The organism is Dehalococcoides sp. UCH007 (assembly GCF_001010485.1).
GTDB classification, from domain to species: Bacteria; Chloroflexota; Dehalococcoidia; order Dehalococcoidales; family Dehalococcoidaceae; genus Dehalococcoides; species Dehalococcoides mccartyi_A.
On sequence record NZ_AP014722.1, the window covers coordinates 168,833 to 394,966 of the forward strand.

The following is a 226,134-nucleotide window of genomic DNA, read 5'->3' on the forward strand; positions in this document are numbered from 1 at the left end:
ATTAAGGAGGAAAACTTTGTCTAAAAATATCAACTCGATGATAGACGACCTAGTAGGTACGTTAACCGATCCTATCATTGTTTACCCAGGTGGCTGGGGAGATAGTCTTCCCGAATGGCTAAAGAACGCCATCACCTTGGAGAGGTTGACTGAGAATATGAAAACCTCAAAGGGAGAGCAACCAACTGGTACCGATGCCGAAGTCTGTGCTTATCTCAATACTGCTTCACTGACGGTGCCAATAGATAGCGACTGGAGCCAGATTTATCTTTACGTCGCGGGTAAAACCTATACTCGATGGCGTAAGGGTGAAATGCCAAAGGATATCAAGATTGATTCTCTCACAGAACAACAGATGGCAGATTTGAACCGACTTAAAGAATGGCTCTATCTCCGGCGTACTACAGCCAGACAGGAGCTAGAACGGGCGGAAAGACGCCAGCAGAAAGAAGAGGAGGTAGCCAAGAATAAAGTAGAAAGGCCAGCGTTGTTTGAATTCTAAATAAAGTTAGGAGGTATATCTTATGGGGTCGGATGTAATCCGGCCCCTTTTTTTTGTTCCCAAACTAGTTAATAGTCCCATTCCTGGTGACTGAGAGGGCTACGGTTCAATTCTTCTTTAAGCGATTTCCACATGGGGAGGAAGTTATCCATGTGGAAAGTAAATTTTTCTCCATGTTTTCTTTCCAGTAAATGAACCATCTCATGCACCACAACATATTCGATACAGGACCTGGGCTTCTTAGCGAGTTCCAAATTAAGCCAGATTCTCCCCGCTTTGCGATTGCAGCTACCCCATTTGGTTTTCATTTTCTTGATCCCAAAATCCCGAACATTGACATTCAACGTTCTTTCCCACGTATGAATATACGCTGGAACGATCTCCTTCATTCTCTGACGATACCATTCGTCAAGTATAGTCTCTCTTTTTTCCGTTGAGGTATCGGGACGAATCTGCATTTCAATAACGCTATGTTTAAGGGTAATCTTAGGAGCCGCTTCAATATCTAGAATTTCCAGCAGATATCTTTTACCCAAGTAATAATGACTCTCACGGTTTATATAATCCCGGGCTGGCTCTCTTGCTTGCTCATTAAGTTTGGTTTGTTGCTTTCTTATCCAACCGAGTTTTGAGATGGCGTATATTCGTATTGTATCCAAATCTAGACGCAATGGAGCGGAGATACGTACTTTCCCGGATGGTGGGTAAACGCTTAGATGTACGTTCTTAATGTCTTTATAAGTAACGTCGATTTTTAAGTCACCAAGGGTTATGTGAGGCACTTCAATACTCGCTTTGTTGTTTAATAATCGCAAACAGTCTTTCTACTTCGGTTTGGTCTTTGAGGATCTCATTGAGAGCGTGTTTGATCTCATTTTCTTTTGGAGTATTGCCACGCCAATCAGCTTTCTTAACCTTTTTAACTGCCATATCTAGTTTGATGGCTAATGCTTCGTTTTTACCCGTGTTGTTAAACAAAGCTCTTTGCGCGGCTGTTTGTATTCCAGCAGGTAAATCGTCCCTGGTGGTTTGGGTTACCTTTTTAGATAAATCAGCGATTTTTCTCAGATATTCCTCGTAGCTTATAGCATTAGCTTTGCGCTCTTTTATGATCTCATCCAGTAGCTTAGACATTTCTTCAAAATACGCCGGATCAATCAAGTGCTCTTTGATGATCTTCTTCCGGACATTGTTGATTATTGCCTCTGCCACAGCTTCTTTATTATTTTTTATTCCTGGCGGTAAACTGGTAATAGCGGCAGCAATCCCGGAATTAACAATAATATCCAGCAGCGACATGTTAGCGAACGGCGATATGGTCCGCGGAATCTCAGCTTGAATATAGGTATCAATTAAGTGCCGCATATCGGCTTCATAGGTTTTCATATCCAGGGTCTCGCCGGAGGCATTCTTGATTTCCTCTCTAAGATTGAGATAGAAGTCCACTTTCTTCTTAATATCGGCGATCTCCGCTTGAGAGTACCCTGCCTCTTCTAACTCAGCCGCAATGTTGGCATAAGCCCGAATCAAAGCCACCGTATCTTTGTAGAGAAAAGTCCTTCTGGTTTCGGTACTCTTCAGTTCGTCCTCATTTTCCGGATTACCACAGAAGTATCGTATATAGGCCATCTGGTCTCTAGGCGGTTCCACCGGCTCACATAGTAGGGCTATTTCCTCAAGGGCTTTATCCAGACGCTCCTTGCCCTTTTCCAGCCTATCCTTTAGTAATACGTCGACTTCTTCTTGTCCGAAGGTATCATAGTCCAGTTCAGAAGTGTAAACCGCAACTGCATTTTCCACCTTTTTAAACAGGTCTTTGTAATCAACGATATAACCAAATTGTTTGTCTTCGCTATCCAACCGGTTGACCCGGCAAATAGCTTGAAATAGTGCATGATCCTGCATGCTTTTATCGATGTATAGATAGGAACAGGGGGGTGCGTCAAATCCTACCAGTAGTTTATCCACAACAACCAGCAGTTTCATATTGGCCGGTTCTTTTATGAACTTTGCCTTTGCTTCGTCTTCGTATTTTTCCGTGGATTTGGTGCCAAGCAATGCTTTGTAAAGGTTATAGATGAATTCCCTCTCGGTTTCTGTTCCGGCGCCAGTGTCTTCTGTTGTGATGTCCTTGGGCGCAGGATTATACGAGGTCACAATAGCACACTTGTCCTTCAGTTCTGTTTTTTGAAACAGCTCAAAATACCGACAAGCTTCATAGATACTGGAAGCTACCAAAATTGCATTACCTAAACCGGAGCTCAAACGAGGCTTCACATTGAAATCAAAAATAATATCGCTTACCACTTTCTCCAAGCGAGAGCGAGAACTCAGTACTTTTTGCATCGTTCCCCATTGTCTCTTTAGTTCCGATTTTTGAAAATCATTTAAGCCTTTAGTTTTTGCTTCGAACCATTCGTCAATTTTTTGTATAGAAGTCAATTTCTGATCGATATCCCGAGCTTCATATACCAGGTCCAGCACTACGCCGTCTTCAACCCCTTCATTAAACTTATAAGTGTGGATATATTTGCCGAAAACCTCCAGGCTTGTTTGCTTGTCTTGCTTCAGTAATGGTGTACCCGTGAAGCCGATGAATACGGCAGTCTTGAGTAGGGCTTTCATGACTCTGTGAAGTTTGCCTGATTGGGTACGGTGACACTCATCCACGAAAATGAACAATTCACCTACAGTCTGGGCGGGATTGTCTTCCAGTTCCTTAATGAATTCATTGAAGTTGTCCACGTCTTTTCGGCCAAATTTGTGGACCAGTGAACAGAGCATGCGTGGCTTTGCTTTTCCCAGTTGCTCCATTAAATCCTTACCGGAGGTAGTCCGCACCATCTGTTCACCAGCGTCTTTGAAGACTCTCTCTATCTGCTTATCCAGTTCATCGCGGTCAGTGACAACGACCACGCGTGCATGAGGATTATTTTCCAATATCCATTTTGCCAACCACACCATAACCAGGCTTTTGCCGCTGCCCTGGGTATGCCAGATAATACCGCCTTCAATTCTTTTTACGTGCTCCTGGGCAGCTTTCACGCCAAAATACTGGTGCGTACGACAAAGCTTTTTGATGCCACCGTCAAACAGAGTGAAATCATAGATTATTTCAAGGAAGCGTTGCTTCTCGCATAATTTCAACAGGTACTTGTCGAGCAGGTTTGTAACATCACTATCCTCTTTCCACTGTAGAAAATATTTTTCGGGCGTGCCGATCGTGCCGTAACGCAATCCCTGGGTGTCATTGCCGGCAAAAACCCATTGTATTGTGCTGAAAAATGACTGGATAAACTCTTTCTGCTGGTTGACGATGTTCTGACGGATGCCATCACCAATGGATATGATGCTGCGTTTCAATTCCAGAACACCAAGGGCAATACCATTAACAAATAACACTATGTCCGGTCGCTTGTCATGCTGGCCGCTGATGGTAACTTCCTCTGCGATGGCAAATTCGTTTTTTAATGGGTGCTTCCAGTCAATCAGATGCACCGTCTCAAAATTATCTCCGGCTTCCGCCTTAACTTTCACTCCATAACGGAGCAAGTCATGCACCTTTTTATTGGCTGCGTATAGTCCATCACTTAAGTCTTTTGCCGCCACGGAGAGTTCATAAATGGCTTTATTGATCAGAATATCGGAGTAACCCCGCTTTTCCTTCAGATACATACGCAGAATAGGCTCCTCAATATTGCTGTTATTAGGGCGAGTTTCCCAATTACCCAGATAGGTATATCCCAGTTGTTCACTGAAAAGCTGGACCACTCGATCCTGGGTAATTTTTTCAATATCTCCGACTTCGCTCATCTTAGCCCCTCATTATTTGAACTTAAATAGATGGATTTTGCAGGTTATATAATTCTCTATACCAGGTTGCCCACTTATTGAGTTTCGCATCACCTAAGCTCTCTGCCGCTTTGATGACGTTTTTCGACGTGAACACTGAAAACTTCGGATTATCTGCAATCAAGTTCTTGTAGTCGTTTATCGTGTTATCCAGGTAAATATTTAACGGGTGCCGTACTACAGAAAAATAAACATGTTTATATGGCTGCGCTTGTTCTTCCAGGCTGAGAGCCAGCAGTTGATTCCGCCAAAGTTGATTTGTACCACCTCGGAAAGGACATTGACCATATTTATTATGGTTGGGGAAAAAGGCTTGATGCCGTTCAGTGATATCCCAATATCTGAAATGGCGGATATCGTGGTAATAACAGTAGCTCTTGTTCCCCAATATCTCTGAAAAGTTCTTAGAACAATTATGTTGAGGCTTTCTCCCATTACTCGTAAAACCGTGACATTCGGTGAATTCTTGTTCCGTCAGTTTGTGTTCGATCAACCATAAGCATAATTCGTGCTTTTTATTGAAATAAGCAATAGCGATATCAGAATCCGTACCATAGAGTTTAGTATGGTCACCTAATAACCCAGCCCCTTCTCTTGGTCCCCAAAACTCAATTTGAAATCCATGATCCAATTCTCCAGCCGCCAGTTCGTGGAAATCGTCCGGCTTTATTAGTCTCAATACGTCATTTGCCCTCGGGTGTAAAAGCACAGGTAGGAAGAGGTTAGCGTTCGCTGCTTGCGAGCTCGCCATATGATTAAAATGCTGGTGTAATTTGAAGTAGAATTTTTCATGATGTTTTTTCAGTGCATCAACAACTTCCGGGTAAATAACCGGATAATCTTTCTTTACGGATTCGGGAAGGATAGCATCATAAGGTATCTTTCTTCCCAAATGATTATAAAAACCTTCTTCTTTAGTGACATGATCCCATTTCCAATCGATGAGGTGTAAATACATCTCCTCTTGAAACGGGTTCAGGACACTAGGAAGTGTATATTGGTTTCCGTTTTTATCTAGTATCCTCATTTCTTCTTCCCTGTGCCATTCATATCACTTTTATACAGTTTAAAACTCACCTGATACCTGTAAAACTCGATATTCGGGGCAACCGACAACGCTCTTCTTATCCTGATATCGTCTTCCAAGGCAACAATAACACCCTTTACTGTTTGACTCTCTTCAGCTAATTCTTGCTGTACGTACCCCATATATCTTTGAACTTGGCCAACCACATGGTCGCTGGCTCTACCTTTTTTCAATTCAACAACCAATAATTCCTTTTTATCCTTGCTGATTGCCAGAATATCAATCGGGCCCGTATCGCTCGGGTATTGCTGGCCAACGAGCTCGCCATCCTCTTCGTAAATATTATATTTCTTACCAAACTCGGTTTGCTTCCAGTTCTGAATAAGGAATTCTTCAAGGTGCTCCTCAAGTGCGAATGTTGAAGGATCCTCAATGGTATCATCAGTTGCTATTATCGTAGGGGGTACATTCCCAGAAATCAGTTTTTCAATCTCTTCAGCAAATTTTGTAATGGTACTAACTGTGCCAATCGAACCGGTAGAATACTGCAGGGCTTTACTCATAGCAGTTCTTTCAATCAAGTTTGGATACCAGCGAACAACTCTACGATGAGGGAGAACATCGCCAGAATGATAACTGTAATTCTCAACAACCTCACCTACCATATAGCTACCCGAGCCATTGGGGCACAACACGATATCCCCATTCTTGATGCCTTTGGCAACAGTCCATAAAGCCCCACAGGCCAGACCGGCAGAAACCTTTGTTTTATCTGGATGGTCCTTCAGGTAAATTGGTATAAATTCTCGGTTGAAGAGCCTCCAATCGTCCGGCAGCTTTTCCGTTAAGTCGAGGTTAATCTCAAAATCAGCGCCGATAAAATTACCTTTTTGGCAGACTTCGGCATAACGGCTTTTTCTTCCCAGCATGATTCTAAAGTAATTTTTCGTAGCCATAACCTATACCAGCCTTTTCTTACCTGTTAATAGTTCCTGTGCCATGCCCTGCTTAATCAATTTATACTTTGCAATCTTACCCTCTAATCCCTCTATCTCGTTGTCCAGATCGCTTAGGGCTTGAGCAACTAATGATTGCTCTTCCTTAGTAGGAGGTAGCAATAATTGAACATTGGCAATGTTGGTTTTACTTATTCCGGTTACTTTTGTACCAACTGCATAAAACTTAAATTGCCTCTTTACGTTATTAGTTTTAAAACAATATCGTTTGTACAGATTTACCAAAGAATCATCTTTGCTTTTTAATACAATGGTATGTAATCCAGAAATATAAGGGATTTTATTTTGATTCTTAATCACAAGATGTTTACTGGCTCCCTCATCATCTTCTGAAGCATCAACAAACACAACGTCTCCGTCATTCAGGAGAGATTTTGGGTTTATAGATTTTATATTGACTTTTAATTTAGGAATTTTTAAATACTCTTCTCCTACATCAATATAACTCTTGTTTGAGCCATGTATATCGCCGTAATGCAAATAACAATAACCCTCATCAGAGAGCTTGTCTCTTGAAGCTGATATTCCTCCACTGATTGAAAATATATCGCCGATAGTCTTCGTTTCCCACTCCCCACTGAACCCCGCCAGCCTTTTCTTGCCGGAGAGAAGTAGCTGCATTGCACCCTGCTTGAGGTCTTTCTTCTTGGCGATTAACTTTTCCGTGTTAGCAATGAGGTCATCAGCATCAGACAAGGCTTCAGCGATGGCGATTCGCTCATCCTTCGTAATTGGGAAAGGAACCAAAAAGGACCTAATATCTTTGTTAGTTATTTGGTTAATGGTTGCGCCAATATTACGTTGGATTTGCCGTTTAATAATATTTGAGTTAAATAAGTGAAAGATGAAACTCGAATCATCGGTACGATACACCGACATGAAAGCACCAAATGTGTATCCTGCAGAATCCTCATCAATTAACGCACTTTTACCGATCAAAGGGCGGCTTCCGTTCCTGACACATACTAAGATGTCTCCCGGCTTTGTATATAATTTATCTTGCACCTTGACGTCTACAAAAACGTTATCGTCGAATTTTAGGCCGTTATCTCCAATGTTTGAAGACCGTAAAACTAACAATCCATATTCTCTGACATCTTCAGGCTTATAGGTTAATCCAATCGTTGGTTCACCAATTTCTCCAAGAGCCTTAACATCCCAATCAGAAGGGATTCCACCGATTTCTGTCTGCTTATAACCTGCTTTTATTTCCATGTGAATCCCATTTTAGACAGGTGAGAATTCACTTTTTGCTCCAAGTCTGCCACCTGTGTATTCAATAGCGGTAAGGTGTTTTCATATCGCTCCGCTAGCTCGGTAATGCGCCCGGTCAACAGCTGGCTTACCCTTTGGATTTCAGATTGTACATCCTGCGCAAGCTTGGTAAGCCATTTATCTTCCACAACCAGTGTCTTAATTTCATCAATGGTCAGAACCTTGCATTTCTCCAGCAGTTTCTTTTCCAGCGCTGCTTGTGCTTCTTTAATTTTTCTATTACTCTCGGTTTCCTGTTCTAGAAGCTTGAGAAACTCTTTCAACATCTTAAGCTCATCGGCAGAATCCGGATCATCTTTAATGTCCTTGATACGTTTCTGGAGGTCGGCTTTAACAACTTTCCCCTTGTCGTTAATTACTTCGCTCAACAAGCCATCTTCCCCACCATGCTCCTCAACCATTTCTTCCATCTGCCTGGTGATTTGATCGCGGTCAGTTTCCAGCTTTTCAATAGCTTTTTGTTCTGCATCGAAGTAGCGGCTAATCAATAGTTTCTTGGGAATAAGACGCCCTTCCCAAACGTTTTTCTTCTTCGGGTCTTTATCTATTTCCCTGCCGGCTTCCCAACCGTCAGCCACCAGTTCATACACGTCATCCTGCATCGTTTCCATCCAGTAGGTCAATAGATGCTGGTAAACATCGTATTTGTCAATCAAGCTTAAGCCGGAAAATGCCTGGAGCAAGTCCTCCGCCAGTACAGGGATGAGTTTTTTCGGTTTATCGCCTACGGCAATAGCTTTCAACTTAGGGTTGTTTTTAACTCTCCAGTTCATAAATGAACTCTGCGCTTTTTCAGCAAAGGCAATGAACTCCTGGTGCGAGTAAATAGCTGTCTTTATCTTTTCACGTTCAATAGCCAGCTTACTGTAATTTGGCCTTTTACCCTGGCTGAACAATGTCTTTTTAAGAGATGGACACACATCCCAATATTCTTTTAAAGCTTCGACATCAGCGTTTGGAATATCGCCCAATAGATGGGCTTCGATATCCTGAATATCATCCGATTCTTGACTATCGATATACCTCGGGATGTTGAGATTAAACTCGTTCTTCTCAATTTCAGCAAATGAAACCATGCGGCTGTATTTTTCTATCTGGGTTTGCTTATTGAAAACATCTACAATCTTATGGATATCCTGTTCGCGGAGCCGGTTCTTATTACCGTCTTTAACAAAGCCTTTGGAAGCGTCAATCATAAAAATGCCCTTGCGGTTTTCGGCATTTTCCTTGTCCAGTACGATTATGCAGGCAGGAATACCTGTTCCATAAAATAGATTCGGAGGCAACCCGATAATGCCCTTGATATACCCCCGAAGGATAATATTTTCCCTGATTTCTGCTTCAGCGTTACCGCGGAAAAGGACTCCATGAGGTAGAATAATCGTACCCTTGCCTTTACTCTTCAGCGACCCGATGATGTGTAACAAGAAAGCATAATCGCCATTCTTCTTTGGCGGTACGCCAAAGCTCGTGAATCGGCCGTATGGATCCGATACCGTCCCGGCTTGAACTGCAAAGCCATTGGTCCAGGACTTATAGGAGAAGGGAGGATTCGCTACCACGAAATCAAATCTCCGAAGTTTGCCATCATCCAGCCATTCTGGATTGGAAAGTGTACTTTTTCCTTTGGCTATCTCGGCAGTAGCGTTTCTATGGATTACCATGTTCATTCTCGCCAAACCGGCGGTGGCCACGTCCATTTCCTGACCATAGATAGTCAAGCCATTTTCAGTTTCATCTGCAACTTTCAATAGCAATGAACCGGAACCGCAGGTGGGGTCATAAACCGTTGTGGAAGGAAGCGCGTTTGCTTTTACGCCGATGATTTTCGCCATGATACGGCTGACTTCTGCCGGCGTATAAAAATTCCCTTTGCTCTTACCGCTTTCCGTAGCGAAAAGACGCATCAGGTACTCATAGGCATCTCCCAGGATATCATCACCCTCAGCTCGGTTCTTGCTGAAGTCAAGAGCGGGGTTTTCGAAGATAGTGATTAGGTTAGAAAGGCGGTCGACCATATCCTTACCGCTGCCGAGTTTATCCGGATTGTTGAAGTCCGGCATCTCGGAGAGCTGATTAGCTTCAGCGATAGGTCCAATGATTTTCTTGTTTATATCATCGCCTATGGCTGGTTTGCCCTTTAAAGCAACCATATCCTTGAAGCTTGAGCCTTTGGGTACTGTTATCTGGGCATACGGAACGCCGGCATACTTATCCGAGATGTATTTGATGAAAAGTAGAACCAGAACGTAGTCTTTATACTGCGAGGCATCCATACCACCGCGAAGCTCATCACAGCTCTTCCAGATGGAACTATATAATTCAGATTTCTTTATCGCCATTACTGAGTCTCCAATTATATCTATAAAATAAAAAGCATTACTTTTGATTTACTGCGCTGCTTTCTCTACTGCTTTACTAATCTCCTTCTGATCCCAGGGTATCGGCTTGATACCCAACTCTTTAATAGACGGCGGTAAATTCTTTGGGGGAGTGTCTCCTTTATGCATTACAACCACACCTTTACCAAGTTTTACGCTCTCCCTGATTTCCCAATCTACCCATTTGCTTTTCGCGGTATTTTCGGTAATATAACAAATTGTCACGGAACATTGTCTTAAACGTTCCCTAATACCCCTTTTGATATACTCAGCATTATTACTATCGAAAGGCTCTTTAAGTGACCAATCGTTAAACTCCAGATTTGAGTTATCATTCTTCGCCTGTCCGCGTAGAAGGTTTACTTCATTCAAATCTTCTTCTACAAAGCTGATAAATACATTCCGTTTTTGTGGCTGTGCTCCCTCCCTTATCGAGGTTTTAGCCACCTCTTCCAACGCTCTTAATTCATCATTCCCAAGATTGCGGCTTCTACCACTAGAGCCTCCCATCTTTATATCCTCCTTGGTAACTCAGTCAATATATTGCCTGCAAGCGATACATGATCCGCAAGTAGGTAGAGTGCCCGAATGGCAAGAATAAGTCCCCTCGATTCCCTTCTTTTTCGCCATAGCTAATACGTCGTGCTTATTCAAATTCATAAGGGGAGTAATTATTCGGATATCACGCTCTAAGGCTACATTTATTGTGCTTTGGGCTTTTTCAACAAAATCTTTAGTTTGGTCAGGGAATATGTGAGTTTCTTCTGAAAGTAATCCTATAGCAACCGCATTTGCATTCTTAGAATATGCATAGGAACAAGCTGCTAATAAAAATAATAAATTCCGCCCAGGCAAAAAAGCATCTTCATTAACTCGTAGGGATTTACTCGTAAGACCGGATGGTATTGTTTTGCCATAACCAGCGAGATCCATTCTTATCGGTGAAGGTAAACCGAATTGTTTATGAACATAAATACATGCTTCCCACTCACGCTCAATGCAAAGTTGTCCATAATCAATAAACAACGGAAAAAGTGTGATTCCTTCCTCTTTGGCCAATATGGACATCAACGTTGAATCTAAACCACCTGAAACAAGAGTAACCATACTCATAACACTACCTCTCGCTGGAAAACTCTCATTGTGACCCAAATCGCAGTATCAAAATACGCAAGGTTGGTGCCTAATTTGTTAGCGTATGACCGCAAATATCCTTCGATTTCTTGATATTTAGTAAGAGTAGAAACAGCTTGCGTTTTAACGTTGATTATGCCTACTAAAAACATATAGCGCAGAACATGAACATCTAAAATTGCTAGTCTGTCTGTGAATCCTATATTACGTAAAAATAAACTTGATTGTTTGGGCCCGATCCCAACTGAAGATTGCATGATTTTAATACGCATTTCACTCGGATCTCGTGTAGAGTTCAAAATCCACTTAATAGAGCAATTATCAGCATAAATGGATTCAGCGCTTCTTCTAATATGGCTGGCTCTTAATCTAGGATATCGATATTTGAAATAGCTATTGGATGCACCAACGACCAATGGTATCGGTTGAGTTAAAGATTCAACTATACGGCCCTCAAATTGTAATCCATCCTGACGGCAATCGTTTATATCTAATAAATTATTATTGATCAGGTGATTTGTAGCTGATTGGGCTTGTTCGAATGGGACCTTACTACCGAGGATGCATGAAACCAGCTCGTACCATAAACACTCTTCACTTTCCTGGATATCCTTCCCCTGTTTATTCTTATCGATAGCTTGATAAACTTTCAGAGCGGTACGTTCAAGTTGTTGGGAAACTAATTTATCCACCATATTACACCTTCGCCATTCTTTCCTTAAGAATTACTAGTATTTCCTGTTTAAAATATCGCTGCACTAAATCATCCATTTTCCCTGAACTGAGGCAATCCTGTATGGTACTCATCCAGACCCTATAGAACCTCAAATTATGAGCCAGGGTTATTTGAGTGTACGGTATGTCAAGAGAATCGAATTCCCCTTGCTTGCCAAACAAATCTCGCTGATGGAAATGATAGAGTAGGGCGTTCTCGTAATTTACGGTTGTTTGACACCATTCAAGACCATCAAAACTGTCCGCACCGAACATAGAATATAGCAAGATTGATAAAGGATTACCCGTACCTAACAAATGGAGAGGGTAATATAAGCCCTGTTCATTTAAAGTTTTCCTTATTTTGGCAATGGTAATTGCTCGTGCGATTATACCGTCCCCCAATTCCCTTTCGGGTACGGCTACCATCATTGGATTGAGCCTTTTAGCCACGATGGCAGAGACTTCTGGCAATCTCTCACTTTGTGCATGAATAATTGGTATCACCGTACCCTTGCTGGCTTTAGACTGGTCTTTAACAACACCATTTTCTATTTCATCCGCTAGATCATTTACCGTCCTATTTCGGATGGATTGGATCCTTTTATCGAAATGAAAAGCTAAACCATAATCGCAAGATTTTAAACACGACCAATATTTTTGCCTCCTCCAAGAAGGATCCCTAATCCAATAGCTCTCATAATTTCCGCTGTCTATCAGCACTGCTATCCCGGATTGAACTGACTCTTTGAGAATATTTTTAACAATCTTGGTTTCTCGTTTACTACTATTGTGCAAATCGTAAGCCGAAAGCAAAAATAACGGGTGTCTTACTGCGCTCAGGACTCTAAGATATTCCAATAAATTTAGATTAGTTTTTACAGATGAAATCGATGGGAAAAAACAGGGGAGAGGTAGTGAAACCCCACTCACAGTTAAGGCTGACTTTCTGAAGTCAAGGCCTAACTTTTTGTTTGTATCCAAGTTTTCACTTTCCACCATAATTTAAGTCCTCGATTACCTACCACCCCTTAGTCTTACAGTGACGAATACCCAATTCAATCTACTTTTTCTCGGCACATTTAATGAGACTTTCTTCTATTTCTTTAAGCCAAGGCTGGATTTCACCTCTTCGCTCACGAGCTTCTCTAATTAGTCCTACATTACGTGCTGTTGTTTTTGGCTCCCAAATTTCACGAACGGATGCCAAAGCATCACATAAGGACTTCGTTGCCCCTTCTTGATTATCACTTAATATAGCTAATTCCATACGCGTAGCATAATCCCAATAGTCTGGCTTTCCTTGGGCAATCCGTCTTTCGACTGAATATTGCACAACTGGCAACAGTTGAAATCTGCGATCGTCTGGAGGTTCGCGAATCTCCATAAGAGTTACTGCATTTATCCCCGGATATGCATCACGCCAATCTGCTTCAAAACCTTGATGGTAAGCATCAATCGCTTTATCTAATAATCCTTTTGCTACCAGGTTATTACCATCTTTAACGGCTTTTTCCCATCGGTCTTTGTAAATCCGGCCTAATAGCCCGTATGTTTCGCTACTAGGACCTCGTTCGGTTAACAAAGCTTCTAGGATATTCTGTGCATTTTCATCTTTCCCTGCTCTGTTCAATGCAAGGGCCAATTGTTCACGAATCATTACGGTTGCGGCAAGCGGGGGTGACATTTTTTCGACTAGTGAGATCATGCTTTCCCAATCTTCCACCGCTCTATATGACAGAAACAAATCTACTACGATACCTGCCTCAACATTGCTAATCAAACCAATATCTTTTTCAATATTCTGGACTTCTTTTTTGCCTTGTTTTCTGGCTACAGCAAGTTTATTTTTCATTTTGACCGAATAGTCAACACTATCACGAAAAACATCAGTTTTTAAGCGGCTTATGTCAGGAGGATTTAAATCGGATACTAACTGGAACACAGGACTATCCGCACGAGCACCTCTCGCTTCGTGTAATCGTGTCACAAGCTGCCGCTTATTCTCATCGACGTTAGATGGTTGCCCATCTTTTAGTTGATAAGGTAATCCTCGAACTGGAGCTACATCAAAAGGGAGCCGACTGCCTTCTGCAAAAATCAATACCGTGCTCCATGGCCTTAATCCGTGACGTACACCTAGCTCATAAAAAACATTAGCGTTTGCCGTTGTTAGGTCGGCAACCGCATACTCACACAAAATAAGACGCTCAAACATTGGTTTGTGTATTATTCCACCAACTAACTCCTCGTCAGCACGTAAGGGCTGTAATTCTGCTTCATTTATTGCAGGCGCTATCAAATTGTTATAAACTGCGTCAAAATCAATCATGTGTCGTGAACCATTACGTTTCTTGCCGAACGGCATCAAGACAAAACATATGGGACGCTCCATGTCTTTCCCTCCATTCAGTACCTTGATCTCTTAGATCGACAATTCTTTTATGGCGTTAATAATTGACTCAGTGTTCCAACCTACTAGAACATCGACATTTTCAGAAACGACTGATGATACATTTGTTTGTGCCCAAGGTTTCACCCCAACCATTGGCTTAGGATTCAAAAACCCCTTTTTGGCTGCTTGGATTTCTTTGTTAATCCACTTGCTGTAAGTGGAATATACTCCCGCCATTATCAATATCGCATTGCAGGGGCGCATTTTATTAAGGATTGCCTCGTATAGCTCTCTGTCAGTTCCAGATGTATGCACAGGATCATCCTGAGGTATCGAATAATCAATGTAAAAAAAGGATGGATAATTGTCTAATAATTTCTTTAGTTTTTCATAGGCATCAGAGTAAGACCACGAATGACTTATAAAAATATGATAAGTCTTCAACCTTTGCCTCCTAAAATATAGATTCTAAATAGTTTATTTATTTCGGTTTCTTTTTACTTTATCTTTGGGGTTATTGAAGTAAATACGAGCTGGACCGACCTTACGACAATATACATCTTCTCGTTCTTCTAACACTTTTAGAACTCCGGCCATGTACTGCCGGTTGGTCTTCAATCTAACAGCCAATTCCTTTATACTGAGTCCTGGTTCTTTTTCTAGTATATCGGTGATTTGACTTGCAAAATCTTGCCTGTCGGTCCCGTTAGTTATCATAAGCTAATATCCTTGTATTAACATTAGTGATTGCATTATACTACTGGCATGGCCGAAATAAAAGCCTTTTTACTAGATAGTTAAAACGTAATTGCCTCTCATACTACATTCGGGGAGTTAGAGAATGACAATGATAGAACAAATAATGGATAAACTTAGCCGATTACGCCCGGTGTTTCACTCGGAGGCAGATTTCCAACATTCTCTTGCATGGCAGTTTCACCTAGAAAATAGTAACTTAAAAACTCGACTAGAATACCCAATATCTCCAGAGCAAGAAAAAGATGAGGATTTAGACATCTTGCTGTTCAATGGTAAAAGAGAAATTGCTATCGAAATAAAGTACAAGACTGCACCGTTTTTTGCACCTATTGATGGGGAATTATTCCTGTTGAAAAACCAAGGAGCGCAAGATCAAGGCCGGTACGATTTCTTAAAAGATGTCCAACGGCTTGAGAGATATCTCACCGATAAACCAAATTCGTTAGGTTACGCTATATTCCTTACCAACGATAGCTCTTACTGGAGCCCATCAAGAAATGAATCTACGGTATGCGATGAATTTAGGATAACCGAAGGTAGGAAGATTTCAGGAACACTAAATTGGGGATTAAATGCAGGGAAGGGCACTATTAGAAAGAGAGAGACACCGATTAATCTTAGACATACTTACGAATGTAAATGGCACGAATACTTGAACGTCGATAAACATGAGTATGTAAAAGGGAACACACGATTTAGGTATCTATTATTTGGTATTCACACACAGCCATTGGTCAATACATCAGCTCTAACCCGGGAAATTAAAACCGACTGAAGAATAATACCCGACTATTGTTTGGAGGGGCAATGCCTAAATTTAACATCGACGATTATCTGCCGGTTGAAACCTATAGAGACTGCTTATCTGCCTTTCATGCTATATCAGGTCTTATACTATTTGAGTTTGCGCGAGAAAATGCTAACACTAGAGATATTATTATTCGTAACTTTATCGCCAGATCAGACATGATGACTCGATCCGTATTCACTCTCTGGGATTTGCATGCTTATCAGGACTGTTGGATTATACATCGTTGTCTAATAGATCGTTTATTTCACCTGTGGCAACTACAACAAAGTGATGAATTTGAGGTCTTTGAAGCATGGTCATTTTTTGAACAATTTAAAGCTGTTAACCGGGTACGTAGCGATCCGGAATTCAGCGGTGCCTTAAATAGCAAGTTCTTTGAAATTACACCGGAGCAGAAGGTAAGAGCCAGTGCGATTCAGAAAAATCCCCCTATTTGGAGACGACCCAAAGCCGAAGATGCTGCAAAGGGCTTGGATATGGGCTTTTTATACCGATTCGGTTATGATTTTGCGTCTTCTCATATACACCCAATGGCGAACGATGGACAGCAGGATTTCTACACAATTACGAAATTAGAACCGGTTCCAGATTTCCCGGAACATCGTGTCGTCTTATCAAATTCGTTGCTCATTGCTACGATGCTTGTACAGCAAGGCCTCAACTCTAGCACCTTGTCCTGGCGCTCACTTGTTTATGATTTCTTCGATGACCTTAGGCGCATGCTCGGAACAGGATCAGAGGAATACAAAATTAGCTTCTTGAAGCTTGGCAAAATGATTGAACAGGGCATGAGATTATGCAAACAAACAACAAAAAAGAAGTGATTAAAATTAAATGAGTGAAATCTGTAATTTAACTGATGCTCAAAGTGCATGGGCAAAGCGAAGGAAGCAAGGATTAAATCCTTCTGATTTACATAGGCTTATCATCAAACAGAAAGGACGTTGCGCCTTATCCGGTGCACTTATGATATTCGATAAAGCTTATGGAAACCCCAATGTAAACAAGAAGGGATGCCATCCCTTATATGCAGCTATTGACCATGTCTCTCCCGGCAATAGGGAGTATGGGCATCAACTTGTTTGTTACGATCTTAATGATTTAAAAGGACATCTTCCCCGAAAGGTATTCATTGAGCTAAAAGACACTCCTGCTTGGAAAAATCTAATGCACCAGTGGAGGTCCCAATCTGAAAACAACCCTATGGATATCGCTGCTTTCAAGGCTTTATTGAAAGACTGATGCCAACTCATGAGCCATTATATTGATATTAACTTTTTAGATTGACGATCAACTCGAAGGTTTTGGTTCTGCGTATTGTACAGTACCGCCCACCATTCCATAAATAGCCTCAATAATAGTTCATTCTTGCCCCTCTATCCAAAAATCCTTTTCAGTTTGAGCCTGATTTTAGTTCGAGTCCAATACCGATTCATCCGTTCTCTTTACAATTAATCTGCTAACCAAGGCATAATTAGCAAAGGCAAAAATGTCATTGGGATTTAAAGCTAATGCCTGATTGAAATCACCCAGTGCTTTATCAAATTCACCTAGGGCAGCGAAAGCTTCACCTCTGCCATTATAGGCAGCTATGTCAATAAAACCCAATATCATAGCTAAACTATAATCGAATATGGCTTCCTGATAGTTGCCCTTTTCATGTTGGATAAGACCACGATTTGCGAAGAATACCGCAACATCGGGATCCAAATCAATAGCCTTGTTGATATCATCTAATGCCTCTTCAATCTTATCTAAAGCCCAAAAGGACAGCGCCCGGTTATTATAGGCAGCAGCTAGCTGGTTATCAATTTTGATCGCTGTATTAAAATCGTCAATAGCTTCTTCATGTTCAAGATTACTAGTATAAGCGATCCCACGGAAGTCATATAGTTGTGCGTTATTTGGATCCAGCGAAATAGCTTTACTTAAAGCATTGATAGCCAAATCATAACAGTGTTCTTCAAGAAAATATTTGCCGAGTTCCAAATTAATGTTCTTTTTCATCGTCCCCATCTCCATTCACAAAATATTATAGCCGATATTTCCCCTTGTTCCCGCCGGTACAATATTCGTGAAGTAAAAAGTGTAACAGAATAATATCGGCATGCTATAATCACTCGAGGAGATGGAGAAAATAAAAAATGACGCATAAAGATTCGGACGATACGAGGTGTGACCTAGAAGAAATGGTTAGATTCGCCCAAGCGCGGAGTGAATATAAAGTTCATTTACCACCCGACTGCTATGTGCGTGTCGGGGGTAATGGTTTTCGGACCGTATCCGTTAGCCACAACACACCCCTGATGGGCATCAGTCCATCGCCGGTGAAGCATATTCAGAAGGCATACGACCATGTTGAAAAGTATAGACCTTCCAGGTCGGATAGAACCAGACCCACCCCGGAAAGAGTAGCCCAGGCATGGTTGATCAAACAGGCTATCAACGATGATTTGAATCTCAAGCCATATCTGGGTTTGATCGATGTTTATGAAAAACTGCTTTTTGCTGTTGATGAAGTCTCGTTCGGAGGCGAAGGCCGCACGGATATTGTCGCGGTGGGAGTGCGCGGCGGTAGCGCCTGCCCTGTGCTGGTGGAACTGAAACCTGACCGTCAATTGACCCGCCTAATTGAACAGCTGGACACTTATGCCCAAAAGGTGGCCGAGTTCAAACCCCAGATACAAGCCATTCTGGAAGCCTGCGTAGAGAGAAGAGTAGATTGTTCATGCATCGGGAAAATGATAGTGTGGCCGTGCGCCGTTGGTGAGCCATCTCCGGATATCTTGAAGGAGTGTCGCAAGCGAAGTATAACCGTCATTGAAAGCGATGTCCCTGACTGGAATGGACAGATATCTTTCTCGTTCCATCCGGTTGGCGAGGTATATTCCCCGGTTGCTTTGGGTAAGGACCGAAAGTAATGCTATTAACCATCCATCGTGGAACCAAGGAAATCGGGGGTAACTGCGTTGAACTATCCACGGAGAACACGAGGGTAGTTATTGACCTCGGTATGCCGCTGGTAGATGTGCGGGGCGAACCATTTGACAGTTGTGAACTTGAGGATAAAAGCATACCAGAACTTGTAGATGGGCGTCTATTGCCGAATGTGCCAGGTCTGTATGCCGGCGAGGACAAGGCTGTTGATGCCGTCCTGCTGTCGCACTCGCACCAAGATCATTATGGTCTATTGCGGTATATTAACCCTGAGATTCCTGTCTATATGACTGAAGGCGCTCAAGTGTTAATAAACGCATCCGATCTTTTTATTCCCACGAAAGCCAACATACAAAAACCAATGGTCTTTGAAAAGCGAAAATCCTTAACTATCGGAGATTTTACTGTTGCTCCAAGGTTGGTTGACCACTCGGCTTTTGATGCTGTGGCTTTCCTTATTGAAGGTAAAGACAAAAAGATATTTTATTCAGGTGATTTCCGTGGTAGTGGCCGAAAGCGAAGACTCTTTGAATACATGATTAATCATCCCATAAAAGATATAGACTACCTCTTGCTTGAAGGTTCTATGCTAGGAAGAGTAGAGGGTCCCTATCCAGATGAAGAGTCAGTTGAACATAAACTCGAAAGCACGTTCAAGAATAAACAGAATATTGCTTTTGTATTTTGCTCTTCTCAGAATATCGACCGGATTGTATCTATTTACAAAGCTGCTAAACACACGGGCCAGACGATTGTAATAGACCTATATACTGCCTATATTCTGGATAGTCTAAAATACATATCAAAGAGACTCCCTCAATATTTTTGGGAGGATATCCGGGTAATATACTTCAAATATCATGCCAAAACTCTGGTGGATAATGGATGCCTAAGTTTCCTATATAAGTGCAATAGAAACAAAATCGAAAAAGTAAATGTGAATCGAGATAGAAATAATATTGTGATGATAACCAGAGATAATTACGATTTTACGAAAATTCTTGATTATATCGATAATGCTTCAGGTGTGAAAGCGATATATTCAATGTGGGAAGGTTATCTGGAAAAGAGTGGCCTGGAAGAAAAACTGCGCCAGCGAAAAATTCAATTGGAGAGAGTGCATACTAGCGGCCATGCCACGAAGCAAGACCTTAAGCGATTTGTAGAAGCAATGAAACCGGGGTGCCTGATTCCCATCCACACCTTCTACCCGCAGGACTATCAAGACCTGTTCCCTGATACTCCGGTACGTCAGTTGGAAGATGGCGAAATGCTAGTTCTGAAATAGGTGAATATGGGGAAATACAGCACTTTAGGCGGCTATCTTATAAAGCATGCCGGGGTATCGGTAGACCTGACGTTTCAGGAGATTGAACGGATACTGGGATTTTTCTTGCCAGCTTCAGCATATCAGCACCGCGCATGGTGGGCAAATACAGAATCACACCCACAGGCGAGGGCATGGATGGACGTCGGCTGGAAAGTCATCAGCGTTACTTTTACCTCCCGACAAGTTTCGTTGGCGCGTCCGCTGCTTCTTTTTTTTCAGCGTGGTCAAGGACGTGACAAGGAGATATCATTTACCGTGTCTATGGAAAACGGGGAACTGGCGTTCGTGTTATCCGGGCAAGTGGCTTCAGCAACCATCACTTACTCGTGGCAGCAGGTTATCCAGACGCTGATAAAGGACAATCCTCATTTGTTTGGCAATATCACTACTGAACCCGACCACCATGTTTTTCCGGATATGCTAGCCAAATTAGGTTACACAGTAATTAATTGGGAAACGGGAGAATCATGGAAAGGAAAAGAGTATAAGGGAATCTAGGCTCTTGATACCGATGCTACGAACACAAAGAATTACAATCTCAACTAGGCCAAAAAGACGTTCGTATCTTATTCCATTTTTTCATAAACTGAACGTGAGCTCAAACGTCTTAGTTCTGTGTATTGTACACTACTGCCCACCATTTTTTAAACGTAAAACAGCCCTCATGATTTAGTTTCATGAGGGCTGTTTTTATTGGTGGCACTAATTTGGCACTAAACTTTTTCAACTGGTCGATTTTAGTCAGTCAGAATAATATCAATACATCAGGAATTTGGGCGAAGTGCTTTTATCGGCAATATTTATGTAGACAGCTGCCAGTATTTCCTGCCATTTTTTGGTCTAAATGGTTTAAAGTGTGCCAAATGCAGAGTAAACTATTATTGTGTAAATATAAGTAATTAATACCATACTATACTCAAAAAGGATTCCAATGTCAGGTATTGGCGATATTATACTTGCTTGCATATTTATTATTACGACTGTGGATAGATTACGCAAAATTCCTTAATAGTTTAATGCGGAGAACTTATATATGCAATTATCATCTCTATTTTGGGTGAGTATTATTGTAATATTGTATGGTTTATATTTTCTGATATTTCGTAAAAAGGAACTGAATCAGGGAAAAATAACTGATAGAGCTTCTGTATATATGCTTATTGCGGCAGGTATCGTGGGTCTTATATTTTCGTTTATACCTTAATGATTTTAAATGCGGAGTGATTGATGCGTAACAGAGCGAAAAATACCGCCAAAATATTTGTTTTTGTTGCTGCGGTTATTATAATCACAAATATTATCCTGCTTTGTGTATTAGAAAATCCTTCACTGAATGTAAAAGGCTGGTTTAATGACATACTGTTTATTCTTCTATATATTGGCGGAATAGCATTATTATCCGTAAGCTATTACATTAAACCCAGAGCTTCAAATGACCCTTCGAAAAAACCAATCCTTGATATGTATATTAATAAGTGCCTGATATACCTGTGTGTTACTCTTATGGGTTTTATTTACTCTTTTGTCGAGACTTCGCTTGTACACTCATTATTTCTATATTTTATGTGCAGCTTAATATTTATAATAGATTATCCATCCAATAAGAACTGGGCGAAGTGGTTGAAGACACAGCTGGCTAATAATGAACAGGGATAGATGCGGAATACATTTAACTACAAAATACCAAGGCCAAAATAAGAACTTGAATGAGATTAGATATGAAAACTAGAAGAAAATTACCTGTTTATAAAATGATGATATTTTTCTTGAGCATATATCCAATTCTCTATGTCTTTACAGGTGTAGGCAGTGAACCATATATTACCATCAGAAATTTATCTGAAACACTATACCAAGCGTTAGTGTTTTTCCCAATCGTTATTTTTGTTTTGACTTGGGTGATACTAATAAGAGACGTATTTCATAATAAGACGGTAGCAAAGAACCAAAGGGCTTTTTGGGTGTTTTTATTGATTGCTGGTCATTTTGCAGTTTTCCCTTTCTACTGGTATTTCCACATATATAAAAATTCCAAAGAATCTGTTGCGGCTGTTACTGAAGAACCAGTCAAAGTGCAGCGAGGCCTTTTTGAAGGAAAATCTGCGGGTTTTAAAATAATGCTGCTGGTGGGCGGATTATTACCTTTTGTGTTAGGTGTGATAGGTGGTATAGCCCGTGTTTTCTTGAATAACGAGGGATTATTTTATACATGTGGGATTGCCAGCTATGCCGTTGGGATAGCAATTCTGGTTCTATACATAATAGATGCCACCAGAAACAGCTTGGTTGCTTCGAATCAAAAGGGGCTGTGGATAGTTCTGCTCATACTGGTAAATGTAATTGTCTTCCCTGTTTACTGGTATATGAACGTGTGGAAAGAACCGGTTAAAGAGCAGATTTTTGGCTGAGCAAGGGTGACAGCTCAGCCCTTCGGAAGTTATTCGGTAAAAGACAACCGGTATCCTATCCCGGCTTCGTTTTTAATAATGCAACCGGTCTTAAGGTTTTTTTCTATCTTGATACGCAAACGGGATACATAAACCCGTATACTTTCATCTGAACCTGGGTAGGCATGTCCCCACAGTGTATCCGATATGTCACGGTAGTCTACTATCTGTCCATTTTTCTGCAGCAGCAGGCTCATAATCATGGTTTCCACTCTGGTCAGTAGTGCCTTGTCATTTCGGAAAGTAAGTTCGTGTTTGGCGCAATCTATGGTAAGGTCACCGCATTTGATTATAGCCGTGTTTTGGCTGGTATTTTTGGATAGGGCTTTTTTGACTCTGGCCAGAAATTCGAGGTGGCGGAACGGTTTGATAATGTATTCGTCAGCCCCTTGTTCCAGAGCTTTTAATACATTTTCTTCGTCTTCACAGGCTGTGACCACAATAATGGGTGCACCGGTGATGGGGCGTATCTCATCCAGAACTTTCAGCCCGTTCATATCCGGCAGCCCCAAATCCAGCAGTATCAGGTCTGCTTTGTCGGAGTTTATGCTTTCCAATGCTTCATAGCCGGTATGGCAGATGGTGATTTTGGCGTCATGATAAGACAGCCTTAAAATAGAGCTTATGGTTGAAGCGGCGGCATCATTGTCCTCAACTAGTAGAATGTTCATTCGCTATCCTGAAGCATGATTTTCTTTTTGAGACAGACCTTTAACCGGTATGGTAAAAGAGAATTCACTGCCTTTGGGTTTTGCCGGATTATAGATAATACTGCCTCCATGGGCCTCAACATAAAGTTTGGCAATAGGCAGTCCTAGTCCCAGACCGCTGAGGTTATTCCCGCCGCTGAGTTTGCCGTATTCGGTAAAAAGGTCGGGAATCATGCAGGCGGATACGCCCGCGCCGCTGTCAGTTACCCTGAAACGCAAAAATCCTTTTTCTACCCGGGCGGCAACTGATACGCTGTCCTCTGCCTTGGTATACTTTAAGGCGTTGTCTATCAGGTTGGTCAGTATCTGCAGCAGGCGTTCCTTGTCACAATATATATAAGCCTCAGGTGTTTCATCACAAAAGGTAAGGTGTTTATGCTGTTTTTGAAAGATGGGCGTATAACGCATTTGCAGTTCGTCCAGGATATCCTCAATGGAGTAGTTAGCCATTTTCAGTTTCAGCATGCCTATTTTACCGCGCTCAAGTTCAATCAAATCGTGAATTCGGCTGTTCAAGGTTTCTGCTCCTTCGCGGATACTGCTGGCCAGATTATAAAGTTCAGTGCCTTTCTCAGAGACATTTACCAATGCGTCACTGGCAGCAAGCAGAGGGGTGAGGGGGGTTCTTATTTCATGTACCAGAGCCTTAAGGTGGGCCTGCCTTTTCTTGGTTTCGTCCTGCAGGGCCTGCCTCAGCAGGCATTCTTTAGTATAGCTTTCAGCTATGGATTTTTCAGAGATTTTCACCTCGGTGATATCTTCCATCCGCCCGCAGATATTGGATATAGAGCAATTATCGTCATAAGACACCCACAGGGTTTCTTTTATCCAGGTGGATTTATTATTCTGGATAATTTCATATTCGGTGGTCAAGGACGAACGGTTAGCAAAGCGTTTGCATTTATCCAGATACAACCCTCGGTGTTTTAGCAGGGAATCAAAATCTTTTACCTGAAAATTGATATCTGCTTGGCGGTTTACAATAAGCTGCAGCAGCCTTTGGCATATCTGGTTGGGAGTTGCCAGAGCAACATAGGGGCTGAATATTATTTTGTCATGTTTGTCCAGAATATACAGGTATTCATCTGAGTTGTGGAAAGAGAACGGGAAAATCAGCTGGCGGGAGGTTTCGTCTTCTTCATAACTGGCAAGCTGTATCTTGGCATAAGCCTGGTCAAGTTTATCTTCTAAAAAGTGGGGCTGGGGGTTAAGTACCTCCACCGAGTAGTCAAGAGCGGTAACACTTTTAAGTTTATTTACATAACTGGTGGCTTTTTCTTCTTCGCCATTTTCCAGAATAAAGGTTATGGGGGCAGGGTAGAGACCCGTTTCAACCGGTTGCATAACCTCCAAGGTGGGCATATTCTGCCAGCAGGTCATAGTGGTAGGATTGCGGAAGATATGCCCCTGTTCTATCCGTTCCTGGTAGATAGCTGTGCCTATGGCTGCTTCGTAACAATTGTCCAGCTCTACTACGGATAACCTGCCGGCATAGTGGTTTTTAAGCTCGGTGATAGATTCATTGCACATACCGTAGTTTAAAATGCAGTATCCGTTTTCCAGGATTGCCCGTTCAATATAATAGGATAGCATCTCTATTTTTACGCTGTAGAAGCAGGAGTTGGTTATGGGGTAAATACGCACGTCCAGATTCCTGTGCTGAGCCCAGTTTTTCACGAAGTTACTCATGCTCACGCAGGTGACTATTCCAACCTTGTTATTTTCAGTCTTCATTTGGTAAATCCTCGCTAAGTTTGCAGATAAGCTCCCGGAGTGATTCCGGGAAATAACAAAAAGAGAGCCTGTCTTTGTTCTGGTGCTGGTAGATAAAGGGTACGCCCCCTGCTATGACACTCAGCCCGGCGTCTTTGAAACAGGATTGCAGTTTCGCCAGTTTATCAATATGGTGAAAAAGGGTCAGGCTGACAACAGCCTTTGGATAAATCTGCCCGGCCATCTGCCGGATGTTGTGTTCGTCAAGCTCCAGTACCAGCGGCCTGAATCCGTTCAGTTTAAGATAGGCTTTCAGCAGGGTAATACCCGGCGGGATATAGGATGCAGGGCTGAATATGGCTACAGGAGCGCAATCACGGTCTATTATCTGAGCGTTGTCGGCTTTATTTTGGATTATGCCGATAAGATTCCTGGCCTCGTTATGCTGAATCAAGCCCTGTTTGTAGTTGTCAAACATCTGTTCAGCCAGATCAATCAGCTTCGCAGTTTCCGAAGGGAGAACAGCGCGAATGGCTTTTTCAAGTTCAGCGGATTGGGTTCTGGTAATCATACTGCTTTCTGACAGTAAATTCTGATATGCCATATTCCCATTTTATATCTATTAATCTGGTAATACAATGCACCCCCGCACGTTTAGGTAGGGTGTAACAGAACTGATACAGGGTATTACTGATTAGTATCCACTAGTTATTGAGTGTTAGATACGTGATGTAATACCATGCATTTAACACCACTTTAGGACAAGGGCGACGCGCACAATCTGCCTGGGGCCTATTCTGCAATTAAATCTTATATAGAAAGGTAAACAAAAGGGTCAGGACATGGATGGAAAAATAAACCGCCGTGATTTTGTAAAAGGTGCGGGTATTGCATCTGCTGCCACCGTTGCCACTATCATGGCAACAGCTTCAACCGTATCCGCTGAGGAACTGGTTAATCCGAGTATCAAAGCTATGGATGAAATGGGAAGTGCCTCCCTTACCCGGGACCTGCCGGAAAGTTTTTACAAAAGGATTGAAAACAAGGACGGCTATATAGGTACTACCAGAGTTATTGCCCCTACTCAAAGACTTGATGCCCGCGAACATGGTTTTTCCCAGATAGTCAGGCGCGGTTCAACCGGTGACTGGTCAGGTGAACCCGGAGACTGGGGACCGGTGCTGTTTGCGGCTGTTCAGGAAAAAAAGAAACACGCAGCTGAAATTACCCCTTTGGAAGCGGCTGATTATACCTGGAGTAATGCTTTCCAGATTGCTATGGACAGGTGGCATATTACCCTTGAGCCGGGCCGGTATCAGCAGGCACCTATAGCCGCCACTAAGGTTGAGCTTTCTCCCGAAGAAATGACAGCCCGCATAAAGAAAATCTGCCGCTGGTTTGGCTGTGAGCAGGTGGGTATCTGCGAAGTAACTGAAGATATGAAACCTTTCTTCTACAGCGTTGGCAGAACCAAGGGTACTTATACCACCGGACATGCAAATTATGTAGATGAAGGCCGTGAAATACCCTGGCCGTATCCCTACAAATACTGCATTGTCATGGCTGACAAATGTGATACCGATACTCTAAGTGCCATGACCGGACCTCTGGTTGAGGCCAGTGCTAAAATAGCCTGTTCCCAATCGGACTTTGCTCCCCATTATCTGGAATCCATAATCCGCTCACTGGGACATGATGCTAAGGCCAATATCTTTAGCGATACTGATATTATGGATACCCCCTTTGCGGTCAAAGCCGGTCTGGGTGAACTGGGCAGGAGTGGCCTGGTGATTTCACCCTGGGGCGCCCAGATGAGAATAATGGAAGTCTTTACCAACTTGCCGCTGGTTCCGGATAAACCCATAGATTTTGGCCTTCAGGAATTCTGCAAGGTCTGCAAGAAGTGTGCTGACAATTGTCCTGCCAGTGCTATTTCCATGGATGACGAACCCAGCGAAGTGGATACGGTAGTCAAGTCTATCCGCTGGTTCCAGGATGGCAAAAAATGTTTGTCCCAGAGGTTGGCTTATGGCTGTTCCAAGTGCCAGAGCGTCTGCCCCTGGTCTAAACCTGACACCCTGATTCACGAAATAGGGCGTATGGTAGGCCAGAACCCGGCCTTTGCCCCGTTCCTGGTTAAGCTGGATGACTTCTTCTATAACCGCTATCCTGAAGGGCATGCAACCGGTGAATGGGCTCCCTGGAGATAGACACGGGGTCTCTCTGAATATCAAGGTACTTTAAAAAGGAGTTGGAGATATGACAGCAATTATCTTTTTGTTCGGCTTGCTTGTCGGTATATTTGGCAGTTGGCTGTGGCATGCCGCCAAGGAACATAATATAAAACTTATCTGGGTAGATTACCTGATGATGGCTTTGTTTGTTTTGCTGGCTGGCAGCGGTATCGTCTTTGTTAATACATTTAACGAAGAATCGGTGGCCAGTGCCGCCCGCAGTTCCGGTCTGATATTCGGCTTGCTGGCTTTGCTGGTGCTGGGTATAACCTGGCAGCTTATCTGGCGGCGTAACCGCAAATCAGGCATTTAAACCACTTAGTAAGTGCTAAGTAAAGAAAGGCAGGGGGCCGTATGGTCTTCTGCCTTTCTTTTTGTATTTGGCAGGTAAAGGCTAATCCTATTTGAGTGTTAGTTGGGGTAAATTTGACATAAAAACCAGATTGTTATATCCTTAGTGGACTGCATAAGCAGGGCAACACAGATAAGAAAATACAGTAATTCGGGTTTGGCCCCAGTTTCACATAGGCCTGGCCCGGGCAGGGAAAAATCCCAGGGCTGGGTAGCTTTTCAACCGTCCTTCTAGAAGGACCGGCGTATCTACCCCCAGGTAATTACTTGCACTCCTATCTTCTGCATTCTACCCTTATAACAGGGTAGGGTAATGATGGGACATGAGATTTCCTATCTGGACAACAGTTAGAAATTAGCGGTTGTCTGACTGCTGGCAGAAGAAAATATGAGTGCCAAGCACTCAACAGGAGTTGTATGTCTTTCGAATCTTTCAATTTTGCTCCGGCTGTTATGGCTGGAGTAAGAGCCTGCGGCTATAAAGAGCCCACTCCTATTCAGGCTCAGGCTATTCCCCCCATTATGGAAGGGCATGATGTTATTGGTCTGGCTCAAACAGGTACAGGTAAAACCGCTGCTTATGCTCTGCCCATTATTCAGAAAATGCTTTCCACTCCCAGGGGACGGGTACGCACCCTTGTTATTGCACCGACCCGGGAACTGGCTTGCCAGATTTCCGATAGTTTCCGTTCACTTGGTCAGCGCGCCCGTATTCGGGAGTGCTCCATTTACGGCGGTGTAAATATGGACCAGCAAATCCGCCGCTTAAGGAGCGGGGTGGATGTAGTGGTTGCTTGTCCCGGCAGGCTTCTGGACCATATATGGCGGGGTACTATTGATGTTTGCGGGGTTGAAACCCTGATTATAGACGAAGCTGACCGCATGTTTGATATGGGTTTCCAGCCGGATATCCAGAGCATTTTAAAATGCCTGGTTCAGCCTCATCAAACTCTTTTATTTTCGGCAACTATGCCGCCGGAGGTCCGTAAGCTTACTCAGGAAAGTCAAACCAATCCGGTGACTATACAGGTTGGGACTCAAGCTCCGGCAAGCAGTGTCAGCCATAGCGTTTATCCGGTGAAAAGCCACCAGAAAACCCCTTTGCTGATTGAAATACTGAAAACAGTAGAAACTAAGTCTGTCCTGATATTTGCCCGAACCAAGTACGGGGCAGAAAATCTGGCTGACGAAATATCTAAAGCCGGTTTTACTACCGCTTCGCTTCAGGGTAATCTTTCCCAGAACCGCCGTCATGCCGTTATGGAAGGATTCCGCCGCGGAAATTTCAAAATTCTGGTAGCTACTGATATTGCCGCCAGAGGCTTGGATATTGACCATATTTCCCATGTGATAAACTACGATATGCCGGATACTCCTGAAGATTATACTCACCGTATCGGGCGGACAGGGCGTTTTGACCGCACCGGTCAGGCCCTCAGTTTGGTAACCGGACGTGATGGCGATATGGTAAGGGATATTCAAAGGCTCTTAAGCAGCCCTATTCAGCGTCTTCGGGTTGACGGGTTTGATTATGCGACTACCCGCAATGATGGACAACACCAGTCACAACGCAGGGATTTTGCCCCCCGCCGCGGTTATTCAAGTGGCGGTTACAATCGCCCTGAAATGTCTGTAAATGAGGCTTTGCAAACGGATATCCCGGCTGAGATGCCGCTAAGCCCTGCCAGACCCTATAATGCAGGTTTCAGACCGGGCCGCCCCTCAAATTCTGCTCCCCGTTTCCGCAGGGAGGGTAACTTAGCACCCCGTATACAGAGGCAGTCTTCTTTTGAGGATAGCCCTGCGCCGGCACCCAGACCTGAAGCCCGGTTTAATGACCGTCCCTCTTATAGAAAAGAGAATAGCTTTCCTATTTCCGAACAAGTGCGTCCTGCTTTCAAAAAGGAAACCGGGTTTGCTCCCCGTGAGCATAACCCGGCTGATTTTGAAAATCACGAACAGCCTTCAGGCAGGCGTCCTGCCCGGTTTAACGGCAAGGTTTCTTTTGCAGATCGCCCTGCCCGTCCGGGGAATAAAGTGGGGAAATCTCCCTTCTTTAAACGGTCAAGGAAACCCGTTTCAGAGAATAACGAAACTTACTAGAACTGAAAAGGGGAGCGTCAAAAGCGCTCCCCTTCAGCTTTTTAAGGTATTTGACGGGTCTTATGGCGGGTGTTATATTAGCCTGATTAAGATGGTATATAGACACAGGTTCTTCATTTCGTAATTTCTTTTGGAGTAACGGTATTTGGTTTAAAGGAGTATTGCCTTGTCTTTGACTGTTTTGTGGGTAATATTTGCTGTAATGGTGCTTTGTATGCTGGCGCTGGATTTGGGTGTTTTTCACCGCCGCGCCCATGAAGTAAAGACTAAAGAAGCTCTTATCTGGAGTGGTGTCTGGATTTTACTGGCCCTGATATTCGGCGGGCTTGTGTATTTCAGTTTGGGCAATGAAATAGGGCTTAATTATATAAGCGGGTATATTATTGAGTTGTCCCTTTCGGTTGATAACCTGTTTGTATTCATCATGATATTCTCTTATTTCTGTATCAAAAGGGAGTATCAGCACAAGGTTCTGTTCTGGGGTATTCTGGGGGCTATTATTATGCGGGCGGTTTTTATAGCTGCAGGCATTACCCTTATCGAAAACCTCAGCTGGGTGCTGTATATATTCGGGGCTTTCCTGATTTATACCGGTATACGTATGGTGAAAGACCAGAATAAAGAGATACACCCTGATAAAAATCCTCTGGTAAATTTTGTCTGCCGTATTTTGCCCATGACCAACAAACTCCATGGTGACCATTTCTTTATAAAAGAAAACGGCAGAAAACTGGCTACCCCCTTGATTCTGGTGCTGGTTACAATAGAGGCTATGGATTTGGTTTTTGCTATAGATTCCATACCTGCGGTTATGGCCATTACTTTAGACCCGTTTATTGTCTTTACGTCTAACATCTTTGCCGTGATGGGGCTGAGGGCTATGTATATGGCACTTTCAGGGGTAATTCAGAAACTGCATTATTTGCATTATGGTTTGGCGGCCATACTGTCTTTCCTGGGTATAAAAATGCTGATAAGTGATTTTGTTCATCTGCCAGTGGCGCTTTCCTTAAGTGTGGTGGCGGTTATACTGGCGATATCAATTGCGGCGTCACTCCTCAGGCCGCCTAAGGAAATAAAGCCGGTTGAAGTGCCTCACCCGGAGTGTCCGGTAGATGAGGGGAAATAAGTAAATAACGGGGGGCGGAAGCCCCCTTTCTTTTTTCGGTATTATCTTCCCCTGTGTGCTTTTCCAGTAAATTTCGCCTTATTAAAATGGCATAACTATGCGCTTTGGGGGATTTAGACATTCCGTATTGGCAGGGCAGGGAAGGGGGCTTAAAAGGGGTTCTAGCCGGGCTGGTAGCCCTCGTTCTGGGCGATGTTATCCAGATGGATGGAAACAGCGTCTTCAACTTCAGGCAGACACTCGCGTCCCAGCCGCCGTTCATCAGTGGTCTTGATATATGATTTGCACTTCTCGCAAACATCCACCCGCTGGTAAGGGAACACTGCAGAGTAGAAATGACGGAGCTTTTCGGCATTGGCATTGGAACAATAGGCGCATTTTATCCGGCGGTAATTCCATTGGATGTGGCAGAGTGAGCAGAACAGGCGGCGGGCACCGTTGTCCTTATCCAGCCGGGAGTAGCGGGGGCTTGAGCCGCAGAAGGGGCAAGTATTTTTATCCCAGCCTAGCAGATCTACCTGCGGTTGATAGTATTTGGCTTGGGCCGCTAAAAAAGGAGAAACCAAATTGGTCACAAAGAAGAGCAGCGTTTCGGGATTGAAGCTGGTTTTTTGGGCAAATTCAGCCAGATAGTCCAGATTATCCGCGAGTATGGCGGAAATAAAGCCGGATAATCCTTCAGGATGGCTTTCTATCAGCTTAAGCAGGGCTGGAGCGGGGAATTTCTCTCCGGCTGTTTGGGTAAAGGCCTGTCCCAGTTTAAGGCCTGTCTGGTGAAAAAGTTCGGCCGGGGGGCTAAGCGGAATACCTTTCAGTATATATTCGCCGGATGCCAGCTTGGCTATGGCATCTTCCTCTGAAATAAGGGGAGCCGGCTCCTCTTGCGAGGAAGCCGACTCCTGAATTGCAAAAACCTTCTGGTACAGGGCAAGTATGGTTTCCAGTTCCGGCTGAGCGGCCCTGTATCTTTCAATTTCCGAATTGATACGCTCCAGCCGATTAGTATTCATTTAGTTTGCCGGTATAACCTCAGGTGCTTTCTTGACCTGTTCGGGGGTAAGCCCCTTCATGTGGTCAGAATAAAGCGGCAGGTATTTGGCACACAGGCGGAATACATACATAGCCCCGGCAATAAGACCGAAGGTGAAGACGAATTCCAGTATGTGCGGGAAATAACTGCCTTCGCGGTTGGGAGCCTGAGAGATAACCAGGGTATTTATGCGGTTTAAGACCACACCCATAATTATCAAACCGGTTGCCCAGAGAAGGCCGGTGCGTGAAGTGCGGACCTTCTTTATGAAGAGCAGTATCATGGGCAGCAACATGCCGATACCTACTTCAGCTACCCAGAGTACGGTATACCAGTCACCGTTAAGGCCGGCGGCCAGGTTTCCGGTGATAGCGTAGTCAACGCCGCGGGCTGCCAGATAAACCAGCAGAATCCAGGCGATAACCAGCCCCAGTTTGGAAAGTATATCCATACGCAGAGTCATCTTCCAGGAGCGTGACAGTATAATGGAGAAGTAAGTGAGAACTGACAAACCCAGAGCCATGGCGGATACCAGGAACAGGTGACCCATCAGCGGGCCGTGCCAGAGGGGCTGCTGAGCCGGGTTAATCAGGAACAGGGCACCCAGTGAAGACTGGTGGAGGAAGGAGAGCATAATGCCGAAGATAACCAGCGGGATAATAAAGGCATGCTGCAGGTTACCCAGCTTCTTCCAGCCAATACGTTCAAAAATATTGTTGGAGAATTCGAGATAGAGTACGGTCAGGTACATCATAACGCACCAGCCTACTTCAAACATGATGGACTCATGGTTCCACATCCAGATAGGATGAACAATCCGTATGGAGCGGGCAAGATCAATCATGATGCCGATAGCGCCGATGGTGTAACACAATGCACCAATGAGAATAGCCGGCCGTACCAGGGGGCGGAATTTCTCAAAACCGAATATGTATACAATGGCAGCCATGGTAAAACCACCGGCCGCCGAGGCGATATATGCGCCTACGTCAAAGGCAACCCAAAGACCCCAGGGCCAGTTATCTGAAAGGTTGGTGATGGGACCCAGACCATAAGCCAGTTTCAACCCGGCCACGGTTAAGGCACCCAGACCAAGGATAATCTGGAGGAGTCCCCATTTGCCGAATAAAGGCACGTTGGGGTTGCCGGTCTGTTCGAGCTTGTTTACCCAGCCCTTGATGGCACTGAACATGCTCTAAAGCCCTCCCTTCCTGGAAGGAGAAATCCCTTCCGTATATGCGAGTTCGCCGTTTAATTTAGCATTCAGATACTTCATGGCTTAGTCCTCAAGTACCGTGTAGCGTCCGGTAATGGTAGGTACGGTACCGTCGGCTTCTTTTTCAACCTTGACCAGGAACGCCTTGAACTCAGGGGTGGATGAGTTGGAGTCTGCGGTGTTCGGGGCAAGTGTGTTGGCACTGTCACCCTGTGCAATTCCCATAAAGCCCCAGTGATAGGGGATAGCTACCTGATGAACAGTTTTGCCGCCAATGCTGAAGGGTTTAAGTCGTTTGGTGACAGCCGCAGCTACTGATACGCTGCCTCTGGCTGAGGTGAGTTTTACAATATCACCGGCTTTGATACCCTTTTCGCTGGCCAGCTGTTCGGATATTTCCACATAAGCGGCCGGGGCAAGTTCCACCAGGAAAGGCATATTGCGGGTTAACTGGCCGCCCAGACTATGCTCTACGGTGCGAATGGTGGTACAGATAACCGGATATTCACCGGCACTGCCCTTAGTGTCGCCCTCGAAGACCATAGCAGTCGGGTTATTCTGGGTGCCGGACAGAGCATTGTCCACCGGGCTTTCCCATGGTTCATAATGTTCGGGCATAGGGCCGTCAACCATAGCGGCAAAGAGCTGGGCGGTATTACCGCTTGTGCCTTTGAAGGGTAGTTCACCGCTCTGATTAACCGGGCCTACTTTACCGTCAACTGCGTCACCGGTCCAGCCCATACCGTTCCAGCTGACAACAGGTTTAGCCGCATTGAAGGGCTGGCCGCTCAGGTCAACTGAAGCGCGGTTGTTCAGGATACGTACATTCATCGGCCAGCTCCAGGCCCAGCCGGCATGGAAAGCACCGGTCTGTTCACGCCGTGCCATCTTGTTGCCGCTATCTGTAAAGCTGCCGATATAAAGATTATTGCCGCAGGCAACAGTTCCATCTGACTTCAGGTCTTCAGGGCTGTCAATCTGCTGCATGGAGGATACTTGATAACCGTTCATCTCTTTGGCTACGTCAGCCGCAGAGGGATTGGTGCTGTAAGTCCAGCTGAGTTTGGTAATAGCCTCTGCATTCAGAGCGCTTTCACCCTGATAAAGGGACTGAAGGCGGCTGAGCAGTGAGCTGATAATCTCAAGCTCGGATTTGGCTTCACCGACGGCATTTACGGCCTTGTTTCGCCACTGTACCCAGCGGTCGGCATTGGTTACACTGCCTTCTTTTTCGTAAGAGCAGGCAGCGGGCAGCAGGAAGACCTCGGTCTGTGAACTGATGCCTTCTTTCTTCCAGAAAGCAGCAGTTTCAGATTCAAACATGTCTGTCACTACCAGCCAGTCCAGTTTGGCCAAAGCCTGAATAGCCTGACCGGCAGCAGAACTTTCAACCACCGGGTTTGCACCCCAGGCAAAAGCGCCCTTTATCTTGCCGGCAGCCATCTGCTTGATAGCGTTTACGTAAGAATAATTGGTATTTAAATCTGTCTTGGGCAGGAAGCTGAAACCAAAGCCATTTGAGCTGGAGGCATTAGAGCCGTACCAGGCCTTCAAAAGGCTGGCTGCGTTCTGCTCGCTGGATTTAGCGGCAAAAGCAGCAAAATTGGTGTCATCTTCGGTGGGGGCAGATAAATAACCGGGCAGTTTGTTCCAGGAAACACCGTTGTCAGCAGCACCCTGTACGTTAGATTCGCCGCCCAGGGCGAATAAACCGCCGCCGGATACGCCGATATTGCCCAGCAGCATTTGAAGTATGGCATAAGCCCGGACTGTCTGAGCGCCGGAAGTGTGTTGGGTGGAGCTCATGGCGTAGATAATAGCGCCGGCCTTGTCTGCTTTGCCGGTTGCGGCAAAAGAGGCACAGACCTTTGCAAAATCAGCCTGAGAGCAGCCACAGGTTGCGGCCACCATTTCCGGGGTATAACGGGCATATTGCTTCTTCAAAAGCTGGAAGACACAATTGGGGTTGGTCAGGGTTTTGTCTATTACCGGCTCACCGTTGCTGGCTTTGGCAAAACTCCAGTTTGACTGGTCGTAAGAATGGCTGGCGGAGTTGTAACCGGTAAACATACCGCCCAAATCGGCCGGGCCCTTGAAGTTGGAATTTACTACCATGCCGGCAGTGGTGTACTCGGTAATATAAGTCAGGTTGTAATTTGCGGGGTGGGCTTCAATGTCAGCAATGACATACTTGATAAGACCGCCGGTAAAGGCAATCTCCGAACCGGAGCGGGCGGCAACGAATGTGCCGGCCTTGGCCGCAGTCCGGGTCAGGCGGCAGTCAACGCTGATAAGCTCTGCCCCTTTGCCCATGGCTTCACCCAGATGGGAGAAACAGGCAGGGTAGTTTTCAGCAGGGTTACCGCCCATGTCCAAAATAACGTTGGCATTTGAAACATCGGTCCAGCTGTTGTTCATGGCGTTTTGTCCGAACGAAGCAGCCAGAGCTTCCATTCCGGAAGCGGTGCTCAGTCTGGCCTGGCTGTCCAGGTAGACAATGCCCAGGGCGCGAAGCATCTTGGACAGCAGATAACATTCTTCGTTGTCCAGAGTAGCTCCGCCCAGGGAGGCTATTGCCTCGGTGCGGTTGACAGTCTTGCCTGCAGCATTTTTAGCCACAAACCCGTTGTTGCGGCTGGTTTTTACCTTTTTGGCAATTTCACCAATTGCCCAATCCCAGCTTTTTTCTTCCCAATCATTCGCACCGGCGGCACGGTAAAGCACCTTTTCCAAACGGTGTTTATTATTGTGAAGTTGAATCAGCGAAGCACCTTTGGAGCAGGCACTTCCCCGATTTACTGGATTATCAGGATCACCTTCCATATTGGTGAGGTTGCCGGCCGAATCGGTATAGCAGATAAATCCGCAACCGCTGGCGTCAAAGGGACAAATGGTGGTGGTTTCTTTTACCCACCGGGGGCGCGTGTCAACCATCTTGGGCTCAACACCCTTGATGGGTCCACGGAAAAGACCAGCTGTGGCAAAGAGACCCGCGGTCCCTCCGCTGATCTTGAGGAAATCTCGCCTACTAAACTGAGACCTCATCACTACCTCCTTACTAAAGGCTCTGGAGACACAATTTGTTAATATGATATACCAAGTAGTTGTTTAAACGCAAGTTAAAATCACGAATAACTTATATCCAAAGTACTAGTGCCGGGATTTAGTCTGGAATAAATATTTTGAGATTGTTTTTTTTAGCTGGGAAAACTCTGAAAATCACCTGCATTCAGGCTGAAAATGATGGAAGATATTTAAAAAAGTTTCAAATTTCTTTGGATAACCGGCATAGTCCTAAGCCTGTCAGGCCGGATTATGCTGCAGATGTTTTCAAAGTCAGCGTTTTTGCCGGAATATCTGCCCGGAACAGGATTTACACCCTTTTTAACTTGATTTGGAGTTTATATTCCGCTATTTTTTAAAGCATGAGAATTATTGCCGGAGATGCCAAAGGTAAAAACATTATCGTGCCCCAGCGGAAAGCCACTCGTCCGGCTACCGAGTTGGTCAGAGGAGCTATGATGTCCATGCTGGAGGCAATTGCTGAAGACTGGAGCGAGGTGCTGGATATTTATTCCGGCAGCGGCTCTCTGGGTCTGGAGGCACTTTCCCGCGGGGCAGGGCATGTAGATTTTGTTGAGCACGAGCGCTGTTGTTGTGATATAATAAAACAAAATTTGGAAACCATTGGCTGTGCAAGCCAGGCTCACGTTTATTGTTTGGATGTGCCCAAGGCAATAGCCTTCCTGAAAAAACAATATGACGTAATACTGGCAGACCCGCCGTACCGCAACCAGCAGATTGGCGAGGTACTGGAGAAGCTGGGGAATTCAGGGCTTATCGGTGAAAGCACAGTCATGGCGGTGACCCATTCTGCCCATCTAACCCTTGCCGAACGTTATGGGCAGCTTAAGATGTTAAAAGAACATCGCCATGGGGATAGCCTTATCGCTATATACAGAAAGGATAGCAGTTTTGATAGCCATTTACCCGGGCCGGTTTGACCCGGTAACCCTCGGCCATTTGAGCGTCGCCAGGCGCGCCTCTGGCTTTTGTGACCGGCTGATTATTGCTGTCTTTGATAACCCTGCCAAACCGGGGCTTTTTACTGCCGTCGAGAGGGTAGATTTCATCAAACAATCCGTTAAAGACATTCCCAATGTAGAGGTGTGCTCTTTCCGTGGTCTTATGGTCAGTTTCGCCCGTAAGACGGGTGCTTCGCTTATAATCCGCGGTCTCAGGGTTGGGGCTGATTTTGAGCGTGAGATGGAAATGTATGTTATGAACCGCCGCCTTGATGAGGGGATTGAGCTTTGTTGTCTTTTCTCTGAGCCTCAGTACCAGTATCTCAGTGCCTCCCTTATAAAGGAAATAGTGATGCTGGGCGGGGACTCAAGCGGGCTAATATCGGAACATGTGGCAGCAGCTTTAAAAATCAAGTTAGCGCCTGCCTAGTGTGGTATAATCAATTAATTATTTTACAGGAGGGTGTATCGCCAGAAGAAGTTTTGCTTAAGACAGATTTTGGAGGTAGAAGGAATTTATGTCGTTCAAGATAACAGATGACTGTATCAGTTGTGGAGCTTGTGAACCGGAATGCCCCAACAAGGCTATTTCGGAAGGCGAGACTATTTACATTATTGATCCTGAAAAGTGTTCTGAGTGCGTGGGTGCTTTTGAAACCCCTCAGTGCGTTGAAATCTGCCCGGTAGACTCCTGTGTGAAATGCTGCAATGAATCTCACGAAGAGTTGCTGGCAAAATGGCAGAAACTGCACCCCGGCGAAAGCCCCAAGTAAAAATAAAAAATTTTAAGGCGATCTGGATAGATTGTTTTAAATAAAACAGTAAATGCCTTAAGAGCCATCTGGGTTACGGCGGTTTAGTGTGAAGGTTTTGTATTTGCTTTAGTTGAAAAAGTCGCGGATTACTCCGAACTCATCCGGTAAAAGCGACAGAATCAGCGGAAACTTGTCAAGAAGTATCTGGGCTACGGCAGAATCGGTAATGACCGAAGCGGAGCCAAAGAACTTAACCCAGATGGCCAGCAGGGCGGCAGTAAAAATGCTGGACACCAGCAAACCGAATATTGCACCCCCCAGCCGATTTACCCAGTTAAGGAAAGTCGGCTTTATTATGGTATCAAGCAGCTTGGCAATGATGGTGGTTGTTACCCAGATAGCCATAAGTACCAGCAGGAAAGCGATTATATTTGCCCACTCCGGGCTGGATATAAAACTGAGCCATTCGGCAACTGTAGGGTAGAAGCGGCCTGCCAGTATAATACCTATTATCAGCCCCACCAGATGCAGGAAATTGCGTATTAGGCCGGTAAAAAAGCCGCTTACGGTTTGAGCGCCCAGTGCTATCAGTAAAACTATATCTAACCAGTTCATGGCTTTGATTAAAGCATATCCGCAGGGATAAACGCAATAGCCGGATTGGCCGGGATTTGCCAGCTGTATTTAAACAGGTCTTGAACTAAGGGCAGCTTAACCCTTACCCAGCTCTACCGAACGGTCAAAAGCCGCTTTTGCAGCCTTAATTACGGTTGTTTCCAGTCCTGCTTCCTCAAATACCTTTATAGCTTCGGCGGTAGTGCCGCCGGGAGAGGTTACGTTTTTGCGGAGCTGGGCTAGCGGCAGGCCGGATTTCCCGGCATAAACAGCCGAACCGGCGGCTGTCTGGGATACCAGTATAGAGGCTTCCTCAGGGGTAAAACCCATTTCCAGGGCTGCTTTTTCTAAACTTTCCATAAACAGGAAGAAATAAGCCGGGCCTGAACCTGAGATGGCGGTAGCCGCATCCAGCATATTTTCTTTGTCTGTGTATATTTCCTTGCCCATGGCGGAAAGTATGCTTTTAGCTTGTTCTTTCTGGGTGGGGTTTACCGCCGGCAGGGCAGTCCAGATGCTCATGCCCATGCCTATCATAGCCGGGGTATTGGGCATAACCCGTACTACGGCTTTGTGCTCAAGCCCGCCGGACAGTTTACTTAGAGTTGCCCCGGCAATAATGGATATCACCATCTGTGTCTCTGCCAGTTTGCCTTTCAGTCCGGCGCTCAGTTCGGCCAGGTTCTGGGGTTTTATAGCCAGCAGAACTACTTCGGCGTTTTTTATGGCTTCCGGATTTGCGGCGGTGGTCTTTATGCCATAGGTGTTTTCAAGGAAAGCGCGGCGTTCGGCTTTAATCTCACTTACGGTAATATCCTGCGGCGGGCAGATATTTTTCCGGATAAGGGCACCCAAAATGGCCTCGCCCATATTCCCCCCGCCGATAAATGCTATTTTCATATTATTTCACCACAATATTTACTAATTTGCCGGGTACATATATGACAGACGCCGGGGTTTTGCCCTGAAGATGGGGCTTGACTCTGGCGCTGTTTAAGGCAGTTTCCTTAGCTTCGTCCTCCGAGATACCGGCCGGCATTTCCAGCCTTTCGCGGAGTTTGCCGTTTACCTGGATAATCAGGGTAATTACTTCGTCTTTGGCCAGTTCTTCGTCCCACTTAGGCCAGCTCTGGTTGTGAATGGAATATTCCACGCCTAGATTTGTCCAGAGTTCCTCGGCAATATGGGGGGCAACCGGGGCAAGCATAAGGGCAAAAGTTTTAAGGCTGTTTTGCCAGCTTTCTGCCGAAATGGCGGCAGCCTCTTTAAACTTGGCCAGGCTGTTTGAAAGTTCCATCAGGGCGGCCACTACCGTATTGAAACGCAACCGTTCAATATCCATAGTTATTTTTTTGATAGTCTGGTGGAGGGTGCGCTTAAGTTCGCGTTCCGCTTCAGCCGAGGCGGTGTTTGGGGTGTATTCCTCTGTAAACAAATTCCAGACCCGGTTCAGCCAGCGGCTCATGCCCGAAAGGCCGGAATCATTCCATTCCCCGCCCTGATCCCACGGGCCCACAAACATCAGGTAAGCCCTGACGGCGTCTGTGCCTACCTCTGCCACCAAATTATCCGGGGTAACTACATTTCCCTTTGATTTGCTCATTTTCTGGTGGTTGCTGACGATAATGCCCTGATTAAAAAGCTTTTTAAAAGGTTCGCCGAAGTCTATTATGCCCATATCCCGCAGGGCTTTGGTGAAGAAACGGGAATAAAAAAGGTGCATAACGGCGTGTTCGGCACCGCCGGTATAAAGGTCTACCGGCATCCAGTACCGCAGTTTTTCCGGGTCAAACGGCCCTTTGTCATAACCGGGGCTGGTATAACGCAGGAAATACCACGAAGAACACATGAAAGTATCCATGGTATCTGTTTCGCGTTTAGCCTTACCCCCGCAGACCGGGCAGGTGGTATTTACAAAGCCTTCATTATATTTCAGGGGGGATTCGCCCCCGATGCGGAACTCTACATCTTCCGGCAGAAGCACCGGCAGGTCTTTTTCGGGTACGGGTACAATGCCGCACTTTTCGCAGTAGACCATGGGTATGGGGGCGCCCCAGTAACGCTGGCGGGAAATAAGCCAGTCACGCAGTTTGTAGTTTACGGTTTTTTTACCCCAGCCGTGTTCCGCCAGATAGTCGCATACCTTTTCTTTGCCTTCGGTATTGGGCAGGCCGTTAAACGGGCCGGAATTCTGCATAACCCCTTCATTTATATAAGCGGCTTCAAGGGGCTGGCCGTCATAATCCGGTGGGGCAATTACAGTTATAACCGGCAAATGGTATTTTTGGGCAAAGACAAAATCACGCTCGTCATGGGCGGGCACGCCCATAACCGCCCCGGTGCCGTAACTCTGGAGAACATAATCACCAATCCAGACGGGTACTTTATGGCCGTTTACCCGGTTGGTTACGTATGCGCCGGTAAAAACGCCGTCCTTTTCCCTTTCGGTGGAAAGGCGCTCAATCTCGGTGCAGGCGCGGGATTTCTTTATATATTCATCCACCGCCGCTTTGTTTTCGGGGGTGGTAATCTTTTCAACCAGAGGGTGTTCGGGTGCCAGTACCATAAAGGTCACCCCGTAAATAGTGTCAGGGCGGGTGGTAAAGACCTTTATCTCATGTTCGGGCGTAGCCGGGCAGTCCAGGGAAAAGGATACTTCCGCCCCGTAGCTTTTGCCCACCCAGTTTCTCTGCATAGCGGTTATTTTTTCCGGCCAGTCCAGGCCGTCATGGTCTTTAAGTTCATCAGCATAGTTGGTAATGCGGAAAAACCACTGTTCAAGGTCACGGCGGGTGGTGGGGGTTTCACATCTCCAGCAGGTGCCGTCTACCACCTGTTCGTTGGCCAGCACCGCCTGACAACTGGGACACCAGTTTACCGGAGCTTTGGCGCGGTAAGCCAGCCCGGCTTCATACAGCTTTAAGAAGAACCACTGAGTCCACTTGTAGTATTCGGGCAGGCAGGTTATAACCTCTCTGTCCCAGTCAAACATAGCACCGATAGTTTTAAGCTGGCGGCGCATATTTTCCACATTGTTTAGCGTCCAGATACGGGGGTGAATATGGTGTTTGATGGCGGCGTTTTCCGCCGGCAGGCCGAAAGAGTCAAAACCCACCGGGCGCATTACATTAAAGCCGTTTAAGCGTTTGTATCTGGCAAAACAGTCTGCCGGGACTTCGGCATACCAGTGGCCTATATGGAGGTTGCCAGAAGTATAAGGGAACATGGTAAGGGAGTACCATTTGGGTTTGGGGCTGTCTTCACCGGCGTGGTAAAGGCGGTCTGCCGCCCATTTATCCTGCCACTTTTTTTCTGTTTCCTGCGGATTATATTTTTCGGCCATTTCTGTTTTCCTATCTGAAATATCAGATTATATTACCCCGTACTGCCGGTGCTTTCAAGTTTGGGGCGGCTTTTTGGGGCTATTTCTATATTGGGCAGGAATTGGGTAAAATGAAGCAGACTTGAAAATGTGCTATATATAAATAGAAAGGCTGGCCGTAAGTGGTCGGTGGTTTTTTAATGACAGCTAAAGAGATTGTGGTAATAGGTGCGGGGGCGGGCGGGCTTATGGCGGCAGGCCGGGCGGCTGAGTGCGGCGGCAAAGTAATCCTGCTGGAAAAGACCGAACAGCCGGGCAAGAAAATGCTTATTTCGGGGCAGGGCAGGTGCAATATTTCCAACAGCCGGGATATTGCCGAATTTATCACCGCTTTCGGTCCTAACGGGCGGTTTTTATACAGCGCCTTCAGCCGTTTTTTCCGTCAGGAGCTGGTAGATTTGCTGGCACATTATGGGGTGGAAACCAAAACCGAACGGGGCGGGCGGCTTTTCCCTGTTTCGGATAAAGCTCATGACGTGGTGGCGGCTTTAACTGAATATGCCTCCGGTGCGGCTTTGGTAAGCGGGCAGAAGGTCAGCCAGATACTGGTAAGCGAGGGGCGGGTAGTGGGGGTCAAAACCGAAAAGGAGACCTTCAGGGCGGATGCGGCGGTGATTGCCACCGGGGGTGCGTCCTATCCCGGTACCGGCTCTTCGGGAGACGGTTTCCGTTTGGCGGAAGCGCTGGGGCATACTGTAGTGAAACTACGTCCGGCTCTGGTGCCTCTGGTGGTGAAAGAGATAGATTTGGCAAAGAGCATGCAGGGGGTGGCCCTGAAAAATATCCGCCTGACGGCCTACCGCTGTGAAGCGGATAAAATACCTGCGGATCTGACCCTGCAGGACTGGGGGCGGGGTATTGCGGGCAAAAAACCGCCCAAAGCGGTGATTGAAAGCCGCATGGGTGAGCTTATGATTACCCACTTCGGGCTGGGCGGGCCTTTGACCATGCTGATGGGGCTGCCGGTTGCCGAGGCACTGGAGCAAGGGGCGGTGAGTGTGGCCATAGATTTAAAACCGGCACTTTCACTGGATAAACTGCGTCTTCGCCTCCAGCGGGACTTTGATACTTTCGGCAAACGCAGTTTTCAAAACCTGCTCTCAGAGCTTTTGCCCCAGAAGATGATAAGGCCGTTTGTAGACTTGACCGGCATAGACCCGTTCAAATGCGGCGGCCAGATAACGGCGGCTGAACGCGAAGTTATCTTGGCAAACCTGAAATGCCTGCGGTTCAATATTACTTCCACTCTGCCTTTAAGTGCGGCGGTGGTGACTGCCGGCGGGGTAGACCTGAAGGAGATAAATCCGCGGACTATGGAGTCTAAACTGATAAGTGGGCTTTATTTCTGCGGAGAGGTTATGGATATAGATGCGGATACCGGCGGTTATAACCTTCAGGCGGCTTTTTCCACCGGCTATCTGGCAGGTGAATCAGCGGCGGGGGCTTGAGTATAAATGGTCAGACGGGTGATAGTAGAGAAATACAACCCACGTTGGATAACGCAGTATGAAGCCGAAGCCGAAAGGTTAAGAAAGCTGCTCTCAGATAATTTGCTTGAGATACATCATATAGGTTCAACAGCCATACCCGGGCTTAGTGCCAAACCCATTATTGATATTATGCCGGTGGTCAGGGATATTTTAGCAGTGGACCTGCTTCAGAAAACCTTTGAGCAGGCAGGATATCTGTATTTCGGCGAATACGGCATTCCGGGCAGGCGTTTTCTGGTTAGAGGTACTGCCGAAATGCGGCTTGCCCAGGTGCATATATTCGGGATATCTTCCCCTGATATAAAAAGGCATCTTGCTTTCCGTGATTATCTGCGCGTGCATCCGGAGGCAGCAGCGGAATATTCTTCCCTTAAAAAAAGTCTGGCGGAAAAGTTTCCTCTGGATATAGATGCTTATATTGGCGGTAAGTCCGGGTTTGTGAAGGACCTGGAAGCAAAGGCCTTGAAATGGTACCGCCAAAACCCGCAGCACTAGGTTTTATTTTTTAAGTCACTTAGCGTCTCTTGTCTTAAAAGTATATACATATTTCCGCAAGTCCGTTGATGGCCTTTTCAGGCAGCAAAATGCCTAAATACTTTTGTAATAAATACGTACACTTACTAATATCGCCGTAAACTGATAAAACGCATAATAAATATCCGGTGCCATTTCCATGGGGTTTCTGAGACGGAAATTTTCCGCACATATTGTCCCCAGTGCTGCCGGGAGGAACGTAATGAGCATACAAATGCCTTTTAATCAGGATACTATAAACAAGTGCGTCTGCCACAAGTGCCCCGTACAGAACCAGAGTGAATGCGTTCGTGACCAGATGTCAGTACTGAAAAGCAGCCTCAATGAAATTCCTCTAAACCCTCAAAAAATCCCCAAGGCGTATTGCGTCAGCGGAAAATCCCTCTGCAAAGGGGTTAACCGCACTAAACCCTGTATCTGCGGCAGCTGTGAAGTGTATGCAATGTATCATCTGTCCGAAGGAGAACCGGGCGGGTTTTACTGCTTTGAAGGCAAATCCGCTTAGATAAATACATAGTTATAGTTACTTGACCCTTTGCAACTCTGTTTTACTTCATTTAATCTAGTAGTAATATATTCTTATCCAGACATAATGACTCACCGCCAAAGGGATAGCCGCCGCTTTGAGCGGCCGGTTTTTATTATAATCGCAGTATCAGTATGAAAGGGAGGGCTTTGCCATATATGGAAAAGATAACGGGTAGGAACGCCGGGGAGATTAAGCTCTATGCTCTAAGCACTTGCGGCTGGTGCCGTTTAACCCGCCAGCTTCTGGCTGAACTGGGGGTAGCTTATGAATTTGAATATGTGGATTTGCTTACGGGAGATGAACGGGCAAAAGCCTTAAAAGCTTTGGCCGCACTTAATCCGTCCAGTTCATTTCCTACTATGGTTATCCGGGGAAACAAAGTGATTATAGGTTATAAAGAGGCTGAAATAAGGGAGGTGCTGAAAGCATGAGCCCGAAAATACCTAAACCGGCTGAAGATGCAGTAGTTTTGCAGGCACGTCTCAAGCGTGAGGCTGAGGCTTCTGGTTACCACCTTAATCCAAACGGTGATTTTGTAAAGATGCTTGCGGAAGGTTTGCTTGCTAACCGCAGGCGTTATGGTTATCCTTCTTGTCCCTGTCGTCTGGCAGAAGGCGACAAAGAGGCGGATAGGGATATTCTTTGTCCGTGTGATTACCGTGATGCAGACTTAAGTGAATTCGGCAGCTGCTACTGTGCCCTGTATGTAAACAGCCGGATTGCAAAGGGGGAAAAACAGCCTCAGCCTGTACCTGAACGCCGCCATCTGCCCAATCCTGCGTCGAAGGCAAAATCTGTCGAAACATCTTTCGGGCTGACTTACCCTGTCTGGCGTTGCCGGGTATGCGGTTACTTGTGCGGGCGTGACGAAGCACCGGACGAATGCCCCATTTGCAGGGCTGGCAAAGAGCGGTTTGAGCTGTTTATACATTAAAACCCAAAAGTCCATAAGGCTTGCCTGAGAGTGCCACTTGGGCTATCATAGTGTCTGGCAGTGAGTATATGAGGCTGGTCTTTTGGGATGAATTTTTTACGCCGTTATGATTTTTATCTGCTGATACTGTTTATAGGGTTAGGGGTGCTGGCCTTTAACGGTGGCTGGGTACTGCCTTTGCGGCTGTTATTTGGCCTGCCGCTGGTCCTGATAGTGCCGGGTTATGCCCTGGCATCAGTCCTGTACCCCTCTAAGCTTAGCCTCAGCCGCTCCTCACGGCTTATGGTTAGTCTGGCACTCAGTCTATCAGTCTCCATGCTGGCAGGGCTGGTTTTAAACTATACGGTTGGGCTGGGGCAGGAGAGTGTTCTGTGTACTCTTTGCAGTTTAAGCCTTATATTTTGTCTTGCGGCCATTGGCAGAAGGCAACGTTTGCCGCCTGACGAAAGACCCGGTCTGATACTAATCCCGCCTGACACTAAAAAACAGGTCTCCGGAAATACCTCCCAGGTTTTCTTGAATATGCTTCTGGCAGTTTGCCTGCTGGGAGTGGGCGGATTTGCCGTAAAACAACTGGTACAAGTTTATTCGCCGGCGGAGTTTACTCAGTTTTATATGCTGGGTATAGATGATACTGCCGAAAACTTTCCAAGTATGTTTTTTCTGGATAACGGGCAGGTGACTGAAGTGCAGTATGGCAACCGGCCTGCGGTAGAGGCTGTTTCTGCCTGCCTGAAGCTGGTCATCTCCAATAGCGGCCAGTTTGACATAGTTTATAGGGTGGAAGCTCTACTTAACGGCCATCTGCACAAGTTTTCCTTTGGCGATGGCACAGAATTTGACGGTTTTATAGACGTGCCTGCGAGTGTTGTTAATTCACTTGAGCTCTATTTTGCCCCGATTGAACCGGGTGATAACCAGTTACTGGAAATTTGGCTTTATTCGGGTGACACCCCGGTATTCTCCCAGCCTCTTAAACTTGTCTTCAGTACGGACTAAAGCGGTTTTTGCTCAGGCCAAAAGCTTTGCATATATCTCTTTGAGGCTGGTTATTACCAGAGGCCAATTGCAGGCGGATACCTTGGGCCGGGTATTAGGCGGCGGGTTTTTTATATGAGCCTGAAAGGCTTTTAGAAATTCAAAATCATCTTTTGCATAGTACAATCCCTCTCCTTCAGTGAATACTTCAGGCAGAGCACCGAATGGGGTAGTTATAACTGGCAGATTGGTGGACATAGCTTCCAGTACTGAAAGGGGCATTTCGCTGGAAAAAATCTGGTGGTTGGTATCTTCTTCCAAGAGCATGGGGTATATGTAACAGTCTGCCAGAGCGTACCAGTCAGCAATATTGGGGCGGAAACTGGTCAGAATCATGCAGCCGCTTTTTCTCAGATTTTCCAGCAGGGTGCGGTTAAAAATACCCGGATTTGAAACGGCCATTATTACCTGTGTATCCGGGTTTTGCATACGTCTTAGCAGGTCCACTCCCCGCCCTGACCGTATCGGCCCTACGTGAAGCAGAAGCAGTTTGTTTTGGGGCAGGCAATACTGGCGGCGAAGCTCAGCTTTGATTTCAGGTGAAACCGGCTGAAAAACAGTCATATCCACCCCGTTCGGTAAAATGACAGTCTCTATTCCGGACTCTTTGAAAAAAGCGGCACATTTTTGGGATAAGCAGATTGCCAGATCCGGTTTTATATACGAAAGCATGTTTTTTACGGTACGGGTCTTGGCTGGCTGTTGGGCGGAAATGACTGTTTTAGCTCGCGGAGCGGACAGTTTGGCCAGTTGCAGGCGGAAAAGTTCAGCCGAATCCGGTTTACCCAGCAGGTGAATTATATCCGGCTGGAAACGGCGGATGCGGTTCAGGCTTCTGGGGCGGGTAAAGTGTTCCTTGTGGCAGAGTAGAAGCGATATATCCTTTTCTTTGGAAAGAAAATCAGCCAGCTGGGCCGCCATTTTATATATACTGCGGTCAGGGCAAACCTTGAAATCACCTATCAGACAGATTTTTATCATATTATGCTCTGGAATATCCGAAATCTAGTGTAAGCTACTCCCGCCTGTTCGTCAAAACATTTTTATATAGCGGCTGAGGTGACTACGGATTGCCAAATATGCCAAATGACCATGACAATGTGTAATAATATGGCAAAAACTATTGACAAATGGCAAGATACGGGCTTATCATAGTGACAATAAGCGAAAAACAGGGTATAAATGAACCAAAAGGCTGTATTTATTGACCGGGACGGCACAATTGTAGAGGATGTGCCGTATTGCAATTCCCCCAGAAAAATACGTTTGCTGAACGGGGCGGGTAAAGCTATTAAAAGATTAAATGACCAGGGCTATCTGGTCATTTTGATTACAAACCAGTCCGGGGTTGCCAGGGGTTATTTTTCTGAAGAGACTTTAGGCGAAATTCATAACAAGTTAAGAGAAGAATTGGATTGTTTCGGTGCTCATCTGGATGATATTTTTTATTGCCCTCATCATCCTTCAGAGGGTTGCACCTGCCGTAAACCGTCAACAGGTCTTATTGAAAGGGCAGTTGAAAAACATGGCATCAATAACAATCTCTCATATTTTATAGGTGACCGGCTGATAGATATGCAGGCAGCAAACCGAACAGGCTGCAAAGCAGTGCTGGTGCCTTATGCCCCCCCAGAAACAGATTATTTTAAATCAGATGTTACTCCTGACAGCCGCCCCTCTTTTCTGGCTGGTGATTTTACTGCCGCAGTAGATTGGATACTGGCAGATGCTGCGGGTGAAGCAGCCGTTTCGGTAATTATACCCACCCTTAACGAAGAGCATAATATTTGCTGTGTTTTGCCCCGCTTGCTGCGTGTCCCCGGTATTAGCGAGGTTATTTTGGTAGACGGTAAATCTACTGACCGGACTGTTGAAAATGCCCTGAGGCTATGGCCGGAAATAAAGGTTATTAACCAGCCCGGTCGGGGTAAAGGTAATGCTATGAGGGTGGGTTTTGAAGCTGCTTGCGGGGATATAGTGGTTACTCTGGATGCAGACGGGTCATTGGCACCTGAAGAGCTTCCCCGCTACATAGAACCTTTGTTTGATGGTTATCAGATGGTCAAAGGTTCGCGTTTCTGCCGGGGCGGCGGCACTTCGGATATGCCGCTTTTCCGCCGTTTAGGTAACTTTATCTTTACCAAAATGGCTAATCTGGTGTGCGGCTGCCGTTACACCGACCTGGTTTATGGTTACCATGCCTTCCGCCGCCAGATATTGGGAAGCTTGTGTTTAAAGAGTGACGGGTTTGAGATAGATACAGAGATGTATATACGGGCCACCCGCAAGGGTCTGAAAGTAAAGGAAGTGCCCAGCTACGAAGCAAAAAGGATGGAAGGGGCTGGCAAACTCCGCAGTTTTCATGACGGTGCCCGTATTTTGCGGACTATACTGAGGGAGAGTGTCCATGGCTGAACCGTTTATTTCGGTAGTGGTTTCAGCTTACAGCATGGAGCGTTATTCCGACCTGTTGGCACTCATAGATAGCCTTAAATCCCAGGCATATACAAACTTTGAAGTGATATTGGTTATAGAAAAATCCAGCCAGCTTTTTTCCTGTCTGAACCGCTGTCTTTCCCAGCACCCCCACAGCCGCAATTTCAAGCTGTTTTTCAATGATGGCCTGCCGGGGCTGGCCAGTGCCCGCAACCTGGGGGTGGAGAAGTCACAGGGGGAAATAATAGCCTTTATAGATGATGACGCGGCTGCTTCACCGGAGTGGCTGGCTTGCATAGCCCGCTGTTTTACCGAGGATAAAAAAATTATAGGTCTTACCGGCCCGGCCTTGCCCTGGTGGGAACGCCCCGGACTCAGCTGGTTTCCGGCTGAGTTCAACTGGGTTATAAGCACCATGCCCTGTCTTCCCCGCAGCCGCGGTTATATCAGAAATGCTTGGGGTACCAATATGGCTTTCCGCCGGGATGCCTTTGATAGCGGGCAGGGTTTTGATACCGAACTGGGCGCTAAGGGCGGGGGTAGACAGGGCAAGTCAGAACTGGTGGGTGAGGATACCGAATTTTGCCTGCGTATCTGCCGGCAAAGCGGCCTGAATATCCTTTATGCACCCGAAGTAAAAGTTATGCACCGGGTATATCGTTACCGGCTGAAGCCAGGGTTTATTGCCAAAAGGGCTTATTGGGAGGGGTATACCAAGGCGGTCTTTAAATACAGGCTAAGTGAAGATACTAAGCATGAAGGAGTCTTGATTGAAGAACGGAAACTGCTAAAACGGATTTTTCTTCGTCTTCTTCCCCTCAGCCTGTTAAACCTGCCCCTGAAACCCCGCCAGTCTGTCTTAACTATATTAACTACTATGAATATTTTGGGTTCTGCCGGTTGGGGATATTTACGAGGGACTGTCTCGTCTAAATTTATAGCAGTCAAGGAGGCGGTAAATGCCTGAAGTACTGGTTACCGGCGGCTGCGGTTTTATCGGCAGCCATCTGGCAGATGCTCTGCTTGAGCAGGGTTTTGGGGTAAGAGTGCTGGATAATCTTTCAAACGGTTCACTTGAAAACCTTAAATATGCCAGCGGGGATAAACTGAAGATAATAAACGGAAACCTTTCCGATACCAGTTTGCTGGATTCGGCTGTAAAAGGTTGTGATGCGGTATTTCATCTGGCAGCCCATGCTAATGTTCAGAATAGTGCCAGCGATACCGGTATAGACCTTGAGAATAATACTCTGGCTACTCACAACCTGCTTGAATCTATCCGTAAAAACGGGGTGGATAGGCTGGTGTTTGCTTCCAGTGCGGCTGTTTACGGGGAGAGCGGCCTGACAGTACTGGATGAAGATTACGGCCCGCTTTTGCCCATTTCCCTGTATGGTGCCAGCAAACTGGCAGGTGAGGGGCTGATAAGTGCTTACAGCCACCTGTACGGGCTTAAGGCTACTATGTTCCGTTTTGCCAATATTGTAGGCAGCAGACGGCGCAGCGGGGTGGTATATGATTTTATCAGCCGCTTACGGCAAAACCCCTCCGCTCTTTCAGTACTGGGAGACGGAAACCAGAGCAAGCCGTATCTGCATGTCAGTGACTGTGTTGCCGGTATTTTGCTGGGGTTTGAAAAATCAACCAAAGCTTTGGGTTTGTATAATCTGGGCACGTTTGATTCGGTGGCAGTCAGGGATATTGCTTGTCTGGTGGCCTCGGAAATGGGGCTTCAAAATGTCTGCTTCAGCTATGGTACCGGTGAGCGCGGCTGGCAGGGTGATGCTCCTCAGGTACGCTTTGATATCAGCCGCATCCGCACTTTGGGCTTTAAACCTCAGTTTACTTCACTTCAAGCCGTCAAACTGGCAATCAAAGAAACTCTGAAGGAGATCTGACTATGCAGGCGGTAATACTTTGCGGCGGTTTGGCTACCAGACTAAGACCCATAACTGAAAACATTCCCAAGTGTCTTTTGCCCATGGCCGGGCGTCCTTTCTTGTACCACCAGTTTCGATTGCTGAAATCACAGGGGTTTGACAGGGTGGTGTTGTGCATAGGGCATCTGGGTGAGATGGTAAAAGATTGTTTCGGGCAGGGAGATGGATACGGTCTTAAATTGGCCTACAGCCAGGAAACCGAAAAATTGCTGGGCACGGCCGGGGCTCTGAAAAAAGCTGAAGAGTATCTGGACGAAGAGTTTTTTGTTATAAACGGGGATACCTACCTGGATATGGACTACAGCCATGCATGGCAGGAGTATATGCAAAGCGGACAGGACGCCCTTATGGCAGTGTACGATAACAGAAACGGGCGGATAAATGCCCGTAATGACGTGGCGCTGGACGATGATATGCTGGTCAGCTGTTATGAAAAAGACAGCCACCTGCCGGAACTGAAATTTGTAAATGCAGGGGCGATTATCCTCAGGAAAAGCCTGTTTGCCACACTGGAAAAGGATAAACCTTATTCGCTGGAGAGGACTATACTGCCGGTGCTGGCACACAATCGACGGATGCTGGCTTATCCGGTAAATCAGTGCTTCTATGATGTGGGTACGGTGGAGGGCATATATACCTTTTGCAACTATCTGGAGAACCAGCCGGTATGATTATCAGCCGTACACCATTCCGGATAAGCTTTGCGGGGGGCGGCACAGACCTTAAGGCTTTTTATTCCCTTAAAGCCGGTGAGGTGGTAAGCACCGCCATAAATAAATACATGTATATTACGGTCAACAAACGTTTTGACAGCACTATCCGGGTCAGTTACTCGTCCACCGAAATAGTAAATACGGTTGATGAAATATGCCATCCCATTGTCAGGGAGGCTTTGAAACTTACCGGTATAAGCGGGGGGATAGAGATTGTCTCTATAGCGGATATACCTGCCGGTACCGGGCTGGGTTCGTCCAGCACTTTTACGGTCGGTCTGTTAAATGCCCTTTATGCTTATCAGGGTAGACTCCTTTCGGCTGAAGAACTGGCCAGACAGGCCTGCCGGATAGAGATAGACTGCCTGAAAGAGCCTATCGGCAAGCAGGACCAGTATATTGCCGCCTATGGGGGAATGTGCCATTTCCGCTTTGAGGCAGATGAATACGTGGGGGTTTCACCCCTGCCGCTTAAGGCGGAGCTTAAAGCAAACTTAAATAAAAGCCTGCTCCTTTTCTATACCGGTTCTTGCCGTCAGGCAGGCAGTATTCTGGCTGAACAGCAGTCTAATACCACCCGCCCGGCTAATTTTAAGAATTTAACCTGCCTTACCAAACTGGCCGCTTCTTGCCGGGAGTGCCTTCTTGACCATGCTCTGCCGGAGGACATGGGGAATATTTTACATAAAGGCTGGCTGGCCAAGAAGAATCTAAGCAGCGGTATTTCAAACCCGTATATAGACCAGTGTTACCAGTCTGCATTAAGTGCCGGTGCTTACGGGGGCAAGCTTTTGGGAGCGGGTGGCGGCGGCTTTTTGCTGGTCTGTGCCCCGCCCAAGAGCCATGATTCCGTACGCCGGGCGCTTTCAGATTTGCCGCAGGTGGATTTTGAGTTTGAACCTGAGGGTAGCAAGATTATTTATGTTTTATAAAGTCAGGATACTAAACGGAGGTAAATTATGATTATCAGCAAACCAAGTATCACTAATCTTAAGGAAAATAAACCTCAAACAGCCACTTCCAAACCTAAAAGTGACATGGATTGCCTGCTACGCCAATATCTGGGTGGTCTGAGCCACTGCCTGGAGGAACTGAGCGCTCAGGATATCTGCGGGGTAGCTGAACTGATTTATCAGGCTTATACCCGCCGCCGCCAGATATTTATCGTGGGCAACGGGGGGAGTGCCTCTACTGCTTCGCATATGGCACGTGACCTGCGTATAGGCACATCTCTTCGGGGTAAACCCCGTCTGCGTACCTGTAGTCTGGCGGACAATGTGGCCTTCATTACTTCTTTGGCTAATGATGTTAATTATGAGTCTATCTTTACGGAGCAGCTTATCGGCCAGATAGAGCCGGGAGACGTGCTGATAGCTATAAGCTGTTCGGGTAATTCGGCTAATGTGGTGCGGGCAGTAGAATATGCCAATGAGTGCGGTGCTTCTACGGTTGGGTTAACCGGATTTGGCGGAGGGAAATTACTGGAAGCCTGTGACCGCTGCATAGTCCTTTCCAGCTGTGATTATGGTCAGGTAGAAGATGTGCATTTGAGTCTGGGACATATCTTTTCCTGTATGGTAAAAGTTCGCATAGAAAAAGAGACTATTTAGATCGGGTATTGGTTTTGGAAAAAATAATGAGTCTTTCGGTAGTGATATGTACTCGAAACAGTGCCTCTACCATAAAGGCATGTCTTGATTCGCTGATGCCTGCTTACTGCAGCAGCCTGATACGCGAAATTATAATAGTGGATGCATACAGTACAGACGCTACCTGCCGTATAGCCGGGGATTATCCGGTGAGGATATATTATGAACCCGGTAAAGGGGTTTACTTCGGTTACCAGTACGGCTTTGAGATATGTTCCGGCGAGTATGTCCTCTTTTTGGATAGCGATGCCTATCTGGAAACAAACAGCCTGACGGGTGCTCTTAATATGTTTGCAGACCCAAAGGTGGGGTTGGTGGGTGTGTATTCATTCAGCCCGGACGGAAGCCATTTGGGCAGATGTGCCGGTCAGTGGTGGGATTATCACCGTAACCGTCTTCTGCCGCAGGCCCGCTCTTCGCCTTTTGGGCGTTGGTATCATCGGGTGGTGGGTTTCGGTTCGGTGTATACCAGCGGTCCGTGTTTTATAGCCAGTCGCAAGTGTCTGGAAGAAACCGGCGGTTTTTCCCCTGAACTGTATTTGTATTATTTATATCCGAAACTGGCTTATCCTGGGGATATTATTCTGTCAAGACGGGCGGTACAAGCCGGTTATAAAGCAGTTTGGGCAAATAACGGGCGGGTGGGGCATTCGCCTCCGCAGAGTTTGCCTGCTCTGTGGCGTCAGCGTGCCAATTGGGGGCGGGGTGATGCCGCTTATCTGGATATGTGCCATACCGGTATTACCAAAAGGGTAATATGTGTGTTATCCCGTTTTGCTTCCCCTCTAATGGCTTTATATCTGGCAGTCAAATACCGTAATCCATTGCATTTATGGTATCTGCCGCTGGCCCAGCTGGCATGGCTGGACGGCTATTTTAATTTCAGGTTGAAGCGGTGAAATACGAGTCCGCCTTGCTTACCTCTTCAAAGATGTTTTGCGTATTGGCACTGGTGCTGTGGGGTTTAAGCCTTTCAGCAAATAGTTTTAACCCGGATATAGAGAATATGCTCAAATCGCCCATGCTTTTGTTTATCTCCGCTTTGGGTTCCTTATGCCTTGGGTCGGCCTTGCTCTGGAAGATGCGTACCGCAAGTACTAAACTGCTGTGGTTTTACACCTTTATAATGCTGGCTATGCTTTGGCTCAGCCCGGTTATTATGCAGTCTAGTCCGGTTTCCGCTCAATGGACATACGGTATTTATTATCCCAATACCCAGTTTATCAGTCAGACCGGCGGCATAGACCCGTCAGAATACACATTTCACAACTGGCCGGGTTTTTTTGTACTGGATTACAGTCTGTCAGCTGTTACGGGTGCTTCCTGCCTGGATTTTCTGGCCTTTTACGGGCCGTTTCTTATGCAGATTCTAATACTTATCCCTCTGTACTGTTTATTTAAGAATATTATCCCCAACCCCAATCACCGTTTCGCGGCTATCTGGGTATTTTATCTGGCAAACTGGGTAGCCCAGATTTATTTTGTTCCGCAAGGGGTAGGGGTTTTCTTTTTGATTTGCCTTTTAGCCCTTATTACCAGCCCCGGTTTTACCGCTTCAAGGGGTAACGCTGTCTCTCACCGGGTGGTTATTATTTTGATGCTTGCGGCACTTACGGTAACTCATTTGTTAAGCTCGGTTGTAGCTTTACTGTGTTTAGGAGCGTTAATTTTAAGCCGCCTGATAAAGGGGTTTAATCTGGGAGTTCTGGCAGGGGTTCTGGTGGGTTGCTGGACTATTTACGGTGCGGCCACCCAGTTTGATTCGCAGCTGCCGGAATTTGTTAACCGGGCTTTTGAGCTTGAAAATCTTCTCCGGTTTTCTTCCTCCGGCGGCGGGGAAGATGCTGGGGCGGCTTTTCTGGAAATTTCACGGGTGCGGTTTATTTTCTCAGGGCTTTTTGCCGGACTGGCGGTTTTGGGGGTGCTTTTGTCACTTAAGTACCGCCACCGTTTTGACTTTTCTCTCCTCGCGCTGGAGGGAGTGGCTATGGTGATTTTATGCAGCATGCTTTACGGCTCTGAATTCTGGACGCGGGCATTTCTGTTTTCACTGGTGCCTATTGCCTATTTTGCGGCCAAACTGCTGCGTAACCGCCTGACTACCCTGGTAATGGTGGCGGCCTTACTGGTCGCTATTCCCGGGCATCTGCTGGCCCATTACGGCGCAGTATCAGATATGGTCAGCCGTTTTGATGTGGCTGCCTGGCAATATCTGGAAAATTATACCTTGCGGGGTTATGTAAGCGGGGGTATCAGCTATATAAAACCTGACTATTTGAATTTATCACTTAAGAAGCTGGATTGGCAGGATGGTTTACTGGTCAGCCAAGGGTATACCGGGCGTTACCCCCAGTACCTGCAAATGGGCAGGAGTACGGATGTGGACTGGGTGTATTACAACGGGGATAACCGCTATGTGTCTGCTCTGGAAGCTGAGCTTGAAGGTTCTGCTAAGTACGGGCTTATCTACCAGAACGGGGAAATGAGTATTTACTTTAACCAGGGGGCAAACTAAATGGAAGACTGCTTGCCGCTGTCTGTAGTAGTGTGTGCCAGAAATGCTGAAAGAACTATCAGCGCCTGTCTGAAAAGCATCTGCAGGAATAATCCGTTTGAGATAATACTGGTGGATGGAAATTCCACTGATAAAACGATTGCACTGGCGGTAGATTTTGCCCGGCATATTCTGAGTGACCAGGGCAGGGGAACCAGCTTTGCTCACCAGATAGGCTCTGAAATAGCCAGTCAAGATTACATAATGTTTGTAGATGCTGATGTGGAACTACCTCCTGATGCCCTTGAGCGGATGTTTGCTGGTTTGAAGGAAGCCAAACTGGACGGTATATATGCCCGAACCGAAGGGGCAGGGCAGGGTAATTTTTGGGAGAGAGCGGCTACAGATTTTCTGTCCTGCCGTCCCAATCCGGCTGGGATCTGGTTTGGGGCAGGTCTGGTCAGCCGTGAAGTAGTGATTAGGTACGGCTTTGACTCATTTATAAGTCCGGGAGATGATGTGGATTTTAACCGCCGTGCATTAGGCGGCGGGTGTGTTTTCGGTGTTTCGGCGGTACAGGTCAAACATCACCATCGTACCACTTTTAAAAATGTGGTTCGCCAGTATATCTGGTATGGCAAGGGGCGTTCTCGGCTGGCATGGAAAAATGGTTTGCTTATTCTGCGTTTCTGGCCGCCTTTTCCTGCGGTATACGGTTTGGCATATTCATTGGGGCATTTTAAATTCCGTCCGGTCTCGCTGCATATTTTGGCTCTTGTATTTCAGAGCTGGGGTATGGTGTGCGGGCTGGCTGAGCTTGTCTTCAATCCTCCACCTGACCGTCCGCCCCGTCCTTGCTGGAAGTGCGGTATCTGATGAATATACTTCATCTGGGCAGCGGCAGTCTGAAAATCCCCCCAACAGGTTATGGGGGTATTGAAAAATATGTATTTGAATCTGCCCGCGGTCTGGCGGCCAGGGGCAACAGGGTAGCTATATTTGATATACGGGTTTCCAAGTCTGATATGCTGAGTGAGCGGATGCAAGGGGTAGAAATACTCCGTTTTCACCGCTTGATTGCCCCCCGTTTTTCCAGTTTGTGGCTTGTCAATATTGTTTCGGTATTGAACCTGCTGAGTTTCAGCCTTAGAGCTTGCAGATTTATAAAGAATAATAGCTTTGAAGTTATCCATATTCATCGCACTCTGGTAGGGCTGATACTAGTGCTGGTTTTACCTACAGAGCGTAAAAAGATGGTTTACACTGTGCATTCGCCTGTTTGGGTTATGCAAAAGGGCAGCTTTAAAGACTGTTTAAGCCGTAAACTGGATATATTTATTATGAAGCGTGTTCACAGGGTTATTACCCAGTCTGCCCAGATTAAAAGCATACTTGAACGGGAACGGGCGGCAACAGGTAGGCTCAGGCTACTCCCATGCGGGGTGGATACTGCGGCTTTTGACCCTGCATCTAGAAGCAGTTCTGTACGGAGTAAATACGGCATAGATGACCGGCTGATGGTGCTTTTTGTAGGACGGATAGTGCCGTATAAAGGGGTAGAGTATCTGGTACAGGCGGCTGATTTGGTGGTAAACAAAGCCGGTTTCCGCGGGTGTTTTTTTCTGCTGGCAGGGCCTATGGCTGAACACGGACTGGATGCGCTGGAGCATGCCGGGTATCCCCAGAAAGTCTCTAACCTGATAGCCGAATATAACCTTGCTGATTTTGTTGCCCTGACCGGCAGTTTGCCGCAGGATGAGCTGCAAATGGTATTTGCTTCGGCAGATATATTTGTTCTGCCTTCTCTGGCAGAATCTTCACCGGCAGTGGTGCTTCAGGCAATGGCTTCCGGCTGTGCGGTTGTTGCCTCTGATATATCCGGTATACGTGAACAGGTGGTGGATGGGGTAAACGGTTTTCTGGTTAAAGCCGCCGATGAGACAGAATTGGCAAGGCGGATTCTGGAACTTTTACAGTCCCCGGCCAAACGTTTTGCCATGGGGGCTAATGGAAGGGCCTTAATTAAAGGGAGATTTGACTGGGGATTTATCTGCAATTGTTTGGAGGGTATTTACAGGGAGGAGGCATGAGCAGGTTATTTGTGGGAAAACTTTTAGATCTTAGTCACCGCTACGGCGGGTATATACCGCTGTCCCGCCTGAGTACGGTCAGCCGCTGGCTTGGGAATAATGGGGAGAGTGTGCTGGATATAGGGTGCGGAAGCGGGTCTGCCATGCTTTTTTTAAATCGCCGCCAATCTTTTGATACCTGCGGGATAGATATCAACCCCGTGCTTATAGCAGATGCCAAAAGCAAATCCAGCCACCGGCAGTATTTCTGTCAGGATATACTTAAGCTCAATCTGGCTGACCGAAGTTATGATACGGTTATTTGTCTGGAACTTATCGAGCATTTGCCTAAAGATGACGGGCTCAATCTTATTTTGCGGCTGGAGAGAATAGCCCGCAAAAAGGTTATTTTAAGTACACCGGTGGGTTATTCTAAAGTAGAGGGTAAAAACCCTGAAGATGGCTCTGCCCACCAGTGCGGGTATTTGCCTTCTGAACTTAGGGGAATGGGTTATCTGGTTAGAGGCAACCGCCTGCGTTTGGAAAGGCCATGGTGGCCTTATCTTTTAAAACATTCGCCGGCACTTGCCTCGGTCTACTGGGTTTTCTGGCTGGTGATGGGGGTAGTTTTCAGCCCGCTGGCCTATTTCTTTCCTGACCGTATAGCTTCGGGTATGGTTTGCCTCAAGGAGGTTGGTTGTGAAAGAAAATCAGGCTAAACTTCCACCCCGTATACTGGTGCTTTCCAATGCAGATTTTGAAAGCCGCGGATTTCAGGCAATTGTCCGCGGTCTGGATAACTGTCTGGGTGAGAGCCTGCCGGGACTTACACTTGAGTATTTCAGTTTTACTCCAAAGAGGTACTCCTATCTTGAAAGCAAAAGTATAAAGCTGATTCCTCATCCCTGGGCTAAAGGCGACTCTGAAACGCTGAATATTTTCAGCTATCTGGTGCTTATTCCAAAGAGCCTGCTTAAGGCCGTTTACTATAAGCTGCGGCCGGCTAAAAACCCCTATCGCCGTTACAATGCCCTTCTGCATATAAATGTGGATTGTTTAAACGAGACTGATTACGGGTTTGTCTGTGTCTGTCTGAATTTACTCAAGAGCTGGGCAGGCTTGCGGGCTTTTGGCTGTCCGCTTCTGACTGCTCCGGTGGATATCGGTCCTTTTAACAGTCCTTTCAGCCGCTTTCTGGGCAGGTATATACTCTCAAAAGCAAAGCTGGTAGCTTTGAGGGATGAGCAAAGCTATGAGTATTTACTTAAACTGGGGCTTAAGCCTGAGGGGCTTTATCTGGGAGCGGATATGGCCTTTCTCATGCCGCCTGCATCGCCGCAGGTTATTAAAGAGGTGTTTGCCTTTGAGGAATTAGTTCAGGATAAACGGTTGGTTATAGGCATTTCACCCAGCTTGTTTCAGATGGAACTGAGGGATGTATTTGCTGATTCGGCAGGTGACAAACCCGGAATATACCTTAATTTGATAGCAGGATTGGCGGATTTTGCCGCCGGTATGCTTGATGCTGGTATTTATCTTATCCCCCATGTTCACCCTGATGACAGCCGGGTATGCCGTGAGGTTTATAACCGTATGCAGCACAAAAGCGGGGTGCATGTGTTTAATGGTGATTATCCTTCCGAAACCATTAAAGGACTGGTGGGGGAGTGTGATATTTTTATAAGCTGCCGTATGCATGCCAGCATTGCCGCTTTGTCACAGGCTATTCCCACCCTGACTTTAGGCTATCAGGAGAAATATTGGAAACTTTTGGGCAGCTATTTGGGGCAGTCTGACTATCTGGTAGATATTAAGATGCCAAATCCGCTTGATATCCAAAATGAGCTTAAACAGAAGCTATCCTATATGGCTGCCAACCGCTCTGGGATAAGTAACCGGATAAAAGAACGGCTGGAAGTAATAAACCGGAGGGCATCTTTGTACGGGCATAAGGTGGCGGAGATAATCAGTCGCGGGAAGCCTGTTTCCTGATAAGCCTGTCTGCTATGCGGGTCAGCCACACCCAGATATGTTTAGCCGGCTCTATAATCAGAGGAGCATTAGTCTTCCCGAGGTAGTAGTTTATCACCTGCTCAATAGTATACAGGTAGGCTGTCTTACGGGCAGGCGGGCAAGGGCTGGGGTATTCCGGTAGTTTCCAGCCCAGCATAGACAGGATATATTTTTTGGTGGCGTAATCCTGACGTTTGTTTCGCCATTCCATCACCCGTTTGTTGGAAAGAGACTGAGATTTGATATACCCGTATCTGACTGCTTCTCTGTAAAACTCCTGTCCGGTATTGCCCCGCACAATCACCGCTGAAGTGCCCTCATGGTCATTTTCAAGCTCTTTCAGCCAGGCATCTCCCAGAGAAATATCCGCCAGTTCGTTCAGCTGGTCATTGCACATCAGACAGCGGTGCGGGGTAAAAAACCCGTGCCCGTGATAAGGGTGGTAGTCTTTTAAAGGCAGGGTCAGCCTGTTTCCGCAAGCTAATTCCAGCTGCATATTCCCCGGCCAGCCATTGGTACGGTAGTGGAAGCTGGTTAAGGACTCTTTGTTTATGCCCTGCCGTTTCAGTATATATTCTGTCCCCTTAAAACTCATAGTGCTTGAGCAGATTATACCCAGATGGATGGCTATACGCTGCTTAAGCACCGGGTTCTGGCTTTCTGCTTTGCGGATGGCTTGAATATGGCAGGGTAAACCTACTACTGCGTAACGCCCCGGTTGGGCGGTTATTTCGGATATGGCTGTATCAGCGGCAACCGGACAGTATTTAGAGCCGGCCGCCTGTTTCAGTTCATCTAAAGTACGGGCAACAAAACTGGCAGGGATAAGGGGTGAAGATGGTAGATTTCTGCTTACCAGTGCCCCGTCTATCAGCCCTGTTTCCAAAGCATAAACCAGCAGAGCGGTAGCCACACCTCCCGAAGTGGATAGATTACGTTGCGTGCTGTCGCTACTGAAAGCGGTATAGCTATTTTGCGTTAAATTGGGTGATTCCCCGCCGAAAAGCACCTCTGAATAGCTGTCTAAATCTATACCGGTACCGGGGCAGACCTTCAGGCATTTGCCGCAGTTTTGACAGAGGTGGGTATCCAGTCTTGGCAGGTAAATGCCTTTGTCAGGTTCAATTCGCATTGTTACAGCACCGGTGGGGCATACTGCCTGACAGATACCGCAACCGCAACAGAGTTTCTGCCGCAAGGTCAAGAGAATACTGTTAGGTAGATTTGATGTATTCATTCCCTGGGAATACTCCTGCCTGAAAACAGACTGAGGCTGACATATACGGCACAAAAAGATTGAGCAATCACCCAGGCCAGCCCCGCCCCGTTTATACCCATTACAGGGATAAGCCCGAAACTTAATATCAGGCTCAGCCCGGCAATCAGGCAGTTGAGCAGGATAAGCTGTTTCAGATGTTTTTTTACTTTCAGGATGCCCATATAAATTACGTTTAAAGACTGAGGTATGAGCCCGATTATCATTATCCGGAGCAGACCGGCAGATGAAAGGGCGTATTCCTGCCCGAAAAAAAGTAAAATTTTGTCTGCCAGCAGAAACAATATAATCACCAGCGGTATGATAAGCCCCAGACTTAGTTTCAGGCTTTTATGAATGTGTAACGCTAAGCCCTTTTCATCATGAGACCCTTCACTGAACAGGGATGTGGAAATGGAGGCGGGTATGGTGGTCAGGGCGGCTGCGGTACTCCAGCCTATGTAAAAATAGGCATTGGATTCCGCTCCCAATATACCCAGTACCAGCAAGGGTAGGAGCAGGGCAGGTGCAGAACCTAAAAACTGTGACAGATTGTTGCCCAGTGAGAAGCCGAAGCTGGATCTGAGATAAGGAGAGCAGAGTTCAAAACCGGGGCGGAAACCTTTTAAAACTTTAGGTATAAAGCCGAAAACTGCCATGAATAAGGCGGCTATCAGGGCTATGCCCCAGGCCGAGGTAATACCGTTTTCAGGGGAAATACCAGCCAGAATTACCACCAGAATCAGCCGCAGTCCGCTGGCTGTTACTACCCGCAGGGTAGAGTAACCAGAATGGCGGTGGGCTATCAGACTGTCATCTGCAATAGAATTAAGGGCGGTAGCAGCGGTAAATGCCAGAAAAGAAACAGCCAGGAGTGGGCTTTGGCGTAAAAAGATAAGTTCCGGTGACCATATGCCTAGTCCCAGCAGAAAAATACATCCTGCTAGCACTGATACTACAAATGTCAGGCTGATGGAAGAATTTATAATACTTTTAGGCGGATAGATGTTTTGGGGTAAAAAGCGGATAATCCCAAACCCCAGCCCCAGATGAGAAATAGTACCCAGCAGAGACATGGCGGAGATAACTGCCCCGGCCAGACCGACAGATTCAGGGGTAAAAAAATGGGCGGCCAGTATCCAGAAGACAAAGCTAAGGACTGCCCCAGTTCCGCCGGCTATCATCAGGAATATGGCATTTATATACAGGGGAGAGCGGATTTTTTCCAGAAAACGGTACGGTTTCAAAACGCCCGTTTGCATACCAGCAGAAGTATCAGGGTGGGTTTTGTTAAAAATATATGCCACAAAGTCTCCAAACTAATGACAATAGACAGACTACAAGACATATAATAGCAAAAAAAATGCCAAAAGGCTATAAGTTGTCTAATTAGTTTATCAAGGCATTCGGCAGGGTGACGGATATTGCCACTTGTACTTGGCGGATATATTTTCTAAACTGATACAGATGGGCCCCATTAAAAAGAACAGGATAGGCCTACTTTTTAGCCTGATAGTTATCTGTCTGGCCGGGGTATCCTTTTTCTTCTGGGCTGTGCCGGAAGTACTTGGTCAGCAATATATCAAACTCCTTGACTGTCTGCCGTTACCACAGGCGGGAGAACGGATACTTGTATTTTCCCCCCACCCGGATGATGAGACTATTGCGCTGGGCGGATATATTGCCAGTGCTTGTCAGGCTGGTGCGGAGGTAGAAATTGTACTGGTTACTGACGGCAGCAAATATACTCCTCGGGAGACCCGCTATGCGGAATTTGAACACGCCTGCCATCTTTTGGGGGTTAGCGAAGATAATCTGGTGTTTCTGGGTTTTAAAGATGGCAGTTTGAATTCATTATCACTTAACAGTCTGGCTGCTTCATTTGGGAATTTGATAAACAGTTTTCAGCCGGATATCGTGTTTTATCCCCACCACAAGGATGCCCATGCTGACCATGCGGCTGTAAGCAGAGCAGTCGGTCAGTATCTTAAAACTATTCCCGGTATACAGAGGTATGAATATCTGGTGCATTACCGGATATTATTCCCTCAGCCGCGGATTTTTAACCAGAACTTGTATCTGCTGCCGCCGCTTACACTGGTAAATGAAGACCAGAATTGGCTTCGCTTTGACCTTTCTGAAGCCCAATTGGAGCAAAAAATAGCAGCCATGAGTGCTTATGAGAGCCAGCTGAAAAACCCGTTTTTAAATCCCCTTATGCAGAGTTTTATCCGCCAGAATGAGCTGGTTTGTCTGCCAAATTGAATAGCTCGAGTGATGTTTTCGTTTAATACCAAAAATCGCATAAGGTTTTTGCGGCACGGACTGTTTATGCCCCTCGTGGCCGGGCAGATTACCGGAATAGCGTCTTTATGCGGGTGTTAGCGGTTTCCCCTCTAGATGATACTAAGGTGTCTAGAAAGGGATTGTGAGGCTTGCCTTTAGTAATGTTGAAAGCTAACATTTAGGTGTATTTTCTGCAGTAAAAAAATTATCGGGAGCGGCCGGATATATGAACGATATTTTAGATAAAAAGTGGTCTTATCGTGAACTTGGCAAAACAGGCATAGGGCTCAGCCCCATAGGTTTGGGTGGCTGGCAGTTTTCCCGCGGCAAGGGGGCGGCTATCGGTGTCTGGGGTATGCTAAACCAAACTAAAGTAAATGAGATTGTGCTTAATTCACTTACCGGCGGCATAAACTGGTTTGATACCGCCGAAGCTTATGGCATGGGGCAAAGCGAAGAGTCTCTGGCCGAAGCTTTGAAGCAGGCGGGTGTCCGGCCGGGGGAATGTTTTATAGCTACCAAATGGCAGCCTACCATGCGCTCGGCCTCTTCTTTGAAGACCCTTTTGCCCATACGTGAGGGTTTTCTAAGCCCGTATAAGGTAGATTTGTATCAGGTGCATTTCCCGGGGCTTTTTGCCTCCATTGATACCCAGATGGATAACATGGCCGCTTTGTATAAAGAAGGCCGGATACGGGCTATAGGCGTCAGCAACTTTAATGCTTCTCAGATGCGTATTGCCCAGAAACGTTTAAACAAACACGGGCTGTCACTGGCTTCAAATCAGGTCAAGTATAATCTGCTGGACCGGCAGATTGAGACAAACGGGGTGCTAGAGACCGCCCGCGAACTGGGTATCAGTCTGATTGCTTATTCTCCGCTGGGTATGGGCATTCTCTCCGGTAAATACCAGCGCAATCCGGAGTATTTGGAGCAGGTGCCTTTTATCCGCCGCAAAGCTATCCGCCGCGGGTTGGAAAAGAGTATGCCGGTTATAGCCAAGCTTTCGGAAATAGCTGTCAGATACCATGTGGATATAGCTCAGGTGGCTTTGGCATGGGTAATTTACGGGCAGGGTGACACTGTTTTCGCTTTAGCTGGGGCCAGTACTCCGGTGCAGGCACGGGAAAACCTGAAGGCTTTGGATATAAAGCTGACCACAGCCGAAATCGCCGAACTAAACAGCATATCCCATTTTTAGGGTTCTTTCGGCGGGTCTGGCTGGCAAGTGGGTGTTTGCCTCTGACAGCAGGGGCGGGCATCTATCTCAAAAACCCCTCCCTCTATCCGTAGTGCCTTGCCATTTAGCAGGGCGTCGGCTACTTTGTATCTGGCGGAGTAGAGCATCCGCTGGAAAGTGGGCCTGGAAATATTCATCTGCTGGGCAGCCTCGGTCTGTTCAAGTCCCAGCAGGTCTTTCAGCCGCAGGGCCTCAGCTTCTTCAGTGGACAGCTGGTTTTCCTCAAGCATACTCAGAGGTATGCCGGCAGGTTTGTAATAAGCTACTTTGGGTATTTCACTTATGCGGCGGCATTTATATGGTCGGGGCATGGTGTTTACCTTTCAGTTTCTTTGCCACTTGGCTTCAGAATAGCCTGTACTTTTATTTGTGTCAATATTTTTCTGCGGGTGTTATTACGTATCGTTACTAATAGACCTTATGCCTGTTTTGGATTAGACTCAAAAAAGGAGGATAAAGCAGATGACAGATACCAAGTTTATTGTGCAGCAGCTAGAGCTTTTAAAAGACCCGAATGGGCTGGTACGCCAGTCCGCCCGTCTGGCACTCGAAGATTTGGGTAAAGCAAGCGTGCCGTATCTGGTAGCAAAGCTGGATGAGAATAAGGGTGAAGCGTTGTGGGAAAGTGTTAAGGCTCTCAGCCGTATCGGGGATGCCTCTTCTGCCGGTGCTTTGGTAAAGCTTCTCTCCCACGAAGTATCTGATATACGTTGGCTGGCATCTTTGGGTCTGATAAAGATAGGTAAAGAGGGGGTAAAGCCGCTTCTGCGGGCGCTTAGTTTGTCAGATGCCCGTTCCCCTTTCCTAAGGGAAGAAGCTCACCATGTGCTTACAGGGCTGAGGGATAAGGAGCTTAAGAGCAATATTTCCGGAGTTATAAAGGCTTTGGAAAGCAACTCCCCCCGCTCTGATGCTCCGGTAGCCGCTGAGGCAGCACTTTTGAATCTGAAACTTTAGGGGCGGTTTTCCGGTAAACTAAATAGAAGAAGTTACAAGTAACTAAACTAAACTACAGCAATTTATGGCAAGTTATGGTCAAAAAATAAGCTGTATTTACTTAAAACAAATCAGTATCTCTCTATTATACCTCTGTAGCTTGACTGCGGGGGTATAATAGAGGTACAATACACTTGATATCAAGGACACGAGGAGGTATTTGTCACTCCAAAGTGAGAAAATATACTTAAATATAGTCTTGGTGACCCGTTGTAAAACGGGTTTTATCCCCGGCCCTTTCCGCTGTTTTTAATCTTCCGGTTGTTTCCTTCTCAGTTGTTTTGTGTCATTCCGGGTATTTGCTAGTCTTAGCGTAGTTTCAAACCTCTTTATTCAAGCTGTCAGCTCGTCCAGCCGTGTTTTCTTAATTCAGCTTTTGGGTTGGGGTGTATCCCGCACAAAGGAAGGATTAACATGGTTTTAACACATATTGAAGAAAAGATGCCTCAGACCTCTTTGCCGGAGCATGATTACCGCCTGATGGCCCACAAGATAAGCTCTGACTACAGTGAGGAAGAGTGGGGGAACTGGAAATGGCATGTTTCCCATACTATTAAGGACTTGGCCACCGTTGAAAAACTGCTGGGGGTAAAATTTTCAGCTGAGAAACGCCGCAGTCTGGAAGATACTATCCGCAATTTCCCCATGAGTATTACCCCGTATTACTTTTCCCTGATTGACCCTAAAAATTTTGAAAATGACCCGGTTTTTATTCAGTCTGTACCCAGTGCAGCCGAGCTTAATTTCAGCTGCCATGACAAGGAAGACCCTTTGGCTGAAGATGTGGATAGCCCCGCCCCCGGCATTACCCACCGCTATCCTGACCGGGTGCTGTTTCATGTCTCAAACCGCTGTGCCATGTACTGCCGCCACTGTACCCGCAAACGTAAAGTGGGGGATGTTGACAAGACCCTGTCCCGTGATGACCTGGTAAAGGGCTTGGAATATATTAAAAATACCCCCCAGGTGCGGGATGTGCTGTTATCCGGGGGTGACCCCCTGCTGCTTTCAGGCAGTATGCTTGAGTGGCTGCTGTCTGAGCTGAAGGCCATACCCCATGTTCAGGTAATACGCATTGGCACGCGGGTGCCGGTGGTACTGCCCCAGCGGATTACCCCCCATCTGGTAAAAATTATTAAAAAATACCACCCTGTCTGGGTAAATACCCACTTCAACCACCCCAGAGAGATTACTGCTACCTCTATCCGGGCGCTTCGCCTGCTGGCGGATGCCGGTATCCCGCTGGGTAATCAGACCGTCCTTCTGGCCAAAGTAAATGACTGCCCGCGGGTTATGAAGGCTCTGGTGCACAAGCTGGTGGAAAACAGGGTGAGGCCTTATTACCTGTATCAGTGTGACCCGGCACAGGGACTTTCCCATTTCCGCACTTCCATAGGCAAGGGGATAGAGATTATTGAAAATCTTATCGGGCACACCAGTGGTTTCGCTGTGCCTACATATGTAATAGATGCCCCCAACGGCGGCGGCAAGATACCCATTATGCCGAATTACCTGATATCCCAGTCTTCCAGCAAGGTTATATTGCGTAATTACGAAGGGATTATAACCGCCTATTACCAGCCGGAAGATTATCACCCGCCCAAGTGCGGTCAGGACTGTTCGGCCTGTAACCTTGAGCTTGATTTAAACGGTGCGGCCGAAGGGTCACTGGTGGGCATTGCCCGTTTGCTGTCTAATCACGAGGATACAGATTATTTAGTTCCCACCGAGTGTGACCGGATGAACCGCCGCAAGAGCGGCTATGACCAGATAGTCACCCTGGGTACGTCTCTGATTCAGCACGGTAAAAACAGTGACCGTATTTATCTGATGAGGCTGGCTGCCGAGGAAACGACTACCCTGCTGCCTGAAATGCAGGCACTGGCCACTGAAAACGGCTATACCAAGCTGTTTGCCAAAGTACCCGGTGATGTTAAAACCCTGTTTGAGGCAGATGGTTTCGAAACTGAAGCGGTTATCCCCTGTTTTTACGGCGGGACTAAAGCCGGTTATTTTATGGGCAAATTTATAGATGAGGGCAGGAAAACAGAGGAAAATGCCGAATTGCTGGAAGATGTGCTGAAGGTGGCCCATTTCAAAGCCGGTAAGGCACTTTCGTTTAAACTGCCTAAGGGATACACCCTTCGCAAATGCACTGCTGACGATACTGCGGCTATGGCTGAGGTGTTTTCCACTGTATTTGCCTCATATCCGTTTCCCATTTACGAACCGGAATATATCAGCCGCACCATGACCGAGAGTATAACCTATTATGGTATCTGGCACGGGCAGAAACTGGCGGCGCTGGCTTCGGCTGAGCAATATCCGCTGGAAGGCCATGTGGAACTGACAGATTTTGCCACCCTGCCGGATTACCGCCGCCGCAAGCTGGCGGGTATCTTGCTGCATACTATGGAAACCGAAATGAAACAAAAAGGTTTCGGGGTAAGCTATACGTCTGCGGTGGCAGAGTCTTACGGTATGAATATAAGCTTTGCCAGACAGGGGTATGAGTTTGCCGGCCGGCTTAAGAATAATACCCAGATAAACGGCGGCCTGAAAAGCATGAATATCTGGTACAAATGCCTGAAGAAACAGACTAAATAAGCCGGATTTTTGGGGCATTAAATATGAAAGCGGACACCCCTGAAAGGTGTCCGCTCTTTTTCTTACAGACGTGTATTATTTCAGGCGGTGGGGTCTATTACCCGTCCGGTAAAGAGGGTAGTGCCGGTAGCCATATCTACTATACAGAAGATAAAAGCCCGGTCAATAGACAGGGTAACAAGTTCGGTTGGGGCGGAAGTCAGGTTCATACTTACGGCTGTTGCCGCGGCCGCTTCAGTGCCGTCTTCGCTTACAGATATAAATGACTTGTGAAATACATCACCTATCATAAGGTTATATCCGCCGTCCATCTTGGAGAAATCTGCCTGGCTGCCAAAGGCAGTGGGCATACCCAGGGAAGACAAAGCGTCTTTAAGGGTAAACTTTGATTCAAAGCTGAACTTGGGCAGGGACAGGTTTATCTGGTTGGACTTGATAGAAGAAAGTATCTTTGCCAGCATCTGTCCGGAAAGGGCATCTTCCACTTCGGCAAATTTGCCTTCATCCGGCAGGATAATTACCATTGAGAGCCCGTTTCCGGCATAAGCCAGCTCTACAGCCTGAAAATCATCTCCGCTGTAATAGCCGTGGTTTTCAATCTGGCGCAGCATCTGCACATTTACGCTGGTACCGTTTTGCAGGTAGAAAAGGCCGCTTTGAGTATTTTCTTCATCAAAGGGTGCTGCCCAGGCGGCATTAAAGTAGATAGCATTGGTCAGCACCAGACGGGTGGTTGCATCTATGCCGTCAGCCGGGATAAGGTCTTTGATTTTGTCTTTGGTTGCGTCTGATACCCAGTCATTTATGACCTTGCGGGCTTCTTCGGAATTAGCGGCAAAGTCCAGCACACTAAGACCTGCCCCGTAATTCTGGGCCAGTGTATCCAGAAAATCTGACAGGAAGGTGTAGTCTTTCTGCCCCCAGATGGCATTTACCAGCTTGAGTTCAAAAGTGCCTTCATCTGCTTCCTTGGCCTGAGCCTCTCTTTTATTCAGTTCCTGGTCAATAAAGTTAAAAAAGGCATGCAAATCAGCATCCGGCAGCAGGTAATTAAGGGTGTTTTGCATTTCGGTTTTGGTGGCGGTATCTGCCCCGGCATAGGTCATGGCCAGAGCAATGGAAATGCTGAACGGGGAGTAAAAGAAGTTGCCTTCCACGGTGCCTTTCAGGTAGCGGTACAGTTTAAAGGCTAAATCATTATTGGCTTGGACTTGGGTGTTTAAACTTTGCTGGCTGACATTCGGACTTAAGATCCGGTCTTTGTCAGATTTCAGTTCTTCAGCCGAAACACCGCCCGCACAGGCGGTAAAGGTGAATAAACTGACTACGGCCAGCAGCGAAAGCGCAAGTTTGGTTTTCATGCTTGTAGCTCCTTGTTTTGTCTGCAAGTATTAAAACGCACAAGGGTTAAAAAGGATAGCATAGGATAAAAATGCCCGTAGACCATTCCAGCCCAAAGGTTTATAATTGTAGTTTCTTTCAGGAGGACCGATATAAATATACGCAAGGCGGAGCGCTTTTCTTCATTTTCTCATCTGGCAGGGGCGGTGGGGGGTGTGCTGGCACTGATAGTGCTGGTCATACTTAGCTGGGGGAACTGGGATATCATGGCGGTCTCAGTCATTTATGCGCTGGCTGTTATCAGCCTGTTTTCTTTCAGTACTATTTACCACGCCCTGAAAAAACAGGAAAATGAAATAAATGTCTGGCGCAAGCTTGACCATATAGCCATATTTATAATGATAGCCGGTACTTATACCCCCATGGCTTATATCTATCTGGACGGGGGCTGGCGGCTGGGTATGCTTATTGCCACCTGGGCTTTTGTGCTTATAGGTGTCTTCCAGAAGGTATTTTTCCTGAATGCGCCCCGCTGGCTCTCACCGGTAACCTATCTGGGTATGGGCTGGATGGCGGTTTTCCCTTTAAGAGAGTTCTGGCTGAATATGCCGCCTCTGGTGTTCTGGCTGATTGCTTGCGGCGGTTTGGCCTACAGCATAGGGGCGGTTATTTACGGTATTAAAAAACCAAACCCGGTGCCGGGAGTATTCGGCTTCCATGAGATATTCCATGCCCTTATACTCTTGGGCTGGGCGTTTCATCTGGCGGTGGTTATACTGGCTATCTTAGGCTAATTATCCAGTGCCTTCAGGGCATCTTCCAGTTTCTGTTTGAGGGTATCGTTCTGCTGGCAGAGCCTTAGCCATTTATCACCCAGAGTGACCAGCTGCTCCTTGCAGTTTTTATATTCCGCTGATGTATCGGCCGCTTTTTGGCCGCTGCGGTATAAATCAGGGTCGGCAAGCAGGATTTCCAGTTCCTGTTTGCGTTGTTCCAGATTTGTTATTTCAGCCTCTGTGTCGGATATTTCCTTCTTCAAAGCCCCGGTTTCTTTATAATGCTGGTTTCTTATCTGCCCTTCCAGAGTTTTGCGCTGTTTCTGGGAAAGTGTGGCCGGAACGGGGGAGGGGTGGTGAGAAATAACCGGTGCAGGGTTTTTAGACACTTCCCCTTCAAAAGGGTTGGCGGCGGCAAATTCCAGATAGGCATCATAATCGCCTTCAAAAACCCTGATTTTGCCGTTACGTACTTCAATAATCTTGTTAGCTACTTCGCGGATAAGGGTACGGTCATGGGTGATAAAACACAGAGTGCCTTTGTATGCCTGAAGGGCGTCTGCCAGTATTTCGCGGGCGGGTATGTCCAGATGATTGGTTGGTTCGTCCATTAGTACCAGATTGGCGGGCTTAAGCAGCATTTTGGCAATGGCCAAGCGGGTTTTTTCACCCCCGGACAGCACCGATATCCTCTTTTTTACATCATCCCCGCTGAAGAGAAATGCCCCCAGCATACCCCGCAGCTGCTGTTCGGGGGCATCCGGTAAAATAGTTTCCAACTCCTCTATCAGGTTATTGGCAGGGCTTAGCGACTCTACATAATACTGGGCAAAATAGGCGGTATTTACGTTTGCTCCCAAATTACGGTAACCCGAATCAAACGGCATAATCCCGGCCAGTATCTTAAGGAGGGTGGTTTTGCCGGCACCGTTAGGGCCTACCAGAGCGGCCTTGTCACCCCGGGCAAGCACCAGTTCCAGCCCCTGGTAGATAACCAGGTCACCGTAAGACTTGGTGAGGTTTCTTAGTTTTATAACATCATGCCCGCTGCGTTCTGGTTCGGGGAAATTAAAGTGTATTTTTTTGGTCTGGCGGGGGATAGCTACTGCAGACAGCTTATCCAGCTTTTTTATCCGGCTTTGCACCTGGCTGGCTTTGGTGGCTTTGTAACGGAAGCGCTCTATAAACTTGGTTTCTTTATCAATAAGTTCCTGCTGGCGGCGGGCCTGGCTTTCCAGCTGGTTCAGGCGGAGTTCACGTTCCCGCAGGTAGCTGTCATAATTACCGGAATAAAGGCGGGCTTTTTGGTCTTCCAGTGACAGTATCTTGGTAGCGATGGAGTTTAAAAATGCCCGGTCATGGCTGGTAAAGAGCACCGAGCCGCTATACTGCTTTAGGTAGCTTTCAAACCAGCGGGTGGACTCTAAGTCAAGGTGATTGGTAGGTTCGTCCAGTATGAGTATATCCGGGCTGAGGAAAAGGAGTTTGGCCAGTTCAGCCCGCATCAGCCAGCCGCCGGAAAACTCATGCAGGGGGCGGTCAAAATCTGCTGGTTTGAAACCCAGCCCGGCCAGTATCAGCTTGGCTTCCTGTTCGGCATTATAACCACCCAGAGCCTCAAATGAGTGCTGAAGCTCCCCCAGTTCGCTCAGAAGGCGGTTATTTTCAGAGTCGTCTTTTTCCTCGGCCAGTTCCCCCTGAAGCAGGGAAATTTTGTGCGAAAGGGAGCTAAGGCGGTCAGAGGCACTGGAGACAGCTTTAAGAAGGGGCTGTTTGGAGCTGGGCTTGATATCCTGTTCCAGATAACCCACCGTAGTGCCGCGGCGGAGGATAATTTTACCTTCGTCAGCTTCCAGCCTGCCGGCAATCATTTCAAAAAGGGTGGTCTTGCCGCTGCCGTTTGGCCCAAGCAGAGCCAGACGGTCTCTTGCCCCTATATTCAGGTTTACGCCGGTGTAAAGGCTGCGTACCCCGAAGGATTTGGAAAGATTTTGGATATTTAGCATCTTAGTTTTGTACAATCGCCATTATACAGTAAGAAACCCCCGCCGCCAAAGGAGGCATTTTCTGACACAAAAATAGGGGAAGGTTTTAAAGCCTCCCCCTTGGTTTTACCTGCCGAAAGGTTTCAGAAAATTTAGCCTAACTGAATGGCGTTAACCGCATCAGGTGGCAGGGTAATAGTGACCGGCTGGTTAATATTAGTAATAGTAGTAGACATAACAAGAGACATAGTCTGGGCTTCTGTGATTATATCCATGGTCATATTCATCTTTATTACAAATGAAGTATCTTTGGCAACCCAGGCAGTCATTTTTATATTTTTCAGGCTGTCAGCGGGGTTGGTTATGGCTGAAGAGTCTTCAATAGCTTGCTGTTCGTTCAGGTATTTTATAAGTTCTGCCAGATCAGGGGTGATGGTCACTTTCCAGCAGCTTACTCCGTTTATTGTTTCAGACCCGTCTATGGTAATGGTTGATTTGGAGAATAGATAGTCATTTTGCTGGGATTGGGAATCCCAAGTTTGGCTTTGCATCTGGGCATCTATCAGCATTTTATACCAGGTATTAAGCTGCATGCCGGTGTCCTGGTCACTATTGGTAATCCTGAAATACTGGAGACTGCCAATCATATAGGTCTCCAATTCCATAGTGCTTGCCAAATCCCCGGACATAATTACGCTGCTTGTTAGGTAAGCTCTCTTGTTGCCAAGGTCTTCTTTGCCATTTGCGGTCATAACTGTTTTGATATTCATACCGGAGACCTGCATAGTCATGTCAATCATGCTGGTCATATCAAAGCTGGTTATATTGGGAGAAGCTGCCAGTATGGAAGCAATCAGCTGTGAGCCGGTAGGGGTGGTGGGGGTTTCAGATGCAGGGGGATTATTGTTATTGGTGTCTGGTGAGTCAGTGTCATCAGTAGCGCTTGAACAGCCGCCCAAAGCCAGTGAGAACAGCATGAGCAGGCTGAGTAGGGTAGCCAAAAATTTGCCGGATTTCATCTGTTTCTGCCTTTCCCGTTTACCCTTATAGTAAACTGTATGACTATATAGGACATAATGATAAATGCGGGTAATAAATAAGTCAATAGATTTTTAATTTAAACCGGCTATGTAGCCTGAAGCCCAGGCCCAGCCCAGATTATAGCCGCCGCGTACCCCGTTTACGTCCAGCACCTCACCCGCCAGATACAGCCCCTTGACCAGCTTTGATTCTAGTGTTTGGATGTCTATCTCCCCGGTGTCTATGCCGCCGGCGGTAAATTCGGCCTCATTCCAGCCGTGGGTACCAGAAACCTCAAACCGCCAGTTTTTTAGTTTGGCAGCGGCTTTGGCGGGGTTGTCTTTTTCAAACAGCTGTTTAAATGCCATACAGAGCTTGTTGGGAAGTATGCCGGTCAGCATTTCCTCCGGGCTTAAGCCCGTTTTCCGGCGCTTTAAAAGCTCTGTTTCCAGCTGTTTTTGTTCCATGAATGGTATCAGGTCTATTTCAAGGGAGACATCTTTTATGTTTAAACGGTTTATGGCCAGTGAAATCTCCTGGCTTATGTCCAGTATCAGGCTGCCTGACAGGCCGTATTTGGTAAAGAGCAATTCACCGTCAACCGGGGTGCCAGCTTTGTCCCTGATACGGCTTTGAGCCTGGGCAATTATGCGCTGCCCCTGCAGCAGGTGGCAGAGGGGGTCTTTGACTACCAAGGGTACGGTACTGGGTACAGGTTTGATAATATGATGTCCCAGTGAAGCTGCCAGTTTATAGCCGCTTCCGTCCGAACCGAAAGACGGGTAGGTGCAGCCTCCCCCGGTCAGGATAAGGCTTGGCCCTGTCTGCTGTCTGCCATCTGCCGCTTGCAGGCTGAACCCGTTTTGAGTTTTGCGGATAGACAGGCAGTCAAAGCCGTACTCCACTTTTACCCCCAGACGCTGTATTTCCATTTCCAGTACTTTCAGTACCGAAGCAGCCTGGTTGGTAAATGGAAAGATGCGGCCGTCCTGTGAATAATAGTGAAGCCCCAGTTCCGAAAAGAAATTTAGTATCTCGTTCCGCCCGAAGCGGCTGAAAACGGAATTTACCAAAGGTCTGGCTTCGGGGTTATAAAAGCTGGAATCCAGCTGTTCGTTAAGCAGATTGCAGCGTCCATTGCCGCTGGCAAGTATTTTTTTGCCTAGCTGGGCAGTTTTTTCAAGGATAATTACCGGTTCACCACGGCGGGCTTTGCTGATGGCGGCTGTCATGCCGGCAGCACCCCCGCCAATAATCAGGGTTGTTTTATGGGGCATTTTTAAAGAAGCCTCTCTAATATTTGTCATCCGGGGTAGTTCAGGTTTAGCTTATTATACACCAAAGGCCGGACTTAACTTTTGGCGGAGTGAGTGATTGATTCTCAAGTATATCCGTTTGATAGGGGTGTGAGGCGGGTTCACACCGCACTAGGTAAAATGGGTAATGCTTGTGAATATATAACGGCAGAGACAGCTTATCCGACAGATATTTTCTGCCCGCAGTTCGGGCAGAATACTGCCTCTGCTGCCAATTCACTACCGCATTTGGTACAGTACCGCCCGTTTGTACTTGATAAACCTGTATGCGGGGAACAGGATTTCGCTAAAGGAGCAGGTTTTGTCGGATTTTTAGTGTAGTTTCTTATAAGCAGAAATGACCCTAAAAGCATAATCAGAGATGGAAGTCCGGTGGCAAAGAAAAACATCAAGGCTGCTTTTGACTCGTTCTCATTCAGACAGTTGATGAGGTTTTGGGCTGAAAAAACAAGCAGGGGCAATCCCCAGAACCCCAGCAATATACCCAAAATCAGCCTGACCATAATTCCAACCCTCTTAGGGTTTTTCAGGATTGCACAGTTTCTTTGTACCGCAAACCGGGCAAAACTCGGCATCTGCTGCCAGTTTCTGTCCGCACCGGGTGCAATACTGAACCCCTTTGTTTATTTCAGTTATACCCAGCGGCCGATTTCCAGCATGTTTTTTATCCAGCTTGTTAAATAATTTTATCAGCACCCATATAAGGGTTGCGGGGATCGCTATGAGCATGATAATTATTATTAATTCCATCGGTCATATCTTGGGCATGGCACTTCCTTTCTGTATAAAGAGCGGCTATACCGTATGTGGTAAATTAATTCGGTTTGTTATATAGCCGTAAAATTTGTGTATGTATCAATCTCTCAGGGGTATACCCTTGGCATCCTTCTCAAATGAACCGGTAAGTATAAGAATACCTTCAATAAAGCCCCAGATAGAGCCTATACCCAAGGTAACAATGCTGACAATGATTTGGGCTATACCTATACCCACGAAACCCAGATAGAATCTGTGTACGCCGATACTTCCCAGAAACACCCCCAGCAAACCGGCTGCAATTCGGGATTTGCGTTCAGGGTATTCCGCCGCGGTCATTTTACCGGTGTGGATTTGGTTGCCGCAGGCAGGGCAAAAGGATACGCTTTCATCTACTTGTTTGCCGCAGTTGGAACAATACATGTTTTTCGCCTTTATATTTTTATTGTAAACATTATAAACTCGGCGATATGTATTAACAAGTACACAAAAGATAATAAAACGGCAAAATATTTGGTTTGTGCCAGCAGGTATTCTGTTTGAATTTGCCCTGAAGATTCTGCTTATGCAGTTAACTGCTTTTATACCTAAGCTGTACTATACCAACCCGGGTATTATAAGTGTATATGGTATCCGGTTAAATCATTAACAAGGGCTATGGGCAAAGGATTTGGCAGGATATAACAGTGATAAAGTATAGTAATTAAAATATAGTATTAGTTATATTGACTTTGCATCTATTACAGGCCAATAATGGTAGTGGAGTCAGCAAAATTAAGGGAAGCGTTGAGCCGCTACCCATATTTGGTTCACTCGGATAGCGGGGAGCTAATAGTGAAACCGGCCCTTTAGGGGTCGGTTTTATTTTTGGGAATTTTGCGGATTCCAAAAGGAGGTGTAGTGGATGAGTGAGGTTGCAGGGAGTATCTGGACAGCAATTTAAAGGAGGGAGAGCATATTATGAGAAGAGCACTATCGATATTGCTTTCACTTTCAATTCTGGTAAGCTTGGGATTGTTTTCCTCTGTACCCGTCAGTGCGGCAATAGTGAATGTCTCTATCAGCAGCGGCACTTCAACTGAAATAGTAGGCGTATACAATAAAGCCGGAGGGGGATCGGTATACGTTGACCTAAGCACTTCACCTCTCAGTGCTGTGCTTGCTCAGGAACCTAAACCATATCCTACCGGCTATGTGACCGAACCGCCTGATATTTTGGGTTCAGTATGGGATACCGGGACCGGCCTGTATTTTCAATCTACCAATCCCGGGGCTGACTGGATATGGGAAACCCAGAGAGCTGAAGGCCCAAGCAGTTATGATGTCAGCAACCCTCTGTATGATGCCGCCGCTTATACCAATGGACGGGTAGTGGTATTTGAGCAGCACTTTACCCTTGACGGCACACCCCAGGCAGGTACTTTGCATATAGCGGCAGACAACTGCTGGGAAGTATTTATTAACGGCGTTTTTCTGGCACGCTCGTCTACTGCCAAAGTAGCTGGATGGGAGCTGACTAACCTGCATGAATCCTATGTGGCTACAACCGGGTGGCAGGCGGTAGGGCATATTGCGGTGCCGGATACCATGCTGGTAACTGGTGAAAATACCATTACAATTCTGGCGGCAAATGAATATTTCTGGTCAGACGACGGCAACAGCCCGTCTCCCGCCCTCAGACTTAGCCCATATTATCAATATAATCCGGGAGCATTAATCTTTAAACTAGATGTGGGCTATGAAGAATTTGTAGCCGACCCGGGTATCCATGTAGAGAAAGCGGGTTTACCCGTTTCCGCTACTGAAAACACAACCATAGATTATACCTATACTGTTACCAATACCGGCAATGTGCCGCTTTCATCTGTGGCTGTAGTTGATAATCTGGTCTCTCCTGTTACCTACCAGAGCGGTGATGAAAATATTGATGGCCTGCTGGACTTGACTGAGATATGGATATTTACCGGCAGCTATCTGGTACCATGGTTTACTGCCGGGCCGGTAGATAATACCGCAACGGCTGAGGGATATTGGGATACCACTAAAGTTACTGACGAAGATATCTTTAGTGTTCCTATACTGCATACGCCGAATATAGAGGTGGATAAGACCGGACCGGCTAATGCAGGTTATTTTGAGCAACTGGATGCCGATTATACCTATACCCTGACAAATATCGGCAACTGTTCGCTGGATGTTGATCTGACCGATGACCAAATTGCTGGGTTGTTATTTACCGGCGGTGATACTAACGGCAACGGGTATCTGGAACCGGGTGAAATATGGACATTCATCGGTTCTGACCTGATTGTTTGTGAAGGTATTACGGAATTATTCTTTACCAATATAGCTACTGCAATCGGTACTGATGCCACTGGTGCAACTGACAGGGATACCGATGATTGGACGGTGACTATTTTCCAGTGGCAGCCGCGTACTATCGGCTATTGGGGAAACTGGGATAACCACTGGTCAATCGGCTGTATTACGGATATTGTTAACCGAGTAAACGCGGATTCCGCCTATTTCAGCACCTTAACCGCAGAGCAGATAAATATCCTGTTATTGTCAGCTGACCAAAAAGGTAAAATGACTCAAGATAAGGCTCGCATTTTGGTGCAAAAGCAGCTTTTGGCTGCCTGGCTGAGTGTTGAGTCATACATAGGTGCTACCGATGGTGATTCAGAAACCTGCGGTACACTTGATGCGGCTATGAGGCCGGGTGCAACAGTGTATCTGAGTAAATTTGCCGGTGCGGAGGCCCTTTTTGGGGCATCCAGTCTTACTGTAGCACAGGTACTGGCGGCAGTAGATGCTGGAATGAGCACCTGGACTCAGAATGAGCTGCTCATTGCCAAGGATGTACTGGATATGATGAACAATGCCGAGAATAACGGCTACTTCATGTTCATGGCACCCTGACGTAAATTTGGTGGTCTGATAAAACAAAATACAGGGCAGCAATTGCGTAGTTACTGCCCTGTATTCATTACACTTGCGGTTTTCTTAACGGGTATGCCACATCTAGATTAAACCATATTGATACCTTTGGTGGAGCTGAGGGGATTCGAACCCCTGACCTCCTCCTTGCAAAGGAGGCGCTCTCCCGACTAAGCTACAGCCCCACGGAGCACCATTATACCAAGTTTAAGTGAAAGTGTTAAATCGGCGGGGAATAGTTGTATTTTTGAAGCAGCAGATGTTTTAAATGGGGTATGGCATCAGTTGCTCCCAGTTCTCCGCGGAGGACGATTTCCGGCGCTTTCAGAAAATCACCCGGTCCTATTCCGGAAAGGTCAGGTTCAATAGCAATATCGGCTGCCTGAAGATTTTCCTGAGCCATATGTATTGACATGATGTTAACTATCTGGAAGGCTGTATCAAAGATGGATGGTTCGGAATCTTTGTTCGGTTTTATATAATCATGGTGGTAAATAGCATTTACCGCAATTACAAAATCCGCTCCCATGTTTCGTACCACCCGAGCCGGAATAGGGGTGATAATACCTCCATCTACCAGAAAACGGTTTTTGTTTTTTACTGGGCGGAATATTATAGGCAAAGACATGCTGGCAATTACCCCGTCAATGACAGGCCCTTCATTAAAGAGTACTTCTTGTCCGGTTTTAACGTCTGCAGCCACGCAGGCAAAGGGCTTCTTAAGTTCAGAAAAGGTGACGTCTCCGATAAGCTCTTTGAGATAGCTTTTTATCTTTCGGGATGATAAAAAGCCGGCTCTGGGCGCTGCCAGGTCAAAAAGAGGCATAAGTTGTTTCCAGCTCAGGTTACTTACGATTTCTTTCATTTCCTGCGGCTTGTGACCGCTGGCATATAATGCACCTATAATAGCACCCATGCTGGTTCCTGTGACTAAATCCAGCGGGACGCCTTCTTTTTCAAGTACTTCAAGCACACCGATATGAATAATACCTCTGGCGGCACCTCCGCCCAGAGCAATGCCGATTTTAGGCAGTTTGGATTTGGGCATGAATAACCTCCTCAGATTGGGGGGTATAACGCTCAGGGTTTTCTTCCCATTCCTGTCTTAGCAGGGACATAAACCAGACATCTATCCATGTCCCCCTGACCAGTATATCTCTCCGCAATGTTCCGTCAAGCTGGAAGCCGTTTTTCTCCAGAGTGCGGCGTGATGGTTCGTTCCCCTTAAAAATACCGCCGAAAACACGCTCTGCGTTAAGATGCTTAAAAGCAAAATGGATACTTAAACGTACGGCTTCGGTCATATAACCTTTGGTCCAATATTTGCGTCCCAGCCAGTATCCGATAAGCGCCTGCTCTTTATAGCCGATAAGTCTGAAAGCCAGACTGCCTATCAGGCCGGGTTTATCCACTCTTTCAATGGCAAAAGAGTAGCGGCGTCCTGTTTCAAAATCAGATGTTTCCTCCTGGTATGCCAGGCGGAGTTCATTTATGGTTTTGGGGCCGTCCCACACCAGATATCGGATTATTTCAGGGTCTTTTATCAGGTTGAACGCGGTGTAAGCATCGGCGGCTTGAATTATCCGCAGTCTGAGGCTCTGGCTTTCTAAAATCGCTTGTTTGAACCCTTGTCCGGTTGTGGCCTCAAATATATTCGGCATATATCTAGAAAAGTTCCTCTATCTCTTCGGTGCTGACTTTTTTACGGCTGACTTCGTTGTAAATAGACTGGTCATACTCACGGGGGACAAAGGCTACCGGCATGGGTACGGCCGCACCGAATATAATTGCCTGCTGGCGTGAAGCCAGTTTGGCCAGTACGCCTTTGAGTTCGTTTTTGCCGGAGATTCCTGAGAGTACGGCGTCTATATCTTTTTCATTGTCCAGCAGGGCGGTTATTTTAGTGCCCAGCTGAGACATAACCTCTGTATCTATGCCCGAAGGGCGTTGGTCTATAATAAGCAGGGTGACATTGTACTTGCGCATTTCACGGGCGATAGTGCCGAAGATGGTGCGGGAAGCAACTTCCGGGTTCAAAAATTTGTGGGCTTCCTCTATGGTGATAACCAGCGGGGTGGGTTTGGCGGCGTCTTCGGCCATGGCCTGTTCCATGCGGTCACGGTAGCTGGTATATATGCGGCGGGTGAGCAGATTGGCCACCAGTATGTAGGCGGTGATATCTGTATACCGCCCGAATTCCAGTACTACATTTATATTCCGGTTTAAGTACTCAAGCACCCGGTCTACCGCTTTGACCGGGGCGTTTTCCACGATAAAGGGCAGTCGGGTAAGAGTGTTTAAGCCCCGTTTCAGGTTTTGGAAGGTGCTTTCATGGATACTTAAACTGTCCAGCAGTTTTTTATCATCTTCTTCATCACCGATATTATTGGCTTCTTTTATCCAGTTCTTCTTGAAGTGTTTGCGCAACTGGTAAACGGCTTCTACTGCCTGTTCGGTCAGGTTCAGGGTTTGGCGGAGCAGGCTGATATCTTCCGGTTCTATTTCGTCATAGCCTATCTTTACCTCAAAGTCCACGCTGACTTTGCGTTTGCGGGAGCTTTCCCCGTCCAAAGTAAATACGGCTACCCTGTCCGGAAAGAGCTGTTTTAAGGCTTTGACTTTGTGTTTTTTCTCACTGGTTCCTTCCCAGCCGTATTCGGAGTGCATATCAAACACCAAATTTACGCAAGACCCTTTCTGGAGCATACCCACCAGCAGGGTGCGGGTGAGGAAGGTTTTGCCGGTGCCGCTTTTACCGAAGATGCCGTTTGAACGTTTGACCAGTTCGGGCAGGTTCAGGCAGAGGCGGGTTTCCATATCCAGCGGGTTGCCCACGTAAAAATGGGAGGCATCTTCCTTGCCAAAGACCATTTCTATATCTTCGTTGGAGGCAATATCTACCGGGGCATAGTGGCTGGGTATGGTCTTGACCGGTTGAGGGCCGTCCAGAAGGCTTTTTTCGTCATTTCCCAGTACCAGATAGGGTATCACCTTGAGGTCTCCGTAAGCGGCTGTACCGCTGAGTATTTCAGCCAGAAATTTTTCGTCTGCGGCCGGGGGTGTAAGAGTAAGACGCTGGTCAGTTACTCCCAGAGAAACATCGGTTATCATACCCAGAAAACGTTTGGTTTTGCCCTGTACAGTTACATAACGGCCAACCGCCATGTCTTCCACCAGAGCTTCGCCATCCAGGCGGACATCTATTCCGCCGGAGAGTGAACCCCCTATTACAATACCCAGTTTGTTTTCGCTTGTCATAGCTGTATCCTCTCCAGGATTACTTTAAGCCGCTGGTATTGGCCGGGCAGAATTCTGGCCAGCTCTTTGCCTGCTTTTACTAAAAAGGCCTGTTTGTCAGGTGCGGCGGCGGCAAGCTGACGCAGGCAGGCGGCGGTGACTTCGTCTGCCGGTACGGGCAGTTCGGAGTTTACCAGTATGTTTAAAAAGCCGAACGAACGGCTGAATTCGGCGGTTTCTTGGGGGGTGCAAGTTTCGGCAAAACTGTGGATATGGGCAGGGCGGGGCGGCAGGCAGTGGCAGATTTGTCCCTGTCCCCGGTAACCCAGTATCAGGCAGGAAAATTCACTCCGTAGGAGTTTGCTTAGCTGGGGGCTTTGGGCATATATATCTTCTTCGTTTGCGGCGTCCTGTCCGCGGGCAATGGGCTTCCTGCCCGGCTCTATGGATGAGGTGGTGGCATGATAGACGGCGGCATAAATGGTATTTTCGCCTTCGCCGGTTTTTACCAGCGCCCCCAGAGCAGGTGTGTTATATAGCTGGTAAGACTGGGCGGTAAAGTCAGTGGTGCTGGTATCTATAACCTCGCCGATACGGTTTGTATTTAGGTTTTCCAATTTTTTACCCCCTGCGGTTAATGGTGTATTTAAATCTGTTAAACAGACTGGCGGTGTTAGTTTACATAAACTATACCCAGCGGGTTTTCTTGCTAAGGCTTTTGGCGGAACTGCTGGGGTTTATCTTGCTTGCGGTCAGCATTTCTTCTACCAGCTGGTTGAAAATACGCCTGTCCTGACCGCTGACTACTGCCTGTTCGTGGGCTTCGGAAAGGGAGACGGGATAGCCATGCCCCAAGCGGCATTGTTCCAGTATCAGGCAGTGGCTTAAGCTTAACAGCTCTTCAGAGCGGGCAGTCCAGCCGGGCAGTTCCACCCGGGCTATTTCTTCAATGGTTTTCAAGTAGTAAAAATAGACCCTGTGTTCCCCGTAATATTTTTCCAGTATGGAAGATGAGCTGGCAAACAGGGCAGAACGTTCACCCGGTTTCAGTATGCGCTCAAACAGCATGCTGTCCGTGATGCCTGAGAGTATGTCACAAGGGCGTTTGCCGTTTGGCAGCTGGTCACACCGGCTGGTGCAGTCTGCCGGTTCGTACGGGCAGTAAAGCAGGCGGAGGGTATTGACTACGTCTGTGCTTCCGGGGTAGCTGATATAGCTGGCTAAAGCCACCTGTCTGTCTTTGGTGTTCAGGTTTTGTATTTTGCCCAGATATTTCAGGTAACCGTTTACCAGCAGGTCTTCAACCACGTATTCGGGAAACTCTTTGGAAAGGAGTGACCAGAGTATCAAAGTGCCGTCTGCCAAAGCCAAAGTGGGCAGATTGGGGGAGGCGGCATCTGCCATTTCAGACAGATGGCGGGTTTCTTCTACGCTTCTTTTTATTCCCAGCAGAGTGCCTTCCACGGCTACTTCTTTGCTGCCGCAGGAAATTACCATATCTTCGGGGCGGGCATACAGAGCGGGCAGGCTTTCCAGAGCGGCAGACGGGGATTGGCCGTATTCCAGCAGCACCCTGCCGATATTTATCAGGTAACAGCGGCTAAGCTGGTGGCGGTCTACGTCTATTTGTGAGCCGTCTGTGGCCAGTATGCGGTAACTTTGGGGCAAGGCAGGCGGCGGGTGGGTGGCATCCGGTATTTCTTCCGGGTGTGCCAAAAGAAAAGTGGTCTTGCTGCGTTCGGCCTTATCCAGCAAATGCTGGTATTCAGCCGGAGTGCGTTTCATGCCGTTCAGACCGGCCTCAAGGTGTTTTTGGTGTTCCAGGTCACGGCCTTTTAAGTCTGAGACCATGCTCTGTATCTGAAGGGCGGTTTTGTCCAAGTTTAAAGACAATACCGTTTGTCTCCTTGTTTCTGCATTTGCTTCAGTATAAAACAAGATATGTATTCCCACAAGCAACAAATGGCATTTATGCCGGGGTGCGTCCGGGTTTTTGCCCCTAACGGGAGAAGTGTTATAATGGATTTTATGTTAGCCACTCTGCTTAGTGTTACGGTTATATCTTTTTCAGGTGTGCTGATGCCCGGCCCCATGTTTGCTCTGACTCTTTCACGGAGTTACCATACCCCTTGGGCAGGTGCCCAGATTGTGCTGGGGCATGTGCTGGTGGAACTGCCTATTATTCTGCTTATTTATTTCGGTTTTGCCGGTTTTTTTGAGCTTGTCTGGGTGCAGATACTGCTCAGTCTGGCAGGCGGAATTATGATTATTTACATGGGGCTGGGTATGATAAAAGCCCGCCGTGAAGCCGCTCAGGATAAGGCTAATTTTAAATATAATACAGTGGTGTCAGGTGCGGCCATGAGCGCCCTGAACCCGTTTTTTCTGGTCTGGTGGGCAACTGTAGGGGCGATGCTGGTTATGAAGGTATCGGACTACGGGCTTGGGGGGCTGGGAGCTTTGGCGGCTACCCACTGGCTGGTGGATTTAGCCTGGCTTTGCCTGGTTTCGTTTATTGTGTACCGCACCCACCGCCTGTGGGGGAGCAGGGTGCGGGAGATAGTTTTTACAGGCTGCGGGTTGTTGCTTGCGGCTTTCGGAGTTTATTTCATTGTTTCCGGGCTGAAGCTGTGGCTTTAGCAGTATCTTAATACGGAGAAGGTATTTTAATGGCAGTGGGGCTGGTTTATAACCATATATATTTGAACCACGAAACGGGTACCCATGTGGAAAACCCTGACCGCCTGCTGGCGATTATGGAATACATAAATACGCATGGGCTGAAAGACCGTCTGGTACATGTTGAGCCGAAACGGGTGGGTTTGGGTGAACTGGAGGGTTTTCATACCCGCAAGTATATCAGCCGGGTGGAGGAAGTGGGTTTCAGCGGCGGCGGCTGGCTGGACCAGGATACGGTGATTTCGGTGGATAGCTACGAAACAGCCCTGTACGCGGTGGGCGGGGTGCTTGAGGGGGTGGATAAGGTGCTTTCAGGTGAACTGGAGAGTGTCTTTGTGCTGTGCCGCCCGCCTGGTCATCATGCCTTGCCAGAGGCTTCCATGGGTTTCTGTGTTTTTAATAATGTGGCTTTGGGAGCTTTACATGCTCTGAATAAACATAAACTCAAGCGGGTGGCTGTGGTGGATTTTGATGTTCACCATGGCAATGGCATTCAGCATGTCTGCCTGAATGACCCGCGGGTGACCTATATTTCCACCCACCAGATTCACCATTTCCCCTTTACGGGGGACAGCCGTGAAGACGGCCCTTTCCAGAATATTTTAAATATCCCCCTGCCTGCCGGCTGCGGGGACAGCCATTACCAGAAAGTATTTGACCAGCTGATTTGCCCGTACCTTCAGAAAATATCACCTGAGCTGATACTGGTATGTGCCGGTTATGATGCCCATTTTGCTGATGATATGGGTGAGATGTGCCTTTCACAGCAGGGTTTTGCCGGTATAACCCGTGCCCTGAAAAAGACGGCAGATGAGGTCTGCGGGGGAAAAATGGTCTTCAGTCTGGAGGGCGGCTACCATTATCTGGGTCTGGCAGAAGGAGTGGGGGCTACCCTCTCAGTCTTGTTAAATGAAGCCATACCTCCTCCAAATACCAAAGCCCCCGAAGGGGCTGCGGATAAGCCTGATATCAGTGGGCTGATTCTGGAGTTACGGAGTATTTGCGGGATTAGCTAAATCTGACGGACGTTTCTTACAGCTCATCTGGCATTCCGGGCAGTTTTCCTCGGTGCATGGTTCTACGTGTATAGTTACGTAGTCTATTTTTAGTTTATCTTTCAGGTCTTTTTCCAAATGGTCACATATGGCGTGAGATTTTTCCACCGAAAGCGTTTTGGGCATAACCAGATGCAGGTCTACATAACGGTAACTGCCGGCTTTGCGGGTACGCAGGTTATGAAACTCTACCAGCTTTGAGGTATGTTCATTTATCAGTGAGGTGATAGCATCTAACTCTTCTTTAGGCAGGCGGGCATCCACCAGTGCTCCGAAAGATTTGTTGAGGATATCCCAGGCGGCTTTGATGATGAGCAGTGCCACCAGCAAGGCTACGATGGGGTCAAGTATGCTCCAACCGGTCAGTTTTACCAGTATAAGACCCAGAAGTACTCCGGCTGAGGTGATTACGTCGGTGGTAAGGTGGGCGGCATCTGCCTCCAGAGCAACTGAATCAGTCTCGTGGGCTATCTTTTTCAGATAGCGCGAAACCAGAGTGTTGGCAATTACGGATATTCCCATGATTACCACACCCCATTCCAGCATTTCCGGGGCAGAGCCTTCTATAAGTCTGTTTACTGCTTCGTAAATAATCCATATAGCGGCTATAAAGATAAGCACGGCCTCTACTGTGCCGCTTACATTTTCCCATTTGCCATGTCCATAAGGATGGTTAATATCTGCCGGCTTGTCAGAGGCCCTGACCCCAAAAAAAGCAATAACTGCGGCTACCAGGTCAAGAGTACTGTGAATAGCCTCTGCCAAAATGCTCACGGAGCCGGTAATAAAACCGACCACTGTCTTCATAACTATAAGCGTTGAGTTGGAAGCTATCGAAAATGAAGCCGCTCTGGTTTTTCTAGTAGCCATTATCTTTCCTTGCATCGTTCAGTTAAGCTTTTTAAAGGGTTTTAATAATTTGCCCCAGTCACCGTTTTCCCAGGTAACCAGCAGGGAAGGGGCGACAAAAAGAGAATCATAAGTACCGGCAATAAGGCCGATAAGCATTACGATACTAAGGTTCTGGATGGATGCACCTAGGAAAAGCATAAGGGCTACCACGGTAATAATGACTGTAAAGCTGGAATTGATGGAACGGACTATAGTTTCCATAATACTCTGGTTTACTATCACCTCAAAGCTGGGGTGAATGCCTTTGAGCTGGTTTTCCCGTATGCGGTCAAAGACTACCACAGTGTTGTTGATACTGTAACCGATAACGGCCATAATGCCGATAACAAACATAAGGTTTATTTCCCAGCCGAATATACCGGCCAGTAGGGCGAAAATGCCCAGCACCACCAGTGCGTCATGGAAAAGGGCGATGACTGCGCAGGTGCCGTAATGGAAGGGTTTGGGCATACGGCGGAAGGCCCAGGTGACATACAGCAGAATGCCTACCAGCGCCGCCCCGACAGCTATCAGGGCCATTTGGGTGGTTTGTTTGGCAATCAGGGGGTCTACATTTTCAAAACCGCGTTCGGTCAGGTTGCCGAATGTTTCCTCTAATGAAGTTTCCAAGGAGACTTTCTGGCTGACATCAAGTTCGGTGGTGCGGATAAGATAGTCTCCGTCACCGGTTATCTGAACAATAGCTTCACTATGTCCCAGACTTCTAAGCTCCTGAGTTAGTTCATCAATACTGATGGTCTGGTCAAATTTGACGGTCAGTATTGATCCGCTGGAAAAGTCTATGCCGGGTTTCAGCCCGAATATCAGCAGCGAGGCCAAACCGGCCAATATTATCAGGGCAGATATAAATATAAACAGGGGTCTGTGCTGTATTATTTTATTCATTTTTGCCTCTTGTCTGGGTTGTGAATAGAGCAAGCTTTTTGCCTGTTTTAGTACCTACAAAAAGCCTGAGCAATGTGCGGGTAACAAAAATGGCGGTGAACATGCTGACGGCTACACCTAAAAACAGGGTTACGGCGAAGCCTTTAACCGGTGCACCGGCTGCAATAGTACCGCCCACCCAGAACAGAATGCCGCAGGCAATAAAGGTGGTAACGTTGGAGTCCCAGATGGCAGACCAGGCACGGGAGAATCCGGCTTCTACCGCCGCCCCCAGTGTCTTGCCAGTCAGCAGCTCCTCTTTCAAACGGGCAAATATAAGGATATTGGCATCTACCGCCATACCTGCCGATACTATGAAACCGCCGATACCCGCCAAAGTAAGAGTAACAGGTACCAGCTTGAAGAGAGCTAGTACGATAACTCCGTAGAAAACCAGAGCGATACTGGCAAGAAGACCGGGCAAACGGTAAAAAGCTATCATAAATATCATAACCAGAATTATGCCTACCAGGCCGGCTTTTACTGCCAGGTCCACAAAGTTTTGACCTAAGGTAGGTGAAACGGTTTGCTCGTATATCGGTTCAAGTGGTACTGGCAGACGGCCTGCGTTCAGCTGGTTGGAAAGCATTTCTGCTTCGTTGTAGCTTAAGCCTTCTATAACGCCGCTGGTTTCAATAACGTTGTTAATAACAGGTGCAATCGGTATTCCGTTATCACCGGAAAGGGCTTCGTCACCTTCAAAAATACCCAACTGCTGGTTCAGGAGACGGGTGGTAATTTCTTTGGATAACTGGGCGCCGATGTCATCCCATTCAAATACCAGCAGTATATTGCCGTACTGGTCACGGTTTACATAAGTGCTGTCTTTAAAGTAGGCACTGGTCAGGGCGTACTCAACTCCGTCAATAGTGGCGGTGGCCGGTTTCCATTTGCCCAGACTGTTTTCCCATTTATAGTCTTCACCGTCAGCCGCCAGTTCGCCAAATTCCAGCAGGGCGGTACGGCCGATACGGGCTTTTTGTTCGTCTGTAATATCCAGCCCCGGCAGTTCAACCACTATACGGTCATCTCCCTGGCGCTGGATTGATGCTTCGGTTACACCTAATGGATTTATGCGGTTGGAGATAACTTCAACCACTCCGTCCATTACCCCATCAATATTGCTTTCGTCTACGTTGGACAGGTCAGCCTGATATACCATGTGCAGGCCTCCCTTTAAGTCCAGACCGAACAGGATTCCCTTGCCCAGAAGTGCGCCCTTGTCTGTCGGCAGCACTATAGTGAAGGCAAGGATCATGGCGGCCAGTATGGCCAAAAACACGAGCCCGTTTTTCCTTCGCATAATTCTCCCCAAGCTAATTTAGATTATTTTCAGGCTTGCTCCCAAGCCTTTGGCTGATAAATTTAAAGGCCTCCTGGCGGTTTTTTATTTCACCGGCCGCCTGGGCCTCGGCAATTTCACCAAGCAGGGTTCTTATCCGGGGGCCTGGCCTGAGCGAAAAATGTTCTATCAGGTCGGTACCGGTTACCAGACGTTTCGGAGTAAGTCTGGTCTGCTGTTTTTTCTGCTCTGATAAAATGTGCGCTACTATATTAACATGTTCTTGCCAATTTGCCACCATCAAATTCGGCCCGTCTGTTGCCAAATGGTCTGCCAGACTCAGGTAAAGGGTGGCGGCGGCAGCTTCCGAAAGGTCACGGAAATAGCGGTAAACAGCTTTTGGAGAAGGCAGCTGGCCATCAGGATTCATTTGCACCGGGCGCAGGTGGTAGCAGACCATTTTTTCTACTAGTAAAATTTCCTTTTTTGAAAAACGCAGGCGGGTGAGTATTTGACTGCTTAAGCGGCTGCCTTCCAGCGGGTGTCCGGTAAAACGTATCCGCCCGTCCGGGTCGGTGCTGTGTGTCTGGGGTTTGGCGATATCGTGCAGCAGGGCGGCCAGTTTGGTTAAGGTGCGGATACTGGAAGTGCCGCTTATTTTCCCGGCAAAATATTTTTCGAAGCCGCTTTCACGGTAGATTTCGGTGATGATTTCAGGGTTCTGGTAAGGCCAGACAGACCTGCCCAGTATGGCATCAAGTGCATAAATGGTTTTTATGGAGTGTTCCAGCACATCCCAGGTGTGTTCATAGGGCTGAGGGTGGCGGTAGCAGGGAGTAAGCTCTGGAAATATGTTTAGCAGCAGCCCCAGCTCAAGGCACTTTTCCCAGATGCCCGGCTGGCTGGTTTCAAGGAGTTTCAGCAGTTCTTCCCGAACCCTTTCGCCGGCAACGGTTGATATAAGGGCGGCGTGGGCGGCGATAAGGCTTTGGGTTTGCCCGTCAAGTGCAAAGCCAAGTTCGGCTGATAAGCGGATAGCCCTTAGCAGCCTAATAGGGTCAGCACTGAATATATCTGCTGAGGTTACCCGTATAACCCGGTTTTCAATATCCGGCAGCCCCTGCGTGGGGTCAATTATGGCCTGTACCGGCAGGCTGCCCTGATGTACAGCAGACAAGGGTGCGGCCATGGCGTTAAGTTTGAAATCACGCCGGGTGAGGTTGGCAGTGATATCTGCTGTGCCGGAGATATCCAGCTGAAAAGCGGGCAGGATTACTCTAAAGACGTCATTTTCGGCATCCAGCACCACCTGAGTGGCTTTGAAATAACCGGAGATTTTGGCAGAAGCGGCTTGTCCGCTGCCAGTGATGCACAGGTCAATATCGGCAGTGGGTTTTTTAAGTACCAGATTACGCAAAAAACCGCCTACCAGATAGACTTCGCTAGCTTCTTCTGAAAATAAACGGCGGAGGTCTTCAAGCAGGGCGGCGGTTTTTTTATCAATACGGAGCAGCAGGTTTTTATTCGTCACGGCCTTCACCCAAAAATCTACTAAACTATACTCCGAACGTATCTTCAATATCAAGAAAATTACGTTTGGATAGCTTCGGGTTACAAACGTTCAGAACACACCTATATTCCTGCTGCCAGACAAGGCGGCATCTGAAGGTAAGTAATATTTACTTGCTAGGTCATGGATTTGGATATGCTTTTCAGCATGGCCAGAATAGCAATAACCGCTCTTTGCAGCTCAATGGGCTCTTGTGCCAGCACTTTAGCTACATAAGGGTCAAGTTGTCTGGGGGTAGAGGTATATTCCGCTTCTATCTCCGAGATGCTGTCCTTCTGGGGGGTAAGATATCCGGCCAGAGTGAATAATTCATCTTCTTCAAAACCCAAGGGATGAGCAATTCTTTTGAGTATTCTGGCAGACGGAAATCGTTCGCCGCGCTCAATACGCCCCAGGTGGGAAGGAGAGACGTTGGTCTTGGCGGCCAATTCTTGCAGGGTAAGCGGTATTTTTACCCTTTGCTGACGGATTATCTCTCCAAGGTCTGCCCAGCCATTTGATGATGTGGCTTTACTCATGATCTTCCTGCCTTAGATATAATTCGGGTAAGGACTGAATATGATAAAGATACAATAGTATTATACGATAACGCTAACTCATATGCCAGATGTCAATTTATGAGCTTTGTACAATGTATACCACCCAAAAGCAAGTGTCAAAATATGTGTTATTGGGAAGCTTGAATTATACAAATGGAATATAGATTAGTATTATATTTCAGGTCTATTCTGAATAAAAATAGTGCTTTGTATTATGACTATAGTACTTAAATGGTTTAGCACAAGCCATATGGGTCAAGGTCAATACTCCAGCCCTGTCCAAAACTGATATTCCGAAGGAAATCTGCCGGGTTTGGTGAGCGCAGTATTAGTTGGTACCTATAGCGTCCCCGCAGACGTTGGATGAAAGCGGGAGCCGGCCCTAAAATTTCCAGACTGCCTGAACCGCCTGCATCAGCTTTTTCCCGGAGGGTTTCAGCCATAACTTCAGCCTGTTGCCGGCAAAAGTCATGGTTTAAATGGCTGAAAACAATGCAGGCTAATTTCCGGAAAGGAGGGTTATTCAGTTCCCGGCGGTAGGTTATCTCCTTGGCATAAAAACCCTGATAATCATGGCAAACTGCTGCCTGAATGGCGTAGTTTTCGGGCGTATAGGTCTGGATAATCACTTTCCCTCCTGATATACCCCGGCCTGCCCGTCCGGCTACCTGTGCCAGCAGCTGGAACGTGCGTTCGCCTGCCCTGAAATCAGGCAAGTTCAGGCTGATATCCGCGTTTATTACTCCTACCAGAGTAACTGCAGGCAGGTCAAGCCCTTTGGCTACCATCTGGGTGCCGATAAGTATATCTGCCTGATGGCGGCTGAACGTATCCATTATCTGCTGGTGTTTATTTTTGCCTCTGGTTACGTCACTATCCCAACGCAGCAGTCTTGCCTGTGGAAAAGCCAGTCTTGTTTCTTCCTCCAGTTTCTGGGTGCCTATACCAAGGTATTTAATCCTGCGGCTGCTGCATTTTGGGCAGGTAAGAGGGTTGGAGTATTGCCTGCCGCACTGATGACAGACCAGATTTTCCTGGTCTGGGTGATATGTGAGCGGAGCATCACAGCTTTTGCACATGGCTACATAACCGCAATCACGGCACTGGATAAAACTGGCACCGCCCCGGCGGTTTATGAATAAAATGGCCTGCTCATGGTTTGCCAGTACTTTTTCAATGGAGGCGTGCAGGTTGCGGGAAAAAATGCTGCGGTTGCCCTCGGAGAGTTCGGTGCGCATATCTACCAGCTCGGTTTTTGGCAGGGAAGCGCCTCTATAGGGGGTCAGGCGTTCGGGCAGTTCCAGAAGCTGGTAAATGCCGTGTTTGGCTTTGAAATAGCTGTCAATATCCGGAGTGGCACTGCCAAGTACCACTACAGCACCGTACTCTTCAGCCATTTTATTAGCAACGGTGCGGGTATGATAACGTGGCTGCGGGTCCTGCTGTTTATATGTCCATTCATGCTCTTCGTCTATGATGATAATGCCGGGTTTGTCCAGAGGGGCAAAAAGGGCGCTTCTGGGGCCGATTACGATATCTGCCTGACCGTTTTTTATCCTTTGCCATTCGTCAAACTGTTCACCCGGACTGAGGCGGCTGTGCAGCACGGCTATTTTGCCGGGGAAACGCCCTGCAAAACGGGCAATAGTTTGGGGGGTAAGGGATATTTCGGGTACCAGTACAATACCCTTTCTGCCCAGACGCAGGGTTTCAGCCAGTGACTGCAGATATATTTCGGTTTTACCGCTGCCGGTTATGCCATGAAGTAAAAATGTTCGGGGATTCGGGTCATTTTCAGGCAGGGTATTCAGGGAATGGGTGATGGCCTGCAAACACTTTGCCTGAGGAGGGCTTAGCTCAAGGTGAAGCATGGGGGTTATTTGACTGTAATCTATGGGCTGGCGGAATACCTGATGTTCTTCGGTACTTACCAGCCCCTTTTGTTCAAGAGCCTTTAAGACGGCCGAATTATTTTTAAAGAGCAGGTTCAGCTGGCTCTTGGCAATGCCTAGCGGATTTTTCCGCAGGCACTCAAAAATATCTGTCTGGCGGGGGGATAACTTAGGGAGATTCTGGTTTTTAATAAATGCCAATGCCTGCCCGCTCAGGCGGAAGTGTTTTTCAAATTTGGTTTGTACCCTTGCAGGGCTTATCCGGTAGGTGCGTTTTACCAGCCCCTGATTTATAAGTTTGATTAGGGCGTTTTGGGTGGTTTTCTTGCCGAATATTTTTTCCAGTTCACTCTGGGGAGTAACATCTCCGGCTTTTAGCCGGTCAAATATTTTTTGCATATTTGGGCTTAGGGTTTCAGACGGGTTTTTTGTTGTAGCTGGCGGGGTGGTCTCCAGGCTGATATAGGCAAGGCTTTGGCGTTCAAAAGACGGCGGCAGCATGAGAGCTACTGCTTCGTAAATACTGCATAAATAGTTTTGGCTTATCCACTTGGCTAACTTCAGCTGGTGAAAAGAAAGAAGCGGCGTATCAGAGATAACGCCGCAGATTTCACGTGTTTGCCCGAATGCCGGCTGGTCAGTTATTTCAAGGACTATGCCCTGAACTATTTTAGGTCCGAAAGGAGCCCAGACCGCCTGGCCGGGTTTTATTTCTAACCCCAATGGTATGGAGTAGGAAAAACTGCCCGGTCTAAGTACCGGAGTGTTTACGGCCAGTTCGGCAAAAGCCAATCCATATACCCCCTAAGAGAGCTTAAGAGGGTGTTTGTTTAACTTCTTTGATGCGGGCAGCTTTCCCGGAAAGCTTGCGCAGGTAGAACAGGCGGGCACGGCGTACTTTACCCTTCTTCATAATCTCAACCTTGGTAACGTTGGGTGAGAGGAAGGGGAAGGTGCGTTCAACACCTACGCCGTAGCTTATGCGTCGAACGGTGAAATTGCCGCCGTCAGCGGCCTGTTTTATTTTAAGGACTACACCCTGAAACATCTGAATACGTTCTTTGTCGCCTTCTTTAATGCGGGCGTGTACTTTTATGGTATCACCGGGGCCGAAACTCGGCAGAACTTTTCCCTCTGCGGTATTTTCTACAGCAACTGTTTCTTCAGCTGCGGTTTCTTCTTCATTGGTTTCAGGGGTTTCCTGATTATTCATAGTCTCTTCCATGGCGGTAAAAACTCCTTTAAATATCAACGGAATATTAAAACACAAACCCAATTCATAATCAAGTGCGCGGGTTTGGCAGAGGGGATGCGGGGTGTTTGCATACCTTATATATAATACCGGGTTTTAATCTTTGGGGTTTTCTTCGGCCAGTATTTCGTCCATCAGCTTGCGGTCTGTTTTGGAGAGGGTTATTTTTTCAAGCATATCCGGGCGTCTTTTCAAAGTACGCCGCAGAGATTCTTTACGACGCCAGCGGTCTATCCGGGCATGATTGCCTGAAAGAAGTACCTCCGGTATACCCCAGTCCCTGAATACCGGGGGACGGGTGTAGTGGGGGTGTTCCAGCAGGCCGTTTGAGTGGGAGTCTTCTTCTGAGGAGTCTTCTGAACCAAGTACGCCGGGTATCAGGCGGGAAACCGTATCTATAACTACCATGGCGGCCAGTTCCCCGCCGGTCAGCACAAAATCACCTATGCTTATTTCGTCTGTGGCCAGATGTTCCCGCACCCGCTCGTCAAAGCCTTCGTAATGGCCGCAGATTATAATCAGCCGCTGGTTGCCTGCCAGTTCGCGGGCGACAGACTGGTTAAAAATGCGTCCCTGCGGGGAAAGGAGAATTACCGGGGCAGGGGTAGGATCTTTTTCCATGACCGCCTCTACTGCCGCAAACAAAGGTTCGGGCTTAAGCAGCATGCCGGCACCGCCTCCGTAGGGGGAATCATCTACCGCATGGTGCTTGTCATGGCTGAAATCCCTGAAGTTATGTATTTCTAACCTTACCAGATTTTTGTCTGCCGCCCGCTTGAAAATACTCTCTTCAAAAGGGGACTGAAACATCTCCGGAAAAAGGGTTAATACATCTATTTTCAAGCTTTTCTCTCCTATTTTTACCCCTTGACGCTGTTCTATTTTAGCATACCCTTTTGGCCAGACCCAAAAGCCAAAAAGGTATACAAAAATATATTTTTAAAGGCTTGACAATAGGGGTGTTCGCTTATAGAATGGGAAAAAGTGGGGTAATGTGGTAAGTAGGGGAGAGAGTATCTAAGAAGATGTTTTTTGGAGAATTTGAGTACAAGCTGGACGAAAAGGGGCGTTTCCCTTTGCCTCCCGCCATCAGGCCCAGCCTGAAGGACGGCTTGATACTTGCACCCGGCACCGGTGAGAAATGCATTTACGCTTACCCCCTGTGCGAATGGAAAAAACTGGCTGAAAGCCTGAAGAGTACTACAGTTGCTCCCAGCAAGATGCGCCGCTTAAACAGGGCTCTTTTCGCTTTGGCTTTCGATGTTAATCTGGATGCCCAAGGACGTCTAACCCTGCCTGCACCCTTGAAAAACTATGCTGGGGTTAATATAGAGGTTATTGTGGCAGGTGTCAACAATTATTTAGAAATTTGGGATAAAGAGACCTGGGAATCTGAAAAGAAGGCCAGCCAGGAGCAGGCATGGCAGATAATAGAAACGCTTGAGGGGAATTAAACAGAAGTGACTGAGTATCCTCACATACCGGTTATGCTGGAAGAGTCTATACAGGGGTTGGGGGTTATACCCGGCGGCCGTTATGTGGACTGCACTTTGGGGGCAGGTGGTCACTCCGAGGCTATTTTGGAGCACAGTTACCCTGGCGGACAGCTTTTGTCTATAGATGCAGATCCCAAGGCTATAGCTTTGGCTGCTGCGCGCCTGAAAGGTTTCGGCAGTTCGGTTTTACTGGTAAATGATAACTTTGCAAATTTGAAAGATATATGCCAGCGGTACGAATATATGCCGGTGCATGGCATTTTGTTTGATTTAGGTCTTTCCTCCATGCAGCTTGACAGAGAGGAATCCGGGTTCAGTTTTCAAACTGAAGCTCCTCTGGATATGCGTTTTTCACCCGGTCAGGAACTCTCGGCGGCGGATATCGTTAATACTTATGACCTTGCAGAGCTTTCAGATTTGATTTGGAAGTACGGTGAAGAGCCTTTCAGCCGGCGGATTGCCCGGGCTATTTTAGAGAAAAGGCCGTTTAAAACAACTACCGAATTGGCGTCTGTTATTGAAAAAGCGGTTGGGGGGCGTCACGGGCGGATTCATCCTGCCACCCGGACTTTCCAGGCTTTGCGGATAGCGGTAAACGAGGAGCTTTCGCACCTTGAGAGCGCCCTTGCGCAGGCTCAGAGCCTTTTGGGACATGGCGGGCGGCTGGTAGTGATAAGCTACCATTCGCTTGAGGACCGCATTGTAAAACAATATTTTCAGAAAGAAGCCAAGGGCTGTATCTGCCCGGATGATATACCCCAGTGTGTTTGTGATCACCAGCCTTCGCTGAGAATAATAAACCGCCGGGTGATTACTCCGTCGGATGAAGAAATATCCCGAAACCCGCGCAGCCGGAGCGCCAAGATGCGGGTAGCGGAACGGATTATAGAACCCGGTGATGGGCGTTTTTTTTCCAGCCGGGCAGATGAATTAGTTCATCATGTCAGCGAAACTGGTTCTGTTCGGCACGGACAGGCTAAACATAAGGGGGTGGTCCAGAGGGGAGGCAGCTGATGTGCGGAAAGGACTAATGTTCCCGTAAGGGATTTTTGAGATACACGGTTTTGCAAATGGAGGGAGATATATGAAAAACAGAATCGTTACAGCGATTGATGTCGGCACTACCAAGATCTGTACCATAATTGCCGAAGTAAATCCTGTGGGCGGTGTCAACGTAGTTGGTGTTGGCATAGGTCCTTCGCAGGGTTTACATAAAGGTCTGGTAGTAAACATCAATGACGCACGGGAGTCCATCAGGGAGTCTATCCGTAAGGCGGAGCAGGCTTCCGGATACAAGGTTGAGTCCGCCTATGTAGGCGTAACCGGACGCCACGTGGCCTCTATGAACAACAGGGGTGTGGTGGCTATTACCAGGAATGACCGCCTGGTAAGAAGTGATGACCTGAAGCGGGTTATGGCTACCGCTCAGAATATCAGCGTCCCCAATGACCGCAAACTGCTCCACGTTATTCCCAGAACCTATGCAGTAGATGGCCAATCCGGGGTAAAAAACCCGGTAGGTATGCATGGTTTCAGGCTGGATGTGGAAACACATATTATTACTGCGGCCGCTACCTCGGTACAGAATCTGGTAAAATGCATTCGGGGGCTGGGCATTGATATTGATGACCTGGTACTTGAACCTATTGCTTCCAGTGAAGCTGTACTGACTGATGACGAAAAGCAGGTGGGTGTTATCCTGGCCGATATCGGCGGCGGCACCACTGATATCTGCGTCTTCAAAGATGGTAGTATCTGGCACACAGCTATTATCCCGGTGGCTGGTTATCAGCTGACACGTGATGTGGCTATTGGCCTGGGCCTTCCTTTTGATGTTGCCGAGGAAATGAAGAAACGCTACGGCAGCGTCCTGCCCGTATATGAAACTAAAATGGAATCTCCCAGCCCTATCTGTGAAGATGGCCATGGCGTTTCTTATCAGGACCTTTGTGACATCATCCGCGCCCGGGTTGAGGAAGTTCTCCGCCTTATTATGCTGGAAATACCGAACTCTGATTATGACAGCCTGGTACCGGCAGGGCTGGTACTTACCGGCGGCAGCTCTAATCTGGCGGGTATGGAAACTCTGGGACGGGATATTCTGCGCATACCGGTAAGGGTAGGAAACCCTGACAAAGTATACGGCATTATAGATTCACTTCATGACCCGGCTTATGCCACCGGTGTAGGCCTTCTCATCTGGGGTGCCAAACACCAGCCGGTCAAAAAATCCTGGCTGGATAATCTCGGCTTCTTCGGCCGAATGCGTAACTTGCTCAAGGGTTTTGCCGGTCTGTTCGGGACTAATTAGGTAAAGTAAATATTTAGAGTGATATAAGGAGAATATAAAAATGGCTAAAACAAGTTTCGTTCCCAATCCCGCCAGAATTAAAGTATTCGGCTGTGGCGGCGGCGGTTGCAATGCTGTTACCCGCATGGTCCGTGAAGAAATACAGGGCGTTGAATTTATTGCTATCAACACTGATGCCCAGGCTTTGGCTATCACTGAAGCTCCTATCCGCCTCCAGATAGGCGAAAGAGTTACCCGCGGTTTGGGTGCCGGCGGCGACCATAACATGGGTCAGAAGGCGGCCGAAGAGAGCCGTGATGAAATCCGTGAGATAGTTAACGGGGCGGATATGGTCTTTGTAACTGCCGGCATGGGCGGCGGTACCGGCACAGGTTCTGCTCCCATTGTAGCCGAAGAGTCCAAGAAAAGCGGCGCTTTGACTATTGCCGTTGTTACCAAGCCCTTCACTTTTGAAGGTGCTCACCGTGCCTCTACCGCCAAAGAAGGCATTAATCGCCTGCTGGGCAAGGTAGATACCCTGATTATTATCCCTAATGACCGTTTGCTGGATTTGTGCGACCAGAAGACCGGCGTTGATGCTGCCTTCAAAATGGCTGATGATGTACTGCGCCATGGCGTACAGGCTATTTCCGAGGTAATCACCGTTCCTGGTTTGATCAACCTGGACTTTGCTGATGTGCGTGCCGTTATGCGGGATGCCGGCCCGGCCTGGATGTCTATCGGTTATGGTTCCGGCAAAAACAGGGCTTCAGATGCTGCCAAGAGCGCTCTGGCCAGCCCCTTGCTGGATGTTTCCATCACCGGCTCCAAGGGTGTTCTTTTCAATATAGTGGGCGGTCCTGACCTGAGCCTTATGGAAGTTAACGAAGCAGCGGATGTTATTAAGTAGGCAGTTGATCCTGACGCCAACATCATTTTCGGTGTGGCTTCAGACTCATCCATGGGTTCAAATGTAAAGATAACCCTGATTGCTACCGGTTTTGTTTCCAAGATTGGTATGGCCGAAGAAGAGGGTGATGATGCCATTACCCGCCAGCTGAAAGGTATCAAGACCGAAGACGAGCTGGATGTACCTTCCTTCCTGCGGAGACCGTTATTCAATCGGGCTCGCCCGGTTGCACCGCCGGTGGATACCCGCTCTAACAAGCCCTCTTCCAGGATTTCCTGGTAAGTCTGGTATAGATAATATAGCAGGGCTGCAGTTTATAAACTGCAGCCCTGTTTCTTTGTAAAAAATAGGACTATATACGTATTGACTACCACTATCCCTTGTGTTAATCTATCTGCGCAACACAATATACAGTGTTGGAGGGCGTAGTGGATTGTCCTTATTGCAGTCACCCTGATTCCAAGGTGATAGATTCCAGAGATGTAGATGACGGGGTCCGCCGAAGACGTGAATGTGTGGTTTGCGGGCAGCGCTTTACTACTTATGAACGTTTTCAGCCGGCCGGTCTTTTTGTAGTTAAGAAAGATCAGCGCCGTGAAGAGTTTAACAAAGAAAAATTGCTGAGCGGTCTCAGACGTGCTTGTGAAAAACGCCCCTTGCCAGCCGGAGCGGTGGATAAAATAGCTGGTGATATAGAAGCTGAAATTTACAATATGGGCAAGGCCGAAATACCCAGTACCCTTTTGGGGGATATGGTTATGGAAAAGCTTAAGGCACTGGATAATATTGCCTATGTGCGTTTTGCCAGTGTTTATCGTGAGTTTACCGATATTACCCAGCTTAAAAAAGTAGTGGATAATTTGGTAAACGGACAGGACGAGGGCATACATAAAGGGCAGCTTAGCCTGTTGCCTGAAGATAAGATTTCCCCCAAGACCAGATATCAGAGGAGATGACATGGTAAATCACGTAAGCGGTAAGAAACCAACTCCGGTTAATCGCAACCGCGTGGCCCGCGCTATGTTTGTAGCCGCAGCCTCAATGGGTATTTCCGACAGAACCCAGATAGAAACACTTATCAGCCAGCTTATAAAGAAGCTGGAAAAACCGGTAGGTTTACCTGGTATGGAAGATTTGCTGCCCAGTGATTTAAAAGCCCCTGCGGTACTGGCCACCGATGACGAAATAGATTTAATGGTCAAAGAGGTGCTGGAGGAAGGCAACAAGGACAAACAGACCCAAATTAATATCCAAGCCAAGGAGGAAGAACCTATGCCGGTAAAAGTACAAGTTAAATCTGAAATTAAGGCTGATGCCAAAACTGAGGGGCTGAAGCTTACAGATAATGCCATGTGCGTGCTGGAACGCCGCTATCTGAAAAAAGACAAGCAGGGGAAACCCTCTGAAACAGTGGAAGATATGTTCCGCAGGGTTGCCCGCACTATTGCCATGGGGGAGCTTATTTATAACCCCAAGGCAGACGTAAGAAGCCGCGAGGATGAGTTTTATAATATTATGACCCGGCTGGAGTTTTTGCCCAATTCCCCCACCCTTATGAATGCCGGGCGTGAATTGGGTCAGCTTTCGGCCTGTTTCGTGCTGCCGGTAGATGATTCCATTGAGTCTATTTTTGATGCCGTAAAGCATACCGCTATGATACATAAAAGCGGCGGCGGCACCGGCTTTTCGTTTTCCCGCCTGCGTCCCGAACAGGACCGGGTGGGCACTACCGGAGGGGTGGCCAGCGGGCCTGTATCCTTCATGCGTGCCTTTGACGTGGCAACTGATGTTATCAAGCAGGGCGGCACCAGACGGGGCGCCAATATGGCTATCTTGAGTATTGACCACCCGGACATCATGAAATTTATCCATGCCAAAGATAAGGCCGGGGTGCTGACTAACTTTAATTTGTCGGTGGCTATTACTGATAAATTTATGCAGGCGGTTAAAGACGGGGTTGATTATGATTTGCTTAATCCCCACAACGGCGAGGTGGTTTCCCGGCTGAATGCTACCGAGGTGTTTAACAAGATTGTCCACATGGCCTGGAAGACGGGTGACCCCGGTATTGTGTTTATAGACCGCATAAATGCTTATAATCCCACTCCCCAGCTGGGGCGGATTGAAAGCACCAATCCCTGCGGTGAACAGCCTCTGCTGCCTTATGAGTCATGCAATCTGGGGTCTATAAACCTGTCCCGCATGGTGACCGTAAGCGGCGGCCAAGCGGTGGTTGATTATAAAAAGCTCAGCCGGGTTGTAAAGAGTGCTGTCCGTTTCCTGGATAATGTTATTGATGTTAATAAATTTCCCCTGCCCCAGATTGAGGAGATGACCAAGAAAAACCGCAAGATTGGTCTGGGGGTAATGGGTTTTGCGGATATGCTTTTGGAACTGGGCATACCTTACAATTCGGAAAACTCTATCAAGCTGGCAGAGGAGATAATGTGCTTTGTAAATGAGGAAGCCCACAAGTTCTCTTCGGAGCTGGCGGTGGAGAGGGGGGTGTTCCCGGCTTACCGCGGGAGTATTTATGAAAAGAGCGGCCGCCCCATGCGGAATGCTTCCTGCACAACCATTGCACCCACCGGTACTTTGTCTATTATAGCCGGCTGTTCTTCGGGTATTGAACCCCATTTTGCCCTGTGCTTCACCCGCAATATACTGGACGGTACCAAGATGATAGAGGTTAACCCGTATTTTGAGCGGGCGGCTAAAGAAGGCGGGTATTATTCCGAGGAGCTCATTAAATCTTTGGCGGAAGGGGCTCATCTGGACGAAGCTGATGTGCCGGCCGAAGCCAAAGAATTGTTTGTAACTGCCCACCAGATTGTGCCGGAGTGGCATGTGCGTATTCAGGCGGCCTTTCAGAAGTGCACTGATAACGCTGTGTCCAAGACAGTAAACTTCTCACGTGAGGCGGTTGAGGGTGACGTAGCCGAGGTTTACAAGATGGCTCATGACAGTAACCTTAAAGGCATTACCATCTACCGTGACGGCAGCCGTGAAGACCAGCCTATGTCTACCGGCAAGGCTGAAAATAAAATTGAGACCCCGGCGGCGGTTGTTAACCCCAATTTGGCACCGCGCAAACGTTCCAAAGTAACCCAGGGTATTACCGAAAGGGTCACGACGGGTTGCGGATATATTTACGTTACTGTAAACTCTGACGAGCATGGAATTTGTGAGGTATTTTCCTCACTGGGCAAAGCGGGAGGCTGTGCCTCTGCCCAGCTGGAATCTACCTGCCGGCTTATTTCGCTGGCACTGCGCTCAGGTATGGAAGTGGCTTCGGTAGTAAAACAGCTTAGAGGTATCCGTTGCCCGTCTATTGCCTGGGATGAAAGTAAAGCTGTGTTAAGCTGTGCCGATGCTATTGCCAGTGTGCTGGAAAAACATGTAGACGGTTATACCAAGCCGGTGGCAGGTTCGGCAAAAACTGTAAGTGCAAACGCTCTGATAAGGAATATAGCCGGGCAGTGCCCCGAATGCGGCAGCATTTTGGTCTATCAGGAGGGGTGCTTTATCTGCCCTGGTTGTGGTTATACTAAATGCTAAAAAATAATGGAGGATATAAAATGGAAAATATTAAGGATATGCTGGCTCTGGTACTGGTTGCCGCTGGATTTATGTATCTTATGATAATCACTGTGGCTGGTCTGCTGGCTTAGCTGTATCCTAGTTAGTTTTGGTATTAAAACACCTCTCCTGCCTTAAAAACAGGATAGGTGTTTTTTTATCTTAAATAATATATTATAGAATCAAGTCTGTATGTGGGTGGTGATTGATGACGGATACGCTTGAAAGGGTGATGATATTTATAGATGGCAGCAATATGTATCACTATCTCAAATCTCATTTTCAAAGAACAGACATAGATTTTGGTTGTTTTTGCTCTAAAATTGCCGGACGTAGGCGGCTGGTGCGTATTTACTATTATAATGCTGAGGTAGGCCGTAAGGAAGAACCGGAACGTTTTAATGACCAGAGGAAGTTTTTTACCAGTTTGGAAAAGATATCTTATATGGAGCTCCGGCTGGGTAGGCTGGTATATTCCGGGTGGCCTTCTACTCCTCCGTATGAAAAAGGGGTTGATGTGCTGTTGTCTACTGATATGCTGAGCCACGGATTCAAGAATAACTTTGATACGGCTATACTGGTGGCAGGCGACAGTGATTTTGTGAGTGCCCTTCAGGCAGTTAAGGATAATGGCAAAAATGTGGAGGTAGCACTTTTCGGCAAGGAAAGAACCTCTATGGAGCTTCGTAAAGTAGCAGACAAAATTATCGCTGTGGACGGGCGTCTGCTGCGTAACTGCTGGAAACAGCAAAGAAACAACTATGGCACGCAAAGACCGCCTCAAGAATCGTAAAGAACTTTCACGCACCCGGGTTTCTTATGCCTCCTCAGAGAGGGTAGCCGGTGAAAGCGGAGTTGTTATAAAGGATTGGGGTGGCAGATTACCTCTGGCAGTTGCTTATCCCAACTCTTACTATGTGGGTATGTCAAATTTGGGGCTTCATACCCTTTACCGTTTGATAAATAACTATCCTCAATATCTGGCGGAGAGGTTTTTCTGGGAAGGCGGTGCCGCCAAAGGCCGCCCGACCTTAAGTGTGGAATCACGCCGCCCGTTTACTGATTATGTATCTATTTTGTTTACCCTTTCCTACGAATTGGATTTTCTGAATATCCCCTCCATGCTGGCTGATTGCGGTATGCCGCTCTATGCACGTGAAAGGGACGAGACTTTTCCGCTGGTTATCGGCGGGGGTGCCTGTGTAATGTCTAACCCGGCACCGGCAGCTGATTTTTTTGATGTGTTTTGCATAGGTGAGGCCGAGGCTATTCTGCCTGAGTTGTTGCCTGTGCTTGCCGAAATGGCAGGTGAACCTAAAAGACTGGTTCTGGAACGTCTGGCAAGAATATCCGGTTTATATGTGCCGTCTCTACCTCCGGAGAAACCGGTGGAAAGAGTATTTCCAGCTGAACTTACTCAAGGGGTAGGAACGGCAGTTTTCAGCAAGGCAACCGAACTGGGAGAGATGTACCTGATGGAAGTAGAACGCGGCTGCGGACATCAGTGCCGGTTTTGTCTGGTGGCGGGAGTGTTTTGTCCTTTGCGTTACCACCCTTTGGAGTTACTTTTGAAACAGGCTGAAGAAGGTATGCTTGAGCGTAAGAGGATAGGTTTGGTAGGGCCGGTAGTGAGTGATCACCCTCAGGTGACGGAGTTGATTTCCCGTTTGCGGGGTATGGGTGTCGGTTTAAGCATAAGTTCACTTCGGATAAAGCCGTTGTCTGAAAAAATGCTTACCGAACTGGCACTTTCGGGCGTTTCCAGTCTGGCTATGGCACCGGAGGCCGGTTCTGAAAGGCTGCGGAGGATTATCCGCAAAGGGATAACCGAAGATGACATAATGCGGGCAGCTGCTTTGGTTGCAGAACAAGGTTTCCGCCAGTTGAAGTTTTATTTTATGCTGGGGCTGCCGGGTGAGACTGACGAAGATATAGAAGAAATGATAAACCTGGCTGAAAAAGCCCAGCAGGTTATGTCTGCTGCGGGGCGGGGAGTAAGATTAAGCCTGAATATTGCCCCCTTTGTACCCAAACCTTCCACCCCTTTTCAGTGGCTGGGTATGGAAGATGCAGTGCTGGTAAAAAGGCGGTTGGATATAATACGTCTCCGTCTGGAAGGGCAGGGGATAGAGGTTCGGGCTGAAAGCCCGGAAATGTCCCAGATACAGGCGGTGCTTTCCCGGGGTGATGTTAGTCTTTCAAAACTGCTGGCGGCTGCGGGGGGTGACTCTCTGGCCTGCTGGAAGCGGGCAGCTAAGTCACTTGAGGTGGACAGCCCATCTTTGGCTAAAACAAGGTTTGATTTGGCAGATAAACTGCCCTGGTATATGCTGGAAAACCCGAAACAGAGACAAAAACTGGAAACTGAGTATAAAGCGGCGTTTAAGGAAATATAAAAGGGAGACCTTAGGTCTCCCTTTTTAGTTTAGAGGGTATTAAGTTTAATTATTCAGAAGTGCGGTTACTACGGCATTTACCATCTGGCCGTCCGCTTTGCCTTTTACCAGCGGCATTAGCTTGCCCATTACTTTCCCCTTGTCCTGAGGGGTGCTGGCACCTGTTTCCGAAATTACCTTTTTAATAATCAGGGTTAGTTCGGCTTCATCCATCTGTTCCGGCATATAGGATTGGAGTATTTCCATTTCCTGCTGTTCTTTTTCAACCAGCTCAGGCCGTTTTGCCTGCTTGTATGCCTCTATGCTTTCACGCCTTTGCTTTATCTCCTTGGCTATTACGCCGATGATTTCCTCATCTGTAAAGGTTTTCTGCTTGGCTATTTCAGCATAACTGATGGCTGAAACCAGCATCCGGAGAACATTACACTTCAGTTTCTCGCCTTGTCGCAGAGAAAGCTTGACCTCTTCGCCCAGCTTTTCTTTCAAATTCGGCATTTTAGGTGGCCTTTCTGGCGGCTTTTATTGCCAAACGCCTTTTTGCGGCGTCCTTACGCTTGCGGCGGGTCGGGGGGCGTTCAAAGCGAGTTCGGCGACGTGCTTCGGAAAGTATGCCGTCCTGCTGTACCTTGCGGTTAAAACGTTTGAGCATGCTCTCAAAGCTCTCGTTATTTTCGGGTCTAACGTCTGCCATTTGTATATCACCCCCTCACTTTGAAAAAAATGACCTGGAGAATCATTGTACTTGGATGGAGTGTTTAAGTCAAGATGTTCAAGCTATGCGGATTTGGAAAATACTGAGGCAAAGAAGAAGCCCTCTCCCTGAAAGGAGAGGGCTTCTAATACAAATGCTTAAGTCAGGGATTATTTAGTAGTCAGCGTTGCGGCGGCCGAGCCAGAAGCCCAAAGCCAGCAGCAAGAGACCACCGATACCTATCAGGACATAGGTAGCCCAAGCGGGAAGGTCCAAGCTGAAGCCGACGGTGAAATTGCCGGCGCCGGTATATGCACTTGAGTTTCCAGCACCGTCAACAGCTTTGACTCTCCACCAGTAGGGGCTGTCTGAAGAAACGCTCTCCAGTTTTTGAGCATCGGTCATGGTGTAGGTGGATTCGGTGAGATCCTTTATCTGATAAAGGATAGTGGTAAAGTTCTGGTCAGCGGCAATTTCCAGTACATAGGTAACACCGCTGGGATCAGTTACATCTTCCCAGTCAAAAACAACGGGTTGTTTAGCTTTAAGCCCCATTTCTGGGGTAAGAGGGGCGGGAGTGGCTGGAGCAGTGCCTTCAACAAAGAAAGTGAAGGTCTTACTGGTAGTGCCGGAGATAACGGTAATGGTGTGAGGTCCGGCAGTGGCGGCGGGGATTTTGAATTTCAGGCTGAAATCCCCGTTGGAATCAACCACGGGACTGGGAGTTACAGTAATTTGGGCACTGTCAAAGGTAACCAGTACGGTATCATTGGCCTTAAGCCCCGAACCTGTTATGGTAATTTCCTGTCCCACGTTTCCGGGGGTGGATGCATTGTTGGTGGGGGACATGGTGATATTGGTTGTAACTGTCAGGGTGGCGGTGGAAGTAACACTGCCATCAGTGGCGGAGATAGTGTAAGCCCCCGCCTGAACACCGGGTATTACAAAGGTGGTGGTAAAAGTACCGCTAGACAGGGTTACGGTAACGCTCTGACCGAAGTAGGTCAGGGTAATGGTGCCGGTGGTGTTAAAACCGCTGCCCTTTACGGTAACGCTGGTGCCCACATTGCCGGAGGTGGGAGTTAAGGTGATTTTCTGGGCTATATCAAAGGTGACTTGAGCATTGTTGTTCCAGGCATCATTAACTTTCAGGGTGTGCGAACCGCGGGTGAGTGCGGGTATTTCGTAAGTGGCGGTGAAACTTCCGTTTGAACCTACGGATACGCCGGCATTAACAGCAGTACCTGAGTCTATAGCTATCTGAACAGCTCCGTCGTAAAAACCGGTGCCGGTTACGGTTATAGTGTCACCTACACCGGGATTAGCAGATGAAAGGGTTATCTTGGGATTAACAATGAAGTTAACCGGTGCACTGCCGGTTGCGCCGCCGTCATTAGCAGTTATGCTCAGAGTGCCCTTTTTGGCAGCCGGGATGGTAATAGTGGTGGAGATTGTGCCGGTGCTGCTTGAAGAGGTGGTGGCAAAGGGAGTGGTGCTGCCGGACAGGTAGAAACTCACGGTGGTGCTGGGGGTAAACCCGCTGCCGGTTACGGCTACACTGTCACCCACATAACCGGTGCCGCTGGCAAGAGTTATGCTGGGGGTAATGGTAAATGTTTGAGATGCGGCACTGTCCCCCCCAGGGAAATAGAAACTTACGGTGTAGTTACCACGAGTGAGATTAGTCGGAACTGTGAATGTGCCATAGATATTGCCACTGCTGTCTATAGTGGCTGTCCCAACGCTCACAGAATTAAAGAGAATCATCACATTACCTGATGTAAGGGTTGAGGAATGACCTGTAACGCTTACCAGTGAACCGGCCGGGCCGGAAGTGGGGGAGAGAGTGAGAGTGGCTGCCGAAACCGGAGCAAGCGGTAAGGCCGCAATCAACAAGGCCAGGGTGGAAAACACCCCTAATACGCGAAGTAAAAATTTGTGTTTCATTATCTGAGTTCTTTCAAGCCTCCTTATTTGAAAATAACATACCCTCTAAACTTGGGGCAATTATACCACAGAAGCCCTCCTATTCAAATAATTTGCAAGCTGATTATATCTATTTATTAAAACGACAAAAAGGTCTTGAAGATATTAGAACATATGTGCTAAATTTAACCACGCTAAGCACAGATTTTGCTGAAAAGGATTGGAGAGATGACGCTATTAGACAATGATTTGAAAACGGAAGAAACGGATTTGCTGCCTGAACTTACCTCTTACCCTGACCAGGGTTGTGAGTTTTCAAAAACCTGTTTGGACTGTCCTCTGCCGGTGTGTGTCTTTGACCAGCCGCGCGGCCGCCAGAGATGGTTGAAAAGGCAAAGGGATAAGGAAATAGTAAGCCTGTTTCAGGGCGGGCAGGACGAGAGGGAACTGGCAGACAGGTTTCGCCTTAGTATCCGTACTATCCAGAGGGTGCTTAAGAAGAGTCTGGCCGGGGTAAATATAAATAGAAAAACGGAGGTTTTAGAAAATAGTAATGGTACAGATTTTTAACCCGAATGAACTGAAAAGCCGTGATTTGGACAGATTAAAAAGGTATGTAAATCTGCTGGATTTTTATCAGGGTAAACAGTGGGATGGCCGCCCGTCCCGAAATGAAAAGCAGCTGACCTTCAACTATGCCAGAGTGGTAGTGGACAAGCTGTGCTCATATCTGATGAGCGGAATTAACTTTGGGGCGGAAGCTTTGAATGAAGAAGATATCGAGAAAGCGGTGACTGCCCGCTCTATGCTTAACGAAGTTTACCAGCAGAATAATCTGGAACAGCTGGACCTTGAGACTGAGATAGATTGCGCGGTGCTGGGAGACGGCTGTTTCAAGGTTATCTGGGATGCATCTTCGGGCAGGGTGAGGGTAAGTGCGCCTGATATACAGGGCATTTACGCCTGGTGGTCACCGGATGATATGTCCCGCATCTACCGGGTGGCTTCCCGTTATGCCTTAAACAGCGAAGAAGCGGAGGTGAGCTACGGGCTGGAGCTTCCGTCCAGGCAGTCATTCCTGACAGAGGTCTGGACAGAAGAAACCTTTGAACTGTGGCAGGATGAAAAGCTGCTTGAGAGCAAACCTAATCCTTACGGCTTTATCCCGTTTGTTATTTACCCTAATCTGCGTGAACCCAAGCGTTTCTGGGGGGTGTCTGATCTGGATGAGATTATGGAACCCCAGCGTGAGCTTAACCGCGCCTTAAGCCAGCTTTCCCGTATTCTGGAACTTTCGGGTAACCCGATTGCGGTGCTTGAAAATGTGGAACAGTCTGAGGATATTGCGGTGCGGCCGGGGGCGGTCTGGAATCTGCCCGAAGATACCCGCGCTTACCTTTTAGACCTGCTTCAGGGCGGGGGTGTGGGGCTTCATATTAACTATGTGGATTTGCTTTACCGCACTTTGCATGATATTGCCGAAGCACCCAGAGCCGCTTTCGGGGGCAGCGGGCGTGACCTTTCGGGTATAGCTCTGGAGATAGAGCTTCAGCCCTTGCTTCAGAGGGTTTGGCGGAAACGCCTGATAAGAAGTGTGGCTTACCGCAAACGGAGTGCCATGATACTCCGGCTGCTTGAGAAATACCGCGGGCAGGATTTTGGCAAAGTAGACCCCAGTATCAGTTTCAGCCCGGTACTGCCCAGAGACCTTTCGGTAGTGGTGGATAATGAACAAACTATGGTTCAAAGCGGTATTCATTCCCGCCGCAAGGCTATGAATGAGCTGGGGGTAAAAGACCCTGAGGCGGAGTTTGAGCGCTGGTGCCAGGAACGCCGCCAGATACTGGAGATGAACCGTGACAGCAGCCTGAAAAATGGAAAACAGCGCCAGAGTGAGAGAGCTGCGCTTGAAGAATAAGAATGAAAAAGAAAGGAGTGCAGGTGAAGACAACTGAAAAAGCAACGGAAGGCTTAGCTTCTGAAATAGAGGCAGTTGCCCAGGAGGATTCAGCCGAAAGCATGGATAGCCTTAGGGAACGGCTGGCCCTAAGCCAGAGCCGGGCGGAAGAACTTTTAGAGAGCAGCCGTGAAGCCTGTGAGCGGGTAACCCAACTGGAGACCGAACTGAGGCTGGCGGTGGAAAGCTACCGCAGGCTGATGGTTGAACAAAACCCGGAGGTGATACCTGAGCTTATCAGCGGGCAAACGGTAGAGGAGATAAACCGATCTTTAGAGCTTTCCCGCAAACTGGTGGCCAGGGTCAAGCAAAGCCTTGAAAAAGAGGCGGTGCTTGCCAGAGTGCCGCTGGGTCAGGCATCCCGGCAGAAACCGGATTTTTCGTCACTTTCTGCCCGGGAAAAAATAAAATATGCAGTAGGAGGAACTAATTAAATATGGCAATTTCATTAACCGAGGCTTCCAAGCTTTCAAATGATATTCTCAAGCAGGGGGTTATAGAGACTATCGTCAGGGAGTCTCCTGTTTTGGCGGTTATGCCCTTTGTAGAGGTGATGGGTAACGGGCTGACCTATAACCAGGAGAAAACCCTGCCGGATATCAGCTTTTACGATACCGGTGACACCTGGGATGAATCTACCCCCACCTTTGAGCAGAAAACTGCCCAGCTGAAGATTATGGGCGGTGATGCGGATGTGGACAATTTCCTGAAGACTACCAGAAGCAATGTTCAGGATTTGGAAACGGCCATTATTGAGCTGAAGGCCAAAGCCCTTAAGGATAAGTTTGAAGAGGTGTTTATTTACGGTGATTCGGCGCTAAGCTCAAAGCAGTTTGACGGCTTAAGGAAGCTGATTAATCCTGCTTCGGCCAGTGCTCAGGTGGTGGCCGCCGGGGCTTCGGGTGCCAGTCTGACCCTGGCCAAACTGGACGAACTGGTGGATGCGGTAAAGGGCGGCAAGCCTGATATGCTCCTGATGAGCCGCCGCAGCCGCCGCAAGCTGAATGCCCTTTTGCGGGCTGGCGGCGGTATGCTGGAGACTGACCGGGATAAATGGGGTAACTTTATCCAGTTTTGGGACGGTATACCTATAGGGGTAAGTGACTGGATTTTAGATACCCATGTAGTTGCCGAAGGGCTGGAAACGGCTACTTCAGGCGGCGGCTGTTCCGCCATTTATGCCGTGCAGTTTGGCGAAGGCGGTCTTTGCGGCCTGAGCAGCCCCGGCTTTATTCAGGTGGAGGCTTTGGGTTCACTGGAAGACAAGGATGCCAGCCGTACCCGGGTTAAATGGTATTGCTCGCTGGCCCTTTTCAGCGCGGTCAAGGCGGCTGCCCTTATCGGGGTAACGGACTAATAGTTTTTAGCAGAGCGGGGGGCGGGGTTAATTTTGGCCTTCCCCCGCTTTTATTATGGAGGTAAATATGAATCTGGTTGAAATGCGTACTCTGGTACGCCGTGATTTACATGACGAAGATGAGGCTAACCGGCGCTGGACAGATGCCGAACTGGACCGCCACATAGGACATGCCCTGGAGGAACTTTCGCGGAGTGTCCCCTTTGAAACCGAGTGCCTGATACCGGTAACGGACGGAGACAGGGAATTCACCTTAAGTACCCTTGAGGGATTTATCCGCTTGCAGGCGGTAGAGTACCCCATAGACAGCTACCCGCCGGTTTTCCACCGTTTTGATTGCCGGGCGGACAAACTGAAGCTGCTGGATGAGGTTTTGCCCGAAGCGGGCTATATACGGCTGTATTACTCTGCTGCCCATACCATGACCGCAGAAAACACCAGTTTGCCGTCTTATCTGGAGGATTTGGTAGCTATCGGGGCGGAAGGGTTTGCCAGCCTGGAATGGGCAGTTTTCTGCGTAAACAGGGTAAACAGCGGGGGTACAGATACGCCCAAGGTTTTTGAAGCTATAGGGAGGGAGAGACTGGCGTATTTCAGAAATGAACTTAAGCGGCTTTGCAGCCAAAATAAAGTCAGGGTGAGCAGTTTTTTTACGCCCGCTGCTTAGGCGGGCAGATTGTATAAGATAAACAGGATGAAGGAGGAAGATAGATATGAATTTGTACCGTGAATTATGGAGCCGTATCGGCGGCCGCCCCTGGACTTATATCCTGAGGGACTTATGGCATAAATACGAAGGGCTTTGTATTCTGGCACTGGTTGCCGGCGGGGCATTTCTGGGGCATTGGCTCTGGCACAGTGTTTTGTGGTATTTACTGAATTTTACTTTCGGGTATATTGCAGGGCATCTTTTCTGGGGGAAAGATTATATACCTGACCAGAAGGGGGATTAAATGTATCCGCTGAGTCCGTCACTTTTATCCGCCCAGCAATCAGGCTGTGCCTCTCCCAATATAAAACTGACGGTCCGAAACCGTTTGGGCGGTGCGTCCAAGCTCAGGTGGGAGGAAATATATGCCGGTACCCAGGCTGAAGGTTATCACTCCATAGCCATAGCCGAAGACGGGGCTATGATACGTATCCGTCTGGGAGATAACCCGGATAACTACAAGCTCTATTTTCAGCGGGTTGCCCAGCCGGGGCCTGGGGCTGATTTTGGGCAGTGGACATATAGCGGTTCATATTTTTTCAGCCGGGCGGATGTGGCTAGCTTTGGCAGCAAAGTTTACGTGGTGGCCATAGATTATTATCGCAATATATTTATCTTTGAAAGTACAAATAACGGCCAGACCTGGTTAGCCCCGGTAAAGATAGGCACCAGTAATAACTCACAGGTTTACGGGTTATCCATAGCCTTTAAGCCCAGCGGGGATATGGTGGTATTTTATATTGAGTTTAATACGCTGTGTTATAAAAAACGGGTGAATGGCAACTGGCAGTCGCGCCAGCAGTGGGATAAATCTACGGGTGCACTCTCAGGAGTGAGCGCGGTGTATGATGGTGACTGGCGGCTGGTAGTTTCGGGTAATGATACCTCGGGTTGCTCCAAGGTTTGGAGTTTGAGTTTGGGTGACGGGGCTGATTTCGGAGTTGGGATCTGGTCTTCCCTGTACGAATTTGCATCTGCCCCGGCCGGAGGGCTTTACAGCTACAGTGCGGTCTCTATGGACTGTCCGGATGTATTTAGGGTGTGTTATCTGGAAAATTATACCGGAAATGTGGCAGATAAACGGGCATTTCTGAGCCATCTGGTAGTGGATAACAGTTTTAGCGATAACATCTGGTGTGAAAGCGTGCCTACCAGCATGAACAGCGAATTTGGCTTCGCGATGGAACATGACGGTCAATACGTATATCTGGCGGGAGTAAACCGTATTTACCGTGCCAAAATTGCCCAGAACAGCCTGGAAATAGGGGCGGATATACTGAAGTTGGAATCTATTTGCGGCAGCCTGAAAGGGAGTTTGGCGGCAGAGCTGGATAATTCAAGCGGCCGTTATAACTCAGCTGGCAGCGGCGAACTGGATATGCTCTCACCTGGCAGTGAAATTGAATTCGCCCCTGGTTATGAAACCGTAAATGGGGCTGAACACGGTCCGGGGCAGTTATATATTATCCAGAGTCTGGAAAGACGTATTTCAGAAGGCAAGTCCAGCCTGCTGATATGGGCTGAAGACTCTTTTTGCCGTTTGAAAAGGTGGCGGGCAACCAACCAGATGCGCTGGAACCGCAGCTCTTCCCAGCTTTCGGTCAGAGGGATAATGGGGTATGTCTTAAGCAAAGCGGGTATCCGCATGGACGTGCTGAGTGCATCCGCCCAGCTGGATAATTTCTACCCTGATTTTACTATACATGTGGGTGATGACGGGTTTGGACTTTTGGGTAAACTGCTTAGTTTTGTGCCTGATTTGGTGTTTCTACAGGGGCACTGTGTTTATTCACTTTATCCGCAGGAAGCAGATAGTCCGGTTTACAGTTACGGGTTTAATCATCCGGTATATAGCGGGATTTACGCAGATACTTTTACTGAAGTAAATAGAGTGGTGCTGGAAGGGATGGACTCTTCTTCCCATCTGTTTATGGTGCAAGGGTTTCTTTGGGATGAGATTTACCAGAATCATGACCTGACTCTAAGGCTCTATGACCGGAATATAAATACTTTGGCCCAGGCAGAAGAGAGACTGGACAGCTGTTTCAGAAAGGCGGTTTTAAAACAGCAAATGGGGCAGATAGTTGTGCCTATGAATTGCGGGCAGCAGCTTTTTGATGTGGTAAATATAAATCAGTTGGAAAGTGGTTTGGAAACGTTTGTCCGCCGTATAAACGGCATCCGTATGGTTTACGAGCCGGGCAAAGGTATATACCGGCAGGAATTAAGTTTGGGTAGGGTATAAGGAGATATAAATGGAGATTAAACGGGCAGTACTCAAAGGTTTTAATTCTGCAGCTTATACCGCTTCTATCCAGCTGGCGGGTGATTATAAGTCTATGTTGGAAGAGGTGAAGGTTGCTAAAAATATCCCTTCGGTTGAAATGCTGGCCGGGCGGAACTTGGGGGTCTGGTTTCTTGATGACCATAATACCAAAGATATTCTGGTGATAGCGGTGTATTTATAACCGGGGCAGGTATAGTCTAGCTTTAGTATGTGCAATAAAGGTGCAAGCCATTTCCCCGGCTTGCACCTTTTATATTTATCGGGTAAGAGCGGATGGCAGGGTGATATCAGTTTGAGCCTTTGGCACTTCTGGGGGAATAGGCTTCGGCTGCCTCCAGGCAGAGCGCCAGACTCATCAGGTAGTCATCGTGCCCGCGGGTGGTTTCTACGTAAAAATTCATCTGCTGGCTTTGGCGGTAGTCTGCCCGTGCTAGCTCCATTTCCTGCCAGAACAGGGCATATTCGGCACTGCCATTGGATGCATACATCTTCAACCTGCCTGAATTTACAGCCGAAAGCAAATTAAAGCCCAGCCGTGATTTTGAAGACGACTGGAAAACAAACGGCAGAATACGGCTGCCCAGGGATTCCCTCAGGAAGGAAGCTACCGGCTGTCCCAACCCGGTGGCATCTACTGCCACTTTGCGGCATTTCCAGACCTTGCCCAGCAGTTCCACCAGTTTTTCATAAAGCAAGGCATGGCGCGCTCCCTGCCAGCTATAGTGGCAGACCAGCTTTAGTTGAGGCAGATTACAGCGCTCTTTGGCAAATGTATAATCCAGCTCTGCAATGGTAAGCACGCTTGAGTCCCGCCGCAGGTTTACAGTTGCAGGCAAATCACCATCTATTTGTCCATCTTCACCTGCTAGGTCCAGCCCGGCTACATATACCTTGCCATTTTCGGGGTAGATTTGGCAGGGGTGGCGGCCTTTAAGCAAATCAAGCTGTTCGCTGCTGAACATGCCCCCGCCGCCGCTTACCGGAAGCAAGCGGTACTGGGTGAGGAACAGGGGGTGATTTTCTCCCAGCCGGTCTTTTTCAGACAGGGCATATGCCAGATAAGCCGGGTTGTGGGCGGCAACTTCTTCCCAGTCATAACGGAAATGCCGTTTAAGCCCGTCTTTTTGTTCTTTTTCTATATTCTGCCTTTTTATTTCTTCAAGCAGGCTGGTGTTGTCCCAGGTAGTGCCGTAAAGAACAGTGGTAACATTGGTGGTGGCACCCATGGGTTTAAATTCCTTGCTGTATTTTTCCTGGTTTACGTCCTGGGCTTCGTCTACCTCAAGCAGCAGGTGGGCGGTATTGCCCACCACATTGGCACTAGGTTCGGCAGAAAGAAAAACCGCTCTGGCCTGATTAAGCCTGATAATATACCCGCCCTCGGTCTGGTATATGTCTCCAAAACCGGCCTCGTTCAGGCGGTCTTTCAGTCTCATCATGGAGATATTCAACTGAGGTTTGAAGGTAGGGGCGCATTTAACCAGATTTTTGGGCTCAAACATGAAAAGAGTCAGCAGCAAAAGTTCCAGTTGGGACGAAAGTTCATTTTTTCCGCCCTGCCGGGCTATTTCCACGCTGAAGGTTTGTCCCTGCCGGTTAAATATACTCTGCAATACTGCCCTGGCAATATCCTGCTGGTAGGGGCGAAGTCTATTTATCAAAGGTTGCCTTTATAATGCCCAGCGGTACCGCTACATCCCTGAGGACATTGAAAATAGCTTCCCTTAACCCGCCCTTGTCCTGCCGGCTGATATTGTAACGGGCGGAAAGCAGGCGTGACAAGGTGGTAACGGCCTGCATGAGCAGTTTTAAGTTATCAGGGTCATGGCGGAGGATAGATTTTATTTTTACCCGCAGCAGGGCAATTTCTTCGTCAATGCCTTCCGCCAGGGTGGCCTGCTCATAGTCCTCCAGTTCATCGGTATCCAGTACACGTGAATAGAAGCCGTGTTTGCGGGCATTCTGGTTGCCGTAGGGAGCGCCTTTTTTTCTTTCAACAAACTCTTGTGTCATAGTGGTGAAATAATAGCACAAATGTTCTAATATCGGCTATAATTATCTGTCACTCCTTAGATAGTTATTGCCAAAGTGCTATACAGGACTTACAATAGTGGGCAAGTATGCAACTAGCAAAAGAGCTTTTTCAATTGCAAGAACTGGAGCTGGATTTGGAGTCTCACCTAATGCAGGCTTCCAAATTACGGGCAATCCTGCAGGATGATTCCGCCCTCAAGCAGGCTGAAAATGTTTTGGCTGAAGCGGCCGCTCTCCTGAAAGAACAGCAGGCTGCCTTGCGTGAACTTGAAAGCCAGTCTGCTGATTTGGATGCCAAAATAAACGAAGTTAAGAAAAACCTCTATTCAGGGCGTATCAACAATCCTAAAGAGCTTTCCAATCTTAGTAGAGAACAGGAAAGCTTGGAGGCAAAACGTACTCAGGTAGATGACCAGGCACTTGAGGGTATGGATAGGCTTGAAGAACTGCAGACAAATTGCAATCAGATAATGGAAAATCTGGTTGCTGTCCGCGCTCTCTGGCAGCAAAGCCAGACCCAAAATACCCAAGCTCTTGAACTGACCCTTTCCGAGATAGAAAAGCTCAAAAACGAACTGCATGAATTCCTTACCCGTTTTGACCAGTCAGATTTAGCTCTTTTCCAAACTCTGCGTAAAAGCAAGGGCAGAGCCGTTTCAAAAGTGGAACAAGGAAATTGCCGCGGCTGCGGTTTGAAACTTACGGCTGCTTGGATTCAACGTGCTAGAGCCGGTACTCTGGTGCAGTGCAGCGGCTGCCAGCGAATATTATATTTGGACTGAAAGAAAGGTATCTGAAAGATTAGCAAAATCATTATAAACACAGACGGGGCATCAAGGGGTAATCCCGGCCCGGCTTCCATTGGAGTAACCCTCAAAGACGAAAAATATAATCTGGTTGCCTGTATATCCAAGGCTATCGGCAATACCACCAACAATCAGGCCGAATATCAGGCCCTATTGGCCGGGCTGGAAAAGGCCTTTTCTCTGGGCGCAAAGGAACTGGAAATACGTTCGGACTCCGAGCTTCTGGTAAAACAGATAAAAGGTGAATACCGCATGAAGAATGAGGGGCTTAAACCCTTATTCAGCAAGGCGGTTTCCTTGCTGGGGCGGTTTGAGAGCTACCACATAAAGTATATACCCCGCGCCCAAAACTCCGAGGCGGATGCTCTGGCAAACAAGGCACTTGACGGTGGGAATTAAGAATTAGCTCAAACTAAGGGAGTAACTCCCCCTTGTTATTTGCATAGAATCTGTTTGTGCGGGTGGGGTATATCTCTGCTATACTAAGCTTGCCAAGCAGACCGGATGGCTGCCCGCTTTTATGGCGGGAGGAAAGTCCGAGCTCCTCCAGACAGGATGCTGGGTAACACCCAGGAGGGGCGACCCTACGGAAAGTGCAACAGAAACATACCGCCTGTGCAAACAGGTAAGGGCGAAATGGTGAGGTAAGAGCTCACCGGCAGTCCGGGTGACCGGCTGGCCGGGTAAACCCCGTCCGGAGCAAGGCCAAATAGGGGAACTTAAGGCAGTCTGGCCTGTTCCCGGGTTGGCCGCATGAACCAGCTGGTAACAGCTGGTCTAGATAGATGGTCATCGCCCTTGCCTTCGGGTAAGGGTACAGAACTCGGCTTACAGGTCTGCTTGGCTTAAATCTTATTAGTAAACCACTCCTTTTTAAGGGGTGGTTTTGTTATTTAAAGACTATCCAGGCCGGATTCAGCTGGTATATTTAAGCCGGGTGTTTAGATAGGAAAATAGCAAAAGGCTGCTTTCGCTTGCAGCCATTACCGTCATTGCCGTAAACAGGTTGGCTACGTATTCTCTGGCCGGAGCGGAGTCAGGCAGTAAAAGAGATAATACCTGGGGTAAAATAAAGAAGGTAACTGCCAGTAGACAGAGTATCCACCAGATTTTAGGCAGCAAATTTATTTTATATTCAGGCAGGTTATTTTGGGCTTCGGGTGGCAGTTTGCTTAGCTGCCATGTTTCGGCAGTAAACAGCAGCGGAAATACCACATTTACCACGGGTATCAAAAATCCTGGAAATGCCCGTCTGGATCTGTATCTGGGGGTGATAAGGTACAGGTTTACATAATAGGCGTGGCTCAGATGCAGGTAAAATATACCGCATACAAAGCTGGCGGCCAGCAGTATGTCTAAGCCCGCAATAGTCCGGTCCATGCCTTCTTCACAGAGATGCACATGTAACGGAATAATAATATCAGCCGGGCTGATATCGTCCAGATAGCTGCTCAGGTTTGCCTGCTGGATAGGCAAAGATATGCCGCCTAACATAGATAACCCCAGCAGCGACGGCAAGACCCAAACCCGTACTTTCAGCCGGGGGTTCTTTTTGTCTTGAGCAGTAATCAGCAGGGTAGGGCCTGTTTATTTGGAAATATATATAAATGTACGATAAAAAGACAAATATAGCAATCAATATCAGTTTATCCAGATTTTGGCTGCCGCTAAATGGTTTTCTTTAGTAATAAAATCAGCTGCTCTTAAGGCTTCAAACAGGCTGGCTTTCAAGGCTTAAGAGGCTCAAAATACAAAGATATCAGCCATTATTGAGGTTAGCCAAGGGGTTTGACTGGTTATAAATTATCCCCGGCAACCCTCCTCAGGCGGTTTGCTGCTTTCTAGGTGGTGCTGGGTTATAATGTGTGCAGTTATGGAAGACCTGAATGTTTCTGCTCTGGATTTTGTCAGTTTCTGTCACCGCCGCTGCGGGCAGGAATGGCCTGAACTTTATGATGAGATGTGCCGGGTAGCTGGAAGGAGGCTTTACCGCGGAATGGGGTATTACGAACTGAATAATCTAGGTATCCCGCTGGATTTGGCAAATCTGGACAATACTCTGGCGTTGGTAGACCAATATAAATCAAACCAGAAGTGCTCTTAGCGGCACTTTATATCAAGCGTTATCCGCAGGCACGGAAGTAGTACTTCCGTGCTTTTTGTTTTATGATTAGCACAGGATATTTTACAGGGAGACGTCTATGACTTTAAGAATAAAAGTATTGCTGGGTACTATTTTGGCCATGGTCGGTTTGCTCAGTTCTTTTGCATTGGGTTATCTAAGCGGCGGAACAGCCGTTTTGAACAGTGATGAGAACTTATCCAGTATTGTCACTGCCTGGCAGATTATCACTACCGAATATGTAGAGCCGGATATTATTGACCAGGCGGCTCTGGCTGAAGCAGCTATAAAGGGCATGATGGATGAACTTAATGACCCTCATTCCGTTTATCTGAATGCCGAAGATTATCAGGCCAGTATGGAGTATGATGACGGGCGTTATGTAGGCATAGGTGCTACTGTTCAGATAGAAGACGGGGTGATTATCCTGATTCCTTACGAGGGTTCACCGGCAGCTTTGGCTGGTATACAGGCCGGAGATATTTTACGGGAGGTTGACGGGCAGTCAGTGGCCGGGTTCAGTTTGGCAGACCTGTCCCCGCTGGTAAGAGGAGAAAAGGGGACTTCGTTAACCCTGCTGGTGGAAAGAAGCTCCTCTGACCAGCCGCTGCTGTTTGAAGTCACCCGTGATGAAATACTGATTTCCAGCGTTACCTCCGAAATGATGGGTGATATAGCATATATACGTATCAGCCGTTTCAGCGAAAGAACAGATGAGGAACTGGAGCAGGTGCTTAAAAATCTGGGCAGTGCCGCAGGTATTGTGCTGGATTTACGGGGTAATCCCGGCGGTTTAGTAAGCTCGGTTATAAACGTAGCCAGCCGCTTTGTAAACAGCGGAGTGGTTTTAACCACAGTGGACAATGCCGGAAACTCTGAAGAATACAACATAATTCCCAAGGTAGTGACTACCAGCTTGCCCATGGTAGTTTTGGTAGATCAGTACAGCGCCAGCGGCTCGGAAGCTCTTTCAGGTGCTTTGCAGGACTATGGACGGGCAACTATTGCGGGCAAGACTACTTATGGCAAGGGCAGTGTAAACCGTACTTTTGATGTGACTGATAACACGGGTATTTATCTGACTATAGGCCGCTGGTATACACCCAACGGACGGATGATAGAAGGGCAGGGTATTACCCCGGATATAGAGCTGGAGCTGATCGGTGATGAAGCTATAAGCTGGGCGTTGGGTTTTCTGCATGGGGAAGCTTAAATAGTCTGAAGACGAACGGCAAGATGAAGGCGAAGCTGACATAATGTTAGTTTGTGTTGACCATTCAAAGCTAATAGCATATAATTTTTATAAAAATTTTGATGTGAAGCTGGGCTATGGAAGAAATTAAGAATATCACCGAAATTACCCGAAGTGCCCTTGCCGAACTGGAAGCCATAACGGAACTTAAAGACCTTGAAGCGTGGCGTGTCCGGTATCTGGGCAAGAAAAGCCTGCTGACCGGGGCACTCCGAAATCTGGCCAGTTTGCCTATAGAAGAACGCAAAGCGGCCGGAGCAGCAGCCAATGAAGCCAAGACTGCGCTCGAAGCTGCTTTTTCAGAGAAAGAGCAGCTATCTAAAGAAAAACAGTTTGCCAGCCGCAGTGAGGGGCTGGATATTACTTTGCCCGGCAGACCCTGGCCTATCGGCCGGATACACCCCTTGACCCAGGTTACCAATGAGGTTACCAGTATTTTCGCTACTTTGGGTTTTTCCGTACTGGAAGGACCAGAAATAGAAGATGACTATCATAATTTTGAGGCTCTTAATATTCCGGAAGACCACCCTGCCAGAGAAAATATGCAGACCTTCTGGATAGACCGGCCTAATGAAGACGGCAGGCTGGATACTTTGCTTCGCACCCATACCTCTCCCATGCAGGTGCGCTATATGGAGAAAAACAAACCTCCCATACGGATAGTAGTTCCGGGCAAGGTTTACAGGTATGAAGCTACTGATGCCACCCATATTCCCATGTTTACCCAGGTGGAAGGGCTGGTGGTGGATGAAGGCATTTCCATGGCTCACTTAAAAGGCACTTTGATGGAGTTTTGCCGCCGCTTTTTCGGGGCTAACCGCAAGGTGCGTTTCCGCTGTGACTATTTCCCCTTTGTAGAGCCGGGTGTGGAGGTAGCGGTAAGCTGTACCTGCGGGGGCAAAAAAGAATGCAGCGTCTGCCATGGCTCCGGCTGGTTGGAAATACTGGGGGCGGGCATGGTACACCCCAGGGTGCTGGAGAGGGTAGGTATAGATTCGGAAAAATATACCGGTTTTGCCTTTGGCATGGGGCTGGAAAGATTGCCCATGCTGAGATACGGGATTGATGATATCCGTCTGTTCTACTCTAACGATACTAGATTCTTGAGGCAGTTTTAATATGAAAATACCTTTGAAGTGGCTTAAAGAATATCTTCCCACAGATATGCCGCCGGCCGAGCTGGCCGAACGGATGACTATGGCTGGTACTGAGGTGACAGTGCTGAATTCCCACAAAGATAAATGGCCGAACGTATATGTAGGCCAGATAATGGAAGTAAACCGTCACCCCAATGCTGACCGTCTGGTACTGGTTAAGGTGGATTGGGGGCAGGGGCAGGAAACAGTGGTTACCGGCGCACCTAACTGCAAAGCCGGTGACAAGGTCGTTTTTGCCCGTACCGGTGCAGTCCTGATAGATGGCCACAACGGCAAAGAAATGGTACTTAAGCCGGCTGTTTTGCGGGGGGTGGAATCCTGCGGAATGGTTTGTTCCGAAAGGGAATTGGGACTGTCTGACGAACATGAGGGTATTTTAATACTGCCGACGGATGCTCCGGTGGGTATGCTTGCCAGCGAATATCTGGGTGAGATAATACTTGACCTTGAGCTTACACCTAACCGGGGTGATTTGATGTGTGTAACCGGTGTGGCCAGAGAGCTGGGTGCTCTGATAGACCGTTTGCCTTCTATCAGCACGCCGGATTTTAAAGCAACCGGCAAGGATATCAAAGACAAAATAAATATAGAGATAAAAAACACTAAACTCTGCACCCGTTATACCGCCAGCCTGATAGAGGGAATAAAAATCGGCGAATCACCGGACTGGCTTAAAGAGCGGCTGATTGCCTGCGGTATGCGCCCTATAAACAACGTGGTAGATGCTACCAATTACGTTATGCTGGAATTCGACCAGCCCCTGCACTCCTTTGATTATGACCAGATTAAGTCAAAACACATTATCGTCCGCCCCGCAGCGGAGGGTGAGGTTTTAACCACTCTGGACGGGGTTGAACGCAAACTCAGCCCGGATATGCTCCTTATTACCGAACCGGACAGGATAATTGCCCTGGCCGGGGTAATGGGCGGTGAAAATACCGAGGTAACTGAAAAGACTGTAAATATACTGCTGGAGTCGGCCACCTTTGACAAACAAAGTATTCGCCGTACCGCCAGAGTTTTAAAACTTCAGAGTGAGGCTTCCGCCCGTTTTGAAAAGGGGCTTAGCTTTGAACTTGCGCCTATTGCCCTGAAACGTGCCACTCAGCTAATACTGGAAATAGCTGGCGGACAGGCGGCTTCGGGATTTATAGATGTTATGCCGGTTAATAAAGAGAAGAAGAGCATTGTGCTTTCACTGTCAAAGATTAATCAGGTATTGGGATATGATAGAGAACAGCCTGATACTCATAAAATAGCCAAAAGGCTGGGCTTTGTCTGGATACCCGAATATATCCCCGGTATGGAAGAATTCGGTTATGGCTCAACTGATGACAAGGTGCGCATTTATCCGGGATACTGGCGGATGGACATCGAAACCGATATTGATATGATTGAAGAAGTAGCCAGAATAGCCGGCTATGATACAATACCCAGCCTGTCTCTTGATAAGGCTATTCCCAAAATAGAAATTCCCCCCCTGCCCGGAATGAAACGTTTTCTAAGGCAGATACTTTCGGGGTACGGTTTTCAGGAGCTCATTTCATACTCATTCACCAGCCGCGAAATGCTTTCGCGTGTTTCTTCAGAGGCTGAGTCCGAATGTCTGGCTATCAGCAACCCCATGAGCAGTGAGCAGGAGGTTATGCGCACTAGTTTGCGTCCCAGCCTGTATGCTTCTTTAGCGGCAAACCGCCGTTTTGAAAAAGATGGCCTCAGGCTTTACGAGCTTGGGCGTGTATATCTGCCGAAAGAGAATAATAAACAGGAAGAACCCGAAATGCTGTGTGCCGTTTTAGCGGGCAGTTCATCTGAATCATGGTGGCAGAGAAATACCTCCAACTTTGATTTTTTTGATGTTAAAGGCATTGTGGAAGCAATAATTAGCCGTTTGGGACTTTCGGCTGATTTTGTTATATCTGACGAACCGGGTTTAACCCGCGGGTATCAGGCAAGCGTTCGGGTTGGCGATATGCCGGTGGGTGTACTGGGGCAGGTGAATCCCCAGATTACGGATAAATTTGACTTAACAGAACCGGTATATATGTTTGAAATTAACCTGTCAAAGCTTGTTACCAGGGCCACGGCTCGCCGCAAATTCAGCCCGATCAATCGTTTTCCGGCAGTTGAACGTGATTTGGCTTTGGTGATTGACAGAAGCATTACCAATCTGCAGGTTATTAATATAATTTCCGAATACGATCTGGTAAAAAATGTAGAACTGTTCGATATGTACCAGGGTAAACAGGTAGCTGAAAATAAAAAATCACTGGCTTACCATCTTGTCTTCCAGTCAGATACCCACACGCTGAAAGATGCGGAAGTGGATGGGGTAATGAGCCAGATACTTAGACGGCTGAATACTGAAACCGGAGCAGTTTTGCGTTCCTGAGGGTGTTTGTCTGTATATTAAAAGGGGCTTTTTAAAAAGCCCCTTTTGGTTTTTTAAGCCTGAATAAGGTATTATAAGTACGGAGGAAAAATGTTAAGCGATAGTTCAAAGAAAATTAAAAAAGAAGTTGAAGCCATAAACTCTGACTTTAAGACGATAGTGGGTTGTGGCGAGTCAAAATGCCCTAAACTGAAAAGATTGAAACTGGCAAGTACCCCGGATATTACCCTGACGGTTATGATAGAAATACCCAAGGGTAGCCGAAATAAATATGAATATGATAAAGAACGCAAGATAATCAAGTTTGACCGCATGCTTTTCTCGGCTGTTCATTATCCCAGTGATTACGGTTTTATCGTAGATACTTTGGCCGAAGACGGTGATCCCCTTGATGCCTTGGTTTTAGTTTGGGAACCTACTTTCCCCGGCTGCATGATAGAAACCAAGCCGGTAGGTCTTTTTAAAATGTATGATGAAAAAGGCCCTGACGCAAAGCTGCTCTGCGTGCCTATCGGAGACCCGCACTTTAACTTTATCCGTGACCTTTCGGATGTCCCGCCCCATCTGCTGAAGGAAATATTCCATTTCTTTAATATCTATAAAGAGCTGGAATCAAAGAAAACGGGCGTAGAAGGCTGGGAGGACCGGGAGTCAGCCATTAAGACTTACTGGGAGTCTCACCAGAGATATCTGGATGCACTTAAAGACAAGAAAAAAGAGAAATAAAAAAAGGGGCTTTTAAGCCCCTTAAATTTTTATCTTTTGCCCAAATTCCTGATGGTAAAAGCCGGCTATAGGTTGCTCTCGGATTTGATGGTGGCGATTACCTTCTCCACTACATTATCCAGCGGAACCAGCTCGGATTCTTTGTTCCGGCGGAGCTTGAGTTCCACCCCGCCTTTATCCAGATTGCGGGGGCTTATAGTCAGCCTCAGAGGGATACCTAAGAGGTCTGCATCGTTAAATTTGACCCCGGCTGTAAGTTCGCGGTCATCAAACAGTACTTCCACCCCTTGGGCTTCCAGTTCGGCATACATCTTTTCAGCCGCCTGGCTGACTGCCGGTTTATCCAGGAAAAGCCCGCAGATATATACCTGATACGGGGCAATAGGCATCGGCCAGATAATGCCTTTTTCGTCATGGTTTTGCTCTATGGCGGCGGCCAGCAATCGTCCTACCCCCATGCCGTAGCACCCCATTATTATCGGGTGGCTGATGCCCTCGGCATCTGTGAAGTTTGCCCCGAAACGTTCTGAAAGGAATGTTCCCAGTTTAAAAATATGCCCCACTTCCACCCCCCGTTTGGAGGCAAAAGTGCCGTCACAGAAGGGGCAGGCAGCACCTTCGGCCGCCAGGGCAATATCCGCCATTTTATCTGCCTTGAAATCCCGCCCGAAGTTGACGTTTTTCAGGTGAAAGCCGTCTTTGTTAGCCCCGGCTACAAAGTTAGAGCCGTTTTCAGCAGAGTCATCAGCCACTATCAGGCTATTTTTCAGCCCCACGGGTGATGCAAATCCGGCTGCTATCCCGGCGGCTTTTACTTCGCTGTCTTCCGCAAGACGCAAATCATTGCACTTCAGCAGATTTTTCAGCTTTATTTCGTTTATATCCAAATCTCCCCGTATAACCGCCATCACAAACTTTCCGTCTGCCATGTAAAAGACTGCTTTGAGGGTATTTTCCGGTTTGAGCGAAAGAAAAGCGGCTACCTCTGAAATAGTCTTCTGGCCGGGGGTGGCTACTTCTTCTAAGTCTTTCGGGGGTTCTTTGGGCAGGGTTTTCTTTTTGAACACTGCTTTTTCGGCATTGGCGGCATAATTGCACTTCGGGCAGTAGATGATACTGTCTTCGCCGCTTTCGGCCACAATCATAAATTCGTGTGAGGCCTTTCCGCCTATAGCTCCGCTGTCTGCATCTATTACCATAGATTCCAGACCACAGCGGCGGTATACGCTTTCATAGGCCTGTTTCATGGTCTGGTAGCTTTCGTCCAACCCTTCGGGGCTGGCATCAAAACTATACATATCTTTCATAATAAATTCGCGTACCCGTATCAATCCGCCGCGGGGGCGTGGCTCATCACGGAATTTGGTCTGTATCTGGTAAAGCCGCTGGGGCAGGTCACGGTAACTCTGGATATAGCGGCTGGCAAGGTCGGTTATGACCTCCTCGTGGGTAGGGCCAAGCACCAGATTACGGTCTTTGCGGTCTTTCAAATGGAAAAGGGTCTGCCCGAAGGGGGCTTCGCGTCCGCTTTGCTGCCATATTTCCACTGGCTGAAGTACCGGCATGGCCAGTTCCTGACAGCCTGATTTATTCATTTCCTGCCGGATAATGTTTTCAATTTTCTGTATAGACCGCCAGGCCAGAGGCATAAACGAATACACTCCGGCGGTCAGCTGGGCTATCATACCCGAACGCAGCAGCAGCTGGTGGCTTATAGTTTCGGCATCTGACGGGATTTCACGCTGGGTCTTGCCAAATAACCTGGAATAACGCATATTAAAAGCTCCTTGTAAATAACGGCTTGCCAAGAAGGATTATACCCTAAAATCATCTGCCAAAGAAGCCTGAAAGCGGGGGCGTATAAACTACAGAGAAGCTATTTCCCGCAGCAGGGCATTTACCAGTTCATCTTCGGGAAAGGAGGCTATCTTTTCACCCTTGCGGAATAGCAGCCCCTGTCCTTTGCCGCAGGCTATGCCCAAATCAGCCTCTTTGGCTTCGCCGGGGCCGTTTACGGCACAGCCCATTACGGCCACCCGTATAGGTTTGTCTACTTTGTTCAAGGCTTCCTGTACCCTGGCGGCAATACCCACAATATCCACTTCGGTCCGGGAGCAGGTGGGGCAGCTGACCAGCACCGGGCCGCGCTGCCTTAGGTTCAGGCTTTTCAGTATTTCATAAGCGGCAAATACTTCTTCCTGGGGTGGGGAGGTCAGGGAAACACGGATAGTATCCCCGATGCCCATATAAAGCAGGTTGCCTATGCCCACCGCACTCCGCACCAGACCGGTTTTGGGGGTGCCTGTTTCGGTAATGCCCACGTGAAGCGGGTATGGTATAAGAGGGGCTATCTGGCGGTAGGCTTCAACAGTGGTAGGCACGTCAAAAGCCTTCAGTGAAACCTTAATCAGGCTGAAATCCAGGGCTTCCAGTATCTTTATGTGACCCATGGCGGCTTTGACCATCTTTTGGGCAGTGGTGAGCTCTGGGGGCAGGTCTTTGGGCAGGCTGCCGGCGTTTACCCCGATACGGATTGGGATTTCCCGTTCTTTTGCCGCCCTGACCACCGCTTTAACCCGTTCCGGGTCACCGATATTGCCGGGATTAAGCCTGAGGCCGTCTGCCCCGGCTGAGAGTGCTGCCAGTGCCAGGCGATAATCAAAATGAATATCCGCCACAATAGGTATTCTGACTTCTTTGCGGATAGATTTCAGGGCAGTGGCGGCTTCCATATCCGGTATAGCCAGCCGGATTATTTCACAGCCGCATTCTTCCAGCTCTTTTATCTGGGAAATTGTAGCCGGGATATTGCGGGTATCTGTTTTGGTCATGGACTGGACTGATACCGGGGCATTCCCCCCTATAGTCACATTACCCAGCCGTATTTCAGTACTTTTACGCCGCATAATCATATTTTAAAAGCCTCTTCATAGAGAGTATATCAGAAACTAGCCTTGGATAATGCGTATAATATCCTGAAAGGTTACCGCCAGCATAAGCCCTATCAGCAGGAAAAACCCGGTCATATGGATAAGGTTTTCCACTCTGGGAGAGATGCGTCTGCCGCCCCGTATCCACTCAATAAATACAAACAATATCCGTCCGCCGTCAAGGGCGGGCAGGGGCAGCAAATTGATAATAGCCAGATTCAGGCTGAGAAACGCTGTAAACTCCAGCAGAGGGCCAATCCCGGCACGTGCCACATCCCCAGTCATCTGGGCAAGACCCACCGGCCCCACCACGTCAAAGGGTACACTGCCCATGATAAGGCCCAGTATGGAGTTTTTAAAAAGCACCAGGGTTTCAAAATTTTGCTGTATAGACAGGGGAATGGAATCCAGAACAGACTCGCTTTCGCTTATTATCTGGTAGTCCAGAGTTTGCAGTGAAATACCCACCGGGCCTTCACCGGCCGGCGGCTGCCAGCGGGGAGACAAACTGACAGTACTTTGGGTCTGGTCAGCATGGAGTATGGTTATTTCTATGGTTTGCCCCAGATTCAGCTGGGAAATACGGGAAAATTCGGAGGTGTTTCTTATTTCAGTGCCGTTTACACTCAAAATAGTATCACCCGCTACCAGCCCGGCTAAAGCGGCAGGTGAATCCGGCACTACTTCTTCCACGTTTACCCTACCCACCAGCACGTCATGCGGCACCATCAGGGCAAAGGCAAACAGGACAATGGGTAAAACAGCGTTTACCAAAGCTCCGGCACTGAAAAAGAGCAGACGCTTACCGGCACTTTTTGAGGAAAGGCCTTTATTATTTACGGGGTTATCCTCTACTTTTACAAAACCGCCCAGCGGCAGCCAGTTAAGGCTGTACTCAGTTTGCCCGAATTTGCGGCCGAATACTTTAGGCGGATAGCCAAAGCCGAATTCCTCCACCTTTACCCCTATAGCTTTGGCGGAAAAGAAATGGCCAAGCTCATGGGAGATAACTACTATGGAAAATATAATCAGAAAAGAAACAATGGTTAACAGCATTTATAATTTACCTGCCAGTTCGGTTACTTTGCGGCGTGCCCAGGCATCTGCGGCCAGAATATCATCCAGAGACGGGCTGGCAACAGCCTGATGGGCATCCAGTACTTTGGCTATCAGTTCGGGTATCTGCCCGAAGCTTATTTGTCCCTTCAGGAACATCTCAACAGCCACTTCGTCTGCGGCGCACAGTGCTGCCGGATACGTTTTCCCCTCTTCTCCGGCGGATATAGCCAAACCTAAGCAGGGGAATCTGGTCATGTCTGGCATTTCAAAGTCCAGCTTGCCCACTTCTGCCCAGTTAAGGCGGGGTAGGGTGTGATTGGTCATTCTTTCCGGGTAGGTTAGAGCATACTGAATGGGGAAACGCATATCCGGCCGTGACAGCTGGGCTTTAAGGCTTCCGTCTGCAAACTCCACCATAGAGTGGATAATGCTCTGCGGGTGGATAACCACCTGAATATTCCGTACTGGCATATCGAACAGCCAGCGGGCTTCTATTATCTCCAGTCCTTTGTTCATTAGGCTGGCTGAGTCTATGGTAACCTTAACCCCCATTTTCCACGAGGGATGCCTGAGTGCCTGTTCGGGGGTGACTTTATCTATTTCGTCTTTAGTTAAGGAACGGAAAGGCCCGCCTGAGGCGGTCAGGATAATCCGGGCGGGGGGCGTGACCTCGCCTGATAAACACTGCCAGATAGCGCTGTGTTCACTGTCTACCGGCAGTATTTTAGCTTTGTTTTCCCGTGCGGTGGCGGTTACTATCTCTCCGGCGGAAACGAGGGATTCCTTGTTGGCCAAAGCTATTACCTTGCCGGCTCTGGCGGCGGCAAGCACCGGCTGTAAACCGGTACTGCCGGGTGCGGCCACTACTATTACGTCTGCTTCAGGCAGGGAGGCCATTTCCTCCATGGGGATAAAACGGGCGGTACAGGCATTAGTATCATGGCAGTTTTGGCAGTAGATGTATTCAGGGCGGAATTCGCTCGCCTGTTCTTTCAGCAGGTTTATGTTTGAGCCGCCGGCCAGCCCCAGCACCTTAAATCGGTCTGGCAACGAGCGGATAACTTCCAGAGTCTGGCGGCCGATAGAACCGGTAGACCCCAGTATGACGATTTTCTTTATTGAATGAACCATATTACGTAGTAGTATACCACTATACCGGTAAAAAGCAGGCTGTCCAGGCGGTCCATTATTCCGCCGTGTCCGGGTATCAGATTCCCGGAATCCTTGCAGTGCATATTGCGCTTAAACAGGGATTCAGCAATATCACCGGTTTGTCCGGCTACGCTGACCAAAAGACCTATCAGCATGGATATAAACATACTTATAGGTAGTCCCAGCAAGTCAGCAAAGATCGGAGCTACTATAATGCTGAACACCGCCCCGCCTATAGCCCCTTGCCAGCTTTTGTTGGGGCTAATGGAAGGTGCCATTTTTTGCTTGCCGAAACGGCTGCCAATGAAAAAGGCCATGGTATCAGTGGCGGAAGTGAGTATCAGCGTCCAGAGCACCCATTCACGTCCCATAGGCAGTTCGCGCAGAGCTACCCAGAAACTGGAGAGCAGACCGATATAGATTACCCCGGATAGTGTCCAAGCCCAGCGGGGAAAGGCGTCTGTGCGGTCTTTAAGTGTCAGCAGGTATATGAGTGAGGTCAGGCTGAAAGAGCCCAGCAGAAATGGCAAAATGCCTTCTATCTGCAGGTGAGGGCTGATTACGATAAGCATACCCCAGAAGATACCCAGCGCCTTGAATGGCTGGGACTTAAGGTATACGGTAACGGCATTGTAAAATTCATTTAAAGCCAGGGCCACTACCACTGCCATAGCCAGCGTAAGCCAGGCTATAGGCTGGTCAATCCAGATAACTGCTAAGGCAATAATGGCCAGCAGGCAGCCGCTTAAAACTCGTTTTTTAAGCATGATTTACAAACCACCGAAACGTCTCTGTCGCTGATTAAAGGCAGAGATAGCTTTATCAATTTCTTTTTCGCCGAAATCCGGCCACATTACTTCTGAAAAATACAGCTCGCTGTAGGCAGATTGCCAAATGAGAAAATTGGAAAGCCGTATTTCGCCGCCGGTGCGGATAACTAAATCAGCTTCCGGAATGTCTGCGGTGTACAGGTAGCGGGCAAATACATCTTTGGTTATTTTATCAACAGCTATTCCGTCTTTAACCAGACCTTTTACCGCCTGAATGATTTCATCACGCCCGCCGTAGTCAAATGCCAGACAGAGTGTCAGGCCGGTATTTTGGCTGGTGGCTGAGAGCACACCCTCCAGTTTATGCCTGAGTATTGCGGGCAGTTTATCCAGATGCCCCAGATGCCGTAAGCGGACATTATTTTCCACCAGCTCCGGAATATAAGATGACATAACGTCATTTACCAGCCCGAAAAGTCCTTTTATTTCAGCATCGGGGCGTTTCCAGTTCTCGGTGGAAAAGCTGTATAGGGTGACATATTTGATCCCCAGTGAGTTCAAGTGGCGGATAACCAGTCTGGCATTTTCAAGACCGGCTTTATGTCCGTCTATGCGGCTAAGGCCGCGGCGTTCTGCCCAGCGGCCGTTTCCGTCCATTATTATTGCGATGTGGTTTGGAGGGGTATTATTTATTGTAACTGTTGTGTCCAAGATAAAAACCTCTACCGCAACAGGGGGTTGCCGGACTATCCTTGAGTTTGCCGGGGAATGAAAGGCTAAACTTGCTTTAATTCAGTTTCTTTATCAGCACCCAGCTTGTCGGCTTTGGCAATAAAGCTGTCCGTAATCTTCTGAAGCTGGTCAGAGCCGCGTTTCAGGTCATCCTGAGAGATTTCCTTGGCTTTTTCCAGTTTCTTCATTTCATCCATAGCATCACGGCGGACGTTTCTCATAGCTATTTTGTCTTCTTCCAGCCGCTTATTAACCATTTTAATCATTTCCTGGCGGCGTTCTTCAGACAGGGGAGGAATATTCAGGCGGATAATATTGCCGTCGTTGTTGGGCATAAGGCCCAAATCAGATTTCATAATAGCTTTTTCAATAGCTGAAAGGCAGCTCTTGTCCCATGGCTGGATAGTAATATAACGGGGGTCAGGGGCAGAGATGCCGGCCAGATGATTGATAGGGGTGGGTACGCCTGCGTACTCTACTCTGATATGCTCAACCAGAGCCGGTGACGAACGCCCGGTGCGTATGCCGGAGAGTTCCTGCGAGAGCACATCAAGTGAAGCAGCCATCTTTTTTTCAGATTTTTGTAAAATTTCGTTTATCATACTAAGCCTCGCTGGATATTAATGTACCTATCGGCTGACCGGAAATGGCGCTAACCAGGCTTTCGGAGGACTGAAGGTCAAACACAATAATCGGCAATTTATTATCCAGACAAAGTGAAAGGGCCGTTGCATCCATAACCTGGAGGCGCTTGTTTATAGCTTCCATATGAGTAAGGTGCTGGAACAAGGTAGCTTCGGGGTGTTTTTTAGGGTCAGCGGTATAAACGCCGTCCACCTTATTTTTAGCCATAAGAAGCACACTGGCTTCTATTTCTATGGCACGTAAAGCGGCGGCGGTGTCGGTGGTCATATAGGGGTTGCCGGTGCCTCCGGCAAAGATAACTACCCGCCCTTTTTCCAGATGCCGTATAGCCCGCCTTCGGATATACGGCTCGGCTACCTGCTGGACAGCCAAGGCAGATTGGGTGCGGGTTACGATACCCTCACGTTCCAAGGCGTCCTGCAGGGTAAGGGCGTTTATAATAGTGGCCAGCATACCAGCATAATCGGCTGAAACCCGGTCAATGCCTTCTTTGGCAGCGGTTGCCCCCCGCCAAATATTGCCTCCCCCTACCACAATAGCCACTTCAACACCCATAAGACAGATATGCTTAATCTCCTGGGCAATGCTTCTTACGGTAGGGATATCAATACCGTATCCCGTGGCTCCTTTGAAAGCCTCTCCACTGAGTTTTAACAGGATACGTTTATATTTTATTTCAGCCATAAAAAATACCGGTACTAGCCTCCAAGCTCAAATCGGGCAAACCGCTTCAGGCGGATATTCTCTCCAACCTTGGCAACAGTTTCAATAATGAGACCGTTGATGGTTTTGGAGGGGTCTTTGATGTAAGGCTGAAGCAGCAGGCAGGCGTTTTCGGCTTCAACTTCACAGTCAGCCGGGCGGTCTTCTTCAGACAGGTAAAGCGGACACATGGCCGCAACCTGCATGGCCAGATTGTGGGCCAGTTCCTTAAAGGCATCAGTGCGGGCAACAAAGTCAGTTTCGCAGTTAAGCTCAACCAGCGCACCAATCCGTCCCTGGGTGTGGATATATGATTCCACAATACCCTGGACAGTTTCACGTTCAGCCTTCTTGGCGGCTTTTACCAGGCCTTTCTCCCGGAGAATCTCCTGGGCTTTTTCAACATTGCCATTTGAATCCATCAGAGCGTTGCGGCATTCCATAACGCCTGCGCCGCATTTCTCGCGGAGTTCCTTTATCTGTTCAGCATTGATAGCCAATTTATTAACTCCAGTGTTTATTATTTAACCGGCAGTTTCAGCCTGAGCTTCGCCGGTGGTTTCAACTTCGGTCACCTTCAGGGCGTTCTGGGCTTCGATAACGGAATCAGCCATTTTGGAGCAGATGAGTTTGATAGCTCGCATAGCGTCATCGTTAGAAGGAATAGGATAGTCAACTTCGTCAGGATTGCAGTTGGTATCAACCATAGCCACCAGCGGGACACCCATCCGTTTGGCTTCGGCCATAGCAATCTTTTCTTTAGTGGGGTCTACCACAAAGATTACATCCGGCAGGCGGGTCATCTCTTTGAAGCCGCCCATAGTGCGGTTCAGACGGGCAATTTCCTCAGCCAGTTTCTGAGCTTCTTTCTTGGGCAGACGGTTAAAATCACCCCTGGCCTGCTGGTCTTCCAGCCGTACCAGATAATCAATCCGTGACTGAATGGAGTGGAAATTGGTTAAAATACCACCTGTCCAGCGCTGATTGATAAAATACATGCCGCATCTCTTGGCTTCTTCAGCCAAAATTTCCTGGGCCTGTTTTTTGGTACCGACAAAAAGAACCTTACCGCCTTCACTGACAACCTGATTAATGTAATTGCAGGCTTTGTCCAGCATGACTACGGTCTTTTCAAGGTCAATAATGTGAATACCGTTGCGTTTGGTGAAGATATATTTCTTCATCCGCGGATGCCAGCGGCTGGTCTGGTGACCAAAATGCGCCCCGGCTTCCAGAAGCTCTTTGATGTTTGTAGTTGGCAAGCTCTATCCCCTCCTAGTTAGTTAAAAAACCATTTAATAGCTATATTTACATGATGATAACACAGAAGTATAACACAAGCCTAATTAGCCAGCAACACCGCTTTCGCTAATCAGGCATTTAAAAGCTGTGCCTGATGTAATGTATTTATTACAAAAAATAAATAAAACGGCTATATTTTGCGGCTTTAGACTTGGCGTACCCACTTTACGGCATTGGTAAATATTTTCAGCCCGTCGCCTTCTTTTTTCAAACCTTCCGCCGGCCAGCGCGGGTGCTGGCTGCCCCGGACAAAACGCTCAGGATGGGGCATGAGGGCAAATATCCGCCCGCTTTCGTCTGCTATGCCGGCAATATCCATCAGGGTGCCGGCTGGATTAGCCGGGTAGGGGGCGTTGCGTTTGCCGGCTTTGTCGGTATAGTAAACCACCGAATTCAGCTTGTTTATTACTTCAGGGTTTCCCAGCAGTTTGCCTTCGCCGTGGGCTACCGGCAGATACAGGCGGTCTATACCCTGGGTGAACACGCAGGTGGAAAAAGGATTTACCGAAAGGTATGTCCAGCGGCACTCAAAACGGCCTGAGTTGTTGTCTGTCAGGGTTATTTTCTGCCCGTCTTTCATGGGGCCCGGCAGTATACCGGTCTTGACCAGTGCCTGAAAGCCGTTGCAGATACCTATAATAAGCCCGCCGCTTTCGTGAAAACGGTTTATTTTTTCACCCAGTTTCAGGCGCACTTCATTAGCCAGTACCCGTCCCGCCCCTAGGTCATCACCATAACCGAAGCCGCCGGGAAAAGCCATTATCTGAAATTCGGCTAAGCGAGAAGGCTTTGCCAGAAGTTCGTTTATATGTACCATCTCTGTCTCGGAACCGGCCAGCTCAAAGGCATAAGATGTTTCAGTATCGCAGTTAGTACCGGGTGTGCGGAGTATCAGGGTTTTTACTTTACTCATTTCTACCTACCAGCGCATTGGCCTTTGCCAGGCCTCTTTCAGTTCGCTAACCGGAGTGTTCAAAAGAATATCAGTGCCGTTACACCCGGTTATGTACAACCGGTTTTCAGCAGTAACCTCTCCAATCAGCCCGAAGTCACTCGCCTGCATCAGCTTTTCAAATTCGGCCTTATGTTCGGGGGATACTTCTGCCAGAAAACGGCTGTTAGACTCTGAAAAGAGTATATAATCTTCCCGCGCTATCTTTTCAGAAAGAGGTACATCTGCCAGACGTATGTTTGCACCCAGTTTGCCGCTAAAGGCCATTTCAGCCGCCGCAATTCCCAGCCCGCCTTCGGATAGGTCATGGCAGGCAGCTACCAGCCCTTTGGCGGTAGCGGAAGAAAGGGCCTGCATATTTTCTTTGGCTCGTTTTGCATTTACAGCAGGAGCACGGTTACCTATGAATCCATGGTTTTTGAAGTAATGGGAGCCGCCCAGTTCTTCGGCGGTTTTCCCCACAATATAAATAAGGTTTCCGGATTTTTTAAAATCCATACTGACGGCCTTATCACCGTCTTCCATTACCCCTATGGCGGAAATAAGCAGAGTGTGGGGAATGGTAATCAGTTTATCTTCATAACGGAATTCGTTATTCAGGCTGTCTTTGCCCGAAATAAAGGGGGTTTCAAAGACCAGGGAAAGGTCATGGCAGGCCTGACAGGCGCGCACCAAATCCCCCAGGCTTTCAGGACGGCTGGCGTTGCCCCAGCTGAAGTTATCCAGCAGGGCTACCCTATCAAGGTTGCCGCCTACCGCAATAATCTGCCTTAGGGCTTCGTCTATAGCGGATGCGGCCATATTATAGGCATCTACGTCAGCATAGCTGGGGTTAATGCCGTTTGATATCACTACCGCTTTCTTTGAGCCAAGCACCGGGCGGATAACGGCGGCATCACCCGGCCCGTCATTTTCAGCCCCAGCCATGGCCTTAAGGACACTTCCGCCCTGAACTTCATGGTCATACTGGCGGATTATCCACTCCCGGCTGCACACATTCCAATGGGAAAGTATATTTTTAAGCTCGGTTTCAATATCTTTCGGGCAGTCAAAATTAGCTTCGGGGTGGTGGTGTTTATGGCGGGTGGCACTTAACTCCAGTTGCGGCCGCCCGTGATGCAGGAAGTCCATCTGCAAATCAGCCACCGGATTGTCTTCGTAAAAAAGCTTGAGGCGGCGGTCACTGCTGAATTCGCCTATGACCGATGCTTCTACCCCTTCGCTTTCAAAGAGTGACATAATCTCACCCAGTTTTTCTTTTTTAACTGCCAGCAGCATCCGTTCCTGGCTTTCGGATATCCATATTTCAGAGTAAGTCAGGCCGGAGTACTTCAAGGGTACTTTATCCAGATAAACTTTTACCCCAGTAGATTCGGCCATTTCACCTATGGCAGAGCTTAAACCCCCGCCGCCGCAGTCTGTAATGCGTACAAATAGCTCACGGTCACGGGCGGTAAGCAGGGTATCCAGCATGCGCTTTTCCACAATGGGGTTGCCTATCTGGACGGCGGTAAAAGACAGCTCGGTAGAGCGGTCATTCAGTTCTCCGGAGGCAAAGGTCACACCGTGTATGCCGTCACGCCCGGTACGCCCGCCAATCAGCACCACCAAATCACCTGCAGACTGCTTGCCCGGCAGGGCATATTTTTTGGGTATAAGGCCTATAGTACCGCAGTAAACCAGCGGGTTTGCGGTATAGCGTTCATCAAAAATGACAGCCCCGTTAACCGTGGGTATGCCCATACGGTTGCCGTAATCTGCCACGCCGGAGCGCACTCCTTTGAAAACGCGGCGGGGATGTAGTACTCCCGGGGGGAGTTTATTTTCGGGTAGATCAGGCTGGCCGAAACAGAATACATCTGTGTTGGCAATGGGTTTGGCGGCAAGTCCCGTGCCCAGTATGTCACGGATTACCCCGCCAATGCCGGTGGCAGCACCGCCGTATGGCTCAACCGCTGACGGGTGATTATGGGTTTCAGCCTTAAAGCAGACTCCCCAGTTGTCATCAAACTCTATCACGCCGGAGTTATCTACAAAAACAGATAAGCACCAGGGTTTATTAAGCTCAGCGGTGGCTTTGGCTATAGTCTGCTTCAGCAGGTTATTTATAATCTGGCCGTCATAATCCAGGGTGGCTTTAAAGGTTTTATGGCAGCAGTGCTCGCTCCATGTCTGGGCCAGGGTTTCCAGTTCGGCATCAGTGGGTGCCCGCCCCAATTTCAGGTAATGTTCATAAATAGCCGAAAGTTCTTGATGGCTCAGGCTGAACTCCTTGCCCAGCGAGGCCATGTTGTCTTTCAGCTTTTCGGCCAGCAGGTCAATTTTCCTCAGTTTAAAAGTATACTGCGGGTTAGGGGGGAAGGGGTTTGAACCGCTCTTAACCACGTGCTGGACGATGGGATTTATAAGCAGTTTATTGCCGATGGTTTTCAGTTCATCAGCCGAAATCTCCCCCTTAAGCAGGTAGCGTTTAGCTGTTCTGGCGGCAGTTACGCCCTTTATACCCAAATCAGAAATGGCTTTGAGTATAGTTTCCTGAACCGGGTCGGTTACCCCGGCGTTATAGGTAACTTCTATAGCCGAAAAGCCGTCAGCTTCCGCCTGCGGGCAGTCAGCGTCATATTTAAAGGTCTGGATTATTTTATCTGAAAGAAGCTCCTCAGAAATGGTCATGACTTCACTGTCTGAAAGCTGTCCCTCCAGCCAGAAAACGTCTATTACCCGTACTTCGGCAACTGAGGTAATACCAAGGTCTTGTATATCACGGCAAACACCGTTACCTCTGGGATCTGGCCACTCCGGTTTCAGGGAGACTTCTATTCTATGCACTTTTTACCAGCCCCTTTGGGAAATCAGCTTGTCGGGTTCTATCTGTTTTATATCCAGACCAGGCATGGCATCACCCAGCCCTTTGGATATTTCGGCCAGTACTTTGGCATCTTTATAGTGGGTTACTGCCTTTACTACGGCTTTGGCCATAGCTGCGGGGTTTGATGATTTGAATATACCCGAACCTACAAATACCCCGTCCGCCCCCAGCTGCATCATAAGGGCTGCATCAGCCGGGGTAGCTACTCCGCCGGCGGCAAAGTTTACTACCGGCAGTTTACCTGTTTTGTGAAGTTCAATCACCAGTTCCAGGGGTGCATTTATCTCTTTAGCATAGGCGGAAAGTTCGTCAGCAGACATGGATTGTACACGCCTGACAGAGCCCATAACGGAACGCATGTGGCGCACTGCTTCCACAATGTTGCCGGTGCCGGCCTCACCCTTGGTGCGTATCATAGCTGCGCCTTCGCCAATCCGCCTTAAGGCCTCGCCCAAATCACGGCAGCCGCAAACGAAGGGGACTTTAAAATCATGTTTCCAGACGTGGAAATTTTCATCAGCCGGGGTAAGTACCTCGGACTCATCAATGTAGTCAACCCCCATGGATTCCAGTATCTGGGCTTCTACGAAATGACCAATACGGCATTTGGCCATAACAGGTATGCTGACTACTTTCATAATCTGCTCGATAATAGTGGGGTCTGCCATGCGGGCAACGCCGCCGGCCGCCCTTATATCCGAAGGTACGCGCTCTAAAGCCATAACGGCGCAGGCGCCTGCTTCTTCCGCTATTTTAGCCTGTTCGGGGGTGGTTACATCCATAATCACCCCGCCTTTTAGCATTTGGGCCAGGCCAGATTTTACTTTAAAAGTACCGGTTTCCATATCTAATCTCCCCTGAGGGCTCTTCCGCCCTGTCCTATTCGGCTATATTCTACTATTTATGCTCCTTTGGGGCAAACATAATTGCATATTATTACAGCATCTGTCTGTTAATATGGTACTGTCTTTGTGCTATACTTTTGTAATCAAACGAGGAATTTTTAAAGTGAAAACAGGGAGGATTTGGTGAATATTTTCAAAGCTATAATGGGTAAATGTGATACCGCACCGTTAGCTGATGATGTTTGGAGTTTGATGGATAGCCAGATTACCCTTGATTTGGCAAAAGCTCCGGCACTATCTGAAAAGGGCGGGGCTGGTTATATGGCGGGCAAGGGGCTTGCCAAACCGGTGCTGGTAGTGCGCGGGCAGGATAACAATCTTTATGCTTATGAAAATGCCTGTCCCCATGGCGGACGCAAAATTGACCCCGTGGAGGGTGAATCCAGACTCCGCTGCTGCAGTGTAAACCACTCTACTTTTGATTATAATGGCAAGGTTCTTTCCGGACCTGCCCAGCATAAGCATGAACTACGGCGGTTGCTTACCAGCCAGGCTGACGGTAAACTTCTTATCAGTGTTTAGTATCTGGGTTTAAAGAATTCTGCGGAACTGCTGTCGGTAGTGACGGAAATATCCGTTATGCTATACTATTGCCTGCGCCAGCGTGGCTCAGAGGTAGAGCAGCGGTTTCGTAAACCGCCGGTCGGAGGTTCGAATCCTCTCGCTGGCTCCATTTATTTATGACGAGGTACGAAGCGATAATGAGCAAATTTATCGACAAGCTTAAAAATGTATCCAAGGGCTATGTACGCCCTATGGGTTTTAACGCGGTTGCCTCTGTTCCCCAGCCTAAAATGCTGCTCGCGGCGGAACTGGGTATAGAAGACCTGACGGATAAAGAAACATTTGGCGGGGCGGACGTAGTGATTGTTTCCGCCGGCAAAGCTAGTGCCAAGAAACTGAAAGAGACTGCAGATATGCTGGGCGATACAATCTGGGGTGTAGCGCTGGGTGATAAAGCAGCTGATGCCGAAAAAATGGCCAAGGCCGGTGCGGATTTTGTAGTTTTCAGCCCGGATGCTGAGGTATCACCCCTGACGGCTCTTGAAAAGACCGGCAAAATAATTATGCTTGAAAACAACCTGACTGATTTTATGATAAGGGCGGCGGACTGTCTGTCTGTAGGGGCGGTTATCGTGGGTGAGCAGGCAGATACAGCCGCTCTTAGCTGGCGGAAGATTATGCTCTACCAGCGTTTTGTGGATATATTGTCAAAACCATTTCTGGTAAGGGTAAGTTCAAATATCACGCTTTCGGAGCTCCAGTCACTCTGGGCTTTGGGTATAGACGGGGTATTGGTAAGCGGAAACGCAGGTTTGAAAGAACTGCGTACGCTGATAGACGGGGCGGAATGGGCGGCTAAACGCAAACGCGGGCATATGAGTGCCATTGTGCCATCTCTGAAAATGCCTACGTCCGAATCAGTTGCCCCTGAAGAGCCCGAAGAACCAGATGAAGATGATTAATTAAAGGCCTCTGTTTTAGGGCTGTGAATTTCAGCCAATAAAAAAGCCGGTTTAAACCGGCTTTTTGTTTTATATTTTATACAAAATACTTTATTGGCACTTGGAGAGCTGGTAGCTTTTACCCTCGGTGGTAATAGCCGGTGCAATAACCATTTCAACCTGCTGCATTTCGCGTATGTTGGAAGCGCCGCAGACACCCATGGATGTTTTAAGCGCACCAACCAGGTTTTGAGTACCGTCAGTAACGGAAGTGGGGCCAAACAGTATTTGCTCCAGACTGCCGGTAGTGCCCACTTTGATGCGGGTACCTCTGGGCAGGGAGGGGTGGGGATGAGACATACCCCAGTGATAACCCCGTCCGGGAGCTTCGGCAGCCTTGGCAAACGGTGACCCCAGCATGACGGCATCAGCACCGGCACAGATAGCCTTGCAGACATCGCCGCCCTTTTTAAAGCCGCCGTCGGTAATAATAGGCACATAACGGCCGGTTTCTTTATAATATGTTTCACGAGCAGCGGCGCAGTCCATACTGGCGGTTATCTGGGGAACGCCGATACCTAAAACCTCGCGTGAGGTGCAGGCAGCACCCGGACCAACCCCGATTATTACTCCGTGAACACCGGTACGCATAAGCTCAAGGCAAGCCTGATAGCTGACGCAGTTGCCAACCAGTACCGGGACTTTAATCATCTTTACAAATTCTTCAAAGATAAGCCCGTGGCTGCTCTTGGAGACATGGCGGGCTGAAGTGACAGTGGAAGCAACAGATATAATATCCGCTCCGGCTTCAACTGCTACGGGAGCCAGTTTTTTGGCATTAGCAGGCATCAGGGAGACGGCACAGACGCCGCCTTTGGCTTTTATTTCGCTTACCCGCTTGGTAATCAGGTGTTCTTTAATAGGTTCGGCAGTATAAATCTTCTGCATGAAGGCAGTTACTTCGTCAATGGGTTTAGATATAATCTGGTCAAGAATTTCCTGGGGGTTTTCATAACGGGTATAAATACCCTCCAGATGCAAAACAGATAAACCACCCATTTTGCTCATGGCAACCGCGGTATCCACATTGGTTACGGCGTCCATGGCCGAGGCGATAAAAGGAATGGCGAAGTTAATATTGCCGATTTTAAAATCAACTTCTACCTGTTCGGGGTTAACTGTTAACCCGCCGGGGACAATGGCTACCTCGTCAAAGCCGTAGGTACGCCTGAGGGTTTTAAATTCTGGTACTGTCATCTCAGCTCTCCTTACTATTAAACATGAACTATATCAGAGCCGGCAAAGCCAAGTCAAGGCAAGATGTTTGTTTCTATTATAACCCTGAAGGAGGTTAAAAAGTAGAGAGAAGTCAGGGCAGATTTAAGGGGCAGTATTTTCCGGCGGGTTTTCAGCTGCCAGTTTAGCCTTTAGGCTTATTCTGCTACAATAATAAGGTTATGGCTTTATATGTGGTGGCGACCCCTATCGGCAATCTGGAGGATATAACTCTCCGGGCACTGCGTGTGCTTTCAGAGGTAAAGCTGATTGCGGCGGAGGATACCCGCCATACCCGTAAACTGCTTTCCGCCCATAATATAAAGACCCCCCTGACCAGTTACTTTGAGCATAACCGCCTGTCAAAGCTGGATTATATTCTGGAGGTGCTGAGGGAGGGGGATGTGGCTTTGGTTTCAGATGCCGGTATGCCCGGTATTTCAGACCCCGGCTACGAACTTATCAAAGCCGCCCATGAAAACGGTATAAAGGTTGTGCCTGTGCCGGGGGCTTCAGCCGTGATAACAGCGGTAGCGGTATCCGGGCTGGACTCCGCCAATTTCAGCTATTTGGGGTTTCTGCCCCGCCAGAAAACTGAACGCCGGAAAGCCCTTTCGGAAGCGGCATCACTTGGTGTAAGTATTGTTATACTGGAAGCGCCCCACCGTTTGCGTGGTTGCTTGCTTGACATAAAAGAAATACTGGGAGACCGTGAGATAGCCCTCTGCCGTGAGCTTACCAAAATATATGAAGAAATATTCAGGGGCAGTATCAGCCAGGCTATCAGTCATTTTGACCAGCCGAGGGGTGAATTTGTGCTGGTGGTGGAGGGTTGTAAACCGCCCGTATCTCAGCCGGAGCTGACGGATGATATAATAAAGGAACTTAGCATACTCAAAAAACAGGGCAAACCGGCTAAAGAAGCGGTGGCTCTGGTAAGCCAAAAAAGCGGTCTGCCCAAAAAAGAAATCTACCGGGCTTGGCTTAAAATTAACAAAACCTTATAATAGGTAAAATTTGCGAGGTGTTTCATGAGGAGAGGATGTATTTCACTGGGAGATGTGGTTTGCACTGGCTGCAACAATAATATTCCCTATCCTGAGCGTTATTTGGCTGTAGACGAAGAAGACGGTAAAGAAGTAGACAAAGGTACTACCGTTCATTACTGTGTGGAATGCGCCCTGAAGAAAGGGTATGCCAGCTACAAAGAAGAAAAAGGCGAGAGAATTCTAACCTTTCTGCCCTGAGGATATAAATGAGCGAACGAATATTTATAGGTGTGGCTTGGCCTTACGCCAACAGCCAGTTGCATCTGGGGCATGTTGCCGGCGCTTATCTGCCGGCAGATATTTTTGCCCGTTACCACCGCACCCGCGGGGATGAAGTGCTTATGGTATCCGGTTCGGATATGCATGGCACTCCTATTACCATAAGGGCGGAGCAGGAGGGTATTACTGCTGCCGAAGTGGCAGAGCGTTATCACCGGCTGTTTATGGCTTCGTGGCCGAAGCTGGGCATAAGCTGGGATTGCTATACCTCAACTGCAACCGCTAACCATGCCCGCACCGCTCAGGAGATGTTCCTCAGCCTGTATGAAAAGGGTTATATTTATAAAGATACGGTTTGCCAGCCGTTTTGCCCCCGCTGCAACCGTTTTTTACCTGACCGCTATGTGGAGGGGACTTGCCCCCACTGCAAATATGAAGGTGCCCGCGGGGACCAGTGTGACAACTGCGGCAAACCCTTAAATGCGGCTGAATTATTGAATTTTCGCTGCAAAAACTGCGGCAATCCCCCCGAGTTTAAGGAAACCGAGCACTTTTTCCTGAAACTTTCGGCATTTGAAGAAGAACTGCTCCGCTGGGTGGAGAACAAAACCCACTGGCGGACCAATGTATTAAATTTTACTCTGCGTTATTTAAAAGAAGGCCTCAAAGACCGGGCTATTACCCGTGATTTGGACTGGGGTGTGCCGCTGCCGCTTCCGGGTTATGAGGGCAAACGGCTGTATGTCTGGTTTGAAGCGGTAATAGGCTATCTGTCTGCCAGTATAGAGTGGGCGGTGGCTAAAGGCCAGCCGGGTGAGTGGCAGAAATACTGGGGCGGAGATACTAAAAGCTATTATTTTATAGGCAAAGACAATATTCCGTTCCATACCATTATCTGGCCGGCTATGCTGATGGGTAAAGGCGGACTTAATTTGCCGTATGATGTACCTTCAAATGAATATCTCACTATAGAAGCCCAGAAGTTTTCCAAGAGCCGCAATAAGGCTATCTGGGTGGATGATGTTCTTTCACGCTACAGTGTGGATACCCTGCGTTACCTGCTTTCGGCCAATATGCCTGAAAGCTCTGATATGGATTTCTCCTGGAGGGAATTTGTCCGCCGCAATAATGACGAATTGGTAGCCACTTACGGCAATCTGGCCCAGCGGGTTTTGACGATGGTCTGCCGTAACTTTGACAACAAAGTACCCGAATACGGTGAGCTGGACGAACGTTCCCTGAACCTCATTGAGAAAACCAGCGCCATGCTGTCTGAAACAGACAAAGCCTTGCACGGCTGTAATTTCCGTGAGGCTATTAAACTGGCTATGTCACTGGCCCAGGAGGCAAACCGCTATCTGGATGAAAAAGCCCCCTGGAAAGAAATAAAGGTGGACAAAGCTGCCGCTGCCCGCAGTTTATACGTGGCCATGGCGGCTCTTTCCGGGCTTCGGGTGGCTTTTTACCCGTTTTTGCCGGAAAGCTCAAGCAGGCTCAGTACTTACCTGGGTTTCGGCTCTGAAATAGAAAAAGACGGCTGGGTGCTTAAAATGCCGGTAGCCGGGCAGGAAATGATACCGCCGGAGCCGCTTTTTAAGAAACTGGAAGATTCGGTTGTCGAAGAAGAAGCCGCCCGCATGGGGCTTTAGTATTTACCAGGAGGCAAGGTCTTGTTGAAACTTAGCTCTATCTACGCACCTATAAATGAAGGACTCAAAGGGGTTGAGGACGAATTTAAACTGGTATCCGAAAGACGGAAGCAGTCTTTTCCCGAAATGGCGGAAATGCTGGATTATATTCTGGTAGGGGGCAAGGTACTTAGGCCGGCCCTTTCCATGCTGTCTGCCATGTGCTTCGGTGCCGGCATAAAAAGAGTGTTGCCTTTGGCCACTTCTTCTGAAATGCTGCATATAGCAACCCTGGTGCATGATGATGCCATTGACAAGGCTGATACCCGCCGCAGCCGCCGCACTGTCAATTCCGTATGGGGGCTGGAAAAGGCTATACTTTTAGGTGATTTCCTTTTTGCCCATGCTGCCGAAACAGCAGCTGACACCGGTAATATGCGTATAGTTACTCTGTTTGCCCAGACTTTGCAGATAATAGCCTCCGGTGAGCTGAAGCAGGCTTATGCCAGTTTTAACCCTGACCAGAGCTATGAGAATTATCTGGAGAGGATATCCGGCAAGACAGCCGCTCTTTTTGTAATGGCCACCAAGGGCGGGGCTATACTGGCAGATGCTTCGACGGCTGACGAAGAAATAATGCGTTCTTACGGCTATAATCTGGGTTTAAGTTTCCAGATAGTAGATGATATACTGGATTTTGTGGGTAATGCAAAAGATATGGGCAAACCCATAGGTTCAGACTTGAATAACGGCACAGTTACCCTGCCGGCACTCCTCCTGATGGACCGTTATCCGGAAAGTAACCCCATCAAGGATATGCTGGGTGCAACAGATCGTTCCGCTCATGTTGCCAAAGCAGTGGAGATGATAAATTCATCAGATATTATAGACCTTAGCTACAAAGAGGCTAAACGCTATGCTGATTTGGCCTGCAAAGACTTGTCAAAGCTTCCCAAAACAGCTGCCCGCGAATCTCTCTACCAGCTGGCAGAGTTTATAGTTGAACGTAAAAACTGACAAGGAGATATAAGATGAAACTTATGGGTTGTCTGGGAAGTATTCTGGCTCTCATTGTGATTGTCTTTGTCCTTACCCATTTGAGTGAAATCTGGGATTGGCTGGAAGGTATTTTTGCCTGATAAAATAGAGTATTTTTTAATACAAAAAAGCCACCTTTAAGAAGGTGGCTTTTTGATTAATCCGGTATGGGTTTAGGCAGATTCGGATATGGGGAGTTCACCTACGAACAGGTTTTCCAAATCAACTCCTTCCAGAGTCTCTTTTTCAACTAATTTTTCGGCAATAAACTGCAGACGGTTTTTGTTTTCGGTGAGTATGGTTTTGGCCTTTTGATGGGCTTCTTCAATCAGCCCGCGCACTTCTTCGTCAATCATATCGGCCACTTTTTCGCCATAGTCCTTCTGTTCGGATATCTCTCGTCCCAAAAAGACCATTTCCTCTTTGTTGCCAAAGGTGCGCGGTCCCAGTTTGTCACTCATGCCGTAGCTGGTGACCATCTTGTGGGCAATATCGGTAGCCCGGCGAAGGTCATCTGAAGCACCGGTGGAAAGTTCTTTAAAGGTCAGCTCCTCCGCAACATACCCGGCCAGTAGCCCGGCCATCATGGCCTTGAACTGGGAGCGGGTCATCAGGTAACGGTCTTCATTTGGCAGCTGGCGGGTATGCCCCAGTGTCATGCCTCTGGCTACAATGGATATTTTATGGACAGGGTCAGCACCCTGTACCAGCCGAAGCACGAGGCCGTGTCCGGTTTCGTGGTAGGCGGTGACCTCTTTTTCCTGAGTGCTTATGCGGCGGCTTTTGCGTTCCGGTCCGGCAATAACTCTGTCAATTGACTCCTCAAGGTCTTCGGTTTCAACTACTTTGCGGTTCTTGCGGGCAGCCAGTATGGCGGCTTCGTTAAGCAGGTTTGCCAGATCCGCACCCGAAAAGCCGACTGTTTGCTTAGCCAGATTTTCCAGATTAACCGTATCTGCCAGAGGTTTGCCCTTGGCATGAATTTTCAGTATAGCTTCACGCCCTGTTATATCGGGTTTGTCCAGCACCACTCTACGGTCAAAACGGCCCGGGCGGAGCAGGGCTGGGTCAAGGATATCAGGGCGGTTGGTAGCCGCAATAACTATTACGCTGGTATCGGTATCAAACCCATCCATTTCCACCAGTATCTGGTTAAGGGTCTGTTCGCGTTCGTCATGCCCGCCGCCCAGTCCGGCACCGCGCTGGCGTCCGACAGCATCTATTTCGTCTATAAAGATAATGCAGGGGGCATTCTTTTTAGCCTGGTCAAACAAATCACGCACTCTGGAAGCGCCCACACCCACAAACATTTCAACAAACTCGGAGCCGCTTATAGAAAAGAAGGGAACGCCGGCTTCACCGGCAATAGCCTTGGCCAGCAAAGTTTTTCCCGTACCGGGAGGGCCTATCAGCAAAATACCTTTGGGAATGCGGGCACCCAGCGCCTGAAACTTTTCACGGGATTTTAAGAACTCTACTACTTCGCCCACTTCCTGTTTGGCTTCATCTACCCCGGCCACGTTGGCAAAGGTGATGGTGGGTTTATCCATATTAAAGAGCTTGGCTTTTGAACGGCCGAAAGAGACTGCCTGGTTGTTGGCGCCTCTTGCCTGGGTGAAGATAAAGATAAGCAGACCGCCGAATATTAGGAAGGGCAGATAGGTAAGAATCATAGTGCCCCAGTCCAGTCCGCCCGCCGGCTGGATATTTACCTTTACATCAGTCAGGTCTAACCCCTCAATTTCGTAAATGCTGGCTATGTATTCCTTTACGGTGGTAAGTTTTGTGCCGTCAGTAGTGGTTACTTCTATGTTTTCGCTGTCAACCGTTATTTCGGCAATCTTGTGTTCCTGAGACAGGGTTATAATCTGGCTCAGGGGCACTTCCTCCGGTTTCTGGGCGTTCGGCACCAGAAACGAAAAGATTGCTATGATAGCCACCAGCATCACGACATACATAATGGTGCTGCGTTTCCAATTTGAATTCATTTGGTACCTCAAAATTTCATGTAGTATGGGACATATTAAGTAAATTATAGCATATAAGGATTTTGGCGTCTTTACGCCAGCGAGAAGTATGTCTCTTTCAGGAGCAGGGCATCTTCCTCAATGTTTGGGCTCTCACAGATTACCAGCCCGGCACAGCCTGTGTCGCGCAGGCAAAGTAACAGCTCCTTATAGTTGAAATCTGACTCTGCCAGATTCAGGTGCTGTTTTTCCCCACGGGGTGAGTAGTCTATACCCGAAATATGAATGTGCATATTTTTAAGTGTTTTTTCACCCAGATAATCTGCCATGGTATTTAACATAAAACTAAACTCGGAGTAGGAGTTGAATTTGCCGGTGCGGGCATGATAATGGGAAAAGTCTATGGTCGGCAGCAGGCCGGGTATCTCGCTGCAAAGTGCCATAGTCTCCTTTAGGTCTCCGAACTGGGTGACTTTGCCGCTTACTTCGGGGCGGAGACTTATCTGAAAGCCCTCTTCCTGAAGACGTTCAGCCACCGGGCGGATATTATCCCGTATGGCTTCGTAGGCAGCAGAAGGAGAATCTGTCAGGTAAAAACCGGGGTGGAATACCAGAGACCCCGCCCCGCAGAGTGATGCCATTTTGGCGGACTGGTACAGAAGGTGCTGGCTCATTTTGACCTTGTTTTCTTCAACTGCATTAAAGTTCAGGTAGTATGGGGCATGGGCAGACAGCTTTATGCGGAGAAGCTCTGAAAGTATGCGTACCGGGTTAGTATCCGGGGCTTTCATGTATACCCCGCGGACAAACTCTATTTCCATGCCGTCCAGCCCCAGTTCCGCCACCCGGTGGATACCGTTCTGGGTGGTGTGTTTGGGGGTGGAATAGGGAATGCCGGCGGTGCCGAAAAGTAAACCTGCCATAGGGTATAAGTATATCAGATGTGTTCGGCATTTAAAAAACCTCAGGCCTGTTTTAGCCTTATTACAGCCCGCAGCGGGTTGTATGCTATACTAAAAACAGATTTTTGGGGAGGGTGCACTTGGAATCAATAGATATTGCCCGGCAGATGGTAAGTATAGCCAGTGAGAAACAGGCTGAAGATATAGTCCTTCTGGATGTCAGGGAGCTGGTTAGTTACTGTGATTATTTCGTGCTGATGAGCGGCGCTTCCGGTCGCCAGCTTTCGGCTATTGCGGATACGGTTGAAAAGACCTTTAAACCCCTTAAAATAGGGCCGCGTCACCGTGAAGGTGACGCGGATTCAGGCTGGATACTGCTTGATTTCGGCGGGGTGATTGCCCACATATTCACCCCTGAAATACGCTCTTACTATAAGCTTGACCGTCTCTGGGAGAATGCCCCCAAACTAGTTGCCGTGCAGTAACTAACGGCGGTCGTAGTTTACCAGTTCGCTTTCGCTGAAAAACAGGCTTATTTCATGTTTGGCGTTTTCAGCCGAGTCTGAGCCGTGGACAGTATTCTGCTCTATATTTATACCCAAATCTCCCCGTACCGTACCCTTTTCAGATTTGGCAGGGTCAGTGGCACCCATAGCCTTGCGCATTTTCTCAACGGCATTTTCGCCCTCAAAAACAGCGGCTACAATAGGGCCTGAGGTGATGTAAGTGACCAAATCCTTGAAAAAGGGGCGTTCCCGGTGGGGGGCATAGTGCTTGTCAGCTAAAACGGCGTCCATCTGGAGCATCCGCAGGCCAATCATTTTCAGCCCCAGTTTTTCCATTCTGCCCAGTATTTCGCCGGACAGGCCGCGGTTAACGCCGTCAGGCTTAACCAGTAAAAGTGTTCTTTCCATATTTCTCCTTTATTTAGCGCCGGCCAAACCTATAAAACCGGCTATATCTTCTACACTAATCTTGCCCAGGGTGTCAACTATCATATCAGCTTCGCTCAGGGCTTGGGGTTGCTGGCTGTTAGTAACAGCTATGCATTTCATACCGGCTTTCTTGGCGGCTTCCACTCCGGCGGGTGCGTCTTCTATTACCAGGCACTCTTCCGGGCTGGCGCACAGTCTGGCGGCCGAGAGTAAGAATACCTGGGGGTTGGGCTTGCCCTTGGTGACATCTTTTTCGCTGACTGTAGCCAGGAAGTAGTCCCCTATACCCAGTTTGGTCATAACCAGCTTGATATTGGCCAGCGGTGCCGAAGATGCAATAGCCATGCGGTAACCGGCTGCTTTCAGGGATTTTAAAAGTTCTATCACACCGGGAAATAGCTTTATCTCCTGTCCGGCGTATTCACGGAAAAGGTGTTCCTTGCGGTCAGCCAGAGTGTGGATGGTATCCGCGTCTGATTTTTCACCCAGCACCGAGTAAATTATCATGTCATTCCGCAGGCCGAAGGTACGGTAAAAATCTGCTTCGGAAAAAGTATAACCTATCTCCGCAAAAGTAGTCTGCCATGCCCGCATATGAAAGGGGGCGGAATCTGCAATTACCCCGTCCATATCCCAGATAACGGCTTTGTTTTGGGAGAGCGGCAGGCCGGTGCGGTGTTTGCGGGGGGATATCTGGGGGCGGCGCAGGTAAAGCGGCTGCAAACCGGCAGGGCTGTCAGTCAGGCCGTCTTCAATCCTCTTTTTAGCCAGCCTTGCCAGCGAGGCTGCCCTTGAGGGGCGTATATCAGCCGGGGCAAATACTGTTTTTTTATCTCCAAGCAGGGTCTTAAGTTCGGCTTGGCTGGTTTGGCTTATCGGCCCGCAGATAACACAGGGTTCACTGACTTCAGCGGCCAAATCAGCCAGATTGGTGATATAGGGTTTAGCCACTTCTTTTAAGCCATCTCCGTCCTTTTGGTAAACTGCTGCGGCATATTCCTGCTGACCCGAAGGTAAGAGCGCCCATACTTTAAGGCCGCTTGCCAGATAGGGGTAGGCGGCCAGCTCCAGTGTGCCGATACCGCACAAGGGGATATCCAGAGCAAAAGCCAGGCTTTTGGCAGTGCTCAGGCCTACTCTTAAGCCGTTAAAACTGCCCGGCCCTATGGAAACCGCAATGGCGGAGGCATCTTTAAGGCTTAGCCCGGCTGACTCAAGCAGCCACTCCAAACGGGGCAACAGCTCTACCGTCTGGTTCTGGTGACTGAGCCAGTTGTACTGGGCAACTATTTCATTATCTTTAAGGATAGCCACCCCGGTATCCGGGGTGGCAGTATCAATGGCTATTAAAACCGGCATCCTTTACCCTCTGTGAAATCTCATTTAACAGCTCTTCATAGCGGATACCCCAGGCATATAGGGTCAGCTCACGTTTATCATCATCAAGATAGGCTATTTCTATCCGCAGGTTTTCTGAAGGCAGCAGTTCGTCGGCTTTATCAGCCCACTCTACCACAGTTACTCCGCTGCCGTACAAATAGTCATCCAGACCCAGTTCTTCTATCTCTTCGCTCAGGTCCAGACGGTATAAATCTATGTGATACAAAGGTAAACGTCCGTACATCTCACGCACGAGCACAAACGAAGGGCTCAAGGCATTTTCGGTAATATCCAGTCCCTTTGCCAGTCCCTGGGTCAGGTTAGTTTTGCCTGCTCCAAGGTTTCCCACCAGGAAGATAATATCCCCGGCTGATGCCAGTTCGCCTATTATCTTTCCCAGATCCTGGGTTTGCTGGGTACTGTGACTCACCAGTTCAAGTTGATTCATTTTGGTTTCTTAAAATGCTCCCAGCCGTTCTTTCCCGGCTGAAGGGCCCTCCCATCTTTATCCATTAATCTTAATTCCTCCGGTTTACCCGGAATAATCTCACCTATGACAGTAACCGGTATAGGACTCTGCACCGAAATTTGCTCTATCACCTCGGCAGAGGCGGTAAACAACAGTTCGTAATCTTCACCCCCGTAAAGGGCCATGTTTTGGGCTTGAAGGGGGTAGCAAAGACGCAGGCTGGGGTGGAGGGGCAGCTTACCAAGATCAATTCTGGCACTTACCCGGCTCTGCCTGAGTACATGCCCAAGGTCAATCACCAGCCCATCACTAATATCTATACAGCAACGGACGCCCTCTTTAACCAGCAACCTGGCTTCATTTATCCGCGGTTCAGGGCGGTAAAAGGAGCGGTAAAATATCTCACGACTTTCGTCAGGGACTTTTGTTTGGTTTAGCAGCATATCCAAACCGGCAGCAGCACTGCCCAGATAACCGGTAACAGCTATTTTCTGCCCTGCCTGAGCAGCATTTCTGGTAAGCAGGCGGTTCGGGTTTTCCACCGAACCCAGCAAAGTGACAGCCAGGTTTATTATGGATGACTGGTTGGTATCACCGGCTATTATAGCAATCTGGTATTTTTCAGCCAGACTGTACATGGCGTTATAGCAGTCTGTCACGCTGGAAACGAGCGTATCCGGCGGCAGGTCAATATTAACTATGGCATATTGAGGGACTCCCCCCATGGCGGCAATATCGCTCATATTTATTGCCATGGCTTTGTAACCCAAATCTGCCCAGCAAAGCATGTTGCGGTTGAAATGTACGTTTTCAATCAGGCTGTCCACGGTGACCAGCTGATATCCCTGCGGCAGAAAAACAGCGGCATCATCACCAATATCAATTATTAAGTTTTCACGGGCAGGGGTGTTTACAGCAGACTTTTGGTGTAAAAGATTGTTCAGCTTGTCTATCAGCTGGCATTCGCCTATGTCAGAAACCTTCATAATGCAAAGATTATACCATTTTTCATGCGGTGCCTGCAGTGCTGAAAATAGTCATTTTGTAAAATTCAGGGGGTGGTTTTTCAGATTTGGCTTACGTATGAGTTGCGAATGGGGTCAACCTTGACAATTAATACATTGAGGAATATGATTGGTCTTTGAAATCGCCATCAATATGGCGTTTTTATTTGGCACTTACTCAAAAAAGCTGAGTTTTGTCATTGCTAACTCTCCGTTTCAATGACTTCAGATACGGTATATGTTTAAATAAATGCTTCAAAAGGTGATAGCTGATGAGTAGTTTGGCCGAAGCGCCTATCCAGGATCCCGGATTTGACTCTGAAGAGGCGCATAAACGTAAACAGTACATGGTTGACTTGTTCGTAGTTCAAGCGAAAAACTATGATTTCCACGATGATGTCTTCGGGCTTTATGCCCACCGTTTTTGGATGCGGACTGTTCTTAAGATTGTCGGTAAGTTTGTGAAAGGCCGCACCAGTACCAAAATGCTTGATTTGGCTTGCGGCACCGGCTTTGTTACCTTCAATACGGCCCGGAACTTCGAAAACATTGATATAGACTCCTTTGATATCAGCCCCGATATGCTGGCGGTTGCCAAGGAGCGTTACGAAAAGTATTTCAAAGGGCGGAGTATAAAGTTCTGGCAGGGTGATGCCGAAGTTCCCTTTGGCGAAGAGAAATACAATTTGATAACCACCAGTTTCGCTTATCGCAACTTTGCCAACAAAGGGCTGGCTACCGAGAATGTTTTCCGTGCCTTGAAACCGGGCGGTCTCTTTATTATTCAGGACCTTACCAAACCTGAACACCACCCCATGCGCGGACTGTATATATTCTATATGAAATATATTTTGCCTTTGTTTACCAGTATTTTGGGTACCGAAAAATCGGCTGCCCGCTGGCTTTATAAATCTGCTATGATGATGCCCACTAACGGGCAAATTGTAAAACTAATGGAAAGCAAAGGCTTTGAAAAATGCCAGTATAAGAGCTTGTCGCTGGGTATTGCCTGCGTAATCTGGGGCTATAAACCGGAGAAATCAGAATAAAATGAGCAGTGTAGATGTGAATGTGAAAGACCCCGGTTTTGAGTCTGAAGAGGCTCAGGCCCGCAAACGTTATATGCTTCAGTTATTTGGTTTTCAGGCCAAACATTATGACCTGCATGATGATATTATGGGTTTGGGTATTCATCGCCGCTGGGGCAAAGAGATGGTTTTGGAGATACTGACCTATACCCGCAATATGCCGCAGGTAAAAATGCTGGACCTTGCGTGCGGTACGGGTTTTGTTACCTTTAATACTTTGCGCTACATGAAAAATGTGGATATAGACGCCTTTGATATCACCCCCGAAATGGTGGAAGTAGCCAAGGGACGTCTCAAGAAGAATTATCCGGACCGCAACGTGAAATTCTGGGTGGGTGATGCCGAAATACCCTACGGTGATGCCAAATACGATGTTATCGGCACTTGCTTTGCCTTCCGCAATTTTGCCAACAAAAATCTGGCTGCCTCTAATATCTTCAAAGCACTTAAACCGGGCGGTCTGCTGGTTTTACAGGATATGACCAAACCCGAAAAACAGCCTTTCCGTGGTATTTACCTGTTTGCCTTGAAGAATCTGATGCCCATTATGGCTCGGATAATTGGTACAGAAAAAAAGTCTGCCCGTTATCTGGCAAATTCGGTGTTGGCCATGCCTAGTAACGCGGAAATAATGGCTATACTCCAAAATCAGGGTTTTATAAATATCAAATCCCACTATCAGAGTGGCGGTATGGGTACACTGACTGTTGCCTATAAGCCGGAGAATTAGACATGGGTAAAGTGGATACACTGGCTTATGACATTGGGAATAACCGTACCCGTCACGTATATATAGGCAACGATATACTGAATAGTCTGCCGGAATATGCACGTGAACTGAATGCGGACAAATTTTTTATTATTACCGATTCCAATCTTGAAAATATCCTGAAGGATAAAATCAAAGATTTGCTTTCCGGGGTGACCGAAACCCACCTGTTGGCTTTCCCTGCCGGTGAAGCCTCAAAAACTCTGTCTACTCTGGAAGACATAGGCTCAAAAATCCTTGACCTTAGGGCTACCAAATCTAGCGTTATCGTCTGCCTGGGGGGCGGGGTAGTGGGTAATCTGGGCGGCCTGACCGCCGCACTCCTTTTCCGCGGTCTGCGCTTTTTCCATATTCCTACCACCATGGTTGCTCAGATAGACAGTGCCATTGGCCAGAAACAGGCTGTTAACTACAAAATGGGTAAAAACCTGTTCGGCCAGTATTATGCCCCGGAGTTTGTCTTTATAGATTTTGATTTTCTCCGGACTTTGCCCGAACGCCAGATACGGGCCGGTTTGGCCGAATCTGTGAAACACGGCTTGTGTCAGGAGTCCTCCTTTTTTGACTATATAGAAGAACATGCCGGTGATTATTCGCCGAAAGTTATAGATTACATCTCCCGCCACACCATAGAGCTTAAGCTGGAGCTGCTTAAGATTGACCCGTTTGAGGGTAAGCTTGACCCCCAGCTGGAGCTTGGACATACCATAGGCCATGCGGTGGAGATTATTAAAAACGGCCAGCTTTTGCATGGTGAGTCTATTGCTATAGGTATGGTGGCTGAGGCCGCCCTTTCCTGTGAAATGGGTTATATGAAGCCCGAACTGGCCGCTAAAATAGAGCGTATTTTCAAGAAGCTGGGTTTGCCCACTCGTATTCCGGCGGATGTTCCTCTAGAAGGGGTGATGGAAGCCCTTCGCTATGATAACAAACGCCGTACTGCCCGTACAGACTTCTTTTTGCTTGAGGATTTTACCCGCTTCCACAAGGAAAATGGTAAAATAGGTACCAAGGTTTCTGAAGAGGTTTTAAAGAAAGTTCTTGAAAGCGCTTACTAGCGAACGGCCGGATTTTCAGGACTGGATACAGGCCGCCCGTCTCAAGTTCCTGCCCCAGGGTGTAATGCCGGTGGTAATAGCCGGCGCTTTGGCTTTTTCCGAGGGTACGTTTGATATTGCCAATTTTGTCGTGGCTTTTTCAGCCGCTGCTGCTGTCCAGATTGGCCTTACCATGTTTAACGATACTCTTGATTATGTTTACGGTACTGATTGCAAACCTATAGATGCTAAAAACCCCTTCTCCGGAGGGAGCGGGGTATTCACCTGCGGGATTATAAAACCCCGCCAGTCGCTTTTGGTTATCTTCTCTCTGTATTTCTTCGCCCTGCTGTGTGCCATTTATATGGCGCTGGATATGGGCTGGGGAGTTATGTGGATTGCCATTATAGGTGCAGCTATTTCCATACTGTACTCTGCTAAACCTTTGCGGCTTGCTTACCACGGTCTGGGCGAACTTATGATGCTTATCGGTTACGGGCCGGTGCTGACCGCCTGGGGGTATTTTGTTCATACCGGTATGGTTAGTTCGGATATACTGCTGATAGGTGTTATACCGGGTTTGTGTATGTGGGCAATGATACTTATAAATGAGATACCTGATTATCTGGAAGACCGGGCAGCCGGCAAACGTAACTTGACTTACCGCTTAGGGCCAAAAAATGCCAAGAATCTGTTTTTTATTTCATTGCTAGTCCTATATGCTTATATACTGGCGCTGGTTTTCAACGGGATAATGCCGCCTCTTTCCGCTGTATCTTTAGGTGGTATTCCTCTGGCTGTTATGGCCGTCAGGATTGCTCATCGTTATTATAATGACCCCATAAAGGTAGCCATGGCCAATAAATTGATGGTCATAATATATTCGGTCACAACTGCTACGGTGGCCATAGGGATGTTGACATAATGGTAGCCCCCAGTTTTTTTGAAAAAGTTGCTCCGGTATACGAATTTTTAACCCGTATGTTTATGCTGGGTACATTTGAAAGTGCCCGTGACAGAATGCTTAACGAAGATACCTCGTCTTTCAGTGTCCTTGATCTTTGCACTGGTACCGGGTATATTGCTAACAAGATAGAAGCGAAGCGGATTGTAGGTTTAGACCAGTCTGTCCAGATGATGGCCCTTAATGACCGCACCAAACGCCCCAACAAAACTCTGGTACGGGGAAATGCCTATCATCTGCCGTTTGAAAATGGTGAGTTTGAGCGTATTTATTGCTCCAGTGCCAGCCATGAATTCAAGCTCTTCGGCAAGGTATTGGCGGAGTGTTTCCGTACCTTGAAGCCTGGCGGCAAGGTGGCTGTTTATGACATTTACCAGCCCAAAAACAAGTTTTATTCTCTGATAGTCAATACTATATACCGTTATCCTGTTGAACATAATATTATGTGGGTGCATACGCTAGAGGAATGGCGCAAGCTTTTGACTGAAGCCGGTTTTGAGGTGGAGGAACTGGAAGCTGTCAGGGGGGTATTTGTTTTTGTTCGGGCTCGAAAGCCCGCTTAAACAATTAGAGGTTAGATATATATTACAAACAGGCCTTCTTAAAAGGCCTGTTTTATTTTTCTATAACAGATACTGCCAAAAGCGGACAGTTCCCCACTTAACAAATTACACCCTTATGGTATCATTAGGTATGCGTTATGCGGTTATAGCGGACATACATGCAAATCTGGAGGCTTTAAATGCCGTTCTGGAAGATGCATATAAACGGGAAGCTGCCGAAATCTGGTGTTTGGGAGATATTGTAAATTACGGTCCTGACCCCATGGCCTGTTTGGAAATACTGAGAAATCGCAAGCATATGGCAGTAGCCGGCAACCATGACTTGGCAGTAGCCGGCAAAATAAACCATTCGTTATTTGAATTGGAAGCCGCCCGTTGTCTCGTTTGGACTAGAAATCAGTTATCCTCGGATATGATTGATTATCTTGCCTGTTTACCGAAAGTGACCTCTGATGGTGATTTTACTTTGGTGCATGGCAGTCTAAAGCGTCCCGAATGGGATTATATCACTACTCCACAGATTGCAGCTGAGAATTTCAGCCTTATGAATACCCCGTATTGTCTTGTTGGGCATACCCATATGCCTTATGTATTTACTCCCGGTCAAAATGGAATTTGCCGCGGTATTCCCCTGATGGCAGGCAGTATGCAACCACTTCGCCAGACAAGCCTGATAATAAACCCCGGCAGTGTTGGTCAGCCGCGGGATGGCAATCCACAGGCCAGTTACGGTATTTACAATGACGAATCTCGCACTTTTTGCCTTTACAGGGTGCCTTATAACATTTCTGCTACCCAAAAAAAGATGCAAAAAGCTAAATTACCCCCGTTTTTATCAGCACGATTGAGCAAAGGGCGTTAAATCTTTATAATAGGGGTACATGGAAAAAGATGCGCCTCTGTTAGCTGCCGGTGTACCTTCACTTATGGCTCAGGCCAAGGAGATGATGGAGGGTTATACCCTGAAAGCCCGCAAAGGGTTGGGGCAGCATTTTTTAATAAGTCAGGGCGTGCTGAATAAAATCCTTCTGGCTGCAGATTTGAAACCGACGGATACGGTTATAGAAGTGGGGCCCGGGCTTGGGGTGCTTACAGAAGAACTCCTTGAAAGAGCCGGGCAGGTCATAGCTGTAGAGCTGGATGACAAACTGGTAAACGCTTTGACCGAAAAATTCAAGGCATATCCCAATTTCAAGATTATCCATTCAGATATACTAAAAATCAGCCCTGAGGAAATACTGGGACAAAATATTCCTTACAAGCTGGTAGCCAATCTCCCTTATTACATAACCTCGGCTGTACTTCGCCAGTTTCTGGAAGCAGAAATAAAGCCTGAACTGATGGTGGTCATGGTGCAGAAAGAAGTGGCCAAAAACATGGTCGCCAAAACAGGGGACATGGGTCTTCTAACCCTGAGTGTGCGGTTTTACGGCAACCCTGCGTTGGTGGCTACTGTTCCGGCTGGGGCTTTTTACCCCTCGCCGGAGGTGGATTCGGCTATTGTAAAGGTGGTTATTCCGCAAACAACAATTATGGACGGGGTGTCTGCGGTTGATTTTTTTAAACTGGCCCGAGCCGGTTTCGGCACCCGCCGCAAAACACTTCTTAATGCACTTGCCCAAGGGCTGGGCATATCCAAACAGGATATACTGTTACTACTGGAAAGGTCTGGCATAGACCCTGCCCGCCGGGCAGAGACCTTAAGCATGGAGGAATGGAAAGGGTTATGCCTGGAATATACGGTGAACCCATGCTGACACTGCTGGCTCCTGCCAAAGTCAACCTTAGTCTGGAAGTACTCTACCGCAGAAATGACGGTTATCATGAGTTGCGAAGCATTGTTCAGTCTCTGAGTTTGTGTGACCGCCTGTCTTTCAGCCCCGCTAAAATGGTACAGATAAGCTCAGACAGCCCGGACTGGCAGCCCGAACATAGCCTAGTTTCGAAAGCAGTGACATTGTTTAGTGAAAGATGCGGGCAAAGCAGCGGGGTGAACCTCAAAATAGCCAAACGCATTCCTCTGGTTTCCGGACTGGGTGGAGACAGCTCTTGTGCGGCGGCTGTTTTGAAAGGGCTTAACAAGGTCTGGGGATGCGGTTATCCCTGCTGGCGGCTGATGGAAATAGGTGCAGAACTTGGTTCTGATGTCCCCTTTTTCATAATGGGTGGTACGGCTATGATGGAAGGACGGGGAGAAACGGTAACTCCTCTGCCTACCCTTAACCAGATGTGGGCGGTTTTGCTGGTTCCGCCAATTTCAATGCCGCCGGATAAGACTGCCGTTCTCTATCGCAATCTGCACCCGGACAGCTTTACCAGCGGTGAAATAGGTGATAAACTGCTGGAAGATATTTGTCATGGCAAGCTTAGCCCCAGCCTTTGTTTCAACGTTTTTGAGAAAGTAGCTTTTACCCTTTTCCCCGAACTGGTTAAATACCGCTGGCAGTTTTTGGAAGCAGGGGCATACCAGATATCTTTGGCCGGAGCAGGCCCGACCCTGTTTACCCTGCTTAAAGATAGAAATACGGCTGAAAAAATATATCATAACCTGTGCCAAAAAGGGCATCAGGCCTACTTGGTATCGACCTTGGGGCCGCTGGATTGATAAATCCCTTGGGGGTATCATATAGGGGTAACGCAAATATCAGGGAGGTGTTTAATGTCCAGTTCCGAAAATTTGAAAGCCGCTTTTGCCGGTGAGAGCCAGGCAAACAGAAAATACCTGTTTTTTGCCGATAAGGCTGAAAAAGAGGGTTTTGCCCATGTGGCACGTTTATTCAGGGCTGCAGCTGAGGCTGAAACCGTGCACGCCCGAAACCATCTTAATGTTTTAAAAGGGGTGGGTGCTACAGCTGCCAATCTGGAAGCGGCAGTTGAAGGAGAAAGTTACGAATTTAACAGTATGTATCCTGCTTTCATAAAAGAAGCCGAAGCCGAAGGAAATTCCTCAGCTTTGCTCAGCTTTAATCACGCCAACAAGGTAGAAAAAATCCACCATGGTTTGTTTGAGGCAGCCCTGAAAGAAGTAAAATCCGGCATCAAAGCTCCTGACCAGGTTTATTATGTGTGCCAGGTTTGCGGTAATACCGTACTGGGTACGGCTCCTGCCCGCTGTCCTATATGTGGTGCTCCTGCCTCTAGCTTTAGGGCTGTCTAGCCGAATTGTTCCATAAAACAGAGGGGGAAGTAATATTACTTCCCCCCTTTTAATTTTTAATATCATTCTGCCGAGTCTAAGTAAGAAAAATGTCTTCCGGTTTGGCTGCAAACTCTTTCCCGCAGGTGGTGCAGCAGAAAAGCACTCTCTCTACTACGTTATCCTTGCGGTCAATACGGGATAAGGTTCCGTCTCCGCCATCCTTAGGGCAGGTAGCACAAAGTATATATCTAAAACCAGTTTCAGGGTCACGGGTGGAAACCATGCCTTGTGACAGGAGTTTATTGGTTAGCGCCAGGTCTTTTTTTATTTGCAATGTCAGCTCCGTTTTTTTTTTCAAACCAGTATATACCCATAACGCCTGTGAAGATATTATTTTAAAGATTAGTTTTAAGGTTCAGTATTTTGGCATATTCTGACCGCATACGGGACAGGCATGTTCATGTGTTTCCTTTTTCTTGCGGAATTCTTCCAGCAGTCCGGCAGACAAAATGGCGGTTGGTAAAGCAAAAGTAGCCAGTCCGAGTATGGATATAATACTGGCTAGAAATTTTCCCAATGAGGTAATGGGGTAAATATCGCCGTAACCCACGGTAGTCATGGTCATAACAGACCACCACATAGCATCGGGTATATTTTTGAAAACATCCGGCTGGGCGGGGTTTTCCACAAAGTACATAAGGCTGGAAGTGACGATAATGAGCAGCAGGATAATGGCAAAAGATATTATCAGGGCTTCTTTGCGTTCGCGGAGTACGTTTAGAATCATGCGTGAAGTTTCGTTAAAGCGTTTTAAGTGCCCCAAACGGAATAACCTTAAAAGCCGCAGGGATCTCAGGAAACGCAAATCTATGTGTATAAGGAATGGCAGGTAGAAGGGCAGTATAGAGAGCAAATCCATCAGTGCCAGAGGAGAAACCGCAAAGCGTATCCGTCCGCTAAAAGAGTGGGAATATTTAGGCTCGACAGTACAGCTCCACACCCGCAAAATATATTCCAGGCTGAATATCGCTACTGAAAATATCTCAAAGCTGTGAAGAAGGGTATGATAATCCCGTGCAATACTGTCTACCGAACCAAGTATGACTGCCAGTACGTTTAAACAGATAAGGCTGATAATAAACCAGCTGACAAACTTGCGTGACGGGCTGTCAAAACCAAAAGTCAGCAGGTCATGAACACTTTTCATGGGATTATGTTTGGTCATCGGCCAGTCTCCGTTTTACATAATCTATTTCATCTATCCGGCTGGAAACCTTGCCGTCCAGTTTGAGATTCAGCAGTTCGGCAAGTATAGTTTTAATATTAGGGCCGGGTGCAAATCCCAGTGCAATTAGATCAGCCCCTTTTAAATACGGTTTTACGGCGGACAGTCTTTCGTGGAAAAGCAACAGGTTTTTTCTGACCAGCGGGTTGTCTGCAGAAACATAAAATGCCTGAAATGCTTCTTTCGTACACTTTGCCAGCAGACTGTACAGACGGCTGGGGCTAAGTGCGGCCATATCCAGTTCCTCCCGATGTTCTGCCAGATACTGGCAATCCTTCAGGCAGGCGGATAGGTGTTTGCCAAGATGCAGGCGGGTTATCAAGGAGTCTGCCTGAGGGCTGTCCATGCGTGCAGTGAGCAGGCAAAGGTATATTTCAGGAGACACGTTTTCTCCATATATTTCTCTGGCCTCGGTGAATTTGTCTGCCAGCCATTTGTCAGCCTTTGCAAACGGCAGGCTGTTTCTCAAAACACCCGTTTCTTCTGCCTTAAGCAGTATATTTTCCGGTTTGGCTTCCTTAAAAACACATTCAATCTCGTACCATAATCTGTCAGCACCTATCAGAGGTATCAGGTGTGCATCACGCAGAAGCAGGGGCAAGGTATCACCTGAAATACTAAAACCAAGGCGCTCCGAATAACGCAAAGCCCTCCAGATGCGGCTGGGGTCATCTTGGAAGCTCTTCGGGTGGAGTACGCTAAGTTTGCCCTGTTTCAGGTCTGTAAGCCCGTTGTAGGGGTCTGCAAGGTGGCCGAAATCTTGAGGGCTCAGGCTTATGGCCATAGCATTTATTTTAAAGTCGCGGCGAAATAAATCTGCCCTAATATCGCCTTCAAGCACTTCCGGCAGTTTACCCGGTACAGGGTAAATTTCGCTTCGGGCGGATGTAATATCCAGCTTGAATCCGTTTATATCTGCCGAAAGGTTATTAAAGCGGTGGTGCAGGGTGACTTTGTATGGAGTTTTCTCAAAAAGTTTTTGCCCGAACAAGATAGCGTTTGCGGTCAGAACCAGATCTGCATCTTTCGGGGTTTTGTCCAGCAGAAAGTCCCTTACCATACCTCCCGCCAGGTAAAGGTACAGGTTTTGACTGGCTGCCCGTTCAGCCGCATGCAGAATGAGCCGGTTTATTTCCGGCGGCAAGCGGTTTTTTAAAAAACTTCTTAGCTTTTCCGCATTCATTTAAAGCCAATTATAGCACAGCTTTCTGTCTGATTTTATTGCCGAGATGGGCAGTTACTGGTATCATTTTAAGTAATTTTATGAATACTTATGCTATAAAGGTTTCTAACCTAGTCAAAAAATACAAAGACTGCACCGCTCTGGACGGATTGAGTCTGGAAATAAAGCAGGGTGAGTGTTTTGGGCTTTTAGGACCAAATGGAGCTGGCAAAACCACTCTGGTGCGTATACTGACTTCACTTGCTCCATCAGATTCGGGTACAGTGGAGGTGATGGGGCTTGACCTTGCCCATCATCTCAGGCAGATAAAGGCTATGTTTGGGGTGATACCCCAGCTGGACAATCTGGATTCTGAACTTTCGGTAACCGAAAATCTGGTTACTTTTGCCCGTTTTTTTGACATAAAACCGGCTGATGCCCGTCGAAGAGCCTCTGAGATACTGCATCTTTTTAAATTGGAACAAAAGGCTAATTCCGAGGTGAAGGCCCTTTCGGGTGGTATGCGGCGGCGTTTGCTGCTGGCCAGAGGGCTTATGAATAACCCCAGCATTATTATCCTGGACGAACCTTCAGTTGGCCTTGACCCCCAGTCCAAGTATCTTGTCTGGCAGAAACTGAAGGAATTTAAAGCCTGCGGCATAACTCAGTTGCTTACCACCCAGAATATGGACGAAGCGGCAGTGCTGTGTGACCGGATAGCCATAATGCATCAGGGCAAAGTGCTGGATATGGACACTCCCAAAGGGCTGGTGGACAGGCATGTAGGCCAGTGCCTTATAGAGATAGAGGTGCGTCAGGGCGAGCACGAAGCGATAACAGCTGAGTGTATGCGGCGCGGGCTGGATTTTGAAGATTCCGGACTGATTATACAGGTATTCCGCTGTGGCAAAGATAACTTGCTTGACGAACTTAAGGCATTTGGCTGGAATGTGTGGCAGCGGATAGGCACTCTGGAAGATGTATTTTTACGTCTGACCGGAAAGGGGCTGGTGGAATGAACTGGCCTACTTACCGTGCTTTTTATATGTGGCTTCGGAACTACAACGTCTTTATCCGTTTGTTCTGGTCTATTGCGCCGGGGTTTGTTATTGAACCGGTAGTGCTTCTGGTAGCACTTGGTTTCGGCTTCGGGTCATTTATAGGGGATATAAACGGCCAGCCTTATATGGAATTTATCATACCGGGTGTTATTGCCAGCTATGCCATGACCAGCGCTACCTTTGAGTGTACCTATAACGTCTTTTTCCGCATGGACTTCCGAAAAACCTATGACTCCATACTGGCTACCCCTATGAATATAAGTGACGTGGTAACCGGGGAAGTTTTGTGGGGAGCTACCCGCTCCATCATAACAGCTTGCATTATCCTGCTGGTGGCGGCCCTGTTTGGTGTTATCCATTCGCCGCTGGCTCTGCTGGCACCTGTTTTTGCGGTGCTGGAAGGCATCATGTTTGCCAGTATGGGTGTTTTCTTTGCTTCTATAGTCCCCTCTGTTTACAGTTTTAATTATTATTTTACCCTGTTTATCGGCCCGATGACTTTTTTCAGCGGGGCTTTTTTCCCGGTCTCCAGCTTTCCGGAGACGGTTCAGGTTATTTCAAATATTGTGCCTCTTACCCCGGCGGTCAGCCTTATACGGGGGGCGGTCAGTGGTGACTTTGCGGGGGTAAATGTGGTAATCTCGTTGCTGGCGGTTATCGGGGTGTCAGCCGCCTTTTATATAGCTACCCTGTTCAGCATGAAACGCCGGGTTATGGAATAACCCTTTAAATAGTCTGGGGTTTTTGGATAATATACAAAGGAGCGGGAGATGAAGGTAATTGCCCTGGTGGGCATGCCGGGGGCGGGTAAGACCGAAGCCTCGCGTATGTTCAGTAAAAACGGTTTTATAAGGATACGTTTCGGAGATATCACTGATGAGAAACTTCGGGAGCTTGGGCTGCCCCTGAACGAAGAGAACGAACGCAAGGTGCGGGAATCACTCCGCAAGCAGTACGGCATGGAGGCTTATGCGGTGCTGAACCTTAGCCGTATTGATGAAAACCTGAAGAAAGACAACGTGGTGGTAGACGGGCTGTATTCGTGGGAGGAGTACAAGTTTCTAAAAAGCTACTATAAAGAACAACTTGTTGTGGTCGCTATTTCTTCTGCCCCCGCTACCCGTTACTCCCGTTTGTGTGAAAGGGCAGACCGCCCGTTGAACTATGATAATGCCGTTTCCCGTGATTACTCCGAGATAGAAAATATAAACAAAGCCGGGCCGATTGTCATGGCGGATATTACGCTTCTTAATGAACTGGATTTGAAAGATATGGAAAAACAGGTAAAGAAGCTTAGCCTTGAACTGCGGGCAGACGAATGAGCCGCCCGAATGCAGACGAATACTTTCTTAAAATAGCGGCGGTGGTTGCCGAACGTTCTACCTGTGTCCGTCATCATGTCGGGGCGGTAGCTGTAAAGGATAAACATATTCTCTCCACCGGTTATAACGGTGCGCCGGCCGGTCTGACAGACTGTCTGGAACTGGGCTGCCTGCGTAATCAGAACGGCATACCATCTGGTACCCGGCATGAGATTTGCCGGGCAGTCCATGCCGAACAGAATGTTATTATCCAGGCGGCTTTGCACGGCACCAGTCTGGAAGGGGCAACAGTGTATGCCACCCATACTCCCTGTGTGCTGTGTGCTAAAATGCTGACTAATGCCCGTATCAAACGCTACGTAAGCTATGGTAAATACGCAGATGATTCATTTATAGATATGTTCAAACAGGCGGGGATAGAGGTAGTTATCAAAGACCGTCCCCCCGGCATAGTGGAATATCTGGACTAAAAAGTATAAAAAATGGTCAAAATTTCGGAATAGTAAAACCTTTATCGCAGTGTTACAATTAATATATACCAATGTGAGTTAAAATATTTGGTAGCAAAAGTAATAGTTAACCCGGTGGCGGGGGCAAAGTCCACCGAACAAAAATGGCCGCATATCAGCAGGCTTATGCGTGATATGGGCTTTTCTTATGATTTCCAGTATACCGAAAGCCAAGGGCATGCTATTGAGATTGCCCGTAATGCCGCTTTAAATGGCTACCCCTATCTGGTAGCAGTGGGCGGTGACGGCACTATTAACGAAGTAGTTAACGGTATTCTTACCGCCAGCCATGACCAAAAAACCCTGATGGGAGTGGTGGATACCGGCACCGGCAATGATTTTGTACGTTCGCTGGGTCTTGACGGTAATTATCTGCATTCCTGCCAGCACTTGCTTAGCTCCAAGCACACTCTGGTTGATGCCGGTCTGGTAACATTTCAAAAAGAGGGCCGTCAGGTCAGCCGCTTCTTTGTAAACGGGGCAGGGGTAGGGTTTGATGCCGAAGTGGCAGCCGCAACCGAACATATGCCCAAAGCTCTGGGTGGAACTATTCCTTTTGTAATGGCTCTGGCTAAGACTCTGCTTGGATACCGCAATAAGACTATAGATATAGGGCTGGATAAGTATAACTATACCCGCCGTGTTTTAAGTGTGATTGTAGCCAACGGCAGTTATTTTGGCGGCGGTATGAAGATAGCCCCATCCGCCCTTATTACCGACAGCCGTTTCGATGTAATAACCTTGGGTGACGTAAACAAACTGGAAATCCTGCAAACTTTCCCCAAAATCTACAAGGGTACTCATATAACACACCCCAAAGTGAAAACCGAACACGCCCGTTTTGTGAGTATTAGTTCTGAAGAGGAGCTGTATCTTCAGGCAGATGGGGAGCTTTTAGGTAACACCCCGGCAACCTTTGAGGTCTTACCTCAAGCACTCACCATGGTTTTCTAAATTTACCCCTGCGGTTTTTCTCTTTCACTAAAAACCGGGGACTATCTGTCTTGTTCTCTGTTTATTCTAGCTTTTATTTTCGTTCTGATAAATGCCGCAGTAGCCGCCGGTTTCGGCATTCAGCTTGAAAAATACCAGCTGAATCAGGCGGGTATTCCGTTCCAGTATCAGCCCTGCTGGATTATAGACTACCAGCAAAGACTCACTTCGGCCGGAATAGCCGGCATCCCATACAGCGGTGTTGACAGTACACCCGCTGCGTAAAAGTGACGAGCGGGGAGTGGCCAGCGCCATAACATCTTTGGGTATGTTGACTATCTCGTTGTAGACTACGGAATAAATACCTGGCATTAGCTTTATCTGGTTATTACAGTCAAACTCAAGCGGGTTATTTGAGGGCAGTTTACGGCGGGCATTGTCCGTGGGCAATACCCCTTCGCCTTCCAAACTGCGTACCTGTTTCAAGCTCAAATCAAATCCGTTTGGCTGGAGCTGGTTTTCCAGATCAGGGTAACCTTCCAGAAGTGGTTTAGCGGACTTTATGAGGCGGAGTATTTCTTCTTTGGCTAGAGCCGACATTGGCGTTTCTCCCGCATATTATTTAAGTGAATTTAACACAATACAGGCGCTTCGGCAAATTTATTTTGGCGTTAACATAAAAAAGCACTTGACACTGCGCTATTATTTATTGTATACGTATTAAAGCTAGCTTGGTTCCGAGGCGGTTAATTGGGAATCTGTGTCCAAAGACTGCGCTGGAAACAAAGCAATTTATATCAAGGAGGTGCAGTCATGGCACAGGACAAAACTTTGGTCTGTCGTGATTGTGGCAATGAGTTCATTTTTACCGCCGGTGAGCAGGAATTTTATGCTTCCCGCGGTTTAAAAAATGAACCCAAACGCTGTCCCGCATGTCGTTCCGCTCGCCGCTCTGAAAACAGGGCTGAAGGTGGCGAAAGAAGGACATATGAAGTGGTGTGTGCCGCGTGTGGCGTTCAGACCACTGTTCCTTTTGAGCCTACTGAGGGCCGCCCGGTTTATTGCAAGGACTGTTACGCTAAAACAAAAGAAAGCGAATAGTTCCTCTTTTTATCCAGGGAAAATTAGATACAGACTCATGCTTTAAGGGTTTCCTTGTGAGTATGGGTTTGTATTATTTTGTAGCTAAGAGTTATGCAGGATTTTAGACAGAAAGAGTTTGGTTCTTTCATGTTTGGGGTTAGTAAAGAACTCATCCGGTGAAGCGCTTTCCACTATCAGTCCTTCGTCCATGAATATTACTCTGTCAGCCGCCGCTCTGGCAAAGCCCATTTCGTGAGATACAACTACCATTGTCATGCCCTCTTTGGCCAGAGCAGTCATCACATCCAGCACTTCTTTTATCATCTCGGGGTCAAGTGCGGAAGTCGGTTCATCAAAGAGCATTATCTGGGGGTTCATGGCTAAGGCTCTGGCTATAGCTACCCGCTGTTGCTGTCCGCCTGAAAGCTGAACGGGGAAGGCATGAGCCTTGTCCGGTATACCCACCTTTTTAAGCAGGTCTGCCGCAATTTCAGCCGCTTCCTCTTTGGTGCGTTTTCTCACCTGGCACTGGGCAAGAGTGATATTATCAATGACTTTCAGGTGGGCAAAGAGGTTGAATGATTGAAAAACCATGCCTACCTCACGGCGGACATGATTGATATTTTCAGTGCTGTCAAGGGTAATGCCGTCTACGGTTATTCTACCGGAATCATATTCTTCCAGCCGGTTTATGCATCTCAGCAGGGTAGATTTGCCCGAACCGGAAGGACCGATAATCACCACTACTTCGCCCCGGTTAACATCAAGGCTGACTCCGCGCAGAGCCTGAACCCGCCCAAAATGCTTTTGGACGTTTTCGATCTTGATAATGGGTTTTTCAGCAGAAGTGTGTTTTTTATTCATTATCTTGAAAATGCAGTTTTCTTTTCTATGTAGTTTATCAGACGGCTGGATAGGAGCGTAAGTATCAGGTAGAGCAGGGCAATCATACTCCATACTTCAATAGGGTTGAAATTGGTGGCGGTAAATTCCCGCCCCAGCCTTACCATGTCAGCTACGGCTACGGTGGATACCAGTGAAGTGTCCTTAAGAAGTGAAATAAATTCGTTGCCCATGGGTGGCAGGACTACTCTCAGTGCCTGAGGCAGTATTACAAATCTCATTGCTTGAGTATGACTCATGCCAAGGCTGCGGGCAGCTTCCATTTGTCCTTTGGGTATACTCTGGATACCTGCCCTGTAGATTTCGCTCATATATGCGCCGTAGCAGAAGGTCATACCCCAGATAGCCATAACAATGGGGTTTGCCTGATAATTCATCATAGGGCCGAAATTAAGACCTTGTCCTATACTCTGGATTATGACAGGGAAGGCGAAGTACCACCAGATAAGCTGCACCAGCAGGGGAATACCGCGTACTATTTCAACATAAAATGTAGCCAGTCCGCGCAGGATGGTGTTTTTGGATAAACGCCCTAAAGCGCCGAATAAACCGAAAATAAGCATCAGGAAATAGGATACAACTGCCACCAGAACTGTTATGCCGATACCTACCCAGACATACTTGAAGATATCCAGAAAGGGATCAGGTTTAAACAGCATAAGACCGCCGGCCAGAGCAAAAACCCCGGCTACCAACCACCACCAGGGATCCATCCGGTTTGAGGGTTCAGCCCCCGGTATCAGGTTTATTTTTTCAGGCGGCTTAATTTTGTCTTCTACCATTTCCTCATACAAGAGAGGGGGCTTTTAAAGCCCCCTCTCTATTTTTTACCTGATTACGGATTTAAATTCCACTTAGCTACCAGTTGGTCAAAGGTGCCGTCGGCTATGACGGCTGCCAGACCTTGGTTGATCCTGGCCAGAATCTCTGTTTGGCCTTTAGCTACTGAGATGCCGTAGTATTCGTCAGTGAAAGCAGTGCCCACTTTCTTGATTTTGTCAGGGTTGGCATTTACATAATCTATGGCAACGGGGGTATCACAGATAACGGCGTCAATCTGGCCATTCATAAGGTCCTGGAAAGCCAGGCCGATTTCATCATACGATTTAACAGTAGCGCCCTCTATTTTCTGAGCTTCTATAAATCCGGTGGTTCCGGTCTGGGCTGCAACCTTTTTACCGGTGAGGTCGTTATGGCTCAGGATAGTGGTGTTGTTTTTCTGTACGCAGACCATCTGGCCGGCATTGAAATAGGGGTCTGAAAAGAGCCATTTTTCGAGACGGTCAGGGAGAATGGTGATTGAGGAAATAGCTACTTTATACTGACCGGTAGCCATACCTGCCAGCAAAGCGTCCCAGGCTACGTTTTGGAAGGTGACTTCCAGATTGGCCTTTTCGGCAATAGCTTTCATCAGGTCTATATCAAAACCCTCTATCGCATGAGTCTGTTCATTAACATACTCAAAAGGAGCCCAAGTGGCATCGGTTACTACAGTAACCTGTATTTTTGTGGTGCTGTTATCAGTATTGTCGGTGTCATCATTAGAGCTTTGGCAGCCAGAAAACAGCAATGCGCTGGACAGGAGCAGGGACATAAGGATAGTACTTAAGCGCTTCATCTTTCCTCCTAGATTTATTAAAGCTAAATTAAAGCCTTACAAAAAGATGCAGATTAAAAAGATTGCGAAGAAAGTCTACAATATTTAGGGCCATGTGTCCATGTTTTTTAGGGTTTGTGTTGAAAAATAATGCCCGGCCGGAGGTTATTTATAGCTGAAAACTTCCCAGCCGGGCATTTATTATTAAGTTTTGCCAGCGGCTATTTTGAGCGGGTAGCTACGAAAAGAGTACCGGGGCCGGCATGTACGCCCAGAGCGGCTCCCAATCTGGATATTACTATCTGTTTACGCGGGAAAAACTCTGCCAGGCGGTCTGCCATGGCAACTGCCTCATCAGGGGTGGTTGTATAAACTACAGATAAAGCGGCAAGGTTTTTCACCCCGGCTGTAAATTCAGTAAGCTTTTCCATGCCTTTGCTTCGGCTTCGTACTTGTCCGGCAGGCAAAAGCTCGCCTTGGCCCACAACCAATACCGGTTTCACCGAAAGTAAGGACCCCAGTAAGGCTTTGGATTTACCTATACGCCCGCCCAGTGCCAGATATTTAAGCGTATCAAAGAAGCCCATCATCTGGACTTTTTCTACTGCACTGCGTACTGTATCGGCTACTTCCTTCACGTTCTTGCCGGAAGACGCCGCTTCTGCACCTAGCAAACCTAGTAATCCCAAGCCCATGGAAACCGAACGGGAATCTATAACCTCTATAGGGGGGGCATCATTGCCCAGCAGTTTTCTTGCCTGAATAGCGGAGTCGTATGTGCCGGAAAGCTTGGAAGAAATATGTATGGAGACAATGCCGTCACAGTCGGGTGCCAGTTTCTGGTATACATCTATAAAATCCTGAGGGGAGGGTTGCGAAGTATTGGGATGGATAGATTCGGTCTGGAGTTTTTCGAAGAACTGGTCCTGAGTTATTTCCACACCGTCTTTCAAGGCTTTTTCGCCGAAGCGTACATAAAGGGGGACGATGGTTATTCCCAGAGATTTTGCCAGTTGAGGGGGTATATCTGCGGTGCTGTCTGTAACAATCTTGATTGTCATATAAATCTCCCTCCTATAATTACAATAATAGTTTGGTATATTCCGGAAAATCCCCGGGGAATGTACCCGCCTTAGCCCACCTGACCTCCTTGGGCGTGGTGAGTGCATACATTTAGCAGCTGTAATGCAGAAGCAAATTTTATAATGTTTATAGTTTCTTATAAAATATAAAAAAAGTCAAATTTAGATACAATCAGGCACTGGGGCGGGTTTTTAAAAAACACAGAAGCTTGAACGATATATGAGGATTAAGAAAAATGGCTGCAATATGTGATGGCGGAAATATACCAAGATGAAAATATCAGTCCGGATGCCGGAATAAAAGAGTATAAAAAGAATATGGCTGTTAACTGGCAGAATTGCAGTAAATACGGGGAGAAAATAATTGGTGGCAGCGGGTAGATTTGAACTACCGACCAAGGGCTTATGAGTCCCCTGCTCTGCCACTGAGCTACGCTGCCACTAAAGACGTATTGTAAAATCTGCAAGGAGGGTTTGTCAAATCTCCCCATATACGGGATTATAGTGCGGCATGAAACACCGGTAAAGGTATCCAAGGGTATTTGCGGCTAAAATTCGGAAAGTATGCAAGCTGGAAAGGTATAGGGCTTTTAAAAAGGGTTAAAAAGTGTTAGATTTTGGTGTTGTTTTAGCGTTTTATGCTAAAATAGCTGCATTGAGAATAAACTTTGGGGGCGTACCATGGCGCTGACTCAAGTTAAAAATAATACTTCAAATATAGAATCCATTACTTTCGGTAACCTTACCTGGATAAATATTGAAAATCCCCAGGGGGTTGATACCGAATATCTGGCGGCTAATTATCCTTTCCATCCCCTTGACCTTGATGATGTACTGTCACGCCGCCAGCGCCCCAAGATTGACGAATACAAAGATTATCTTTTCTTTGTGCTTCATTTCCCGTTTTACAATAAAGAATTGCGAACTACCGTGCCGGCCCAGCTTTCGGTATTTATCGGGGAAAATTATCTTATTACACTGCATACTGGCAATCTGAAACCGCTGGTCAAGCTTTACCGCGAAATGGAGCTGGAAGAAGATGCCCGCCCCGAATATTTCAACCACGGCTCAGGCTTTTTAATGTACCGTATTGTTGACAGGTTGGTAGACTATTGTCTGCCTATTACCGTAAAGCTGCTGGACAACCTGGAAGAAGTGGAAGATGACATTTTTGCAGGTTCCAACAGTGACCTTAATATTGTTAAAGATATTGCCCTGCTCAGACGGGATATCATTGCCACCCGCCGGATTATCTGGCCGATGAGGGCTGTTATCGGCTGTCTGGAAAACAAGCTCAGAAAATTTATAAATCAGGATATGTCTGTTTATTTTGGAGATATGACAGACCACATGGACAAAGTGTGGGATACTCTGGATGAAACTAAAGAGGTTATAGAAGGCCTAAGCTCCACCTTTGACTCCATGTCTTCCCACCGGACTAACCGTGCTATGCGTATTTTGACCATTGTGGCTACGATTTTACTGCCGTTTACCATGGTAGCCAGCATCTTCGGCATGAATATCCCCCTGCCTTTTCAAAACTCGGAGAATGCCATTTATTTTGTGGCGGTTATAACAGCTATTATCGTAAGTTTAATGCTGTACATGTTCCGCCGTGTCCGCCTTATCTAATTCTGCCGGAGAAAAATTGTTATGAATGTTTCCAGCCGTCTGCTTATTGTCAGTGGTTTATATATTACCTGCCTTATCACCGCTAATCTTATAGCGGTGAAAATTATTGCACTGGGAGATGTGTTTTTACCGGCGGCGGTGATAGTCTTTCCGTTCAGCTATATCTTCGGAGATGTTCTGACCGAGGTTTACGGTTTCCATTGGGCAAGGCGGATTATCTGGCTGGGATTTATCTGCAACCTTATTTTTGTGGTTTTTGTGGTACTGGGTCAGGTATTGCCGGGTGCGCCTTTCTGGGAAGGGCAGGCAGCCTATGAGACTATACTCGGTTATACTCCGCGGATTTTGCTGGCATCTTTCATGGGGTATCTGGTAGGTGAGTTTGTAAACTCATTCATCATGGCCAAGCTGAAGCTGCGCACCAAGGGGCGTTACTTATGGCTGCGTACTATCGGCTCTACTCTGGCGGGACAGGGGCTGGATACTTCCATATTTATTCTGGTGGCTTTTCTGGGTACGCCGGCATTTGTGCCGCTTATGATACTCTACCACTGGGGTTCAAAAGTGCTTATTGAAGCGGCGGCTACACCTCTGACTTACAAGCTGGTAAATTATCTGAAAAAAGCTGAAAACAGCGACCACTTTGATACAGCTACCAATTTCAGCCCTTTCAGGCTCTAGACAGCGGTTCAGGTACAAAAGTGGAAATAGTATTTTTAGGCGCTCACAACTGCGAAACCAAGACCACCCGCCCAAGTTGCCTTATGCTCTCCGGCGGGGTGGTGCTGGATGCCGGTGCCATTACTTCAAGCCTGACACTGGAAGAATTATATAATCTTAAGGCGGTTATACTGAGCCATGCCCATTATGACCACATAAAAGATGTGCCGCTCTTGGCTATGAATTTGGCTTACGGGCTGAAAAGTGTGGATATTTACGGCAGTGAGGCGGTTCAGGAAGTGGTTACCAAACCGCCTTTTTCCGGCGGTTTCTACCCTGATTTTTTCACCCGCCCTCCATCTGCCCCGGCCTTGCGCTTTCATGAAATAACCCCCGGTCTGGAATTCAGCTGTGAAAACTACCAAATACTGCCTTTGTCTGTACCCCATTCCAGAGATACCACCGGTTTTCTGGTAAAGGACGCAGGCGGCCATTCGTTTTTCTATACCTCGGATACAGGAGCTGGCTTAGGGGATGTTTGGAAGCAGATTAGCCCTGAGCTGCTTATTATCGAGCTGACCATGCCGAATAAACTTACCGAGTTGGCTTTAAGCTCTAAACACCTGTCCCCTGCACTGCTGGAGACGGAGCTCAGACTTCTTCGGGAGATAAAAGGGTATCTGCCACGGATAGTTACTATTCACACCACACCTTTATTTGAAGCTGAAATTAAGACTGAAATACAGGCAGTTGCTGAAAGACTGCATACCGATATAGATATGGCCAGTGAGGGGCTGAAACTCCGGCTGGGAGAGTAGGTATGTTTGCTGCCTCTGAGTCTCCGCGATTTCTGGTTGACCAGAATGTGGGCAAGCTGGCTGTTTACCTGAGAATGCTGGGTTTTGACACCCGCCGTTTTGGCAGCGGGCCCGATAAGCAGCTTGTTTCTGAAGCTCTAAATGAGGGGCGGATAATACTTACCCGTGACCACCTGCTTGCGGAAAGGCGGCTGGTCAAAAAGGGTAGTTTGAAGGTCACGCTTTTTAAAACTGAAGTGGCAGAAGACCAACTCCGGCAGCTTTTATCGGATATGGTGTTTCGTTCATTTATTTGCCCTTTCAGCCGCTGCATAGAGTGCAATTACCCGCTTTATCCTGTTATGAAAGACACTCTGTCAGAGAGAGTGCCTCCATACGTTTACCAGAATCAGACTGAGTTCAAAGAGTGCCACCACTGCGGACGGGTTTTCTGGAAGGGAAGCCACTGGCAAGCCATGCAGGAATTATTAAGAAGAGTGGGTGTTGATAATAACACCTCTTGCTGATAAACTCGTCTTAGCCTTTGCGAAAGCCGGTAGAAAATGGAAATAACCACAAGCATACGGATGAGGCAAATAGAAGATGACTGTCAGAAACGGGGCATTAGCACCGAAACCCTGATGGAAAATGCCGGCAGGGCGGTGGCGGTGTTTACCCGCCATCTGCTGGAACAGAAAAATGGCTCCCGTGTGCTGATACTTGCGGGTGCGGGCAATAACGGAGGTGACGGACTGGTTGCCGGACGTTATCTGCAGAGCTGGGGCGAGGATGTAAGCATATTTAAGCCCTTCAGGGACACCCAGAAAAATAAAACTATTTCAGATGGTTTAAAACTCCCTGAAAATATATTTACGGATTTAACAAAACTGGAAGAACGCCTGGCAGATGCCGATATTGTGATAGATGCTTTGCTGGGTACAGGCGCAAACCGTCCTTTGGAAGGTATATACAAGCAAGCCCTGCAAATGGCTGCCGCTGTCAAAAGTACCAGACCAGAAATGCAGGTGCTGGCCGTAGATTTACCTTCTGGTTTGAATGCCGATACAGGGCAGGCGGATGCGGCTTGCCTGAAAGCAGATTTTACCCTTTCACTGGGCATTGCTAAGCAGGGTCTTTTTACCCACTGCGGGCTGGAGTTAAGCGGGGTGGTTTCGGTGGTGGATATCGGCATACCGCCCGGACTGACATCTGATATCCATACCCATTTGATTGAAAAAGATTGGGTAAGGGGTATTTTGCCTGTTCGTTCTGCTCATGCCAACAAGGGCAGTTTCGGCCGGGTGATGATTGTGGCGGGAAGTGAACGCTATATTGGGGCTGCTATGCTGGCCGGAAGCGCCGCCATGCGCATCGGTGCGGGCTTAGTTAATTTGGCGCTGCCGCAAAGTTTAACCGGGGTAGTGTCCGCCAAAATACCAGAAGCTATCTACCTGCCGTTGCCTGAAGTATCTTGCGGCATTCCCGATAGCTCTGCTTCACGTCTTATCCTGAGTGAACTGGGTAAATATGACGTACTTCTCATAGGGCCGGGCCTTGGGCAGAGCGCATATTCTGCCAGACTGGTTAGCGAAGTGCTTTCCAATCTGCCCGCAGGGATAAAGGTTGTCATAGATGCCGATGCTTTAAATATACTCGCCGCTATACCGGACTGGTGGCTTGAATATAAATTTGATGCTATACTCACCCCTCACCCGGGTGAAATGGGAAGGCTTACTAAGACTACTGCCGAATCTGTTCAGTCTGACCGTTTCGGTATTTGCCGTGAATCTGCCCGCAAGTGGGGCAAGACAATTATTCTGAAGGGTGCCGGGACAATTATTTCATCACCGCAGGGTGAAACCCTGTGTAATCCGGCGGCTAACCCTGTGTTGGCCTCGGCCGGTACGGGTGATGTACTTGCCGGAATAATAAGCGGTCTTCTCGGGCAGGGGTTGAATCTTTTTGAGGCGGCGGGTTTAAGTGTTAACCTGCACTCTGCTGCTGCGGAAGCACTGCGGAATGAGATGGGTGATGCCGGTGTACTGGCTTCGGATTTACTGTTAAAATTGCCTGTGATTATAAAAGAATTGAAACAAGGCTAGATTATGAATAAACAAACTGCTGCTGAACGACTTGTTGCCGTAGATATCGGCAATACCAGTGTAAATATAGGTATATTTGAGGGCGAAAAACTGCTGGCAAATTGGCATCTGGGTTCGGTTGCTCAGCGTATGGCTGACGAATATGCCAGTCTGCTTTTAGGCCTGCTGCAGCACGCCGGTATACGCCCCGAAGAACTAAATAGGGTAATCATGTGCAGTGTTGTGCCGCCCCTTACCACTACTTTTGAAGAGGTATTTAAAACTTATTTCAAGGCTGTTCCTCTGGTAGTGGGTGCGGGCATAAAGAGCGGGGTTAAGATACGAATGGATAATCCCCGTGAAGTTGGGGCTGACCGCATAGTAAATGCCGCTGCCGCCAGAGTGCTTTACCCTGGGGCATGCATAATAGTGGATATGGGTACGGCCACTACCTTTGATACACTTTCGGAGAGCGGGGAATATATAGGCGGGGCGATTGCACCGGGTATTGCCACCTCGGCTCAAGCCATTGTAGAGAGGACATCAAAACTGCCTAAGATTGAAATAATCCACCCCGCTAGAGCTATCGGTTCTAATACTGTTTCGGCTATGCAGTCAGGGGTATATTTCGGTTATATCGGGCTAGTGGAAGAACTGGTCAGACGGATTCAAGCTGAGTTGGGGCAGAAAACCAGGGTGATTGCTACCGGCGGATACGCCTCACTTATAGCCGAAGGCAGCCGTATGTTTGACATAGTACGTCCTGACCTTACTCTTCAGGGGCTCAGGCTTATTTACCAGATGAATCAGGTTTAAGGGCTTTTATTTTGCAAAAATGAAATAGATGGTACGGCAACAGCTTCCCTTGTGTTCGGGACATCTAATAAGGGGTATTTGCCGTGGGAGTGCAAACGGATATGAAAAAGAAACAAACAATAGTTTTGGGGATAACAGGCAGTATTTCTGCCTATAAAGCGGCGGATATCACCTCCAAACTGGTTGGCGAAGGGTATACAGTCAAAGCGGTTATGACCGAAGATGCCTGCCATTTCATATCTCCCCTTACCATTCGGACGCTTAGCCACCAGCCGGTGGTAACCAGTATGTGGGATATGAATTCCGAATACAGTGTAGAGCATGTCTCACTGGCAGAGGAAGCGGATATTATTCTGGTAGCTCCGGCTACCGCTAATATCATTGCCAAGCTTGCCTGCGGCATGGCAAATGATATGCTTTCGGCTACTATTCTGGCTTGTAAATCACCTGTCATAATAGCTCCGGCTATGAATGACAATATGTATTCCAATCCTGTTACCCAGCAGAATATATCAAAGCTCAAGGAACGGGGTTTTGTATTTGTAGAATCGGAATACGGCCGGCTGGCTTCGGGGAAAACTGGGCAGGGCAGGCTGGCTTCGCTGGATAAGGTATTGGGCTCAGTTACCCAGGTTTTGGGTAAAAGCGGACCTTTGGCCGGGAAAAAACTGGTTATCAGCGCAGGGGGCACCCGTGAACCGGTTGACCCGGTGCGTTATCTGGGTAACCGCAGTTCCGGTAAAATGGGCTATGCTCTGGCAGAGGAAGCTGTCAGAAGGGGTGCCAGCGTAAGGCTGATTTCAGGGACTGTTGATAAACCTGCCCCTTTTGGAGTTGACATAAAGTATGCAGAAACCGCTATGGAAATGTTTATCTCTCTCAGAGAAGCGGTCAAAGGGGCAGATGCCCTAATTATGACAGCTGCTGTGGCAGATTACCGCCCGGAAAAACCGGCGGCGGACAAGATTAAAAAAGGGGATGGGGGGCTCGATTTGCATCTGGTAGCCAACCCTGATATTTTGACTGCTTTGCAGGGTGATTTTGTTAAGGTGGGTTTTGCGGCTGAAAGCCGTGACCTTATGATAAATGCCGTTAAAAAAATGGCTGACAAAAATCTGGATATTATTGCGGCTAACGATATCAGCCAGCCGGACAGCACCTTTGGTTCTGACACTACCCGCCTGACCCTTTTCTTTAAAAGCGGGCGGATAGAGGAAATGCCGCTTATGTCCAAAAAGGAAGCGGCCATGAGACTTCTTGATGAACTTTCAGCTTTACTTTAAAATTTGATTTAATACGCTCAAAATAAGATTATATAGTTCAAGTCAGATGCGGGGTGTTTACCCGGCCGCAGTTTGTGAGGTTAATTGATATGGCTCAGTGTTCCGATTTACCTGAAATGGCTAAAGCTTATGAAGCCGCCGAGGTTGAGAAAAAATGGTATCAGTACTGGATGGGGAAAGGTTATTTTAAGCCAAACCCTGATTCAGATAAAAAACCGTTTGTTATAATCATGCCACCGCCCAATGTTACCGGGGAACTCCACCTTGGTCATGCTCTGACAGCCACATTGGAAGATATTATGATCCGCTGGCACCGCATGTTGGGTGAACCGGCTTTATGGCTGCCGGGTGCGGACCATGCCGGTATTGCCGCTCAGGTAGTAGTGGAACGTGAACTAGCCAAACAGGGCAAAACCCGCCAAGAGCTGGGACGGGAACTTTTCTTGGAGAAAATGTGGGAATGGGTTAATCCCTGCCGTGAGAGAATCCGCCACCAGCATATGCGTCTGGGTGCTTCGTGTGACTGGGACAGGGAGACCTTTACTCTGGATGAAGGACCAGTTAAAGCGGTGCGTGAGATATTCACCAATCTTTACGAAAAAGGATTAATCTACCGGGGAGAGCGGATAATCAACTGGTGTCCCCGCTGTGCTACCGCTGTTTCAGACCTTGAGGTAGACCATAAAGATTTAGCCGGGCATATCTGGCACTTGCGTTACCCTCTGGAAGACGGAAGTGGGTTTGTCACCGTGGCGACCACTCGGCCTGAAACCATGCTGGGGGATACGGCTGTTGCCGTTCACCCGGACGATGTTAGATATACAGGTATGGTAGGTAAGAATGTCCTTTTGCCCATTATGAACCGCCGCATACCTATTATTGCTGACGAAGCAGTAGATATGGCGTTCGGTACGGGTGCGGTCAAGGTTACGCCTGCCCATGACCCCAATGACTTTGAAATGGGGCTTCGCCATAGCCTGCCCATGATTACCATTCAGAACCGTGATACTACCATGAATGAAAATGCCGGCCCCTGCAGCGGAATGACAGCCAAAGCCTGCCGTGAGTACGTGATCTCGGAGATGAAGTCACTGGGTCTGCTGCTTAAGATAGAGGATTATATCCATTCGGTGGGGCATTGCCAGCGCTGCAGCGCGGTTATTGAACCTATGGTCAGCAAACAATGGTTTGTTAAGATGGAACCTTTGGCTAAACCGGCTCTGGAGGCGGTAAACAGCGGGCGTATCCAGATACTGCCCGAAAGATTTACCAAAGTTTACCAGAACTGGATGGAAAATATCCGTGACTGGTGTATTTCCCGCCAGCTTTGGTGGGGTCACCGTATACCCGTCTGGTACTGCCCCTGCGGTGAGATGATAGTTTCCAAGGAAGACCCGACTGCTTGCCCCAAATGCGGCGGTACCAAGTTGGAACAAGACCCGGATGTGCTGGATACATGGTTTTCTTCAGGTTTATGGCCGCACTCTACTTTGGGCTGGCCTGACCAAACCGAAGATTTAAAACGTTTTTATCCAGGCTCGGTTCTGGAAACCGCCTATGACATTATCTTTTTCTGGGTAGCCCGGATGATTGTCATGGGTATAGAGGACATGAAAGAAGTCCCTTTCCGCACCGTTTATCTGCATGGCTTGATACGGGATGATAAGGGCGAAAAAATGAGCAAAACCAAGGGGAATGTGATAGACCCGCTTAAGGTTATTGACCAGTACGGAACAGATGCCCTGCGGTTTGCGGTAACTTTCGGCACTTCCCCCGGGAATGACTCAAAACTGGGGCAGACCAAGCTTGAGGCCGCCCGTAACTTTGCCAACAAACTCTGGAATGCCAGCCGTTTTGTCATTATGAATTTGGGTGAAGGGAAAGAACTCTTGCCGGAGGCCGAATTGCCCCTTGAAGACCGCTGGATATTCAGCCGTATGAACAGGGTTACGGCAGACGTAACCCGTCTGATGGAGGAGTTTCAGTTTGGTGAAGCCCAGAGGATTTTACAGGATTTTGTCTGGGGTGAATTTTGTGACTGGTATATTGAGCTTGCCAAAGTACGGCTGCGTGATGAAGCATCCGTTTCCCCCCGTCCGGTGCTGGTTAAGGTGCTTTCCACCATTTTGCGGTTGCTTCACCCCTACATGCCGTTTATTACCGAAGAGCTCTGGAGCTATTTGAGACCGTACCTGCCGAAATTACTCTGCGAAATGGATATTATCGTTGCTCCTTTCCCGCAAGCGGACAAGGCTTGTTTTGATGAGCAGACCGAAAGTGTTATGGGCAGTCTGGTTGAAATAGTCCGCTCCCTCCGTAATCTGCGGGCGGAACATAACGTGGAGATTTCCCGCTACATACAGGCCAATATATATGCCGGAGATATGGCAGAGGTTCTCAGTAACTACTTAGGGGCGGTAGAAACCCTTTCCCGCTCCCGCCCGGTGAATATCCTGCCCTGCCACTATAGCGGTGCGTCTACTGCCACTGAGGTGGTTCTGGTGCTTAACGGAATTGAAGTGGTGGTGCCCATGTCTACTATGGTAGACCTTGAGGCAGAGGCCAAACGGGTAAAAGCTGAAATTGCTGAGTTGGAAAGCCAGATAGAACGGCTTTCCGCCAGGCTACAAGATGCGCAGTTCCTGGCCAAAGCACCCCAGGCGGTGGTAGACAAAGAACGTATCAAGCTTGAAGGTTATATTGAGAAAGTAAGCCGCCTGAAAGCGGCTTAGGAAGCTTGCTTGGCATCAGGGTTGATAGTAGGCACTTCGGCAATCACGGTAGTTCCCTGTCCGGGGTGAGTAAGTATGTGTATATGCCCGCCAATCAGCTGGGCACGTTCGTGCATACCTGCCAGGCCTAGTTTGCCGTTTTGAGCCAGATTGTCAGTCTGTTCCGAAAGGTTAAACCCTTTGCCGTTGTCCTGGATAGTCAGTAAAATGGCTTTGGGTTTGAATTCCAGTTCCAGCCGTACCCAGGTGGCCAGTGAGTGTTTGCGGATATTATTAAAGGCTTCCTGAGCGATGCGGAAAATAAGCAGCTGGATTTCGGCTGTCAGCTCTACTTCACGTCCTTTTATATTTGACTCAGTATGTATCTGCCCGTCCTGTGCCAGTTTCTCGGTCAGCCATTCCAAGGCGGGTATCAAGCCTAAATCATCCAGTATACGCGGCCGCAGGTCCTGGGCTATACGCCGCAGGCTTTCAAGGGCCTCTTCAGACTGGCTTCGCAGGGCATCAAGCTGGGGTTTGCAATCTGCAATGTCACGTTCAGACTGCTTACCCAAATTGTCTATCTTTTGCATCAGCAGCAAGAGCAGGGGGGCTACTTCGTCATGGAGTTCACGTGAAATACGTTTGCGTTCAGCTTCCTGTGCCCGTATTACATCCTGAACGAATGACTTCATGTTTTGCTGACGGCGAAGTTCTTCGGTGATATCCCGGGCTATATTTTGAAAACCAAGTACTTCGTCAGCTGATTTTACTAGAGTAGTTGCCATACGCAGTACCGCTACTGAACCGTCATGCCGGCGGATTTTTTGTTCGTAAGGCATTTTTACTTCTGCGCCGGCTGCCATACGGGCATTCATATCCATTATCTGGTCATACTCGGAGGCAGTAGTCAGCAGGTCTTTCAGGTTTTTCTGTTTAAGCTCGGTTCGGGTATAGCCTGTCAGGTCGGCTGATGCCCGGTTGGCGTATACAATATGCCCCTTCCGGTCATAAAACCAGATAGCATCGGAGGCATTTTCAAATAAACAGCGGTGGCAGAGTGCCGGCGGTTTAAAGCGTGTTTCGGTCATAGCCTTCTATCCCTTGAGGTACATCTTCAAGCATTACATAACCTTCGCGGAAGCCTTTGACAATAGCTTCAGTGCGGCAGCTGCAGCGCATTTTATTAAATATATTTGAAAGGTGGGCTTTTACTGTCCGCATGGAAAGGGTCAACTTATCGGCGATTTCGCGGTTGCTCAGACCCTTTGATGCCAGTTGGAGTATTTCGACTTCCCGCGGGGAAAGCTGGCCGCGGACTTTATCTTCGTCAGATTCCTTGCTCACATTTACCACCCGTTCCAGCAGTTTTCGGGTTGCAATAGAATCCAGTACGGATTCGCCGGCTTTTATAGCCCTGATAGCCCCTACAATTTCATCGCTTTTGGCGCTTTTCAGCAGGTAACCGCTGGCTCCGGCTTCAAGCAAACCGAGTATATAGCGGATATCGCTATATGCCGTAAGTATTAGGATACAGGTAGACGGGTTATTTTTCTTTATAAGTTTGGTTGCTTCCACACCGGTCAGTCTGGGCATGACTATGTCCATAAGGACTACGTCCGGTTTGAACTGAGCTACCATATCAACGGCTTCCTGCCCGTCTCCGGCTTCGCCGACTACTTCAATGTCTTTTTCCTGGCTTAACAATCGGCTCATACCCTCTCTAAGGACTGCATGATCATCAGCTATCAGGACTTTGGTTTTTGCCATGTTAAGCCTCCGTAAGTGGGGAATTAGTACTGTTAAATGATTGTATTATATCTTTGGGACTATAGCAATACATCATTTGATGAAATGCCCGAAATGGCCGGCTTAGCCCGATTTTTGCTGAAGCCGCCGGGCATATTTTTTAAGATAATTGAGGGACTTATTGGTGTCGGAAGCGACTCTGGCTTTTTCGCTGTGAAGCAGACGGTATTTAAATAACCAGTAGGTGAACTCTTTGAGCTGATGGATTTTTATGGTACTGGTTTTGGAATAACGTTTTTCGCGGCGGAACTGATCCAGCATTTCGTCATGGGTGCGTTCATACAACTGGACAAAGGCCTCGTCTATAACTGTACCTTCCCTGCGTACCCCCAGTGAGCGGTGTTCTTTGCGGACTTCACTCTGGGTAACTACCAACAGCGCTTCTTCTACCGTGATACCGTAAAAATAGTTCAGGTACTGGCGGTAACGCACTTCCCCCAGAAATGCCATAAGTTCGTCAGACGTGAGTTCCTGAGGTGCAATCCCCTTGAAAAGAAGGTTATCCCTTTCCTGAGCAGGTATCAGGTCTTCCAGTTCGCGGCTGAAGCGTTCAAACAGAAGTATCAGGTCAAGTGCTTCACCGCCAATCAGGTACTGGTAGTGCCGCCCGGCATATTCTTCACTTTCCAGCGGCCAGGAGGCGGCTGCTTCCAGCATAGCCGGATACCATGTCTGCCCTTTTTCTATGGCTGCCCTGAGGCGGGCAATAACCAGTTCCGGGGTTTGTCCGTTTAATATTTCAGTCAACTGATTTATCCGTTTGCCAAGTGTTTATTTGCCGCAGCATTTTTTGTATTTTTTGCCGCTGCCGCAGGGACAGGGGTCATTCCGGCCTACTTCTTTAGCAGCAGGTGCGGCCGGTTGGGTAGCGGCTTTGGCGGAAACACCGGGTATAGCGGCGGCGGGTGCGGCCGGCAGGGGTTTTTGCTGCTGCACCGGGCGGGAGGCAGCCTTGGCGGTGGCAGATTCAGTTTGGTGCTGAATCTGGATTCCAACCCGGTAAATATTGTGAACAACATCATGTTTGATAGTTTCCAGCAATTCCTGAAAACGTACATGCCCTTCGTTCTTATAAGCTATCAGCGGGTCACGCTGGGCAAAAGCCTGAAGCCCTATTTCCCGTCTTAAGTTTTCCATAATAGTTAGGTGTTCCACCCACAGAGAATCAAGGGTGTGGAGCATAATAATCCGTTCAAGCAGCCTCATTGAGCCTGCCCCGGTTTCATCTTCCTTTTTCTGATAGAGCTCTTCGGCGGTACGGGTGAGGAGTTCGGTTATTTCCTCCCTGGAAAGTTTTGCCAGTGCCTCTGCATTTATTTCTGCGGGCAGGGCAAAAATACCGCCTATATGGGTGACTAACCCTTCCAGATTCCATTCGGAAGAGTCATATCCCTGGGTATGTTCGGCAGTCTGGGTCATTATCTCTTCCCGAATCATATCCAGTATGTTTGATTTCAGGTCTGCTCCGGAGAGTATCTTGCGACGTTCCGCATAGATAACCTCGCGGTGCTTGTTAACTACATCATCATATTCCACCAGGTGTTTGCGCACGTCAAAATGGTAACCCTCCACCCGTTTCTGGGCGTTTTCCAGAGTACGGCTGACCAGCCCGTTTTCTATGGGGGTGTTTTCGTCCATGCCGGCCCATTCCATAATGCCCTGTATGCGTTCACTCCCGAAACGGCGCATGATATCATCATCCAGTGCTACGTAGAAACGGGAAGAACCGGGGTCTCCCTGGCGGCCTGAGCGTCCTCTAAGCTGGTTATCAATCCGTCTGGATTCGTGGCGTTCTGTACCTATTACGTGTAAGCCGCCGGCTTCCAGCACCTGCTGGTGATGGGCCTGCCACTGTCTATAGGCTTTGTCATCATCTTTAGACGGTTCTTTGCCGCCCAGCAGTATATCCACACCGCGTCCGGCCATGTTTGTAGCTACGGTTACCGCACCGGGTTTGCCTGCCTCGGCTACCACCTGAGCCTCTTTTTCATGCTGTTTGGCATTAAGTACCTTGTGCTCAATACCCTGCCTTTTTAGCATATTTGAAAGCATTTCAGAGTTTTCAATGGAAACTGTACCTACCAGCACCGGGCGTCCCAGGTTCCGCATTTCGTTTATTTCATTGACCACTGCTTTGAATTTGGCGGACTGGTCTTTATATATCTGGTCACCGTAATCTTCGCGGATGGCGGGTTTGTTGGTGGGGATAATAACTACTTCCAGTTTATAAATCTTGGAAAATTCCTCTGCCTCGGTAGCCGCCGTACCTGTCATGCCGCAGAGTTTACGGTACATGCGGAACAGATTCTGGATGGTCACGGTGGCATAGGTCTTGCTTTCCTGCTGGATTTTTACGTGTTCTTTGGCTTCAATAGCCTGGTGCAAGCCCTCGGAATAACGTCTTCCCAGCATCATGCGGCCGGTGAATTCATCAATTATGATAACTTCATTTTCCTTGACTACATACTGGTGGTCTTTCTTATAAAACTCCTTGGCGGAGAGGGCATTCCGCAGATGGCGGATAAGGGGGGCATTCTGGGGGTCATATAAGCTGCTGCCCTTCATAACTCCTTCGCGTGAAAGCAGTTTTTCCACATTTGCCCAGCCGTCTTCGGTCAGTTCGGCATTGCGGTCTTTTTCGTTTATCTCGTAGTCTTTCCCTGCCGCCAAACGGGGAGCCAGCCGGGCAAAGACCTCGTACAGTTTACCTGCCTCGGTATCCGGGGCGGAGATAATAAGAGGTGTGCGGGCTTCGTCTATAAGCAGGTTGTCAATTTCGTCTACTATGGCATAGTTCATTTCCCGCTGGACGCACTGGGCAAGGTCCGGCCGCAGATTATCCCGCAAATAATCAAAGCCGAATTCGGTAGAAGTGCCATAGGTAATATCTGCTTTATAGGCTTCCTGCCGTGAGACAGGGCGGAAATGCGCCCATGGGTCATTGGGTGTTTCTGAGGTATAAGCCGGGTCAAACAGCCGCGAAGGCAGTTCTTCGGTAGGAGTTTGCATAGGGTAAATACTGGAAACGCTGACCCCCAATGCATGGTAGACCGGCCCCATCCAGTAAGCGTCACGTCTGGCCAGATAGTCGTTAACTGTTACCAGGTGGACACCCTTTCCCAGCAGGGAATTAAGGTAAAGGGGCAGAGTGGCTACCAGGGTCTTACCTTCACCGGTGCGCATCTCGGCTATCTTGCCGTGGTGAAGCACCATACCGCCGATAAGCTGAACGTCATAGTGCCTGAGGCCTATATTGCGGCGGGAGGCTTCCCTGACAGCAGCAAAGGCTTCGGGCAGAATTGCGTTAAGAGCGGCATTTTCTTTAACGGAAAGGTCTTTGTTTAAAGACTCAAGCTTAGCCTTGAGGCGGCTTTGTTTGCTGTTGTCAGCCGTTTTCTGGGCTTCAACAAGTTCGGCAGCAGTGTTGGCAATATCTTTCCGGATGCCTGCAGCGGTGGTTTCAAAGGTATCCTTCAGGCGTTCCTTAAATTCGTCAGTCTTGGCCTTTAGGGCTTCGTCACTGAGGGCGGTGAAAGAACTTTCAAGCTGGTTTATTTTGTCTACCAGCGGTTCAAGTGCCCGGATCTCCTTCTCGTTTGAGTCTCCGAAGCCGGAAAAGAATTTAAACATGGTTTACTCCATTTGCATCTGATCGTACATCTCGCCGATGGAATTACCGGTATGTATCCGGTAAATAGCCTCACCGATGAGAGGTGCGATGGAAAGAACAGTTATTTTATCTATTTTCTTGGGGGGAGTAAGAGGTATTGAGTCAGTTACCACCAGTTCCTTTATGGGGGAGGCCGCAATGCGCTGGATAGCCGGACCGGAAAGCACCGGGTGAGTGGCGCAGGAATATACTTCCTTTACCCCTTTGTTTATAAGTATATTTACGTTGCCTACCAGTGAACCGGCGGTATCTATTTCATCATCAAAAGTCAGGGCGTTTTTGCCCTCTACATCGCCGATGATATTTATAGTGCGGGTTATATCGTTATTGCCCATCCGCCGTTTTTCTATAATGGCCAAAGGGGCATCCAGTTTGGCGGCAAAATCACGGGCTTTTTTAGAAATGCCCACGTCGGTGGCTACTACTACCAAGTCTTCTATTTTCTTCTTCTTGAAATAGTTCGCCAGCAGGTTTTCAGCAGTCAGTTCGTCTACCGGCATATCAAAAAAGCCCTGTATCTGGGGGGCATGCAGGTCTACGGTGAGTATACGGCTGGCACCGGCGGTGGTTAAAAGGTCAGCAATAAGGCGGGCGGTAATGGGCACCCGCGGCTGGTCTTTTTTGTCAGTGCGGCCGTAGCCGTAATAAGGCAAAACCGCCGTAATTCTCTCTGATGAAGCCCGTTTAAGGGCATCCATCATAATAAGCAGTTCCATTATGCTTTGGTTGACGGGTGAGCAGGTGGGCTGGATAACGTAGACATCTTTCTGGCGGACACTTTCCTGTATTCTGACGAATATGTTTTCGTTTGAAAACTGGAAAACTTCGCATTTGCCCATCTGAACCTTCAGGTAGTCTGCTACCGCTTTGGCCAGATCAGGATTTGCGTTGCCGGTGAAGATTTTCAGTTCTTCTGTCAAATTGCCGTTAACCAACACGTCCGTTCCCCCTTTTTATGCGTCTATACCGGGTACAGGGAATTTGCGGCAAAGGTGAACTACCTCAGCCAGCACCTGTTTTTCTACATCTTCATTGCCTATGTTTTTAAGTACCTTGCCAATCCAGCTTACAGTCTGGCGGATTTCAGCTGGCCCAAACCCGCGGCTGGTTGCCGCCGGGCAGCCCAGACGTATGCCTGCAGGTACGTTGGCAGTCTGATTTTCGGCAAAAGGTACGGTATTACGGTTTATTACAATACCGGCTCTGCGCAGTGCCAGCTGAGCATCGTAACCGTTTACCCCTATGGGGCTAAGATCTACCAGCACCAGGTGGTTGTCAGTTCCGTCTGAGACCAGGCGTAAGCCCAGCTTGCGTAGTTCCTCAGCCATTACCTGGGTATTTTCAAGAGTCTTTTTCTGGTAAGTAACAAAACCGGGCTGCATAGCTTCCTGAAAAGCTACCGCTTTGGCGGCAACTACCTGCATAAGGGGGCCGCCCTGCATGACAGGGAATACAGCCTGGTCAATGGCTTTGGCGTATTGTTCTTTGCACAGGATAAAGCCGCCCCGCGGGCCGCGCAGGGTTTTATGGCTGGTAGAGGTAACTACATCGGCGTATGGCACAGGTGAGGGATGAAGCCCGGCGGCTACCAGACCGGCAATATGGGCTATATCCACCATCAGCTTGGCGTCCACTTTGTCACAGATAGCCCTGAAACGTTCAAAATCCAGTATGCGGGGATAGGCTGAGGCACCGGTCACAATCATGCGGGGACGATGCTCCATAGCCAGTTTTTCCAGATTATCGTAATCAATCCGTTCGGTTTCGGCATTCAACCCGTACTCAATTACATGGTAAAGTTTGCCGGTGAAGTTAACCTTTGAACCATGAGTCAGATGTCCGCCATGGGAAAGGGTAAGACCCATTATGGTATCACCGGGTTTTACCATGGCGAAATAGGCAGCCATGTTAGCCTGAGCCCCGGAATGGGGCTGGACGTTGGCATGTTCGGCATGGAACAGGGTCTTGGCCCTGTCTATAGCCAGCTCTTCTACGGCATCTGCATATTCACATCCGGCGTAGTATCTTTTACCGGGATAACCTTCGGCGTATTTATTGGTGAAAACTGAACCCTGAGCTTCTAAAACAGCTTTGCTGGTATAGTTTTCCGAAGCAATGAGGTCAATTGTTTCTTTCAGGCGGGTGGTTTCCTGCATTATGGCATTATAAACTGCCGGGTCCGAGGTCTTTAAAAAGCTCATGGCTCTCCTTTCAGGTGTAAAAAAACAATCAGCGTAAGTCTACAACGCAAGGGATATTATATCAAATTGACTTGACATATTGACAGTGTTATCATAACCCTATTAGGCAGCTAGATGTCAGATAAATAATATAATGCACGATAAAGAAGAATTACTCAAGGGCGTATATTCGGAAATAACCCGCTGTGTACGTTGTAACCTTCATACCACCCGCACCCGTTCTGTCCCCGGCGAAGGGAATGCCGATGCCAAGATTATGTTTATTGGCGAAGCCCCCGGCTTTAACGAAGACCAGCAGGGGCGTCCTTTTGTAGGTGCAGCCGGCAAATTCCTTACGGAGCTTATCCACTCTATAGGTCTTACACGGGAAGATGTGTATATTACCAATGTAGTTAAAGACCGTCCGCCGGGCAATCGTGACCCCTTGCCGGACGAGATTTCTGCCTGTCGCAATTTTCTGGACCGCCAGATAGAAATAATAAAACCAAAAATAATAGTCACTCTGGGCAGGTATTCTATGGCCAGGTATTTCACCGGTATTACCATAAGTAAGATTCATGGTCAGCCGATGAGACGGGACGGGATAATTTATTATCCTATGTACCACCCGGCCGCAGCTCTGCATCAGGGGGGCTTACGTAAGGAGATTGAGCAGGATATGCTCCGGATACCGGGGTTAGTTGCAGAGCTGGAACATGCTGAGGCACTTTCAGTTCCCAAAGAGCCTCCTGCCCGGCAGTTAGACCTGTTCTAACGAAGTATGGCAAAACCTAAACTGAAGATTGTACCTCTGGGTGGCCTGGGTGAGATAGGCAAGAATATGATGTCTGTAGAATATGGGGAGGATATTATCCTCATAGACTGCGGGCTGATGTTCCCGGAAGAAGAAATGCTGGGTATAGATTTGGTTATACCTGACATTTCATACGTGCTGGAAAACCGCGAAAAAGTGCGGGGCATTGTAATTACCCATGGTCATGAAGATCATATAGGGGCATTACCTTATATACTCCCCCAGATAAATGTACCTATTTATTGCACCAAACTTACCCAAGGGCTTATTTCAGTAAAGCTGAAAGAGGCCAAGCTGCTGCACCAGACCAAGATAAATGTTATCCCGTCTGACGGCACTTTCAAGCTGGGTAAACTCAAAGTGGACTTTTATCCGGTCTGCCACAGTCTGCCGGACTCTGTGGGGCTGGTTATTCAGACGCCTATCGGGGCGGTAGTCCACAGCGGGGATTTCAAACTGGACTATACGCCGGTAGACGGCAAGCCCACCAATCTGTCACGTCTGGCTATGCTGGGCTCGCGTGGAGTACTGCTTTTGATGTCAGACTCCACCCATGTGGAGCTGCCGGGTTATACCCCCTCGGAAACTGTGGTGGGCGAAAATATTGACCGTATTATCGGGGCGGCTACAGGGCGGGTACTGGTGACCACCTTTGCTTCGCTTATTTCCCGCCAGCAGCAGGTTATTGATGCCGCTGCCAAATACGGGCGGAAGCTCTTTTTTGCCGGCCGCAGTATGACTGAGATTCATAAAATGGCGGCTGATTTGGGTTACCTTAAAGTGCCCGAAGGTCTGGTCTGCAATATAGACCAGCTTCAGCGTGTGCCTCCGGAAAAAGTGGTTTTGATGACTACCGGTTCTCAGGGTGAACCTACTTCCGCACTGGTGCGGATAGCCAACCGTGATTTCCGCCATGTCCATATAATGAAAGGTGATACCGTAATTATTTCGGCCTCGCCCATACCCGGCAATGAGTCACTGGTGAGCCGCACTATAGACAGCCTGTTCCGCCAGGGAGCTAAGGTATTTTATGACCGCATAGCCAAAGTGCATGTACACGGGCATGCCAGCCAGGAAGAACTGAAGCTGGTGCTTAATCTGGTCAAGCCCAAGTATTTTGTGCCTGTACACGGCGAATACCGCCACTTAACCATGCATGCGGAGCTTGCCCGGACTATGGGTGTTGCCCCGGAAAATACTTTTATTATGGAAGACGGGGATATACTGGAGCTTAATACCAAGTCCGGCCGTATTACCGGCAAAGTTCCCTCCGGCAATGTTTATGTAGACGGTCTTAGCGTGGGTGATGTGGGTGGGGTGGTACTCCGCAACCGCCGTATGCTTTCGCAGGATGGTATTGTGGTGGCGATTGTAGCTATCAACAAGCAAACCGGTATGCTGGTAGGCAGGCCGGATATTGTTTCCAGAGGTTTTGTTGACCCTGATGAATCTAAAGCCATGCTGGATGCCAGCCGTGACCTTATAATCAAGCTGCTTGACCATGACGGTAAAGACATTCCCGAAGGGGCTATGTATAATGACGTCAAAGAAACGCTGAATAAGTTTTACTACGAGCAGACTAAACGGCGTCCTATGGTTATTCCGGTTATGGTAAAAGTGTAGGTTTGTAAATGAGGTTGATATGCCTAAAAAAGAAGACCCTAGAGAAACCCTGCGGAATGCCCGGCCCAGAGCTAAATCTGCGGCTAAGGTAACTGCCCGTCCGTCTAAAAAAACCGCTCCGGTACGCAGCAAGGCTAAAAAACCCGCTGCTAAGAAGGCTTTTTCAAATACCCCGGTCAAAGGTGGGGCTTCCTGGCTTTGGGTTATGCTGATAGCTTCGGCTATGGCCTTTGTGGTCTGGCAGTGGGAAGGCGTAATGGACTTTTTTGCCAATTTCGGCAGCGGTACGGCCGGGTTGTTCGGCTGGGGGCTGCTGCTTATTCTTTTGGGTATTATTATAGCTATTGTGGCTCTCAGGTTTGACCAGATGTCCGAATGGGCTCACCGTTACCGCTTAAATCTCTGGAACAAATGGCTGGGCGGGGTAGTGCTGATTCTGGCGGCCTGGGGAATGCTGGGTATGATGGATGCCGGCGGTGATATAGGTCTAAGCATACTTGGCGGTAACGCTGATATAAACGGGTTTATGCGGGTGCTGGCTCTGATTGTACTGGGGGTTATCCTTATAGCTCCGGGTGCAGTCTGGCGAAGCCTCAGCGGGCTTTTCAGGGGCATTTTCAGCCCCTCCCGCCGCTCTAATATGCCCGAAGTGGCCCGCCTTGACCGTACGGTAGTCAGCCGCCCTGTATTCGGCGGTGATGAAGACCGTATTGATATGGGTGAAGAGGCACGCAGACCTCTGCCTGAAAAAGCTGCCCCTAAGATAGAACTGCCCTCTATAAAGCTGCCGTCTTTCGGCAAAGCTGAATCACGGGTAGTAGAAGTAAAAAACCCGCTGGCGGCTAAAAGTACTCCCCAGACCGAGCTTCCCAATATGCCGCCGGAGGCTGCCGCTAAAGAACCTAAACCGGCTGATGAGCGCACTGATGCAGACCGCAAGCAGATAGCTTCCGAAGTCTGGAAAAAATATGGTGAGGCTGAGGGGATAGCCGAGGTGGACGGCTGGAAACTGCCGCCTATAGAAATGCTGGATAAAACTACCGAAATAGGTTTTTCGGAAGCGGATAATCTGCAGCGGGCACGGGCTATTGAAGAAGCCCTGGCCAGCTACGGGGTGGAGGGCAAGGTTATCCAGATAAATGCCGGTCCTACCGTTACCCAATTCGGGGTTGAACCGGGCTGGGACCGCAAGTTTAAAGAAGTTAAAGAGCGTGACAAAGACGGGGAGACTGTTTCCCGCCAGGTGGAGGTTTCCAAGACAAGGGTCAAGGTTGACCGGATTGCCTCTCTGGCAAACGACCTGGCTCTGGCTCTGGCTGCTCCTAGTTTACGCATTGAAGCCCCGGTGCCGGGTAAATCCATAGTGGGTATAGAAGTGCCCAACACTTCATTCGGGGTGGTATCTATGCGGAGCGTCATGGAGACCAATACTTTTCAGAAGATACTGGCCCGTTCACCCCTGGCCCTGGCTTTGGGTAAAGGTGCAGGCGGTGAGGCTGTTTCGGGAGACCTTACCAAGATGCCCCATCTGCTTATTGCCGGTGCTACCGGTTCGGGTAAGACAGTTTGTTTAAACTCTATTATCTGCTGTATGCTGCTTAACAATACGCCTTCCAGCGTAAAGTTTATTATGATAGACCCCAAACGGGTGGAGCTGACCCCCTTTAACGGCTTGCCCCATCTGGCTACCCCGGTGATTGTAGACGTGGAAAAAGCCCTTTCCGCCCTGCGCTGGCTGGCGGCCGAAATGGACCGCCGCTATCAGACACTGGCCGCCGCCGGTTCGCGTAATATCGAGGGTTACAACAAGACCCGCATGGGTTCTGACCGGATGGCGTTTATTGTGCTGATAATAGATGAGCTGGCTGACCTGATGATGGCCGGTTTTGATGAGGTTGAACATATCCTCTGTCGTTTGGCCCAGATGGCCAGAGCAGTGGGTATTCACCTGGTGGTGGCCACCCAGCGCCCGTCAGTAGATGTTATCACCGGGCTTATCAAGGCTAACTTCCCCACCCGTATCAGTTTTGCGGTTACCTCTCAGGTAGACTCGCGGACTATTCTGGATATGGTGGGGGCGGAAAAACTGCTGGGGCGGGGCGATATGCTTTATATGCCCACCGAGGCAGCCAAACCCAAACGCCTGCAGGGCTGTTATGTTTCGGATGCCGAGAGTGAACGCCTGATATATTTCTGGACCAACCAGAAAGATATTTCTCCATCTGAAGCTTTGAAGGTTGAGGAGATTACCGCGCCGCCGCCTGCCCAAAAGAGCAAAAGCAAAGACCCTTTGTTTGATGAGGCTATGGCACTTATATCAGAGCATAACAATATTATTTCAGCCTCGTTTTTACAAAGGAAGATGCATATCGGTTACCCCAGAGCCGCCCGTTTGGCAGATGAACTGCGGGAAGCTATTGAGGGTGATGACGGCAAAGCCGAAGTGCCTAAAGATGAGTATTAAATAAACAGCTTACTCTGTATTATAAAAGCCCTGATTTAAATCAGGGCTTTTATTTAGTCTTTTTTTCAACAGCGTCTTTGTAAACTCTGGCCAGACCTTTGCCGTGCTGGGTCATCTTGCGGCGGCGGCTTTCCAGCTTTTCTTCGCGCCGTTCCTGACGGGTTAAGGGGTTTTTACTTGGTTCTTTCATTTTTATTTACGGGGTCTGTTTCAAGTGCCGCCCGCAGTTCCACCACCCTGTCACGGATAAGGGCAGCCCGTTCAAATTCCAGATTTTTGGCCGCTTTTTTCATCTGGCTTTCCAGTTCTTTTATCAAACGGACAATGTCTTCCCTGAGAGTGGGGGCAGGCCTGAATTCGGGGCCGCTGACTTCGGCGGTGACTGAGCGGATACGTTCATTTATATCCTTGATAGCCTTGCGGATACCCTGCGGGGTAATATTGTGCAGGCGGTTATAGTCTTCCTGTATTTTGCGGCGGCGGCTGATTTCGTCCATAGCCCGCTGCATAGACCCGGTGATTTTATCTGCATACATGATAACCTGCCCGTCCACGTGGCGGGCGGCCCGTCCCATAGTCTGGATAAGGGCCTGTTCACTCCGCAGATAACCCTCTTTGTCGGCATCCAGTATGGCCACCAGGCTGACTTCTGGCAGGTCAAGCCCTTCGCGGAGCAGGTTTATGCCAACTATAACGTCATAAACTCCCAGCCGCAAATCACGCAGGATTTCCACCCGTTCCAGCGTGTCTACTTCCGAATGCAGATAATGGGTTTTTATTCCCATTTCCACCAGATAATCAGCCAGTTTTTCAGACATTTTTTTAGTAAGGGTAGTGATAAGCACCCGTTCTTTTTTATCTACCCGTTTTTTTACTTCTTCCAGCAGGTCATCTATCTGGCCGCCGGTGGGTTTTACGGTTATAACCGGTTCAAGCAGCCCGGTGGGGCGTACCAGTTGCTCAACTACCTGCTGGGAGTGTTCTTTTTCATACGGGCCGGGTGTGGCTGATACGTAAATAGCCTGTTTGACTCTGGCTTTAAATTCATCAAAGCTTAAAGGGCGGTTATCCATAGCTGAGGGCAGGCGGAAGCCGTAGTCCACCAGGGTTTTCTTGCGGGCGGCATCTCCGGCATACATACCCCGTATCTGGGGCAGGCTCATATGGGACTCATCAACTATCAGCAGAAAGTCTTCCGGAAAGTAATCCAGCAGTGTCCAGGGGGCGCTGCCTGCTTTCCGTCCTGCCAGGTGGCGGGAATAGTTTTCCACCCCGGAGCAATACCCTGCCTGTTGCATCATTTCAAGGTCATAATTGGTGCGCTGCTTCAGGCGGGCGGCTTCCAGCATTTTGCCCTCGGCTTCCAGTTCCTTCAGGCGGTCTTCAAGCTCGGCCTGAATACCCTTTATAGCTTCGGCCATTTTTTCGGCTGAGGTTACAAAGTGCTTGGCGGGGTAGATATTTATCTCATCTATGTCAGCCAGCAGTTCGCCGCTTACCGGGTCAAGGCCGACTATCCGTTCTATCTCATCACCGAAAAACTCCACCCTGAGAGCCAGTTCTTCGTAGGCAGGCTGGATTTCAAGGGTATCTCCCCGCAGGCGGAACTTGCCGCGGAAGAAATCTATGTCATTCCGCTCATACTGCATATCCACCAGCCGCCGCAGTATAAGGTCACGCCTCAGGGACTGTCCTTTTTTCAAAGGGAGTACGAAACTGCGGTATTCTTCGGGTTCACCCAAACCGTAAATGCAGGAAACCGAGGCTACTATAACCACATCCTGCCGTTCAAACAGGGCGCGGGTGGCCGCATGGCGGAGTTTATCAATTTCCTCGTTTATGTCAGCGTCTTTTTCAATATACATGTCCTTTTGGGGGACATAAGCTTCGGGCTGGTAATAATCATAATAACTTACAAAGTATTCAACCGAATTTTCGGGCAGGAACTCTTTCATTTCGGAGTAAAGCTGGGCAGCCAGAGTTTTATTGTGGCTGATTATCAGGGTGGGACGGTTTACTCTGGCAATTACATTTGCCATGGTAAAAGTTTTACCGGAGCCGGTAACCCCCAGCAGGGTCTGGTCTGTAAGCCCGTGTACCAGCCCCTCAGAGAGTTTTTCCACCGCCTGGGGCTGGTCACCGGTAAGCGCGAAATCCGAAACTATTTTGAAATCAGGCATATTAAAATTATAAACATTTGGATGAGCGGGGGCAATCCGGGGAGGTCACTTATTGTTGAAATAATTAAGCGCCAGTTTTATCCGTTCTTCCAGCGGCAGGCCTGTGATATCTTCCAGACTGGCAATAGCTTTGGCGGCTTCGCCTGCGGAGTATCCCAGCGCGGTCAGGGTGGCTAAAATATCCGAATTGGCTTCGGTAACCTGGCTGAGGATACCTGCCTCCCAGCTTTTAGCTATCTTGTCTTTAAGTTCCAGCACAATACGGCTGGCGGTCTTTTTACCTATACCCGGTATAGTGGAAAGAAGCTCTGTATTGCCGCTTATAATGGCGGAAGCCAGAGCTTCGGCATTCATGGCGGAAAGCATGGCTAAACCCAGTTTGGGGCCTATGCCGCTTACGTCTATAAGGGTTTCAAACAGGGAGAGCTCTTCGGCTGTGCCGAAACCAAACAAGTTCAGGGCGTCTTCGCGGACATGGAGGTGGGTAAATACCCGTACTCTCTGCCCAAGTTCGCCGATAAGGGCAGGCGAGGAAGCCGGCATATAGGTGCGGAAACCCACTCCGGATACATTTATTACCGCCCAGTCTTTGCCGCTGGCTTCCAGAATACCGCTCAGACTTGAAATCATTTCAGTCTCCCTGTGATGTTATATTTGCAAAAGCCCTGTGGCTGTGGTGGCAGATAGCTACTGCCAGGGCATCAGCGGCATCATTGGGCTGGGGTATTTCAGCCAGATTTAACAGCAGGCGCACCATTTCCTGTATCTGTTCTTTGGAGGCATTGCCTGAACCGCTTACCCGGCTTTTTATACAGGCGGGGCTGTATTCGGTAACTGACAGACTGTGGTTGGCGGCCGCAAGCAGGGCTACAGCCTGAGCTTTGCCAATGGCAAGAGCGCTCTTAATATTTTTATCTGCAAACGGGCTTTCCACCGCTACTTCGTCCGGCTGGTATAGTTCAATCACTTCCACCAGTCCTTTATATATATACGCCAAACGCTGAGGTACGGGTGCGCTGGCAGGGGGGGTAAGGCTGGAAAAACCTATCAGTGACAGCTCATCATCTGCGGCCTCAATAACGCCGTATCCCACTACTATTGTGCCGGGGTCTATTCCCAATATTCTCATAAACTAAGCCTGAGAGTGGTATTTCTCCACTACTTCGGGGTCAAAATCTGCGTTGGAAGAAACAGTCTGGACATCATCCAGTTCCTCCAGCTTGTCCAGCAGCTTTAAAACCTGTAGGGAGGTTTCTTCGTCCAGTTTAACAGTATTTTTGGGTATCATGTTTATTTCGGCTGAATCTACAGTAACGCCTTGGGCTTCCAGCTGCTGGCGGACTTTTTCCATATCCGGCATGGCAGTATATATCTCCATGTAGTTTTCTTCTACGTTTACGTCTTCCGCTCCCATATCGATGGCTTTTAAGGAAAGGTCATCGGTATCAAGCCCCACCGTTTCCACTCCGATGACCCCTTTAGCCTCAAATATCCAGGATACCGCCCCGGATTCAGCTAAACTGCCGCCGCTTCTTGAGAACATGTGACGGACATCTGAAACGGTGCGGTTGCGGTTGTCACTCATACCGTTCACCAGTACGGCAACGCCTCCTGGTCCATAACCTTCCAAAACCATCTCAATGACAGTTGTTCCTTCCAGTTCCCCGGAACCTTTTTTGATAGCCCGTTCAATATTGTCTGAAGGCATGCGGTTGTCTTTGGCTTTTTGTATAGCCAGGCGGAGGCGGGCATTTCCTTCGGGGCTGGGGCCGCCCTGTTTGGCGGCGAAGATGATTTCGCGTGAGAGTTTGGTAAACAGCTGGCCTCGTTTGGCATCAGCCGCACCTTTTGCATGTTTTATAGTAGCCCACTTGGAATGTCCGGACATATATTATCTCTCCTGTTGTCTAGCTGCTACCATTCTAGCACTTTTTACAATTTGGGATAAAGTGTTTGGGGAAAATGTAAAAAGCAAAATTTGTCAGGCGGAAGGTGTGGGTTTTTCAGTCTTGGGCAACTACCATTGCAATGGCGTATTCGCGGCAGTGGGATAGACTGACAGACAGCTGCTTGATACCAAGAAGACCAGCTTTGGCCAGTGCCTGCCCGTACAGATTTATTGACGGCTGTCCGTCAGGCAGATTCAGGGTTTCTATCTCTGAGTAGCTTTGGTTTTTAGGCAGGCTGAGGGCTTTTATGACTGCTTCTTTAGCCGCAAAACGGGCTGCCAGTGAAGGCAGGCGGTCTTTACATAAAGACAGTTCAGCCGGGGTGAATATGCGGTTCAAAAAACGTTCTCCCCAGCGGGCTTGGGCCGCTTTGATGCGGCGGATTTCAATAATATCCGTACCTGTATAAAGCATAACGGCTTTATTATAACGGCTGTCAGCGCACTTGGCGAGGGTTATCTTTTCTTTTTGCCCAGTATGCGGTTTAAGCTGCTGCCGTCAAGGCGGGTATAAAGTTTGCCGTCTACCTCCAGGGTAGGTGCCAGCCCGCAGATACCGGCGCAGTTGATAGTATCCAGACTTATCTCATTATCAGGAGTGGTCTCGCCGGCTTTGATGCCCAACCGTTTTTCAATATTCCTAAGCAGTCTTTCCGCCCCCATTACGTGGCAGGCTGTTCCCCGGCAAACATGCACCTTGTGAATCCCCGGTGGTTCAAGCCTGAACTGGCTGTAAAAAGTGGCTATATTGTAAACAGAGCTTTCGGGTACGCCTACGTAAACAGATATCGATTGCATCATGTCACGGGAAAGGTAAGAAAACTTGCGCTGGAAAGCCAGCAGAATGGGGATAAGGTTTTCTCTTTTTGCTTCGTACAGGGAGAGTACGGGGGTGTATGCCTTGTTTACGGGCTTGTCCATAATGCACCTCCGCAAGATTTACTTGGCTGGCATGGATTACCCTTGATAAAAAGTATATCTCAAATAAATCTTGATTAGCAACGAATTTGGTAAAAATAAGTACTAATACTTACGGCATATGCAGATGTACTTAAGGGCAGTTTGCACCTGTATCTACGTACAATACAAACGTGAGTTCAGTTGCCCTTGGTAATGGGCTGTGTTATCATTACGAGAGTTTTGGGTGGAGGAAGTGTGTGGCTGTACAGGATCAACTTGACAACCTGAACCGCCTTAAAAAACAGGCGGAAATGGGCGGCGGAGAAGCCAAGATAGATGCTCAGCATAAACGGGGCAAGTTAACTGCCCGTGAACGTATAGAATTGCTCTTTGACAAAGGAACATTTAACGAACTGGGAGCTTTTGCCGCCCACCGCTGCCGTGATTTTGGGCTGGAAAAACAGCGGAACGCGGGAGATGCGGTGGTAACCGGCAGCGGTCTGGTAAACGGGCGGCTGGTTTTTGCCTACTCCCAGGATTTTACTGTTTTGGGCGGCTCTATCTCCGAAGTGGTAGGCCAGAAAGTAGCCCAGGTTATAGATATGGCTATCAGGGCGGGTGCGCCTCTGATTGCTATAAATGACTCAGGCGGTGCCCGTATACAGGAGGGCGTCGCCAGTCTGAGCGGGGTGGGGGATATACTTCTCCGCAATACAATTGCCAGCGGGGTTATTCCCCAGATATCGGTAGTGGTGGGCCCAAGTGCCGGAGGTGCGGTTTATGCTCCGGCTCTGACAGACTTTATCTTTGCGGTTAAGGGCATAAGCCAGATGTATATTACCGGGCCGGATGTTATCAAAGCGGTAACGGGGGAAGATATCAGCCATGAGGCACTGGGGGGAGCGGAAATCCACGCTAAGAAAAGCGGGGTAGCCCATTTCCTGTGCGAAAATGAAAAGGAGTGTTTTGAACAGATAAGGGAGCTGATGGGTTTCCTACCCCAGAGTAACCGCAACAAACCTCCCCGCGGCAAAAATAAGGATAATGAAGAACGCAAAACCCGTGACCTCAGGGATATAATACCGGATAATCCCAAACGGGCTTACGATATGAAAAAAGTTATTACCGAAGTAGCTGACGAGAAAGAATTTTTTGAGGTTCACAAGCATTTTGCCCAGAATATAATAGTCGGCTTTGTGCGTATGGGCGGGCAGCCTGCGGGTATTGTCGCCCAGCAGCCCTCGCATATGGCCGGTGTTATAGACATAAACGCATCACTCAAAGCAGCCCGGTTTATCCGCTTTTGTGATGCCTTTGAGATACCGCTGGTCAGTTTTGTAGACGTGCCGGGTTTTATGCCGGGTACAGACCAGGAGCACAGCGGTATTATCAAGCACGGTGCCAAGCTGATTTATGCTTATGCGGAAGCAACTGTGCCCAAGATAACGGTTATCACCCGCAAGGCTTACGGGGGTGCGTATATTGTTATGAGCAGTAAGCACCTCAGGGGTGATATAAACTATGCCTGGCCGGCCAGTGAAGTGGCGGTCATGGGGGCGGAAGGGGCGGTAAATATTATATCCCGTAAGGCTATTACCGAGTCTGCAAACCCGGACGAAACCCGCCAGAAATTGCTTGACGAATACCGGGAACACTTTGCCAACCCCTATCAGGCGGCTCAGCTGGGATATATAGACGACGTAATTGACCCGGCGGATACCAGGAGCAAAATAATAAAAGCCCTGCGCTCTCTGGAAAACAAGGTGCTGGCAAATCCGCCTAAGAAACACGGGAATATACCTTTGTAAAGGAAGGTTGCATAAACAAAACATGGGGAAAACACTAGCAGAAAAAATACTCAGCCTGAAGTCTGGCAGTGATGCCAGCGCCGGAGACATAGTAGTCTCCAAGGTGGACCTGGCCTTTGTTCAGGATACCACCGGCCCTCTGACTGTCAGGGAATTTTGGGACAACGGCTTTACCAAACTGGCTAATCCGTCACGGACAGCCCTTTTTCTGGACCATGCCGCACCCAGCCCCCAAAGACAGCTTTCAACAGACCATATCCTGCTCCGCAAGTTTGCCCGGGATACCGGGGCGCTCATTTTTGATGTAGGCGAGGGTGTCTGTCACCAGCTGGTAGCCGAAAAGCTGGCCAGACCGGGTGATGTGATTGTCGGGGCAGATTCCCATACGGTTACCGCCGGCGGTTTGGGCGCTTTTTCCACCGGTATGGGTTCATCTGATATTGCGGTGGCCTTTGCCCTGGGCAAGACATGGTTCCGGGTGCCGGAGACTATTAAAGTAGTAGTTAACGGGCGGTTTAAACACGGAATTTATGCCAAAGATCTTATTTTGCATCTTATCGGGCTTATCGGGGCGGACGGGGCTACCTATAAAGCTCTGGAGTTTTCCGGTAATGTGGTTAATAATATGACGACAGCTGAAAGGTTGACTATCGCCAATATGGCGGTTGAGGCCGGGGCTAAAGTAGGTCTTTTCCCTTCTGACCGCCAAACACTTGAATACCTGCGTTCGGTAGGGCGTGAGGCTGACTACCAGCCTTTGGCAGCTGATGCAGATGCAGTGTACGAAAGGGTGATAGAAATAGACGCAACCGCCCTTGAACCCACCGTATCCAAACCCCACACTGTTGACAATACTGCTACTGCCCGTGAGCTTAAAGGTACCAAGCTTGACCAGGTGTTTATCGGCACTTGTACCGGGGGGCGTCTGGATGATTTGGCGGTGGCAGCGGCTATATTTAAGAACCATAGGCACCATCCCCAAACCCGCCTGATAGTCACGCCTGCTTCTCAGAAAGTGTATCTGGAAGCTATCCGCCTGGGATATATAGAAATACTGGTGCAGGCCGGGGCGAATGTTATGCCGCCCGGCTGCGGTGCCTGTCTGGGTGTCCATCAGGGTGTTTTGGGAGACGGGGAAGTCTGTCTTTCCACCGCCAACCGCAATTTCAAAGGACGGATGGGCAACCCCGAAGGGTTTATTTATCTGGCAAGTGCGGCAACGGCTGCGGCATCAGCCATCAAGGGTGAAATTTCAGACCCCAGAGAGGTAATGTAATGCTTAAGGGCAAAGCTTTTAAGTTTGGTGATAGCATATCCACTGACCATATTGCACCCGGCCGTCTGGTGCACCTGCGGAGCAATCTGCCGGAACTGGCCAAGCACGTGCTGGAAGATGCAGACCCCACTTTCGCCCAAAGGGTAAAACCGGGTGATTTTGTGGTAGCCGGCAACAACTTCGGCTTGGGTTCTTCGCGTGAACACGCCCCGCTGATTATTAAAATGTCCGGGGTAAGTGCGGTACTGGCAAAGTCGGTAGCCCGCATTTTCTTCCGCAACGCCATAAATCTGGGTCTGCCCGTACTTATATGTGATACCGATAAAATTGCCGAAGGGGATGAACTGGAAGTAGACCTTAAGGGCGGCAAAATATATGACCGTACTAACGGGGCAGAGCTGACATTTGGCAAGATACCCCCCGCCATGCTGAAGATACTTGATGAGGGCGGTGTTATGCCCTATATAAAGAAATACGGTGATTTCAAGCTTAACGAAGTTTAAGGAGTTTTATTCTGATGTCTCATAACGTAACCCTTATACCCGGTGACGGGATTGGCCCTGAAATATCTGAGGCAACCCGCCGGGTACTGGAAGCTACCGGTGTAAAGTTTAACTGGGAGATAGTAAATGCCGGTGCGGATGTGGTAGCCGAATATGGCACGCCTCTGCCGGATATGGTTCTTGAGTCCATTCGTAAAAACAAGGTTGCCATTAAAGGGCCGGTGACTACCCCGGTCGGCTCAGGGTTCAGAAGTGTAAATGTGGGTATGCGTAAGGCTCTAAATCTTTATACCTGCCTGCGCCCCTGCAAGACCTATCCCGGTGTTCCCTCCCGCTATGACAATGTGGATATTGTTATCGTGCGTGAAAATATGGAAGACCTGTATGCCGGTATTGAGTTTGAAAAGGGCAGCCCCGAAGCCCTAAGGCTTATAGAGTTTATTAAAGAGAATAAAAAGGTTGAAATACGGGCGGATTCGGGTATCAGCATAAAGCCTATCAGCGTGTTCGGCACCGAACGCATATTCCGCTGGGCTTTTAAATATGCCAAAGAAAACAACCGCAAAATGGTTACGGCTGTCCACAAGGCCAATATCATGAAATACTCTGACGGGCTTTTCCTGGCTATAGGCCGCAAGGTGGCCGAGGAATACCCTGAGATAGAGTTTGAAGACCGTATTGTAGACAATATGACTATGCAGCTGGTTAAGAACCCCTCCCAGTTTGATATCCTGGTCTGCCCAAATTTGTACGGGGACATTCTGTCTGATTTGTGTGCCGGGCTGGTGGGCGGCCTGGGGGTTGCCCCGGGTGCTAATATCGGTGATGAGTACGCCCTGTTTGAGCCTACCCATGGCTCTGCCCCCAAGTACAAGGGGATGAATAAAGTAAACCCCATGGCCATGATGCTTTCCGGGGTGCTGATGCTTCGCTATCTGAAAGAGGAAAAGGCCGCTGACAAGCTGGAAAATGCTATTGCGGCTGTTATTGCCGAAGGCAAGAGTGTTACCTATGATATGCTTTCACCTGACAAACAGGCGGCGGCGGTAGGCACTTCGCAGGTGGCAGACGCCATAATAGCCAAAATGAAATAAAAGTGCGGGTAGTCTTATGGGTATTGTACCCTCAGGCTTAGCTGCCTGAAGTGATAACAGGTGAGGAAGAAAATAAATGCCCAAAATTAGTGTCATAGGTGCCGGCAATGTGGGTGCAACACTTGCCCAGCGCCTTATAGAAAAAGACTTTGCAGACGTGATCATGCTGGACGTGGTGGAGGGTATTCCCCAGGGTAAGGCTCTGGATATTTCCCAGTCTGCCAATATACTTGGTTTCAGCCATACCATTACCGGCAGCAATGATTATGCCGAAACAGCCGGCTCTGAAATAGTGGTGATAACCGCCGGTATTGCCCGCAAACCGGGCATGACCCGTGAGGAACTGCTGGCTATAAACCAGAAGATTATGACCGATGTGGTTTCAAACTGCCTTAAATACTCCCCCGAAGCCACTCTGGTAGTTGTTTCCAACCCGGTGGATACCATGACCTATCTGGCCTGGAAACTTTCAGGCCTGTCCCGGAAACGGGTGGTGGGTCTTTCCGGCGTGCTGGACGGAGGGCGTCTGGCTACCTTTGTAGCCCGTGAGCTTGGGGTAAAACCTTCGGCTGTTACACCCTGCGTAATGGGCGAACACGGCGGCAGCATGGTGGTCATGCCCCGTTTTACACTGGTGAACGGCAAACCCCTGTCCGAACTGGTTTCGGCTGAAAAAGCAGATGAACTGGCCAAACGGGCAGTTAACGGCGGTGCCGAGATAGTGGCTTTCCTTAAAACCGGCAGCGCTTTTTATGCCCCGTCTGCTTCAGTAGCTGCCATGGTGGAGGCTATTTTTACGGGCAGCGGAAAGGTTATGAATTGTGCCGCGGTGCTGGATGGCGAATACGGCCTGAAAAATATTGTGCTGGGCGTGCCGGTAAAGCTGGGCAAAGGCGGCATACAGGAAATTATCACCTTGCCGTTAGATAAGATGGAAAATGCCAGCCTGTTGGCTTCTGCCGAAGTGGTAAAGGGACAGATAGCCGCACTTTCGCTTAAATAGGGTTAAAGGAGACAATGCAGTGAGTAATGATAAAGAATTTCTGGATGCTTTTTTAAAGCTCAAAACCGAGCTGGATGATACGGTTTACAAGCTTGAAGATGTGGTCATAAACGGCAATCTGGAAGAGAAAGTTGCCGCTTTGAAGGAAGCGGAAGAAACCCTGCTTCCCGCTTTAGAAAGATTTGATACCCTGCCCGAACCCGAAGCTGACAATGTTAAAAACGCCCGGGATTCATATAAAAAGGCTATGCATTTTTATCAGCAGGCTTGTGGTCATTACGTGAAGCTCCTTACCGAACAAAATCGCGAAGAAGGTAAAGAGGGTGCCTTCAAAATGAAACAGGCCGGAGACCTGTTTGTAAAGGCCAGCGAGTATCTAGAGGGCAAATAAGTGCGGGAGATAGATTCATCCCAAATAAGTGAGGCTCTCTCGGAGCTTATTATCCAAACCAGCACCAGCTTGGGTGATGACATTTTAACAGCTTTACATAAAGCATATGAAGCTGAGGTGTCTCCTGCCGGGCGGGATATACTTCTGAGTTTGCTTGAAAATGCCCGTATTGCGGGGGAGAAAAAAATACCCCTCTGCCAGGATACCGGTACGGCCATTGTCTTTGCCGAAGCAGGGCAGGACGTGCATATAAATGGTAGCCTTACGGATGCTATAAATCTGGGTGTCAGGCAGGGGTACGAGCAGGCTTACCTCAGGAAATCCATTGTCGCTCAGCCGTTTTCCGCACGTGCAAATACCCAAGACAATACTCCGGCGGTTATTCATACCGAAATAGTTCCCGGTGACCGCCTGAAACTCAGTTTCATGGCAAAAGGAAGCGGGGCGGAGAATATGAGCCGCCTTTTCATGCTTAAGCCCGGGGTAGGGCGTGAAGGGGTGATAGAGGCGGTGCTGGAAACAGTGGAAAATGCCGGCGGCAGTCCCTGTCCGCCTATTATTATAGGGTTGGGGGTAGGGGCAACTGCCGAAAGGGCCATGTTTATGGCTAAAAAGGCTTTGCTTCGGCCGCTGGGTGTACCCAACTCTGAGGCTGAGGTGGCGGCTCTGGAAGCCGAGGTGCTGAAACGGGTAAATGGCTTGGGTATAGGCCCGCTTGGCTTAGGCGGCAGGGTTACGGCTCTGGGAGTGATGGCAGAAGCCGTACCCACCCATATTGCCAGTTTGCCGGTAGCGGTAAACCTGCAGTGCCATAGTGCCCGCCATGGTGAGGTGGTGCTATGATATCTGGTATAAAGCTGAATTCCCCTTTTGACCAATCTGAATTGGAAAAATTGCAGGCCGGATACAGGGTACTGATATCCGGTGTCATATATGCTGCCCGGGATGCCGCCCATAAAAGGCTGGTGGAAGCCCTTAATCAGGGCAAACCGCTTCCTTTTGACCTTAAAGGCCAGACTGTTTACTACATGGGCCCTTCGCCTGCCAAACCGGGTGAGGTTATAGGTTCAGCCGGCCCTACTACCAGTAGCCGGATGGACCGCTATACCCCGGAACTGCTGGATGCCGGATTATTGGCTATTATCGGCAAGGGCAACCGTTCGGCTGAGGTCAGCCGGGCTATTGTAAGTAAAAAGGCTGTTTATTTTATATCTATAGGCGGGGCGGGGGCACTCCTCTCTCAGTGTATCAAAGAAAGCCGCATGGTGGCTTACCCTGAACTTGGAGCTGAAGCTATACTGGCGCTAAAGGTGGAGGATTTTCCGGCTATAGTGGCTATTGACTCTCAGGGGAACAACGCTTTTACTCTTGGTCAGTCCATTTACCGCACGGCTAAGGAGGCCTGATATGAGTTGTATATTTTGCCAGATTGTCAAAGGGGAGATACCTGCCCAGATAGTATACAAAGATGAAGATTTGGTGGCTTTCAAAGACATAAATCCCCAGTCACCGGTGCACATACTTATTATCCCCCGCAGGCATATTGCCAATCTGACCGAGCTGGACGAAGCTGATACCGAACTGGCGGGTAAAATGATTTTACTGGCCGGCAAGCTTGCCCGTGAGATGGATATCGCCGAAAGCGGTTACCGGCTGGTGATTAACAGCGGGCGTGAAGGCGGGCAGGTAGTTAATCACCTTCATTTGCACCTTTTAGGCGGCCGCCAGCTTGGCGGGCAGCTGGGTTAGACAGGGCTTTGGCTGAAATACAGCATCAGTCCTGCCAGTGTCTTTGAGTCTGTTATCTGCCCGTTTGCAATCATGGATTTTACTTCTGCCGGGGTATAGCGGAAGACTTCTATATCTTCGGTATCTTCGGCAATCAGGGGTGCATACTCAAGGTCTCTTGCCACCAGAACGTGCAGATACTCGGTCAGAAAGCCCGGTGATGAATAGAACCCCCCCAGCCGCCTGACGGAATTGGGTTTGAAACCGGCTTCCTCCCTCAGTTCACGGCGGGTGCTTTCCTCAGGTGTTTCACCGCTATCCATACTGCCGGCCACTAGTTCCAGCATATCTTGGGAAGCGGCCAGACGATACTGTTTTACCATCAGCAGTTTACCGTCCGCATCTTCTGCTATTACTACCACGCAGGGGTTATGTTCCACCAGCTCACGCGGGGCAACTTTGCCCGAAGGCAATTCCACCGCCGCTTTGCGGACTTTAATCAGGTTGCCGCAGTATATATACTGGCTTGAAAGTATCTTTTCTACCATGTTACAGGTCTCCTGAGTTTAGGTGGGATTTGCTTCGGTTAGGGATAGCATCATAGCAGTTTCATCACAGTTGGGGAATTTGGGGCACCGGTAGCATTCCCCCCATATTTTGTGGGGTAAAGCATTTTTCTCCACCTCGTGGAAACCGCATTTTGCAAAGAAAGCCGGTTTATAGGTCAGACAGAAAACGGTGGGTATCTGGAGGGCTTTGGCATCTTCCAGACAGGCTTTGACCACCATTTCACCCAGACCCTGACGGTGGCGTTCTTCGGAAACAGCCAGAGATTTTACCTCTGCCAGATCTGCCCAGCTAATATGCAGGGCAGCACAGGCAATTACCTCACCGCTATCACCCCGGATTACATAAAAATCCCGAAGGTTTTCATATATTTCAGCCAGAGAGCGGGCCAGCATCTGGCCATGGTCGGCAAAATTGTTTACCAGCTTGTGAATAGTGGTGGCATCTTTAATGGTGGCTTTATCTATCATATACACTTTCATTATTGCCTTTCAGTTTGGTATCAAGCTCTTTATAAAAATAATTATCCGGCCTCAGCCTTATGAATTTCACCTTTTTTGCACTTCGCCTGAGACGCAAAGTGTCTCCGCTTGATACCGGCATATTGATAAAGCCGTCTATGCTCAGGGTGGCTTCGTGCCATGTGTTTACCTTTAAATCTATGGTGCGGTCAGAAGGCAGCACCAGACTGTAACCCCGTCCCAAATGAGGGAGAATAGGCGTGAGTATAATATCAGCTGAGTTTGGCTGGAGGACAGGCCCTCCGGCGGCATACGAATAGCCGGTGCTGCCGGTGGCGGTGGAAACAATAGCCCCGTCAGCTTTGTAGGTAGTAAAGGGCTGTGAGTTTATATCTACTGAAACGCAGATAACCCGGGCAATCTGCCCGCGGGCAACCACAGCATCATTCATAATGAAGAATTGACGGCTGGGGGTGGAGTTATGGGGTAAATATTCGGCTTCCAGCAGACTGCGTTCATCTATCCATCCGTTACCGGCCAGTACCTTTTCCAGCCCCGAGATGGCATCTTCAGGTGAAAGCTCGGTCATAAAGCCCACTTTGCCCAGGTTTATACTTAAAATGGGTATTTCAAGGGGCAAAACGGCATGGGCGGTACGTAAAATAGTGCCGTCACCGCCGGTAGTCAGAATAAGCTGGGTATTTTGTATTTTGGTAGCCAGCTTGTCTGCCTGCCAGGCAGAGTCAGACCAGTTTTCAATTCCCAGTGAGTCCAGCTTGGCGGCCAGCTTGACAGCCAGGTCACAGGCAGCCGGATTTAAAGGGTGATATATAATACCAATCTTTTTGTACATAACAGAAAATCCTTAAATAAAGACAAAATGAGTGTAACAACCCGAAATGCGGGTGTCAAACGGAGGAAAATTTACCGGCGCCTGGAGAAAAACAACAGCAAAAGACCTATACAGGCAATGGCTGCACCCCAGACAATCCCGGATGCCAGCTGTTTCACCAGCAGGAAGCTGACACCGCCTAGAAGGAGACCGCCGAACATAACAATAATACCCAAGTACTGCAAGCGGTATGATACATGGCTGCGGGGAGGTGCTTTGGGGGCAACCCGGACAGGTTTGGGTTTGGCATCTTCAGTGGTATCTGACTTTTTGCCCAGCTTGCCGAATTTGCTGACCGCCCAGACAACAGCTATCAAGCCGCCTATCAAGAGTATTTCTATAGGGCCAATTCTCATAATGCTCCCGCAGGTTCAAAATCAAATACTAAGTATATAGAATACCACAAAATACTGAAAGTTCAAATTATATTCTGCAGGAATTGAATTTATCAAGGCTGTTTTAGATGATACATATCCTGATAGGCTTTTTCAAAACTGGGTTCTGTACGGGCAAGGTTATCCTTAAGGGTTTGCATACGGTGGGCAAACCCGGCCTTGTCCCCGTTTTTTACCAGTTCAGCCCACTGGGTTGCTCTCTTTATGAAGTCGGCTTCCAGTTTGGGCAGCTTTGGCATATTCACCTGCAGTGAGGCATACAGATTAGGGTCTTCGGTTAAAACGCTCTTGGTAAGGGTATCCAGCAGGCGGAAGGTGGTACCGCCGGCACCGGCTATACCGGGCAGATTTTGCCCCAGCAGGGTATCAGCTGACACTATAGCTATAAAGTGAGCCAGCCCCAGCACTACTGACATCAGCCGGTCATGCTCTTCCGGGCTGGTCAGGCTGACAGTGCTTTCATGTTTTTCCAGCCAGGTTTTAACCTTTTCGGCAAGTGCAGTTTCTGCTTCGGTGGTAGGTGTAAGGATAAAGTTATAACCCTTAAGTGATTTTGCCCCCGGCCCGAATACGGGGTGAGTACCCAGTATCCGGCAATGCGGCAAATATTGGTGCATCATCTCCACCGGGCGTTCTTTTACCGAACACAAGTCAAAAACCAGCTGCTCCCGTTTGGTAAACGGGACAATTTCCTTCAGGGTGTCTTCAAATGCGTCAATAGGTACGGATATCACAAGGCAGTCCATTTCGGTCAGTTGGTCAGGCTGGGTAATCACCTGAGAGCCTAAGCGGCTGGCTACGGGTGTAAGTTTGGAGGGGTTTCGCCCCCAAAGCCAAACCTGATGTCCGTTTTCCGTAAGGAAGCGGCCGAACCACTGTCCCATCTTGCCGCTGCCGCCCAGTATGCCTATTTTCATATTCGTTTTTTCATTTTGGGGTAAGACCCAAGCACTTTCATAAATATAACATGGTCTTCGGCTTTTGCCAGCGCCTGTTTAATGTTTTCGTCCTGGCGGTGGCCTTCTATATCCAGGTAAAAGTTATACTCCCAGGGTTTAAGGCGGGTAGGACGGGATTCCAGCTTGGTCATATTTATTTTTCTAGAGGCCAGTTCCTTTATAAAGTCATACAGCGCCCCGGCCTGATGTTTAACGGCGAAAACCACTGAAGTTTTATCATTGTCGCTAGGTGCGGAATCCTGCTTGGCCAAGACGAAGAAACGGGTGTAGTTTTTTATATTATCCTCTATTTCCCGTTCCAGCACTTTCATATTATAAATTACGGCCGCTCTTTCGGAGGCGATGGCCGCCCCGTCTAAAAGGTGTTTTTCTTTAATCATTTTGACGCTGCCGGCGGTATCGTAGGCCGGTATCAGTTCTGCCCGCAGGTGTTTTAAAAATGACTGGCATTGCCCCAGTGCCTGGGGGTGGGAATAAATGGTTTTTACCCCTTCCAGAGTGGTTTCGGGGTTGGCTATCAGGCAGTGGGAAACCCTAAGCTCATGTTCGGCGGCAACCATAAGGTTGGAATCAAGCAGCAGATCATAGGTGCGGGAAATAGAGCCCTCAAGTGAGTTTTCCACCGGCACTACCGCAAAGCGGGCCATTCCCTTTTCCACCGCCTCAAATGTGGCATCCAGCTGATCGCAGGGTAGGGTGAGAGTGTTTGGACCGAATATTTTCAGGGCGGTTTCTTCGCTGTAAGCACCGGCTGCTCCCTGAAAGGCTACGGTGAACCGCTGCTGTTTCTTGGATATAAACAGGATTTCCTGGTACAGGGATTCGATATCCTGCGGATCAAGGCCCAGAGATTGGGCTAGTGACTGAACTCTGTTTAAAACCTCTGATTCGCGTGAAAGGTCCTGAACAGGAGAATTGGTTTCTTCTTTGACTTTGCCTATCTGGTCGGATACTTCAAGCCGCTTTGCCATCAGCTTTACCAACTCGGTATCCAGCTCATCTATCTGTTTGCGCAGGTCTGAAAGGTTCATTGTTTTATTACCCTCGGTATCATTCCGGCTCTCAGTGCCAGATCAGCCAGGACTATACAGGTCATAGCTTCCACTACGGAAACTGCTCTGGGTACGATGCAGGTATCATGACGGCCGCGTATTTCCAGACTGGTGTTGGTCATGGTATCAATATTTACGGTAGGTTGGGATAAAGATATTGATGGAGTGGGTTTTACGGCCACTCTGAACTGAAGCGGCATGCCGTCTGAGATTCCGCCCAGTACACCGCCGCAGTTGTTGCTGGTTGTGCGTATGTGGTTAGCCTGAATACTAAAAGGGTCGTTGTTTTTTGAACCGCGCAGGCGTGAAGCTTCAAAGCCCGCCCCGAATTCAACCCCTTTTACGGCCGGAATGGCAAACATAGCTTTGGCCAGTTCACCTTCCAGAGTATCAAACACCGGCTCTCCCAGACCAACCGGCAGATTAAACCCTAAGCACTCTACCACCCCGCCCAGACTGTCACCCTCCTCAGCGGCTTGCTGGATAAGTGCCAGCATTTGTTTACTGGCCGCAAGATCAGGGCAGTTTACATCACTTTCGGAGATGTTCTGGCGGAGGTCTTTGGTTTTAGGCAATTTGGCTACTATTCCTCCCAGTTCGGCGGTATATCCAATCACCTCAATGCCGATAGTTGAAATAAGTTTACGGGCAATAGCGCCTGCCATAACATGTCCGGCGGTAATCCGCCCGGAGAAACGTCCTCCGCCGCGAAAATCATTGAAACCGCCGTATTTCACAAAGCCGGTAAAATCCGCATGTCCCGGTCTGATTTTACTGCGGGTGCGTTCATATTCGCTCGAGTCTATATTTCTATTCCAGATGACCAGACAAATGGGTGCGCCGGTGGTGAAATTGTTGAATATGCCGGAAAATATTTCTATCCGGTCATCTTCACGGCGCGGCGTGGCATGCGCTTTTGCCCTGGATTTGCGTTTGTCTACTTCCACCTGGATTTCATCGACATTTATGGCCAGACCGGCCGGAACGCCATCAATTACTACTCCTACGCAGTCTCCATGGCTTTCGCCGAAACTGGTAATCTGAAACAGTTTTCCCAGACTGTTAGACATCTTTTATTACCTTTCCGCCGAGGCTTTCCAGTTGCTCCCAGAAACCGGGGTAGGTTTTGGATACGCACTCAGCATCTGAAATATGGGTTTCTCCCACAACCGCACCCAGTACACCGAAAGCCATGGCAATACGGTGGTCTCCGAAGCTGTCAATCTCTGTGCCTTTGGGATATCCGCCGTCAATAATCAGGCGGTCATCTTCTTCGGTAACATTTATGCCCATAGCAACAAGCCCCTGGCTTACCGCCCGGATACGGTTGGACTCTTTGATACGCGCTTGACGGACTCCGCTTAAAATACTTTGTCCTTTGGCACAGGCGGCCGCTACTGCCAGTGCAGGCAGCAAGTCAATGGAGTGGGTAAGGTCTGCGTTTATAGCTGAAAGGGGTTTGGGGCTTACCTTTATCCAGTTTTGGCCGCTTTCTGCTTCTGCCCCCATCTCGGTGAGGTATTTTATCATTATGCGGTCAGCCTGAAAGCTGTCCGTATCCAGGTTGGATACAAATACCGGGGCTGCAATAGCCCCCAGTGCCAGAAAGCTTGAGGCTGAAGACCAATCTCCTTCTACCCGGTATCTGGCGGGCAGGTATGGCTGGGGCGGGATACTTATTTCCTGCCAGTTTATAGAAGAAAAGACCTTGATACCAAAGCTTTCCAGTGTTTGTTTAGTCATTTTTAAATACGGCAATGAAGCCGGCGGTGTAGCCAGATGAATTTCCAGCCCGTTTTTGCAGGCAGGCGCCATAAGCATAAGTGCTGAAACATATTGAGAGCTTATATTTCCCGGCAGGCTAACCTTTGAACGGGTTATCTCACCGCCCTTGATTACGGTAGTATTGCCGCGGGTTTCTATTTCTATGCCAAGCTGGTGCAGGGCTTGAATAAGGGGCAGCATGGGGCGTCTCATAAGGGAATGCCCAGCCAGCAGGTGGCATTCAAATGGCAGTCTGGCACACACGGCTGACATAAAACGCAGGGTAGCGGCAGATTCGCGGCAGAAGAGGTTGCCTTCAGGTTTTTTGAAGGTATTGCCAGTAATCTGCCAGCTTCCATCTTCAGTCTTGGTGTTTATATCTATACCCAGCCCTGAAAGCACCTGTCTGGTAGCCAGCGTATCATCTGCAATCAGCGGGCTTATTATATGGCTTTGGCCGTTTGCCTGGGCAGCTGCAACCAAACCGCGTATGGTATAGCTTTTTGAGGAAGGGACGGCGATTTCCCCGCCGGGTAAGCTTTTAGCCAGATGTATTTTCATATTTCCTCAATCTGTTTTCTATTTCTTCACAGACTTCATGGCATAACTTGTTGTGGGTGGAGACTATAATATCGGCCGCATCTTTGTATAGAGGCTGCCGGCTTTCAAGTAGTTTTATCATTTTATCCGAACGCTCGGCATTGTATAAAGGGCGGTTAGTATGGTTTTTCAAGCGGGCCTCCAGATCTTCGGGATGGCTTTCCAGGTAGATTACCAGACAGTTTAATCGCATAACACTCAGGTTTTGGGGTCGGGTAACTATACCGCCGCCGCAGTCAATAATCTGGTTTGGTTGCCGGCAGACGTCTTCCAATACTCGGCTTTCCATCTGGCGAAAGTATTCTTCACCTTTTTCTTTGAATATGCTGCTTATGCTTAAACCTTCGCAGGTTTCTATGCAAGTATCTGTGCTGACCAGTGTTTTACCCAGCTTTTCAGAAAGCAGCTTTGAGACACTGGTTTTACCCGCACCCATAAAGCCTATCAGGGCGATGTTATTTTTCGTTTTCATCTAAAGCCAGCTCTGCTTCTTTCATCATCACCCGGAAAGGGGCTTTTTGGCTTGTCCAGATTTCAAATGACATAGCACCCTGCCAGACCAGCATTTCCAGCCCGTTTATTATCTTGGCGCCTTTATTTTCAGCCTCTTTCAACAGGCAGGTTTTACACGGGTTGTAAATAGCGTCTATAACTGTCAGGTCAGGACGCAGGAAACGGGCGGGGACAAGGCTTTGTCCGGCCAGATTTCCCATACCCACAGGTGTGCAGTTTACGATAATATCAGTTTCGGCTAGAACTTCTTCCAGATTGGTATCATTCAGTTCCAATCCCTGAGCCTTGCCATTAAAACGCAGGCACATTTTACTAGCCAAGTCCTTGGCTTTTTCCTCCTGGCGGGCAAGTACAGTCAGGCGTCCGCCCAGTGTGCAAATAGCCAGTGCAATGGCATGGGCACTGCCTCCCGCACCCAGCAAGGCAAAGCGGTGTTTGGCCGGGGCAATACGGTTGTGTTCAAGTAAACGCACAAAACCGCCAAAGTCAGTATTGTAACCTTTGAGCACACCGTTTTCATTTACAATGGTGTTTACCGCTCCAATCTTTTTGGCAGCGGGGTCAAGTACATCTATATATTTGATAACCTCTATTTTGTGGGGTATGGTTACATTCAGACCGCGTATATTTAAAGGCCGCATGCTGGCAATTACGTTTTGCAGGTCTTCCGGTTTGGCAGCGACAGTCAAATACAAGTAATTCAGTTTGCAGTATTTGAAGGCTGCATTTTGCATAGCCGGCGATATGGAGTGACTTACCGGGTAACCAATAATCCCGAATAATGCATCAGGTATGGTTTTCATAATTTACAGACCGGTAGATTTCTATCATTTGAGCCAGGGTCATCTGACCTGATGCAGACTTATTGCCGTCATTCAGGCTGGCGTAGGTAAAAGGGCTTCCGGCCAGCGGACAGAGTATACGGCTCAGAATGCCCGGTTCCCCCATGGCAAAAGCGACAATTTCCTTATCCGGCATCTCCTTTATCAAATTAAGCAGCTTAATATTATCATTTATTGAGGCGGCAGTGGTAATTACCTTATATATATCCGCCGGATAGGTGAGCATGTCCTTTACAAGAGTTTTGAGTTCAGCGGCGGAAGGAGTGTCAGTAAAATTATGATGGGATAACAAACACTTCGCCTGCGGCCTGAGCCGCTTAAGTATTTCCCCAAGGTTGGGGCTGGAATATTCAATATCCAGCATAAATGCACCCGCTGCGGCGGCTTTTTCAAGTCTGCTTATCCGCTCTTCTTCGCTGCCGCTAAAACTGCCCCCTTCGGCAGCCCTGCGGCAGGTGGCTATAAATGGTTTATTAAGCATTGCTGCTGTTTCCTGCCAGCTTTCACCCAGAAGGTCCAGCCTTAGTTCATAAAAGGCCGTACCTTCGCTTTTTTTCAGGCTTTCGGCCTCCGGCAGCCGGGTGATTACGCAACAGACGGATGGGGTTTTCATTTCATCTCCTCCAGTATGGAAATGACATCTTCCCTTAAAATATTTTCAGCTATCAAAGGTTCTCCCGGCCTTTTTAAAAGTATGAAACGTATACGTCCGTCGGATACCTTTTTATCATGGTGCATGGCATCTATAATTTTTTCGGGGTCTATATCTTGGGGTTTGGTGGGCAGACCGAAATCAGTTAGCAGTTTTTCCAGCCGTAAAACAGTCTCATTTTCACATAAACCCAGTTTTACCGAGAGTCTTGAGGCAAAGCACATGCCTATAGCTACCGCTGCTCCGTGGCTTTGGCTGAAAGAAGAAGTGCTTTCCAAAGCATGCCCCAGGGTATGCCCGAAGTTAAGTATGTTTCTGATGCCGCGGTCAGTTTCATCCTGACAGACAATGCCGGCTTTGATAGCCGCAGTTTGGCTTATTATATCTTCCATTATCTCCGGAGAGCGGTCTTTGATAGCCTGGGTATTTGTCTCAAGCTGCTTGAACAGTTCGCTGCTGCCAATAGCGGCACTCTTTATTATTTCCGCCATGCCGCAGGCAAATTCTTTTTCAGGCAGGGTTTTAAGACAGCTTATATCTGAAATAACCAGCTTCGGCTGATAAAAACTGCCCACAATATTTTTGATACCGCTATGGTTTACCGCTACCTTGCCGCCGATGCTGGAATCTACCTGTGACAGCAGGCTGGTAGGCAGATGGATAAGAGGGACGCCCCGCTGGTAGGTAGCGGCCACAAATCCGCTCAAATCGCCTATTACCCCGCCGCCTAAAGCCAGTATGGGAGTATTTCTTTCGGCAAAGTGGTTTATCAGCTGGGGATAGATGCGGGCGGCCATATCCAGTGATTTATGTATTTCGCCCTCAGGCAGTTCCAGAAACAGGCTTTCAATGCCATTTGCCTCAAGGTGTTTTTTCAGCTTTTTGCCGTAAAGCCTGTTTATATCTATATTGGTTATGACTATTACTCTGTCACAGGGTAAGTCATCCTTCAGAAGGCTGGCTGTTTCAGACAGCAAGTCACTTCCTATGAGTATTTTGTATTCACGCCCGCTTAGATTAAGCCCTATACTTTTCAAGGTTCTTTCCTTATATATATTAGTGTTTTTTCACCAGTTTGTTTATCTGGCGGCAAGTAGTTATAAGCTCTTTCAGTTCCGGCGGAGTAATCATCTGTGAAGCATCTACCAAAGCCTCTGCCGGGTTGGTATGCACTTCAACCATCAGCCCGTTAGCCCCGGCAGCCATGGCAGCACAGCTCATGCTGTATATCAGGTCACGCCGCCCGGTGGCATGGCTGGGGTCAACCATAATGGGCAAATAGGTTTCCTTTAAGGCTACCGGCACGGCTGCCAAATCCAGATTGTAACGGGTGAAGCTTTTACCTTTTCCCACCGGCACTATGCCTCTTTCGCATAATATTATATCCTTATTGCCCTCTGCGGCTATATATTCTGCAAAGGAAAGGAATTCCTCCATGCTGGCCCCGAAGTGGCGTTTGTACATAACCGGTTTGCCTTTTCTGGCCACTGTTGCCAGCAGGTCCTGGTCATACATATTGCGTGAACCCACCTGGAGTATATCTACATATTCGGCAACCAAATCCGCCTGGGATTCACCCCGTATCTCGGTCATTACCGCCATCTCAAAGCGTTCACCGGCTTCTTTCAGCCATGACAGGGCTTCGGTGGCTTCATCCTTGCCGGCAGAGCCCAGCCCCTGGAAAGAATGGACAGATGAGCGGGGTTTGTAAACGCCGCCTCTTAGTATCTGGGCACCAGCCATCTTTGCCCCTTCGGCTATCTTCATCAGGGCTTCTTTACTTTCTACCGCGCAAGGTCCGGCAATGAAGACAGGCTCGTCCCCGCCGATAGTTATATTTTTTACTTTTATTTCACGGGTCAACCCCTCAGCCTGCCACAAGTTTGAGTATTCGCGGCTGATAAGCTTGTACGGGGTTTCTACCATACGGGCTTCCTTGACGCCGGGCAAGCTGGAAAAGTAAGCAAACGGGATTGATTTTTCATCTCCTATCAGGCCGATAATAGTCCGGAACTCTCCCTTTGAGATGTCGGTCTTGAGACCGCAGCGGCGAACCTCGGCAATTACGTTTTCTAGTTCTTCCGGGGTGGCATCTTTTTTCATGATAATCATTGTTTGCTTTCTCCTTTGCTTTTTATACCCGTATAAATCAAAAATCCTCCCGTTGCCTGGGAGGATTTCTAACTTACTAACTGGTGATTATTGATTTTTTAGTAAAACGTTATCTCCCAAGCAAACTTGCCTTGGTAAAGTAATAATAGTTCTTAAAGGATTTAACGTTTAACATAGCTGAATGACAATAGCATAGCTGAAAAGGGTTTGTCAAGAAAACTATTTAGTGCTATTATATGGGGTCTTTTTCCCTGGTGGTTGTTATCGGTCGGGCAGCGGATAAGTGCCCTGAGGCAGACGGGGGATATCCCCCAGCTTTAAACCAGCGGGTTTTCAGTGATGGGTGGAGTTGACATCCATATATTGCTGTGCTAGACTAACTTTCTGTTTGTGGTTAGATTTCAGGTTTGACCATATCCGTTATGGTCGCCTTATGGGTTTTAAGGATGGGCCTGGCTCATCCTTATTGATTGAAAACGGGAAATTTATTAAAACAGCAATTGTTAACAGGAAGGTACATTATGCCAACGGTTAATCAGCTAGTAAGAAAAGGGCGCTCAAGTGCGGCCAAGAAGTACAAAGCACCTGCGCTGCATTACAGTTTCAATTCTCTGCGCAACAAGGTAGCCTTCGGTGACGGTTCCCCCCAGAAGAGGGGCGTCTGCACCCAGGTAAAGACTACTACCCCCAAAAAGCCGAATTCGGCTTTGCGCAAGATTGCCAGAGTAAGGCTGAGCAACCATATGGAAGTTACTGCATATATCCCCGGTGAAGGCCATAATCTTCAGGAGCACTCTGTGGTTCTGATACGTGGCGGCCGCGTCCCTGACTTACCGGGTGTTCGCTATCACATCATCCGCGGTACTCTTGATACCGCCGGTGTGGCAAATCGGCAGCAGGGCCGCAGCAGATACGGCGCCAAAAAGGGCAAAGCCGCTCCTGCCAAGAAGAAATAACCGGAGATAAGATATGCCTAGAAGAGCACGAAAATTTAAAAGAGCAGTTGCCCCGGATTCCAGGTATAACAGCCTGATGCTTTCTAATTTTATAAACAAGCTTATGATGCACGGCCAGAAGGCTACCGCCCAGAGGATTGTTTATGATGCAATTGACATAATGGGTAAACAGGAAAATAAAGAAGGTTTGGCTGTGTTTGAGCAGGGTCTCAAAAATGCCACTCCTTTTATTGAGGTTAAACCCCGTCGTGTAGGCGGTGCTACTTATCAGGTGCCTATTGAGGTTCGCCCTGACCGCGCCCAGACTATGGCTATGCGCTGGATTATCAAGGCTGCCCGCAAGCGGACCGGCAAGTCCATGGCTGAGCGGCTGGCGGCTGAGATGTTGGAAGCCTCACGCGAGCAGGGTGCTGCTGTTAAGAAAAGGGAAGAGACCCACAAGATGGCCGAAGCCAACCGTGCTTTCGCCCATTACAGGTGGTAGAGAGAAAATAGGGGGAATTGGATAGCCCTGACGGGTTAGCCAGATTTTAGATAATATGAGCGACAGGAAATACCCTCTGGAGAGGGTTCGGAATATAGGTATCATTGCTCACATAGACGCCGGAAAGACGACTACTACTGAGCGTATCCTTTATCTTACCAAGCGTACCCATAAAATCGGCAATATTGATGATGGTACTACTGTAATGGACTGGATGGAGCAGGAAAAGGCCAGGGGTATTACCATTACTTCTGCCGCCACTTCCGCTTATTGGAACGGGCATCACCTTAATGTTATTGATACTCCCGGACATGTTGACTTTACGGTAGAAGTAGAGCGCAGTCTGCGGGTGCTTGACGGCGGTGTAGTGGTGTTTGACGGCGTAGCCGGTGTTGAAGCCCAGTCTGAAACTGTCTGGCGTCAGGCCAGCCGCTACGGTGTACCCCGCATCTGTTTTATTAATAAAATGGATCGCACCGGTGCCAACTACGAACGTACTTTGGGTATGATTACCCAGCGCCTCAAGGCTAAATGCTTGCCTCTTCAGATACCTATTGGTTGTGCTGAAACTTTTCGCGGCAATTGTGATTTGCTTGACTTTCAGTGCTATGGCATGGATAACAGCCCTGAAGAACCCGCTGAGACATTTGATTTGCCCGATGCTGACAAAGAACGGGCAGTAAAATTCCGCAATACAATGATAGAACGTCTGGCCGAAGAAGATGACGAAGTTATGGAAGCCTATTTGGCCGGTGAAGAACTGCCGGTAGAAAAGCTCAAAGCCGCTATCCGCCGTGTATGCTTGGCCAACAAAGCCATTCCTATATTCTGCGGTACTTCGCTTCGCAACAAGGGCGTAAAAAGACTGTTAGATGCAGTCTGTGACTATCTGCCCTCACCTTTGGATATCCCTGCCATAAAAGGGACTGCTCCTAAAACCGGTGAGCCGATGGAACGCCATACCAGTGACACGGAGCCCTTTTCCGCGCTTGCTTTTAAGATTGTTTCTGACCCCTTTGTGGGACGTTTGGTGTATTTCCGGATTTATTCCGGGAATGTTTCTGCCGGTTCCGGCGTGTATAACAGTACCCGCGGCGAACGCGAACGCATAGGCCGTCTTATCCGCATGCATGCCAATGACCGTGAGGAAATTGAATATGCTGATGCAGGTGAAATCGTGGCCAGTTTGGGTCTTCGCAATACCTTTACCGGTGATACTCTGTGTGACCAGAATGCACCTATTTTGCTTGAGAGCATCAAGTTTCCTGAGCCGGTTATTAATTTGGCCATCGAACCCAAGACTCGCTCCGACCAGGATAAGATGACTGAAGGTCTGCAGAAACTGGCTGAAGAAGATCCTACTTTCAAAGTTAAGTTCGATGACGAAACAGGTCAGACAGTTATATATGGTATGGGTGAACTTCACCTGGACGTACTGGTCAGCCGTTTGCTGTCTGAGTTCAAGGTTAATGCCGGCGTGGGCAAACCGCGGGTAGCTTACCGAGAGGCCATTACTGCTCATGCTAAAGCGCAGGGCAAATTTGTTCGCCAGTCCGGCGGCCGCGGTCAATATGGCGATGTTACCATTGAAGTTGAACCCCGCGAACGCGGTGCTGGTTATGAATTTGTTGATAACGTTAAGGGCGGCGCTGTACCCCGCAACTTCCTGATGGCGGCTGAAGCCGGTATCAGGGAAACACTTGAAACAGGTGTATACGCCGGTTACCCCATGGTTGACGTAAAAGTAACCGCTGTTGATGGCAGCTATCACGATGTAGACTCTAATGAAAATGCTTTTAAAATGGCCGGGTCTATGGCTATCAAAGCGGCTGTTGCCAAAGCAAAGCCGATACTGCTTGAGCCTATTATGAAACTTGAGGCAGTTACTCCAGAAGAGTATATGGGTGATGTTATCGGCGACTTAAACTCACGCCGCGGCCAGATTATGTCCGTTGAGCCCAATCCCGAAACTACGGTTATTATCGGTACAGTGCCTTTAGCTGAGAGCTTCGGTTACACTACTGACCTTCGGTCAGTAACCAAGGGACGGGCGACCTTTTCCATGGAGTTCGAATCTTACCGTGAAATGCCGGGTGAATTGGCCAATCAGGTCGTTGAAGCCGCCGGCAAGAAATAAGTATACTGGTTAGGGTGATATTGTATGACTAAACAAAAAATCAGGATAAAACTAAAGGGCTTTGACCACAAGATTCTCGACCAGTCTGCATTGCAGATTGTAGAGGCTCTGGAACGGACAGGGGCTACTATATCTGGGCCGGTTCCTTTGCCTACCCGTATCCAGCGTTACAGTGTCATACGCTCATCCTTTATTGATAAGGATTCACAGGAGCAGTTTGAAATCAGGACTCACAAGCGTCTGATAGATATAGTGGAAACTACGTCCAAGACCATTGATGCCCTGACCAACCTGAACCTCCCGGCTGGCGTAAGTATAGATATTAAACTTTAGGAACGAATATGATTCAAGGTATTATCGGTAAAAAAATCGGTATGACCCAGATATTCCAGGAGGACGGCAAGGCTCAGCCGGTCACTCTGGTAGAAGCTGGTCCGTGTGTAGTGGTCCAGGTCAAGACCGAAAAACAGGACGGCTATGAAGCTGTTCAGCTGGGTTACGGCAAGGCCAAGCATATCACTTCAGCTGTCAAAGGGCAGTGCAGAGGATTCGGTGAATTCAAAGTGCTGCGCGAAGTAGATGTGGATGATATTGCGGCGGTTAATGTCGGTGACCAGATTACGGTCAGTGACTTTAAGGACGGCGAGAAGATAGACGCCAGCGGCGTCTCCAGAGGGCGTGGTTTTGCCGGTGTAGTTAAACGCTGGCATTTTGCCGGTGGTCCCAAGACCCACGGTCAGTCTGACCGTCACCGGGCTCCGGGTTCCATCAGCTCCACCACCACTCCCGGCCGTATTTATAAGGGCAAGCGCATGGCAGGCCACATGGGGAATGATGCGGTGACTATCCGCAATCTGGTTGTGCTCAAAACTGATGCAGAAAAAAATCTGCTTATGGTAAAGGGCGCTATTCCCGGCGGCAAGAATACAATAATATTAATTAAGAAAACGGGTAAATAAACGTGGAAATTCCTGTTTATAACGCATCCGGAGAAATCATTAAGAATATCAGCATCAGCGAAGACGTCTTTGGCGTACCCTTCAACGAAGCTCTGGTTCATCAGGCCTTTGTAGCCCAGCAGGCGAATGCCCGACAGGGTACTCAGTCCACCAAGACCAGAGGTGAAGTGCAGGGTTCAAGCCGCAAGATATATCGCCAGAAGGGTACCGGTAATGCCCGTATGGGTACCAACCGTTCACCCGTCAGGCGGCATGGCGGCGTGGCCTTTGGTCCCCGCCCCAGAGATTTCAGCAAGGATCTTCCCAAGAAGATGCGCCGTCAGGCCATCAGGTGTGTGCTGTCCTTCAAGCTTGAAAGCGGCGAACTGAAGGTTATTGACCAACTTAGCTTTGAAGAACCCAAAACCAGAGATATGGCAAAGATACTTGCGGCTCTTCAGGTAATCTCTCCCACTCTTATAGCGGTGGATAATCCTGATACCAATTTTATCAAGTCTGCCCGCAATATACCGGCAGTCAAGACCACTCCGGCTAACCTTTTGAACATATCTGATATGCTCAAAAACAAGCAGCTGGTCATGACTGAGGAAGCAGTACGTCAGGTTGAAGAACTCTGGGGTCAGCGCTCAGGCTAAGGAGAAGGAACAATGAATTTATACGAAGTATTGCGCCGGCCGTTAATATCTGAAAAGAACAGTGTTCATGCTATGCAGAACAAGTACGCTTTTGAAATAGCCAAAGGGGCCAACAAGCGTATGGTAAAGCTGGCGGTGGAACAGGCCTTTAATGTAACGGTTGAAGATGTAAATATGCTTCACATACCGGGTAAGCAAAAACGGATGGGGCGCAATCTGGTCCAAACCGCCGGGTTGCGTAAAGCCATCATCACTCTCAAAGAGGGTGATAAAATAACTCTATTTGAGGGTGTTTAGTCAAGGAAAGGGTGGTTGATATAAAGTGGCAATAAAGATATATCGCCCTACTTCCCCGGGTCGCCGGCATCACAGTGTTGCCTCCTTTGAGGAAATCACTAAGAGCCGGCCGGAGAGAGCTCTTCTGGTTTCGGTTAAGAATGATTCCGGCCGAAATAATCAGGGGCGCGTAACCGTTCGCCATAGGGGTGGTGGTAGCAAAACACAGATTCGCGTTATAGATTTCAAACGTAATAAACTGGATGTACCCGGCAGAGTAGCGGCTATAGAGTATGATCCTAACAGGACTGCCCGCATAGCTCTGGTCTTCTATACTGACGGTGAGAAACGCTATATTTTAGCCCCTTCAGATTTGAAGGTTGGGGACGTAATTATGGCGGGTGAGAATGCTGAGCCCAAAAGCGGCAACGCTTTGCCCCTCAGTGCCATACCCACCGGTACATTTATCCATAATATTGAGCTTATCAAAGGCCGTGGTGGCATAATGGTACGCAGTGCCGGTGCTGCCGCTCAGCTGATGGCTAAAGAGGGTGATTATGCTCTGGTGCGTTTGCCTTCCGGTGAAATGCGCAAGGTGCGGAGTGATTGCTCCGCAACCGTAGGCCAGATTGGCAATATAGAGCATGGTACTCTTGAAATAGGTAAAGCGGGACGCAACCGCCATATGGGTTGGAGACCGACTGTCAGAGGTTCTGCCATGTCACCTAACAACCATCCTCACGGCGGTGGTGAATGCCGCTGTCCTATCGGTATGACCGGGCCGAAAACTCCTTGGGGTAAACCGGCTCTGGGTTATCGTACCCGCAAGGCTAAATACTCTGATAAACTTATCGTGAAGCGGAGGGGGTAAAGAATAATGTCACGTTCTGTTAAAAAAGGGCCGGCTCTTTGCCCTAAACTTATGAAAAAAGTAGAGGTAGCTAGTGCTACCAACCAGAAGTCCATCATCAAGACCTGGGCTCGCTGGTCAACCATTACCCCGCTAATGGTCGGTTTGAATGTAGGTGTACATGACGGCAGACGCCACGTACCTATCTACATTACTGAAAACATGGTCGGTCATAAGCTGGGCGAATTTACCACCACCAGAAATTTCCGCGGTCATGCTAAGGCGGAAAAAGTATCTCAGGTAAAATAGTGAAGTTAACCGGGTAGGGTAGGTTATAAAATGGAAGTAAAAGCAATAGTAAAGGACACCGGATATTCAGCGCTTAAGGTAAGGCTGTGCGTTGATATGGTTCGCGGCAAGAAAGTAAGTGAAGCTATTACCATGCTTCGCTTTATGACCTCGCCTACGGCCAAGGTTGTATCCAAGGTTATAAAATCAGCCGCGGCTAATGCGGAAAATAATTTCCAGATGAATCCGGCTGACTTAAAAATATCACAGATTTATGCAGATGAAGCGCGAATGCTTAAGCGGATGCGTCCTCAGGCCAGAGGCCGGGTTTCGCCGATACTAAAGCGCTCCAGCCATATAACTGTTGTCGTGGCTGACTAGGAGGGTTAATGGGACGCAAAGTTCATCCAATCGGGTTTAGACTTGGCATTATTAAAGACTGGAGTGCTAAATGGCATGCCAGTGATAAGGGTTTTGCCGAATGCCTCACCGAAGACCTTAAGCTTCGCAAGGCTATTGCCAAGAAGTATGTAGATGCCGCTATTTCTCAGGTAGATATTGAGCGCCAGTCCAACAAGGTGACTGTTTCTGTCCGGACAGCCCGGCCGGGTATTGTTATCGGACGGGGTGGTCAGCGTGTTGATGAAATGCGCCATTTCCTTGAGGAGCTTATCGGCAAAAAGGTACAGCTGAATATTGTTGAAATATCTCAGGCTGAGCTTGACGCCTTCCTGGTTGCCCGGAGTGTGGCAGAGCAGATTGAACGCCGTGTTGCTTACCGGCGCGCCATGAAGCAGGCTATCTTCCGCAGTATGCAGGCTGGTGCCAAGGGTATTAAAGTATGTGCCTCAGGACGTTTGGGCGGCGTGGAGATTGCCCGGCGTGAGGTAATGCACGAAGGGCGTGTTCCGTTACATACTCTTCGGGCTGACATTGATTACGGCTGCACCAGGGCTCACACCGCTCTTGGAGATATAGGCATAAAGGTATGGGTATACCGTGGTGATATCCTGCCCGAAGCAAAAGAAAAATCTGAACCCGAAGTAACGGAAATGGCTGCTGTTATGGCTGATGCTCCTGCTGCCGCTGTTTCCGAAACTAAGGTTGCTGATACTGTGGCCAAACCCAAACGGGTTGCAAAAAAGGCCGAAGCCGAGGCTCCCGCTGAAGAAAAACCGAGGCGCGCAGCCAAAAAGGCTGAGAACATAACCAAGGAAGAGGAATAATATGCTCCAACCCAAGCGTGTTAAGTTTAGAAAGGTACAGCGCGGGCGTCGTGACGGGGCTGCCCATAAAGGCAACACAGTTGCTTTTGGTGAATTCGCTTTGCAGTCTCTTGAGGCCGGCTGGATTACCGCCCGCCAGATAGAGGCTACACGCCGGGCAATCACCCGTTATATCCGCCGCGGCGGGCAGGTATGGATACGGATTTTCCCTGACAAACCCATTACCAAGAAACCGGCTGAAACCCGTCAGGGTGGCGGTAAAGGTGCTCCGGAAGAATGGGTAGCGGTAGTAAGACGCGGCAGGATTATGTTTGAAATCGGCGGGGTAACCCCCGAAGCTGCCAAAGAGGCTATGCGGCTTGCGTCTTATAAGATGCCGGTAAAGACCCGGTTTGTGGCTCGTGATATACCCGTAGTTGCGGAAGAAACTGAAGTAGAGGAGGCTGAATAATATGAATATAAGTGATATTCGCGGCCTTTCCGATACTGAAATAAAGAAAAAGCTTGAAGATGCCCATAAGGAACTTTTTGAGCTTAGACTGAAGCTTTCTACCAGGCAGTTAGTGAATCACCGAGAGCTTCCCAGGGTAAAAAATGATATTGCCCGCATTCTAACCGTAATGCGTGAGCGCGAACTGCAGATAAGGTAGGACTGATATGGAAAAAAATAAAACCCGAATCGGTCATGTGATCAGCGATAAGATGGAAAAAACCATTGTAGTGGGTATTGATGTTGCCAAGCGCCATCCCCTTTACAAAAAGACTTATCGCCGGACTATGAAATATCTGGTTCATGATGAAAAAAACGAAGCTAAAATTGGTGATATGATTGAAATAGTTGAATGCCGCCCCATCTCCAAGGGGAAATACTGGCGGCTCAGCAAAATAATCACCAAGGGCCACATTGTTGCGGCTCAGGAAGCATAGTTCTGGAGAGAAGAGATGGTTCAGCAGTATACCAGGTTAAACGTAGCAGATAATACCGGCGCTAAGAAAATAATGTGCATCAACGTTTTGGGCGGTAGCCGCAAGATACAGGCCAAAGTTGGTGATGTTATAGTAGCTGCGGTAAAGAAATCCAGCCCTGATGCCCAGGCTAAATCCGGTACTGTGGTAAAGGCCGTTGTGGTACGTATTACCAAACCTTATGCCCGTCCGGATGGCTCTTATATAAAGTTTGATGATAACGCTGCAGTTATTCTGAATGACAAGATGGAGCCCAAAGGCACCCGTATTTTTGGCCCGGTGGCCCGCGAGCTTCGTGATAAAAAATTCACCAAGATTTTGTCGCTGGCGCCTGAGGTATTGTAGAGGTACTTAGATGAGACTGAAGAAAAACGATAACGTGCTGGTAATTGCCGGTAAGGACAAGGGTAAAACCGGTAAGGTTCGTTATGCCTTTCCCCGCACCGACAGGGTGTTGGTGGAAGGCGTGAACATGATAAAGCGGCATTCACGTGCCAAGGGTCAGGCCAAACAGGCCGGGATTATTGAACGTGAAGCTCCTTTACATGTTTCAAATTTGATGTTGCTTTGCAGTAAATGCAACAAACCGGCTCGTATTGGAAGTCGGGAACTGGCGGACGGTAAAAGTGTACGCTACTGCAAATCCTGCAATGAGGTAATTGACTAATGCTTAAGGTAGAGGAACGTTACACTAACGCCGTACCTGAACTTCAGAAGACTTTCAAGTACGAAAATATTATGCAGGTACCCAAGCTGGTAAAAGTGGTTATAAATACCGGTGTCGGTGAGGCTGTGTCCAACTCCAAGGCACTGGAAACTGCGGAAGCAGACATTGTAGCTATAGCCGGCCAGCACCCGGTAATCACCCGTGCCAAGCGTTCTGTGGCTAACTTTAAGCTGAGAGCCGGTATGCCCATTGGTTTAAAAGTTACCCTGCGCGGCCAGAGAATGTATGATTTCCTTAATAAGTTATTTTTTATTACTCTACCCCGTGTGCGTGATTTTCAGGGTGTTTCAAATACCGCTTTTGACGAACACGGCAACTATACTTTAGGTTTTAAAGACCATTCGGTTTTCCCTGAAATTGATTTTAATAAGATTGAAAAACCGCGAGGTCTTGAAGTTTGTATTGTAACTACTGCCAACACACCTGAAGAAGGCAAGAAGCTCCTGGAACTCTTGGGCATGCCTTTCAGTAAGGATTAGAGGAGACTATGGCTAAAACATCTAAAATTGTTCAATCCCAGCGCGCATCCAAGTTCAAGGTGCAGCACCATAACCGTTGTAGCCGGTGTGGTCGTCCCAGGGGCTATATTAACAGGTTTGGTTTGTGCCGCATCTGTTTCCGCGAGCTGGCATTACAGGGGCAGATACCCGGTGTCCGAAAGTCCAGTTGGTAGGGTATAATTGAGGTTTAATAACGGGGGTTTACGATGATCTCTGATCCGATTGCAGATATGTTAACAAGAATACGAAATGGCGTAATGGCCAGACACGAGGTAGTAATCATGCCGGCTTCCCGGATGAAACAGTACCTTGCCAAGGTCATGAAACAAGAAGGCTTTATTGCCGGTTATGAAGTAATTGGCGCAAAGCCCAAACGTCAGCTGAAAATAGTTCTTCGCTATGATGAAGGTGGTGCTTCCTTTGTCAGCGGGCTGGAACGAATCAGCAAGCCCGGTCTTCGGGTTTATGTACAGCGGGGCGAAATCCCCCGTGTTT

232 protein-coding genes, 3 tRNA genes, 1 other RNA gene, 1 pseudogene and 1 riboswitch (1 of these 238 running past the window's edge) are annotated in these 226,134 nt (G+C 48.1%); of the genes and pseudogenes, 128 read left to right on the top strand and 109 right to left on the bottom strand.

All coding sequences use genetic code 11. From position 1 onward, the window contains the following. Positions 1–16 precede the first annotated feature (16 nt). Positions 17–502, top strand: coding sequence for a hypothetical protein (locus UCH007_RS00940; protein WP_046960804.1), 486 nt, complete (start codon positions 17–19; stop codon positions 500–502). A gap of 68 nt (positions 503–570) precedes the next feature. Here the strand turns inward: UCH007_RS00940 and UCH007_RS00945 are convergent, their stop codons facing one another. The 13 genes from UCH007_RS00945 to UCH007_RS01005 form a co-directional block, all read right to left on the bottom strand. Continuing rightward, on the bottom strand, positions 571–1,284 hold the full coding sequence (locus UCH007_RS00945; protein WP_046960805.1) for a M48 family metallopeptidase: 714 nt from the start codon (positions 1,282–1,284) through the stop codon (positions 571–573). A gap of 1 nt (position 1,285) precedes the next feature. Then, entirely contained in the window at positions 1,286–4,315 is a 3,030-nt protein-coding gene (locus UCH007_RS00950; RefSeq protein ID WP_046960806.1) for a type I restriction endonuclease subunit R, read from the bottom strand. 22 nt (positions 4,316–4,337) lie between these two features. Continuing rightward, complete coding sequence (locus UCH007_RS00955) at positions 4,338–5,381, bottom strand: PGN_0703 family putative restriction endonuclease (RefSeq protein ID WP_052753390.1); 1,044 nt, start codon at positions 5,379–5,381, stop codon at positions 4,338–4,340. Further along, entirely contained in the window at positions 5,378–6,337 is a 960-nt protein-coding gene (locus UCH007_RS00960; protein ID WP_046960807.1) for an endonuclease NucS domain-containing protein, read from the bottom strand. The genes UCH007_RS00955 and UCH007_RS00960 overlap by 4 nt, the downstream gene beginning before the upstream one ends. Before the next feature lie 3 nt (positions 6,338–6,340). Further along, a complete protein-coding gene (locus UCH007_RS00965; protein WP_052753391.1) occupies positions 6,341–7,612 on the bottom strand; it encodes a restriction endonuclease subunit S in 1,272 nt (423 codons plus the stop codon). Further along, a complete protein-coding gene (locus UCH007_RS00970) occupies positions 7,603–10,014 on the bottom strand; it encodes a type I restriction-modification system subunit M (protein ID WP_046960808.1) in 2,412 nt (803 codons plus the stop codon). The genes UCH007_RS00965 and UCH007_RS00970 overlap by 10 nt, the downstream gene beginning before the upstream one ends. Positions 10,015–10,062: 48 nt before the next feature. Continuing rightward, positions 10,063–10,563 carry a TIR domain-containing protein gene (locus tag UCH007_RS00975; protein WP_046960809.1) on the bottom strand — a complete coding sequence of 167 codons (501 nt, stop codon included), beginning with the start codon at positions 10,561–10,563 and terminating at the stop codon, positions 10,063–10,065. 21 nt (positions 10,564–10,584) lie between these two features. After that, entirely contained in the window at positions 10,585–11,166 is a 582-nt protein-coding gene (locus tag UCH007_RS00980; RefSeq protein ID WP_046960810.1) for a 7-cyano-7-deazaguanine synthase, read from the bottom strand. Next, positions 11,163–11,882 carry an 8-oxoguanine DNA glycosylase gene (locus UCH007_RS00985; protein WP_046960811.1) on the bottom strand — a complete coding sequence of 240 codons (720 nt, stop codon included), beginning with the start codon at positions 11,880–11,882 and terminating at the stop codon, positions 11,163–11,165. Before UCH007_RS00985 ends, UCH007_RS00980 begins: the two co-directional genes overlap by 4 nt. A 1-nt stretch (position 11,883) precedes the next feature. Continuing rightward, positions 11,884–12,903: a hypothetical protein gene (locus UCH007_RS00990; protein WP_046960812.1), complete on the bottom strand. Its 1,020-nt coding sequence runs from the start codon at positions 12,901–12,903 to the stop codon at positions 11,884–11,886. Between the two features lie 61 nt (positions 12,904–12,964). Then, entirely contained in the window at positions 12,965–14,296 is a 1,332-nt protein-coding gene (locus UCH007_RS00995) for a TRAFs-binding domain-containing protein (RefSeq protein WP_046960813.1), read from the bottom strand. 30 nt (positions 14,297–14,326) lie between these two features. Then, positions 14,327–14,740 carry a TIR domain-containing protein gene (locus UCH007_RS01000; protein ID WP_046960814.1) on the bottom strand — a complete coding sequence of 138 codons (414 nt, stop codon included), beginning with the start codon at positions 14,738–14,740 and terminating at the stop codon, positions 14,327–14,329. 33 nt (positions 14,741–14,773) lie between these two features. Next, positions 14,774–15,013 (bottom strand): MarR family transcriptional regulator, encoded by a 240-nt coding sequence (locus UCH007_RS01005; RefSeq protein ID WP_046960815.1) that lies wholly within the window; start codon positions 15,011–15,013, stop codon positions 14,774–14,776. Between the two features lie 124 nt (positions 15,014–15,137). On the opposite strand from UCH007_RS01005, the gene UCH007_RS01010 reads away from it, so the two are divergent. Genes UCH007_RS01010 through UCH007_RS01020 form a run of 3 tightly spaced genes read left to right on the top strand, consistent with a single transcriptional unit; the run spans position 15,138 to position 17,108 of the window. After that, positions 15,138–15,830, top strand: a complete 693-nt coding sequence (locus tag UCH007_RS01010; protein WP_052753392.1) for a hypothetical protein — start codon at positions 15,138–15,140, stop codon at positions 15,828–15,830. A 32-nt stretch (positions 15,831–15,862) separates the two neighbouring features. Continuing rightward, positions 15,863–16,690: a DUF5677 domain-containing protein gene (locus UCH007_RS01015; protein WP_046960816.1), complete on the top strand. Its 828-nt coding sequence runs from the start codon at positions 15,863–15,865 to the stop codon at positions 16,688–16,690. Positions 16,691–16,700: 10 nt separating this feature from the next. Further along, positions 16,701–17,108, top strand: coding sequence for a hypothetical protein (locus UCH007_RS01020; protein WP_046960817.1), 408 nt, complete (start codon positions 16,701–16,703; stop codon positions 17,106–17,108). A gap of 168 nt (positions 17,109–17,276) precedes the next feature. On the opposite strand, the gene UCH007_RS01025 is transcribed toward UCH007_RS01020, so the two are convergent. Then, positions 17,277–17,873: a tetratricopeptide repeat protein gene (locus UCH007_RS01025; protein WP_172644169.1), complete on the bottom strand. Its 597-nt coding sequence runs from the start codon at positions 17,871–17,873 to the stop codon at positions 17,277–17,279. A gap of 299 nt (positions 17,874–18,172) precedes the next feature. On the opposite strand from UCH007_RS01025, the gene UCH007_RS01030 reads away from it, so the two are divergent. The 4 genes from UCH007_RS01030 (at position 18,173) to UCH007_RS01045 (ending at position 22,541) form a co-directional block, all read left to right on the top strand. Beyond that, complete coding sequence (locus UCH007_RS01030; RefSeq protein WP_172644170.1) at positions 18,173–18,787, top strand: hypothetical protein; 615 nt, start codon at positions 18,173–18,175, stop codon at positions 18,785–18,787. Next, positions 18,787–20,091, top strand: coding sequence for an MBL fold metallo-hydrolase (locus UCH007_RS01035; RefSeq protein WP_046960819.1), 1,305 nt, complete (start codon positions 18,787–18,789; stop codon positions 20,089–20,091). Before UCH007_RS01030 ends, UCH007_RS01035 begins: the two co-directional genes overlap by 1 nt. 6 nt (positions 20,092–20,097) lie before the next feature. After that, a complete protein-coding gene (locus UCH007_RS01040) occupies positions 20,098–20,631 on the top strand; it encodes a DUF7662 domain-containing protein (protein ID WP_052753394.1) in 534 nt (177 codons plus the stop codon). Between the two features lie 1,220 nt (positions 20,632–21,851). Further along, the gene (locus tag UCH007_RS01045; RefSeq protein WP_231854713.1) at positions 21,852–22,541 is read left to right on the top strand and encodes a hypothetical protein; all 690 of its coding nucleotides are present in this window, start codon (positions 21,852–21,854) and stop codon (positions 22,539–22,541) included. Positions 22,542–22,570: 29 nt separating this feature from the next. Here the strand turns inward: UCH007_RS01045 and UCH007_RS01050 are convergent, their stop codons facing one another. The 3 genes from UCH007_RS01050 to UCH007_RS01060 are packed head-to-tail and all read right to left on the bottom strand — an operon-like array spanning position 22,571 to position 25,574. After that, positions 22,571–23,251 carry a response regulator transcription factor gene (locus tag UCH007_RS01050; RefSeq protein ID WP_012881514.1) on the bottom strand — a complete coding sequence of 227 codons (681 nt, stop codon included), beginning with the start codon at positions 23,249–23,251 and terminating at the stop codon, positions 22,571–22,573. Between the two features lie 3 nt (positions 23,252–23,254). After that, a complete protein-coding gene (locus UCH007_RS01055) occupies positions 23,255–25,024 on the bottom strand; it encodes a sensor histidine kinase (protein ID WP_156171827.1) in 1,770 nt (589 codons plus the stop codon). Beyond that, positions 25,014–25,574 (bottom strand): hypothetical protein, encoded by a 561-nt coding sequence (locus UCH007_RS01060; RefSeq protein WP_231854714.1) that lies wholly within the window; start codon positions 25,572–25,574, stop codon positions 25,014–25,016. The genes UCH007_RS01055 and UCH007_RS01060 overlap by 11 nt, the downstream gene beginning before the upstream one ends. Before the next feature lie 271 nt (positions 25,575–25,845). On the opposite strand from UCH007_RS01060, the gene UCH007_RS01065 reads away from it, so the two are divergent. From UCH007_RS01065 to UCH007_RS01080, 4 genes are all read left to right on the top strand, one after another. Further along, positions 25,846–27,213: a reductive dehalogenase gene (locus tag UCH007_RS01065; RefSeq protein ID WP_010935983.1), complete on the top strand. Its 1,368-nt coding sequence runs from the start codon at positions 25,846–25,848 to the stop codon at positions 27,211–27,213. Positions 27,214–27,262: 49 nt separating this feature from the next. Continuing rightward, positions 27,263–27,550, top strand: a complete 288-nt coding sequence (locus UCH007_RS01070; protein ID WP_041341023.1) for a hypothetical protein — start codon at positions 27,263–27,265, stop codon at positions 27,548–27,550. Positions 27,551–28,005: 455 nt separating this feature from the next. After that, positions 28,006–29,691: a DEAD/DEAH box helicase gene (locus tag UCH007_RS01075; RefSeq protein ID WP_046960823.1), complete on the top strand. Its 1,686-nt coding sequence runs from the start codon at positions 28,006–28,008 to the stop codon at positions 29,689–29,691. A gap of 166 nt (positions 29,692–29,857) precedes the next feature. After that, a complete protein-coding gene (locus UCH007_RS01080) occupies positions 29,858–30,820 on the top strand; it encodes a TerC family protein (RefSeq protein ID WP_046960824.1) in 963 nt (320 codons plus the stop codon). Positions 30,821–30,981: 161 nt separating this feature from the next. On the opposite strand, the gene UCH007_RS01085 is transcribed toward UCH007_RS01080, so the two are convergent. The 3 genes from UCH007_RS01085 to fdnG form a co-directional block, all read right to left on the bottom strand. After that, positions 30,982–31,830: a formate dehydrogenase accessory protein FdhE gene (locus UCH007_RS01085; protein ID WP_046960825.1), complete on the bottom strand. Its 849-nt coding sequence runs from the start codon at positions 31,828–31,830 to the stop codon at positions 30,982–30,984. After that, positions 31,831–33,042 (bottom strand): NrfD/PsrC family molybdoenzyme membrane anchor subunit, encoded by a 1,212-nt coding sequence (gene nrfD, locus UCH007_RS01090; protein ID WP_046960826.1) that lies wholly within the window; start codon positions 33,040–33,042, stop codon positions 31,831–31,833. Between the two features lie 87 nt (positions 33,043–33,129). Further along, on the bottom strand, positions 33,130–36,111 hold the full coding sequence (gene fdnG / locus UCH007_RS01095) for a formate dehydrogenase-N subunit alpha (RefSeq protein ID WP_046960827.1): 2,982 nt from the start codon (positions 36,109–36,111) through the stop codon (positions 33,130–33,132). A gap of 380 nt (positions 36,112–36,491) precedes the next feature. Between fdnG and rsmD the strand changes: the two genes are divergently transcribed. The 3 genes from rsmD (at position 36,492) to UCH007_RS01110 (ending at position 37,864) form a co-directional block, all read left to right on the top strand. After that, complete coding sequence (rsmD, locus tag UCH007_RS01100) at positions 36,492–37,070, top strand: 16S rRNA (guanine(966)-N(2))-methyltransferase RsmD (protein ID WP_046960829.1); 579 nt, start codon at positions 36,492–36,494, stop codon at positions 37,068–37,070. Then, entirely contained in the window at positions 37,042–37,521 is a 480-nt protein-coding gene (coaD, locus tag UCH007_RS01105) for a pantetheine-phosphate adenylyltransferase (protein WP_046960830.1), read from the top strand. Before rsmD ends, coaD begins: the two co-directional genes overlap by 29 nt. 88 nt (positions 37,522–37,609) lie before the next feature. After that, the gene (locus UCH007_RS01110; RefSeq protein WP_012881526.1) at positions 37,610–37,864 is read left to right on the top strand and encodes a YfhL family 4Fe-4S dicluster ferredoxin; all 255 of its coding nucleotides are present in this window, start codon (positions 37,610–37,612) and stop codon (positions 37,862–37,864) included. Between the two features lie 108 nt (positions 37,865–37,972). On the opposite strand, the gene UCH007_RS01115 is transcribed toward UCH007_RS01110, so the two are convergent. From UCH007_RS01115 to leuS, 3 genes are all read right to left on the bottom strand, one after another. Further along, on the bottom strand, positions 37,973–38,461 hold the full coding sequence (locus UCH007_RS01115) for a CvpA family protein (RefSeq protein ID WP_023651854.1): 489 nt from the start codon (positions 38,459–38,461) through the stop codon (positions 37,973–37,975). Positions 38,462–38,557: 96 nt separating this feature from the next. Next, on the bottom strand, positions 38,558–39,361 hold the full coding sequence (proC, locus tag UCH007_RS01120; protein WP_046960831.1) for a pyrroline-5-carboxylate reductase: 804 nt from the start codon (positions 39,359–39,361) through the stop codon (positions 38,558–38,560). 1 nt (position 39,362) lies between these two features. Next, the gene (gene leuS, locus UCH007_RS01125) at positions 39,363–41,804 is read right to left on the bottom strand and encodes a leucine--tRNA ligase (RefSeq protein WP_046960832.1); all 2,442 of its coding nucleotides are present in this window, start codon (positions 41,802–41,804) and stop codon (positions 39,363–39,365) included. 179 nt (positions 41,805–41,983) lie between these two features. On the opposite strand from leuS, the gene UCH007_RS01130 reads away from it, so the two are divergent. The 6 genes from UCH007_RS01130 (at position 41,984) to UCH007_RS01155 (ending at position 46,329) form a co-directional block, all read left to right on the top strand. Next, positions 41,984–43,291 (top strand): NAD(P)/FAD-dependent oxidoreductase, encoded by a 1,308-nt coding sequence (locus tag UCH007_RS01130; RefSeq protein ID WP_046960833.1) that lies wholly within the window; start codon positions 41,984–41,986, stop codon positions 43,289–43,291. A 6-nt stretch (positions 43,292–43,297) separates the two neighbouring features. Further along, positions 43,298–43,828: a GrpB family protein gene (locus UCH007_RS01135; protein ID WP_046960834.1), complete on the top strand. Its 531-nt coding sequence runs from the start codon at positions 43,298–43,300 to the stop codon at positions 43,826–43,828. Positions 43,829–44,069: 241 nt separating this feature from the next. After that, a complete protein-coding gene (locus tag UCH007_RS01140; RefSeq protein ID WP_012881532.1) occupies positions 44,070–44,372 on the top strand; it encodes a DUF2769 domain-containing protein in 303 nt (100 codons plus the stop codon). A 179-nt stretch (positions 44,373–44,551) separates the two neighbouring features. Next, positions 44,552–44,827 (top strand): glutaredoxin family protein, encoded by a 276-nt coding sequence (locus UCH007_RS01145; protein ID WP_012881533.1) that lies wholly within the window; start codon positions 44,552–44,554, stop codon positions 44,825–44,827. Then, positions 44,824–45,330: a ferredoxin-thioredoxin reductase catalytic domain-containing protein gene (locus UCH007_RS01150; RefSeq protein WP_023651859.1), complete on the top strand. Its 507-nt coding sequence runs from the start codon at positions 44,824–44,826 to the stop codon at positions 45,328–45,330. Before UCH007_RS01145 ends, UCH007_RS01150 begins: the two co-directional genes overlap by 4 nt. An 87-nt stretch (positions 45,331–45,417) precedes the next feature. Then, positions 45,418–46,329: a DUF1616 domain-containing protein gene (locus tag UCH007_RS01155; RefSeq protein WP_023651860.1), complete on the top strand. Its 912-nt coding sequence runs from the start codon at positions 45,418–45,420 to the stop codon at positions 46,327–46,329. 12 nt (positions 46,330–46,341) lie between these two features. Here the strand turns inward: UCH007_RS01155 and UCH007_RS01160 are convergent, their stop codons facing one another. Further along, positions 46,342–47,349 (bottom strand): glycosyltransferase family 4 protein, encoded by a 1,008-nt coding sequence (locus UCH007_RS01160; protein WP_046960836.1) that lies wholly within the window; start codon positions 47,347–47,349, stop codon positions 46,342–46,344. Between the two features lie 201 nt (positions 47,350–47,550). Here UCH007_RS01160 and UCH007_RS01165 point away from each other — a divergent pair, with 201 nt between their 5' ends. Genes UCH007_RS01165 through UCH007_RS01220 form a run of 12 tightly spaced genes read left to right on the top strand, consistent with a single transcriptional unit; the run spans position 47,551 to position 59,661 of the window. After that, the gene (locus UCH007_RS01165; protein ID WP_046960837.1) at positions 47,551–48,783 is read left to right on the top strand and encodes an HAD-IIIA family hydrolase; all 1,233 of its coding nucleotides are present in this window, start codon (positions 47,551–47,553) and stop codon (positions 48,781–48,783) included. Continuing rightward, entirely contained in the window at positions 48,776–49,771 is a 996-nt protein-coding gene (locus UCH007_RS01170; RefSeq protein ID WP_046960838.1) for a glycosyltransferase family 2 protein, read from the top strand. The genes UCH007_RS01165 and UCH007_RS01170 overlap by 8 nt, the downstream gene beginning before the upstream one ends. Beyond that, positions 49,764–50,702: an NAD-dependent epimerase/dehydratase family protein gene (locus UCH007_RS01175; RefSeq protein WP_046960839.1), complete on the top strand. Its 939-nt coding sequence runs from the start codon at positions 49,764–49,766 to the stop codon at positions 50,700–50,702. The genes UCH007_RS01170 and UCH007_RS01175 overlap by 8 nt, the downstream gene beginning before the upstream one ends. Positions 50,703–50,704: 2 nt before the next feature. Continuing rightward, entirely contained in the window at positions 50,705–51,415 is a 711-nt protein-coding gene (locus tag UCH007_RS01180) for a nucleotidyltransferase family protein (RefSeq protein ID WP_046960840.1), read from the top strand. Then, positions 51,412–52,389 (top strand): GHMP family kinase ATP-binding protein, encoded by a 978-nt coding sequence (locus tag UCH007_RS01185; protein ID WP_046960841.1) that lies wholly within the window; start codon positions 51,412–51,414, stop codon positions 52,387–52,389. Before UCH007_RS01180 ends, UCH007_RS01185 begins: the two co-directional genes overlap by 4 nt. A gap of 27 nt (positions 52,390–52,416) precedes the next feature. Next, a complete protein-coding gene (locus UCH007_RS01190; RefSeq protein WP_046960842.1) occupies positions 52,417–53,067 on the top strand; it encodes an SIS domain-containing protein in 651 nt (216 codons plus the stop codon). A 14-nt stretch (positions 53,068–53,081) separates the two neighbouring features. Continuing rightward, the gene (locus UCH007_RS01195) at positions 53,082–54,005 is read left to right on the top strand and encodes a glycosyltransferase (RefSeq protein WP_231854715.1); all 924 of its coding nucleotides are present in this window, start codon (positions 53,082–53,084) and stop codon (positions 54,003–54,005) included. Continuing rightward, a complete protein-coding gene (locus UCH007_RS01200) occupies positions 54,002–55,621 on the top strand; it encodes a hypothetical protein (RefSeq protein WP_046960843.1) in 1,620 nt (539 codons plus the stop codon). Before UCH007_RS01195 ends, UCH007_RS01200 begins: the two co-directional genes overlap by 4 nt. Next, on the top strand, positions 55,622–56,476 hold the full coding sequence (locus tag UCH007_RS01205; protein ID WP_046960844.1) for a glycosyltransferase: 855 nt from the start codon (positions 55,622–55,624) through the stop codon (positions 56,474–56,476). Next, on the top strand, positions 56,476–57,690 hold the full coding sequence (locus UCH007_RS01210) for a glycosyltransferase family 4 protein (protein ID WP_046960845.1): 1,215 nt from the start codon (positions 56,476–56,478) through the stop codon (positions 57,688–57,690). Before UCH007_RS01205 ends, UCH007_RS01210 begins: the two co-directional genes overlap by 1 nt. Next, positions 57,687–58,388: a class I SAM-dependent methyltransferase gene (locus UCH007_RS01215; protein WP_046960846.1), complete on the top strand. Its 702-nt coding sequence runs from the start codon at positions 57,687–57,689 to the stop codon at positions 58,386–58,388. The genes UCH007_RS01210 and UCH007_RS01215 overlap by 4 nt, the downstream gene beginning before the upstream one ends. Further along, positions 58,369–59,661, top strand: coding sequence for a polysaccharide pyruvyl transferase family protein (locus UCH007_RS01220; RefSeq protein ID WP_046960847.1), 1,293 nt, complete (start codon positions 58,369–58,371; stop codon positions 59,659–59,661). Before UCH007_RS01215 ends, UCH007_RS01220 begins: the two co-directional genes overlap by 20 nt. On the opposite strand, the gene UCH007_RS01225 is transcribed toward UCH007_RS01220, so the two are convergent. Further along, positions 59,636–60,919, bottom strand: a complete 1,284-nt coding sequence (locus tag UCH007_RS01225; RefSeq protein WP_046960848.1) for a Coenzyme F420 hydrogenase/dehydrogenase, beta subunit C-terminal domain — start codon at positions 60,917–60,919, stop codon at positions 59,636–59,638. The two genes, UCH007_RS01220 and UCH007_RS01225, sit on opposite strands and share 26 nt — an antisense overlap. Beyond that, entirely contained in the window at positions 60,916–62,244 is a 1,329-nt protein-coding gene (locus UCH007_RS01230) for a lipopolysaccharide biosynthesis protein (RefSeq protein WP_046960849.1), read from the bottom strand. Before UCH007_RS01230 ends, UCH007_RS01225 begins: the two co-directional genes overlap by 4 nt. Positions 62,245–62,374: 130 nt before the next feature. On the opposite strand from UCH007_RS01230, the gene UCH007_RS01235 reads away from it, so the two are divergent. Beyond that, entirely contained in the window at positions 62,375–63,202 is an 828-nt protein-coding gene (locus UCH007_RS01235) for a PIG-L deacetylase family protein (RefSeq protein WP_231854716.1), read from the top strand. Positions 63,203–63,449: 247 nt separating this feature from the next. Then, on the top strand, positions 63,450–64,424 hold the full coding sequence (locus tag UCH007_RS01240; RefSeq protein ID WP_046960851.1) for an aldo/keto reductase: 975 nt from the start codon (positions 63,450–63,452) through the stop codon (positions 64,422–64,424). On the opposite strand, the gene UCH007_RS01245 is transcribed toward UCH007_RS01240, so the two are convergent. Then, positions 64,421–64,774 carry a DUF134 domain-containing protein gene (locus UCH007_RS01245; protein ID WP_023651864.1) on the bottom strand — a complete coding sequence of 118 codons (354 nt, stop codon included), beginning with the start codon at positions 64,772–64,774 and terminating at the stop codon, positions 64,421–64,423. The genes UCH007_RS01240 and UCH007_RS01245 overlap by 4 nt on opposite strands. A gap of 151 nt (positions 64,775–64,925) precedes the next feature. Here UCH007_RS01245 and UCH007_RS01250 point away from each other — a divergent pair, with 151 nt between their 5' ends. Together UCH007_RS01250 and ablA are read left to right on the top strand one after the other, a co-directional pair. Beyond that, positions 64,926–65,420, top strand: coding sequence for a HEAT repeat domain-containing protein (locus UCH007_RS01250; protein ID WP_046960852.1), 495 nt, complete (start codon positions 64,926–64,928; stop codon positions 65,418–65,420). 453 nt (positions 65,421–65,873) lie between these two features. Continuing rightward, entirely contained in the window at positions 65,874–68,066 is a 2,193-nt protein-coding gene (ablA, locus tag UCH007_RS01255; protein WP_046960853.1) for a lysine 2,3-aminomutase, read from the top strand. 80 nt (positions 68,067–68,146) lie between these two features. Here ablA and UCH007_RS01260 read toward each other — a convergent pair whose 3' ends face one another. Next, on the bottom strand, positions 68,147–69,427 hold the full coding sequence (locus tag UCH007_RS01260) for a serpin family protein (protein WP_046960854.1): 1,281 nt from the start codon (positions 69,425–69,427) through the stop codon (positions 68,147–68,149). A 138-nt stretch (positions 69,428–69,565) separates the two neighbouring features. Here UCH007_RS01260 and trhA point away from each other — a divergent pair, with 138 nt between their 5' ends. Further along, positions 69,566–70,201 carry a PAQR family membrane homeostasis protein TrhA gene (gene trhA, locus UCH007_RS01265; protein WP_082111131.1) on the top strand — a complete coding sequence of 212 codons (636 nt, stop codon included), beginning with the start codon at positions 69,566–69,568 and terminating at the stop codon, positions 70,199–70,201. Here the strand turns inward: trhA and UCH007_RS01270 are convergent. The 6 genes from UCH007_RS01270 to UCH007_RS01295 all read right to left on the bottom strand — a co-directional run bounded on the left by UCH007_RS01270 (position 70,198) and on the right by UCH007_RS01295 (position 75,683). Next, a complete protein-coding gene (locus UCH007_RS01270) occupies positions 70,198–72,189 on the bottom strand; it encodes an ABC-F family ATP-binding cassette domain-containing protein (RefSeq protein ID WP_046961520.1) in 1,992 nt (663 codons plus the stop codon). The genes trhA and UCH007_RS01270 overlap by 4 nt on opposite strands. Positions 72,190–72,320: 131 nt before the next feature. Continuing rightward, a complete protein-coding gene (locus tag UCH007_RS01275) occupies positions 72,321–73,187 on the bottom strand; it encodes a DUF6612 family protein (protein ID WP_046960856.1) in 867 nt (288 codons plus the stop codon). A gap of 93 nt (positions 73,188–73,280) precedes the next feature. Further along, a complete protein-coding gene (locus UCH007_RS01280) occupies positions 73,281–74,465 on the bottom strand; it encodes an NAD(P)/FAD-dependent oxidoreductase (protein WP_046960857.1) in 1,185 nt (394 codons plus the stop codon). A gap of 197 nt (positions 74,466–74,662) precedes the next feature. Next, positions 74,663–75,007 carry a zinc-ribbon domain-containing protein gene (locus UCH007_RS01285; protein ID WP_046960858.1) on the bottom strand — a complete coding sequence of 115 codons (345 nt, stop codon included), beginning with the start codon at positions 75,005–75,007 and terminating at the stop codon, positions 74,663–74,665. Positions 75,008–75,020: 13 nt separating this feature from the next. Continuing rightward, positions 75,021–75,254, bottom strand: a complete 234-nt coding sequence (locus UCH007_RS01290; protein WP_231854719.1) for a zinc-ribbon domain-containing protein — start codon at positions 75,252–75,254, stop codon at positions 75,021–75,023. Between the two features lie 105 nt (positions 75,255–75,359). Continuing rightward, a complete protein-coding gene (locus UCH007_RS01295) occupies positions 75,360–75,683 on the bottom strand; it encodes a TM2 domain-containing protein (protein WP_012881551.1) in 324 nt (107 codons plus the stop codon). Between the two features lie 347 nt (positions 75,684–76,030). Then, a riboswitch (cyclic di-GMP riboswitch) is annotated at positions 76,031–76,115 on the top strand. Between the two features lie 105 nt (positions 76,116–76,220). On the opposite strand from UCH007_RS01295, the gene UCH007_RS01300 reads away from it, so the two are divergent. Next, a complete protein-coding gene (locus tag UCH007_RS01300; protein ID WP_046960859.1) occupies positions 76,221–78,182 on the top strand; it encodes a DUF7507 domain-containing protein in 1,962 nt (653 codons plus the stop codon). Between the two features lie 127 nt (positions 78,183–78,309). Here UCH007_RS01300 and UCH007_RS01305 read toward each other — a convergent pair. From UCH007_RS01305 to UCH007_RS01330, 6 genes are all read right to left on the bottom strand, one after another. Next, a tRNA-Ala gene (locus UCH007_RS01305) sits at positions 78,310–78,385 on the bottom strand. A 35-nt stretch (positions 78,386–78,420) separates the two neighbouring features. Then, positions 78,421–79,248, bottom strand: a complete 828-nt coding sequence (locus tag UCH007_RS01310) for a patatin family protein (protein WP_023651896.1) — start codon at positions 79,246–79,248, stop codon at positions 78,421–78,423. Next, positions 79,226–79,861 carry a GNAT family N-acetyltransferase gene (locus UCH007_RS01315; RefSeq protein ID WP_046960860.1) on the bottom strand — a complete coding sequence of 212 codons (636 nt, stop codon included), beginning with the start codon at positions 79,859–79,861 and terminating at the stop codon, positions 79,226–79,228. The genes UCH007_RS01310 and UCH007_RS01315 overlap by 23 nt, the downstream gene beginning before the upstream one ends. 4 nt (positions 79,862–79,865) lie before the next feature. Beyond that, the gene (locus tag UCH007_RS01320; protein WP_046960861.1) at positions 79,866–81,458 is read right to left on the bottom strand and encodes a helicase HerA domain-containing protein; all 1,593 of its coding nucleotides are present in this window, start codon (positions 81,456–81,458) and stop codon (positions 79,866–79,868) included. Further along, a complete protein-coding gene (locus UCH007_RS01325; RefSeq protein ID WP_046960862.1) occupies positions 81,455–82,054 on the bottom strand; it encodes a hypothetical protein in 600 nt (199 codons plus the stop codon). The genes UCH007_RS01320 and UCH007_RS01325 overlap by 4 nt, the downstream gene beginning before the upstream one ends. Positions 82,055–82,124: 70 nt before the next feature. Continuing rightward, positions 82,125–83,330: a DNA double-strand break repair nuclease NurA gene (locus tag UCH007_RS01330; protein ID WP_046960863.1), complete on the bottom strand. Its 1,206-nt coding sequence runs from the start codon at positions 83,328–83,330 to the stop codon at positions 82,125–82,127. A 126-nt stretch (positions 83,331–83,456) separates the two neighbouring features. Here UCH007_RS01330 and UCH007_RS01335 point away from each other — a divergent pair, with 126 nt between their 5' ends. Beyond that, positions 83,457–84,077, top strand: coding sequence for a LysE family transporter (locus tag UCH007_RS01335; protein WP_046960864.1), 621 nt, complete (start codon positions 83,457–83,459; stop codon positions 84,075–84,077). Positions 84,078–84,106: 29 nt separating this feature from the next. After that, positions 84,107–85,132 (top strand): histone deacetylase family protein, encoded by a 1,026-nt coding sequence (locus tag UCH007_RS01340; RefSeq protein ID WP_046960865.1) that lies wholly within the window; start codon positions 84,107–84,109, stop codon positions 85,130–85,132. Here UCH007_RS01340 and UCH007_RS01345 read toward each other — a convergent pair. The 8 genes from UCH007_RS01345 to trmD all read right to left on the bottom strand — a co-directional run bounded on the left by UCH007_RS01345 (position 85,106) and on the right by trmD (position 94,385). Next, complete coding sequence (locus UCH007_RS01345; protein ID WP_041330593.1) at positions 85,106–86,041, bottom strand: cation diffusion facilitator family transporter; 936 nt, start codon at positions 86,039–86,041, stop codon at positions 85,106–85,108. The genes UCH007_RS01340 and UCH007_RS01345 overlap by 27 nt on opposite strands. A gap of 18 nt (positions 86,042–86,059) precedes the next feature. Next, on the bottom strand, positions 86,060–86,968 hold the full coding sequence (gene secF / locus UCH007_RS01350; RefSeq protein WP_046960866.1) for a protein translocase subunit SecF: 909 nt from the start codon (positions 86,966–86,968) through the stop codon (positions 86,060–86,062). Next, positions 86,961–88,310 (bottom strand): protein translocase subunit SecD, encoded by a 1,350-nt coding sequence (secD, locus tag UCH007_RS01355; protein WP_023651904.1) that lies wholly within the window; start codon positions 88,308–88,310, stop codon positions 86,961–86,963. The genes secF and secD overlap by 8 nt, the downstream gene beginning before the upstream one ends. 13 nt (positions 88,311–88,323) lie before the next feature. Further along, positions 88,324–89,829, bottom strand: a complete 1,506-nt coding sequence (locus UCH007_RS01360) for an HD domain-containing protein (RefSeq protein ID WP_046960867.1) — start codon at positions 89,827–89,829, stop codon at positions 88,324–88,326. A gap of 146 nt (positions 89,830–89,975) precedes the next feature. Next, positions 89,976–90,377: a helix-turn-helix domain-containing protein gene (locus UCH007_RS01365; protein ID WP_012881614.1), complete on the bottom strand. Its 402-nt coding sequence runs from the start codon at positions 90,375–90,377 to the stop codon at positions 89,976–89,978. A gap of 257 nt (positions 90,378–90,634) precedes the next feature. Beyond that, positions 90,635–93,082, bottom strand: a complete 2,448-nt coding sequence (gene priA, locus UCH007_RS01370; protein ID WP_046960868.1) for a primosomal protein N' — start codon at positions 93,080–93,082, stop codon at positions 90,635–90,637. 22 nt (positions 93,083–93,104) lie between these two features. Beyond that, positions 93,105–93,515 carry a 50S ribosomal protein L19 gene (gene rplS / locus UCH007_RS01375; protein ID WP_012881616.1) on the bottom strand — a complete coding sequence of 137 codons (411 nt, stop codon included), beginning with the start codon at positions 93,513–93,515 and terminating at the stop codon, positions 93,105–93,107. Positions 93,516–93,638: 123 nt separating this feature from the next. Continuing rightward, entirely contained in the window at positions 93,639–94,385 is a 747-nt protein-coding gene (gene trmD, locus UCH007_RS01380) for a tRNA (guanosine(37)-N1)-methyltransferase TrmD (RefSeq protein WP_046960869.1), read from the bottom strand. 182 nt (positions 94,386–94,567) lie between these two features. Between trmD and mraZ the strand changes: the two genes are divergently transcribed. From mraZ to UCH007_RS01420, 8 genes and pseudogenes are all read left to right on the top strand, one after another. Then, on the top strand, positions 94,568–94,996 hold the full coding sequence (mraZ, locus tag UCH007_RS01385; protein WP_012881618.1) for a division/cell wall cluster transcriptional repressor MraZ: 429 nt from the start codon (positions 94,568–94,570) through the stop codon (positions 94,994–94,996). A 6-nt stretch (positions 94,997–95,002) separates the two neighbouring features. Further along, entirely contained in the window at positions 95,003–96,052 is a 1,050-nt protein-coding gene (rsmH, locus tag UCH007_RS01390; RefSeq protein ID WP_046960870.1) for a 16S rRNA (cytosine(1402)-N(4))-methyltransferase RsmH, read from the top strand. A gap of 70 nt (positions 96,053–96,122) precedes the next feature. Next, the gene (gene ftsA, locus UCH007_RS01395; protein WP_041330600.1) at positions 96,123–97,349 is read left to right on the top strand and encodes a cell division protein FtsA; all 1,227 of its coding nucleotides are present in this window, start codon (positions 96,123–96,125) and stop codon (positions 97,347–97,349) included. 40 nt (positions 97,350–97,389) lie between these two features. After that, a pseudogene (gene ftsZ / locus UCH007_RS01400) lies at positions 97,390–98,520 on the top strand (cell division protein FtsZ). Between the two features lie 146 nt (positions 98,521–98,666). After that, on the top strand, positions 98,667–99,194 hold the full coding sequence (gene nrdR / locus UCH007_RS01405; RefSeq protein ID WP_012881622.1) for a transcriptional regulator NrdR: 528 nt from the start codon (positions 98,667–98,669) through the stop codon (positions 99,192–99,194). A 316-nt stretch (positions 99,195–99,510) separates the two neighbouring features. Further along, entirely contained in the window at positions 99,511–101,796 is a 2,286-nt protein-coding gene (locus UCH007_RS01410; RefSeq protein WP_172644176.1) for a vitamin B12-dependent ribonucleotide reductase, read from the top strand. Positions 101,797–102,025: 229 nt separating this feature from the next. Next, positions 102,026–102,610, top strand: coding sequence for a LabA-like NYN domain-containing protein (locus UCH007_RS01415; RefSeq protein ID WP_012881624.1), 585 nt, complete (start codon positions 102,026–102,028; stop codon positions 102,608–102,610). Beyond that, on the top strand, positions 102,579–104,213 hold the full coding sequence (locus UCH007_RS01420; RefSeq protein WP_046960871.1) for a radical SAM protein: 1,635 nt from the start codon (positions 102,579–102,581) through the stop codon (positions 104,211–104,213). Before UCH007_RS01415 ends, UCH007_RS01420 begins: the two co-directional genes overlap by 32 nt. A 45-nt stretch (positions 104,214–104,258) precedes the next feature. Here UCH007_RS01420 and UCH007_RS01425 read toward each other — a convergent pair whose 3' ends face one another. From UCH007_RS01425 to UCH007_RS01435, 3 genes are all read right to left on the bottom strand, one after another. Then, positions 104,259–104,708, bottom strand: coding sequence for a GatB/YqeY domain-containing protein (locus UCH007_RS01425; RefSeq protein WP_023651912.1), 450 nt, complete (start codon positions 104,706–104,708; stop codon positions 104,259–104,261). 1 nt (position 104,709) lies between these two features. Next, positions 104,710–104,904, bottom strand: a complete 195-nt coding sequence (gene rpsU / locus UCH007_RS01430; RefSeq protein ID WP_010936130.1) for a 30S ribosomal protein S21 — start codon at positions 104,902–104,904, stop codon at positions 104,710–104,712. A gap of 174 nt (positions 104,905–105,078) precedes the next feature. Further along, on the bottom strand, positions 105,079–106,851 hold the full coding sequence (locus UCH007_RS01435; protein ID WP_046960872.1) for an IPT/TIG domain-containing protein: 1,773 nt from the start codon (positions 106,849–106,851) through the stop codon (positions 105,079–105,081). A 207-nt stretch (positions 106,852–107,058) separates the two neighbouring features. Here UCH007_RS01435 and UCH007_RS01440 point away from each other — a divergent pair, with 207 nt between their 5' ends. The 8 genes from UCH007_RS01440 to UCH007_RS01475 all read left to right on the top strand — a co-directional run bounded on the left by UCH007_RS01440 (position 107,059) and on the right by UCH007_RS01475 (position 113,321). Continuing rightward, positions 107,059–107,400 carry a hypothetical protein gene (locus tag UCH007_RS01440; protein WP_041330603.1) on the top strand — a complete coding sequence of 114 codons (342 nt, stop codon included), beginning with the start codon at positions 107,059–107,061 and terminating at the stop codon, positions 107,398–107,400. Further along, positions 107,384–108,748: a phage portal protein gene (locus UCH007_RS01445; RefSeq protein WP_046960873.1), complete on the top strand. Its 1,365-nt coding sequence runs from the start codon at positions 107,384–107,386 to the stop codon at positions 108,746–108,748. The genes UCH007_RS01440 and UCH007_RS01445 overlap by 17 nt, the downstream gene beginning before the upstream one ends. Positions 108,749–108,750: 2 nt before the next feature. Further along, a complete protein-coding gene (locus UCH007_RS01450) occupies positions 108,751–109,221 on the top strand; it encodes a hypothetical protein (protein ID WP_046960874.1) in 471 nt (156 codons plus the stop codon). A gap of 2 nt (positions 109,222–109,223) precedes the next feature. Then, the gene (locus UCH007_RS01455; RefSeq protein WP_046960875.1) at positions 109,224–110,144 is read left to right on the top strand and encodes a major capsid protein; all 921 of its coding nucleotides are present in this window, start codon (positions 109,224–109,226) and stop codon (positions 110,142–110,144) included. A gap of 67 nt (positions 110,145–110,211) precedes the next feature. After that, positions 110,212–110,811, top strand: coding sequence for a phage adaptor protein (locus UCH007_RS01460; RefSeq protein ID WP_046960876.1), 600 nt, complete (start codon positions 110,212–110,214; stop codon positions 110,809–110,811). 46 nt (positions 110,812–110,857) lie between these two features. Then, positions 110,858–111,097 (top strand): hypothetical protein, encoded by a 240-nt coding sequence (locus tag UCH007_RS01465; RefSeq protein WP_012881633.1) that lies wholly within the window; start codon positions 110,858–110,860, stop codon positions 111,095–111,097. After that, on the top strand, positions 111,098–113,098 hold the full coding sequence (locus tag UCH007_RS01470; protein WP_046960877.1) for a hypothetical protein: 2,001 nt from the start codon (positions 111,098–111,100) through the stop codon (positions 113,096–113,098). Between the two features lie 10 nt (positions 113,099–113,108). Beyond that, positions 113,109–113,321, top strand: a complete 213-nt coding sequence (locus UCH007_RS01475; protein ID WP_023651915.1) for a hypothetical protein — start codon at positions 113,109–113,111, stop codon at positions 113,319–113,321. Between the two features lie 106 nt (positions 113,322–113,427). Here UCH007_RS01475 and UCH007_RS01480 read toward each other — a convergent pair whose 3' ends face one another. Both UCH007_RS01480 and UCH007_RS01485 read right to left on the bottom strand, forming a co-directional pair. Continuing rightward, positions 113,428–114,801, bottom strand: coding sequence for a hypothetical protein (locus tag UCH007_RS01480; protein WP_046960878.1), 1,374 nt, complete (start codon positions 114,799–114,801; stop codon positions 113,428–113,430). Next, the gene (locus tag UCH007_RS01485) at positions 114,791–115,153 is read right to left on the bottom strand and encodes a hypothetical protein (RefSeq protein ID WP_046961524.1); all 363 of its coding nucleotides are present in this window, start codon (positions 115,151–115,153) and stop codon (positions 114,791–114,793) included. Before UCH007_RS01485 ends, UCH007_RS01480 begins: the two co-directional genes overlap by 11 nt. Before the next feature lie 107 nt (positions 115,154–115,260). Between UCH007_RS01485 and UCH007_RS01490 the strand changes: the two genes are divergently transcribed. The 3 genes from UCH007_RS01490 to rnpB all read left to right on the top strand — a co-directional run bounded on the left by UCH007_RS01490 (position 115,261) and on the right by rnpB (position 116,827). Continuing rightward, positions 115,261–115,956, top strand: coding sequence for a zinc ribbon domain-containing protein (locus UCH007_RS01490; protein ID WP_046960879.1), 696 nt, complete (start codon positions 115,261–115,263; stop codon positions 115,954–115,956). A 33-nt stretch (positions 115,957–115,989) separates the two neighbouring features. Further along, positions 115,990–116,379: a ribonuclease HI family protein gene (locus UCH007_RS01495; RefSeq protein WP_260675774.1), complete on the top strand. Its 390-nt coding sequence runs from the start codon at positions 115,990–115,992 to the stop codon at positions 116,377–116,379. A gap of 93 nt (positions 116,380–116,472) precedes the next feature. Then, positions 116,473–116,827: RNase P RNA component class A (gene rnpB / locus UCH007_RS01500), an RNA gene on the top strand. 68 nt (positions 116,828–116,895) lie between these two features. On the opposite strand, the gene UCH007_RS01505 is transcribed toward rnpB, so the two are convergent. Next, positions 116,896–117,474 carry a DUF4328 domain-containing protein gene (locus tag UCH007_RS01505; protein WP_046960880.1) on the bottom strand — a complete coding sequence of 193 codons (579 nt, stop codon included), beginning with the start codon at positions 117,472–117,474 and terminating at the stop codon, positions 116,896–116,898. A 367-nt stretch (positions 117,475–117,841) separates the two neighbouring features. Here UCH007_RS01505 and UCH007_RS01510 point away from each other — a divergent pair, with 367 nt between their 5' ends. From UCH007_RS01510 to UCH007_RS01530, 5 genes are all read left to right on the top strand, one after another. Then, positions 117,842–118,084, top strand: a complete 243-nt coding sequence (locus UCH007_RS01510) for a hypothetical protein (RefSeq protein WP_023651922.1) — start codon at positions 117,842–117,844, stop codon at positions 118,082–118,084. Between the two features lie 97 nt (positions 118,085–118,181). Next, entirely contained in the window at positions 118,182–119,315 is a 1,134-nt protein-coding gene (locus UCH007_RS01515; RefSeq protein WP_046960881.1) for a S41 family peptidase, read from the top strand. A gap of 116 nt (positions 119,316–119,431) precedes the next feature. Further along, the gene (gene pheS, locus UCH007_RS01520; RefSeq protein WP_023651924.1) at positions 119,432–120,472 is read left to right on the top strand and encodes a phenylalanine--tRNA ligase subunit alpha; all 1,041 of its coding nucleotides are present in this window, start codon (positions 119,432–119,434) and stop codon (positions 120,470–120,472) included. A gap of 1 nt (position 120,473) precedes the next feature. After that, entirely contained in the window at positions 120,474–122,903 is a 2,430-nt protein-coding gene (pheT, locus tag UCH007_RS01525) for a phenylalanine--tRNA ligase subunit beta (RefSeq protein WP_046960882.1), read from the top strand. 90 nt (positions 122,904–122,993) lie between these two features. Then, complete coding sequence (locus UCH007_RS01530; protein ID WP_012881645.1) at positions 122,994–123,629, top strand: inorganic diphosphatase; 636 nt, start codon at positions 122,994–122,996, stop codon at positions 123,627–123,629. 65 nt (positions 123,630–123,694) lie between these two features. Here the strand turns inward: UCH007_RS01530 and UCH007_RS01535 are convergent, their stop codons facing one another. From UCH007_RS01535 to pdxS, 13 genes are all read right to left on the bottom strand, one after another. After that, a complete protein-coding gene (locus UCH007_RS01535; protein WP_041330609.1) occupies positions 123,695–125,404 on the bottom strand; it encodes a proline--tRNA ligase in 1,710 nt (569 codons plus the stop codon). Between the two features lie 90 nt (positions 125,405–125,494). Continuing rightward, positions 125,495–126,541 carry a flavodoxin-dependent (E)-4-hydroxy-3-methylbut-2-enyl-diphosphate synthase gene (ispG, locus tag UCH007_RS01540; protein ID WP_046960883.1) on the bottom strand — a complete coding sequence of 349 codons (1,047 nt, stop codon included), beginning with the start codon at positions 126,539–126,541 and terminating at the stop codon, positions 125,495–125,497. Positions 126,542–126,577: 36 nt separating this feature from the next. After that, positions 126,578–127,615, bottom strand: a complete 1,038-nt coding sequence (locus UCH007_RS01545; protein WP_046960884.1) for a M50 family metallopeptidase — start codon at positions 127,613–127,615, stop codon at positions 126,578–126,580. Further along, positions 127,616–128,749 (bottom strand): 1-deoxy-D-xylulose-5-phosphate reductoisomerase, encoded by a 1,134-nt coding sequence (locus tag UCH007_RS01550; RefSeq protein ID WP_046960885.1) that lies wholly within the window; start codon positions 128,747–128,749, stop codon positions 127,616–127,618. Beyond that, the gene (locus UCH007_RS01555; RefSeq protein ID WP_012881650.1) at positions 128,734–129,537 is read right to left on the bottom strand and encodes a phosphatidate cytidylyltransferase; all 804 of its coding nucleotides are present in this window, start codon (positions 129,535–129,537) and stop codon (positions 128,734–128,736) included. The genes UCH007_RS01550 and UCH007_RS01555 overlap by 16 nt, the downstream gene beginning before the upstream one ends. A 3-nt stretch (positions 129,538–129,540) precedes the next feature. After that, complete coding sequence (locus tag UCH007_RS01560) at positions 129,541–130,251, bottom strand: isoprenyl transferase (protein WP_046960886.1); 711 nt, start codon at positions 130,249–130,251, stop codon at positions 129,541–129,543. Positions 130,252–130,316: 65 nt separating this feature from the next. After that, complete coding sequence (frr, locus tag UCH007_RS01565) at positions 130,317–130,874, bottom strand: ribosome recycling factor (protein ID WP_023651931.1); 558 nt, start codon at positions 130,872–130,874, stop codon at positions 130,317–130,319. 1 nt (position 130,875) lies between these two features. Continuing rightward, positions 130,876–131,601, bottom strand: coding sequence for a UMP kinase (pyrH, locus tag UCH007_RS01570; RefSeq protein ID WP_012881653.1), 726 nt, complete (start codon positions 131,599–131,601; stop codon positions 130,876–130,878). A gap of 14 nt (positions 131,602–131,615) precedes the next feature. Continuing rightward, complete coding sequence (gene tsf, locus UCH007_RS01575) at positions 131,616–132,119, bottom strand: translation elongation factor Ts (protein WP_046960887.1); 504 nt, start codon at positions 132,117–132,119, stop codon at positions 131,616–131,618. A gap of 24 nt (positions 132,120–132,143) precedes the next feature. Beyond that, the gene (gene rpsB, locus UCH007_RS01580) at positions 132,144–132,881 is read right to left on the bottom strand and encodes a 30S ribosomal protein S2 (RefSeq protein ID WP_010936156.1); all 738 of its coding nucleotides are present in this window, start codon (positions 132,879–132,881) and stop codon (positions 132,144–132,146) included. 185 nt (positions 132,882–133,066) lie between these two features. Beyond that, positions 133,067–133,834 (bottom strand): phosphoribosylformylglycinamidine synthase I, encoded by a 768-nt coding sequence (gene purQ, locus UCH007_RS01585; protein WP_046960888.1) that lies wholly within the window; start codon positions 133,832–133,834, stop codon positions 133,067–133,069. A gap of 6 nt (positions 133,835–133,840) precedes the next feature. Then, positions 133,841–136,702 (bottom strand): phosphoribosylformylglycinamidine synthase subunit PurL, encoded by a 2,862-nt coding sequence (gene purL / locus UCH007_RS01590; RefSeq protein WP_046960889.1) that lies wholly within the window; start codon positions 136,700–136,702, stop codon positions 133,841–133,843. A 3-nt stretch (positions 136,703–136,705) separates the two neighbouring features. Continuing rightward, the gene (gene pdxS, locus UCH007_RS01595) at positions 136,706–137,587 is read right to left on the bottom strand and encodes a pyridoxal 5'-phosphate synthase lyase subunit PdxS (protein WP_012881658.1); all 882 of its coding nucleotides are present in this window, start codon (positions 137,585–137,587) and stop codon (positions 136,706–136,708) included. A gap of 183 nt (positions 137,588–137,770) precedes the next feature. Here pdxS and UCH007_RS01600 point away from each other — a divergent pair, with 183 nt between their 5' ends. The 3 genes from UCH007_RS01600 to UCH007_RS01610 all read left to right on the top strand — a co-directional run bounded on the left by UCH007_RS01600 (position 137,771) and on the right by UCH007_RS01610 (position 139,113). Next, positions 137,771–138,169, top strand: a complete 399-nt coding sequence (locus tag UCH007_RS01600) for a Rieske (2Fe-2S) protein (RefSeq protein ID WP_023651935.1) — start codon at positions 137,771–137,773, stop codon at positions 138,167–138,169. 76 nt (positions 138,170–138,245) lie between these two features. Continuing rightward, positions 138,246–138,320, top strand: a tRNA-Thr gene (locus tag UCH007_RS01605). Between the two features lie 28 nt (positions 138,321–138,348). Further along, the gene (locus tag UCH007_RS01610) at positions 138,349–139,113 is read left to right on the top strand and encodes a hypothetical protein (RefSeq protein WP_046960890.1); all 765 of its coding nucleotides are present in this window, start codon (positions 138,349–138,351) and stop codon (positions 139,111–139,113) included. A gap of 90 nt (positions 139,114–139,203) precedes the next feature. Here the strand turns inward: UCH007_RS01610 and UCH007_RS01615 are convergent, their stop codons facing one another. After that, entirely contained in the window at positions 139,204–140,349 is a 1,146-nt protein-coding gene (locus tag UCH007_RS01615) for a GuaB3 family IMP dehydrogenase-related protein (RefSeq protein ID WP_023651937.1), read from the bottom strand. A 200-nt stretch (positions 140,350–140,549) separates the two neighbouring features. On the opposite strand from UCH007_RS01615, the gene rsmI reads away from it, so the two are divergent. Genes rsmI through UCH007_RS01635 form a run of 4 tightly spaced genes read left to right on the top strand, consistent with a single transcriptional unit; the run spans position 140,550 to position 144,280 of the window. After that, complete coding sequence (rsmI, locus tag UCH007_RS01620) at positions 140,550–141,374, top strand: 16S rRNA (cytidine(1402)-2'-O)-methyltransferase (RefSeq protein WP_046960891.1); 825 nt, start codon at positions 140,550–140,552, stop codon at positions 141,372–141,374. A 24-nt stretch (positions 141,375–141,398) separates the two neighbouring features. Continuing rightward, positions 141,399–141,614 (top strand): hypothetical protein, encoded by a 216-nt coding sequence (locus tag UCH007_RS01625; RefSeq protein ID WP_010936165.1) that lies wholly within the window; start codon positions 141,399–141,401, stop codon positions 141,612–141,614. Between the two features lie 8 nt (positions 141,615–141,622). Beyond that, positions 141,623–143,284, top strand: a complete 1,662-nt coding sequence (gene metG / locus UCH007_RS01630) for a methionine--tRNA ligase (RefSeq protein ID WP_046960892.1) — start codon at positions 141,623–141,625, stop codon at positions 143,282–143,284. A gap of 21 nt (positions 143,285–143,305) precedes the next feature. Further along, the gene (locus tag UCH007_RS01635; RefSeq protein WP_041330619.1) at positions 143,306–144,280 is read left to right on the top strand and encodes a polyprenyl synthetase family protein; all 975 of its coding nucleotides are present in this window, start codon (positions 143,306–143,308) and stop codon (positions 144,278–144,280) included. Positions 144,281–144,474: 194 nt separating this feature from the next. Here UCH007_RS01635 and ftsH read toward each other — a convergent pair whose 3' ends face one another. Both ftsH and UCH007_RS01645 read right to left on the bottom strand, forming a co-directional pair. Then, complete coding sequence (gene ftsH, locus UCH007_RS01640; RefSeq protein ID WP_046960893.1) at positions 144,475–146,289, bottom strand: ATP-dependent zinc metalloprotease FtsH; 1,815 nt, start codon at positions 146,287–146,289, stop codon at positions 144,475–144,477. A 71-nt stretch (positions 146,290–146,360) separates the two neighbouring features. Next, positions 146,361–147,191, bottom strand: coding sequence for a TIM barrel protein (locus UCH007_RS01645; RefSeq protein WP_023651943.1), 831 nt, complete (start codon positions 147,189–147,191; stop codon positions 146,361–146,363). A gap of 113 nt (positions 147,192–147,304) precedes the next feature. Between UCH007_RS01645 and rsfS the strand changes: the two genes are divergently transcribed. Continuing rightward, on the top strand, positions 147,305–147,655 hold the full coding sequence (gene rsfS / locus UCH007_RS01650; RefSeq protein ID WP_231854724.1) for a ribosome silencing factor: 351 nt from the start codon (positions 147,305–147,307) through the stop codon (positions 147,653–147,655). Here the strand turns inward: rsfS and ndk are convergent, their stop codons facing one another. The 4 genes from ndk to thiL are packed head-to-tail and all read right to left on the bottom strand — an operon-like array spanning position 147,656 to position 150,940. Beyond that, positions 147,656–148,084: a nucleoside-diphosphate kinase gene (gene ndk / locus UCH007_RS01655; protein ID WP_010936172.1), complete on the bottom strand. Its 429-nt coding sequence runs from the start codon at positions 148,082–148,084 to the stop codon at positions 147,656–147,658. Positions 148,085–148,093: 9 nt separating this feature from the next. Then, entirely contained in the window at positions 148,094–149,464 is a 1,371-nt protein-coding gene (locus tag UCH007_RS01660) for a bifunctional tRNA (adenosine(37)-N6)-threonylcarbamoyltransferase complex dimerization subunit type 1 TsaB/HAD family hydrolase (protein ID WP_046960894.1), read from the bottom strand. Beyond that, positions 149,442–149,933: a tRNA (adenosine(37)-N6)-threonylcarbamoyltransferase complex ATPase subunit type 1 TsaE gene (gene tsaE, locus UCH007_RS01665; RefSeq protein WP_012881670.1), complete on the bottom strand. Its 492-nt coding sequence runs from the start codon at positions 149,931–149,933 to the stop codon at positions 149,442–149,444. Before tsaE ends, UCH007_RS01660 begins: the two co-directional genes overlap by 23 nt. Further along, positions 149,930–150,940: a thiamine-phosphate kinase gene (gene thiL, locus UCH007_RS01670; protein WP_046960895.1), complete on the bottom strand. Its 1,011-nt coding sequence runs from the start codon at positions 150,938–150,940 to the stop codon at positions 149,930–149,932. Before thiL ends, tsaE begins: the two co-directional genes overlap by 4 nt. A 290-nt stretch (positions 150,941–151,230) precedes the next feature. On the opposite strand from thiL, the gene UCH007_RS01675 reads away from it, so the two are divergent. From UCH007_RS01675 to UCH007_RS01715, 9 genes are all read left to right on the top strand, one after another. Then, the gene (locus UCH007_RS01675; RefSeq protein ID WP_012881672.1) at positions 151,231–152,007 is read left to right on the top strand and encodes a class I SAM-dependent methyltransferase; all 777 of its coding nucleotides are present in this window, start codon (positions 151,231–151,233) and stop codon (positions 152,005–152,007) included. Position 152,008: 1 nt separating this feature from the next. Further along, on the top strand, positions 152,009–152,776 hold the full coding sequence (locus tag UCH007_RS01680; RefSeq protein WP_023651949.1) for a class I SAM-dependent methyltransferase: 768 nt from the start codon (positions 152,009–152,011) through the stop codon (positions 152,774–152,776). 2 nt (positions 152,777–152,778) lie between these two features. After that, the gene (locus UCH007_RS01685; RefSeq protein ID WP_041330628.1) at positions 152,779–153,873 is read left to right on the top strand and encodes an iron-containing alcohol dehydrogenase; all 1,095 of its coding nucleotides are present in this window, start codon (positions 152,779–152,781) and stop codon (positions 153,871–153,873) included. Beyond that, the gene (locus UCH007_RS01690) at positions 153,857–154,777 is read left to right on the top strand and encodes a prenyltransferase (RefSeq protein WP_046960896.1); all 921 of its coding nucleotides are present in this window, start codon (positions 153,857–153,859) and stop codon (positions 154,775–154,777) included. The genes UCH007_RS01685 and UCH007_RS01690 overlap by 17 nt, the downstream gene beginning before the upstream one ends. Continuing rightward, positions 154,777–155,379 carry a class I SAM-dependent methyltransferase gene (locus tag UCH007_RS01695; protein ID WP_046960897.1) on the top strand — a complete coding sequence of 201 codons (603 nt, stop codon included), beginning with the start codon at positions 154,777–154,779 and terminating at the stop codon, positions 155,377–155,379. Before UCH007_RS01690 ends, UCH007_RS01695 begins: the two co-directional genes overlap by 1 nt. Positions 155,380–155,509: 130 nt before the next feature. Beyond that, positions 155,510–156,241, top strand: coding sequence for a metallophosphoesterase family protein (locus UCH007_RS01700; protein WP_023651953.1), 732 nt, complete (start codon positions 155,510–155,512; stop codon positions 156,239–156,241). Between the two features lie 19 nt (positions 156,242–156,260). Beyond that, positions 156,261–157,136 carry a 16S rRNA (adenine(1518)-N(6)/adenine(1519)-N(6))-dimethyltransferase RsmA gene (gene rsmA / locus UCH007_RS01705; protein ID WP_046960898.1) on the top strand — a complete coding sequence of 292 codons (876 nt, stop codon included), beginning with the start codon at positions 156,261–156,263 and terminating at the stop codon, positions 157,134–157,136. After that, complete coding sequence (gene ispE, locus UCH007_RS01710; RefSeq protein ID WP_023651955.1) at positions 157,130–157,984, top strand: 4-(cytidine 5'-diphospho)-2-C-methyl-D-erythritol kinase; 855 nt, start codon at positions 157,130–157,132, stop codon at positions 157,982–157,984. The genes rsmA and ispE overlap by 7 nt, the downstream gene beginning before the upstream one ends. A 54-nt stretch (positions 157,985–158,038) precedes the next feature. Then, on the top strand, positions 158,039–158,536 hold the full coding sequence (locus UCH007_RS01715) for a rubrerythrin family protein (protein WP_012881680.1): 498 nt from the start codon (positions 158,039–158,041) through the stop codon (positions 158,534–158,536). Between the two features lie 76 nt (positions 158,537–158,612). On the opposite strand, the gene UCH007_RS01720 is transcribed toward UCH007_RS01715, so the two are convergent. The 3 genes from UCH007_RS01720 to UCH007_RS01730 form a co-directional block, all read right to left on the bottom strand. Continuing rightward, complete coding sequence (locus tag UCH007_RS01720) at positions 158,613–158,852, bottom strand: hypothetical protein (protein ID WP_023651957.1); 240 nt, start codon at positions 158,850–158,852, stop codon at positions 158,613–158,615. Positions 158,853–158,933: 81 nt separating this feature from the next. Further along, entirely contained in the window at positions 158,934–159,743 is an 810-nt protein-coding gene (locus tag UCH007_RS01725; RefSeq protein WP_046960899.1) for a potassium channel family protein, read from the bottom strand. Further along, a complete protein-coding gene (locus tag UCH007_RS01730) occupies positions 159,730–160,986 on the bottom strand; it encodes a CCA tRNA nucleotidyltransferase (protein WP_046960900.1) in 1,257 nt (418 codons plus the stop codon). The genes UCH007_RS01725 and UCH007_RS01730 overlap by 14 nt, the downstream gene beginning before the upstream one ends. Positions 160,987–161,066: 80 nt before the next feature. Here UCH007_RS01730 and UCH007_RS01735 point away from each other — a divergent pair, with 80 nt between their 5' ends. From UCH007_RS01735 to UCH007_RS01755, 5 genes are all read left to right on the top strand, one after another. Next, on the top strand, positions 161,067–161,984 hold the full coding sequence (locus UCH007_RS01735) for an ABC transporter ATP-binding protein (RefSeq protein WP_046960901.1): 918 nt from the start codon (positions 161,067–161,069) through the stop codon (positions 161,982–161,984). Beyond that, positions 161,981–162,748: an ABC transporter permease gene (locus tag UCH007_RS01740; protein ID WP_012881685.1), complete on the top strand. Its 768-nt coding sequence runs from the start codon at positions 161,981–161,983 to the stop codon at positions 162,746–162,748. The genes UCH007_RS01735 and UCH007_RS01740 overlap by 4 nt, the downstream gene beginning before the upstream one ends. A 48-nt stretch (positions 162,749–162,796) precedes the next feature. After that, a complete protein-coding gene (locus UCH007_RS01745; RefSeq protein ID WP_046960902.1) occupies positions 162,797–163,348 on the top strand; it encodes an AAA family ATPase in 552 nt (183 codons plus the stop codon). Further along, positions 163,345–163,818, top strand: coding sequence for a deoxycytidylate deaminase (locus UCH007_RS01750; protein ID WP_010936191.1), 474 nt, complete (start codon positions 163,345–163,347; stop codon positions 163,816–163,818). The genes UCH007_RS01745 and UCH007_RS01750 overlap by 4 nt, the downstream gene beginning before the upstream one ends. A gap of 87 nt (positions 163,819–163,905) precedes the next feature. Beyond that, positions 163,906–164,811 (top strand): diacylglycerol/lipid kinase family protein, encoded by a 906-nt coding sequence (locus UCH007_RS01755; RefSeq protein ID WP_046960903.1) that lies wholly within the window; start codon positions 163,906–163,908, stop codon positions 164,809–164,811. Between the two features lie 66 nt (positions 164,812–164,877). Here the strand turns inward: UCH007_RS01755 and UCH007_RS01760 are convergent, their stop codons facing one another. Beyond that, positions 164,878–165,390 carry a deoxyuridine 5'-triphosphate nucleotidohydrolase gene (locus tag UCH007_RS01760; RefSeq protein WP_023651965.1) on the bottom strand — a complete coding sequence of 171 codons (513 nt, stop codon included), beginning with the start codon at positions 165,388–165,390 and terminating at the stop codon, positions 164,878–164,880. Positions 165,391–165,603: 213 nt separating this feature from the next. On the opposite strand from UCH007_RS01760, the gene UCH007_RS01765 reads away from it, so the two are divergent. Then, on the top strand, positions 165,604–165,891 hold the full coding sequence (locus UCH007_RS01765) for a zinc-ribbon domain containing protein (RefSeq protein WP_023651966.1): 288 nt from the start codon (positions 165,604–165,606) through the stop codon (positions 165,889–165,891). An 84-nt stretch (positions 165,892–165,975) separates the two neighbouring features. Here UCH007_RS01765 and UCH007_RS01770 read toward each other — a convergent pair whose 3' ends face one another. The 4 genes from UCH007_RS01770 to UCH007_RS01785 form a co-directional block, all read right to left on the bottom strand. After that, complete coding sequence (locus UCH007_RS01770) at positions 165,976–166,737, bottom strand: amino acid ABC transporter ATP-binding protein (RefSeq protein ID WP_041917641.1); 762 nt, start codon at positions 166,735–166,737, stop codon at positions 165,976–165,978. Continuing rightward, positions 166,737–167,558, bottom strand: a complete 822-nt coding sequence (locus UCH007_RS01775) for an amino acid ABC transporter permease (protein ID WP_046960904.1) — start codon at positions 167,556–167,558, stop codon at positions 166,737–166,739. Before UCH007_RS01775 ends, UCH007_RS01770 begins: the two co-directional genes overlap by 1 nt. Positions 167,559–167,611: 53 nt before the next feature. Continuing rightward, positions 167,612–168,394 carry a basic amino acid ABC transporter substrate-binding protein gene (locus UCH007_RS01780; protein WP_023651969.1) on the bottom strand — a complete coding sequence of 261 codons (783 nt, stop codon included), beginning with the start codon at positions 168,392–168,394 and terminating at the stop codon, positions 167,612–167,614. Between the two features lie 200 nt (positions 168,395–168,594). After that, complete coding sequence (locus UCH007_RS01785) at positions 168,595–169,434, bottom strand: DegV family protein (protein ID WP_046960905.1); 840 nt, start codon at positions 169,432–169,434, stop codon at positions 168,595–168,597. 273 nt (positions 169,435–169,707) lie between these two features. Between UCH007_RS01785 and UCH007_RS07885 the strand changes: the two genes are divergently transcribed. Continuing rightward, complete coding sequence (locus tag UCH007_RS07885) at positions 169,708–169,836, top strand: hypothetical protein (RefSeq protein ID WP_023651971.1); 129 nt, start codon at positions 169,708–169,710, stop codon at positions 169,834–169,836. On the opposite strand, the gene UCH007_RS01790 is transcribed toward UCH007_RS07885, so the two are convergent. Further along, a tRNA-Met gene (locus tag UCH007_RS01790) sits at positions 169,821–169,895 on the bottom strand. The two genes, UCH007_RS07885 and UCH007_RS01790, sit on opposite strands and share 16 nt — an antisense overlap. Positions 169,896–170,136: 241 nt before the next feature. Here UCH007_RS01790 and UCH007_RS01795 point away from each other — a divergent pair. The 8 genes from UCH007_RS01795 to UCH007_RS01830 all read left to right on the top strand — a co-directional run bounded on the left by UCH007_RS01795 (position 170,137) and on the right by UCH007_RS01830 (position 179,456). After that, positions 170,137–171,087 (top strand): magnesium transporter CorA family protein, encoded by a 951-nt coding sequence (locus tag UCH007_RS01795; protein ID WP_023651972.1) that lies wholly within the window; start codon positions 170,137–170,139, stop codon positions 171,085–171,087. 21 nt (positions 171,088–171,108) lie between these two features. Beyond that, the gene (locus tag UCH007_RS01800) at positions 171,109–171,768 is read left to right on the top strand and encodes a queuosine precursor transporter (protein WP_046960906.1); all 660 of its coding nucleotides are present in this window, start codon (positions 171,109–171,111) and stop codon (positions 171,766–171,768) included. Between the two features lie 20 nt (positions 171,769–171,788). After that, positions 171,789–172,565 (top strand): MBL fold metallo-hydrolase, encoded by a 777-nt coding sequence (locus UCH007_RS01805; RefSeq protein ID WP_023651974.1) that lies wholly within the window; start codon positions 171,789–171,791, stop codon positions 172,563–172,565. Positions 172,566–172,567: 2 nt separating this feature from the next. Then, positions 172,568–173,071 carry a Mut7-C RNAse domain-containing protein gene (locus UCH007_RS01810; protein WP_046960907.1) on the top strand — a complete coding sequence of 168 codons (504 nt, stop codon included), beginning with the start codon at positions 172,568–172,570 and terminating at the stop codon, positions 173,069–173,071. A gap of 36 nt (positions 173,072–173,107) precedes the next feature. Continuing rightward, positions 173,108–174,646, top strand: a complete 1,539-nt coding sequence (locus tag UCH007_RS01815; protein WP_046960908.1) for a bifunctional ADP-dependent NAD(P)H-hydrate dehydratase/NAD(P)H-hydrate epimerase — start codon at positions 173,108–173,110, stop codon at positions 174,644–174,646. A gap of 3 nt (positions 174,647–174,649) precedes the next feature. Then, on the top strand, positions 174,650–175,441 hold the full coding sequence (locus tag UCH007_RS01820; protein WP_046960909.1) for a type III pantothenate kinase: 792 nt from the start codon (positions 174,650–174,652) through the stop codon (positions 175,439–175,441). Positions 175,442–175,542: 101 nt separating this feature from the next. Continuing rightward, positions 175,543–176,724, top strand: a complete 1,182-nt coding sequence (gene coaBC / locus UCH007_RS01825; RefSeq protein ID WP_046960910.1) for a bifunctional phosphopantothenoylcysteine decarboxylase/phosphopantothenate--cysteine ligase CoaBC — start codon at positions 175,543–175,545, stop codon at positions 176,722–176,724. A gap of 89 nt (positions 176,725–176,813) precedes the next feature. After that, positions 176,814–179,456 carry a valine--tRNA ligase gene (locus UCH007_RS01830; protein ID WP_046960911.1) on the top strand — a complete coding sequence of 881 codons (2,643 nt, stop codon included), beginning with the start codon at positions 176,814–176,816 and terminating at the stop codon, positions 179,454–179,456. Here UCH007_RS01830 and UCH007_RS01835 read toward each other — a convergent pair. From UCH007_RS01835 to glyA, 6 genes are all read right to left on the bottom strand, one after another. Next, the gene (locus tag UCH007_RS01835; RefSeq protein WP_023651979.1) at positions 179,453–180,526 is read right to left on the bottom strand and encodes a PAS domain-containing sensor histidine kinase; all 1,074 of its coding nucleotides are present in this window, start codon (positions 180,524–180,526) and stop codon (positions 179,453–179,455) included. The genes UCH007_RS01830 and UCH007_RS01835 overlap by 4 nt on opposite strands. Next, entirely contained in the window at positions 180,507–181,205 is a 699-nt protein-coding gene (locus tag UCH007_RS01840; RefSeq protein WP_012881703.1) for a response regulator transcription factor, read from the bottom strand. The genes UCH007_RS01835 and UCH007_RS01840 overlap by 20 nt, the downstream gene beginning before the upstream one ends. A gap of 102 nt (positions 181,206–181,307) precedes the next feature. Continuing rightward, positions 181,308–181,991: a hypothetical protein gene (locus tag UCH007_RS01845; RefSeq protein ID WP_041330661.1), complete on the bottom strand. Its 684-nt coding sequence runs from the start codon at positions 181,989–181,991 to the stop codon at positions 181,308–181,310. A 24-nt stretch (positions 181,992–182,015) separates the two neighbouring features. Next, a complete protein-coding gene (secA, locus tag UCH007_RS01850; protein ID WP_046960912.1) occupies positions 182,016–184,874 on the bottom strand; it encodes a preprotein translocase subunit SecA in 2,859 nt (952 codons plus the stop codon). A gap of 3 nt (positions 184,875–184,877) precedes the next feature. Further along, a complete protein-coding gene (locus UCH007_RS01855; protein WP_046960913.1) occupies positions 184,878–185,852 on the bottom strand; it encodes a ribose-phosphate diphosphokinase in 975 nt (324 codons plus the stop codon). A gap of 15 nt (positions 185,853–185,867) precedes the next feature. Next, positions 185,868–187,115: a serine hydroxymethyltransferase gene (gene glyA / locus UCH007_RS01860; protein ID WP_046960914.1), complete on the bottom strand. Its 1,248-nt coding sequence runs from the start codon at positions 187,113–187,115 to the stop codon at positions 185,868–185,870. A gap of 133 nt (positions 187,116–187,248) precedes the next feature. On the opposite strand from glyA, the gene UCH007_RS01865 reads away from it, so the two are divergent. Genes UCH007_RS01865 through UCH007_RS01875 form a run of 3 tightly spaced genes read left to right on the top strand, consistent with a single transcriptional unit; the run spans position 187,249 to position 191,995 of the window. After that, positions 187,249–187,869: a uracil-DNA glycosylase gene (locus UCH007_RS01865; RefSeq protein ID WP_023651984.1), complete on the top strand. Its 621-nt coding sequence runs from the start codon at positions 187,249–187,251 to the stop codon at positions 187,867–187,869. 6 nt (positions 187,870–187,875) lie between these two features. After that, positions 187,876–189,531 (top strand): ribonuclease J, encoded by a 1,656-nt coding sequence (locus UCH007_RS01870; RefSeq protein ID WP_010936215.1) that lies wholly within the window; start codon positions 187,876–187,878, stop codon positions 189,529–189,531. A 19-nt stretch (positions 189,532–189,550) separates the two neighbouring features. Next, the gene (locus tag UCH007_RS01875) at positions 189,551–191,995 is read left to right on the top strand and encodes a DNA translocase FtsK (RefSeq protein ID WP_023651986.1); all 2,445 of its coding nucleotides are present in this window, start codon (positions 189,551–189,553) and stop codon (positions 191,993–191,995) included. A gap of 49 nt (positions 191,996–192,044) precedes the next feature. On the opposite strand, the gene UCH007_RS07775 is transcribed toward UCH007_RS01875, so the two are convergent. From UCH007_RS07775 to UCH007_RS01905, 7 genes are all read right to left on the bottom strand, one after another. Beyond that, complete coding sequence (locus UCH007_RS07775; protein WP_010936217.1) at positions 192,045–192,185, bottom strand: hypothetical protein; 141 nt, start codon at positions 192,183–192,185, stop codon at positions 192,045–192,047. Beyond that, a complete protein-coding gene (gene uvrB, locus UCH007_RS01880; RefSeq protein ID WP_046960915.1) occupies positions 192,169–194,175 on the bottom strand; it encodes an excinuclease ABC subunit UvrB in 2,007 nt (668 codons plus the stop codon). Before uvrB ends, UCH007_RS07775 begins: the two co-directional genes overlap by 17 nt. Before the next feature lie 45 nt (positions 194,176–194,220). Continuing rightward, entirely contained in the window at positions 194,221–194,805 is a 585-nt protein-coding gene (gene ruvA / locus UCH007_RS01885) for a Holliday junction branch migration protein RuvA (RefSeq protein WP_023651988.1), read from the bottom strand. A gap of 1 nt (position 194,806) precedes the next feature. Further along, entirely contained in the window at positions 194,807–195,304 is a 498-nt protein-coding gene (gene ruvC / locus UCH007_RS01890; RefSeq protein WP_023651989.1) for a crossover junction endodeoxyribonuclease RuvC, read from the bottom strand. A gap of 3 nt (positions 195,305–195,307) precedes the next feature. Then, positions 195,308–196,063 (bottom strand): YebC/PmpR family DNA-binding transcriptional regulator, encoded by a 756-nt coding sequence (locus UCH007_RS01895; RefSeq protein WP_041330665.1) that lies wholly within the window; start codon positions 196,061–196,063, stop codon positions 195,308–195,310. 115 nt (positions 196,064–196,178) lie between these two features. Further along, positions 196,179–196,538, bottom strand: a complete 360-nt coding sequence (gene acpS, locus UCH007_RS01900; RefSeq protein ID WP_041330666.1) for a holo-ACP synthase — start codon at positions 196,536–196,538, stop codon at positions 196,179–196,181. 41 nt (positions 196,539–196,579) lie between these two features. Then, positions 196,580–197,044, bottom strand: coding sequence for a complex I 24 kDa subunit family protein (locus UCH007_RS01905; protein WP_046960916.1), 465 nt, complete (start codon positions 197,042–197,044; stop codon positions 196,580–196,582). Between the two features lie 236 nt (positions 197,045–197,280). Between UCH007_RS01905 and UCH007_RS01910 the strand changes: the two genes are divergently transcribed. The 9 genes from UCH007_RS01910 to UCH007_RS01950 all read left to right on the top strand — a co-directional run bounded on the left by UCH007_RS01910 (position 197,281) and on the right by UCH007_RS01950 (position 204,847). Continuing rightward, positions 197,281–198,831 carry an acyl-CoA carboxylase subunit beta gene (locus tag UCH007_RS01910; RefSeq protein ID WP_023651993.1) on the top strand — a complete coding sequence of 517 codons (1,551 nt, stop codon included), beginning with the start codon at positions 197,281–197,283 and terminating at the stop codon, positions 198,829–198,831. Between the two features lie 22 nt (positions 198,832–198,853). Next, complete coding sequence (locus tag UCH007_RS01915; RefSeq protein WP_046960917.1) at positions 198,854–200,107, top strand: 3-isopropylmalate dehydratase large subunit; 1,254 nt, start codon at positions 198,854–198,856, stop codon at positions 200,105–200,107. Continuing rightward, positions 200,107–200,610: a 3-isopropylmalate dehydratase small subunit gene (locus tag UCH007_RS01920; protein ID WP_023651995.1), complete on the top strand. Its 504-nt coding sequence runs from the start codon at positions 200,107–200,109 to the stop codon at positions 200,608–200,610. The genes UCH007_RS01915 and UCH007_RS01920 overlap by 1 nt, the downstream gene beginning before the upstream one ends. Positions 200,611–200,624: 14 nt before the next feature. After that, positions 200,625–201,704: an isocitrate/isopropylmalate dehydrogenase family protein gene (locus UCH007_RS01925; protein WP_046960918.1), complete on the top strand. Its 1,080-nt coding sequence runs from the start codon at positions 200,625–200,627 to the stop codon at positions 201,702–201,704. A 76-nt stretch (positions 201,705–201,780) separates the two neighbouring features. Further along, positions 201,781–202,707: a malate dehydrogenase gene (gene mdh / locus UCH007_RS01930; RefSeq protein WP_046960919.1), complete on the top strand. Its 927-nt coding sequence runs from the start codon at positions 201,781–201,783 to the stop codon at positions 202,705–202,707. Between the two features lie 19 nt (positions 202,708–202,726). Next, positions 202,727–203,098, top strand: coding sequence for a hypothetical protein (locus UCH007_RS01935; protein WP_012881723.1), 372 nt, complete (start codon positions 202,727–202,729; stop codon positions 203,096–203,098). Continuing rightward, complete coding sequence (locus tag UCH007_RS01940) at positions 203,099–203,941, top strand: fumarate hydratase (RefSeq protein WP_046960920.1); 843 nt, start codon at positions 203,099–203,101, stop codon at positions 203,939–203,941. It begins immediately after the preceding gene. Next, positions 203,938–204,504 carry a Fe-S-containing hydro-lyase gene (locus tag UCH007_RS01945; protein WP_046960921.1) on the top strand — a complete coding sequence of 189 codons (567 nt, stop codon included), beginning with the start codon at positions 203,938–203,940 and terminating at the stop codon, positions 204,502–204,504. Before UCH007_RS01940 ends, UCH007_RS01945 begins: the two co-directional genes overlap by 4 nt. 1 nt (position 204,505) lies before the next feature. After that, the gene (locus tag UCH007_RS01950; RefSeq protein WP_041341399.1) at positions 204,506–204,847 is read left to right on the top strand and encodes a histidine triad nucleotide-binding protein; all 342 of its coding nucleotides are present in this window, start codon (positions 204,506–204,508) and stop codon (positions 204,845–204,847) included. Here the strand turns inward: UCH007_RS01950 and UCH007_RS01955 are convergent. The 13 genes from UCH007_RS01955 to aroF form a co-directional block, all read right to left on the bottom strand. Then, the gene (locus UCH007_RS01955; protein ID WP_012881727.1) at positions 204,844–205,374 is read right to left on the bottom strand and encodes an NUDIX hydrolase; all 531 of its coding nucleotides are present in this window, start codon (positions 205,372–205,374) and stop codon (positions 204,844–204,846) included. The two genes, UCH007_RS01950 and UCH007_RS01955, sit on opposite strands and share 4 nt — an antisense overlap. Positions 205,375–205,392: 18 nt before the next feature. Then, positions 205,393–205,869: an N-acetyltransferase gene (locus tag UCH007_RS01960; protein WP_080514097.1), complete on the bottom strand. Its 477-nt coding sequence runs from the start codon at positions 205,867–205,869 to the stop codon at positions 205,393–205,395. After that, positions 205,853–206,707 carry an NAD(+)/NADH kinase gene (locus tag UCH007_RS01965; protein ID WP_023652000.1) on the bottom strand — a complete coding sequence of 285 codons (855 nt, stop codon included), beginning with the start codon at positions 206,705–206,707 and terminating at the stop codon, positions 205,853–205,855. The genes UCH007_RS01960 and UCH007_RS01965 overlap by 17 nt, the downstream gene beginning before the upstream one ends. 71 nt (positions 206,708–206,778) lie before the next feature. Continuing rightward, complete coding sequence (locus UCH007_RS01970) at positions 206,779–207,102, bottom strand: hypothetical protein (RefSeq protein WP_023652001.1); 324 nt, start codon at positions 207,100–207,102, stop codon at positions 206,779–206,781. A gap of 92 nt (positions 207,103–207,194) precedes the next feature. Next, the gene (locus tag UCH007_RS01975) at positions 207,195–208,058 is read right to left on the bottom strand and encodes a prephenate dehydrogenase (protein WP_046960922.1); all 864 of its coding nucleotides are present in this window, start codon (positions 208,056–208,058) and stop codon (positions 207,195–207,197) included. After that, complete coding sequence (pheA, locus tag UCH007_RS01980) at positions 208,055–209,131, bottom strand: prephenate dehydratase (protein ID WP_046960923.1); 1,077 nt, start codon at positions 209,129–209,131, stop codon at positions 208,055–208,057. The genes UCH007_RS01975 and pheA overlap by 4 nt, the downstream gene beginning before the upstream one ends. Further along, positions 209,128–210,222, bottom strand: a complete 1,095-nt coding sequence (aroC, locus tag UCH007_RS01985; RefSeq protein WP_023652004.1) for a chorismate synthase — start codon at positions 210,220–210,222, stop codon at positions 209,128–209,130. The genes pheA and aroC overlap by 4 nt, the downstream gene beginning before the upstream one ends. Further along, a complete protein-coding gene (aroA, locus tag UCH007_RS01990) occupies positions 210,215–211,477 on the bottom strand; it encodes a 3-phosphoshikimate 1-carboxyvinyltransferase (RefSeq protein ID WP_046960924.1) in 1,263 nt (420 codons plus the stop codon). Before aroA ends, aroC begins: the two co-directional genes overlap by 8 nt. After that, positions 211,458–211,988 carry a shikimate kinase gene (locus UCH007_RS01995; protein ID WP_046960925.1) on the bottom strand — a complete coding sequence of 177 codons (531 nt, stop codon included), beginning with the start codon at positions 211,986–211,988 and terminating at the stop codon, positions 211,458–211,460. Before UCH007_RS01995 ends, aroA begins: the two co-directional genes overlap by 20 nt. Then, positions 211,972–212,832, bottom strand: a complete 861-nt coding sequence (locus tag UCH007_RS02000; RefSeq protein WP_046960926.1) for a shikimate dehydrogenase — start codon at positions 212,830–212,832, stop codon at positions 211,972–211,974. Before UCH007_RS02000 ends, UCH007_RS01995 begins: the two co-directional genes overlap by 17 nt. Beyond that, a complete protein-coding gene (gene aroD / locus UCH007_RS02005) occupies positions 212,816–213,484 on the bottom strand; it encodes a type I 3-dehydroquinate dehydratase (protein WP_046960927.1) in 669 nt (222 codons plus the stop codon). The genes UCH007_RS02000 and aroD overlap by 17 nt, the downstream gene beginning before the upstream one ends. After that, a complete protein-coding gene (gene aroB / locus UCH007_RS02010; protein WP_046960928.1) occupies positions 213,481–214,560 on the bottom strand; it encodes a 3-dehydroquinate synthase in 1,080 nt (359 codons plus the stop codon). Before aroB ends, aroD begins: the two co-directional genes overlap by 4 nt. A 19-nt stretch (positions 214,561–214,579) precedes the next feature. Continuing rightward, on the bottom strand, positions 214,580–215,635 hold the full coding sequence (gene aroF, locus UCH007_RS02015) for a 3-deoxy-7-phosphoheptulonate synthase (RefSeq protein ID WP_046960929.1): 1,056 nt from the start codon (positions 215,633–215,635) through the stop codon (positions 214,580–214,582). Positions 215,636–216,156: 521 nt separating this feature from the next. On the opposite strand from aroF, the gene rpsL reads away from it, so the two are divergent. The 19 genes in view from rpsL to rpsH are tightly spaced (at most 55 nt apart) and all read left to right on the top strand, a layout consistent with a single transcriptional unit that may run on beyond the window. Further along, complete coding sequence (rpsL, locus tag UCH007_RS02020) at positions 216,157–216,591, top strand: 30S ribosomal protein S12 (RefSeq protein WP_010936247.1); 435 nt, start codon at positions 216,157–216,159, stop codon at positions 216,589–216,591. Positions 216,592–216,604: 13 nt separating this feature from the next. Then, positions 216,605–217,075, top strand: a complete 471-nt coding sequence (gene rpsG, locus UCH007_RS02025; RefSeq protein ID WP_012881741.1) for a 30S ribosomal protein S7 — start codon at positions 216,605–216,607, stop codon at positions 217,073–217,075. 55 nt (positions 217,076–217,130) lie between these two features. Continuing rightward, positions 217,131–219,212, top strand: a complete 2,082-nt coding sequence (gene fusA, locus UCH007_RS02030) for an elongation factor G (protein ID WP_046960930.1) — start codon at positions 217,131–217,133, stop codon at positions 219,210–219,212. A gap of 24 nt (positions 219,213–219,236) precedes the next feature. Beyond that, positions 219,237–219,545 carry a 30S ribosomal protein S10 gene (rpsJ, locus tag UCH007_RS02035; protein ID WP_010936250.1) on the top strand — a complete coding sequence of 103 codons (309 nt, stop codon included), beginning with the start codon at positions 219,237–219,239 and terminating at the stop codon, positions 219,543–219,545. A gap of 8 nt (positions 219,546–219,553) precedes the next feature. Next, positions 219,554–220,171, top strand: a complete 618-nt coding sequence (rplC, locus tag UCH007_RS02040) for a 50S ribosomal protein L3 (RefSeq protein ID WP_010936251.1) — start codon at positions 219,554–219,556, stop codon at positions 220,169–220,171. A gap of 2 nt (positions 220,172–220,173) precedes the next feature. Next, positions 220,174–220,806 carry a 50S ribosomal protein L4 gene (gene rplD, locus UCH007_RS02045; RefSeq protein ID WP_023652013.1) on the top strand — a complete coding sequence of 211 codons (633 nt, stop codon included), beginning with the start codon at positions 220,174–220,176 and terminating at the stop codon, positions 220,804–220,806. 12 nt (positions 220,807–220,818) lie between these two features. Continuing rightward, positions 220,819–221,103 (top strand): 50S ribosomal protein L23, encoded by a 285-nt coding sequence (gene rplW / locus UCH007_RS02050; protein ID WP_012881745.1) that lies wholly within the window; start codon positions 220,819–220,821, stop codon positions 221,101–221,103. Positions 221,104–221,128: 25 nt separating this feature from the next. Next, positions 221,129–221,953 (top strand): 50S ribosomal protein L2, encoded by an 825-nt coding sequence (rplB, locus tag UCH007_RS02055; RefSeq protein WP_012881746.1) that lies wholly within the window; start codon positions 221,129–221,131, stop codon positions 221,951–221,953. Positions 221,954–221,959: 6 nt separating this feature from the next. Beyond that, complete coding sequence (rpsS, locus tag UCH007_RS02060) at positions 221,960–222,241, top strand: 30S ribosomal protein S19 (RefSeq protein WP_011309000.1); 282 nt, start codon at positions 221,960–221,962, stop codon at positions 222,239–222,241. A 30-nt stretch (positions 222,242–222,271) separates the two neighbouring features. Next, positions 222,272–222,601, top strand: a complete 330-nt coding sequence (gene rplV, locus UCH007_RS02065; protein ID WP_010936256.1) for a 50S ribosomal protein L22 — start codon at positions 222,272–222,274, stop codon at positions 222,599–222,601. 8 nt (positions 222,602–222,609) lie between these two features. Beyond that, positions 222,610–223,446 carry a 30S ribosomal protein S3 gene (gene rpsC / locus UCH007_RS02070; RefSeq protein ID WP_046960931.1) on the top strand — a complete coding sequence of 279 codons (837 nt, stop codon included), beginning with the start codon at positions 222,610–222,612 and terminating at the stop codon, positions 223,444–223,446. 1 nt (position 223,447) lies between these two features. Continuing rightward, positions 223,448–223,897: a 50S ribosomal protein L16 gene (gene rplP / locus UCH007_RS02075; RefSeq protein ID WP_023652017.1), complete on the top strand. Its 450-nt coding sequence runs from the start codon at positions 223,448–223,450 to the stop codon at positions 223,895–223,897. A gap of 1 nt (position 223,898) precedes the next feature. Next, positions 223,899–224,096, top strand: a complete 198-nt coding sequence (gene rpmC / locus UCH007_RS02080) for a 50S ribosomal protein L29 (protein WP_012881749.1) — start codon at positions 223,899–223,901, stop codon at positions 224,094–224,096. A 7-nt stretch (positions 224,097–224,103) separates the two neighbouring features. Beyond that, on the top strand, positions 224,104–224,373 hold the full coding sequence (rpsQ, locus tag UCH007_RS02085; protein ID WP_012881750.1) for a 30S ribosomal protein S17: 270 nt from the start codon (positions 224,104–224,106) through the stop codon (positions 224,371–224,373). Positions 224,374–224,388: 15 nt separating this feature from the next. Beyond that, positions 224,389–224,757 carry a 50S ribosomal protein L14 gene (gene rplN, locus UCH007_RS02090; RefSeq protein ID WP_012881751.1) on the top strand — a complete coding sequence of 123 codons (369 nt, stop codon included), beginning with the start codon at positions 224,389–224,391 and terminating at the stop codon, positions 224,755–224,757. Between the two features lie 10 nt (positions 224,758–224,767). Next, positions 224,768–225,079, top strand: a complete 312-nt coding sequence (gene rplX, locus UCH007_RS02095; RefSeq protein WP_023652018.1) for a 50S ribosomal protein L24 — start codon at positions 224,768–224,770, stop codon at positions 225,077–225,079. Continuing rightward, positions 225,079–225,618, top strand: a complete 540-nt coding sequence (rplE, locus tag UCH007_RS02100; protein WP_023652019.1) for a 50S ribosomal protein L5 — start codon at positions 225,079–225,081, stop codon at positions 225,616–225,618. Before rplX ends, rplE begins: the two co-directional genes overlap by 1 nt. An 8-nt stretch (positions 225,619–225,626) precedes the next feature. Continuing rightward, positions 225,627–225,812: a type Z 30S ribosomal protein S14 gene (locus UCH007_RS02105; RefSeq protein WP_010936264.1), complete on the top strand. Its 186-nt coding sequence runs from the start codon at positions 225,627–225,629 to the stop codon at positions 225,810–225,812. A gap of 33 nt (positions 225,813–225,845) precedes the next feature. After that, positions 225,846–226,134 carry the 5' portion of a 30S ribosomal protein S8 gene (gene rpsH, locus UCH007_RS02110; RefSeq protein ID WP_012881753.1) on the top strand. Its footprint extends 107 nt past the window's final position, so only the first 289 of its 396 coding nucleotides appear in the window; its start codon is at positions 225,846–225,848; its stop codon lies beyond the right edge, outside the window.

What these genes read in the sequence shown, in the direction of transcription:
- UCH007_RS01475 (WP_023651915.1), top strand. Translation starts at nt 113,109, where the DNA reads ATGGAGATTAAACGGGCAGTACTCAAAGGTTTTAATTCTGCAGCTTAT.
- UCH007_RS01780 (WP_023651969.1), bottom strand. Translation starts at nt 168,394, where the DNA reads ATGAAGCGCTTAAGTACTATCCTTATGTCCCTGCTCCTGTCCAGCGCA.
- rsmD (WP_046960829.1), top strand. Translation starts at nt 36,492, where the DNA reads ATGAGAATTATTGCCGGAGATGCCAAAGGTAAAAACATTATCGTGCCC.
- rsmA (WP_046960898.1), top strand. Translation starts at nt 156,261, where the DNA reads ATGGAAAAAGATGCGCCTCTGTTAGCTGCCGGTGTACCTTCACTTATG.
- UCH007_RS01030 (WP_172644170.1), top strand. Translation starts at nt 18,173, where the DNA reads ATGGGCATCAGTCCATCGCCGGTGAAGCATATTCAGAAGGCATACGAC.
- UCH007_RS07775 (WP_010936217.1), bottom strand. Translation starts at nt 192,185, where the DNA reads ATGAAAGAACCAAGTAAAAACCCCTTAACCCGTCAGGAACGGCGCGAA.
- UCH007_RS01535 (WP_041330609.1), bottom strand. Translation starts at nt 125,404, where the DNA reads ATGCGTTATTCCAGGTTATTTGGCAAGACCCAGCGTGAAATCCCGTCA.
- pdxS (WP_012881658.1), bottom strand. Translation starts at nt 137,587, where the DNA reads ATGGAAACCGGTACTTTTAAAGTAAAATCTGGCCTGGCCCAAATGCTA.
- UCH007_RS01170 (WP_046960838.1), top strand. Translation starts at nt 48,776, where the DNA reads ATGGCTGAACCGTTTATTTCGGTAGTGGTTTCAGCTTACAGCATGGAG.
- UCH007_RS01340 (WP_046960865.1), top strand. Translation starts at nt 84,107, where the DNA reads ATGGCAGTGGGGCTGGTTTATAACCATATATATTTGAACCACGAAACG.
- glyA (WP_046960914.1), bottom strand. Translation starts at nt 187,115, where the DNA reads ATGAGCTTTTTAAAGACCTCGGACCCGGCAGTTTATAATGCCATAATG.
- uvrB (WP_046960915.1), bottom strand. Translation starts at nt 194,175, where the DNA reads ATGCCTGATTTCAAAATAGTTTCGGATTTCGCGCTTACCGGTGACCAG.
- fdnG (WP_046960827.1), bottom strand. Translation starts at nt 36,111, where the DNA reads ATGAGGTCTCAGTTTAGTAGGCGAGATTTCCTCAAGATCAGCGGAGGG.
- UCH007_RS01950 (WP_041341399.1), top strand. Translation starts at nt 204,506, where the DNA reads ATGAGTTGTATATTTTGCCAGATTGTCAAAGGGGAGATACCTGCCCAG.
- pheT (WP_046960882.1), top strand. Translation starts at nt 120,474, where the DNA reads ATGAAAATACCTTTGAAGTGGCTTAAAGAATATCTTCCCACAGATATG.
- UCH007_RS01065 (WP_010935983.1), top strand. Translation starts at nt 25,846, where the DNA reads ATGGATGGAAAAATAAACCGCCGTGATTTTGTAAAAGGTGCGGGTATT.
- UCH007_RS01310 (WP_023651896.1), bottom strand. Translation starts at nt 79,248, where the DNA reads ATGCCCAAATCCAAACTGCCTAAAATCGGCATTGCTCTGGGCGGAGGT.
- UCH007_RS01365 (WP_012881614.1), bottom strand. Translation starts at nt 90,377, where the DNA reads ATGAGTAAAGCCACATCATCAAATGGCTGGGCAGACCTTGGAGAGATA.
- UCH007_RS01295 (WP_012881551.1), bottom strand. Translation starts at nt 75,683, where the DNA reads ATGTATTGTTCCAACTGCGGCAAACAAGTAGATGAAAGCGTATCCTTT.
- metG (WP_046960892.1), top strand. Translation starts at nt 141,623, where the DNA reads ATGAGCGAACGAATATTTATAGGTGTGGCTTGGCCTTACGCCAACAGC.
- pheS (WP_023651924.1), top strand. Translation starts at nt 119,432, where the DNA reads ATGGAAGAAATTAAGAATATCACCGAAATTACCCGAAGTGCCCTTGCC.
- UCH007_RS01025 (WP_172644169.1), bottom strand. Translation starts at nt 17,873, where the DNA reads ATGAAAAAGAACATTAATTTGGAACTCGGCAAATATTTTCTTGAAGAA.
- UCH007_RS01660 (WP_046960894.1), bottom strand. Translation starts at nt 149,464, where the DNA reads ATGCCGGTTTTAATAGCCATTGATACTGCCACCCCGGATACCGGGGTG.
- UCH007_RS01420 (WP_046960871.1), top strand. Translation starts at nt 102,579, where the DNA reads ATGGCACGCAAAGACCGCCTCAAGAATCGTAAAGAACTTTCACGCACC.
- thiL (WP_046960895.1), bottom strand. Translation starts at nt 150,940, where the DNA reads ATGAAGGTTTCTGACATAGGCGAATGCCAGCTGATAGACAAGCTGAAC.
- UCH007_RS01005 (WP_046960815.1), bottom strand. Translation starts at nt 15,013, where the DNA reads ATGATAACTAACGGGACCGACAGGCAAGATTTTGCAAGTCAAATCACC.
- UCH007_RS01920 (WP_023651995.1), top strand. Translation starts at nt 200,107, where the DNA reads ATGCTTAAGGGCAAAGCTTTTAAGTTTGGTGATAGCATATCCACTGAC.
- UCH007_RS01835 (WP_023651979.1), bottom strand. Translation starts at nt 180,526, where the DNA reads ATGACCGAAACACGCTTTAAACCGCCGGCACTCTGCCACCGCTGTTTA.
- aroD (WP_046960927.1), bottom strand. Translation starts at nt 213,484, where the DNA reads ATGAAAACCCCATCCGTCTGTTGCGTAATCACCCGGCTGCCGGAGGCC.
- UCH007_RS01840 (WP_012881703.1), bottom strand. Translation starts at nt 181,205, where the DNA reads ATGGCAAAAACCAAAGTCCTGATAGCTGATGATCATGCAGTCCTTAGA.
- rplP (WP_023652017.1), top strand. Translation starts at nt 223,448, where the DNA reads ATGCTCCAACCCAAGCGTGTTAAGTTTAGAAAGGTACAGCGCGGGCGT.
- UCH007_RS01285 (WP_046960858.1), bottom strand. Translation starts at nt 75,007, where the DNA reads ATGGTCAGGCTGATTTTGGGTATATTGCTGGGGTTCTGGGGATTGCCC.
- UCH007_RS01515 (WP_046960881.1), top strand. Translation starts at nt 118,182, where the DNA reads ATGACTTTAAGAATAAAAGTATTGCTGGGTACTATTTTGGCCATGGTC.
- UCH007_RS01035 (WP_046960819.1), top strand. Translation starts at nt 18,787, where the DNA reads ATGCTATTAACCATCCATCGTGGAACCAAGGAAATCGGGGGTAACTGC.
- UCH007_RS00955 (WP_052753390.1), bottom strand. Translation starts at nt 5,381, where the DNA reads ATGAGGATACTAGATAAAAACGGAAACCAATATACACTTCCTAGTGTC.
- UCH007_RS01730 (WP_046960900.1), bottom strand. Translation starts at nt 160,986, where the DNA reads ATGAATGCGGAAAAGCTAAGAAGTTTTTTAAAAAACCGCTTGCCGCCG.
- UCH007_RS01250 (WP_046960852.1), top strand. Translation starts at nt 64,926, where the DNA reads ATGACAGATACCAAGTTTATTGTGCAGCAGCTAGAGCTTTTAAAAGAC.
- purQ (WP_046960888.1), bottom strand. Translation starts at nt 133,834, where the DNA reads ATGAGTAAAGTAAAAACCCTGATACTCCGCACACCCGGTACTAACTGC.
- UCH007_RS01785 (WP_046960905.1), bottom strand. Translation starts at nt 169,434, where the DNA reads ATGACAATCAAGATTGTTACAGACAGCACCGCAGATATACCCCCTCAA.
- UCH007_RS01455 (WP_046960875.1), top strand. Translation starts at nt 109,224, where the DNA reads ATGGCAATTTCATTAACCGAGGCTTCCAAGCTTTCAAATGATATTCTC.
- UCH007_RS01425 (WP_023651912.1), bottom strand. Translation starts at nt 104,708, where the DNA reads ATGCCGAATTTGAAAGAAAAGCTGGGCGAAGAGGTCAAGCTTTCTCTG.
- rplV (WP_010936256.1), top strand. Translation starts at nt 222,272, where the DNA reads ATGGAAGTAAAAGCAATAGTAAAGGACACCGGATATTCAGCGCTTAAG.
- rplX (WP_023652018.1), top strand. Translation starts at nt 224,768, where the DNA reads ATGAGACTGAAGAAAAACGATAACGTGCTGGTAATTGCCGGTAAGGAC.
- UCH007_RS01075 (WP_046960823.1), top strand. Translation starts at nt 28,006, where the DNA reads ATGTCTTTCGAATCTTTCAATTTTGCTCCGGCTGTTATGGCTGGAGTA.
- UCH007_RS01915 (WP_046960917.1), top strand. Translation starts at nt 198,854, where the DNA reads ATGGGGAAAACACTAGCAGAAAAAATACTCAGCCTGAAGTCTGGCAGT.
- UCH007_RS00985 (WP_046960811.1), bottom strand. Translation starts at nt 11,882, where the DNA reads ATGGTGGATAAATTAGTTTCCCAACAACTTGAACGTACCGCTCTGAAA.
- UCH007_RS01700 (WP_023651953.1), top strand. Translation starts at nt 155,510, where the DNA reads ATGCGTTATGCGGTTATAGCGGACATACATGCAAATCTGGAGGCTTTA.
- rpsC (WP_046960931.1), top strand. Translation starts at nt 222,610, where the DNA reads ATGGGACGCAAAGTTCATCCAATCGGGTTTAGACTTGGCATTATTAAA.
- rplW (WP_012881745.1), top strand. Translation starts at nt 220,819, where the DNA reads ATGAATTTATACGAAGTATTGCGCCGGCCGTTAATATCTGAAAAGAAC.
- UCH007_RS01015 (WP_046960816.1), top strand. Translation starts at nt 15,863, where the DNA reads ATGCCTAAATTTAACATCGACGATTATCTGCCGGTTGAAACCTATAGA.
- UCH007_RS01545 (WP_046960884.1), bottom strand. Translation starts at nt 127,615, where the DNA reads ATGCTGTTAACCATTGTTTCTTTTCTGATTATATTTTCCATAGTAGTT.
- UCH007_RS01975 (WP_046960922.1), bottom strand. Translation starts at nt 208,058, where the DNA reads ATGAAAATAGGCATACTGGGCGGCAGCGGCAAGATGGGACAGTGGTTC.
- UCH007_RS01020 (WP_046960817.1), top strand. Translation starts at nt 16,701, where the DNA reads ATGAGTGAAATCTGTAATTTAACTGATGCTCAAAGTGCATGGGCAAAG.
- UCH007_RS01450 (WP_046960874.1), top strand. Translation starts at nt 108,751, where the DNA reads ATGAAAAAGAAAGGAGTGCAGGTGAAGACAACTGAAAAAGCAACGGAA.
- aroA (WP_046960924.1), bottom strand. Translation starts at nt 211,477, where the DNA reads ATGAAAATACATCTGGCTAAAAGCTTACCCGGCGGGGAAATCGCCGTC.
- UCH007_RS01820 (WP_046960909.1), top strand. Translation starts at nt 174,650, where the DNA reads ATGAATAAACAAACTGCTGCTGAACGACTTGTTGCCGTAGATATCGGC.
- UCH007_RS01865 (WP_023651984.1), top strand. Translation starts at nt 187,249, where the DNA reads ATGCACGATAAAGAAGAATTACTCAAGGGCGTATATTCGGAAATAACC.
- aroC (WP_023652004.1), bottom strand. Translation starts at nt 210,222, where the DNA reads ATGTCTAACAGTCTGGGAAAACTGTTTCAGATTACCAGTTTCGGCGAA.
- mdh (WP_046960919.1), top strand. Translation starts at nt 201,781, where the DNA reads ATGCCCAAAATTAGTGTCATAGGTGCCGGCAATGTGGGTGCAACACTT.
- UCH007_RS01895 (WP_041330665.1), bottom strand. Translation starts at nt 196,063, where the DNA reads ATGTCCGGACATTCCAAGTGGGCTACTATAAAACATGCAAAAGGTGCG.
- UCH007_RS01815 (WP_046960908.1), top strand. Translation starts at nt 173,108, where the DNA reads ATGGAAATAACCACAAGCATACGGATGAGGCAAATAGAAGATGACTGT.
- UCH007_RS01205 (WP_046960844.1), top strand. Translation starts at nt 55,622, where the DNA reads ATGGAAGACTGCTTGCCGCTGTCTGTAGTAGTGTGTGCCAGAAATGCT.
- coaBC (WP_046960910.1), top strand. Translation starts at nt 175,543, where the DNA reads ATGAAAAAGAAACAAACAATAGTTTTGGGGATAACAGGCAGTATTTCT.
- UCH007_RS01010 (WP_052753392.1), top strand. Translation starts at nt 15,138, where the DNA reads ATGACAATGATAGAACAAATAATGGATAAACTTAGCCGATTACGCCCG.
- secA (WP_046960912.1), bottom strand. Translation starts at nt 184,874, where the DNA reads ATGTTTAAATTCTTTTCCGGCTTCGGAGACTCAAACGAGAAGGAGATC.
- nrfD (WP_046960826.1), bottom strand. Translation starts at nt 33,042, where the DNA reads ATGTTCAGTGCCATCAAGGGCTGGGTAAACAAGCTCGAACAGACCGGC.
- UCH007_RS01050 (WP_012881514.1), bottom strand. Translation starts at nt 23,251, where the DNA reads ATGAACATTCTACTAGTTGAGGACAATGATGCCGCCGCTTCAACCATA.
- UCH007_RS01210 (WP_046960845.1), top strand. Translation starts at nt 56,476, where the DNA reads ATGAATATACTTCATCTGGGCAGCGGCAGTCTGAAAATCCCCCCAACA.
- rpmC (WP_012881749.1), top strand. Translation starts at nt 223,899, where the DNA reads ATGAATATAAGTGATATTCGCGGCCTTTCCGATACTGAAATAAAGAAA.
- UCH007_RS01470 (WP_046960877.1), top strand. Translation starts at nt 111,098, where the DNA reads ATGTATCCGCTGAGTCCGTCACTTTTATCCGCCCAGCAATCAGGCTGT.
- UCH007_RS00950 (WP_046960806.1), bottom strand. Translation starts at nt 4,315, where the DNA reads ATGAGCGAAGTCGGAGATATTGAAAAAATTACCCAGGATCGAGTGGTC.
- UCH007_RS01530 (WP_012881645.1), top strand. Translation starts at nt 122,994, where the DNA reads ATGTTAAGCGATAGTTCAAAGAAAATTAAAAAAGAAGTTGAAGCCATA.
- ruvC (WP_023651989.1), bottom strand. Translation starts at nt 195,304, where the DNA reads ATGAGAATATTGGGAATAGACCCCGGCACAATAGTAGTGGGATACGGC.
- acpS (WP_041330666.1), bottom strand. Translation starts at nt 196,538, where the DNA reads ATGCTTTATACAGGTACGGATATTATTGAAATCCGCCGCATCAAAGCG.
- UCH007_RS01680 (WP_023651949.1), top strand. Translation starts at nt 152,009, where the DNA reads ATGAGCAGTGTAGATGTGAATGTGAAAGACCCCGGTTTTGAGTCTGAA.
- UCH007_RS01745 (WP_046960902.1), top strand. Translation starts at nt 162,797, where the DNA reads ATGAAGGTAATTGCCCTGGTGGGCATGCCGGGGGCGGGTAAGACCGAA.
- UCH007_RS00975 (WP_046960809.1), bottom strand. Translation starts at nt 10,563, where the DNA reads ATGGGAGGCTCTAGTGGTAGAAGCCGCAATCTTGGGAATGATGAATTA.
- UCH007_RS01145 (WP_012881533.1), top strand. Translation starts at nt 44,552, where the DNA reads ATGGAAAAGATAACGGGTAGGAACGCCGGGGAGATTAAGCTCTATGCT.
- UCH007_RS01625 (WP_010936165.1), top strand. Translation starts at nt 141,399, where the DNA reads ATGAGGAGAGGATGTATTTCACTGGGAGATGTGGTTTGCACTGGCTGC.
- UCH007_RS01410 (WP_172644176.1), top strand. Translation starts at nt 99,511, where the DNA reads ATGCCGGTAAAAGTACAAGTTAAATCTGAAATTAAGGCTGATGCCAAA.
- ispG (WP_046960883.1), bottom strand. Translation starts at nt 126,541, where the DNA reads ATGATTATGCGGCGTAAAAGTACTGAAATACGGCTGGGTAATGTGACT.
- UCH007_RS01770 (WP_041917641.1), bottom strand. Translation starts at nt 166,737, where the DNA reads ATGAATAAAAAACACACTTCTGCTGAAAAACCCATTATCAAGATCGAA.
- UCH007_RS01830 (WP_046960911.1), top strand. Translation starts at nt 176,814, where the DNA reads ATGGCTCAGTGTTCCGATTTACCTGAAATGGCTAAAGCTTATGAAGCC.
- UCH007_RS01645 (WP_023651943.1), bottom strand. Translation starts at nt 147,191, where the DNA reads ATGGCAGGTTTACTTTTCGGCACCGCCGGCATTCCCTATTCCACCCCC.
- UCH007_RS01055 (WP_156171827.1), bottom strand. Translation starts at nt 25,024, where the DNA reads ATGAAGACTGAAAATAACAAGGTTGGAATAGTCACCTGCGTGAGCATG.
- UCH007_RS01435 (WP_046960872.1), bottom strand. Translation starts at nt 106,851, where the DNA reads ATGAAACACAAATTTTTACTTCGCGTATTAGGGGTGTTTTCCACCCTG.
- pyrH (WP_012881653.1), bottom strand. Translation starts at nt 131,601, where the DNA reads ATGGCTGAAATAAAATATAAACGTATCCTGTTAAAACTCAGTGGAGAG.
- rplC (WP_010936251.1), top strand. Translation starts at nt 219,554, where the DNA reads ATGATTCAAGGTATTATCGGTAAAAAAATCGGTATGACCCAGATATTC.
- UCH007_RS01270 (WP_046961520.1), bottom strand. Translation starts at nt 72,189, where the DNA reads ATGCTAAATATCCAAAATCTTTCCAAATCCTTCGGGGTACGCAGCCTT.
- UCH007_RS01685 (WP_041330628.1), top strand. Translation starts at nt 152,779, where the DNA reads ATGGGTAAAGTGGATACACTGGCTTATGACATTGGGAATAACCGTACC.
- UCH007_RS01970 (WP_023652001.1), bottom strand. Translation starts at nt 207,102, where the DNA reads ATGAGAATTGGCCCTATAGAAATACTCTTGATAGGCGGCTTGATAGCT.
- UCH007_RS01085 (WP_046960825.1), bottom strand. Translation starts at nt 31,830, where the DNA reads ATGAATACTAATCGGCTGGAGCGTATCAATTCGGAAATTGAAAGATAC.
- proC (WP_046960831.1), bottom strand. Translation starts at nt 39,361, where the DNA reads ATGAAAATAGCATTTATCGGCGGGGGGAATATGGGCGAGGCCATTTTG.
- UCH007_RS01165 (WP_046960837.1), top strand. Translation starts at nt 47,551, where the DNA reads ATGAACCAAAAGGCTGTATTTATTGACCGGGACGGCACAATTGTAGAG.
- UCH007_RS01180 (WP_046960840.1), top strand. Translation starts at nt 50,705, where the DNA reads ATGCAGGCGGTAATACTTTGCGGCGGTTTGGCTACCAGACTAAGACCC.
- ndk (WP_010936172.1), bottom strand. Translation starts at nt 148,084, where the DNA reads ATGGAAAGAACACTTTTACTGGTTAAGCCTGACGGCGTTAACCGCGGC.
- UCH007_RS01045 (WP_231854713.1), top strand. Translation starts at nt 21,852, where the DNA reads ATGAAAACTAGAAGAAAATTACCTGTTTATAAAATGATGATATTTTTC.
- UCH007_RS01810 (WP_046960907.1), top strand. Translation starts at nt 172,568, where the DNA reads ATGTTTGCTGCCTCTGAGTCTCCGCGATTTCTGGTTGACCAGAATGTG.
- UCH007_RS01225 (WP_046960848.1), bottom strand. Translation starts at nt 60,919, where the DNA reads ATGAATACATCAAATCTACCTAACAGTATTCTCTTGACCTTGCGGCAG.
- leuS (WP_046960832.1), bottom strand. Translation starts at nt 41,804, where the DNA reads ATGGCCGAAAAATATAATCCGCAGGAAACAGAAAAAAAGTGGCAGGAT.
- rpsS (WP_011309000.1), top strand. Translation starts at nt 221,960, where the DNA reads ATGTCACGTTCTGTTAAAAAAGGGCCGGCTCTTTGCCCTAAACTTATG.
- UCH007_RS01315 (WP_046960860.1), bottom strand. Translation starts at nt 79,861, where the DNA reads ATGCCGAATATATTTGAGGCCACAACCGGACAAGGGTTCAAACAAGCG.
- UCH007_RS01275 (WP_046960856.1), bottom strand. Translation starts at nt 73,187, where the DNA reads ATGAAATCCGGCAAATTTTTGGCTACCCTACTCAGCCTGCTCATGCTG.
- rpsQ (WP_012881750.1), top strand. Translation starts at nt 224,104, where the DNA reads ATGGAAAAAAATAAAACCCGAATCGGTCATGTGATCAGCGATAAGATG.
- UCH007_RS01110 (WP_012881526.1), top strand. Translation starts at nt 37,610, where the DNA reads ATGTCGTTCAAGATAACAGATGACTGTATCAGTTGTGGAGCTTGTGAA.
- UCH007_RS01485 (WP_046961524.1), bottom strand. Translation starts at nt 115,153, where the DNA reads ATGACACAAGAGTTTGTTGAAAGAAAAAAAGGCGCTCCCTACGGCAAC.
- UCH007_RS01800 (WP_046960906.1), top strand. Translation starts at nt 171,109, where the DNA reads ATGAATGTTTCCAGCCGTCTGCTTATTGTCAGTGGTTTATATATTACC.
- pheA (WP_046960923.1), bottom strand. Translation starts at nt 209,131, where the DNA reads ATGAACCTTTCAGACCTGCGCAAACAGATAGATGAGCTGGATACCGAG.
- UCH007_RS01150 (WP_023651859.1), top strand. Translation starts at nt 44,824, where the DNA reads ATGAGCCCGAAAATACCTAAACCGGCTGAAGATGCAGTAGTTTTGCAG.
- ablA (WP_046960853.1), top strand. Translation starts at nt 65,874, where the DNA reads ATGGTTTTAACACATATTGAAGAAAAGATGCCTCAGACCTCTTTGCCG.
- ftsA (WP_041330600.1), top strand. Translation starts at nt 96,123, where the DNA reads ATGAAAAACAGAATCGTTACAGCGATTGATGTCGGCACTACCAAGATC.
- secF (WP_046960866.1), bottom strand. Translation starts at nt 86,968, where the DNA reads ATGAATAAAATAATACAGCACAGACCCCTGTTTATATTTATATCTGCC.
- UCH007_RS01135 (WP_046960834.1), top strand. Translation starts at nt 43,298, where the DNA reads ATGGTCAGACGGGTGATAGTAGAGAAATACAACCCACGTTGGATAACG.
- frr (WP_023651931.1), bottom strand. Translation starts at nt 130,874, where the DNA reads ATGATAAACGAAATTTTACAAAAATCTGAAAAAAAGATGGCTGCTTCA.
- UCH007_RS02000 (WP_046960926.1), bottom strand. Translation starts at nt 212,832, where the DNA reads ATGAAAACCATACCTGATGCATTATTCGGGATTATTGGTTACCCGGTA.
- ftsH (WP_046960893.1), bottom strand. Translation starts at nt 146,289, where the DNA reads ATGAATTCAAATTGGAAACGCAGCACCATTATGTATGTCGTGATGCTG.
- UCH007_RS01215 (WP_046960846.1), top strand. Translation starts at nt 57,687, where the DNA reads ATGAGCAGGTTATTTGTGGGAAAACTTTTAGATCTTAGTCACCGCTAC.
- rplN (WP_012881751.1), top strand. Translation starts at nt 224,389, where the DNA reads ATGGTTCAGCAGTATACCAGGTTAAACGTAGCAGATAATACCGGCGCT.
- UCH007_RS01965 (WP_023652000.1), bottom strand. Translation starts at nt 206,707, where the DNA reads ATGTACAAAAAGATTGGTATTATATATCACCCTTTAAATCCGGCTGCC.
- secD (WP_023651904.1), bottom strand. Translation starts at nt 88,310, where the DNA reads ATGCGAAGGAAAAACGGGCTCGTGTTTTTGGCCATACTGGCCGCCATG.
- UCH007_RS01615 (WP_023651937.1), bottom strand. Translation starts at nt 140,349, where the DNA reads ATGACAGTACCAGAATTTAAAACCCTCAGGCGTACCTACGGCTTTGAC.
- rpsL (WP_010936247.1), top strand. Translation starts at nt 216,157, where the DNA reads ATGCCAACGGTTAATCAGCTAGTAAGAAAAGGGCGCTCAAGTGCGGCC.
- UCH007_RS00960 (WP_046960807.1), bottom strand. Translation starts at nt 6,337, where the DNA reads ATGGCTACGAAAAATTACTTTAGAATCATGCTGGGAAGAAAAAGCCGT.
- UCH007_RS01445 (WP_046960873.1), top strand. Translation starts at nt 107,384, where the DNA reads ATGGTACAGATTTTTAACCCGAATGAACTGAAAAGCCGTGATTTGGAC.
- UCH007_RS01175 (WP_046960839.1), top strand. Translation starts at nt 49,764, where the DNA reads ATGCCTGAAGTACTGGTTACCGGCGGCTGCGGTTTTATCGGCAGCCAT.
- UCH007_RS00980 (WP_046960810.1), bottom strand. Translation starts at nt 11,166, where the DNA reads ATGAGTATGGTTACTCTTGTTTCAGGTGGTTTAGATTCAACGTTGATG.
- UCH007_RS02105 (WP_010936264.1), top strand. Translation starts at nt 225,627, where the DNA reads ATGGCTAAAACATCTAAAATTGTTCAATCCCAGCGCGCATCCAAGTTC.
- UCH007_RS01490 (WP_046960879.1), top strand. Translation starts at nt 115,261, where the DNA reads ATGCAACTAGCAAAAGAGCTTTTTCAATTGCAAGAACTGGAGCTGGAT.
- ruvA (WP_023651988.1), bottom strand. Translation starts at nt 194,805, where the DNA reads ATGATTTCAAGTCTGAGCGGTATTCTGGAAGCCAGCGGCAAAGACTGG.
- UCH007_RS01440 (WP_041330603.1), top strand. Translation starts at nt 107,059, where the DNA reads ATGACGCTATTAGACAATGATTTGAAAACGGAAGAAACGGATTTGCTG.
- UCH007_RS01765 (WP_023651966.1), top strand. Translation starts at nt 165,604, where the DNA reads ATGGCACAGGACAAAACTTTGGTCTGTCGTGATTGTGGCAATGAGTTC.
- UCH007_RS01760 (WP_023651965.1), bottom strand. Translation starts at nt 165,390, where the DNA reads ATGTCGGCTCTAGCCAAAGAAGAAATACTCCGCCTCATAAAGTCCGCT.
- UCH007_RS01555 (WP_012881650.1), bottom strand. Translation starts at nt 129,537, where the DNA reads ATGCTTAAAAAACGAGTTTTAAGCGGCTGCCTGCTGGCCATTATTGCC.
- UCH007_RS01155 (WP_023651860.1), top strand. Translation starts at nt 45,418, where the DNA reads ATGAATTTTTTACGCCGTTATGATTTTTATCTGCTGATACTGTTTATA.
- UCH007_RS01300 (WP_046960859.1), top strand. Translation starts at nt 76,221, where the DNA reads ATGAGAAGAGCACTATCGATATTGCTTTCACTTTCAATTCTGGTAAGC.
- UCH007_RS01795 (WP_023651972.1), top strand. Translation starts at nt 170,137, where the DNA reads ATGGCGCTGACTCAAGTTAAAAATAATACTTCAAATATAGAATCCATT.
- rsmI (WP_046960891.1), top strand. Translation starts at nt 140,550, where the DNA reads ATGGCTTTATATGTGGTGGCGACCCCTATCGGCAATCTGGAGGATATA.
- UCH007_RS01415 (WP_012881624.1), top strand. Translation starts at nt 102,026, where the DNA reads ATGACGGATACGCTTGAAAGGGTGATGATATTTATAGATGGCAGCAAT.
- UCH007_RS01740 (WP_012881685.1), top strand. Translation starts at nt 161,981, where the DNA reads ATGAACTGGCCTACTTACCGTGCTTTTTATATGTGGCTTCGGAACTAC.
- UCH007_RS01715 (WP_012881680.1), top strand. Translation starts at nt 158,039, where the DNA reads ATGTCCAGTTCCGAAAATTTGAAAGCCGCTTTTGCCGGTGAGAGCCAG.
- UCH007_RS01505 (WP_046960880.1), bottom strand. Translation starts at nt 117,474, where the DNA reads ATGTTAGGCGGCATATCTTTGCCTATCCAGCAGGCAAACCTGAGCAGC.
- UCH007_RS01945 (WP_046960921.1), top strand. Translation starts at nt 203,938, where the DNA reads ATGATATCTGGTATAAAGCTGAATTCCCCTTTTGACCAATCTGAATTG.
- UCH007_RS01955 (WP_012881727.1), bottom strand. Translation starts at nt 205,374, where the DNA reads ATGGTAGAAAAGATACTTTCAAGCCAGTATATATACTGCGGCAACCTG.
- UCH007_RS01550 (WP_046960885.1), bottom strand. Translation starts at nt 128,749, where the DNA reads ATGGTTCATTCAATAAAGAAAATCGTCATACTGGGGTCTACCGGTTCT.
- UCH007_RS01775 (WP_046960904.1), bottom strand. Translation starts at nt 167,558, where the DNA reads ATGGTAGAAGACAAAATTAAGCCGCCTGAAAAAATAAACCTGATACCG.
- UCH007_RS01925 (WP_046960918.1), top strand. Translation starts at nt 200,625, where the DNA reads ATGTCTCATAACGTAACCCTTATACCCGGTGACGGGATTGGCCCTGAA.
- UCH007_RS01160 (WP_046960836.1), bottom strand. Translation starts at nt 47,349, where the DNA reads ATGATAAAAATCTGTCTGATAGGTGATTTCAAGGTTTGCCCTGACCGC.
- rplE (WP_023652019.1), top strand. Translation starts at nt 225,079, where the DNA reads ATGCTTAAGGTAGAGGAACGTTACACTAACGCCGTACCTGAACTTCAG.
- UCH007_RS01750 (WP_010936191.1), top strand. Translation starts at nt 163,345, where the DNA reads ATGAGCCGCCCGAATGCAGACGAATACTTTCTTAAAATAGCGGCGGTG.
- UCH007_RS01245 (WP_023651864.1), bottom strand. Translation starts at nt 64,774, where the DNA reads ATGCCCCGACCATATAAATGCCGCCGCATAAGTGAAATACCCAAAGTA.
- UCH007_RS01115 (WP_023651854.1), bottom strand. Translation starts at nt 38,461, where the DNA reads ATGAACTGGTTAGATATAGTTTTACTGATAGCACTGGGCGCTCAAACC.
- UCH007_RS01320 (WP_046960861.1), bottom strand. Translation starts at nt 81,458, where the DNA reads ATGACAAGCGAAAACAAACTGGGTATTGTAATAGGGGGTTCACTCTCC.
- UCH007_RS01290 (WP_231854719.1), bottom strand. Translation starts at nt 75,254, where the DNA reads ATGGAATTAATAATAATTATCATGCTCATAGCGATCCCCGCAACCCTT.
- UCH007_RS01610 (WP_046960890.1), top strand. Translation starts at nt 138,349, where the DNA reads ATGAGCAAATTTATCGACAAGCTTAAAAATGTATCCAAGGGCTATGTA.
- tsaE (WP_012881670.1), bottom strand. Translation starts at nt 149,933, where the DNA reads ATGAATCAACTTGAACTGGTGAGTCACAGTACCCAGCAAACCCAGGAT.
- UCH007_RS01130 (WP_046960833.1), top strand. Translation starts at nt 41,984, where the DNA reads ATGACAGCTAAAGAGATTGTGGTAATAGGTGCGGGGGCGGGCGGGCTT.
- UCH007_RS01260 (WP_046960854.1), bottom strand. Translation starts at nt 69,427, where the DNA reads ATGAAAACCAAACTTGCGCTTTCGCTGCTGGCCGTAGTCAGTTTATTC.
- UCH007_RS01185 (WP_046960841.1), top strand. Translation starts at nt 51,412, where the DNA reads ATGATTATCAGCCGTACACCATTCCGGATAAGCTTTGCGGGGGGCGGC.
- fusA (WP_046960930.1), top strand. Translation starts at nt 217,131, where the DNA reads ATGAGCGACAGGAAATACCCTCTGGAGAGGGTTCGGAATATAGGTATC.
- UCH007_RS07885 (WP_023651971.1), top strand. Translation starts at nt 169,708, where the DNA reads ATGGCGGAAATATACCAAGATGAAAATATCAGTCCGGATGCCGGAATA.
- UCH007_RS01070 (WP_041341023.1), top strand. Translation starts at nt 27,263, where the DNA reads ATGACAGCAATTATCTTTTTGTTCGGCTTGCTTGTCGGTATATTTGGC.
- rpsJ (WP_010936250.1), top strand. Translation starts at nt 219,237, where the DNA reads ATGACTAAACAAAAAATCAGGATAAAACTAAAGGGCTTTGACCACAAG.
- aroF (WP_046960929.1), bottom strand. Translation starts at nt 215,635, where the DNA reads ATGATTATCATGAAAAAAGATGCCACCCCGGAAGAACTAGAAAACGTA.
- UCH007_RS00965 (WP_052753391.1), bottom strand. Translation starts at nt 7,612, where the DNA reads ATGGAAATAAAAGCAGGTTATAAGCAGACAGAAATCGGTGGAATCCCT.
- UCH007_RS01875 (WP_023651986.1), top strand. Translation starts at nt 189,551, where the DNA reads ATGCCTAAAAAAGAAGACCCTAGAGAAACCCTGCGGAATGCCCGGCCC.
- UCH007_RS01870 (WP_010936215.1), top strand. Translation starts at nt 187,876, where the DNA reads ATGGCAAAACCTAAACTGAAGATTGTACCTCTGGGTGGCCTGGGTGAG.
- UCH007_RS01735 (WP_046960901.1), top strand. Translation starts at nt 161,067, where the DNA reads ATGAATACTTATGCTATAAAGGTTTCTAACCTAGTCAAAAAATACAAA.
- UCH007_RS01465 (WP_012881633.1), top strand. Translation starts at nt 110,858, where the DNA reads ATGAATTTGTACCGTGAATTATGGAGCCGTATCGGCGGCCGCCCCTGG.
- UCH007_RS01060 (WP_231854714.1), bottom strand. Translation starts at nt 25,574, where the DNA reads ATGATTACCAGAACCCAATCCGCTGAACTTGAAAAAGCCATTCGCGCT.
- UCH007_RS01335 (WP_046960864.1), top strand. Translation starts at nt 83,457, where the DNA reads ATGGATTTTATGTTAGCCACTCTGCTTAGTGTTACGGTTATATCTTTT.
- mraZ (WP_012881618.1), top strand. Translation starts at nt 94,568, where the DNA reads ATGTTTTTTGGAGAATTTGAGTACAAGCTGGACGAAAAGGGGCGTTTC.
- rpsU (WP_010936130.1), bottom strand. Translation starts at nt 104,904, where the DNA reads ATGGCAGACGTTAGACCCGAAAATAACGAGAGCTTTGAGAGCATGCTC.
- rplS (WP_012881616.1), bottom strand. Translation starts at nt 93,515, where the DNA reads ATGGAAGAGACTATGAATAATCAGGAAACCCCTGAAACCAATGAAGAA.
- UCH007_RS00995 (WP_046960813.1), bottom strand. Translation starts at nt 14,296, where the DNA reads ATGGAGCGTCCCATATGTTTTGTCTTGATGCCGTTCGGCAAGAAACGT.
- UCH007_RS01240 (WP_046960851.1), top strand. Translation starts at nt 63,450, where the DNA reads ATGAACGATATTTTAGATAAAAAGTGGTCTTATCGTGAACTTGGCAAA.
- ispE (WP_023651955.1), top strand. Translation starts at nt 157,130, where the DNA reads ATGCTGACACTGCTGGCTCCTGCCAAAGTCAACCTTAGTCTGGAAGTA.
- UCH007_RS01695 (WP_046960897.1), top strand. Translation starts at nt 154,777, where the DNA reads ATGGTAGCCCCCAGTTTTTTTGAAAAAGTTGCTCCGGTATACGAATTT.
- UCH007_RS01280 (WP_046960857.1), bottom strand. Translation starts at nt 74,465, where the DNA reads ATGCCCCATAAAACAACCCTGATTATTGGCGGGGGTGCTGCCGGCATG.
- UCH007_RS01040 (WP_052753394.1), top strand. Translation starts at nt 20,098, where the DNA reads ATGGGGAAATACAGCACTTTAGGCGGCTATCTTATAAAGCATGCCGGG.
- UCH007_RS01905 (WP_046960916.1), bottom strand. Translation starts at nt 197,044, where the DNA reads ATGGACAAGCCCGTAAACAAGGCATACACCCCCGTACTCTCCCTGTAC.
- UCH007_RS01510 (WP_023651922.1), top strand. Translation starts at nt 117,842, where the DNA reads ATGTGTGCAGTTATGGAAGACCTGAATGTTTCTGCTCTGGATTTTGTC.
- UCH007_RS01140 (WP_012881532.1), top strand. Translation starts at nt 44,070, where the DNA reads ATGAGCATACAAATGCCTTTTAATCAGGATACTATAAACAAGTGCGTC.
- UCH007_RS00970 (WP_046960808.1), bottom strand. Translation starts at nt 10,014, where the DNA reads ATGGCGATAAAGAAATCTGAATTATATAGTTCCATCTGGAAGAGCTGT.
- UCH007_RS01460 (WP_046960876.1), top strand. Translation starts at nt 110,212, where the DNA reads ATGAATCTGGTTGAAATGCGTACTCTGGTACGCCGTGATTTACATGAC.
- rpsG (WP_012881741.1), top strand. Translation starts at nt 216,605, where the DNA reads ATGCCTAGAAGAGCACGAAAATTTAAAAGAGCAGTTGCCCCGGATTCC.
- UCH007_RS01675 (WP_012881672.1), top strand. Translation starts at nt 151,231, where the DNA reads ATGAGTAGTTTGGCCGAAGCGCCTATCCAGGATCCCGGATTTGACTCT.
- UCH007_RS01995 (WP_046960925.1), bottom strand. Translation starts at nt 211,988, where the DNA reads ATGAAAACGAAAAATAACATCGCCCTGATAGGCTTTATGGGTGCGGGT.
- UCH007_RS01190 (WP_046960842.1), top strand. Translation starts at nt 52,417, where the DNA reads ATGATTATCAGCAAACCAAGTATCACTAATCTTAAGGAAAATAAACCT.
- UCH007_RS01345 (WP_041330593.1), bottom strand. Translation starts at nt 86,041, where the DNA reads ATGGCTACTAGAAAAACCAGAGCGGCTTCATTTTCGATAGCTTCCAAC.
- UCH007_RS01725 (WP_046960899.1), bottom strand. Translation starts at nt 159,743, where the DNA reads ATGACCAAACATAATCCCATGAAAAGTGTTCATGACCTGCTGACTTTT.
- UCH007_RS00990 (WP_046960812.1), bottom strand. Translation starts at nt 12,903, where the DNA reads ATGGTGGAAAGTGAAAACTTGGATACAAACAAAAAGTTAGGCCTTGAC.